This is a genomic window from Pseudobdellovibrio exovorus JSS (assembly GCF_000348725.1).
In the GTDB taxonomy this organism is placed as follows: domain Bacteria; phylum Bdellovibrionota; class Bdellovibrionia; order Bdellovibrionales; family Bdellovibrionaceae; genus Pseudobdellovibrio; species Pseudobdellovibrio exovorus.
Genome location: NC_020813.1, coordinates 1,207,006 through 1,437,691, shown reverse-complemented (window position 1 = coordinate 1,437,691; position 230,686 = coordinate 1,207,006). Strand labels below are relative to the sequence as shown.

Annotated in this window: 228 protein-coding genes and 1 tRNA gene (2 of these 229 running past the window's edge); 103 read left to right on the top strand and 126 right to left on the bottom strand. The window is 41.1% G+C overall.

Annotated features, from left to right (window positions below; genetic code table 11):
- Nucleotides 1-352, top strand: partial view of a DUF366 family protein gene (locus tag A11Q_RS07110; protein ID WP_015470123.1) — the 3' portion only. 203 nt of this gene lie to the left of the window's left edge; 352 of the gene's 555 nt are visible here — the last part of the coding sequence; its start codon lies off the left edge, out of view; its stop codon occupies nt 350-352.
- A 4-nt stretch (nt 353-356) separates the two neighbouring features.
- Here A11Q_RS07110 and A11Q_RS07105 read toward each other — a convergent pair whose 3' ends face one another.
- Complete coding sequence (locus A11Q_RS07105) at nt 357-1,994, bottom strand: Na/Pi cotransporter family protein (protein WP_015470122.1); 1,638 nt, start codon at nt 1,992-1,994, stop codon at nt 357-359.
- Between the two features lie 66 nt (nt 1,995-2,060).
- On the opposite strand from A11Q_RS07105, the gene A11Q_RS07100 reads away from it, so the two are divergent.
- The gene (locus A11Q_RS07100; protein ID WP_158320359.1) at nt 2,061-2,486 is read left to right on the top strand and encodes a (deoxy)nucleoside triphosphate pyrophosphohydrolase; all 426 of its coding nucleotides are present in this window, start codon (nt 2,061-2,063) and stop codon (nt 2,484-2,486) included.
- Here A11Q_RS07100 and A11Q_RS07095 read toward each other — a convergent pair.
- Nucleotides 2,474-2,878 (bottom strand): thiol-disulfide oxidoreductase DCC family protein, encoded by a 405-nt coding sequence (locus A11Q_RS07095; RefSeq protein WP_015470120.1) that lies wholly within the window; start codon nt 2,876-2,878, stop codon nt 2,474-2,476. The two genes, A11Q_RS07100 and A11Q_RS07095, sit on opposite strands and share 13 nt — an antisense overlap.
- A gap of 37 nt (nt 2,879-2,915) precedes the next feature.
- Here A11Q_RS07095 and A11Q_RS07090 point away from each other — a divergent pair, with 37 nt between their 5' ends.
- On the top strand, nt 2,916-3,524 hold the full coding sequence (locus A11Q_RS07090) for an LON peptidase substrate-binding domain-containing protein (protein ID WP_015470119.1): 609 nt from the start codon (nt 2,916-2,918) through the stop codon (nt 3,522-3,524).
- On the opposite strand, the gene A11Q_RS07085 is transcribed toward A11Q_RS07090, so the two are convergent.
- Together A11Q_RS07085 and A11Q_RS07080 are read right to left on the bottom strand one after the other, a co-directional pair.
- Entirely contained in the window at nt 3,485-4,366 is an 882-nt protein-coding gene (locus tag A11Q_RS07085) for a COX15/CtaA family protein (RefSeq protein WP_015470118.1), read from the bottom strand. The two genes, A11Q_RS07090 and A11Q_RS07085, sit on opposite strands and share 40 nt — an antisense overlap.
- Before the next feature lie 9 nt (nt 4,367-4,375).
- Entirely contained in the window at nt 4,376-5,731 is a 1,356-nt protein-coding gene (locus A11Q_RS07080; protein ID WP_015470117.1) for an ABC1 kinase family protein, read from the bottom strand.
- A gap of 75 nt (nt 5,732-5,806) precedes the next feature.
- On the opposite strand from A11Q_RS07080, the gene A11Q_RS07075 reads away from it, so the two are divergent.
- The 4 genes from A11Q_RS07075 to A11Q_RS07060 all read left to right on the top strand — a co-directional run bounded on the left by A11Q_RS07075 (nt 5,807) and on the right by A11Q_RS07060 (nt 10,583).
- Nucleotides 5,807-7,174, top strand: a complete 1,368-nt coding sequence (locus A11Q_RS07075; protein ID WP_015470116.1) for a TIGR01777 family oxidoreductase — start codon at nt 5,807-5,809, stop codon at nt 7,172-7,174.
- A gap of 139 nt (nt 7,175-7,313) precedes the next feature.
- Nucleotides 7,314-7,793, top strand: a complete 480-nt coding sequence (greA, locus tag A11Q_RS07070) for a transcription elongation factor GreA (RefSeq protein WP_015470115.1) — start codon at nt 7,314-7,316, stop codon at nt 7,791-7,793.
- A 10-nt stretch (nt 7,794-7,803) separates the two neighbouring features.
- Nucleotides 7,804-9,840, top strand: a complete 2,037-nt coding sequence (locus A11Q_RS07065; RefSeq protein WP_015470114.1) for a hypothetical protein — start codon at nt 7,804-7,806, stop codon at nt 9,838-9,840.
- A gap of 23 nt (nt 9,841-9,863) precedes the next feature.
- Entirely contained in the window at nt 9,864-10,583 is a 720-nt protein-coding gene (locus tag A11Q_RS07060) for a glycerophosphodiester phosphodiesterase (RefSeq protein ID WP_015470113.1), read from the top strand.
- Here A11Q_RS07060 and A11Q_RS07055 read toward each other — a convergent pair.
- The 8 genes from A11Q_RS07055 to sohB form a co-directional block, all read right to left on the bottom strand.
- Nucleotides 10,580-10,834: a twin-arginine translocase TatA/TatE family subunit gene (locus A11Q_RS07055; protein WP_015470112.1), complete on the bottom strand. Its 255-nt coding sequence runs from the start codon at nt 10,832-10,834 to the stop codon at nt 10,580-10,582. The two genes, A11Q_RS07060 and A11Q_RS07055, sit on opposite strands and share 4 nt — an antisense overlap.
- Nucleotides 10,835-10,857: 23 nt before the next feature.
- Nucleotides 10,858-11,070 (bottom strand): twin-arginine translocase TatA/TatE family subunit, encoded by a 213-nt coding sequence (gene tatA / locus A11Q_RS07050; protein ID WP_015470111.1) that lies wholly within the window; start codon nt 11,068-11,070, stop codon nt 10,858-10,860.
- A gap of 24 nt (nt 11,071-11,094) precedes the next feature.
- Complete coding sequence (locus tag A11Q_RS13530; protein WP_015470110.1) at nt 11,095-12,315, bottom strand: ABC transporter permease; 1,221 nt, start codon at nt 12,313-12,315, stop codon at nt 11,095-11,097.
- Nucleotides 12,316-12,324: 9 nt separating this feature from the next.
- On the bottom strand, nt 12,325-13,296 hold the full coding sequence (locus A11Q_RS07040) for an ABC transporter permease (protein ID WP_015470109.1): 972 nt from the start codon (nt 13,294-13,296) through the stop codon (nt 12,325-12,327).
- Nucleotides 13,297-13,320: 24 nt separating this feature from the next.
- Nucleotides 13,321-15,066, bottom strand: a complete 1,746-nt coding sequence (locus A11Q_RS07035; protein WP_015470108.1) for a peptide ABC transporter substrate-binding protein — start codon at nt 15,064-15,066, stop codon at nt 13,321-13,323.
- Nucleotides 15,063-16,067: an ABC transporter ATP-binding protein gene (locus A11Q_RS07030; RefSeq protein ID WP_015470107.1), complete on the bottom strand. Its 1,005-nt coding sequence runs from the start codon at nt 16,065-16,067 to the stop codon at nt 15,063-15,065. The genes A11Q_RS07035 and A11Q_RS07030 overlap by 4 nt, the downstream gene beginning before the upstream one ends.
- 11 nt (nt 16,068-16,078) lie before the next feature.
- A complete protein-coding gene (locus tag A11Q_RS07025) occupies nt 16,079-17,047 on the bottom strand; it encodes an ABC transporter ATP-binding protein (RefSeq protein ID WP_015470106.1) in 969 nt (322 codons plus the stop codon).
- Nucleotides 17,048-17,140: 93 nt separating this feature from the next.
- On the bottom strand, nt 17,141-18,163 hold the full coding sequence (gene sohB, locus A11Q_RS07020) for a protease SohB (protein WP_015470105.1): 1,023 nt from the start codon (nt 18,161-18,163) through the stop codon (nt 17,141-17,143).
- 116 nt (nt 18,164-18,279) lie between these two features.
- Between sohB and A11Q_RS07015 the strand changes: the two genes are divergently transcribed.
- Nucleotides 18,280-19,074 (top strand): hypothetical protein, encoded by a 795-nt coding sequence (locus A11Q_RS07015; RefSeq protein WP_015470104.1) that lies wholly within the window; start codon nt 18,280-18,282, stop codon nt 19,072-19,074.
- Nucleotides 19,075-19,116: 42 nt separating this feature from the next.
- Here A11Q_RS07015 and A11Q_RS07010 read toward each other — a convergent pair whose 3' ends face one another.
- On the bottom strand, nt 19,117-19,821 hold the full coding sequence (locus tag A11Q_RS07010; RefSeq protein ID WP_015470103.1) for a VC0807 family protein: 705 nt from the start codon (nt 19,819-19,821) through the stop codon (nt 19,117-19,119).
- A gap of 43 nt (nt 19,822-19,864) precedes the next feature.
- On the opposite strand from A11Q_RS07010, the gene mutM reads away from it, so the two are divergent.
- The 4 genes from mutM (at nt 19,865) to A11Q_RS06990 (ending at nt 24,902) form a co-directional block, all read left to right on the top strand.
- On the top strand, nt 19,865-20,686 hold the full coding sequence (mutM, locus tag A11Q_RS07005) for a bifunctional DNA-formamidopyrimidine glycosylase/DNA-(apurinic or apyrimidinic site) lyase (protein ID WP_015470102.1): 822 nt from the start codon (nt 19,865-19,867) through the stop codon (nt 20,684-20,686).
- A 72-nt stretch (nt 20,687-20,758) separates the two neighbouring features.
- On the top strand, nt 20,759-20,983 hold the full coding sequence (locus A11Q_RS07000; RefSeq protein WP_015470101.1) for a hypothetical protein: 225 nt from the start codon (nt 20,759-20,761) through the stop codon (nt 20,981-20,983).
- Between the two features lie 149 nt (nt 20,984-21,132).
- Entirely contained in the window at nt 21,133-23,628 is a 2,496-nt protein-coding gene (locus tag A11Q_RS06995; RefSeq protein ID WP_015470100.1) for an acyl-CoA dehydrogenase, read from the top strand.
- Between the two features lie 59 nt (nt 23,629-23,687).
- Complete coding sequence (locus tag A11Q_RS06990) at nt 23,688-24,902, top strand: PulJ/GspJ family protein (protein ID WP_015470099.1); 1,215 nt, start codon at nt 23,688-23,690, stop codon at nt 24,900-24,902.
- Here the strand turns inward: A11Q_RS06990 and A11Q_RS06985 are convergent, their stop codons facing one another.
- Nucleotides 24,903-26,183 (bottom strand): hypothetical protein, encoded by a 1,281-nt coding sequence (locus A11Q_RS06985; RefSeq protein WP_148284960.1) that lies wholly within the window; start codon nt 26,181-26,183, stop codon nt 24,903-24,905.
- An 83-nt stretch (nt 26,184-26,266) separates the two neighbouring features.
- Nucleotides 26,267-26,851 carry a hypothetical protein gene (locus A11Q_RS06980; protein ID WP_015470097.1) on the bottom strand — a complete coding sequence of 195 codons (585 nt, stop codon included), beginning with the start codon at nt 26,849-26,851 and terminating at the stop codon, nt 26,267-26,269.
- Between the two features lie 88 nt (nt 26,852-26,939).
- Between A11Q_RS06980 and A11Q_RS06975 the strand changes: the two genes are divergently transcribed.
- Nucleotides 26,940-28,304: a hypothetical protein gene (locus A11Q_RS06975; RefSeq protein ID WP_041575142.1), complete on the top strand. Its 1,365-nt coding sequence runs from the start codon at nt 26,940-26,942 to the stop codon at nt 28,302-28,304.
- Nucleotides 28,301-29,284, top strand: coding sequence for a glycosyltransferase family A protein (locus tag A11Q_RS06970; RefSeq protein ID WP_015470095.1), 984 nt, complete (start codon nt 28,301-28,303; stop codon nt 29,282-29,284). Before A11Q_RS06975 ends, A11Q_RS06970 begins: the two co-directional genes overlap by 4 nt.
- Here the strand turns inward: A11Q_RS06970 and A11Q_RS06965 are convergent.
- Nucleotides 29,281-30,771, bottom strand: coding sequence for a glycosyltransferase family 2 protein (locus A11Q_RS06965; protein WP_015470094.1), 1,491 nt, complete (start codon nt 30,769-30,771; stop codon nt 29,281-29,283). The two genes, A11Q_RS06970 and A11Q_RS06965, sit on opposite strands and share 4 nt — an antisense overlap.
- 21 nt (nt 30,772-30,792) lie before the next feature.
- Between A11Q_RS06965 and A11Q_RS06960 the strand changes: the two genes are divergently transcribed.
- A complete protein-coding gene (locus A11Q_RS06960) occupies nt 30,793-31,512 on the top strand; it encodes a glycosyltransferase family 2 protein (RefSeq protein ID WP_015470093.1) in 720 nt (239 codons plus the stop codon).
- Between the two features lie 636 nt (nt 31,513-32,148).
- Here the strand turns inward: A11Q_RS06960 and A11Q_RS06955 are convergent.
- Nucleotides 32,149-33,183: a glycosyltransferase family 2 protein gene (locus A11Q_RS06955; protein WP_015470091.1), complete on the bottom strand. Its 1,035-nt coding sequence runs from the start codon at nt 33,181-33,183 to the stop codon at nt 32,149-32,151.
- Nucleotides 33,184-34,809 (bottom strand): HDIG domain-containing metalloprotein, encoded by a 1,626-nt coding sequence (locus tag A11Q_RS06950; protein WP_015470090.1) that lies wholly within the window; start codon nt 34,807-34,809, stop codon nt 33,184-33,186.
- Between the two features lie 120 nt (nt 34,810-34,929).
- Between A11Q_RS06950 and A11Q_RS06945 the strand changes: the two genes are divergently transcribed.
- Nucleotides 34,930-35,376: a hypothetical protein gene (locus A11Q_RS06945; RefSeq protein ID WP_015470089.1), complete on the top strand. Its 447-nt coding sequence runs from the start codon at nt 34,930-34,932 to the stop codon at nt 35,374-35,376.
- Nucleotides 35,377-35,604: 228 nt separating this feature from the next.
- Here A11Q_RS06945 and pgsA read toward each other — a convergent pair whose 3' ends face one another.
- A complete protein-coding gene (gene pgsA / locus A11Q_RS06940) occupies nt 35,605-36,147 on the bottom strand; it encodes a CDP-diacylglycerol--glycerol-3-phosphate 3-phosphatidyltransferase (RefSeq protein WP_015470087.1) in 543 nt (180 codons plus the stop codon).
- 51 nt (nt 36,148-36,198) lie between these two features.
- On the opposite strand from pgsA, the gene A11Q_RS06935 reads away from it, so the two are divergent.
- Genes A11Q_RS06935 through tsaE form a run of 13 tightly spaced genes read left to right on the top strand, consistent with a single transcriptional unit; the run spans nt 36,199 to nt 46,715 of the window.
- Entirely contained in the window at nt 36,199-36,603 is a 405-nt protein-coding gene (locus A11Q_RS06935) for an acyl-CoA thioesterase (RefSeq protein ID WP_041575843.1), read from the top strand.
- The gene (glpX, locus tag A11Q_RS06930) at nt 36,582-37,547 is read left to right on the top strand and encodes a class II fructose-bisphosphatase (protein ID WP_015470085.1); all 966 of its coding nucleotides are present in this window, start codon (nt 36,582-36,584) and stop codon (nt 37,545-37,547) included. Before A11Q_RS06935 ends, glpX begins: the two co-directional genes overlap by 22 nt.
- A complete protein-coding gene (locus tag A11Q_RS06925) occupies nt 37,548-37,835 on the top strand; it encodes a hypothetical protein (RefSeq protein WP_015470084.1) in 288 nt (95 codons plus the stop codon). It abuts the gene before it with no gap.
- Between the two features lie 30 nt (nt 37,836-37,865).
- Nucleotides 37,866-38,297 (top strand): type II toxin-antitoxin system RatA family toxin, encoded by a 432-nt coding sequence (locus A11Q_RS06920; protein ID WP_015470083.1) that lies wholly within the window; start codon nt 37,866-37,868, stop codon nt 38,295-38,297.
- Complete coding sequence (locus A11Q_RS13525) at nt 38,287-38,610, top strand: hypothetical protein (protein ID WP_015470082.1); 324 nt, start codon at nt 38,287-38,289, stop codon at nt 38,608-38,610. The genes A11Q_RS06920 and A11Q_RS13525 overlap by 11 nt, the downstream gene beginning before the upstream one ends.
- Nucleotides 38,610-39,980, top strand: a complete 1,371-nt coding sequence (locus tag A11Q_RS06910) for an aldehyde dehydrogenase family protein (protein ID WP_015470081.1) — start codon at nt 38,610-38,612, stop codon at nt 39,978-39,980. The genes A11Q_RS13525 and A11Q_RS06910 overlap by 1 nt, the downstream gene beginning before the upstream one ends.
- Complete coding sequence (gene tilS / locus A11Q_RS06905; RefSeq protein WP_015470080.1) at nt 39,977-40,945, top strand: tRNA lysidine(34) synthetase TilS; 969 nt, start codon at nt 39,977-39,979, stop codon at nt 40,943-40,945. The genes A11Q_RS06910 and tilS overlap by 4 nt, the downstream gene beginning before the upstream one ends.
- Before the next feature lie 38 nt (nt 40,946-40,983).
- Nucleotides 40,984-42,933 carry an ATP-dependent zinc metalloprotease FtsH gene (gene ftsH, locus A11Q_RS06900; protein WP_015470079.1) on the top strand — a complete coding sequence of 650 codons (1,950 nt, stop codon included), beginning with the start codon at nt 40,984-40,986 and terminating at the stop codon, nt 42,931-42,933.
- A 26-nt stretch (nt 42,934-42,959) separates the two neighbouring features.
- Nucleotides 42,960-43,745, top strand: a complete 786-nt coding sequence (cdaA, locus tag A11Q_RS06895) for a diadenylate cyclase CdaA (RefSeq protein ID WP_235044580.1) — start codon at nt 42,960-42,962, stop codon at nt 43,743-43,745.
- A complete protein-coding gene (locus A11Q_RS06890; RefSeq protein WP_015470077.1) occupies nt 43,742-44,170 on the top strand; it encodes a CdaR family protein in 429 nt (142 codons plus the stop codon). The genes cdaA and A11Q_RS06890 overlap by 4 nt, the downstream gene beginning before the upstream one ends.
- A gap of 2 nt (nt 44,171-44,172) precedes the next feature.
- Entirely contained in the window at nt 44,173-45,546 is a 1,374-nt protein-coding gene (gene glmM, locus A11Q_RS06885; protein WP_041575140.1) for a phosphoglucosamine mutase, read from the top strand.
- 3 nt (nt 45,547-45,549) lie between these two features.
- Nucleotides 45,550-46,275 carry a pyridoxine 5'-phosphate synthase gene (locus A11Q_RS06880; protein ID WP_015470075.1) on the top strand — a complete coding sequence of 242 codons (726 nt, stop codon included), beginning with the start codon at nt 45,550-45,552 and terminating at the stop codon, nt 46,273-46,275.
- Nucleotides 46,272-46,715, top strand: coding sequence for a tRNA (adenosine(37)-N6)-threonylcarbamoyltransferase complex ATPase subunit type 1 TsaE (gene tsaE / locus A11Q_RS13520; protein ID WP_015470074.1), 444 nt, complete (start codon nt 46,272-46,274; stop codon nt 46,713-46,715). Before A11Q_RS06880 ends, tsaE begins: the two co-directional genes overlap by 4 nt.
- Here the strand turns inward: tsaE and A11Q_RS06870 are convergent.
- Complete coding sequence (locus A11Q_RS06870; protein ID WP_015470073.1) at nt 46,712-47,761, bottom strand: hypothetical protein; 1,050 nt, start codon at nt 47,759-47,761, stop codon at nt 46,712-46,714. The genes tsaE and A11Q_RS06870 overlap by 4 nt on opposite strands.
- A 335-nt stretch (nt 47,762-48,096) precedes the next feature.
- On the opposite strand from A11Q_RS06870, the gene A11Q_RS06865 reads away from it, so the two are divergent.
- Genes A11Q_RS06865 through A11Q_RS06835 form a run of 7 tightly spaced genes read left to right on the top strand, consistent with a single transcriptional unit; the run spans nt 48,097 to nt 56,090 of the window.
- Nucleotides 48,097-49,293 (top strand): cysteine desulfurase family protein, encoded by a 1,197-nt coding sequence (locus A11Q_RS06865; protein ID WP_015470071.1) that lies wholly within the window; start codon nt 48,097-48,099, stop codon nt 49,291-49,293.
- Nucleotides 49,283-50,395, top strand: a complete 1,113-nt coding sequence (mnmA, locus tag A11Q_RS06860; RefSeq protein WP_015470070.1) for a tRNA 2-thiouridine(34) synthase MnmA — start codon at nt 49,283-49,285, stop codon at nt 50,393-50,395. Before A11Q_RS06865 ends, mnmA begins: the two co-directional genes overlap by 11 nt.
- A complete protein-coding gene (mtaB, locus tag A11Q_RS06855; RefSeq protein ID WP_015470069.1) occupies nt 50,377-51,774 on the top strand; it encodes a tRNA (N(6)-L-threonylcarbamoyladenosine(37)-C(2))-methylthiotransferase MtaB in 1,398 nt (465 codons plus the stop codon). The genes mnmA and mtaB overlap by 19 nt, the downstream gene beginning before the upstream one ends.
- Nucleotides 51,764-52,477 (top strand): ribonuclease III, encoded by a 714-nt coding sequence (gene rnc, locus A11Q_RS06850; RefSeq protein ID WP_015470068.1) that lies wholly within the window; start codon nt 51,764-51,766, stop codon nt 52,475-52,477. Before mtaB ends, rnc begins: the two co-directional genes overlap by 11 nt.
- Nucleotides 52,478-52,479: 2 nt before the next feature.
- Nucleotides 52,480-53,385, top strand: coding sequence for a GTPase Era (gene era / locus A11Q_RS06845; RefSeq protein WP_015470067.1), 906 nt, complete (start codon nt 52,480-52,482; stop codon nt 53,383-53,385).
- Complete coding sequence (gene der / locus A11Q_RS06840) at nt 53,372-54,727, top strand: ribosome biogenesis GTPase Der (RefSeq protein ID WP_015470066.1); 1,356 nt, start codon at nt 53,372-53,374, stop codon at nt 54,725-54,727. The genes era and der overlap by 14 nt, the downstream gene beginning before the upstream one ends.
- Entirely contained in the window at nt 54,714-56,090 is a 1,377-nt protein-coding gene (locus A11Q_RS06835) for a sodium-dependent transporter (protein WP_015470065.1), read from the top strand. Before der ends, A11Q_RS06835 begins: the two co-directional genes overlap by 14 nt.
- Before the next feature lie 18 nt (nt 56,091-56,108).
- Here A11Q_RS06835 and A11Q_RS06830 read toward each other — a convergent pair whose 3' ends face one another.
- A complete protein-coding gene (locus A11Q_RS06830) occupies nt 56,109-56,984 on the bottom strand; it encodes an outer membrane beta-barrel protein (protein ID WP_148284959.1) in 876 nt (291 codons plus the stop codon).
- Between the two features lie 40 nt (nt 56,985-57,024).
- Between A11Q_RS06830 and A11Q_RS06825 the strand changes: the two genes are divergently transcribed.
- The 7 genes from A11Q_RS06825 (at nt 57,025) to mutS (ending at nt 66,373) form a co-directional block, all read left to right on the top strand.
- Nucleotides 57,025-57,972: a hypothetical protein gene (locus A11Q_RS06825; protein ID WP_015470063.1), complete on the top strand. Its 948-nt coding sequence runs from the start codon at nt 57,025-57,027 to the stop codon at nt 57,970-57,972.
- Nucleotides 57,969-59,258, top strand: a complete 1,290-nt coding sequence (gene purB / locus A11Q_RS06820; protein WP_015470062.1) for an adenylosuccinate lyase — start codon at nt 57,969-57,971, stop codon at nt 59,256-59,258. The genes A11Q_RS06825 and purB overlap by 4 nt, the downstream gene beginning before the upstream one ends.
- 57 nt (nt 59,259-59,315) lie before the next feature.
- Nucleotides 59,316-60,347, top strand: coding sequence for a S66 peptidase family protein (locus A11Q_RS06815; protein WP_015470061.1), 1,032 nt, complete (start codon nt 59,316-59,318; stop codon nt 60,345-60,347).
- A gap of 20 nt (nt 60,348-60,367) precedes the next feature.
- The gene (locus A11Q_RS06810) at nt 60,368-61,423 is read left to right on the top strand and encodes a serine hydrolase domain-containing protein (RefSeq protein WP_015470060.1); all 1,056 of its coding nucleotides are present in this window, start codon (nt 60,368-60,370) and stop codon (nt 61,421-61,423) included.
- A complete protein-coding gene (gene mpl / locus A11Q_RS06805; RefSeq protein WP_015470059.1) occupies nt 61,424-62,863 on the top strand; it encodes a UDP-N-acetylmuramate:L-alanyl-gamma-D-glutamyl-meso-diaminopimelate ligase in 1,440 nt (479 codons plus the stop codon).
- On the top strand, nt 62,856-63,779 hold the full coding sequence (gene rarD / locus A11Q_RS06800) for an EamA family transporter RarD (RefSeq protein WP_015470058.1): 924 nt from the start codon (nt 62,856-62,858) through the stop codon (nt 63,777-63,779). The genes mpl and rarD overlap by 8 nt, the downstream gene beginning before the upstream one ends.
- 77 nt (nt 63,780-63,856) lie before the next feature.
- The gene (mutS, locus tag A11Q_RS06795; protein ID WP_015470057.1) at nt 63,857-66,373 is read left to right on the top strand and encodes a DNA mismatch repair protein MutS; all 2,517 of its coding nucleotides are present in this window, start codon (nt 63,857-63,859) and stop codon (nt 66,371-66,373) included.
- Nucleotides 66,374-66,377: 4 nt separating this feature from the next.
- Here mutS and A11Q_RS06790 read toward each other — a convergent pair whose 3' ends face one another.
- Together A11Q_RS06790 and A11Q_RS06785 are read right to left on the bottom strand one after the other, a co-directional pair.
- Nucleotides 66,378-66,593: a hypothetical protein gene (locus A11Q_RS06790; RefSeq protein WP_015470056.1), complete on the bottom strand. Its 216-nt coding sequence runs from the start codon at nt 66,591-66,593 to the stop codon at nt 66,378-66,380.
- A 29-nt stretch (nt 66,594-66,622) separates the two neighbouring features.
- Nucleotides 66,623-66,892 (bottom strand): hypothetical protein, encoded by a 270-nt coding sequence (locus tag A11Q_RS06785; RefSeq protein WP_015470055.1) that lies wholly within the window; start codon nt 66,890-66,892, stop codon nt 66,623-66,625.
- 262 nt (nt 66,893-67,154) lie between these two features.
- Here A11Q_RS06785 and A11Q_RS06780 point away from each other — a divergent pair, with 262 nt between their 5' ends.
- The 4 genes from A11Q_RS06780 to A11Q_RS06765 are packed head-to-tail and all read left to right on the top strand — an operon-like array spanning nt 67,155 to nt 69,816.
- Nucleotides 67,155-68,003 carry a phosphatase domain-containing protein gene (locus A11Q_RS06780; RefSeq protein ID WP_015470054.1) on the top strand — a complete coding sequence of 283 codons (849 nt, stop codon included), beginning with the start codon at nt 67,155-67,157 and terminating at the stop codon, nt 68,001-68,003.
- On the top strand, nt 67,994-68,851 hold the full coding sequence (locus A11Q_RS06775) for a hypothetical protein (protein ID WP_015470053.1): 858 nt from the start codon (nt 67,994-67,996) through the stop codon (nt 68,849-68,851). The genes A11Q_RS06780 and A11Q_RS06775 overlap by 10 nt, the downstream gene beginning before the upstream one ends.
- Nucleotides 68,829-69,257, top strand: coding sequence for a SufE family protein (locus A11Q_RS06770; RefSeq protein WP_015470052.1), 429 nt, complete (start codon nt 68,829-68,831; stop codon nt 69,255-69,257). Before A11Q_RS06775 ends, A11Q_RS06770 begins: the two co-directional genes overlap by 23 nt.
- Before the next feature lie 22 nt (nt 69,258-69,279).
- Complete coding sequence (locus tag A11Q_RS06765; protein ID WP_015470051.1) at nt 69,280-69,816, top strand: hypothetical protein; 537 nt, start codon at nt 69,280-69,282, stop codon at nt 69,814-69,816.
- Nucleotides 69,817-69,902: 86 nt separating this feature from the next.
- On the opposite strand, the gene A11Q_RS06760 is transcribed toward A11Q_RS06765, so the two are convergent.
- Nucleotides 69,903-70,604 carry a YebC/PmpR family DNA-binding transcriptional regulator gene (locus A11Q_RS06760; RefSeq protein ID WP_015470050.1) on the bottom strand — a complete coding sequence of 234 codons (702 nt, stop codon included), beginning with the start codon at nt 70,602-70,604 and terminating at the stop codon, nt 69,903-69,905.
- Between the two features lie 86 nt (nt 70,605-70,690).
- Here A11Q_RS06760 and A11Q_RS06755 point away from each other — a divergent pair, with 86 nt between their 5' ends.
- Nucleotides 70,691-71,491 carry a DUF455 family protein gene (locus A11Q_RS06755; protein ID WP_015470049.1) on the top strand — a complete coding sequence of 267 codons (801 nt, stop codon included), beginning with the start codon at nt 70,691-70,693 and terminating at the stop codon, nt 71,489-71,491.
- Here A11Q_RS06755 and A11Q_RS06750 read toward each other — a convergent pair.
- The 4 genes from A11Q_RS06750 to A11Q_RS06735 form a co-directional block, all read right to left on the bottom strand.
- Nucleotides 71,488-72,252 carry a pseudouridine synthase gene (locus tag A11Q_RS06750; RefSeq protein WP_015470048.1) on the bottom strand — a complete coding sequence of 255 codons (765 nt, stop codon included), beginning with the start codon at nt 72,250-72,252 and terminating at the stop codon, nt 71,488-71,490. The genes A11Q_RS06755 and A11Q_RS06750 overlap by 4 nt on opposite strands.
- Complete coding sequence (locus A11Q_RS06745) at nt 72,249-73,004, bottom strand: SDR family NAD(P)-dependent oxidoreductase (protein ID WP_015470047.1); 756 nt, start codon at nt 73,002-73,004, stop codon at nt 72,249-72,251. The genes A11Q_RS06750 and A11Q_RS06745 overlap by 4 nt, the downstream gene beginning before the upstream one ends.
- Nucleotides 73,005-73,032: 28 nt before the next feature.
- Nucleotides 73,033-74,199 (bottom strand): acyl-CoA dehydrogenase, encoded by a 1,167-nt coding sequence (locus A11Q_RS06740; protein ID WP_015470046.1) that lies wholly within the window; start codon nt 74,197-74,199, stop codon nt 73,033-73,035.
- Between the two features lie 63 nt (nt 74,200-74,262).
- Complete coding sequence (locus A11Q_RS06735) at nt 74,263-74,652, bottom strand: group III truncated hemoglobin (RefSeq protein ID WP_015470045.1); 390 nt, start codon at nt 74,650-74,652, stop codon at nt 74,263-74,265.
- A 108-nt stretch (nt 74,653-74,760) separates the two neighbouring features.
- Between A11Q_RS06735 and A11Q_RS06730 the strand changes: the two genes are divergently transcribed.
- The 4 genes from A11Q_RS06730 to A11Q_RS06715 all read left to right on the top strand — a co-directional run bounded on the left by A11Q_RS06730 (nt 74,761) and on the right by A11Q_RS06715 (nt 79,880).
- Entirely contained in the window at nt 74,761-75,414 is a 654-nt protein-coding gene (locus tag A11Q_RS06730) for a site-2 protease family protein (RefSeq protein ID WP_015470044.1), read from the top strand.
- Nucleotides 75,415-75,666: 252 nt separating this feature from the next.
- Complete coding sequence (locus A11Q_RS06725; protein ID WP_015470043.1) at nt 75,667-76,710, top strand: segregation and condensation protein A; 1,044 nt, start codon at nt 75,667-75,669, stop codon at nt 76,708-76,710.
- Nucleotides 76,711-76,720: 10 nt separating this feature from the next.
- Complete coding sequence (gene scpB, locus A11Q_RS13515; RefSeq protein ID WP_015470042.1) at nt 76,721-78,181, top strand: SMC-Scp complex subunit ScpB; 1,461 nt, start codon at nt 76,721-76,723, stop codon at nt 78,179-78,181.
- 88 nt (nt 78,182-78,269) lie between these two features.
- Nucleotides 78,270-79,880 (top strand): hypothetical protein, encoded by a 1,611-nt coding sequence (locus tag A11Q_RS06715; RefSeq protein ID WP_015470041.1) that lies wholly within the window; start codon nt 78,270-78,272, stop codon nt 79,878-79,880.
- Nucleotides 79,881-79,905: 25 nt separating this feature from the next.
- Here A11Q_RS06715 and A11Q_RS06710 read toward each other — a convergent pair whose 3' ends face one another.
- The 3 genes from A11Q_RS06710 to mnmL all read right to left on the bottom strand — a co-directional run bounded on the left by A11Q_RS06710 (nt 79,906) and on the right by mnmL (nt 84,788).
- Nucleotides 79,906-80,904 carry a ribonucleotide-diphosphate reductase subunit beta gene (locus A11Q_RS06710; RefSeq protein ID WP_015470040.1) on the bottom strand — a complete coding sequence of 333 codons (999 nt, stop codon included), beginning with the start codon at nt 80,902-80,904 and terminating at the stop codon, nt 79,906-79,908.
- A 29-nt stretch (nt 80,905-80,933) separates the two neighbouring features.
- Nucleotides 80,934-83,348, bottom strand: a complete 2,415-nt coding sequence (locus A11Q_RS06705) for a ribonucleoside-diphosphate reductase subunit alpha (protein WP_015470039.1) — start codon at nt 83,346-83,348, stop codon at nt 80,934-80,936.
- Between the two features lie 438 nt (nt 83,349-83,786).
- Nucleotides 83,787-84,788: a tRNA modification radical SAM protein MnmL/YtqA gene (gene mnmL, locus A11Q_RS06700; protein ID WP_015470038.1), complete on the bottom strand. Its 1,002-nt coding sequence runs from the start codon at nt 84,786-84,788 to the stop codon at nt 83,787-83,789.
- Between the two features lie 29 nt (nt 84,789-84,817).
- Between mnmL and A11Q_RS06695 the strand changes: the two genes are divergently transcribed.
- Nucleotides 84,818-85,573 (top strand): MnmC family methyltransferase, encoded by a 756-nt coding sequence (locus A11Q_RS06695; RefSeq protein ID WP_015470037.1) that lies wholly within the window; start codon nt 84,818-84,820, stop codon nt 85,571-85,573.
- On the opposite strand, the gene A11Q_RS06690 is transcribed toward A11Q_RS06695, so the two are convergent.
- Both A11Q_RS06690 and A11Q_RS06685 read right to left on the bottom strand, forming a co-directional pair.
- Nucleotides 85,536-86,318: a PilZ domain-containing protein gene (locus tag A11Q_RS06690; RefSeq protein ID WP_015470036.1), complete on the bottom strand. Its 783-nt coding sequence runs from the start codon at nt 86,316-86,318 to the stop codon at nt 85,536-85,538. The two genes, A11Q_RS06695 and A11Q_RS06690, sit on opposite strands and share 38 nt — an antisense overlap.
- A 10-nt stretch (nt 86,319-86,328) precedes the next feature.
- Nucleotides 86,329-87,453: a patatin-like phospholipase family protein gene (locus A11Q_RS06685; RefSeq protein WP_015470035.1), complete on the bottom strand. Its 1,125-nt coding sequence runs from the start codon at nt 87,451-87,453 to the stop codon at nt 86,329-86,331.
- 214 nt (nt 87,454-87,667) lie between these two features.
- Between A11Q_RS06685 and A11Q_RS06680 the strand changes: the two genes are divergently transcribed.
- Nucleotides 87,668-88,270: a hypothetical protein gene (locus A11Q_RS06680; RefSeq protein WP_015470034.1), complete on the top strand. Its 603-nt coding sequence runs from the start codon at nt 87,668-87,670 to the stop codon at nt 88,268-88,270.
- An 18-nt stretch (nt 88,271-88,288) separates the two neighbouring features.
- Here the strand turns inward: A11Q_RS06680 and A11Q_RS13510 are convergent, their stop codons facing one another.
- From A11Q_RS13510 to A11Q_RS06625, 11 genes are all read right to left on the bottom strand, one after another.
- Nucleotides 88,289-88,954 (bottom strand): M23 family metallopeptidase, encoded by a 666-nt coding sequence (locus tag A11Q_RS13510; protein ID WP_015470033.1) that lies wholly within the window; start codon nt 88,952-88,954, stop codon nt 88,289-88,291.
- Complete coding sequence (gene glyA, locus A11Q_RS06670; protein WP_015470032.1) at nt 88,930-90,189, bottom strand: serine hydroxymethyltransferase; 1,260 nt, start codon at nt 90,187-90,189, stop codon at nt 88,930-88,932. Before glyA ends, A11Q_RS13510 begins: the two co-directional genes overlap by 25 nt.
- Nucleotides 90,190-90,196: 7 nt before the next feature.
- Nucleotides 90,197-90,652, bottom strand: coding sequence for a ribose 5-phosphate isomerase B (gene rpiB / locus A11Q_RS06665; RefSeq protein ID WP_015470031.1), 456 nt, complete (start codon nt 90,650-90,652; stop codon nt 90,197-90,199).
- A complete protein-coding gene (gene fabF / locus A11Q_RS06660; protein ID WP_015470030.1) occupies nt 90,653-91,921 on the bottom strand; it encodes a beta-ketoacyl-ACP synthase II in 1,269 nt (422 codons plus the stop codon).
- A gap of 3 nt (nt 91,922-91,924) precedes the next feature.
- Entirely contained in the window at nt 91,925-92,161 is a 237-nt protein-coding gene (gene acpP / locus A11Q_RS06655) for an acyl carrier protein (RefSeq protein ID WP_015470029.1), read from the bottom strand.
- 66 nt (nt 92,162-92,227) lie between these two features.
- On the bottom strand, nt 92,228-92,962 hold the full coding sequence (fabG, locus tag A11Q_RS06650; RefSeq protein WP_041575820.1) for a 3-oxoacyl-[acyl-carrier-protein] reductase: 735 nt from the start codon (nt 92,960-92,962) through the stop codon (nt 92,228-92,230).
- A 90-nt stretch (nt 92,963-93,052) separates the two neighbouring features.
- A complete protein-coding gene (fabD, locus tag A11Q_RS06645) occupies nt 93,053-94,012 on the bottom strand; it encodes an ACP S-malonyltransferase (protein ID WP_015470027.1) in 960 nt (319 codons plus the stop codon).
- 31 nt (nt 94,013-94,043) lie between these two features.
- Nucleotides 94,044-95,030, bottom strand: coding sequence for a beta-ketoacyl-ACP synthase III (locus A11Q_RS06640; protein WP_015470026.1), 987 nt, complete (start codon nt 95,028-95,030; stop codon nt 94,044-94,046).
- 20 nt (nt 95,031-95,050) lie between these two features.
- The gene (gene rpmF / locus A11Q_RS06635; protein WP_015470025.1) at nt 95,051-95,242 is read right to left on the bottom strand and encodes a 50S ribosomal protein L32; all 192 of its coding nucleotides are present in this window, start codon (nt 95,240-95,242) and stop codon (nt 95,051-95,053) included.
- A 57-nt stretch (nt 95,243-95,299) separates the two neighbouring features.
- A complete protein-coding gene (locus tag A11Q_RS06630) occupies nt 95,300-95,833 on the bottom strand; it encodes a YceD family protein (RefSeq protein ID WP_015470024.1) in 534 nt (177 codons plus the stop codon).
- A 76-nt stretch (nt 95,834-95,909) separates the two neighbouring features.
- Nucleotides 95,910-96,506, bottom strand: a complete 597-nt coding sequence (locus A11Q_RS06625; RefSeq protein WP_015470023.1) for a TIGR02466 family protein — start codon at nt 96,504-96,506, stop codon at nt 95,910-95,912.
- A 105-nt stretch (nt 96,507-96,611) separates the two neighbouring features.
- On the opposite strand from A11Q_RS06625, the gene A11Q_RS06620 reads away from it, so the two are divergent.
- The 5 genes from A11Q_RS06620 (at nt 96,612) to A11Q_RS06600 (ending at nt 100,426) form a co-directional block, all read left to right on the top strand.
- Entirely contained in the window at nt 96,612-96,917 is a 306-nt protein-coding gene (locus A11Q_RS06620; protein ID WP_015470022.1) for a hypothetical protein, read from the top strand.
- Nucleotides 96,918-97,066: 149 nt separating this feature from the next.
- The gene (locus A11Q_RS06615; RefSeq protein ID WP_015470021.1) at nt 97,067-98,182 is read left to right on the top strand and encodes a Glu/Leu/Phe/Val family dehydrogenase; all 1,116 of its coding nucleotides are present in this window, start codon (nt 97,067-97,069) and stop codon (nt 98,180-98,182) included.
- 18 nt (nt 98,183-98,200) lie between these two features.
- Nucleotides 98,201-98,875 (top strand): tetratricopeptide repeat protein, encoded by a 675-nt coding sequence (locus A11Q_RS06610; protein ID WP_015470020.1) that lies wholly within the window; start codon nt 98,201-98,203, stop codon nt 98,873-98,875.
- 5 nt (nt 98,876-98,880) lie between these two features.
- Nucleotides 98,881-100,026 (top strand): outer membrane protein assembly factor BamB family protein, encoded by a 1,146-nt coding sequence (locus A11Q_RS06605; RefSeq protein WP_015470019.1) that lies wholly within the window; start codon nt 98,881-98,883, stop codon nt 100,024-100,026.
- Between the two features lie 10 nt (nt 100,027-100,036).
- Nucleotides 100,037-100,426, top strand: a complete 390-nt coding sequence (locus tag A11Q_RS06600; protein WP_015470018.1) for a hypothetical protein — start codon at nt 100,037-100,039, stop codon at nt 100,424-100,426.
- Between the two features lie 93 nt (nt 100,427-100,519).
- On the opposite strand, the gene A11Q_RS06595 is transcribed toward A11Q_RS06600, so the two are convergent.
- Genes A11Q_RS06595 through A11Q_RS06585 form a run of 3 tightly spaced genes read right to left on the bottom strand, consistent with a single transcriptional unit; the run spans nt 100,520 to nt 102,463 of the window.
- Entirely contained in the window at nt 100,520-101,416 is an 897-nt protein-coding gene (locus A11Q_RS06595; RefSeq protein ID WP_015470017.1) for a radical SAM/SPASM domain-containing protein, read from the bottom strand.
- Between the two features lie 15 nt (nt 101,417-101,431).
- Complete coding sequence (locus A11Q_RS06590; protein ID WP_015470016.1) at nt 101,432-102,244, bottom strand: class I SAM-dependent methyltransferase; 813 nt, start codon at nt 102,242-102,244, stop codon at nt 101,432-101,434.
- A 9-nt stretch (nt 102,245-102,253) separates the two neighbouring features.
- Nucleotides 102,254-102,463: a hypothetical protein gene (locus A11Q_RS06585; protein WP_015470015.1), complete on the bottom strand. Its 210-nt coding sequence runs from the start codon at nt 102,461-102,463 to the stop codon at nt 102,254-102,256.
- Between the two features lie 155 nt (nt 102,464-102,618).
- On the opposite strand from A11Q_RS06585, the gene A11Q_RS06580 reads away from it, so the two are divergent.
- Nucleotides 102,619-103,299 carry a hypothetical protein gene (locus A11Q_RS06580; RefSeq protein WP_015470014.1) on the top strand — a complete coding sequence of 227 codons (681 nt, stop codon included), beginning with the start codon at nt 102,619-102,621 and terminating at the stop codon, nt 103,297-103,299.
- Between the two features lie 2 nt (nt 103,300-103,301).
- Here A11Q_RS06580 and A11Q_RS06575 read toward each other — a convergent pair whose 3' ends face one another.
- Nucleotides 103,302-106,226, bottom strand: a complete 2,925-nt coding sequence (locus A11Q_RS06575; RefSeq protein WP_015470013.1) for a M28 family peptidase — start codon at nt 106,224-106,226, stop codon at nt 103,302-103,304.
- A 74-nt stretch (nt 106,227-106,300) separates the two neighbouring features.
- Between A11Q_RS06575 and A11Q_RS06570 the strand changes: the two genes are divergently transcribed.
- Nucleotides 106,301-107,476 carry a class I SAM-dependent RNA methyltransferase gene (locus A11Q_RS06570; protein ID WP_015470012.1) on the top strand — a complete coding sequence of 392 codons (1,176 nt, stop codon included), beginning with the start codon at nt 106,301-106,303 and terminating at the stop codon, nt 107,474-107,476.
- Here the strand turns inward: A11Q_RS06570 and A11Q_RS06565 are convergent.
- From A11Q_RS06565 to A11Q_RS06550, 4 genes are all read right to left on the bottom strand, one after another.
- Nucleotides 107,458-108,027 carry a hypothetical protein gene (locus A11Q_RS06565; protein WP_015470011.1) on the bottom strand — a complete coding sequence of 190 codons (570 nt, stop codon included), beginning with the start codon at nt 108,025-108,027 and terminating at the stop codon, nt 107,458-107,460. The two genes, A11Q_RS06570 and A11Q_RS06565, sit on opposite strands and share 19 nt — an antisense overlap.
- A gap of 9 nt (nt 108,028-108,036) precedes the next feature.
- Nucleotides 108,037-110,223 carry a hypothetical protein gene (locus A11Q_RS06560; RefSeq protein WP_015470010.1) on the bottom strand — a complete coding sequence of 729 codons (2,187 nt, stop codon included), beginning with the start codon at nt 110,221-110,223 and terminating at the stop codon, nt 108,037-108,039.
- Nucleotides 110,224-110,241: 18 nt separating this feature from the next.
- Nucleotides 110,242-112,710 carry a hypothetical protein gene (locus A11Q_RS06555; protein WP_041575134.1) on the bottom strand — a complete coding sequence of 823 codons (2,469 nt, stop codon included), beginning with the start codon at nt 112,708-112,710 and terminating at the stop codon, nt 110,242-110,244.
- Between the two features lie 145 nt (nt 112,711-112,855).
- On the bottom strand, nt 112,856-113,560 hold the full coding sequence (locus A11Q_RS06550) for a PilZ domain-containing protein (protein WP_015470008.1): 705 nt from the start codon (nt 113,558-113,560) through the stop codon (nt 112,856-112,858).
- A gap of 136 nt (nt 113,561-113,696) precedes the next feature.
- Between A11Q_RS06550 and A11Q_RS06545 the strand changes: the two genes are divergently transcribed.
- The 3 genes from A11Q_RS06545 to A11Q_RS06535 are packed head-to-tail and all read left to right on the top strand — an operon-like array spanning nt 113,697 to nt 116,848.
- The gene (locus tag A11Q_RS06545; protein WP_015470007.1) at nt 113,697-114,734 is read left to right on the top strand and encodes a mechanosensitive ion channel family protein; all 1,038 of its coding nucleotides are present in this window, start codon (nt 113,697-113,699) and stop codon (nt 114,732-114,734) included.
- A gap of 12 nt (nt 114,735-114,746) precedes the next feature.
- Nucleotides 114,747-115,529: a tRNA 2-thiocytidine(32) synthetase TtcA gene (ttcA, locus tag A11Q_RS06540; RefSeq protein ID WP_015470006.1), complete on the top strand. Its 783-nt coding sequence runs from the start codon at nt 114,747-114,749 to the stop codon at nt 115,527-115,529.
- Nucleotides 115,526-116,848, top strand: coding sequence for an aldehyde dehydrogenase family protein (locus tag A11Q_RS06535; protein ID WP_015470005.1), 1,323 nt, complete (start codon nt 115,526-115,528; stop codon nt 116,846-116,848). Before ttcA ends, A11Q_RS06535 begins: the two co-directional genes overlap by 4 nt.
- Before the next feature lie 14 nt (nt 116,849-116,862).
- Here the strand turns inward: A11Q_RS06535 and arfB are convergent, their stop codons facing one another.
- Genes arfB through A11Q_RS06520 form a run of 3 tightly spaced genes read right to left on the bottom strand, consistent with a single transcriptional unit; the run spans nt 116,863 to nt 118,298 of the window.
- Nucleotides 116,863-117,267, bottom strand: coding sequence for an alternative ribosome rescue aminoacyl-tRNA hydrolase ArfB (gene arfB, locus A11Q_RS06530; protein ID WP_015470004.1), 405 nt, complete (start codon nt 117,265-117,267; stop codon nt 116,863-116,865).
- Complete coding sequence (locus A11Q_RS06525; RefSeq protein WP_015470003.1) at nt 117,267-117,599, bottom strand: hypothetical protein; 333 nt, start codon at nt 117,597-117,599, stop codon at nt 117,267-117,269. The genes arfB and A11Q_RS06525 overlap by 1 nt, the downstream gene beginning before the upstream one ends.
- A 24-nt stretch (nt 117,600-117,623) precedes the next feature.
- Nucleotides 117,624-118,298, bottom strand: a complete 675-nt coding sequence (locus tag A11Q_RS06520; protein WP_015470002.1) for an urease accessory protein UreH domain-containing protein — start codon at nt 118,296-118,298, stop codon at nt 117,624-117,626.
- A 96-nt stretch (nt 118,299-118,394) separates the two neighbouring features.
- Here A11Q_RS06520 and A11Q_RS06515 point away from each other — a divergent pair.
- Nucleotides 118,395-118,470: transfer RNA gene (locus tag A11Q_RS06515), tRNA-Val, on the top strand.
- A 34-nt stretch (nt 118,471-118,504) separates the two neighbouring features.
- Here the strand turns inward: A11Q_RS06515 and A11Q_RS06510 are convergent.
- Together A11Q_RS06510 and A11Q_RS06505 are read right to left on the bottom strand one after the other, a co-directional pair.
- Complete coding sequence (locus A11Q_RS06510; RefSeq protein ID WP_015470001.1) at nt 118,505-119,233, bottom strand: hypothetical protein; 729 nt, start codon at nt 119,231-119,233, stop codon at nt 118,505-118,507.
- A 38-nt stretch (nt 119,234-119,271) separates the two neighbouring features.
- Nucleotides 119,272-119,679: a hypothetical protein gene (locus tag A11Q_RS06505; RefSeq protein WP_015470000.1), complete on the bottom strand. Its 408-nt coding sequence runs from the start codon at nt 119,677-119,679 to the stop codon at nt 119,272-119,274.
- Nucleotides 119,680-119,935: 256 nt separating this feature from the next.
- On the opposite strand from A11Q_RS06505, the gene A11Q_RS06500 reads away from it, so the two are divergent.
- A complete protein-coding gene (locus A11Q_RS06500; protein ID WP_015469999.1) occupies nt 119,936-121,798 on the top strand; it encodes a S8 family serine peptidase in 1,863 nt (620 codons plus the stop codon).
- On the opposite strand, the gene lipB is transcribed toward A11Q_RS06500, so the two are convergent.
- From lipB to miaB, 8 genes are read right to left on the bottom strand one after another with little or no spacing between them, the layout of a single operon-like run.
- Entirely contained in the window at nt 121,786-122,424 is a 639-nt protein-coding gene (lipB, locus tag A11Q_RS13505) for a lipoyl(octanoyl) transferase LipB (RefSeq protein WP_015469998.1), read from the bottom strand. The genes A11Q_RS06500 and lipB overlap by 13 nt on opposite strands.
- A complete protein-coding gene (locus tag A11Q_RS06490) occupies nt 122,402-123,403 on the bottom strand; it encodes a hypothetical protein (protein ID WP_015469997.1) in 1,002 nt (333 codons plus the stop codon). Before A11Q_RS06490 ends, lipB begins: the two co-directional genes overlap by 23 nt.
- 27 nt (nt 123,404-123,430) lie before the next feature.
- Entirely contained in the window at nt 123,431-126,967 is a 3,537-nt protein-coding gene (dnaE, locus tag A11Q_RS06485; RefSeq protein WP_015469996.1) for a DNA polymerase III subunit alpha, read from the bottom strand.
- Nucleotide 126,968: 1 nt separating this feature from the next.
- On the bottom strand, nt 126,969-128,516 hold the full coding sequence (gene guaA / locus A11Q_RS06480) for a glutamine-hydrolyzing GMP synthase (RefSeq protein ID WP_015469995.1): 1,548 nt from the start codon (nt 128,514-128,516) through the stop codon (nt 126,969-126,971).
- Between the two features lie 20 nt (nt 128,517-128,536).
- Nucleotides 128,537-130,024, bottom strand: a complete 1,488-nt coding sequence (gene guaB / locus A11Q_RS06475) for an IMP dehydrogenase (RefSeq protein ID WP_015469994.1) — start codon at nt 130,022-130,024, stop codon at nt 128,537-128,539.
- Between the two features lie 36 nt (nt 130,025-130,060).
- Nucleotides 130,061-130,567 carry a gamma carbonic anhydrase family protein gene (locus tag A11Q_RS06470; RefSeq protein WP_015469993.1) on the bottom strand — a complete coding sequence of 169 codons (507 nt, stop codon included), beginning with the start codon at nt 130,565-130,567 and terminating at the stop codon, nt 130,061-130,063.
- Between the two features lie 9 nt (nt 130,568-130,576).
- Entirely contained in the window at nt 130,577-131,146 is a 570-nt protein-coding gene (locus A11Q_RS06465; RefSeq protein WP_015469992.1) for a bifunctional nuclease domain-containing protein, read from the bottom strand.
- Entirely contained in the window at nt 131,146-132,543 is a 1,398-nt protein-coding gene (gene miaB / locus A11Q_RS06460; RefSeq protein WP_015469991.1) for a tRNA (N6-isopentenyl adenosine(37)-C2)-methylthiotransferase MiaB, read from the bottom strand. Before miaB ends, A11Q_RS06465 begins: the two co-directional genes overlap by 1 nt.
- A gap of 107 nt (nt 132,544-132,650) precedes the next feature.
- Between miaB and A11Q_RS06455 the strand changes: the two genes are divergently transcribed.
- The 9 genes from A11Q_RS06455 to A11Q_RS06415 all read left to right on the top strand — a co-directional run bounded on the left by A11Q_RS06455 (nt 132,651) and on the right by A11Q_RS06415 (nt 140,900).
- Nucleotides 132,651-133,244 carry a hypothetical protein gene (locus A11Q_RS06455; protein WP_015469990.1) on the top strand — a complete coding sequence of 198 codons (594 nt, stop codon included), beginning with the start codon at nt 132,651-132,653 and terminating at the stop codon, nt 133,242-133,244.
- Between the two features lie 83 nt (nt 133,245-133,327).
- Nucleotides 133,328-134,488, top strand: coding sequence for a hypothetical protein (locus A11Q_RS06450; RefSeq protein ID WP_015469989.1), 1,161 nt, complete (start codon nt 133,328-133,330; stop codon nt 134,486-134,488).
- Between the two features lie 53 nt (nt 134,489-134,541).
- Nucleotides 134,542-135,213: a hypothetical protein gene (locus A11Q_RS06445; protein ID WP_148284956.1), complete on the top strand. Its 672-nt coding sequence runs from the start codon at nt 134,542-134,544 to the stop codon at nt 135,211-135,213.
- A 112-nt stretch (nt 135,214-135,325) separates the two neighbouring features.
- Entirely contained in the window at nt 135,326-136,924 is a 1,599-nt protein-coding gene (locus A11Q_RS06440; RefSeq protein WP_015469987.1) for a DUF1585 domain-containing protein, read from the top strand.
- Between the two features lie 38 nt (nt 136,925-136,962).
- The gene (locus A11Q_RS06435; RefSeq protein WP_015469986.1) at nt 136,963-138,603 is read left to right on the top strand and encodes a DUF1501 domain-containing protein; all 1,641 of its coding nucleotides are present in this window, start codon (nt 136,963-136,965) and stop codon (nt 138,601-138,603) included.
- Nucleotides 138,593-139,345: a hypothetical protein gene (locus A11Q_RS06430; protein WP_015469985.1), complete on the top strand. Its 753-nt coding sequence runs from the start codon at nt 138,593-138,595 to the stop codon at nt 139,343-139,345. The genes A11Q_RS06435 and A11Q_RS06430 overlap by 11 nt, the downstream gene beginning before the upstream one ends.
- Nucleotides 139,346-139,351: 6 nt before the next feature.
- Entirely contained in the window at nt 139,352-139,909 is a 558-nt protein-coding gene (locus A11Q_RS06425) for a c-type cytochrome (protein ID WP_015469984.1), read from the top strand.
- Between the two features lie 15 nt (nt 139,910-139,924).
- The gene (locus A11Q_RS06420; RefSeq protein ID WP_015469983.1) at nt 139,925-140,395 is read left to right on the top strand and encodes a hypothetical protein; all 471 of its coding nucleotides are present in this window, start codon (nt 139,925-139,927) and stop codon (nt 140,393-140,395) included.
- Nucleotides 140,367-140,900 carry a YceI family protein gene (locus tag A11Q_RS06415; RefSeq protein ID WP_015469982.1) on the top strand — a complete coding sequence of 178 codons (534 nt, stop codon included), beginning with the start codon at nt 140,367-140,369 and terminating at the stop codon, nt 140,898-140,900. The genes A11Q_RS06420 and A11Q_RS06415 overlap by 29 nt, the downstream gene beginning before the upstream one ends.
- A gap of 11 nt (nt 140,901-140,911) precedes the next feature.
- Here the strand turns inward: A11Q_RS06415 and A11Q_RS06410 are convergent, their stop codons facing one another.
- Entirely contained in the window at nt 140,912-141,760 is an 849-nt protein-coding gene (locus A11Q_RS06410) for a hypothetical protein (RefSeq protein ID WP_015469981.1), read from the bottom strand.
- 98 nt (nt 141,761-141,858) lie between these two features.
- Here A11Q_RS06410 and A11Q_RS06405 point away from each other — a divergent pair, with 98 nt between their 5' ends.
- From A11Q_RS06405 to A11Q_RS06395, 3 genes are read left to right on the top strand one after another with little or no spacing between them, the layout of a single operon-like run.
- Nucleotides 141,859-143,034: an acetyl-CoA C-acetyltransferase gene (locus A11Q_RS06405; protein WP_015469980.1), complete on the top strand. Its 1,176-nt coding sequence runs from the start codon at nt 141,859-141,861 to the stop codon at nt 143,032-143,034.
- Nucleotides 143,035-143,036: 2 nt separating this feature from the next.
- Entirely contained in the window at nt 143,037-143,738 is a 702-nt protein-coding gene (locus A11Q_RS06400) for a CoA transferase subunit A (RefSeq protein WP_015469979.1), read from the top strand.
- A 1-nt stretch (nt 143,739) separates the two neighbouring features.
- Nucleotides 143,740-144,396 carry a CoA transferase subunit B gene (locus tag A11Q_RS06395; RefSeq protein WP_015469978.1) on the top strand — a complete coding sequence of 219 codons (657 nt, stop codon included), beginning with the start codon at nt 143,740-143,742 and terminating at the stop codon, nt 144,394-144,396.
- Here the strand turns inward: A11Q_RS06395 and pyk are convergent.
- Genes pyk through A11Q_RS06380 form a run of 3 tightly spaced genes read right to left on the bottom strand, consistent with a single transcriptional unit; the run spans nt 144,393 to nt 147,120 of the window.
- Nucleotides 144,393-145,886 carry a pyruvate kinase gene (gene pyk, locus A11Q_RS06390; RefSeq protein ID WP_015469977.1) on the bottom strand — a complete coding sequence of 498 codons (1,494 nt, stop codon included), beginning with the start codon at nt 145,884-145,886 and terminating at the stop codon, nt 144,393-144,395. The genes A11Q_RS06395 and pyk overlap by 4 nt on opposite strands.
- Before the next feature lie 17 nt (nt 145,887-145,903).
- Nucleotides 145,904-146,575 (bottom strand): hypothetical protein, encoded by a 672-nt coding sequence (locus A11Q_RS06385; protein WP_015469976.1) that lies wholly within the window; start codon nt 146,573-146,575, stop codon nt 145,904-145,906.
- On the bottom strand, nt 146,575-147,120 hold the full coding sequence (locus A11Q_RS06380) for an outer membrane protein assembly factor BamD (RefSeq protein WP_148284955.1): 546 nt from the start codon (nt 147,118-147,120) through the stop codon (nt 146,575-146,577). The genes A11Q_RS06385 and A11Q_RS06380 overlap by 1 nt, the downstream gene beginning before the upstream one ends.
- 154 nt (nt 147,121-147,274) lie before the next feature.
- On the opposite strand from A11Q_RS06380, the gene A11Q_RS06375 reads away from it, so the two are divergent.
- Nucleotides 147,275-147,547 (top strand): HU family DNA-binding protein, encoded by a 273-nt coding sequence (locus tag A11Q_RS06375; RefSeq protein WP_015469974.1) that lies wholly within the window; start codon nt 147,275-147,277, stop codon nt 147,545-147,547.
- Here A11Q_RS06375 and A11Q_RS06370 read toward each other — a convergent pair whose 3' ends face one another.
- Nucleotides 147,548-149,143, bottom strand: coding sequence for a ChaN family lipoprotein (locus A11Q_RS06370; RefSeq protein ID WP_015469973.1), 1,596 nt, complete (start codon nt 149,141-149,143; stop codon nt 147,548-147,550).
- 75 nt (nt 149,144-149,218) lie between these two features.
- Between A11Q_RS06370 and A11Q_RS06365 the strand changes: the two genes are divergently transcribed.
- Nucleotides 149,219-150,382, top strand: a complete 1,164-nt coding sequence (locus tag A11Q_RS06365; protein ID WP_015469972.1) for a vitamin K epoxide reductase/DsbA family protein — start codon at nt 149,219-149,221, stop codon at nt 150,380-150,382.
- A 39-nt stretch (nt 150,383-150,421) separates the two neighbouring features.
- Here the strand turns inward: A11Q_RS06365 and A11Q_RS06360 are convergent, their stop codons facing one another.
- Entirely contained in the window at nt 150,422-150,964 is a 543-nt protein-coding gene (locus A11Q_RS06360) for a hypothetical protein (protein WP_015469971.1), read from the bottom strand.
- Between the two features lie 145 nt (nt 150,965-151,109).
- On the opposite strand from A11Q_RS06360, the gene A11Q_RS06355 reads away from it, so the two are divergent.
- A complete protein-coding gene (locus tag A11Q_RS06355) occupies nt 151,110-152,150 on the top strand; it encodes a coiled-coil domain-containing protein (protein ID WP_015469970.1) in 1,041 nt (346 codons plus the stop codon).
- Here A11Q_RS06355 and A11Q_RS06350 read toward each other — a convergent pair.
- Nucleotides 152,137-152,448, bottom strand: a complete 312-nt coding sequence (locus A11Q_RS06350) for a hypothetical protein (protein ID WP_015469969.1) — start codon at nt 152,446-152,448, stop codon at nt 152,137-152,139. The genes A11Q_RS06355 and A11Q_RS06350 overlap by 14 nt on opposite strands.
- 179 nt (nt 152,449-152,627) lie before the next feature.
- Here A11Q_RS06350 and A11Q_RS06345 point away from each other — a divergent pair, with 179 nt between their 5' ends.
- Entirely contained in the window at nt 152,628-154,928 is a 2,301-nt protein-coding gene (locus A11Q_RS06345; RefSeq protein WP_158320357.1) for an LPS-assembly protein LptD, read from the top strand.
- A gap of 77 nt (nt 154,929-155,005) precedes the next feature.
- Nucleotides 155,006-155,848, top strand: coding sequence for a hypothetical protein (locus A11Q_RS06340; RefSeq protein WP_015469967.1), 843 nt, complete (start codon nt 155,006-155,008; stop codon nt 155,846-155,848).
- Between the two features lie 12 nt (nt 155,849-155,860).
- On the opposite strand, the gene A11Q_RS13695 is transcribed toward A11Q_RS06340, so the two are convergent.
- The 12 genes from A11Q_RS13695 to A11Q_RS06280 form a co-directional block, all read right to left on the bottom strand.
- On the bottom strand, nt 155,861-156,310 hold the full coding sequence (locus tag A11Q_RS13695) for a YraN family protein (RefSeq protein ID WP_083860489.1): 450 nt from the start codon (nt 156,308-156,310) through the stop codon (nt 155,861-155,863).
- The gene (locus A11Q_RS06330; RefSeq protein ID WP_148284953.1) at nt 156,195-156,809 is read right to left on the bottom strand and encodes a ribonuclease HII; all 615 of its coding nucleotides are present in this window, start codon (nt 156,807-156,809) and stop codon (nt 156,195-156,197) included. The genes A11Q_RS13695 and A11Q_RS06330 overlap by 116 nt, the downstream gene beginning before the upstream one ends.
- Before the next feature lie 11 nt (nt 156,810-156,820).
- Nucleotides 156,821-157,258: a 50S ribosomal protein L19 gene (gene rplS, locus A11Q_RS06325; protein WP_015469965.1), complete on the bottom strand. Its 438-nt coding sequence runs from the start codon at nt 157,256-157,258 to the stop codon at nt 156,821-156,823.
- Nucleotides 157,259-157,319: 61 nt separating this feature from the next.
- Nucleotides 157,320-157,889: an RNA methyltransferase gene (locus A11Q_RS06320; RefSeq protein ID WP_015469964.1), complete on the bottom strand. Its 570-nt coding sequence runs from the start codon at nt 157,887-157,889 to the stop codon at nt 157,320-157,322.
- Nucleotides 157,879-158,607, bottom strand: a complete 729-nt coding sequence (gene trmD, locus A11Q_RS06315) for a tRNA (guanosine(37)-N1)-methyltransferase TrmD (RefSeq protein ID WP_015469963.1) — start codon at nt 158,605-158,607, stop codon at nt 157,879-157,881. Before trmD ends, A11Q_RS06320 begins: the two co-directional genes overlap by 11 nt.
- Nucleotides 158,600-159,136, bottom strand: coding sequence for a ribosome maturation factor RimM (gene rimM, locus A11Q_RS06310; RefSeq protein ID WP_015469962.1), 537 nt, complete (start codon nt 159,134-159,136; stop codon nt 158,600-158,602). The genes trmD and rimM overlap by 8 nt, the downstream gene beginning before the upstream one ends.
- 72 nt (nt 159,137-159,208) lie before the next feature.
- Nucleotides 159,209-159,448, bottom strand: a complete 240-nt coding sequence (locus tag A11Q_RS06305; protein ID WP_015469961.1) for a KH domain-containing protein — start codon at nt 159,446-159,448, stop codon at nt 159,209-159,211.
- A gap of 120 nt (nt 159,449-159,568) precedes the next feature.
- Nucleotides 159,569-159,862 carry a 30S ribosomal protein S16 gene (gene rpsP / locus A11Q_RS06300; protein ID WP_015469960.1) on the bottom strand — a complete coding sequence of 98 codons (294 nt, stop codon included), beginning with the start codon at nt 159,860-159,862 and terminating at the stop codon, nt 159,569-159,571.
- A gap of 144 nt (nt 159,863-160,006) precedes the next feature.
- Nucleotides 160,007-161,356, bottom strand: a complete 1,350-nt coding sequence (gene ffh / locus A11Q_RS06295) for a signal recognition particle protein (RefSeq protein ID WP_015469959.1) — start codon at nt 161,354-161,356, stop codon at nt 160,007-160,009.
- A 42-nt stretch (nt 161,357-161,398) separates the two neighbouring features.
- The gene (locus A11Q_RS06290; protein WP_235044646.1) at nt 161,399-162,184 is read right to left on the bottom strand and encodes an ABC transporter permease; all 786 of its coding nucleotides are present in this window, start codon (nt 162,182-162,184) and stop codon (nt 161,399-161,401) included.
- Between the two features lie 11 nt (nt 162,185-162,195).
- Complete coding sequence (locus tag A11Q_RS06285) at nt 162,196-163,062, bottom strand: ABC transporter ATP-binding protein (RefSeq protein ID WP_015469957.1); 867 nt, start codon at nt 163,060-163,062, stop codon at nt 162,196-162,198.
- Between the two features lie 16 nt (nt 163,063-163,078).
- Nucleotides 163,079-164,710, bottom strand: coding sequence for a peptide chain release factor 3 (locus tag A11Q_RS06280; RefSeq protein WP_015469956.1), 1,632 nt, complete (start codon nt 164,708-164,710; stop codon nt 163,079-163,081).
- 132 nt (nt 164,711-164,842) lie between these two features.
- Here A11Q_RS06280 and trhO point away from each other — a divergent pair, with 132 nt between their 5' ends.
- From trhO to A11Q_RS13500, 5 genes are all read left to right on the top strand, one after another.
- Nucleotides 164,843-165,814: an oxygen-dependent tRNA uridine(34) hydroxylase TrhO gene (gene trhO / locus A11Q_RS06275; protein ID WP_015469955.1), complete on the top strand. Its 972-nt coding sequence runs from the start codon at nt 164,843-164,845 to the stop codon at nt 165,812-165,814.
- A gap of 79 nt (nt 165,815-165,893) precedes the next feature.
- Complete coding sequence (locus tag A11Q_RS06270) at nt 165,894-167,156, top strand: Y-family DNA polymerase (RefSeq protein ID WP_015469954.1); 1,263 nt, start codon at nt 165,894-165,896, stop codon at nt 167,154-167,156.
- A 19-nt stretch (nt 167,157-167,175) separates the two neighbouring features.
- Nucleotides 167,176-168,534 (top strand): lysine-sensitive aspartokinase 3, encoded by a 1,359-nt coding sequence (gene lysC, locus A11Q_RS06265; protein WP_015469953.1) that lies wholly within the window; start codon nt 167,176-167,178, stop codon nt 168,532-168,534.
- Between the two features lie 168 nt (nt 168,535-168,702).
- The gene (locus tag A11Q_RS06260) at nt 168,703-170,043 is read left to right on the top strand and encodes a hypothetical protein (protein ID WP_015469952.1); all 1,341 of its coding nucleotides are present in this window, start codon (nt 168,703-168,705) and stop codon (nt 170,041-170,043) included.
- Nucleotides 170,044-170,160: 117 nt separating this feature from the next.
- Entirely contained in the window at nt 170,161-170,832 is a 672-nt protein-coding gene (locus A11Q_RS13500; RefSeq protein WP_015469951.1) for a phosphatase PAP2 family protein, read from the top strand.
- Between the two features lie 33 nt (nt 170,833-170,865).
- Here A11Q_RS13500 and A11Q_RS06250 read toward each other — a convergent pair whose 3' ends face one another.
- Nucleotides 170,866-171,648 carry a 4-hydroxy-tetrahydrodipicolinate reductase gene (locus tag A11Q_RS06250; RefSeq protein ID WP_015469950.1) on the bottom strand — a complete coding sequence of 261 codons (783 nt, stop codon included), beginning with the start codon at nt 171,646-171,648 and terminating at the stop codon, nt 170,866-170,868.
- Between the two features lie 149 nt (nt 171,649-171,797).
- Nucleotides 171,798-173,735: a site-specific recombinase gene (locus A11Q_RS06245; protein ID WP_015469949.1), complete on the bottom strand. Its 1,938-nt coding sequence runs from the start codon at nt 173,733-173,735 to the stop codon at nt 171,798-171,800.
- Nucleotides 173,736-173,856: 121 nt separating this feature from the next.
- Between A11Q_RS06245 and A11Q_RS06240 the strand changes: the two genes are divergently transcribed.
- Nucleotides 173,857-174,222 (top strand): hypothetical protein, encoded by a 366-nt coding sequence (locus A11Q_RS06240; protein ID WP_015469948.1) that lies wholly within the window; start codon nt 173,857-173,859, stop codon nt 174,220-174,222.
- A gap of 75 nt (nt 174,223-174,297) precedes the next feature.
- Here the strand turns inward: A11Q_RS06240 and A11Q_RS06235 are convergent, their stop codons facing one another.
- From A11Q_RS06235 to A11Q_RS06200, 8 genes are all read right to left on the bottom strand, one after another.
- Nucleotides 174,298-174,771 carry a hypothetical protein gene (locus A11Q_RS06235; RefSeq protein WP_015469947.1) on the bottom strand — a complete coding sequence of 158 codons (474 nt, stop codon included), beginning with the start codon at nt 174,769-174,771 and terminating at the stop codon, nt 174,298-174,300.
- Between the two features lie 51 nt (nt 174,772-174,822).
- Nucleotides 174,823-176,193 carry a hypothetical protein gene (locus A11Q_RS06230; protein WP_015469946.1) on the bottom strand — a complete coding sequence of 457 codons (1,371 nt, stop codon included), beginning with the start codon at nt 176,191-176,193 and terminating at the stop codon, nt 174,823-174,825.
- A gap of 34 nt (nt 176,194-176,227) precedes the next feature.
- Complete coding sequence (locus A11Q_RS06225) at nt 176,228-176,881, bottom strand: AlkZ-related protein (protein ID WP_015469945.1); 654 nt, start codon at nt 176,879-176,881, stop codon at nt 176,228-176,230.
- A gap of 33 nt (nt 176,882-176,914) precedes the next feature.
- Nucleotides 176,915-177,181, bottom strand: coding sequence for a hypothetical protein (locus A11Q_RS06220; RefSeq protein ID WP_015469944.1), 267 nt, complete (start codon nt 177,179-177,181; stop codon nt 176,915-176,917).
- A gap of 11 nt (nt 177,182-177,192) precedes the next feature.
- Nucleotides 177,193-177,978: a response regulator gene (locus A11Q_RS06215; RefSeq protein ID WP_015469943.1), complete on the bottom strand. Its 786-nt coding sequence runs from the start codon at nt 177,976-177,978 to the stop codon at nt 177,193-177,195.
- 233 nt (nt 177,979-178,211) lie between these two features.
- Nucleotides 178,212-179,207 (bottom strand): tryptophan--tRNA ligase, encoded by a 996-nt coding sequence (gene trpS / locus A11Q_RS06210; RefSeq protein WP_015469942.1) that lies wholly within the window; start codon nt 179,205-179,207, stop codon nt 178,212-178,214.
- Nucleotides 179,208-179,285: 78 nt separating this feature from the next.
- Nucleotides 179,286-179,930, bottom strand: a complete 645-nt coding sequence (locus tag A11Q_RS06205; RefSeq protein ID WP_015469941.1) for a DUF3011 domain-containing protein — start codon at nt 179,928-179,930, stop codon at nt 179,286-179,288.
- 35 nt (nt 179,931-179,965) lie between these two features.
- On the bottom strand, nt 179,966-180,277 hold the full coding sequence (locus A11Q_RS06200) for a hypothetical protein (protein ID WP_015469940.1): 312 nt from the start codon (nt 180,275-180,277) through the stop codon (nt 179,966-179,968).
- 125 nt (nt 180,278-180,402) lie between these two features.
- On the opposite strand from A11Q_RS06200, the gene A11Q_RS06195 reads away from it, so the two are divergent.
- Nucleotides 180,403-181,083, top strand: a complete 681-nt coding sequence (locus tag A11Q_RS06195; RefSeq protein WP_015469939.1) for a hypothetical protein — start codon at nt 180,403-180,405, stop codon at nt 181,081-181,083.
- A 4-nt stretch (nt 181,084-181,087) separates the two neighbouring features.
- On the opposite strand, the gene gloB is transcribed toward A11Q_RS06195, so the two are convergent.
- Nucleotides 181,088-181,867, bottom strand: a complete 780-nt coding sequence (gene gloB, locus A11Q_RS06190) for a hydroxyacylglutathione hydrolase (protein WP_015469938.1) — start codon at nt 181,865-181,867, stop codon at nt 181,088-181,090.
- On the bottom strand, nt 181,864-182,601 hold the full coding sequence (locus A11Q_RS06185; RefSeq protein WP_015469937.1) for a M48 family metallopeptidase: 738 nt from the start codon (nt 182,599-182,601) through the stop codon (nt 181,864-181,866). The genes gloB and A11Q_RS06185 overlap by 4 nt, the downstream gene beginning before the upstream one ends.
- Before the next feature lie 81 nt (nt 182,602-182,682).
- Between A11Q_RS06185 and A11Q_RS06180 the strand changes: the two genes are divergently transcribed.
- The 4 genes from A11Q_RS06180 (at nt 182,683) to A11Q_RS06165 (ending at nt 186,863) form a co-directional block, all read left to right on the top strand.
- Nucleotides 182,683-185,040 (top strand): phosphoenolpyruvate carboxylase, encoded by a 2,358-nt coding sequence (locus tag A11Q_RS06180; RefSeq protein WP_015469936.1) that lies wholly within the window; start codon nt 182,683-182,685, stop codon nt 185,038-185,040.
- Nucleotides 185,041-185,137: 97 nt separating this feature from the next.
- Nucleotides 185,138-185,752 (top strand): hypothetical protein, encoded by a 615-nt coding sequence (locus tag A11Q_RS06175; protein ID WP_015469935.1) that lies wholly within the window; start codon nt 185,138-185,140, stop codon nt 185,750-185,752.
- 10 nt (nt 185,753-185,762) lie between these two features.
- A complete protein-coding gene (locus tag A11Q_RS06170) occupies nt 185,763-185,969 on the top strand; it encodes a SlyX family protein (RefSeq protein WP_041575118.1) in 207 nt (68 codons plus the stop codon).
- Between the two features lie 36 nt (nt 185,970-186,005).
- On the top strand, nt 186,006-186,863 hold the full coding sequence (locus A11Q_RS06165) for an alpha/beta fold hydrolase (protein WP_015469933.1): 858 nt from the start codon (nt 186,006-186,008) through the stop codon (nt 186,861-186,863).
- Nucleotides 186,864-186,865: 2 nt separating this feature from the next.
- Here the strand turns inward: A11Q_RS06165 and ccoG are convergent, their stop codons facing one another.
- The 7 genes from ccoG to A11Q_RS06135 all read right to left on the bottom strand — a co-directional run bounded on the left by ccoG (nt 186,866) and on the right by A11Q_RS06135 (nt 194,189).
- Complete coding sequence (gene ccoG, locus A11Q_RS06160) at nt 186,866-188,224, bottom strand: cytochrome c oxidase accessory protein CcoG (protein ID WP_015469932.1); 1,359 nt, start codon at nt 188,222-188,224, stop codon at nt 186,866-186,868.
- Nucleotides 188,221-188,772: a cbb3-type cytochrome c oxidase N-terminal domain-containing protein gene (locus tag A11Q_RS06155; protein ID WP_015469931.1), complete on the bottom strand. Its 552-nt coding sequence runs from the start codon at nt 188,770-188,772 to the stop codon at nt 188,221-188,223. The genes ccoG and A11Q_RS06155 overlap by 4 nt, the downstream gene beginning before the upstream one ends.
- Nucleotides 188,762-188,938, bottom strand: a complete 177-nt coding sequence (locus A11Q_RS13775) for a hypothetical protein (RefSeq protein ID WP_015469930.1) — start codon at nt 188,936-188,938, stop codon at nt 188,762-188,764. The genes A11Q_RS06155 and A11Q_RS13775 overlap by 11 nt, the downstream gene beginning before the upstream one ends.
- On the bottom strand, nt 188,938-191,040 hold the full coding sequence (gene ccoN / locus A11Q_RS06150; RefSeq protein WP_015469929.1) for a cytochrome-c oxidase, cbb3-type subunit I: 2,103 nt from the start codon (nt 191,038-191,040) through the stop codon (nt 188,938-188,940). Before ccoN ends, A11Q_RS13775 begins: the two co-directional genes overlap by 1 nt.
- A complete protein-coding gene (gene ccoS, locus A11Q_RS06145) occupies nt 191,040-191,210 on the bottom strand; it encodes a cbb3-type cytochrome oxidase assembly protein CcoS (RefSeq protein ID WP_015469928.1) in 171 nt (56 codons plus the stop codon). The genes ccoN and ccoS overlap by 1 nt, the downstream gene beginning before the upstream one ends.
- A complete protein-coding gene (locus tag A11Q_RS06140; protein WP_015469927.1) occupies nt 191,207-193,429 on the bottom strand; it encodes a heavy metal translocating P-type ATPase in 2,223 nt (740 codons plus the stop codon). The genes ccoS and A11Q_RS06140 overlap by 4 nt, the downstream gene beginning before the upstream one ends.
- A 61-nt stretch (nt 193,430-193,490) precedes the next feature.
- A complete protein-coding gene (locus A11Q_RS06135; protein ID WP_015469926.1) occupies nt 193,491-194,189 on the bottom strand; it encodes a Crp/Fnr family transcriptional regulator in 699 nt (232 codons plus the stop codon).
- Nucleotides 194,190-194,326: 137 nt separating this feature from the next.
- Between A11Q_RS06135 and A11Q_RS06130 the strand changes: the two genes are divergently transcribed.
- A complete protein-coding gene (locus A11Q_RS06130) occupies nt 194,327-195,436 on the top strand; it encodes a hypothetical protein (protein WP_015469925.1) in 1,110 nt (369 codons plus the stop codon).
- Here the strand turns inward: A11Q_RS06130 and A11Q_RS06125 are convergent.
- From A11Q_RS06125 to A11Q_RS06070, 12 genes are all read right to left on the bottom strand, one after another.
- Nucleotides 195,433-196,692, bottom strand: coding sequence for a M23 family metallopeptidase (locus A11Q_RS06125; protein WP_015469924.1), 1,260 nt, complete (start codon nt 196,690-196,692; stop codon nt 195,433-195,435). The two genes, A11Q_RS06130 and A11Q_RS06125, sit on opposite strands and share 4 nt — an antisense overlap.
- A 112-nt stretch (nt 196,693-196,804) precedes the next feature.
- The gene (locus A11Q_RS06120) at nt 196,805-197,944 is read right to left on the bottom strand and encodes a hypothetical protein (RefSeq protein WP_148284949.1); all 1,140 of its coding nucleotides are present in this window, start codon (nt 197,942-197,944) and stop codon (nt 196,805-196,807) included.
- Nucleotides 197,945-198,096: 152 nt separating this feature from the next.
- Nucleotides 198,097-201,141 (bottom strand): coiled-coil domain-containing protein, encoded by a 3,045-nt coding sequence (locus A11Q_RS06115; RefSeq protein WP_015469922.1) that lies wholly within the window; start codon nt 201,139-201,141, stop codon nt 198,097-198,099.
- 309 nt (nt 201,142-201,450) lie between these two features.
- Nucleotides 201,451-202,533, bottom strand: a complete 1,083-nt coding sequence (locus A11Q_RS06110) for a cyclic nucleotide-binding domain-containing protein (protein ID WP_015469921.1) — start codon at nt 202,531-202,533, stop codon at nt 201,451-201,453.
- Between the two features lie 72 nt (nt 202,534-202,605).
- Nucleotides 202,606-202,959 (bottom strand): ankyrin repeat domain-containing protein, encoded by a 354-nt coding sequence (locus A11Q_RS06105; protein WP_200860203.1) that lies wholly within the window; start codon nt 202,957-202,959, stop codon nt 202,606-202,608.
- A 22-nt stretch (nt 202,960-202,981) separates the two neighbouring features.
- Nucleotides 202,982-204,652: a PAS domain-containing sensor histidine kinase gene (locus A11Q_RS06100; RefSeq protein WP_015469919.1), complete on the bottom strand. Its 1,671-nt coding sequence runs from the start codon at nt 204,650-204,652 to the stop codon at nt 202,982-202,984.
- A gap of 48 nt (nt 204,653-204,700) precedes the next feature.
- Nucleotides 204,701-205,435 (bottom strand): response regulator transcription factor, encoded by a 735-nt coding sequence (locus A11Q_RS06095; protein ID WP_015469918.1) that lies wholly within the window; start codon nt 205,433-205,435, stop codon nt 204,701-204,703.
- A 148-nt stretch (nt 205,436-205,583) separates the two neighbouring features.
- Complete coding sequence (locus A11Q_RS06090) at nt 205,584-206,909, bottom strand: protein-glutamate methylesterase/protein-glutamine glutaminase (RefSeq protein ID WP_015469917.1); 1,326 nt, start codon at nt 206,907-206,909, stop codon at nt 205,584-205,586.
- On the bottom strand, nt 206,906-208,657 hold the full coding sequence (locus A11Q_RS06085) for a CheR family methyltransferase (protein ID WP_015469916.1): 1,752 nt from the start codon (nt 208,655-208,657) through the stop codon (nt 206,906-206,908). The genes A11Q_RS06090 and A11Q_RS06085 overlap by 4 nt, the downstream gene beginning before the upstream one ends.
- Nucleotides 208,657-209,982 carry a methyl-accepting chemotaxis protein gene (locus A11Q_RS06080; RefSeq protein WP_015469915.1) on the bottom strand — a complete coding sequence of 442 codons (1,326 nt, stop codon included), beginning with the start codon at nt 209,980-209,982 and terminating at the stop codon, nt 208,657-208,659. Before A11Q_RS06080 ends, A11Q_RS06085 begins: the two co-directional genes overlap by 1 nt.
- Before the next feature lie 13 nt (nt 209,983-209,995).
- A complete protein-coding gene (locus A11Q_RS06075) occupies nt 209,996-210,463 on the bottom strand; it encodes a chemotaxis protein CheW (protein WP_015469914.1) in 468 nt (155 codons plus the stop codon).
- Nucleotides 210,464-210,477: 14 nt separating this feature from the next.
- A complete protein-coding gene (locus A11Q_RS06070; protein ID WP_015469913.1) occupies nt 210,478-212,178 on the bottom strand; it encodes a chemotaxis protein CheA in 1,701 nt (566 codons plus the stop codon).
- A gap of 208 nt (nt 212,179-212,386) precedes the next feature.
- On the opposite strand from A11Q_RS06070, the gene A11Q_RS06065 reads away from it, so the two are divergent.
- From A11Q_RS06065 to A11Q_RS13495, 4 genes are all read left to right on the top strand, one after another.
- On the top strand, nt 212,387-213,247 hold the full coding sequence (locus A11Q_RS06065; protein ID WP_015469912.1) for a chemotaxis protein CheX: 861 nt from the start codon (nt 212,387-212,389) through the stop codon (nt 213,245-213,247).
- Nucleotides 213,248-213,263: 16 nt separating this feature from the next.
- A complete protein-coding gene (locus A11Q_RS06060) occupies nt 213,264-213,665 on the top strand; it encodes a response regulator (RefSeq protein ID WP_015469911.1) in 402 nt (133 codons plus the stop codon).
- Nucleotides 213,662-215,014, top strand: coding sequence for an HD-GYP domain-containing protein (locus A11Q_RS06055; RefSeq protein ID WP_015469910.1), 1,353 nt, complete (start codon nt 213,662-213,664; stop codon nt 215,012-215,014). Before A11Q_RS06060 ends, A11Q_RS06055 begins: the two co-directional genes overlap by 4 nt.
- Nucleotides 215,015-215,144: 130 nt before the next feature.
- Nucleotides 215,145-216,917 carry a methyl-accepting chemotaxis protein gene (locus A11Q_RS13495; protein WP_015469909.1) on the top strand — a complete coding sequence of 591 codons (1,773 nt, stop codon included), beginning with the start codon at nt 215,145-215,147 and terminating at the stop codon, nt 216,915-216,917.
- A 42-nt stretch (nt 216,918-216,959) separates the two neighbouring features.
- Here A11Q_RS13495 and A11Q_RS06045 read toward each other — a convergent pair whose 3' ends face one another.
- Nucleotides 216,960-217,649 carry a YjjG family noncanonical pyrimidine nucleotidase gene (locus tag A11Q_RS06045; RefSeq protein ID WP_015469908.1) on the bottom strand — a complete coding sequence of 230 codons (690 nt, stop codon included), beginning with the start codon at nt 217,647-217,649 and terminating at the stop codon, nt 216,960-216,962.
- 227 nt (nt 217,650-217,876) lie between these two features.
- Between A11Q_RS06045 and A11Q_RS06040 the strand changes: the two genes are divergently transcribed.
- Nucleotides 217,877-218,824: a hypothetical protein gene (locus A11Q_RS06040; protein WP_015469907.1), complete on the top strand. Its 948-nt coding sequence runs from the start codon at nt 217,877-217,879 to the stop codon at nt 218,822-218,824.
- Between the two features lie 9 nt (nt 218,825-218,833).
- Here the strand turns inward: A11Q_RS06040 and A11Q_RS06035 are convergent, their stop codons facing one another.
- The gene (locus A11Q_RS06035; RefSeq protein ID WP_015469906.1) at nt 218,834-219,730 is read right to left on the bottom strand and encodes a trypsin-like serine peptidase; all 897 of its coding nucleotides are present in this window, start codon (nt 219,728-219,730) and stop codon (nt 218,834-218,836) included.
- Between the two features lie 158 nt (nt 219,731-219,888).
- Between A11Q_RS06035 and A11Q_RS06030 the strand changes: the two genes are divergently transcribed.
- The gene (locus A11Q_RS06030; protein ID WP_015469905.1) at nt 219,889-220,404 is read left to right on the top strand and encodes a hypothetical protein; all 516 of its coding nucleotides are present in this window, start codon (nt 219,889-219,891) and stop codon (nt 220,402-220,404) included.
- Between the two features lie 8 nt (nt 220,405-220,412).
- Here A11Q_RS06030 and A11Q_RS06025 read toward each other — a convergent pair whose 3' ends face one another.
- The 6 genes from A11Q_RS06025 to A11Q_RS13490 all read right to left on the bottom strand — a co-directional run bounded on the left by A11Q_RS06025 (nt 220,413) and on the right by A11Q_RS13490 (nt 224,989).
- On the bottom strand, nt 220,413-220,820 hold the full coding sequence (locus A11Q_RS06025) for a hypothetical protein (RefSeq protein WP_015469904.1): 408 nt from the start codon (nt 220,818-220,820) through the stop codon (nt 220,413-220,415).
- Nucleotides 220,821-220,822: 2 nt separating this feature from the next.
- On the bottom strand, nt 220,823-221,392 hold the full coding sequence (locus A11Q_RS06020; RefSeq protein WP_015469903.1) for a hypothetical protein: 570 nt from the start codon (nt 221,390-221,392) through the stop codon (nt 220,823-220,825).
- A complete protein-coding gene (locus A11Q_RS06015; RefSeq protein ID WP_015469902.1) occupies nt 221,392-222,672 on the bottom strand; it encodes a hypothetical protein in 1,281 nt (426 codons plus the stop codon). Before A11Q_RS06015 ends, A11Q_RS06020 begins: the two co-directional genes overlap by 1 nt.
- Nucleotides 222,673-222,799: 127 nt before the next feature.
- Nucleotides 222,800-223,216 (bottom strand): hypothetical protein, encoded by a 417-nt coding sequence (locus tag A11Q_RS06010; RefSeq protein WP_015469901.1) that lies wholly within the window; start codon nt 223,214-223,216, stop codon nt 222,800-222,802.
- Nucleotides 223,217-223,368: 152 nt separating this feature from the next.
- On the bottom strand, nt 223,369-224,115 hold the full coding sequence (locus tag A11Q_RS06005; protein WP_015469900.1) for a hypothetical protein: 747 nt from the start codon (nt 224,113-224,115) through the stop codon (nt 223,369-223,371).
- 55 nt (nt 224,116-224,170) lie between these two features.
- Complete coding sequence (locus tag A11Q_RS13490; RefSeq protein WP_015469899.1) at nt 224,171-224,989, bottom strand: TIGR02147 family protein; 819 nt, start codon at nt 224,987-224,989, stop codon at nt 224,171-224,173.
- A gap of 216 nt (nt 224,990-225,205) precedes the next feature.
- Between A11Q_RS13490 and A11Q_RS05995 the strand changes: the two genes are divergently transcribed.
- Nucleotides 225,206-225,979, top strand: a complete 774-nt coding sequence (locus A11Q_RS05995) for an exodeoxyribonuclease III (protein ID WP_015469898.1) — start codon at nt 225,206-225,208, stop codon at nt 225,977-225,979.
- 17 nt (nt 225,980-225,996) lie between these two features.
- On the opposite strand, the gene A11Q_RS05990 is transcribed toward A11Q_RS05995, so the two are convergent.
- On the bottom strand, nt 225,997-227,049 hold the full coding sequence (locus A11Q_RS05990; RefSeq protein ID WP_015469897.1) for an alkene reductase: 1,053 nt from the start codon (nt 227,047-227,049) through the stop codon (nt 225,997-225,999).
- Between the two features lie 209 nt (nt 227,050-227,258).
- Between A11Q_RS05990 and A11Q_RS05985 the strand changes: the two genes are divergently transcribed.
- On the top strand, nt 227,259-228,728 hold the full coding sequence (locus tag A11Q_RS05985) for an ArnT family glycosyltransferase (RefSeq protein ID WP_015469896.1): 1,470 nt from the start codon (nt 227,259-227,261) through the stop codon (nt 228,726-228,728).
- 10 nt (nt 228,729-228,738) lie between these two features.
- Here the strand turns inward: A11Q_RS05985 and A11Q_RS13485 are convergent, their stop codons facing one another.
- Together A11Q_RS13485 and A11Q_RS05975 are read right to left on the bottom strand one after the other, a co-directional pair.
- Complete coding sequence (locus A11Q_RS13485) at nt 228,739-229,632, bottom strand: polysaccharide deacetylase family protein (RefSeq protein ID WP_015469895.1); 894 nt, start codon at nt 229,630-229,632, stop codon at nt 228,739-228,741.
- Nucleotides 229,633-229,696: 64 nt separating this feature from the next.
- Nucleotides 229,697-230,686 carry the 3' portion of an RsmB/NOP family class I SAM-dependent RNA methyltransferase gene (locus A11Q_RS05975; protein WP_015469894.1) on the bottom strand. It continues 207 nt past the right edge of the window, so the window shows 990 of its 1,197 coding nt (coding positions 208-1,197); its start codon lies off the right edge, out of view; its stop codon occupies nt 229,697-229,699.

Sequence of the window (230,686 nt, the reverse complement as noted above, 5' to 3'; positions counted from 1 at the left end):
CGTCGAGATATTTAGTCATAATTTAATGACGGCTGTGACCTTGCAACGTCTATTGGTTTCCCATGCTCATCAAATTTTGGCAGAAAAAGGTCATCGTTTTGAGCGTGATGGGGATGATCTGTATTTAAATAAGAAAAAATTAAGCGTGTCTATAGCCTCATGTTCTGCTGTTTCGGCTATGATTCACTTGGGTATTAATATTGAAAATGCAGGGACTCCGGTACCTACATGTGCCTTGTCAGATTTGGGAATAGTTCCAAAGGAATTTGCACTAGAGTTAATGCAGAGATTCTGTAGTGAATACAAATCGATTGTTGGGGCGACACAAAAAGTGCGCCCTCTGGATTACTAACTGATTATCCCTTATCTTGCGGAGCTTCGTCAGAAGTTTTGATCTTTGTTGTCGCGTAGGCGTGATTACAAAGCAAACTGGCGATACGTCGATATTCACTTAATAAATCTAAGTGAATAGAGCTGGTGTTGATGGTCTCGCGTAGACCTTGATTAAGGCGAGAGATATGATTTTCGCGGTACATCGTTTCTAACTTTGCAAGATCTCGTTTAAGCTCAATAGCCAATTCACACATTTGCGGATTGTCATAGGCATTGATACCCATAGAAGCCACTTTGACTACTTGTTCATGCATTTTTTGAATTTCACTAAGACCTTGCGATGAAAACTCTAATCTCAAAGCATGTTTTTTGACAGCAAGAGTTCTGATATTAATATCAATAGAGTCCGCCGCGCGCTCAAGATCACTAATGAACATAATCATCTTCATAATATTTTGGTGCACAACCGTTGTGCTTTGATTGGCGTGATCTAGAAGGAACATTTTAATTTCACGATATAAAAAATCCACTTGGTTATCGCGATCTTTGATGGATTGAACCAGCGTGGTGTCTTCGGTTTCAAAAAGATGAACCGAATCTTTAATCATATTTAAAACGATATCTGCCATACGCATAATTTCACGTTGGGCATAAGAAATCGCTAAAGAGGAGTTCTGATAAGTATTAAGAGTTAAGAATTCTGCTCCAAACTCATCTGAAGGTCCTTTAGGGAACATTTTTTCAATAAGCTCAGCCCCTTTGCGAATAAAAGGGAAGAAAATCATAGCCGAAGCCACGTTAAAGAAGAAATGTGAATTTGCGATCATACGGCTTGGCGTTGCTTGGAAGCCTTCAACAAATTGTAGAAAGTAGCTAGTTAAAGGGTAGAAGATAATAACACTTAATGTCTTATAGAAGAAGTGAGCCCATGCGACTTGTTTGCCAATATAGTTGCTACCTACAGAAGCGAAGAGCGCAACAGATGTCGTTCCGATATTGGCTCCGTAGACCCATAGCACGGCATCGTGAACAGAGATCACACCAGCCGACGCCAAGCTCATCGCCAGACCGATAGTCACGGCACTACTTTGAACAAAAGCGCAGAAGATAACAGCCGCGATGAAAGAGTAAAAAGAGTTATCACGAATAGATTGAAAGAAATCCGCTAAAATTTCAAGCTGCGAAAAATAATGGGCACTGGTCGAAATCATTTTAAGACCAATAAAAAGAAGCGCGAATCCCATAAAGACGGTGGCGATATTTTTAATAACTTGTTTTTTTGCAAGGAAGAAAACAATGAAGCTCAAAGAGAATATAGGTAGTGCGTACGAAGACAAATCAAACGAGATCAATTGAACTGTCAGTGTGGATCCAATAGCGGTACCAACAATAATACCCATGACTTGAGCCAGCTTAATAACACGCGCATTTCCAAGGCCCACCAGCATGGACGTAACAGCCCCAGAACTTTGCAGAATAGTCGTTAAGCCAATACCGATGCCGATAGAAAGAAACTGCGAAGATGACAGTTTATTCATAAGGCTTGTGATTTTAGTGGCCATGAGTTTTTCAAGGCTTGTGGAAGCCATTGAACTTCCGTACAAGAACATGGCAACACCGGCGATCAAAATAATGAAATAGGAATTCTGGAAGTCCAACATGGAAAAAGAGCGCTCCTTAAAAGTTTTGAGATGGACATTGTCCGCGGGATTAATCAAAGTAATCTTATGCCAAATCAGCAAAATAAGCAAATTATAGAGGTCGTGGCTTTGGCGTTAAGAAATACAGTCAGCGGGCGGTTTTTATTGGCCCGTAGAAAAGCTGGCGGAAGTGGCGCAGGGGAATGGGAGTTTCCCGGTGGCAAGCTAGAAGTGGGCGAGTCGCCACAGGCAGGTCTTGTGCGTGAAATCCAAGAAGAGCTACTTTTTGACCTTTCGGGTCGTTCTTTGTTTCGCGTGGGCTCCCATGTTCATAATTACTCGGGGCGCCTGATCAGAATTGAACTGTGGTTGGCTGAAGTCGATTTTAGTCCTGAATTTCAATTGGTAGATCATGACGAGGTGAATTGGTACGAACTGTCACAAATGTCAGAAGTTAATTTAAGTGAAGGTGATAAGACCTTTATTTCTTTGTTAAATTCCTATTCAAGATAAAATTCTTTTTCTTTCGCAGATGGTAGTGGACAGCTTTCCAATTTACCAAACCAACGATAGCGATTGTCGGCAACATACAGATAAATACGATCACGCCAGTTTTTAGGAAGTGTTTTGAAGACTCGAGCAATAGCTTTCCATGGACCAGCTAAATTGTTAAGAATCTGATAAAGAGCTTCGGATTGTGTGTAATATTGGCCATCTTGAAAATAAACGACGCTGTTAAGGCTTAAGGGGTCTGATGTATCTGTGATCTTTGTTAGTTTTTGTGCGGCCGTTTTTGATTGCAAAGACGAGAAACGAAATACTTTTTTGCGGTCTAAACGCTGTACAATTTTGATAAATCGATTGCATAACGGACATATTCCATCAAAAAAGATGATTCTTTCCATATAAGTATACTAAACTGTTAGAGGGTAGGAGTCGAGAATGTCAGGGGCGTCCGAGCAAGTTTTTTATATATTACCTCTAACCAATATGAACCTATTCCCTCATACCACTAAGCCCTTAAATATCTTTGAGGCTCGCTACATCGAGATGGTGAATAAGTCCGTAGAAGAGGGAATTCCTATTGCTATGTGTTTTGTTCCTGAAGGCACTCAAGAGATTCGCCCTATTGCGGGCTATGCAATTCCACAAATTATTGAAAGACGTCTGGATGGTACATTACTGGTATTTATGGCCTGTAAGGGGCGAGCCCTTCTGGATTTAAACTCCATTCAGACAGAGGGACTCATATCGAGTATGAAAGGGAAAGCCATCGTAGAGGAAGGCCAAATAGAGGATTCCTTGCGCCCTCAATACTTGCTGTTAAGTGAGGTGCTGGTGCGTTGGCTTGTTCGCCATGTGGCTGATGTGGAACAAAGGGACCTGTTTATTAGTAATCTAACAGGTCCTAAAGAGGTTGTCGGAGCTTTTGCGGCCTATCTGATTTATGACTATGACCTTCAATATGAAGTGATCGAGATCCCTTCACTCAGTGATCAAATCAGATTTCTTTATCGTTTGCTGGAGTCGGGTAAGTTAACCAACGTGTGAAGTAAACGTCCCCAAAGAGCATGTGCAATAAATAAGTGAGCTAACTTTAATGGTATTGGCGATAATGTCAGTAAAGTGACAACTCCGATGGCGAAGGCAAATAAAAACTCTAAAGCTAAGCGGCTGAGGTTTTTATGAAAGCACCAGACAATAAAGGTGACGCTGATGATAGACGCAATAAGTGGATGTAAGACACGTAGTTTAACAAATAGATGTGTGTCACTAGAGAAATCCTGTAAGATTCCTTGCCAAAGGGAAATGCTAGGGAACAGTGTTGTCGACAGAGATGCAATAGCTCCTGTCAATGGCAGAGCAATAAACAAAACTAAAAGAATAGGCTGTTGCAGGCGAATTTTTTCAAATTTTTGCTTTAACACGACATAGAGTAAGAAAGTAACTCCGGTCAGCATAAAGCTATTAATTTGATGTAAAGACATGACGAATAGGCGTGAAATCGAGTCGTTAACAGTGACGAGCTGGCCTTTAACGAGTAGCGCCCCCAATAGAGCCTCTGATGTCATGAAAATAAGAAGCAAGGCATTCAGTCGGCGAACGGCAGTGGAAAAATGTCCTCTGAGTTTAAAGAAGACAAATATAACAATCAGACCATAGAGACCGCTCATCATGCGGTGTGAATATTCGACCCATGTTTTCTTTTCAGTGAAATCAGGAATAAATTCGCCGCCGCAAAGAGGCCAGTGATCACCGCAGCCATCACCTGAATGGGATATGCGGACCCATGCCCCCCAAAGAATAACAAGTAAAGTGTAAATCCAAAGCCAAAAAAGAAAACGAGACCAAAATTTAGAGTGCTCTGAGTCCCATTTAGTTGTGTTTGTCATGGGCCAAGATTAGACCTGTTCTAGGAATGGATCAATGATTTTTCTGGCATTTATTCTAGCGCGTAGAACAGAAAGAAAAATAAAAACGCCTCCTGTTTTTCTGTCTAAAAAAAGCATATCTTGTGGAGGAGGGCGTAAGGCAAAGTTTCGGAACTGAAGAGCTGTTTTTACAACGCGACTTGGAAGGTCATTTTGTTTCCAATCATAAGTGCCATCTGCCGCGACTTTATTGTCTACATTGCGTGGATCTGATGGGCTCCAAAATGGTTCTACAGTTTGGAAGCAAAAGTCTTCAAATATTTTTTTATATTCTTCTGTATCTTGATCGTTGATAAATCCCATATTTTGAGCGGCTTCAAAAAATAGCGGGCGATCGAAGATAATAGCCCCTTTGATCATTTTTCTATAATGCCCAATAAAATTATCACTAAATTCTGTAGTGGCTCCGAAATCTAATAAGACAATACGATCTTGTCCTTTTCCGGAAGAGTCTAATTGGATTTTATAATTTCCTAAGTGAGGATCGGTTTGAACATAGTTCCAGTCAAAAATTTCTTTAAAGTAAAGTTCAATGAAGTTTTCGGCCAAGCGATTTCGCCTAGCTTCTGATATGGCCTGTACTAAATTGTGATCTGCTTTGAGGCCATCAATATAAGTGGTCGCTAAAACACGTTTGTTGGAATAACGAGCATGCACTTCAGGAACGATGTAGCGATTATCTTCTTTTAAAAGTTCGAAGTAGCGCTGAGTTTTCTGGGCTTCTAAGGTGTAATCCAGCTCTTGCCTCATCATGGATTTGATCTCGTCAAAAACTTTTGTGAGGTCGATCCCTGAAGGAAGAATTTTAGAAACAGAAAGGATTTTCTTTAATGCGGCCACATCCGAGTCGATAGCTTTGTCGACATCGGGATACTGAATTTTAAGAGCGATTTTTTGGCCTGAGCTTTTTACTGTGGCCAAGTGAACTTGCCCCATAGAGGCTGTGCCAATAGATTCGGGATTGATATCTAATTCTTTAATCAGGTTATCATCTAGATAGGTACGTAGATGTTTCTCCATCACGTACCATTCAAAAGGAGTTGAATCAGATTGCAGAGCTTTTAAAGCATGATTAGCTTCGGCCGGAAGAAAGTGTTCTCCGTACATCGACAGCATTTGGCCAGCCTTCATAAGGCTACCTTTAAGTTCACCGAATTCTTTCGCTAGTTGTACTGTTTGAGAATTAATAAAGCTTTCTATCGGCGTATTCGTGACTTTTGTGGACGCATATTTGATGCCAGCGTTAATACCAATCTTAGCTAGACTCAGGCTTCTAGACAAAACAGAACTTTTGATTTGAGAAAGCTTTTTTTTACTTTCGCTCATTCGTAAATATAATTTAGCATAGTATTACTTTTGAAAGAAGATTTTTATTTTTTTACTATTTTTTGAGGGACCAATATGAAGATATTGCTTACAGGGGCCACAGGTTTAGTCGGTAATGATGTTGGTAAACAATTAGTCGAGCGCGGGCATACTGTTGTGGCTGTGACTCGTAATCGAATAGAAGCTCAACAAAAACTAAGCTACAAAGCAGAAATTATTGAGTGTGATTTGACCCGCAACATTTTGTCGCATGAGGCATTTGTAGGCGTCGATGCCATAGTCAACTTAATGGGTGAATCGGTGGATGGGCGCTGGACCTCGAAAAAGAAAGAAAAAATTCGTAAGTCCCGAGTGATGGCCTCTAAACACTTGCTACAAAATTGTCCCGAGCAAGTGAAGACCATAGTCTCAGCCTCAGCCATAGGTCTGTATGGAGATCGTGGTGAGGAGTCGTTGACGGAATCTTCAGAGGTGGGGCAAGGGTTTTTATCGGAAGTCTGTCAGCTTTGGGAAGGTGTGATTATGCGGGCTTCGATTGAGCGAAAAGTAATTTTGCGTCTGGGAATGGTGCTTTCTAGAAAAGGTGGAGCACTTAAGAAATTACTTTCAATTTTCAATAGAAACCTTGGTGCAGAATTAGGTTCTGGGAATCAGTGGATGAGCTTTATTGCTTTAGACGATCTGGTAAATCTTATCTGTGAGGCTGTTGAAAATAAGCAGTATAATGGGGTGATTAATGCGGTATCGGGGAATCCTGTTCGCAATAAGGATTTTACAGAATCGCTCTGCCAGTTCTTAGAAGTTAAAAAAATGCCAAGAGCTCCGGAGTTTGCTCTAAAAATAGCCCTAGGGCAAATGTCAGAGTTGGTGCTTTCGTCGCAAAGAGTGACTTCCAGTATTTCTCTAGAGCTAGGCTTTGCGATAAAATACCCAGACCTTGAGTCCATTTTAAATCATGAGTTGAGTCATTTGAAAAAAGGATGCTCTTTGTTTTATGCGGAACAGTTTATTCCCCATGGAGTAGATGAGGTTTTTGATTTTTTCTCAAATCATGAAAACTTAGAAAAGATCACTCCCAGCTTTTTGAATTTTAAAATTCAAAAAGCTTCCAGCCCAAAGGTGCAGCAAGATAGTATTATTGATTATCGTCTGAAGGTACGGGGTGTTCCGGTTAGATGGAGAACCTTGATTCGCCGTTGGGAGCCGCCTTATTATTTTGCGGATATGCAGGTGCGAGGTCCTTATGCCTATTGGGATCATTCGCATTCTTTTAAAAAGGTAGTTGGGGGCACGCTTATGGTGGATGAGGTTTGCTATAAGTTACCTCTTGGGAGTCTAGGAAAACTGGTGGCCGCAGGCTTCGTTGAAAGCGATGTGGGACGGATTTTCCAGTTTCGTCGTAAGGTCATTTCGACCTATGATTTCAGAGATAAATCGGTGTGATATAGATCTAAATTGACGCACTATAGTCTGGCAGATCAGTTTGTGTAAAAATATAATGTTTGGTATAAATAAAGACTTTGTATAAGACTGTTTATTAAGCAGTCTATAGTTGGTTTTAAATATAAGAAAGGCTTTCGTTATGTCACAAGACACACTTCCAATCACTCTACGTGGCAAGTTACTATTAGAAACTGAGCTTAAAAAATTAATTCATGAAGAACGTCCTAGCGTTATCCGTGCGATTGAAGAGGCACGCGCTCAAGGTGATATCAGTGAAAATGCGGAATACGATGCAGCTAAAGAAAGACAAGCGCTTATCGAAGGACGCATTGGTGAAATTCAAGGTAAATTAGCAGGTGTTGAAGCTATTGATCCAGCTACAATCAAATCTGATAAAATCGTATTTGGTGCTACTGTTGAAATTCAAGACACAGAAAGTGAAGAAACTTTCACTTATCAAATCGTAGGCGTTGATGAAGCTGACGTGAAAAAGGGGATGATCTCTATTATCTCTCCTTTAGCGCGCGCTTTAATTGGTAAAGCCTCAGGCGATTTAGTAGTCGTTCAAAGTCCAAAAGGCGATAAAGAGTACGAGATTATATCCTTTAAATATGTGTAGAGTTTAACGCATGAGTCGCGCAGTCATAGATCAACCGGGTCTGAGAATCTTGATCGTTGGTCTTGCGCTATCTGTTTTTCTTGGGCTTGCTGTTCGTTCGCAGATTGCAGAGTCGCGAGTCCAAGGTTACCTCAATAAAAGTGTTGATCGTCTACAAAGGGAATTCACTGTCGATTACGAAACGGCCCGAGTTAACCTATCTAGCTGGGGGCTTCCACTTCCAGCTTTAATCATTACGAATATACGACTGAGTCCAAAGGCACATGCTTGCCAAAGTTCACAAATTTTTGTGGACGAGCTGGAAGTGCCTATTTCATTCATAACGATTTTAGGCTTAAGTAATAAAGTCCCGAAAATCAGAGCCAAGTCTGTTGAGCTTCGAATCACCGATATTGAGTCCTGCTTAGGAGGTGCGGCTAAGAAACGTACTGTACGGCAAGACTCGTTGGTAGCTCCAACTCCGGTAAGCGCGGATGTGGCGGCAGAAGGGGCTGTCTCGCCTGTAGTTGCCAATGATAATGAGGTGAGCGGTGTCTTTACTAAAAAGACAAGAGCCGAACTTAAAGAAGTCTATGTTGAAAAACTTAAATTCATTACAGATAAGAAGCCAGATCAGCCAGTTTTATTAAGACAAGTGAATTTAGAGTTCGATTATGCGAATAACCTATTAAAAGAAGTTAACCTTACATCTAAAATTAATGCGATTAAAGATCAGCGATCAGATTTATATTTTCTGAATGCCAATGTTGTAGCTTCATTTAAAAACACTCCGACCAAACAAATTGAAAGCTTTATTAATCTAAAAGGTAAGCTTTTGGATGGTGATACAAATGTATTTCTATATTCACTTTCAGAGTCACATAAAATATCTTACGAATGGAGTGTTAGTCGTGTTTCTTTGAAAGCGTTGACTCCTTTCTTTGACAGTGTCGATGATGTGAACGTGGCCATTAATGTGGATAGATCTCCGACCTCTGTCAGCTTCACTAACAGCGGAGAGATTTTCTTAGACAAGGGCGGTTCTGCAGAGTCTAAGTTTAGAGACTTTAATTTGAGTGTCGAGAATGGATCTTTATCAATAAAAGAACTTTCATTGGCCTATGAAAAATCCCGATTGAAGTTGAAGCCCTTTGTGTTGCAAATGCAATCCATTCCTTTAGCGAAAGTTAAGGATTTTGCTCGTATTAAAGATAAAATGAGCAGTTTTGCTAGTTTGGGACAGATATCCGGTGAACTGAACTACAGCAATGAACGTTCTTTTAAGTTTAATGGTCATATCAATAACGTTCAGGCTGTTTTTTCGAATCGTGGGCGTCGTGATTTACAGAATATTGACCAAGCTCAATTGTGGATGTCCAGCGACGAAAGAGAGTTAAAGGTTCGGGCGCAAGACTTTGTAATTAATGGACAAAATGTTGTCGGACGGCTTGATGTGGCTCATTTTTATGAAAAACCACGCACCATTGCACAATTTAAAATTGTAGGTAACTTGTTCAGTTCGAAGATATGGGAGCAATTCACTTATGTCGAACAGGCCCCAGTGATTGATATCCTATGGGATTATAAAAAAGAACAAGATGAGGTTCATGATATCAAAGTTAAAGTTGATAGTGTCTCGTTACCAGGAATTCAATTAAGTCAAATTCAAGTGGATATGGATCAGACATTCTCAGAGGTGCCTGAGCGCAATAAGCTAACATTAAGTTTGAAACCAGCTCGGGTTATTGTGAATCAAAGTTTTCTAGATCAGCCCGTAGTCGCTCAAATCTTCAATCCTGCACATGGGATTAACTTAAGAGCATTAACGAGTACAAAAACACAGCTTAACTTCTTCGGTGCTGACTGGAAGAATATCGATTTTGTTTTAGACTCAACGTTTCTGGGTGATCTTAACCTGAAGTCTGAAACTCGTTTAACTCTAAAAGGTAGAGCCGAGGCGGAAAAAGGTCTTTTGGCAAAACTGCAGTTACAAGATAAAAAGCAGACTTATAAGTTTGAGCTGATAGCTCTGCCTGAGGGTGATGTTCAAGTTCGTTCGCAAAAGTAGGGGAACGCAAAAGTAAGGGCATTATGATTTGGTTACAAGATGACACAATCAAAGAATGGCTTCCGCGATTACAGGCCCATCGTGGGTATCACGAAAAATTAGAAGAAAACACAATAGAGGCTATTCAGGCAGCTCATGTATTGGGTTATAAAATGTGTGAGTTTGATGTGCGAATGACTTTAGATAAAGAAGTTGTTTTGTTTCATGACCCTGAAATATTAGGTCAAGCGATCAGCTCACTTAATTATAATGAACTTCGTAGTATGAGGGCTGTGACCAAACTAGATGAGGTCTTACTGTGGCTTCGGGACACGAAAGAATTTAAGCTGAATATTGAAATAAAATCCACAGAAGTAGTCAGCTTCCAGCTTGAAAAAAAGGTCTGTGAGCTGGTGGCAAGATTTAATCTTGAAGATCGAGTTCTTGTTTCGAGTTTTAACCCTGTTAGCCTTTACAAAGTTAGACTCTTCAATTCAAAAATTTTTCGAGCCTTGCTGCTGAGCTTTGAAAAGGATGAAAAGAACACGTTGCTGATTAGGTCGGGTTTTTTAAATTATTTAGCGAAACCTCAAGTCTTACATTTAAGAGCAGAGGACTATTCGAGGCATTTTAGAAATTTAGGAAAAAAGATACCGATTGTACTGTGGACTGTAAATGATCCAGAAGTTTATTTGCAGAACAAAGCTGAAGTTCATGGGATTATCTCGGATAAGATAACCCCAGAGTTATTTTCTCAACTTTAAGAGTTGTGTTCTTTTTTCTCAGTTTGCTCAGTGTGAACAGTAGTATTTTGTTGCTGCTGTTGCTGATTCAGTTGAGCTTGTTGTTGCGGAGGAACATTTTTCGACTCAGCATCAAGTTCATTTAAACCATCTTTGAAACCTTTAATAGCTTTACCGATGGATTGCCCCAACTGAGGTAAGCGGCTAGGACCGAAAAAGATCAAAAGGATCAGCACCAATATCAGTAAATGAGGTAAGCTAAATTGTCCCATAAAGACTCCTTATAGTTATTGTGTTATGTTTGTGATTTCGTATTATCCTGAGACTGTTGCGATGCTTGATGAGGGCTAACATCTTTCGCCTCAAGATTAAGTTCGTTTAAACCTTCTTTAAAGCCACGGATTGCTTTACCTAATGATTGTCCAAGTTGCGGGAGCTTACTTGGACCAAAGAAAATCAAAAAGATAAATAACAATATCAGAATATGCGATAGGCTAAACTCACCCATAAATGCTCCCAGAATGACTATAGTCTACCGCTTAATTGTTTTGGGATCAATAGCGTCCTGTAGACCATCTCCAACATAGTTGAAGCTAATCGTAACGAACAGGATCAGTAACCCAGGCAATATAGCAAGGAATGGGGCTTGGTAAATGAGCTCTTGAGCATTAAACAACATATTACCCCAGCTAGGAGTCGGCGGCTGGATACCTAAGCCTAGGAAGCTCAGTGCAGCTTCAAATAGAATAGATTCGCCTACACCTAATGTGACTGATACCAGTAAGGGAGCAATGACATTGGGGAACATATGACGAGTGATAATCGTGAAGTCGGTGGCACCTAAAGTTTTCGATGCCAAGATAAACTCACGCTCTCTCAAAGTGAGAATACTTCCGCGCACAAGGCGGGAAACGGGCATCCAAGAGAACACACAAAGAATTAGGATAAGCTTTAAGGTGCTTTCGCTACCGGATGATAAAAGCTGATTTAGAATCGGTACTTTTTGGAGGTCAATCGCGGCCATAACGATCAACACGGGCATTAGCGGCAATGACAAGAGGGCATCTGTGATACGCATTAAGATGGCGTCAATAAGGCCGCCATAGTATCCCGCTAAAGCGCCCACAATTAGACCTATAAGTGCTGAAAACACAGCAACAAGAATACCCACGCCCATCGAGATACGGGTTCCGTAAACAAGGCGCATCAGAACGTCGCGGCCTAGCTCGTCTGTTCCAAAAAGATGGAAAGTCTCAAATTTATTGGCGATTTTTCGTAGGTCAGACTTCGTGCTACTGTCGATATTAAGATATTTAATGGCAGCAAGGGCTTTACGTTTGTCGAAACGAGACCATTCGTAAATAGCATCTTCAGGATCTGCAGAGCTGACAAACTCTTCGTGGATCAGCTCGGTTTGAACTTGAGCTGCTTTTTCGGGATTGTTTTGGATAAAGAGGCGAACTTCCGTTTCTCTTTTATCCACACTAGCGCTGGCATAAGTGAAAGGTGGTTTGTAGCGATTAAACACGTTTTGTGTTTCCGCATCAACACCCATAAAAGAAGCAATAAGTGGAGCTGTTAAAGCCACTGTCAGGAAAAATAAAATGGTATAGGCGCCAATAACCGCGGCTTTATGCTCTTTGAACTGGTTATAAATGATACGCGAAAGGCTTTGTACTTTTTCGAGTTCAGCAATTTGCGATTTGCTCATATTGGTCGAGTGGCTATTGTCTACATTTTTCTTAGCTTCCATGGTGTGTCCCTATTTGAATGAAACGCGAGGATCGACCACGCCATATAGAATATCTGCAATTAAATTCATAATCAGAACCATACTGACTGAAATGATAAAGGAAACCATCGCCACGTTGAAGTCATTGGCCATGATGGAAGAATAAATCAGTCGTCCAGCTCCAGGATAAGCAAAAAGAGTTTCAGTGATAAGAGCTCCTGAGAAAATAGAAGACAAGCTCAAAGCGACAACTGTGATTAACGGAATAAGTGCATTACGGAACCCGTGTCTCCAGATAACAGTCTGAGACGACAAGCCTTTAGCTTTGGCTGTACGGATAAAGTCATTTCTCATCGCTTCCATCATAGAGGAACGGGTAAAGCGAGCAAAGCGCCCGATAGACAAAATAGAAAGAGAAAGCACCGGTAGAATCAAGTATTTGGCTTTATCCATTAACTCATCGAAGAAGCCATCATAGCGCATTCCTGTGGTTTGGTAGCCTCCGGCTGGTAGGACATTCAGATTCACAGCAAAGACGATAATTAAAACGATACCCAACCAAAAAGAAGGGACTGAAATTCCTGCAAAGCTAAATAGATTTACGAAATAATCTAATTTCGTATTGGGTTTAAGGGCGCACAAGATGCCAATTGGAACTGCAATCAAAAGAGAAAATACCAATGAGGTCATTGATAAAGTGAATGTAGCCGTAAGCGCCGGTCCCATCATTTCTGTTACTGGAATGCGATAAGTACGAGAGTATCCTAAATCGCCCTTAGCGATGTCGGATACCCAGTTAAAGTAGCGCTTATAGATAGGTTGATCTAATCCGTAGAAATCGCGAAGACGTTGTACGTCTTCCGCGGTGATTTTAGGATTGGCTGAAATCATCAGCTCGACAGGATCGCCTGGCATAAGACTCATAAGTCCAAAGCATATATAAGACAGGATGATAATAACCACCACTGTCTGTGCAATCCTACGTAAGATGAAATTAACCATGTTTGATCCTCGTCAGCTAAAAACTTACTCTAAAGTCCACTTTTCAACTTGGTTTGTTTCTGGGAACTGATGTCCTGTTAAACGGTAGTTTTTCAACTGAGTTGGTATTACCGCCACATCTGATCTGTAGTACAAAGGTAATACAGGAACTTCATCAGTGTAGTATTTCAAAATTTCGTGAATTAACTGCACGCGTTTTTCGTGTGAAAACTCAGCGTCCAAAGCGAGTAATAATTCATCTACTTTTTTGTTTTTCCAGTTCATGTGGTTTTGTCCAGAATAACCATTTTTAGCAGATGGAACATTCGTAGATAAGAATGTCGATTTTGGATTGTTTTCAGGTGAAGAAATCCAAGCAAATAATGCCATTGAGTCAAATAGACGTTTTTTCGTTGTTTCACCGAAGAAAACACGAGCAGGCTCATTCTTAGCATTCACTTCGATGCCAACCTGTTTCCATCCATTTTGCAGATAAACCTGTACTAACTCGCGAGTTTTGTTTCCAGCTGTCGTCATTAATGTAAATGAAAGACGCTTTCCGTTTTTAGTACGAATGCCATCGGAGCCACGTTTCCAGCCAGCTTCATCTAATAACTTTTCGGCATCGCGCGGAGAGTAGTTATAGATAACCACTTTTGAAGGATCGTCAGTGTACCAAGGATCTTTCGGAGTGATGTTGTGAATTGCTGGAGGTTGTTTGCCCTCAAATAAAGACTGCACTAGCTCTTGACGATTGATGGAGTAGTTTAAAGCTTTACGTACTTTAATATCGGCTAAAGCGGGGTGGTCCAAGTTCAAGTCGATGTGTTCATACGTCGTACTTGGTTGGAACAAGACATTGTAGGGAAGATTTTCAGCTTTAACTTTCTTTTCGAAAGCAAGGGCTTGATCTAATGCTAGGCCCAGAGTCGAAATCATATCAATCGTGCCCGAGCGCAAGTTCGCTTCCATTGTTCCCGTATTCGGGATCAATTTGACAATGATCTTTTGAATTTTAGGAGCTTCGCCATAGAATGTTGGATTTGGCGCAAATGTGACGTGATCACCTAATTGGATATCAGTCATTAAGTAAGGGCCGTTATAAAGACCTTTGTTGTAGGGATCTTTAACATATACAGAGTTTTTCTCGTAACCACCATTTTCAGTACCATAAGTGTTGAAAACTTTTTCTTCGATATGTTTTGGAAGAGGGTAGAATGTACCTAGTTGGTAGAAATCCCATTTAGGTTTTTCATATGTAAAAGTACATTTCTTAGGGTTGTCAGCCGGAGCTGTGATTTTTTCAACCTGAGTGTAAACTTCTTTTTCGCCGATACTTACAGTAGCTGCTGAAGCTACTTTCACAGCGAAGGCAAAGTCGGCGCAAGTCACTGGTGTGCCATCACCCCAAGCGGCATTGTCTAGGATTTCCCAAGTAGCTTCAATTTTTTTAACGCCACCAACTGTGACCAGCTTAGCGCCGCCATTTTCTAATGTTGGGATAGACTTTGCTAATTGTGGAACCCATTTTCCGTCAGCATCGATAGTCACCAGTGTACGGTTAACCATTTTTTGCATGATAGTTGTTGCTAACATGGTGGCGATTAAAGGATTGAAGTTTTCAAACTCCTGAGAAATACCGATTTTTAATTCAGTATTGTTTAGGCTTGAGCTTGTTGTAGTGCTGGCTGCAGGTGCTGAGCCATCAGCCGGCGCTGCCGTTTCTTTTTTCGTGCACGATAATGTCAGAAGCAAGATCGCTGCCGACAGGACTCTGATACTTTTTTTCATAAAGTCTCCTTTAAATTGCGTTCTAAATCTTTGTCTAAATCTACATGACATGCTTTGAAGTGTTCAGGCGCGATAGCCTCGAACTCTGGAACCACTTCGGAACATTTTGCCACTTTATAGGCGCAGCGTGGGTGAAAGGTGCAGCCTGAAGGTGGATTGATCGGGGAAGGAATTTCTCCGGTCAAAATTTTACTCATTTTCTTCTTACCCATTCCGATGCTTGGGATAGAAGACATCAGGGCGCGAGTGTAAGGATGTTGAGGGTTTTTGAAAAGCTCATCGCGCGAGGCCATTTCAACAATTTTTCCTAGATACATAACTGCAATGCGATCGCAAACGTGTTCGATGACAGAAAGATCATGGGAAATAAAGATGTAAGTTAAGTTTAAACGCTCTTGTAGATCTTTTAATAGATTTAATACCTGAGCTTGAATAGAAACGTCCAAGGCGCTGACCGGCTCATCGCAAATAATCAGTTTAGGATTCAAGGCTACGGCGCGAGCAATAGAGATACGTTGACGTTGTCCGCCTGAAAACTCATGCGGATAGCGATTCACATGGGATGCCTTTAGGCCCACAAGCTCTAGGAGTTGTTTAACGCGTATTTCACGCTCTGCTGGCCCCAATAAACCATGAATTTTGAAAGGCTGTTCGATGATTTGTCCAACAGTCATACGCGAGTCTAAAGAAGCATAGGGATCTTGGAAGATCATTTGGATGTCGCGACGTTTTTGGCGTAATTCGCCACCTTTAAGATTTAAAAAATCACTTCCATCAAATTTTATAGAGCCCGCTGTGGGCTCATAAAGTCTGATCAGAGTGCGGCCAAGCGTTGATTTTCCGCAGCCAGATTCACCAACGAGTCCCAGTGTTTCCCCGCGTCTTACCGAGAGGTTAATCTCTTCAACAGCTTTTACCTGTCCCACTTCGCGCATAAAAAATCCCTTTTTAATGGGGAAGTATTTTTTTATGCCTCGGGCTTCAAGAATAAAATCACTCATGATGTCACCCTTTATAATGGATTGAAGCAGGCCACGGCGCGACCTGGTTGGTTAACGATTGGGGTTAATACGGGTTTATTTGTCCAGCATTCAGTTTTTACACGTGAACATCTATTAGAGAACGGACATCCTTTAGGAAGTTCGTGCGGTGCTGGCACTGAGCCTTCGATAGTTTTTAAACGAGAGACACGATGACCTAGCTTCGGACGTGATGCAATCAAAGCGCCTGTGTAGGGATGAAGTGGGCTGTTCAGAATGTCTTGAGTAGCGCCGGTTTCGCATGTGTGCCCGCCGTACATTACCATGATCTTATCTGAGATCTCTGAAATCACTCCAAGGTCATGTGTAATGAACTGAACGGTCATGTTCATTTTCTCTTGTAGACTTTGGAACAACTCTAGAATTTGTGCTTGGATAGTTACATCGAGTGCTGTTGTCGGCTCATCAGCAATCAAGAATTGAGGGTTGCAAGAAAGAGCCATGGCGATCATAGCTCTTTGCCTCATCCCTCCGGATAACTGGTGAGGGTAGGCATGATAGCGATCTTTTGCTGAAGGAATGCCCACTAACTGAAGCATCTCAATGGCGCGATCGCGTGAGTCTTTTTTTGAGTATTTCAGGTGTTTTTGGATTTGCTCATCCATTTGATAACCGATGGTCAGTACGGGATTCAGAGCGGTCATCGGCTCTTGGAAAATCATCGCCATTTTTCCGCCGCGAACGCCTTCCATCTGACTTTCATTTAAGCTGAGTATTTCTTGATCATTTAAGAAAAATTGACCATGTGTTACTTTTCCTGGGCGTTCAATTAATCTCATTAAAGAAAATGAGGTAACTGATTTTCCGCAGCCGGACTCTCCAACGATGCCTAAAGTTTCACCTTTATTGATTTCGTAAGAAATTCGGTTAACTGCGCGAAAAGGCCCTGATTTTAGAAAAAAAGTAGTTTCGAGTTCTTTAACTTGAACAACTGGTTTCAATTCTTAGATCTCCTTCCAAGTTGAGTCAGGGATTTTGAGCAATACAAGACTCTATGATAAAAAGATGAAAAACCAATGCGATAACAATTGGCGTCATATCTTTTTTGCAATGCTGTTTTGTTCAACAAGTTTAGCCAAAACTTGTGTTAGCGCTTTGGAAAGTACGCCTGACAATTTGTCGGATAAAGTTGGTTTAGGTTCAAAAGAGACCTTGATAATTTGATGTGTTTTAACTTTTGAAAGTAGGTAGTCATCGCTCGTACGGATTTCATCTACCAAACCCAGCTTGATAGCATTTTCGCCATACCAAAACTCACCAGTTGCCACTTTGGCGATATCCATTTGTGGGCGATACTCGGAAACAAATGACTTAAATAAAACATGGGTCTCTTCGAGCTGCTCCTTGAACTTTGCTTCCCCTTGCGGGGTGATTTCTCCGAATAGACTGACGGTGCGTTTGAATTCACCAGCGGTATATTCTTTGTAGTCCACGTCATGCTTTTTTAATAGACGATTGAAATTTGGAACTTGCGCCACGACGCCGATAGAGCCAACTAATGCGAATGGTGCTGAGATCACTTTATTCGCTGTGCAGGCCATAAGGTAGCCGCCGCTAGCTGCGACTTTATCAATACAGATCGTCAGAGGAATATTGGCTTGGCGGAATCTTAAAAGTTGAGCTGCGGCAAATCCGTATCCATGCACCAAACCGCCTGGGCTTTCTACGCGAACAACAACTTCGTCTTGGGCTGAGGCAACACCTAAAATTGTCGAAACTTCTTCACGTAGATGGTCCGCATCTGAAGCTTTGATATCACCTTTTAGAAAGTCGACAACAAAGACTTTGTTTTTTGATTTTTCGTCTTCAGCTTTTTTTTGCTTTTCTTCTTTTTTAAGGCGTTTCTTTTCGGCTTTAAGTTCCGACTCGTTTAACAGGGCTTGCTTTAAGGCTTGAGTTTGATCTTCATATTTTTCGTGAAGAAGTTCGATGTCGAAAGATTTCTGAGCCTTAGCTTTTGCGACTAATGTGGCAATTGTAATCAAGACCGCGATAACAGAGACCACAATGATTAAAGCTTGAGAGAAAAATAAGAGGATGTGTTGTAGTATTTCCATAGTCTGAAAAAGCTAGCTCATCTTACAGTTTGAGTAAAGACAAAGGTCGAGATTTGCTGAGTTTTTTAAGAAATCCAAAGAACACAGAATCCCGTGGAAGTATAATTTGTGTACGAATGCGCCCACTTCGAATTGTACTTTTATCAGCTTTGACTTTGCTTTCTACGACCGCAGTTGTGGCGATAGAGTATGATGCTGATCTTGCTGAATCGCTGAAAATTGAAGCAAGTCATAATCTGGAAAGACTGAAAAGTTATCGAACTGAAATAAAAAATAATAAAATCTTCGAAAACGAAAGAGAAAAAGGGTTAGCCGAGTTTCTTGAAGAACAAGAGCGATGGGAGTTGCAGCGCGAACGTGGTGTGCAACAGCAGCGACGAGCTAGGCGTTCGGAAAATCGTTTGATGTCTGAAAACAGCCCTGAATATCGTGAATATCTAAAAGAGTTGCAAGCAGAACAGAAGCGCTACGAAAGAAATCGCGAAACGTATGTGGCCACTCGCAACAGAGTGTTGTCGCGACAGGGCTCTTCGATGGCTAAGCTGGAATCTGAAGAGTATGATCTTATGGTCAACAGACCTCGGTATGATTTAACAAAACGTCGCCGTAACAAGTGGGTGACGACGTCTACACCATCCTCTGGTGGAGGCTTTTCTGGCGGAACTATCGGTGGTGGCGGGGTTGTTTTCCCTGATCAGAACCAAAACCCGATTCCTCCGCCAGCTGATTTCTTGCCAGTTCCTGACTTTCCAGCTCCTGCTGAGGTTCCTTACGGAGAATTTGATGAATTACCAGTTCCGCCGCCTATTTACGATGGCAGCGCTGAAGGTATGCCTTTTGACTCAGGTTTTGGAGCGGGCGACATGTCGATTCCACCGCCACCACCTCCGCCACCAGATTTTGATTTCTAAGTCAGCCAGTAAGAAAAGCTAGTTTTCTTAACAGTTTGCTTACTAGCTTTTCTTAAGTAAAAGGTCATCGGCGCTGAGGCCAGTTAAGCCATGTATCTTTTTGAAAGAGTAAAAAAGTAGAACGCCTAGGAAGATCATGGATGGGACAAGGATCACAACTAAAGAGTAAAGCGTCATTTGGCTGAGTTGTTCGTTAAGCAGCTCTTGTTTTTGTGTCTCGGTTAAAGCTGTTGGTAGTGGTGTGAAAATACGAACAGCCAAAACAAAATTCAGAAATGCACTCAATAAGAAAGATAAAGAGAGCCAACGAGTCAGGTGTTTCATCAAAATATGAAAATCAATTTTCTTGGCTTCAGAGTCTAATTGCTGATCAATTTTTTGTAAGTCAAATGTACTTGGATTTAAAAACAAACTTTGAAAGAAAGGATTCTTGGTAAAGCTGGAACCCAAGACAAAGAAGCCGATCAGCAATGGAAATGCAGCCTCTTTTACGGCAAACCAAAGTCCTTCTAAAGTCATCAAAGTGAAGATCCCTGAAATTAACACGTTAAGAAGGCCGAGTAGGGATATGAAATCAATTTTACGCGCTTGAATAAGTGATTTTAAGGTGAAAAATAACGGGAAGCTAAGGGCTATAACTAAAGATAGCTGGGCATTAAGGCCGTACTTGTGTCCTTTGTTGAGGATGAGCACTGGAATTAAGATGTTAAACAGGATGTGGACGAAGCTGTTTTCTTGTTTTTGCATCCCATGAGCCTATGCTAATCTGAAGCCTGAGGCTAGGAGAAATATGCCAGAACTTCCTGAAGTTGAAATTGTGTGTCGCAATTTAAGAGAGATGATTCCTGTTAAAACGAAAATTAAGAACTGGGAATTTTATCGAAAAGATTTGCGATATCTTATTCCCAAAAAAGATCTGCAGAAGTTGATCGGGCTTCCTTTGCAGGCCATCAGTCGACGTGCAAAATATATTCTATTCGAGTTTCAAGAGTTTATGCTGATCTCGCATTTAGGTATGACGGGGTCATGGAGGCTAGAGCGTAAGGGATGGGACAAGCGGACCCATGATCATTTGGCTTTTGAGCTTTCGGGTGGCCGTTGGTTTGTTTATGAGGATGCCCGTCGGTTTGGTTTTGTTGAGGTTATCAGGAGGGATGACTATTTAAAGAGATTTCAAAACCTAGGGGCGGAGCCCTTGGATCGGGATGTGGATTTTTCTGGTTTGACGGAAAAATTTTCCAAATTAAGCGCGCCCATAAAGTGTGCACTGATGAATCAAAAGTTATTGGTTGGGGTTGGGAATATCTATGCTTCCGAGATTCTATTTAAAGTCGGGGTCAGTCCTTTGCGCCCATGTGTGCAAATTAAGTCACAGGAATACGATAAAATCTGGAAAGAAACGCGGATGACCTTATTGAGGTCGATTGAAAAGGGAGGTTCGACCATAGAAAACTATAGAAACAGCTATGGTGAATCGGGAAATTATCAAAATGAATTTTTTGTTTATGGTAAAGAGGGGGAATCTTGCCACAGTAATTGTGGGGGTAAAATTCGATCGATCGTCCAAGCGGGAAGATCGACTTATTGGTGTCCCGTTTGCCAAAAAAAGTAATTAGACAATTGAAAAAAAATATGAGAATTTCTTCGTGTTCACATTAACCCCCGAAAGGGAAAGGACACACAAATGAACAAAATGTTAATCGTATCTTTGATGGCTTTATCTTTAGCAACAGGTTTCACTTGCTCTAAAAATGCTCCAGAGCAAACTGCAGCTCCTGCTGAAACAACTGAAGCAACAGCTGAACAAGCTACAATGGCTGAACCAACTGACGCTGCTGCTGCCGCTCCAACTGAGGCTGCACCAACTGAAGCAGCTCCTGCTGAACAAGCTCCTGCTGCTAATCAGTAATAGCTTTAAATATACATAGAGTATTTATTCAACAAAAAGGCTCAGTCTTAACAGGCTGAGCCTTTTTTATTTAGAGCTTTTGCTCGACTTGCCAGCAAGCAATCCTCGTGCTCCAATAATGTGGAATACAAACATTTAAGGAGCATCCTGTGGAAACATTATTAAGTTATAGTGGCTATTTCTGCCAGTCAGATTTTCTAGGTCTTTGGATCTTGGGATCTGTCGTTTTGTTACTGTTTTTAGGTTTTTTCGGCTTACCGCTAGTCGTATGGGCTGTTGTTGGCCTTTTGCTATTATTCGGTTTTGGAGCGCCTGTTTGGTTGCTGACTCTCTATGCCGCTGTGATGCTGGTGTTCCTTATTAAGCCAATCCGTACCGTTTTGGTTTCTTCTATTGTAATGAGGGTGATGAAAAAGCTAGGGGTTGTGCCTAGTATTTCAGCAACAGAGCGTACCGCATTAGAGGCGGGTGTTGTTTGGGTTGAAAAAGATCTTTTCTCGGGTAAACCGAACTTCAAAAACATCATGGCTGAACCCTATGCGAAGTTAACTCAAGAAGAGCAAGACTTCATGAATGGCCCTGTTGAAGAGCTTTGTAAATTAAGTGATCCATGGAAAATCTGGAAGAACCGCGAGGTTCCTCAGGATCTATGGAAATTTATCCGTGAAAAAGGCTTCTTAGGAATGATCATTCCTAAAGAATACGGCGGATTAGGATTCTCGGCGATGGCTCACTCGGAAGTTGTGATGAAAATCGCCTCTCGTTCATTGCCAACATCTATTTCGGTTATGGTTCCGAACTCATTAGGGCCTGCTGAATTGTTGATTCACTATGGAACTCAAAAGCAAAAAGACCACTGGTTGCCTCGTTTGGCCAAAGGTGACGAAATTCCGTGTTTCGGTTTAACAGAGCCTTTAGCGGGATCTGATGCGGGTTCGATCACATCTTCGGGTGTGGTATTTAAAGGCGATGATGGCAAGTTATACATTAAATTGAATTGGAAAAAACGCTGGATTACTTTAGCGGGAATTTCGACTGTTATCGGTTTGGCTTTCCGCTTGCGCGATCCTGAAAACTTATTAGGTAAAGGCGAGGATATCGGTATTACGTGTGCGCTTATTCCTTCAAGTGCAAAAGGCGTGGATATTTCTCGTCGTCATGATCCATTGACGATTCCATTCCACAACTGTCCTACGACAGGTGTTGATGTCGTTGTTCCTCTTGAAGATGCTGTTGTCGGTGGTTCTGGCGGTTGCGGTCAAGGTTGGTCAATGTTGATGGAGTGTTTAGCTGCGGGTCGCGGTATTTCATTGCCGGCTCAATCTACTGGTGGCGCGAAGTTAGCTTACAGAACAGCATCATCTCACTCTCTTATCAGAAAACAATTTGGTGTGAGCATTGGTAAATTTGAAGGTGTTGAAGAGCCTTTAGCTCGTATCGGTGCTTCAACGTATGCATTGGAAGCTATGAGACGTTTCACATTAGGTGCTTTGGATAAAGGGATTAAGCCACCTGTTGTAACGGCAATGATGAAATATCAAGCCACAGAGATGGGCCGTCGTGTTGTGAATGATGCGATGGATATTATGGGTGGAGCAGGTATTTCTTTAGGTCATCGTAATTTAATTGCAGAGGGCTATGTTGCAACTCCAATTGGTATTACAGTTGAGGGTGCGAACATCATGACAAGAACTTTGATCATCTTTGGTCAAGGAGCTCTAAGATGTCATCCGTTTGCATTTGATGAAGTGAGCGCTTTGGAAAGTGGAGACACGAATAAATTCGATACAGCTTTCTGGGGCCATATCGGACACGTAGTGAGCAATGCTTGCCGTTCTATCTTGTTATCATTAAGCCGCGGTTACTTGGCATGTGCTCCATCAGGTACACATCCGAAAGTTCGTATTCACTACAGACGTTTGACATGGGCTTCTGCAACATTTGCTATCTTAGCTGATATTGCGATGGGCTCATTGGGTGGTCAGTTAAAAATGAAAGAGAAAATCACAGGGCGCTTTGCTGATATTTTCTCGAATATGTACATGTCGGTCTGTGTGTTAAGACGCTTTAAAGAAGATGGGCAACGTGAAGAAGATCTTCCTTATGTTCAGTACTTCTTGAAGTACTCAATGGCTGAAATCCAAAAAGGATTTGATGGTTTATTCGATAACTTGAAAATTCCAGGTTTAAGATGGTTCTTTAAAGGTGTCCTTGGGGCATGGTCGCGTATCAACTCTATTGGCTCACAAGCTACTGATGGTTGGTCGCATCTGATCTCGAATTCAATGATGTATTCAAAAGAGCAAAGAGATCGTTTAACAGATGGTATCTACTGGGTAGCTGAATCGACTCATGGTACAGCGACTGTTCAATCGCGAGCTCAAATTGATCAAACAGCTCGTTTAGAGAATGCCTTCGTAATTGTGACTCAAGCTGAGAATGCTGAAAGAAAAATTAGATCTGCGATCAAAAGTGGTGCTATTCCTAAGAAGAAAGGAAAAGCTTCATGGGATGATGCTTTGGCTAAACAGATCATTTCTCAAGAAGAGTACCGCCTGTTATCTGAGGCAGATCAGGTTCGTTATGATGCGATCTTAGTCGATGATTATAACGAAACAGAGTACCAAAATAAGATACAAGCATAAATTCCTTGATGCTGACGTACGAATAACCCTATCCTGTTTAGGATGGGGTAGTACGTATTATGATGAATCAAGTTCGTAATCAAAAAGGTATAAGTATTATCGAAGTTCTGGTCGCGGCAGGTCTAACGGCAGTGGTGTCGTTGGGTATTGCGACCATGATTCAGAACTCGATGATCGAGCAAAAGAAAACCGTTCTTCTAGCCACTCTTCGTGAAAATAAAATCCGGATCGAGAATATGCTAAGAGATCAGCAGGCATGGACCTACACCTTGGCTGATTCCAACAACTTAGCCATTACCCCTGCGAATCAGTCAACAGCGTGTTTGCGCGATACAACCGCCTGTGCTGTCATCGCAGGAACGGCTCCTCAAAAATTAGTTGTCAGAGATGCCGCTAACAATGAGGCGTTTAACTTATTAAATTGGGCTGGTACAGGTTCAAACGGCTTTACTGAAAGCGGAGCCACCTGTAGTACTTTTACGTCTTCACAAACTGGAAACATGGGGAATGACTCATGTCCGATCTCTTATAGATTAGTGTATATGTACACTTGTCCATCAGGGACAACGTGTGTGAACCCGCAAGTTAAAATTGTGGGTCGTTTAATTTACAATCCATCGAATCAAGGGTACTTGCATCGCTTCAGAGGCTTGATAGATCAAGGGAATCTGTCGCGAATTGACTTAGAAGGACCAGAAAATGATGGTCGTTATGATATCGTCGTAAAACGTACGGCTGTTCAAACCAATCGTCAGTTCCGTCTGACTATGGGGTTTACTCCAGCAAATTCAACTCCTAGTTGTGCAAATGCAGGAGCCGGAGCTTGTACAGCGGGGTGGGGATATTACCCAACTGGTGGAGACAGGGGGTTGTGGCAAAACCCAAGTGGAGATTCTTCTCTTTACCAGCTTTCATCTCCAGCAACAAGGTTTACATTCACAGCCAATAATGGAGGACCTTATAGTTGTATCGTAAATGCGCAGGCTTTCTCGACAGGAAGTTTTGGGGTGCAGATATATAATGTAACTAACAGTACAGTAATTGCTGAGGGTACAACTACTGCGGGGCAGTGGGCTATGTCCAATGCGATCGTAGAAGCTAAATTTATCGCGGTTCCGGGGGAGCTTTATACTATTCGTCAGCGTTGTCCATCGGGACCTCCGAGTTCTACTTATGGTGATACGACGGTTGGGCAATGCTCTTTAGGTATTGCACAGAGTTATAGCGGTCGGACGGATTACGTTTCGTTAAGCTGTTACAAAGTGGATATGTAATTAATCCACCATAAATATAATCAAAGGCACGGGGAGGTTATCAAGATCTCCCTTTTTTATTTCGACTTCTTCTTTGTATTTTTGATGTACCCAGTAGTTGGGATAGACCTGAAAATAATTTTCAGCAGCTACCTTGAATGACTCATTTCCAAGTTCTAGAAGTCTTTGTGTGATAATGATAACATCCGGCTGATTTTCTAAGGCTTCGCGACAGCCATTATTCGCTATGGGGTCAGAAGGGGAAGCGAAGCAAGGAATCAGATTTTGCCGAGGCAGCATCCCCATCCCATCAAGATAATTAAACCCATGAAGATTAGTTAAGGCTGAGGCTTTTGAGATAAAAAGTATTTGCGGACAACTAGAAATAAAATAGGGAAGGTTCTTCTTCCACATCATAATGCTCGAATACAGCAGGCATAGAGATAGCGTTGTGACAAAGACCTTTTTGTATTGGAATCCATATTGGATTAAGACGGTAAGCAGTGGCAGGTAGACTATAGGGACAAAACTGGCGATATAGTAGGAGTAAGATTGAGGTATCGCCACAATAAGTGCTAACGAACTAAGAGAGGCAAGGGCATAAGGAATAAGGCGGAGCCGCTTATTAAGCAAGATCCATAAGGATGTTAAGATACTTAATAAGATAAATGGCATTTCTACAGTAACGAAATTTTTTAAATAGACAGTTGGGAAAGAAGCATCTTGGTAGGTAGCGATCAGGTAAGAAAGAGCGGATAAATTATAACCAATAGCCCAAACTAAGGCAGCAAGGGTTAGAAGCGTTAAGTTGAGTTTTTTTATAAAGTTCAGCTTTTTAAAATAGCTTAAGTATTGAGGAAGGATAATAAAAGCTAAGGGGATGAAAAATAAAATGGATTTAATACTGCTGATGGGAAGTAGTATTGCGAACAAAAAAGAAAGTCGCATCCTTCTGATTAAATAAAAATATACAGACAGGATAAAGAATAGAAAACCAACTTGATCTGAACGTATCCGAGAGAAGTTTTTCAAGAATATAGGGCTAAATAGACAAAAAAGAAGAGCAATCAAGATGAGTTTGTTGTGTGTGATTTGTTTTTGAGAAATTTCAATGGCAGATTTTATAAAGATATACAGCGCCACTATACCTAATAGAGAAAATGCAAACTTAACGAAATAAATATGGGTTAAATCACTTAAGGGAAGAATGTGGAAAAACGAAAGAAAGAAAGAAAAAAGGGGCTTTTGTAATTGTGATGGCTCAAAAAACGACCAATTCCACCATGTTTTTGAAATCGTCATGGGCCAGAATTCCGAAGATGAAATATGGTAGAAGCAGCCATAAATTAGCAGTGGAAGCAATAAAATCCAACCAAGATATTTTTTCATTTTTTTGTACCAAATATCATGAAACGCGTAAAAGATTTATCTGGATACTCAAAGGGCAATTGATCTGTTTCTAATATATTCAAGTGATCGGCATACTTTTCAATAAAGTGATCTAGGCTTTGCGGGCTATTGATGTGTTCTTTGTGAGGCATATCTGTAGCTTGTAAAACTATGAAGCTGTCTTTGGGAATCTTAATTAACCAGTCCTGTGATGCCATATGTTCGCAGGACGTATTGATAAAAATTTGATTTTCTATCCCTACAGGAGGTACTTGGTTTACATCTTGATGGTGAGGGACTACGTGAACTCCTTCGCAATCGAAAAAATTAAGTATTTTTTTAGAAACTTCCAGATCACTTAAGGTTAGGTCATATAAATCAATGCGATCAATCTGTATATCAGAGTTAATGAGTAGTATAAAAGGACCTAGTCCCACCCAACTTCCATACCAATGAAGTGTATAGCTATTTTGAGGTAAAAAGTATTTACGATACCAAGTGGAAAAACTATTGGAAAGCCATAGCTTAGATTTGATTTGTGAGTGAGAAAAAGCGTCTGCCGAGAAAGAAATCTGCTTCATATATGGATATGTTTTCACTAAAATATGGGCTTAGCAAGATTATTAAATACAGTATTTACTTTGTGAGTTCGCCTTGTATGATAGAAGAGTGAACGAAAGTAAGTTGATTTTCTACGGACAAGAGCAAGATATTCGGCAACATATGTTGTACGTAATGAATTTTGTAGAAGTACGTCCTGTGGAAGATAATAAATCGGGATTTTTCATACAAGAAAATCGTTATGGGCAATTAGATTTAAAAAAGATTGATGTAGATTATAATTTCGAACAAGAGGTCGGCGCCGTTCTATTGTACAGATACCTTTCTGAGGCTGAAAAGGAAAAAATATCTTCTCAGGATAGTCTGAAAAGATATTACGTTCTGTCACATAAACATTTCGACTTATCCTATTTGGAAGAATTAGGAATAGCGGCAACTCAAACTATCATTTTGTGTGGTCATCTAAACTCAACAGCTTTAAAAGATCGACAGTATATTAGTCGACAATTCAAAACAAAAAATATTTCTATATTGAAGATGCCAGCTATCAAAACACAAAAAGTAAAAACGAAAACAGTTGGGTTACCACTGATATTTCTTTTGTTTTTAAAATTTTTTGTTAATCCAATAAACGAGGCAAAGGGCTTCTTCGAAAGAGTGAAACACTCTAATGTGCGCTTGGTATATCGTTTTTTTGAGTTGTTATCCTTCCTAGGTTTTGTTTGCAAAGCGATAATCTGGAAATATATTCTGATTTTTCTGGGAGGACTTTGGAAGACTCTTAATTATGGATTTGTTTTAGTTAAGATTGTGGCGATTAAAATTGCTTATGGAGTTCGTCATTTATTACTTATGATGGGCTTTAAATCTTTTGGTATTTTTATTGATAGCTATCATGCATTTGTTCGCGTATGGGATAGATTTATGGATGTTTTTGTCTATAAATTTTTATATAGAATTTACTTCAATTATATATTTAAAGGGACTTTGTTTCTTTATCACCAAGTACTCGTAAAATCGATTAACTTCATCTTTTATAAAATAATCTTAGGCACTTGGGCCTTTTTTAAAATCTATATTTGGAATTTTATATTTTATAAGGTTTTTATGAATATTTGGGCTTTTTTAAAGGTCTATATTTGGAATTTTATATTTTATAAAATTATCATGAATACATGGAGTTATTTGAAGCTACATGTCTGGAATTTTCTTTATTATAAAGTAGGTTATTTTTTATATTATCGTGTCTTTTATTATCTTTATTTCGTTCTTATTACTGGTGCGATCAATTTTATAAAATACGATATTAGGCATTTCTTTCTAATGTGCCTTTATAAAGGATACGGCTTAATTTATGATTTAAGTACATTCCTTTATCGTATAACAAAGCTTTATTTGCTGTATCCAATTCGTAAAGTCTATTGGTTTTGTAATTATCAATATAATACTAGAGTTAAGCGGTTAATGAAATGACGCCATCAATTTCGATAATTATTCCAAGTATAGGTGTTGATTTAGATAGATTAGAACAGCTCTTGAATTCAATTCAAAAACAGATATTTAAAACTCCCAATCGAAGTATCGAGACTTTAGTTGTTTTTAATGGCGGAGTAACTCAGAAAAAAAATGAGTTACAAAAGCGCTTTTCTTCTTATTTGTCCACTCCGAATATTCATTTTCTATTTTCTGAAAAAATTGGAGCCAATATTGCCAGAAATATTGGTATTCAAGAGTCTAAAGCTGAACTGTTGCTCTTCTTGGATGATGACTGTGAGTTAGATATAGTTCGCTTTCTGGATATCCACATTGATCTACATCAAGCGAATCCTTCTACCTTTGCCTTTGGTGGGGGGTACCAGCTTCCAGCCAGTACTAAATTCTTTGACGAAATCTACAATTATATTCAACAGCAGTGGCTGTTGTGGGGAAAGAAACAAGAAGGTGCGGCGAACGAAGTCCAATTTCTTTTAGGCGGGAACTTTTCTGCTAAGAAGTCGTTAATTCAAATTTCTGGCATTAGCTTTGATGAAAACCTGATATATGGTGGAACCGAAATGGATTTCTTTAGAGCATCTGAAGCTAAAGGGCTGAAAAAAGTTCTTATTGATTTGGATTTGATTCATCATACGCAGGAAAGTTTTTTTGGGTTAACTCGTAAAACTATTAAGCAAGGGATGGGTGCTTCTTATTCTGACCAAAAGTTTAATAGTACCTTCCGGTTGGCTAGCTATAGATCTCTGCGTGATGAAAAGCCATTTTTGTATCGGGTGGTGCTTTGGTATCTGAACTATGCTTTTTGGTATGGATATTATCGTCAACAGAAAGCTCTTTGGAAAATTATACCCCATTTTTTTCGTGATCAAGTGAGTAGTCTCAATCAAGGGCGTTATCACCTGATGGATAAGCTCAAAAAAGATATTCAATCAAAACAAGATGGCGGTAGCCGTTTTTAACGCCAAAGCTCTTTAAGGCGAAATTTTAAAGAGCGCTGAGAGCGATAGAAGCTACCAAAAAGCGTTAATAGTTCTGGTTGTAAGTGCTGCAAGAAGAAAAGCTCAGCTGTCACCTTCAAAAGAGTATACCGTTTGGAAGCTGAGTTTTTATACTGCATCAAATCGTATGAAGTCAGATGTAACAAAGGGACTTTTACCAAGGAAAAACGTAAACGCCTTTTAAAAGCTTCATATCCTAAGTCGGTATCTTCAAATCCGTAAGAGATATAATATTTTTTAAAAAGTCCGAGTTCATAAAACTTTTTCTTTTCAATGCCTAGAGCATAGGTGCATGTGTATTTCCAATAGTCGGGTAGATCACTCCAGTTACGGCAGAAGAACAGCTGTGACCAATAGTTTTTTTCTTCAATATAGGTATCTTTTTCAATTTGGATATCTTTATAAGAAGGATTTTGTAAGCTTTTTTCCTGATTTATATGGAAACGTTGGAATTGCATCACATCCGTTTGCGTAAATTCATTCAGGCAGGTCTCAATGAAGTTATTGGGAACGAGCATATCGGAGTCTAAAAAGAACAGATAATTCCCTTTACTGTAATGGGCAGCTAAATTGCGGCAAAGGCCCGGACGGAAGAAGTTTTGCTCGCCGCGCTGAGGATGTTGTTTACTCCAGTGAATATAGGTGATGTTTACCTGTCCATCAAATGCCTTATGATAGAGATTGAACAAAACTTCGCTGCTGTTATCGGTGCTTCCGTCGTCTGCGATGATGATTTCGTAAAGATCCTGAGACGTATTTTGTCTGATGAGGTGCCATACAACATTTGAAAGAAATATAGAATTATTAAATGTTGGGATGATAACAGAAATACGAATGTTCTCGGGATTTTTTGATTGGGTCTTCCAGCGGATTTTATAAGAGATATTGCTTTGTGGTACTAATTCGTAATGATGTGGAATATTCGGGTTGTAAATTTCCAGGCCCGTTATCGTTTTGTAGTCGATGTGTGTCGAACAGATGTCTTTTACTGTTAATGACTGAGGTGTATTCTCGCTGAAAGGTAAGAACCTCCAGAAAATATTAAGTTTGTCGTTATGTGTTTTATGGAACTCAGTAAAGCTAGCGAGATCAGATTTATTCGTTGGGATCAAAAGCACATTCTCTATGGTTTTTAGATGTTCTAATAGGAACGGTAAGTCGCTGGCTTGGCGGATTAAGAGGACATATTTCGTTTTTTCAACAGATTTATAAAAGGCATCATGCGTTTCGATCGTACAGCACAGAATATCTTTTTCTTTAAGATGTGAAGATAAAAAATCGCGGGCTAAAGTGGGATCTTCCAGCTTTGATTCTATGTTAAAGAAGAAAGACTTTTTGTTGTTATATTGAGCTTTGCTTTGTCTTCGATTAAAGCAAGACTCGCTCAGATCGTGGCTATTACTGATGTTGTAGCGATAAAACGAGTTGTCAGTAGACAGCAAATTCATATGAGTTTATTCTAATAAGCGATGCTCAAAAAATCTAGTCTCGCGCTTATTGTGCCATGTTATAATGAGGTCGATTGTATTCCTTTCTTTGAAAAGGAACTGCGCCTATTTTTAGAAGAACTCAAGCGCGTGCAAATTGTCCCAAATATAGATTTTTCGGTTCTGATTGTTGATAATAATTCAACTGATGGTTCTTTAGAATTGCTGAAAAAACTAGAAGCCTCAATAGAGGGGCTTCAGGTTATTTCCTGTCCCGTACAAGGTTACGGAGCGGCACTGAAATATGGATACGCCCATGCTAGAGCAGACTACTTGGCTTTTCTTGATCTGGATAACACCTATCCCTTAAAGAGCCTTATAGATATGTGGAAGAAGCTCCACCAAGAGGATTTGGATATTGTCTATGGTGCTCGAATTCATTCGAACTCTGATATTTCCATTATACGATCTTTGGGCAATAGACTTTATGTTTGGCTTTTAAGGGTTTTGTTGGGCTCAAAACTAAGTGATGTTTGTTCGGGAATGAGAATTTTCAAAGCTTCGAAAAAAGGTGAGGTCATTGCCTTAAAGGATAATGGCTTGGCATTTTCAATCGAGTTCACCGCTTTGAGTGTAAAAAATAAGTGGAAGTTATCAGAAGTTCCCATCGCTTATCGCGATCGTGTCGGGGATTCGAAGTTATCAGTTGTAAAGGATGGGTTTCTTTTTCTTTTTGTGGTGATGAAAAAGTGGCAATCGTAACAAAAGATGGCTTACAGCAAATAGTATTTGTTATATTTGCACAATCGGAAAGTTCATATCAATTAGCACGGCGTGATCTTGTCGCTATGGGGATCGCTCAAGCCCAAATCGTTTGGTGTAATCCTTTATCGCAAAGTCGTTATGATTTTATCAAAAGCCATCAAGAGCAATGGCTCTGTTTTTTAGACCATGATTGTCGTATGACTTCAAAAAGTCTGCAGGTGCTGACAAGTTTAGTAGAAGTGCAAAAATCCTCTCAACAGAGCGAGGTCTATGCGGGGTATTACGCCAACCCAATGTGTGCTTCTTATTTGCAGAAAGCTCATAACTTAGTGGCGAATATTTGGGTTGAGCACTCTTTCCGTCCTGAATCCAAATTCAATTTTTTTCTGGGTGGTGCTTTTCTCGTCAGAAGTTGGACAGAGCTTCCTGCCTTAGAGCATCAAAAAGATAATTTTTGGGGAGCAGAAGATAAATACTTATCTTACTTGCTGCAGGGGAATGGTTTTGAACTTAAGACCTTAGTAGATTTTGAGGTGGTTCATTCTACAACCACCTCATGGCAACATTTTGTTCGGCGTGCGTTTCTGCATGGTTATAATGAAGACAAGATGATTCAGTATCCCCAAGAGGCGGTTAGTTATGGTTTTTGGCTTCGCCGAGTTGGAGTCTCAGGTCTTTATTTATCGCCTGCAATTGTTCTGCATTTTTGTATTCAAAGAGTGGCACGATTAGCTCAAAAAGTTCCCCGAATGAGTAAGCGATATAAGTAACGAAAAAACCAATGATGCCGGTGTTGAAAAGGCCAAGCAAAGTCACGAAAGCTAATCCAAAAAGTAGAAAGTAGATATTGAGGATACTGTACACAGTCACGGCCAGTAGCGTGAGTAAAGGTATCAATCTGTAGTAGCGTAATCCACCTTTCCAATTCATTCTTTGAACTGGGATTTGAATACGACCATGTTGAAACATCTTTTGAACCCAGCGAAGAGTGCTGAAGTTCTGCCAATGGATAACTTGCGCCGAAGGTAAGAAAACGAAGCGGTAGTTGTGAGTATAGGCTCTATGGGTGAAATCCAGATCTTCACCATATTTATGAAAAGCGGAAGAAAAACCACCAATCCTCATAGCAAGCCTTTTATTTAAGAGTAGGTGACAAGAGGGTAAGTGATCAACGGCCATTAAAAACGTATGGTTTTGGATTTGAAAAGAAAAGGGAATAAGTTTTGAAATCTTAGACATCAGATCAAATGTGTTTTGTAGCAAGGAATTCGTTGATCTATGGGTTACTGTTCCTCCATAACCTAAGAATTTTAAATCAGGCTCATTGGTGATTTCAACATTGGCTAACTGAATTAGCTTTTTTAAGTTACCAGATAGGATATCGATATCTGGATCTGTTAAGTAGATATATTCATGAGAGGCTTTTTCTAAAATAATCTGCCTTGCAAAGCCCAAATTATTACTAGGGTTTTCATGGCATAAAGCGCTGGGAATGTTGGCTTTGATCCAGTCCGAGATCCATTTTCTGATCTCGGCTTGTTCATGGTTGAGTACGAAAATCCATTCAACATCAAACTCTTTTAGTTCCAGTTTGATTTTTGGAATAAGATTCTGAATCTCTTTAATCTCGTCATAAATAACTATGCCGCAAGTCAAAGAGCGAATCATCTATCTGTCCTGTTTGTTGCGACCTGATGTGCTTTCAGAGGTCACTGTTTCACGTACAACAACAACTTTGATTTGGCCTGGGTACTGCATTTCATCTTCGATAGTTTTCGCAATTTGCTGAGAGATTTTTAATGCTCCCAAATCATCGACCTGTCTTGAGTTAACAAGTACGCGGCATTCACGTCCACCATTAAGGACAAAAACATCTGTAACACCATGAAAGCGTTTTGAGATCTCTTGTAGTCCTGAAACCTTCTGCGTGTAGGTTTCAACAGTGCTTCGACGTGCTCCAGGGCGTCCGCCAGAAATGGCATCGGCAGCAATAACTAAGAAGTCCATATCATGTGTTGGTGTGACATCATGGTGATGGGCGCGGACCGCATAAATGACATCGTCTTTTTCTCCGCGAGTCGAGATAAAGTCAGCGCCGATAACAGCATGGCTTCCATCTAATTCGTGATCGAGGGCTTTTCCTAGATCATGTAGCATACCCGCACGGCGAGACTTTTTGATTTCGTTCCCAAGCTCTGCAGCCAGTAGGCCAGCAAACCATCCCACCTCTGCGCAGTGAAAGTATTGATTTTGAGTATAAGAGTAACGGAATCTCAAGGAGCCCATAACCTGACGGACCTCTGGGTTGACGTGCTGAAGTCCGAGTTCTTTACAAATCAAGTCACCATCGCGTTTGATTTGATTTAAAAGCTCACTTTTTAAATTTTCACAGACTCTTTGAAGTTCATTAGGAAGGATTTTCTTTTTATGTTTTTCGATATCGCGGAAAATACGATCGAAGATACGTCGAGTTAGCTCGCGGCGAACAGGGTCATAGCCAATGATTTGGATATTCTGCCAACGATCTTGATCGGGATTTTCGTCGATATGAATATCGCATCCACTGGCTTTTTGAATAACCTCAATATTTTCCTTCAGATGATCACTGAATATCTTGCGGGCATGTTCTGAAGGGAAGTAACTTGCGGCAATACCGCGTTCTGTGCTCATCTCTTTATGGAATCTATCGATACAGATCGAGATAATCCTCTTAGCTTTTTGCTCAGCAAACTCTTTAACTTCTTCCTCGGCAAGTTCAGAATACTTTTGATAATCCTGTTGTGCTTCTTGAATCAGCTTATTCTGGATGTCAGCAAGGACGTCTTTGAAGTCCAGTTGCGTTTTGTTCAACAGGCTTTCTTGAAATGATTTTTCAAGTTCACGTTTTTGTTCGATGATTTTATCGAAGTGAGCCTGTTTATCTTTAAGCTTCATGGATATATCGCGAAGCTCATTTTCTTTTATCATAAGAGAAGATCTTAGCGTTTTATATTTTTCTTCGTTTAAAGTTTTCTTACCTGTAACTTTAAGTTCAAGGTCTTCACACTTTTGTTCTAAAGAAAGATGTTGTTCTTCAACTTCTGACCAAGCTTCCAATTCAATCTCTTGAATACGTTCTTTGCGTTCGATTTCTTCCGCTTCGAATTGTTCGCGTGCTTCTTTAAGTAGTTCGGTAGCCTCTTCTTTGGCTTCGTTGAGGATCTGTTGGCGAACCATAAAAAACGAGGCGTAGATAAGGACGGCGCCAACGCAAAGGCCGATAGCTAACCATATGAGAATTTGAGTTATGTCCATTGGTTAAGTGTATTCCTTCCGTTGGGAGTTACTCAAGAAAGGCTTTAAAAAACAAGATGCGTTATAAGGTGCAAAGGTCTGTTTTTTCTAGGATAAAAATGAAATAGGATAAAACAAAAAATGAAATACTTAATGCTTGCGAAAAAGTGGTTATTGCGTGGTCTTGTGGTCTTTGCCATCATCTGGCTATTTGTTTTCAACTGGACGTTCGTTTTTAAAAAGAAGGTTGTCGGTGAAGTGGTAGCTGCTGAAAAAGTTATCGTTCCCTTAGCTGTCGTGACCAACAATGGACAAGACCCTGTGAATCCACAGGTTTTTTCATTTTCTATCGGAATCAAAGATAGACACTCAGGTGAAATATTTGTGGCTTCCAGTGAGGACCGTCAATGGGCGGCTGTAAATCTAGGAAACTGTGTGATTGCAGCGTACTTTCCATATCCACCATGGATGCTCAGCAAAGGAAATACGTATCAGAATGCAAGACTTTTGCGGAACTTTACAGACTGTAGCCAAATGCCAGAGCAGGGCGTTTGGGAGAACTTGAAGTTCTTCTTTCTTTGGCACTAAGTTAAACTAAAAGGGTGTTTGATAAAAAGGCAGGCTTGAATCTTTAGCCTGCTGTTTCTTGGCGTCTACTTTTGAATATTAGCGAATAATTGAAATACTCGAGATAGGTTTTAGAGCGTAGCTTCTGGCTGGGCTTGTTTTTTGATGAATCATATAGGCGATAGTTAACATCAAAAAAATCAAAAACCAGTTCTTCATTTGCATATAGAATAGCATATTAAATCTACTTTACTTTTTATTTGTGCTCGCGAAGTAAGCGAGGCAATAGTCATAGCCGCTTTTAAGACTCAATAATACACTGAGCCAAAGAAGTCCATAACCTATCTTCTGATTGGGGAAGTAGGGGTGTAAATCATTCAATATAAGCATAGGAATTGAGATCATTTGGATCGCAGCCTTCCATTTGCCCGCTGTTTGAGCGGCGATAACAATACCATCTGCCGAAGCAGCGGCGCGGACGCCAGCAACGATAGTGTCACGCGTGATGATTAAAATGATCAGCCAAGGGTCAATTTGCCCGCGTTGTAATAGTAAGATCAAAATTCCAGAAACAAGAATTTTGTCGGCAACAGGATCTAGGAATTTTCCTAAATTCGAGACGGCATTGAGTTTTCGAGCGTAGTAGCCATCATAATAATCTGTAATAGAGGCTGCTGTAAAAAGTATGGCAGCAATCCATGCTCCCCAGCTTTGATCTATGTAAAGAAAGAACGCTGTTGGAACAATTAAAAAAATCCGAGAAAGAGTTAAATATAAAGGCAATTTGCTCATGCGACTCAATAAGTGTTGTTTGATTTGTAGGGCTCTGTCAAGATGAGAGCTGTGTCTACATTCAGCCGTGATGTTCATGTGTACGAAACCGATATGATGGGTATTGTCCATCATTCTAACTACTTACGCTTCTGTGAAGAGGCACGTGTGGATTGGTGTCGCAGAAATGGGCTGATTGGTGGAAAAATTGAGGATGTCTTTGGATTAACTGTGCTTGAAACAGCGGTTAGACACATCAAACCCATCCGTTTTGGGGACAGAGTTGTCATTCAGACGCAAGTGAAGCTTGAAAAAATCAGACTCATTTTTCAGTATAGACTCTTAGTGAATGAAGTATCGATGTGTGTGGCGCAGACGACTCATTGTTGTTTAGATCTTAATTTTAAAGTTAAAAAACCAAGTCCGGAACTGGTAAAGCAAGTGGAGAAAGAAAAATGGACAGAAACCTGGCTCTAGAGTTTGTACGTATAACAGAAGCAGCAGCGTTAGCATCAGCAAAATGGATGGGGCGCGGAGATGAAAAAGCAGCAGATCAAGCGGCTGTTGATGCCATGAGAAAAGCTTTTGATTCCGTTCGTATCAACGGAACAGTCGTTATTGGTGAAGGTGAGCGTGATGAGGCGCCGATGCTATTTATTGGCGAAAAAGTGGGCTTCAAGCGTGATGACTCGCCAGAGATTGATATTGCTTTAGACCCGCTAGAGGGAACTACGATTTGTGCCAAAGGCGGAGTTGGAGCGATTTCAGTTATTGCCTGTGCAGAAAAGGGTGGTTTCTTACATGCACCCGACACCTATATGGAAAAGATCGCAACTGGCCCTGCGGCGAAAGGTCTTATTGATCTTGATCTGAGTGCTACAGAAAATGTGCATCGCGTGGCAGAAGCTAATCGTAAACCTGTAGGGGATGTGACCGTTGTTGTTCTGGATCGTCCTCGTCACACAGATCTGATTGCTGAAGTTAGAAAAACTGGTGCGCGTATTCAATTGATTGGCGACGGAGATGTATCAGCAGCAGTGGCTGCGGCATGGAATGATTCTGGGATTGACCTTCTTATGGGAATTGGCGGCGCGCCAGAAGGTGTTATCTCGGCGGCCGCTATGCGCTGTTTAGGCGGAGACTTTCAAGGTCGTCTTAAGTTCCGCAACCAAGAAGAGCGTGAACGCGCGACTCGTATGGGTGTTAAGGATTTAGATAAAAAATTTACGCTAGAGGATTTAGCATCAGGACATGTTGTGTTTTGTGCAACAGGTATTACCGATGGACCACTTTTAAAAGGCGTTAAGATTTTAGCGGGAGGTCGCGCTCAAACCCAATCGGTGGTGATGCGTTCGCAGACGGGAACAATCCGTAATATCGAAGCCTTTCATAATTTTTCTGTAAAGAAGGCTTTGAGCTAAATGATAGAGTTAATTTGTTTTCACTGTAACAAAGCTAATACTGTTACAGCTAAAATAAGTTTTCGCGAAGAGTGCCTTCACTGCCGATCGGACTTGCACGTCTGTAAGAACTGCGATTTCTATGACGTTAAATCCTATAATGAATGTCGCGAACCCAGTGCGGAAGTTGTTAGGGACAAGGAAAAAGGAAATTACTGCGACTTCTTTACTGTTAGAAAAGGTGGCTCAGGTCCAATGGATGAAAAAGCGCGCCTGAAAGCGGCTGCAGAGGCTCTGTTTAAAAAATAATAATTCAAGAATAACGAAAGGACGAAATATATGGCATCAGCAAATACCAAGGAAGTTTTTAATTGTACGGCAGAAGAGTTCTTTAAAATTGTGACAGACTATGAAAAGTACTCTGATTTTTTGCCTGAAGTTAAATCTGTGAAAGTCTACAAAAATTCAGGTGGCACAAAAGAGATGGAATATCATGTGTCTTTGATTAAGACTTTCAAATACAAGTTGAAAGCAAATGAAAAGCCTTTTGAAAGCGTTAAGTTTGAATTCATCGGTGGCGATGTGTTCAAAACAATGAAGGGCGAGTGGACGATTAAAGATCAAGGGGACAAGTGCGCTGTGGATTACAACGTAGAAGCCACTTTTGGTATGTTTGTGCCCGAATCGATGGCTAAGCCTTTAGTTAGTGCGAATTTACCAATGATGATGACGAACTTTAGAAAAAGAATCAAAGAGCTTTATGGCAAATAACGATAAAAAAGATAAAGACACATCGGCGAAATCCAATACGACAGACTCATCAACAGGTGAAAAGCTAGGTGAAACGATTAAAAAAATTATCGGTGCCGGCTCGCCCACTGAAATCTCGAAAGAACTAATGAGTACAGTTTTGGGGCAAGCTTTGAAAGCTAAAGATGATATCACCTTGAAAGTGTCAAACGAGATGATTTCTTTGGTTAGAAAAATTGATTTCGTAAAAGAGTTTTCAAAATTTGCCGAAAATCATAAATTTAAGATCACAGCGGAAGTTGAGATTTTAAAGAAAGAGAATGATCAAAAATAATGTCATTTGAAACAAGGTCTTTTTGGGATGGTAGTGTCAAAGACTCGTATAAATACTGTTCGCAAGACGAAATACTCTTATCTATAGAGTCTTTGCATAAGGGATTCCAAGTTTGGCGTCAGTTATCTTATGAAAAAAGGCAACAGGCGCTAGTTAAGCTTTCTGAGCGAATCGAAGCACGTCAGGACGAATTAGCTCAACTGATAACGTCAGAGATGGGTAAGCCGATCCAAGAGGCCCGTGCAGAGGTTTTGAAAAGCTTAGATGCTGTTAAAAAAGCTATTGCCTTAGATGTCAGTTTTTTGAATGAACGTTTAGAGAAATCCCAGTATTCGCAATCCAGAGTCCAGTATATGCCGCTAGGAATTGTCTATGCGATCATGCCTTGGAATTTACCTCTGTGGCAGGTGATTCGAATGGTCGTTCCAGCTTTGATTGCGGGAAATGTGATCCTGCTAAAACACTCTGAAATCACGCCATTAACGGCAAATCTTATTGAAGAGCTTTTTAAAGATTTGATTCCAAATGGTCCTGTTCTGCTGAATCGTTTTATTCGTCACGACGACACTGAATTTGTGCTCTCGCAGGATTTTGTGGGCGGGGTTTCTTTAACGGGTTCTGTAGGTGCGGGCAAAAAAGTTTATGAAATAGCTGGTCGCTATCTTAAAAAAGCAGTCTTTGAACTGGGTGGCAGCGATCCCTATCTTGTTTTAGATGATGCTGATTTACCGAAAGCTGCAAGTTTAGTGGCTAAGGGAAGACTCAATAACTGTGGACAGACATGCATTTCTGTAAAAAGAGTTTTAGTGCATGAAAATGTTTTGCAAGAGTTTTTACAGCTTTTAAAGCTACAATACGATCAGATCATTTTCGGAGACCCTTCTAGTGAACAGACGACGCTGGGGCCTTTGGCTCATGTTCGATTTAAAGAGAGTCTAAAAAAACAGTTACAAGAACTTGAGCTGAAGACTGAGGCAAAGCTGGTTTACAGTCGTAGTCATGGCCAGCCTCAACACTCGGCTTTTGTTGATGCTGGTATTTATCTATTGGCGAAAAATTCAGATTGGCTGCGAGATCAAGAGATTTTTGCGCCGATTCTTTTAGTGATTCCATTTAAAGAAGATGCAGAGGCTGTATCTATTGCCAATGCTACTGATTTTGCTTTGGGTGCAGGAGTATTTACCTCGGATCTAGAGCGTGCTGAAGCATTGGCGCGCCAGATTCATGCGGGGCAAGTCGTGATCAATGGCCTTATTGGCAGTGATTTCTTTTTACCATTCGGAGGATTTAAAAAATCTGGTGTGGGTAGAGAATTAGGTCGCGAAGCTTTTTTTGAATTTACTCAAACGAAAGTTTTAGCGCGCGCATGACCTCTTCATCGTGGAACTCATTCGAGCATAAACTCTGGGGACATTTCAAAGAGTTTGGTGTTGAAAGTTCGGGATCATATGTTTTAGCAGTTTCGGGCGGGCTAGATTCGATGGCCCTGCTGTCTGTCTTTTCAAGATTATTGCCTCAAGCTAAAGTAAAAGTGGCCTATTACCATCATGGCCCATCTGAAGTGGAATCGCAAAATCAATATCGTCAGCAAGCTTTAGAACATGTACGTCAGAAAGTAGACGAGCTGAGTTTATCTGGTTATGAGTTTGTCACAGAAGGCAGCCAACAAGCATTGGTGTCGGAGCAAGAAATGCGAGACGCTCGCTGGGCTTTTTTAAATCGGCTAGCACAAGAAGGGGACGGCGCGGTTATTGTGACGGGCCACCATTGGGGCGACCACTTTGAGACAGTGCTCTTGAAAATGATTCGCGGCACTTCGTTAGAGGGGGTTAGCGCTTTCAAGATGTGGCAAAAGGGGATTTTTCGCCCTCTATTGAACTGCACTAAAGACGAGCTGATGAGTTATGTTCGCGATAGAGGTTTTCTATGGGTGGAAGATCCTTCCAATCAAGATGAGGATTACTTACGTAACTGGCTACGTGAAAACTGGCTCAAGTCCTTAGAGGCAAAAGTCACGGGCGGTCCTGATAATTTAGCTAGGTCTTTGTTTAAAATTATTTCCTCTGCGGAATCCCGTGGTGGTTTAGAGTTGGTTTTTGCAAAAGAATCAAAAGAATCAGCAGAGGGATTGAGTCGAGAGTGGTATTTAGGCCTCACTAAGGCTGAGCAGCTAACAGCAATTGCTTTGTTCCTAAAAAAGCATCAGATTTACCAGTTCACATCGGGACAATTAGAAGAAATAAGAAAAAGACTCGACAAAAATCAAAAAGACTTCACATTTGAATTACTGCGAAGAAAATGGGTTATTAACGCATCGCAAATTATGCTACAATAACTGGGTTCTCCTACAGCACCACGAAAGGGGCTTAATAAATGAAAGCCAATCAAAAGACATTTGCACTCTGGTTTGCCTTGATTGTTTTGACGATCTTTATGTTTCGCGCATGGGACGTTAAACATCAGAAAACAATTCAAGATTTTAATTACTCAAAACTTTTAAGAGCTGTTGAGTTAAAAGAAATTGCTGAAGATAAAGTTGTCTTCATTCAGGATCGCGGGGAAATTCGCGGGGAAATTAAACCTGAGTTTGAAAAGAAATATGGTGGAACTCAATTTTTGATTTCGGGTAATATTTCGGATAAAGGTTTTGAAGAACTGCAAAAGCATGGGATTACTCCTAACTATGAATCGTCTCAGTCGGACAGTTTATTGTCTTCTATTCTGATCAATTGGTTACCATTGCTACTGATTGTGGGGATGTTCATTTTCATCATGCGCCAGATTCAAGTGGGTGGTGGTAAAGCGATGTCTTTCGGTAAGTCGCGTGCGCGCCTTGTTGAAAATAAAAATCGTGTCACATTTAAAGATGTGGCTGGTGTGGATGAAGCCAAAGATGATTTGCAAGAAATTGTACATTTCTTAAAAGATCCGAAAAAATTTACGAAATTGGGTGGTCGTATTCCAAAGGGTGTTCTTTTAGTGGGACCTCCGGGGACTGGTAAAACATTATTAGCAAGAGCTGTGGCGGGTGAAGCCGGAGTTCCTTTCTTCACTATTTCAGGTTCTGATTTCGTTGAGATGTTTGTCGGTGTGGGTGCCAGCCGTGTAAGAGATTTGTTTGAACAAGGAAAGAAAAGTGCACCTTGCTTGATCTTTATTGACGAGATCGATGCTGTTGGTCGCCATCGTGGAGCCGGCATGGGCGGCGGACATGATGAGCGTGAGCAGACACTGAATCAGTTGCTTGTTGAAATGGATGGTTTCGAATCAACTGAAGGTGTGATTCTGATCGCGGCTACGAATAGACCGGATGTTCTGGATCCCGCATTGCTTCGTCCGGGTCGTTTCGACCGCCGCGTTGTTGTGGGTAAACCAGATCTTAAAGGTCGTGAACAAATTCTATCTGTGCACACGAAGAAGACTCCATTGGGGTCTGATGTTGAGATCAGTAAAATTGCGCGCGGAACTCCGGGTTTTTCTGGAGCTGACTTAGAAAATCTAGTGAATGAGGCGGCCTTAGTTGCTGCCCGTGCAGATAAAAAATATCTTGAAATGGAAGACTTTGAAAAAGCAAAAGATAAAGTCATCATGGGAAGTGAAAGAAAGTCCATGGTCATCAGCGAAGAAGATAAGCGCACAACAGCTTATCACGAAGCTGGGCATACTCTTGTTGGGATGATGCTTCCAGGTTTGGATCCTATCCATAAGGTGACAATTATCCCTCGCGGAATGGCTTTAGGTTTAACTCAAACATTGCCTGAAAAGGATGCTGTGAGCTTTTCTAAACACCAAGCTGAAAACTGGATTGCATTTGCCTTCGGCGGCCGTGCGGCTGAAGAGTTGATCTTTAAAGATTTCACTACGGGTGCCGCTAATGATATTGAGCGCGCAACAGGAATGGCGCGTAAGATGGTTTGTGAGTGGGGTATGAGTCCACTAGGGCCTCTTGCTTATGAAAAAAATGACAGCCCTGTTTTCTTGGGAATGGGATATGGTCAAAAAACTCGTGAATACTCAGAATCTAAAGCTCAAGAAATCGATAGCGAGATTTCTAGAATTATCAATGAGGGCTACACGAAAGCGATGGATATCCTTGTTAAACATAAAGATGCTCTTGAGCGTTTAACTCAAGCCTTGCTTGAGTTTGAAACGATTGATGGTAATGAAGTCGATATGTTGGTTAAGGGTGCGGCTGTTTCTGAAATTCAAAAAGTCAGAAGTAATAAAAAAGATGGCGGCAGCGTGAGTGGTCCGGTAAATAATGCAGACTCTACCGAGAGTTCTGAAGATGTTCCGAATAGAAAACCAGCTCCTGCCACATGAGTGTTTTAACGAACATAATTGAAAATATGTCCTTTATCCTGCAGCACTTGCGGTGGCAGGATTTTGTCGACATCGCCCTTGTTTGGCTGATCATTTATCGTATATTGATTTTGATTAAAAGGACCGGAACCATTCAGATGTTGTCCGGTCTTGGTATTTTAGCGATTTCCTTTATCGTGAGCCAGTGGTTCGATTTACATGCCTTAAACTGGATTCTTGAAAAATTCTTCACGAACTTGTTTGTTATTGTCGTGGTGCTATTCCAGGGCGAGATTCGTCGTGCTCTAGCGCAAATTGGAAGTCATCCGTTCTTCACAGGGGTTTCCTCTGTGATGGAAACTCACATGGTAGAAGAAATTGCTAAAGGTGCTATTTCAATTGCGCAAAAAGGCTATGGAGCCTTGATTGTTATCGAAAAAGATATCTTGGTTGATTATCACATTGAAATTGGAACGGAACTTGACTCGCGAATTTCCAGTGAAATCATCGAGTCTATCTTTAATCCTCAGAGTCCAATGCATGACGGAGCTATTTTAATTCGTGGTGGAAAAGTTGTTTCTGCGGGATGTTTTTTACCCCTCAGTAAAAATCCAGCTATTGATAAAAACTTAGGGACTCGTCATCGTGCTGCTATTGGATTAACAGAAGAAACGGATGCCTTGGTTTTAGTAGTTTCTGAAGAACTCAAATCAATCAGCATAGTTCAATCAGGTCACATGAGTCCACATGCTGAATTGCCAGAAATTCGGCAGGCCTTGTATGAAGCTTACGGGTATAAATATCGTCCTTATCAGCCTGAGGTGAACTCATGATCCGCGGACGCTATACAAAAAAAGAAAAAATAGAAAAAATTAAGACGAGTTTGTTGGATAATTTGTCCTATAAATTAGTAGCTCTTTTTATAGCGCTTATCTTATGGCTTTCGATTCTTAATCGCCGCGATTTTGTGGCACACAAAGATTTAGATGTGGATTTTATCACTGCTCAAAGCTTGGTTGTGGCTGGTCAGTCGAGTGATCGAATTAAAATAAGAATTTCAGGTGCGCAGCCACTGTTGAAAAAATATCGTGAAGGGGCGCAATTCTTAGCCTTAGATATTTCTGATAAAGGCCCAGGTGTTTACGATGTCGACATGAACACTTCTAAGATTGAGGTTCCAAAGGGAATACGAGTTCTAAGTGTTAGACCTAGCACGATTCGAGTTGAAATCATTCAGAAAAACACAGAAAATCAGTAGTTATTATGAAAAGCAAAAAATTATTTGGTACAGATGGTATACGTGGGACTTCCAATCAATTTCCAATGACTCCGGAAGTGGTCGTTCGAATCGGTCAAGCTATTGGCTACTTGATTCGTAAAAAAGCTATTTCTTCGCCGTCACAGGCCAATAAGGTTGTTATCGGTAAAGATACGCGTCTGTCTGGTTATATGATTGAGCAAGCTTTGGCCAGTGGACTGAATTCAATGGGAATCTATGTTCAATTGGTGGGTCCACTTCCAACTCCGGGGATTGGCTATTTAGCCCGTACTATGAGAGCTGCCGCGGGGATTGTGATCTCGGCGTCTCATAATGCCTATCAGGATAATGGGATTAAAATTTTTGGACCGGATGGCTTTAAATTAGATGATAAATTAGAGCAAGAAATTGAAGATCTTGTTGCTGATGACAATTTGTCAAAACTAGTGGCGGCTTCACGTGATGTGGGACGCACAAAACGCATTGAGGATTCTCAAGGGCGTTATATTGTTTACGCAAAAAGTGCTTTTCCATTAGAGCACACGTTAGATGGACTACGCATTGTATTGGATACAGCTCATGGAGCGGCCTATCGCGTGGCTCCCGCTATCTTTGAAGAATTAGGTGCGGAAGTTATTCATGTGGGTAATCGTCCTGACGGCACCAATATCAACGACAAAGTAGGAGCCCTTCATCCAAGTTTGATTTCCCAAGCGGTTGTGCAATATCGCGCTGATGTGGGTATTGGTCTTGATGGGGACGCTGATCGTGTGATTATGGTTGATGAAAAGGGTAAACTGATTAATGGCGACCATATTCTTGCCATCTGTGCCATCCACATGAAGCACAAAAGCCAACTGCGCAATAATGCTTTAGTTGTGACGCAGATGAGTAACTTCGGTTTAGAAAAGAAAATGAACGAGCATGGCATTCGTGTAGTGAAAACCAATGTTGGTGACAAGCACGTGGTTGATGAGATGCGCAAAGGTTCATACAATTTGGGTGGCGAACAGTCAGGTCATATTATTTTCTTAGATCAGTCGACGACAGGTGACGGAACAGTAGCAGCTCTTAAAGTATTATCTGTTATGCGTGAGACAGGTAAAACAATGAGCGAGCTGGCGAATATCTTCGAAGATGTTCCGCAAGTATTGATTAACTGCCGTGTTAGAAGTCGTGTCGAGCTAGATACAATTAATGGTTATGCACGTCTATTAAAAGAAAAAGAGTCTGAGCTGGAAGGTGAAGGTCGTATTTTTATCCGCTACTCAGGAACTGAGCCCTTAATTCGTATTCTTGTAGAGGGGCCGGATAAGAAAAAAATCACAACTATTGCAGAAGAACTGGCAATTTTCTTAGAAAAAGAGATCTCTTAGAACATGAAAAGCAAAATTCATCTTGGTGTTAATATTGACCATGCTGCCACATTAAGACAGGTGCGTGGCAATACGACATCGTACCCCGATCTATTGACTATGACTGAGCTAGCCCGCGAAGGCGGAGCATCTCAAATCACCATTCACTTACGTGAAGATCGCCGTCATATTCAAGACGCAGATGTGGTGAGACTTTGTAAAAAGTCAAAACTACCTATTAATTTAGAGTTAGCTGTGTCACCTGAAATGTTGAAGATAGCTTTATCTAACAAGCCGGCATGGGTTTGTTTTGTGCCAGAAAAACGCGAAGAGCTGACGACAGAAGGCGGGCTTGATGTTGTCCGTGTATTTGAAAAAATCAAATCCATGACGAAGCAACTACAGGCCGCAGGTATAAAAGTCTCTTTCTTTATTGAGCCCAATCAAATTCAAGTGGAGGCATCGGCCCGTGCCGGAGCGAATGCCATTGAATTTCATACAGGTCATTGGGTGACTGAAAAAGGCGATACTAAAAAGAAGATTTGGAAATCCTTGCAGGCTGAAGCCGAACGCGCCCATGAATTAGGAATGAGAGTTCATGCTGGGCATGGTTTAGACTATGAACACGCCAATAAGATAAGAAAACTTCCATTCTTAAAGGAAGTGAATATTGGACATTCACTGATCTGCTATTCGCTCGAGTATGGCTTAAAAAAATCAGTGAAAAAGATGTTAGCCGAACTCAAATGACGCCTATTTGGAATCGCACTATTTCTTCAGAAGCCGAGTTAAATCAAATCGCTAACGAAATAGCTACGACTTGTGCGAAAGGAAGTATTCTTCTTCTTTCTGGAGATCTTGCCGCTGGAAAAACGACCTTCGTTGTTCACTTTTGTCAAAGGTGGGGATTGAAACTGATGCAGTCTCCGACTTATGCCATACATCAGCGCTATGCAAATGAACAAATTGTTGTCGATCATTTTGATCTTTATCGACTTGAAACAGAAGAAGAGCTCGAGTCTGCAGGCGTTTATGATCTACTCAATCAGGCAAGTGACTATAAACTTATAGAATGGCCTGAAAGATTAGATGTGCAAAGCATTCCATTAACACAGAATTTATATGGTCTTTCGTTTCGGATTGAAGCTGATGGGAAGCGTACAATTCAATTTTTTGAAATAAATCGTTAAGCGCTTTCTTTTGCTAATTCTTCTAATAATTGTTGATCTGTTTCAGATAACGAACCTTCTTTGAAGCCAATTAAAAAACCCATGGTCTTATCGGCGCGTTTTAATGCCGTAATGCAGGCATATTTGAAGTTAAGCAGATTCAGGCCTAATTGAGAGATGTTAAAAGAAGCAGATACACCTGAATCATAGACCTTGCTGAAAGGATTGTCTTCGCGCAGGCTGTATTCAAAAAGCTTCTCGTTGATTTGATGGCTTTCTAAGTCCTGATCCATCTTGAATACATGTGTTTTTTGATCGTGATCAATTTTTAATACAATATAGGCGCTGAAGTTTTTGCGAGCTTCAAAGCTGTATTCATCATGGCGCTCATTGATAAAATCCCAGATGGTATTTTCATCAATTTCTTTTTGTTCTTCAGATACAGCTAGGGGAATGACTTCAGCTAAGGGCTCATTTTTGTTTTCGGCAAAGTCAGGTGCTGTATCGAACGAAAGATCTTTAAAGTCTAAGTTAACAGGAGGGGCTGCATTGAGTTCTAGACCTTCAATTCTGGAAATGGTTTGATGTGAAGACTTTTCAAGTTCCTCAATTTCTGCGTCTAAAACTTCTTCTTTGTTGAAAATTAATTTGGCGAAATAATCTAAAATTTCAGGTTTTGCCAGAATGAAAATATGGTTTTTGATATTCACTAAGTTTTCATTGTACTGAAGACCAAAAACAATCAAGCTGCTATCCCAAATACAGACGGGGATAAGATCTTCATTCCAAAAATCATAATTGGAATAGATTTCGTGCGCTTGTTTTGCGTTAGATGAGAAGTTTTTAAGAATACTTTCAGGGATATTGTTTTTTAAACTTGAGCACTGAAGATTTTCAATGACCCACGTTTCGTATTTTTCCCAGTTGAGAATACTATTTTCAATCGAGAGTCTTAGCTTCGATTTATTCAGTGAATCAATGTCGAATGTGGACATGCGCTCTTCCAGCTCAACTGACTCTTGTATGAAAACATCTTCCCATTTCTGGTTGGTATTTACTTCGCTCATCAAGGGGCTTATCGGACTTTAGGCTGCTGATCTTGAAGTTTTGGTATGTAAATTTTAACCACTGTAGACAAGTCGAGGTGTCTTATAGAAGAGTAAGGTGGGGTCTTCGTGTTAAAAACCTATAACATATTGATATTATTAGTTGTTTTTGCCTTTTCTTCCAGTGTTTCACCCTTGCAGAAAGGCTCAGCTCAAAATGATGAGGCTCAGCAGCAAGAAAAAGGCCCTGTGTACCATCCTTTGCGCCCAAAACCCTATTCAAAAACGACTGTTAATGTGTAGTCTAACTCATTAGAACTTTTCAAATTTTTTAAATTCATGTACAACTTGTCGCTATGCAAAATCACTCGAACTCCGAAGGTAAATTTCGGGTTTATTTAGATCATAATGCGACAACACCACATTCATCTCGCTTAAAGTCTAGGTGGATGGAGTTGATGGACATTTCGGGGAATCCTTCATCGATTCATCAAGACAGTCGTGTATCTAAAACCATTTTGCGCGAGACCCGAAAAAAAATCGCAGATTTCTTGGGCTGCTCTCCGCTTGAAATTATTTTTAATTCGGGTGCGAGTGAAGGAAATAATTCCGTTTTAAAATCTGTTTATTCTTTGTTGCGTGAAACTCGTAATGAGTTTTTAATCAGCCATGTTGAGCATCCCAGTGTGTTAAAGACAGCAGAGGCCTTGCGTAGTTGGGGTGCCGTGGTTCACCTGATTCCTGTTGATCGCAACGGGAGTCTAGATCTAGATTTTTTAAAGTCGAAACTTTCGTCAAAAACAGCCTTGGTTTCGGTGATGTATGCTAATAACGAAACCGGCAGCGTCTTTCCCATTCAAGAAGTGACTCAGTTAGCACACGCGGCTGGAGCCTTAATGCATTCAGATTGTGTTCAGATGTTGGGTAAAAGTTCTGTCGACTTTAAGTTGCTGGATGTAGATTACGCCACATTTTCGGCTCATAAGTTTTACAGCCTAAAGGGGACAGGATTTGTGTATGTTAAAAAATCTTCTCCGTGGCAGCCACTCATTCATGGTGGAGGTCAAGAAAGATCCCGCCGTGGTGGCACTGAGAATGTAACAGGTATTGCTGCATTGAATATCGTGCTTGATGAGTTGAAATCTTATGAAGCGAAGATCAGTGAAGTTCAGCGCATGCGCGATCAGATGGAAGCTGAGCTTTTGCAAAGAATCCCTAATATTTCAGTAACTGCTGTGCAAGGACAAAGACTTGCCAATACATCCAGCTTAGTCATCACAGGTGTGGATGGTGAAACTCTGCTTATGAGTCTTGATTTAAAAGGTTTTTCTGTAAGTACGGGTGCCGCTTGCAGCAGTGGTAATCCTGAGCCGAGTCCTGTGCTGCTAGCCATGGGCTTAAGCCGACAGGAAGCGCAGAACTCGCTGCGCATCAGCCTAGGTTGGGAAAATAACGAGGGCGAAGTAAAAAGTTTTATCAACTGCTTAGTAGAGACAGTTGAAAAGTTACGGGCAATAGAAGCAGAAGAAGGAAAAAAAGACTATGCAGGTTAATTCTTCACAAAACAAATCTTCTAAAGGACGTGTACTTGTTGCGATGAGCGGCGGAGTGGACAGTTCGGTTGCGGCGGCACTACTGGTCGAGCAAGGCTACGAAGTCATTGGTGCTACGATGCAAGTCTGGGATTATTCTCAGTGTGATATCACAGAAGGGAATGGGACTTGCTGCTCAAGTATTGATGTGGATGATGCTCGCAGTGTCGCCGATAGATTAGATATTCCGTTTTATGTTTTAAACTGTGAAGCTAAATTTAAAGCATCTGTTATTGATCCTTTTGTTAAAGCTTACTTGGACGGGCAAACTCCACTGCCTTGTGTAAATTGTAATACGTATTTGAAGTTTGACCATCTAGTTAAAAAAATGAAAGAGCTGGATTGCGATTATCTAGCGACAGGACACTATGCTCAGGTCGTCTATGATCAGTCTGGTCACGCTCACATCAAAACATCAACGGATGACTGGAAAGATCAAACATATTTCTTATTTACAATAGACCCACAGATCGTTCCAAAATTATTATTTCCCATTGGTCATTTAAAGAAACCAGAGGTGCGTCAGATTGCTGAACAGAAAGGGCTAGTTGTTGCTAAGAAGAAAGATTCGACAGGAATCTGCTTTGTTGGTAACAGAGGTTATGATCAGTTCATAAAAGATCAGGTCAGCACTGAAGAATTAAAACTACGCCGTGGCAAAATCAAACGTTATCCATCGGGCGAAGTTATGGCTGACCATGACGGAATACATTTGTACACAATCGGACAAAGCAAAGGGTTGGGCATGACTTACCACGAAAAGCTTTTTGTTCTTAAAATCGATGTGAGTGATAACACAGTTTGGGTCGGAGACGAAAAAGATCTGTATTCCAATGTTGTAGAAGTTATTGAGCCTAAGTGGCTTTCCGATATTCAAGATGGTTCTGAATATGAAGTCAAAATTCGTTATCAACATAAAGCCTCTAAAGCTATTGTGACAAAAACAGATCGTGGCATTCGCTTGCAGTTCAAAGAACCTCAACGTGCGGTGGCTCCGGGGCAAGCGGCTGTTGTTTATGAAAACCAAAAACTAATAGGTGGCGGATGGATCACGTTGAACTGAATTGTGTTGAGCTAAATCAAAACGAACAAATTCGCCGTATAAGTCGGGAATATGATTTCGTGGTGCACACTTTTGGTTGCAAAGTGAACACCTACGATACGGGCTTAATACAAAAAAATTTAACGAATAATGGGTTTTCTGTAGTTAAGAAAAAATCCGAAGGACCTGTTATTCATGTTCTAAATACATGTGCTGTGACGGCTGAAGCCACACAACAAGCTGTGCGTCTTATTCGCAAAATTAAGTCTAAAGAGCCTATGGCGACAGTTGTTGTCACTGGGTGTGCGGCACAAGTGGATACCGGAGCCTTTGAAAATCTAACTGCGGCGGATTTAGTTGTAGCAAATTCTCATAAAGGGATGTTGCCGCAGATTATAGATCAGTATTTTAAAAATGAAAACAAACAGAAAGTTTTTAAATCGAACATCTTTAAGAAAGAAGATTTGGAAGCTGATGGGGGCCAAGAGCTGTCCCATACAAGAAGTTTCTTAAAAATTCAGGATGGATGTAATAGTTTTTGTGCTTTCTGTATTATTCCATACGCACGCGGTAAAAGTCGTTCTATCCCGATATCTCAAATTGTTTATAAAGCGAAAGAGCTCTGTGCACAGGGAATTAAAGAAATCGTACTTACAGGTGTTCATATTGGTGATTACGAAGACATGGTCGGTGGAAAGAAAAGACAGATCGAAGACCTTGTCGAGAGCGTCCTCAATCAAACTTCGGTTCAACGAGTTCGCTTATCATCTTTAGAGCCGATTGAGCTGAGTGATCGACTTTTGGATTTGTATCAAGATGACCGCTTATGCCCTCACTTTCACATGAGTATTCAAAGTGCTGATACGGAAGTTTTGCATCAGATGAAACGCAAGTACAGCGATAAGGAAGTACGCGAGAGCCTAGAGAGAATTCAGTCTAAGGTGAAAAATGCGTACGTAGGAATGGATGTTATCGCAGGTTTCCCTACGGAAACAGATGAGCAGTTTGAAAACACGTACCGCCTTTTAAGCGAAACGCCATGGACTCGATTACATGTATTTCCTTACAGTGAAAGAAAAGGCACACGCGCTGCAGTTTTAGAGCAAATTCCGATGATGAAGCGCAAAGAGCGTGCGCAGCGCCTGCGTGAGCTCAGCTTGCATCGCCTACAAAGCGAAGCCTTAAAACAAGTGGGGCTTGTAAAATCCTCATTGGTGTTAAATAAGCACTCTGATGGGGTACAGGCTTTGTCACGTGACTATTGGAATCTCAATTTAAATCTTACGGCAGAAGAACACGCACACATTCGTAATACAGAGGTTTTGGCAGTCGTAGAGTCTGTTTCAACTGGTGATACAGACGTTATTTTACATGCAAGGAGGATTGAAAATGCTCAATAAATCTTTGCAAGAACAATTAGAAAAAAAGCTTCAATATAGCTTTTCTAATGTGGAGCATTTGCAGATTGCATTGACTCACAAGAGCTACACTGTCGACGAGCATAGACAAAAAGAGAACAATGAAAGATTAGAGTTCTTAGGGGATTCGATTTTAAATTTTGTTGTGGCTGAAAAACTTTTAGGTCTATTCCCAGAAGCTAATGAAGGTGTTTTGTCAAAAAAACGAGCGTCGTTAGTGAATCTGAACAAGCTGGCGGAAATAGCTAAGAAGTTTGATTTGCAAGACTATATGTTCTTTGGACCGGGGGAAGTGAAGCAGGGAAATCACTTAAATGCACGAATTCAGGGTTCTTGTGTGGAATCTTTAATTGGCGCTATTTATCAAGATGCCGGATTTGAAACAGCTCGCTTGTGGACGCTCTCACAGTTTTCAAATGAAGATTTTTATGAAGAGGTCAACGCTTCATTTTTATCGGATTTTAAAACCAGATTACAAGAGTTAACACAAAAACATAAATTGGGAACTCCTGTTTATGAACTTGTTTTGAGTACAGGACCTTCGCATAAGCCAAAGTTTTTAGTTTCGTTGAAGTTGAACAGTATTGAAAAAAGTCGCGGTGAAGGCCCTAGTAAAAAAAGCGCCGAACAAAGTGCAGCAGAGCTCTATTTGAATGAGCTTGTTAAGACATTAAAGGAATCGTAGATATGGGATATAAAGCAGGATTTATTGGTTTAATTGGACAACCGAACGCAGGAAAAAGTACGCTGATGAATTATTTAATTGATCAGAAGGTATCTATTGTAACGGCAAAACCGCAGACGACAAGACGTCGTATTTTAGGGATTCAAAATAATGAAAACTCTCAAGTCATTTTTATTGATGCGCCAGGATTGGTGAAGGCCGAGAAAGGCTTAAATGCTTTTCTTGAAAAAGAAGCTCAGGATGTCATTAAAGAAAGTGATGCTCTTTTAGCTGTTTTAAGTATTGATGAAAAAGACTCAGATGCCATTGAAAAAGTCTTAGACCTAGTAAAAAAATCAAAAAAACCATGGATGGGTGTTATCACTAAAACAGATGTGGCGGATAAAGCTCACAGAATTTTAATTGTTAAAAATATGGTTGAGGAAATGGGGGCTAAATGTCTTCAAATTTCATGTCTTAAAGATGGCAAAGAAGGTCGTGATGAGATCTTAAAAGAGCTAGAGTCACTTCTTCCAGCCTCAGAAGCTCCACTTTTTGATGAAGATCTATATACAACAGAAAACGTACGGGAATTGGTTAGCGAAATCGTGCGTGAAAGATGCTTCGAGAACCTATCCCATGAGTTGCCATTTCAATTAGCTGTGCAGGTTAGAAAATTTGATGAAAACGCGAAACCTTGCCCTCATATTTATGTCGATGTCATCGTGGCTAAAGCGAGCCATAAGCCTATTGTGATTGGTCAAAAAGCTCAGGTGATTAAAAAAATTAGCAGTGAAAGTCGTCACGAGATCGAAAAGATCATGGATGGCAAAGTATTTTTAGAGTTGAACGTGGTTGTAAAAGAAAATTGGTTTGAAAAAAATCAATTTATGAAAGAATTAGGGTACATTGTCGATGCAAAGAAATGAAATTAATCTATTAGCACCAAAAGTAGCGATTATTGGACGTCCTAATGTAGGTAAATCTACGTTGTTTAATATCCTAACGGATTCAAGAAAATCCGTTGTAAAAAACCAAGCGGGGGTTACTCGTGATATTATTATCGAGCCTGCCGATGTTTGGGGTAAGAAATTCGATTTGATCGATACGGGCGGTGTAACAGAGTCTCAGGATTTGTTTTCTAAGTTAATTCGTGAACAGGTTTCGGACTTTTTACATTCGGTAGACTATATTATTGCTGTTATGGATGGCCGTGCAGGCCTAGTGCCGGAAGACCGTGATATTATTAAATTAGCTAAGCAAACAGGTCGTCCGATGGTCCTAGTTATCAACAAAGTCGACACACAACACGAGGATGAATTGGCAAAAGCTGATTTTTACGAGTTTGGATTAGATGTGGTAGCGGCTTCATTCGAGCAGCGCCGTGGCGTAGCTGAAGTGATGGAGTGGTTACAGGCTAATTTGCCAGAGGCGAAAGAAACGATTAAAGAGGGAATGCAGATCTCGATGGTGGGAAAGCCCAACGTGGGAAAAAGCTCGCTGTGTAACTGCCTGCTAGGTATTAATCGTATGCTAGTTTCAGATGTGGCGGGGACAACAGTCGATTCTGTGGACTCTCCATTTGTGTACAACGATAGAAAGTACGTTATTGTCGATACAGCAGGTCTTAGACGTCAGTCTCGTCGTGAAGATGATATCGAAATTATTGCGGCTTTTAAATCTCAAGAGTCTATAAGACGTTCACAAATCGTTTTGTTAGTTATTGACGGAACTGTGGGCCCTACAGAGCAAGATGCCAAAATCATGCAACAGATTCTAGAAGATCATAAAGGTGTTATCATTGTGGCGAACAAGTCAGACGTGGCGAGCAATGAGGTTGAATCCTATCGTGAAACGTTTAAAGCTCAAGTGGCACGGGAATTCCATTTCTTCCAAGACGTTCCTGTTGTGTTCACATCAGCGAAAACAGGATCAGGAATTAGTGATTTGTTTAAAATGATCGAGTCAGTAAGTGACAGATTGAACTTCCGTGTTTCAACATCTGAGCTGAATGATTTCTTCTTTGAAACTATTCGTAAAGCTCCAGCTCCGGTTTGGGGAATCACGAACATTAAGTTCTATTATCTAACTCAGACAAATCAAATGCCACCATCCTTTATTGCATTTGCGAATCATCCGGATGGCGTTACCAATTCTTACCGAAGATTTCTTATTAAGAATTTAAAAGAAAGATTCAATTTACATGGAATTCCAATAAGAATTTTCTGTATGAAGTCACGCAGAGGTGGCGAAAGCAATGCCCGAGACTAACCGCAAAAGAGTATCATTTAAGAATAGATATTCATTCTACTTGCTAGCTATCGGTAGCGCTTGTGGAATCGGGAATTTGTGGAGATTTCCCTATATTGTTGGTGAAAACGGCGGTGGTGCTTTTTTGTTACTGTATGTCTTCTTAGCATTAACTGTTGGGCTAACACTTCTGATTGCGGAGTTGATGATTGGTCATCATACCCGCAGTGGTATCGCAACTGCCACTCGTAAGTTGGCACAGGGTTCGAAGAAACCTCTTTACCTGTTTGGATGGCTCAGCCTTTGTATTACTGCGATTACGTTAGCGTACTATTCTGTTATCAGTGGTTGGGTCTTACATTATTTAACTCAGTTCATAGTGAGTTTTTTCAGAAGCGACTCGGCTTTTTATCTAAAAAATGTATCAGTGAATGTGTTATTTCAAAATGGATGGCTACAGTTTATGTTAGCCAGCGTTCACTTATTGGTTTCTGGAGTCATTGTCGTCAAAGGTTTTGGTGAAGGGGTTGAAAAACGCATTGCCTCTTTGTTGCCGCTATTCGGAGCTTTGGTGGTTTTTCTTTTATTAGGTTCTTTATCGCTGGATTCGACCCAGCAAGTTTTAAGGTTCTTGTTTTATCCAGACTTTTCTAAACTTAACCTCAGCTCATTAGGCCATGCCACGGGGCATGTGTTTTTTACTTTGTCTTTAGGATTTGGAAGTATGGTGACATTCGGAAGTTATCTTAAAAAAGAGGAACATCTGCCGAGTGTTGGTCTTAGAGTTACATTAGTAGACACGTTGATTTCGATTATTGCGGTGTTGTTGATATTTCCCATTGCCTTTTCAAGCTCAAAGCAAATAGCGACGGATCCAGGATTGCTATTTGATGTGCTCCCGAGCTTTTTGTCATCTATGCGTGGTGGGATATTATTTGGATTTATTTTCTTCTTGTTCTTATGGCTTGCGGCTTTGAATGCCAGTATCGGTCTACTTGAAACCATCACAGCGAATATCACAGAAAAAAAACCAGAGCTTCGCCGCTCTTGGGCGACGGCACTGGCTGTCCTTTTTATTCTTTTTATGACGATCTTCCCTGCATTTTCGGGAACTATTTTTAAAAATGTGAAAGTCCTAGGCCGCAGTGTGATTGAATCTTTTGACTTCACGCTGATTAATGTATTTCTGCCGATAGCGGCAATAGGCATGATCATCGTGTTTTTTGCTTCTATAACGTCTTCCGATCGCAAGAAGTTATTTGTGGATGATAATAAACCCACAAGTTCAGTTATGTACAATCAGTGGGTATTCGTTCTGAAGTGGGCTGTTCCGGCTGTCATTGGAATTGGATTGGTATTACTGATTTTAGATTATTGGTTTTAGATCTAAAAATAGATTTACTTAAAAATTAATCCCAATAATGGTGCTTAATTCATAAATATCACCTTTTAGGCGTGGACTTACGGGGCTTAATACGGGTTCAGTTTGGCCAACTTTTTCTTCTTCGATGCGATCGTTGTTTTCATCGGGAAATTGCACGTAGTGATAAACAGCTTGTAATCCTAAATAAGCTTTGTGACGCATCAAAGGAATTTCTATACCAGTTCCTATTTTAAATCCAAATGGGCGATCTGGTGTAAGTGGTAAGGACTTGGATAGATTGTAAGTACGAGTAAATTGACCTACGCCGAATAAGACATATGGGCTTAAATCAGCAAGACCGCGAGTCACATTTTCTGTGTTGAAATAGTACTTCAAATTAAGATCAAAAGTCTGAATATTTACATTTCCCGTATAAACTTCAGAAACACTGGTCATGCTGTCGTCATTATAACTCTTAAAGGAAACAGAGCTATCCGAAATAGAGTAGCTTAAAGAGGTTGCGAGTTGTAAATCAAAGAAGTAACTGAATTGAAATCCCCATGCGGGAGCGGCCGAGTAAGCCTGCGAAAAGCCATCAGTAAAGCCTCTGTAGCCCACCATAAGCCCCAATGTAAGAAAGCGACCATTTTTGAAAAAATTGATATCAGCTTCTTCTTCGGCGCTTTGTTCATTTTCATTGTAATCGGCGAAAGGATCGAATCCCTCGTCAATATCAGTTCCTTGTGCATAAGAGTGCTGATGAAATAAGCTTATGGAAAGCAAAATAGCGACGAAGAGTTTCTTGATGAGGTTCATTTGCACGTTTCCATTGTAAATGAAGTTGGACAGAGTTGTAGAATAAAGTACGTCGCTATTCTTTGGTCCTGAAGCGTTAATGGAAAAACGGGTTTTCATTTTTTGGAGTGGCTGATAGCCTTAATGGGTTGGGTTTTCAATGAAGTTAGCTTACTTAGGATACGACAGAACTGTCTTTAAAACATATTCGGTTTTAGCCACCTGTTTTACTCACATTGATAGTTATTTGTGTGATTATGACTTTGGCGCCAGTGATTCGGATTTTTTAGATCTGCCGATTATGGCTGAAAATGTGCTTATTCCTAAAGATGTGACTTTACAGACGGCAAAACATAAGCATGTTCTGAAAAGTATTGAAAATGAATATCTCTCATTCAAAAGCAATATCTATCGAAAAGAAAAGCTCTACAAAGAGGCCATTGCTTCTGAAAAGAAGATTATTCCAAATCATTTTGCGCTACGAGATATTATTCGCCTGAAATTTGATACGGATAATAATAAATATGTTATTGAAGGTCGCGATAAAGACCCAATCCAGTACGACTATATCATTATTCAAAATCACCAGATTGTGGCGGATGTCTTATACGATCAAGGGCATAATTTGTTCTCGTTGTTGCCTATGCAATCGAATGTGTTGTTGAATTTGGACTTTGCCATTGAAAGACTTTATGAAGGAGCTCATTTGCCGAATGAGTGCCTCTATGTCCACAACACTAAACTTAAAACCATTTTTGATAATTGGTATATCTGTTGGTTGAACGACGAAAATCTTAGAGTCAGTTTATTAATTTCCAGTGACCAGTATAAGAGTCAGGATTTTATCGATTTTATTGTAGATAGAACTTCTAAAGTTATGTCTGAGGTGTTCGAGAGCATTCGAATCAAAGAGATCATTGCGACTCATATTACAGCAACGGATGGGTTTGATTTGCAAAATGCTAAATTAAATCATCCTAAGTACACGGCAATATTTCCTTCGTTTGCCTATTGGTCGCAAGAAAAAATAAACTATTACATAAAAAATATGTTCTTTGCGAAGAATAGAAATAATCAAGCTTTGTTTTACGGTAAGGAATCCGAATGATCTCTCGCTATACAACCGAATTGATGACGAAACAGTTTTCACAAGAAGCCCGTTTCGAATATATGAAAAATGTAGAAGTGGAATGTGCTCTTGTGCAAGCTGAGATGGGATTGATTCCAAAAAAAGCAGCTTCAGACATCAAAAAGAAGGCCCACTTTCAATTGGCTCGCATACAAGAGATCGAAAAAACAACTAAACACGATGTTATCGCTTTTGTTTCCAATTTGGCCGAAAATGTGGGTGCGAGTGGTAAGTTTATTCATTTTGGTCTTACGAGTTCTGATGTTCTAGATACCGCTTTGAGTTTGCAAATCAGTGGTGGGCTGGAAATTTTATTAAAAGAAATTAGTGACTTACAGAAAGAGCTTAAAGCTTTAGTGAAGAAACACGAAAAGACGATTTGCGCAGGAAGAACCCATGGTATCTACGCCGAAATCACGACGTTCGGATTTAAGTTGGCGGGTTTTTTACAAGAACTCGAGCGAAATAAAGCCAGACTGCAAGTTGCGCAAAAAGATATCAAAATTTGTAAACTGAGTGGGGCTGTTGGGACTTCATCGGCATTGCCATTAGAGTTTGAAACAAAGGTGGCTAAGCGCTTAAAGCTAGAAGTGGAGCCTTTCGCTACCCAAGTGATCCCGCGTGATCGCCATGCGGGGGTTTTAAATGCCTTAGCTCTTTTAGCTGCGGGATATGAACGACTGGCTGTTGAGCTACGGCATTTACAGCGCAGCGAGGTCTCTGAAGTGATTGAAGGGTTTACTAAGGGGCAAAAAGGCTCATCGGCCATGCCTCATAAAAAGAACCCTATCAGTGCTGAAAATATCAGTGGGCTATCGCGGTTGATGCGAAGCTATGCTCAGGCGGGGCTAGAGAACATTGCCCTTTGGCACGAACGGGATATCAGTCACTCTTCTGTTGAGCGAGTGGTTTTTCCAGATGCATTTCAATTGGCGCATTATATGACGATTCGTCTAAAGGATTTGTTAAAAGGCCTTTATGTCGATCAGGACAGAATGTTTGAAAATACGCAACAATTAGGCGGCGTTCTTTATTCGTCGCACTTGTTACTTTATTTGGTTGAAAAACGAAAAATGAGCCGCGAAGAGGCGTATGCCCTCATTCAAAGTTTGGCCCACGGCCTACAAAAGGGTGAACATCTATTCGACCGAATCCAGAGGGATGAAAAGGCTTCTGGCTTATTTAATGTGGCTGATTTGGAAAAGATATTTTCGGGCAGCAAGCATCTTAAATCTATTGAGAAGCGATTGAAAAAATACCTTTAAGCTATAGTGGATATTCTGGCTTAATTTCGAGGTCCTGAAAGCAGGTGAAGGCTTGTTTTGAGGGCTGTTATCCGTCAAACTAGCGATGTGTCTAGCAAGAAAAAAAATCCAAAAAAAAAATCTCAAATCACAAAAGTGAAAACAGTAAAAAATAAGAAGCGAGCTATCCGCTTAGATGCTTTATCGTCTGGAGACCTGATTGAGGTCGTGGCTCCAGGGTCTTATTCCCCTGAAGAGAACTTGCAAAAAGGCATTAAGGAATTACAGGCGTTGGGATATGAAGTGTCGAGTGATCCCAGCACTTTGCAACCACATTTGAATTTTTTGTCTAACACTGATCATGAGCGATTTCGTTTTCTGAAAAAAGCTCTGATGAGTTCGAAGAATAAAGGGGTCTGGTGTCTGCGTGGTGGTTATGGTGCTATTCGGCTTTTGCCATTCCTTGATAAAATGAAAGCTCCGTCTAAACCTAAGCTTTTGATAGGCCTGAGTGATGTGACATCATTGCATATCTATGTGACTCAAAAGTGGGGATGGCCAACATTGCATGCACCCTTGTTAGATCGTTTGGCTCTGAAAAAGTTGAGCAAGGCGAACTTAGGCGAATTGCAGTCTGCTTTAGAGGATGCAAATTATGTGGCAGAATTTAAAGATCTAGAGCCCTTGAACTCATCAGCTCGCAAACGTAAGAGTATAAAATCCAGTGTTATTGGTGGGAATCTTATGGTTCTGACGTCTACCTTAGGGACGCCCTATCAAATAAAAACCGAAGGTAAGATCTTATTTATCGAAGAGGTTTCAGAAAGAGCATACCGCATAGATCGTTGCTTACAACAGCTCAAGCAGGCGGGGATTTTTAAAGGAGTTCAGGCGGTAGTTTTTGGTGATATGACAGCCTGTGATGAGCCCAATAAAGAAAACTATTTGGATGAGACGCTGAAGAGTTTTTTTGCAGATGCTAAATTCCCTGTTTTCAGAGGAGTCGAGACTGGTCACGGAGAAATTCAGCGACCACTGTTTTTTAATACCGAAACGCATATTTCTTGTGGAGATTCTGCGCGGATGCTAGTCTATTCTGCATTCAAGTAGTTCCAGAGGGGTAGTAGCTGATGAAGTATACAAGTCAGGAAAATAAGATCATCGAAAAAATCAAACACGCGATTCCGGATGTAACTCCGGGTGTGGTGGCGCGGGCTTATCATCTAGGACGTTTGGTCTGTGATATTGGGGTTGGAACGACAAGCCCTTATTATGATTTGGCGTCGCTGACGAAGGTGATTTTCACTCAGCAGGCTATCATGGAAGCGTACGATAAGGGTCTGTGGACATTTGAAACTAAAGTGAGTGATGTCCTTCCTGATTTTAAACATGAAATTTTAATAAAAGATTTATTAACGCATACATCAGGGCTTGAGTGGTGGAAGCCATTCTATCAGTCAATACCATTGGATATGCCGTGGACAGCTAAGCGTGCGTGGATTTATCAACAGATTAATGAGTCTACACCTAACAAAACAGATAAAGCTGTCTATTCTGATTTAGGCTTTATCTTATTAGGTTTTATTTTAGAGAAACTACATCAAAAGAACATTTATGATGTGTGGCTAGATCTGAAAGAACGCTCGTATCCAACAACGACTTTGGATTTTCATTTAGAAAATAAAACGACACTACCTAAAGAGCAATTTGCTCCTACAGAAGATTGTCCATGGAGAAAACGTATTTTAAGAGCTGAGGTTCATGACGAAAACACATGGAGCTTTGGTGGAATTTCAACTCATGCGGGCCTGTTTGGAAGCATTGAAGATTTAGCTGCTTATGGATTAACTGTGCGTTCTCAGCTACAGGGGATTGCTCGTTACAATGTTCGTCAGAAAACGGCGCAGCTTTTTGCTACACGCGCGATTCCTCCTGAGGTTGGAGATTGGGCTCTAGGGTATATGATGCCATCCCATGAAAATGCGAGCTGTGGCCCACATTTCTCGGTGCGATCTATAGGACATACGGGATTTACGGGTACATCATTTTGGTATGATCCACGTAATGATCTTCTAATTATGATATTAAGTAATCGTGTTCACTATGGACGCGACAATAAAGCTTATATCAGTTTGCGTCCCCAAATACACAGTTGGATTTATGAATCCTTGAAAAGGACTGTTTAAATGCCACAAGCATCGATTAATGATTTGCAGCAAGGAAGTCACATTCACCTTATGGGGATTTGTGGCACGGCGATGGCGTCTTTAGCTGGATTACTTAAAGACAGAGGTTTCAAAGTTACAGGGAGTGATTCCAATCCTTATCCTCCTATGTCAACGCAGCTTGAAAATATGGGCATACAAATTCAGAAGCCCTATAAAAAAGAAAACTTAAGCATGAAACCCGATTTTGTTGTCGTTGGTAACGTGATCTCAGCCTCTAACGAAGAGGCGCAAGAGATGGTTCGTTTAGGCTTACCTTTCTGTTCTTTACCACAAGCCATGGGTGAAGCCATTATTGAAAACAGAGAGTCTTTTGTGATTTCAGGAACACACGGAAAAACCACAACGACATCTTTAATGAGTTGGGTAGCAGAGTGCTGTGGATTACAGCCAGGTTTTCTTATTGGGGGAATCCCAAAAAACTTTAATCAAAGCTTCCGTAATCCTGCGGCGAATACTTTTATTATCGAAGGGGACGAGTACGATACGGCCTATTTCGATAAGGTGCCTAAGTTCACTCATTACAGACCTCGGCATGTGGTTTTGACTTCTGTGGAATTTGACCATGCGGACATTTACAAAAATTTTGATGAAGTGAAGTCGGCCTTTGTAAAACTCATGACATTAGTGCCCTCTTCAGGTTCTGTGGTGTTTTGGGGTGATGATCAGAATGTGCGTGCGGTGGCTGAGCATTCAAAGACCGCTAAAACTTTCTCTTATGGTCTTACAGAAAAAAATGACTATATAGCGAACATCCTGTCTGCAGACACTGCTGAAACTCAATTCGAGGTGAAGTTTCGTCAGCAACTAGTTGGTGTCTTTAATACTCCAATGGTGGGACGTTTTAATATCTTGAACGCTTTGGCAGTTGTAGCTCAGGCTCATATTCACAATTGGGATATGGGGAAAGTCTCTGAGGCTTTACGTACGTTTGGCGGAGTTAAAAGACGCCAAGAAATATTGGGTGAATTCAGCGGGGTATTGCTGATTGAGGATTTCGCGCATCATCCAACTGCGGTGAAAGAAACTATTCACGCTATTCAAGGCAAATACAAAGATAGAAAAGTTTTTTCTATCTTCGAACCACGTTCGGCGACCTCTCGACGTAAGGTCTTTCAAAAAGACTATGTTGAAGCCTTTAAGGAAGCTCATGAGATATTAATTGCAAAGGCTTTCGATCAAGGAAAAATCGATGAAGATAATCGTTTTTCATCTCTGGAATTAGTGCAAGATCTGTGTTCTCAGGGGAAAACGGCCGCTGAGTTTGAGTCTGCAGACCTAATTGTTGAAAACATAGCGGCTCGCTCGAAATCTGGAGATATCGTTTTGATTATGAGCAATGGTGGATTTGATGGCATTTATGAAAAACTGATCAATCGCCTTAAGCTGAAAAATGGATAACTCTAAATCTGATCAGCTTAAAATAGGAATGGGCTACGCCACGTTAGCCTATATAGGATGGGGATTTTTTCCCATCTACTGGAAATTTCTTAAACATGTCCCACTCATGCAAATCCTCAGTCATCGTGTGATTTGGGCATTTGTTTTTTATACCGCAGTTCTATTTTGGAAAGAAAGAAAGCTCAGTTTTTTTAGACCTAAAACAAAAGGTCTCAGTTTTTTTAGACCTAAAACAAAAGGTCTCAGTTTTAATTTGGGTTTTGCATCTGTTTTATTGATGAGTAATTGGCTGGTGTACATCTATGCGGTGAATTCAGGGCAAATTGTCGAAAGCAGTTTAGGATATTTTATTAATCCTCTGGTAAATATTTTGATCGGAATGATCTTTCTAAAAGAAACATTGAATCGCGAACAAAAAATAGCAGGGATTTTAGCAGCTATTGGTGTCTTAATTATCACTGTGGCCCAAATGAAAGTGCCGTGGATAGCTCTGTATTTAGCCTTGAGCTTTGCTGGCTATGGTTTAATAAAGAAAATGAATCCGGTGTCTGGTTTGAAATCCAACCAGTTTGAGTCCGCACTATTTGTGCCTGTAGCGCTAGTTTTCTTACTACTGCAACCTACAGATTGGATGACGAACCAGAACCAAGACATATCACTGGCGCTATTAGTTGGTTCGGGGATTGTGACCGGATTGCCATTGATATTCTTTGCTGAGGCAGCACAAAGAATTCCGTATTATCTGCTGGGATTTTTTCAATTTTTAGCTCCTACTTTGCAGTTTTTGTCCGGAGTTGTGATCTTTAAAGAAGAGGTCACACCTTTGAAGTTTGTCGGCTTTATTTTCATTTGGGTTGCGGGGGCTGTGTTGGTGCTTCGCGGAGCTCTTAATGGACGCCATTTAATCAAAAAATAGCCTCAAATAAGGCCTATTTTTTAAGCAAATAAAACATATTATTTGAAACCCTCGTAACATAAAAATAGAACATTACCATGGCAAAAAAAGCAGGCGAATTGACTCCTTTGATGAAGCAATATTGGGAGATAAAATCTCTTCACCAAGACAAAATTGTTTTGTTTCGGATGGGGGATTTCTATGAACTTTTCTACGATGATGCCATCCGTGCATCTGCTTTGCTAGGACTGACGTTAACCCAAAGAAATAAAAAAGCTGAAGACCAAACCCCTATGTGTGGATTTCCTCATCATGCGGTAGCTGGTCCCATCAATAAGCTTTTGGCTGCTGGTCATAAGGTGGCGATCTGTGATCAAGTCGAAGACCCTGCTTTAGCTAAAGGAATTGTGAAAAGAGCTATTACTCGTATTTTAACTCCGGGAATGGTCTACGACAGCGAAACATTAGATCAGACGAAAGCGCATTATATTGCGGCCTTAGACAATCACCGCATTAGTTTTATCGATATCACGACGGGTGAAAGTTTTTATTTCAAGTCAGATGTGCTTTCTGAAAAAATCAAACTCCTAGATGTTCTTCCTGTTGTTGAAATCGTAGTTCAAGATAAAGAAGACTCTTGGATTAATCAGTATCATTTAACTAGATCTTATGTCGTATCAGAATATAAAGATGAAACGCTCACAGCCGATGAAAGACTTTTAGCGTACATTCGTTCATTGGCCAATACAGAACTCATGCAAATCTTAAGGCCTTTTGTTGAAAAAGAATTTGAGCATCGACTTCATTTGTCACAAACGACACTCAGACATCTTGAGATATTTTCTAATTACAAGAACGAGACTGAAGGCTCTCTTTTTGGTGCTATCAACAGAACGAAAACATCTGCTGGCGCTCGTCTTTTGCGTCAATGGATGAGCTTCCCCTTAAGAAACAAAACACAAATTGAAAAAAGATATGACCAAGTCGAGCAATTCCGCGAACACATGATGGAGCTTAAAAAAGTCCGTGAAGTGTTAGCTGGTATGGGTGATGTGGAACGACGTCTTGGTAAAATTGCGCAGCCACAATGTCATGGGCGCGATCTGGTGTCTTTAGCGGATTCTGTTGAGGCGGGAGTCTCGGCGTTAAAATGGTGCTCTACATTTTTTATTAAGAATTTTCCAGCAGCAGTTGAAACGAGTATTGCCTTAGCTGAAAGAATTAAAGCGCGCATTAATGAAGATGCGCCTTTAAGTGTGCGTCAGGGGCATATTATCAAAAAAGGCTTCTCGGCAGAGTTGGATGAGTTGATTGATCTCTCGACGAATGCTCACGAGTTGATTGCCAATCTTGAAAAAGCTGAAAAGGAAAAGACGGGGATTCCCTCTTTGAAGGTCAGATATAATAACGTATTTGGTTACTACATCGAGATTACAAATGTTCACAAAGATAAAGCTCCAGCTCATTATCAGCGTAAGCAGACTCTAGCCAATGCGGAAAGATATTGTACGGATGAACTGATCGAGCTTGAAAAGAAAGTTCTTTCTGCCCAAGTGAAACGCTTTGAAATGGAGTTCACTTTATTTGATGAACTTCGCCGTGAAATTTTATCGCAGTCAGCAGATCTTATGTCTTTAGCTCAGATGTGTAGCGAACTAGACGTGATCAGTAGTTTTGCGTGGCTGAGCCTTGAAGAAAGCTATTGTCGTCCGACTTTGCTGAATGAAAGATGTTTAAAGTTAGAAAGTTCACGCCACCCAGTGGTTGAGCAATTTACGCGGGGAAAATTTGTTGCGAACACAATCGAACTGAAAGAAGAAGAGTGTCTTCTTCTGACAGGGCCTAATATGGCCGGTAAGTCTACACTGATGCGTCAGGTGGCATTAGCCGTTATTATGGCACAAATGGGTTGTTATGTATCTGCATCCAAGGCCGAAATGGCCATCTACGATGCGGTCTACACTCGAATTGGTGCAAGTGACCAGTTATCTGAAGGGCTTTCTACTTTTATGGTCGAGATGACTGAGACGGCGCAGATGCTAAAATCCGCGACGAAAAACAGCCTCTTGATTCTAGATGAAGTGGGGCGCGGGACAGCTACTTTTGATGGTATGTGCTTAGCTCAGGCGATTTTAGAATTTATTCTGCAAAATTTAAAAAACCATGTGTTCTTTGCGACTCATTATCACGAACTGACATCTTTAGATCAGTCTTTCGCACAAATTAAAAATGCTCATATGAAAGTCTTAGATAAAACTGATGGGCAAATTGAATTCTTGCATGTGTTGATGGCGGGTCCTGCGGGGCAAAGCTATGGTGTGAAGGTCGCTGAGCTTGCTGGTATACCGAAAGAGATCACAGTTCGCGCTGAAGCGCTATTAAGCTCTGTGGAAAGGAATCAGCCAACAGCAATGGTTATTCATGCTGAAGCTCCTACAGAAGTGGTTAATGTTAATCTAAAATCAAGCACTACTAAGCAGATGTCATTATTCGATAAAGAAGAAGAGGCTAAGAAACATTCTTTATTTGAAGAGGTAAAGAAGTTCTCGATTCAGAAGTCTTCGCCACTGCAAGCTTTAAATAAAATCGCTGAGTGGCAAGAGAAGTTAAATTAATAGATTATTGAGATTTTTTTTGGCTCTCTGGAGTTTGGTCTTTAGCACCAGCTTGAGAGCCAGTGTGTTCGCGCCAATTGTACTCTGATCCTCTGATGATGCGATTGTGCCAGTCATCCCATTTTTTCTTTGGAAGTTTATGCAGAACGCGTCCTTTGTCGTCAAAGATATCAGCGTCTTTACCAAATAAGAAATTCGAAACAGATTTAAGAAAACTCATGTTAGTCCCTCTTTAAAGAGCTAGATTAACTACATTTTTGGATTTGCGCAAATATCAATAATCTCTAAACCTTGTTGTTCACCAGGGTATTGATTTTGTGTCAGTTTTTTGAAGCATTCGCGCGCTGCTAATTTATAAGCTTCTTCCTGATTCGGAGCTGCTTGTGTGATCGTCAGTGTCTTTGACTGTGGAAGTTTATATTGAAAGTTGTAGGATTTTGCTGAAGTTGCTGAAGTTTCAGTGGCGCCCCACGAGATCAATCCTGTAAATAATACTGTGATAAATAGAGTGTGTTTCATAAATCCTCCAGTTCCTACTTATAGCTAATGCAAATGGCTTACCAACTTGATGGTAAAAATCTCATTGTGAAACAGTTTAAGTCATTGAATTTATTCAGATATTTTAAGCTGAAATTTAAATCCCGCATTGGGACATAAAGGGCTGTCTAGAAACTTTACAGCTGTCTGTGGCTCGCTGGCAGAGAATGCTCTAGCCTCGAATGATACATCGTGTTATTGGTCGCACAGTTTGCCGTCTTTACGGGGTTTTTATGGGGGGAATATGAAAACAAAAATCACATCAATAGCTTTGGTGGCAGCTCTAACTTTAGCACCTGCTATGTCGTGGGCAGGAAAGAAGCGAGTCCTGTTGGTGAGTGATATCGATGATACAATCAAGGTGTCCCATATTTTAAATTGGTCAGGTAAGCTGACACGAGCCGCGAATATCACGACTCCTTTTCGTGGGATGTCTGAGTTATTCCATACGCTTAAACAGCAAAATCATTTAGATGTGCGTGTGGCTTATGTCTCTAATGCTCCTGAAAGAATTGCGGGCATGCCGCTGATGGATGTTTCACACAGATCATTCTTAAGCATGAATCAATTTCCGTATGGCGATATGTTTTTACGTGCTGATTTAAAAGACGAAAATCATAAAATTCGCACTTTACGCCAATTGATGAAAGAGCAAGAACCAGAAGTCGTTATCTTATTTGGTGATAACGGAGAAAAAGATCCACAAATCTATCGCCTCTTTTTTCGGGAATTTTCCTCTGACACCCGAGTTATAACCTTTATTCATCAATTGTATTCGTCGGATCGAACATTTCAGCTTTGGGATCTTATGCTTGAACGAGGTTCGAAGTTACATGCGGACCAAATTGGCTATGTGACACCTATTGAGGTCGCTTTAGAATTGAAACGTCAGCAGATTATAGGCGATCGCTCTTATAGAAAATTTGTAAATACGATCCTTCCACAGATTTTAAGGGAAACATGGATAGGTTGGGATGGCTTTACTCCGATGACATTTCCACAGTACAAAAAGTGTACAGATTTCCGTTGGCAGTGGGGACGTGTGGACGAATTACTTGAACTAAGAAAGAAAATATCGCGAGTATGTCGATAAGCCCTCTGAAGCTGCAGACTATTTTACCTCCGGTCTATAAGGGGTTTATCTCTTCTAAGATCATGTCGCTCGATGTAACTGAAACAAAAGCTACATGTGACAATTGTCTGCGCGCGCGGGATAGACGTTTTTCTTTTACTTATAAAAAAGAATTAAAATGCTGCACATTTCATCCCTATTTAACGAACTATGCTATAGGGGCTCTACTTGAACAGGATGAGATTCAGCAGCAAAGCACTGGTGCCCATCAGGGAATTTCAAAGAATCAGGGAATTCAAAAAATTAGAAATAAAATTGCAGAACGAGAATTTGCATTTCCAATCGGGATGATGGCTCCATTTGATTATCAGTATGCCTTTTTAACGAAATCTGATGATCAATTTGGAAATGATGAAAATTTACTTTGCCCTTATTACAACAGAGGTCAAAATCGATGCGATATCTGGATGTTTCGAGGAGTCGTTTGCACGAGCTTTTACTGCCGTAGTGACTATGGACAGGATGGGCAAAAGTTTTGGGCCGTTTTCAGTGATTATCTGAGTTATGTCGAAATGGCTTTAGCTGAAGAATGTCTTGTGCAAATGGGTTTTTCACCGCGAGATATTTCCGATCAACTGGAGTTTTTAAATAAAAGAGAATTTGAAGCAGAAGAGACAGAGCAGAAACAGATATCACCTGCTATTGATAAATCTTTGTGGATTGGTTACGACGATAAGATCAGTTTCTATAAGAAATGTTTTGCAATTGTGAAGAATCTAGATAGAAATCAATTTAAAGAAATTTTAGGGCCACAAGGACTGAGTTTAGAAAAAGAAGTAGTTGAGTATGCGAATAGAAGAAAAAATTGAACTCATAAAAAAAGACTTTCCTACGACAACTGATTGGGAACAGAAATACGAAAAAATTATCGAATATGGTAAGCGCTGGGAAGGACTTGATGACGCTTTAAAGACAGAGGATTTGAAAGTCAAAGGTTGCCAGTCGCAGGTTTGGATTAAGGCAGATCTGACTCCAGATAAAAAAATTATTTTCAAAGGGGACAGCGACGCTATTATTGTTAAGGGATTAGTGGCGATTGTACTCAAAGTCTATTCAGGAGAAACACCAGACGTTATTCTAAAAACAGAGCCTGATTTTCTAAAAGATATTGGTTTTGACTCTGGTCTTAGTCCAAGTAGAACTAACGGCCTGTACTCAATGATTAAGCAAATTAAATATTACGCAACGGCATTTCGATATTTACTTTCTAAATAAATTGTACGTATCATTTAGGTAGATGAGATACTTTTCAGCTATTTTGATGATATTTTTTGTTTACTCTTTTTCTGCTGTTTCAGAAGCCAGAATTAGAAATCGTAAAGTTAAAGAAGCTCCACGTGTTTGTAAGGTCATGGATGAGGATAAGTTTTTATCGCGTGATCACAAAAAGGTATGGGGGACTTTAAGGCATAGCGTGGTTATTGAGTCCAGTGCTGATGTCCACAATGTAACTCTGCTTAAAGATAAAGGCGAAAAAATTTGCCAGTGGAAATTGGAACAGTGGGATTCCATTCGTTCTGAAAATGGCCTTCCTGATATTTCTGAATTCAGATTTTATATAGATGAATACAAAGAGATTCTTTATCCGTACGTTAAAAAGGCCGATTCGTCTTATTTTATGTTAACAATTCCAATCAAGGCCTGCGCTTTGGGCGAACAGGTGACAAAAGAAAAACTTGAAATTCCTAAGTGTGAACCGCCTAAGAAAAAGGCTGCACCGAAGAAGAAGCGCCCAGCCAATACCAAGAAAAAGAAGACAACTACTAAGAAGTAATCGCCCTTCTCAAGTCGGCTGTTTCTGTCAGCCGACTCCCGCTTTAATGATGAGTTTAAAACTAACTAAACTAAAAACTAAAAAAACTAAATAGTCGCGTACACTTTATGTGTATCGTCCATGTCATCTAGAGTATTTAAAAATTCTTCAACTTCTTTACGTTGTTCGTCGTTAATTTCTGTAACGTTAGTTGCTTTGTAAGAAGGTGACGACGAAGAGATTTGCCAGCCCCTAGCTACCAGTGCTTTTGTAACAGAGTCTAAACTTTCTAAAGAGCAGAAGAATTGATAAGTGCCATCTTCATTGTTTTGAACATCATCCGCCCCAGCTTCAATGGCTTCTTCGTCCAAATCAAAAGTTCCTGTTTTAGAGGCTTCGACTTCTCCAACACGCGCAAACATCCAAGCCACGCTTCCAGTTTCGCCTAAGTTTCCGCCGCTCTTTTTAAAAGCACTGCGCATTTCCGGAGCGGTACGATGTTTATTATCGGTTTGGCATTCTACAATAACACCAACTCCGTGCGGGCCGTAACCTTCGTATGTTAACTCTTCGATGATTTTGCCATCGTCTAGAAGGCCGGCTCCTTTTTTAATAGCACGATCAATTGTATCGTTAGGACAAGAAACTTTTTTAGCGGCATCGATCGCAAGGCGTAGTCGGGGATTCATGTCGGGGTCAGGGCCGCCATTCTTGCTGGCAACAGCGATCTCGCGTGCTAGCTTTGTGAATAGTTGTCCCTTTTTCTGAGCATTCTCAGTTTTACCTGCGTTTTTCCATGACTTTCCCATGAGTATTCCTTTGTTATGAGTCTAATAAAATTAACTAGTTAGATGGAATTTGTCTAGGTCCTGTTAATTGTGTTAATGTCGATTTTATGTGGGCTTTTAATGTAACGGACGTCTTTCAGAAAATAGAAGTGCTTAGATCTAATGCTGATCTGGTATTGAACTCGAAAGAGATCGTACTGGCTCCCGATCTTCCTGCTCGCGATGTGGCTGTTTTAGAGTTTAAAGCTCATCCGCCTAAAAAAGGCTTTTCAACTGATGAGGGGCAAGCCCGTATGCTGCATGATTTGGCCAGCATTGAGTTACAAGCCATGGAGTTGGGTTTACGTACCCTTGCCGAGTTTCCAGAGGCTCCTGATGCTTTTAAAGAAGAACTTTGGAAAATTACGGTGTCTGAATCTGAGCATCTAGAAATGTGCCTTACAGAAATCGAGGCTTTAGGTTTTAAATGGGGAGACTGGCCCATTAATTGTGGTCTTTGGACCTCTGTAAGTCGTGAGGACTCTTTGATTGATAGGATTTTAATTGTGCACCGCTACCTTGAGGGAAGTGGATTAGACGCGGGAGACACCCTTTTACGCCGACTGGCGGGAGTTGATGCCGTAGCTGTTCGTAAAGCTGTTAAGATCATCAACACAGAAGAAATTGGCCATGTTCAGTTTGGTTCGGATTGGTATGTGAATTTTTGTCAGAAAGAAAATATTGATCCTAATGAAGACTTTGAAAAAAGAATGGACCGCCTACGAGGTATTTTGCCGAAAAGGATTAGCCCTATCAGTCGTGAGCTACGTAAAAAATCCGGATTTACAGATAACGAAATCCTATATTTAGAAAAGTTGCGCGAGTCATTTTTAGACAAAGACAGTATTTGGAAGAAGACTAATAACTAAATTTCTTCATCTTCTTCGATAAATCTCCAGCGTCCCTCAGGTAATTTCCCCAAAGCCAATTTGCCGATGCGCACTCGTTTAAGACCTTTAACTTGCAATCCCACCTGTTCGCACATTTTACGGATTTGACGTTTTTTTCCCTCTTTGAGGATAAAGCGCAATTGGTCTTCGTTAATCCATTCAACTTTAGCCGGCAATAGAGCTTGTCCCTCAATGGAAAGACCGTGATTGAGTAGTTTTAATTTAGAATCAGGAAGTCGTCCCTCGGGACCTAAATAGTGAACACGGACGATATATTCTTTTTCGATCTCGGAATTCTCTCCGATAATCTTTTTTGCCAGTCGTCCATCCTGAGAAAACAACAGGAGTCCTTGGGAGTCTATATCTAGACGACCAATAACAGCTAGGCCTTGCAGATCTCCTCTTTGCAGGATGCGTTTCTGTTGGCCAAATTGATTGCGATCATTGATTAAGCGAATAGCTGGCTCGTAACCAGGTTCCGGTTGTCCGGATACATATCCAATTGGTTTATTCACTATAATAGTCACTAGCTTTTTTTGTTTTTTAAGGGCTTCAGCCTCTAAACTAATGCGAACATCAGGAGTGACTTTGGTTCCCAGCTCTTTAACGATTTCGCCATTTACTCGTACAAGGCCTTTGGCGATATACTCATCGGCTTCACGTCGCGAACAAAGTCCTCTTTCTGACATCAGTTTCGAAAGACGTAGGGTAGAATTAGAAGCTTCTTTTTTTCCACTCATTTGATATGTATCCCGCCGTCGACATTCAATAGGCTGCCCGTAGTCCAACGTGATAGATCCGAACCCAAAAAGAAGGCGGCTTCAGCAACGTCCTCAGGTTTCCCAAGTTCTTGCAGAAGCTGCATTTTCAGAATTTGATTTGTGCTCTCTTTTTTCTGTTCAGGGTCCATAAAGTGAAACTGGTGAATAGGTGTGTCGACAATCCCCGGACAAATGCAATTAGCACGAATATTATGGAGTCCGCCATCTTGAGCTAAAGATAGAGTCCAATTTATCATAGCCGCTTTTGCAGCTGAATAAGCCGTTGTATGGGCTGTGGGTTTAATCCCTAATGTTGAAGCAATGTTGACGACAGAGCCTTTGCGGTTTTTTTTGAAAGTGGGCCATAGGAACTGCACCAATTGAACCGCTGAGAAAAAATTCACCTGAAATTGATGAAGCCAGATATCATCGGTAGTTTCTTCAAAAGTGCTTTGATGGAAGACTCCGGCACAATTCACCACAATGCTGACAGGGGCCAGTTCAGAGAGTTTGTTTTTTAATATCGTCTGATGGTTTGTGAAATCAGCAAGATCGAAAGCCAGAGTTTCTGTTTTTAAGTTGTTACACTCTGACTTTACTTTTTCTAATTTTTGTTCGTCACGCCCAAGAAGAAGTAATTCGTATCCAGCGGCAGCAAAGCGTTTGGCGATAGCTGCACCGATACCAGAACTGGCGCCTGTGATCAAAACTGTTTGATTTTCGTAAGTCATGTTCACAGGCCTTTCTGGTCTTTAACGATTAGGCTTTATCCATTTCGATTTTTGCAATTGTTTGTAATTGCATATTAGAAGTTCCTTCGTAGATTTGACCGATTTTAGCATCGCGCCAGAATTTTTCTACAGGATACTCTTTAGTGAAACCATTTCCGCCGAATAGATCGATAGCTGTTGAAGTGATTTTTTCTGCTACTTTAGACGAGTAGTATTTAGCCATTGCTGCTGACTCGATAAAATCTTGTCCTGCATCTTTCAAACGGGCTGCATTGTAAACCATCAAACGAGCTGCTTCTAATTCAATACGCATTTGAGCTAATTGGAATTGAACCCCTTGGAATTGTCCGATTGCTTTTCCAAATTGTTCACGCGATTTGATGTAGGATAAAGTGGCGTCGTAAGCACCTTGAGCGATACCGATCATTTGTGCACCGATACCAATACGACCTTCGTTTAATGTTTCAATCGCAATTTTGTACCCTTTGCCAATTTCGCCAAGAATATTTTCTTCTGGCACTTCACAGTTTTCGAAAATTAACTCGCAAGTCGAGCTGGCGCGAATACCTAATTTGTCTTCTTTTTTACCAACAGTGAAACCTTTGAATCCTTTTTCGACGATAAATGCCGTGATGCCTTTGTAGCCTTTAGAAGGATCGATATTAGCAAATACGATAAAGAAGCTCGCTTCTTTACCATTTGTGATCCAAAGTTTATTGCCATTTAAAACCCATTTGCCATCTTTCTTTTCTGCACGGCATTTTAAGGCGAAAGCGTCAGATCCAGATGATGACTCAGATAGGCAGTAAGCTCCAACCCATTCACGAGCTAACTTTGGAAGGTATTTTTCTTTTAAAGAAGGACTTCCGTATTTAATGATCGCATTTGTAACAAGTGTATTTTGAACATCACATAGAACAGAAACAGAACCATCAACACGTCCTAGCTCTTCGATCGCGATGCAGGCCATAGTAAAACTTGTGCCGGCGCCGCCAAATTGTTCCGGAGACTCGATACCCATTAAACCCATTTCGAATAATTTCGAAACGATGTCAGATTTCATCTCAGCTTGTTCATCCATGTGGACAACGTGTGGTTTTACTTCTGCTTCAGCAAAAGATCTAACGGCATCACGAAAAGCAATTTCGTCTTCAGACCACATAGTTAGGGCTGGGTGTTGAGCATGAGTTGACATGAATTCTCCTTGGTTTAGTTTTGTCAATTTATCGAAATAAAATAAGCCTTTAGCGCCTTTTGATCAAGTAACACGAGGTGTTGAAATGAGGCCTAAATTGATTGAGAAATTATAGGCTATTCTTCGGGCACGGGCTTTAATTTCTTCGGCTTTTAAGCCTGAATAGTTTTCGTCGACAGTTTGAGTAAACAAACCCAACCATCTTTCAAAATGTTCCATCTTTAAATCAAGTTTTATATGGGGAGGAAACGGGCGACCACGATAGTTGTCACTGCCTAAAATCAGGTCTTCCCAGAAGTTATAGAGCTTTGGCAGATGCTCATCCCAGTCTACTTTGGCGACATCATTGAAAATGGGACCAATCAGTTCATCGGCGCGGACTTTTGTATAAAAGCTGTCGACGATATGGATAATTTCCTGTCTGGATTGGATTTGGGGTTTAGTTTCACTCATGGAAAGTGGTATAATACCTGAATGACAGGCGAGCAACAGAAGAGTTTTTCTCGACAGCTATTAGGTCTTCTGTTTAAGCTGGGCCAACACTGAACTCTAGGAGCCTATATGGATTTAGTTGAAATCGGCGGAAAATTAGCGCTTTTGTACGTGCCTTTTTTATTTGCTTTATGTTTTCACGAGTTTGCCCATGGCTTAGTGGCTAAATGGAGAGGTGACAACACAGCAGAACAGCTAGGTCGCTTAACATTGAATCCTATGGCCCACGCAGATATGGTGGGAACAGTGCTACTTCCTATGGCGGCTATTATTTTTAAGCTGCCTATTTTCTTTGGCTGGGCCAAACCGGTCCCAGTGAATCCTCGTAATTTGAAGAATGTTCGAAGTGACATGTTTTGGATTGCCATAGCGGGGCCTGCATCGAATGTTTTATTGGCTATTTTGGCAACAGTGTTCATGTTTTTTGCTATACGATATGGTTTTTTAGGATCTTACTCGCGATACGTATTTGAAATCGCGCAAACATTTGTTCTGATTAATCTATTTTTGGCTATTTTTAATATGCTGCCGATTCATCCTTTGGATGGCGGTAAAGTATTGGCGAGGTTTTTACCTCCATCGCTGAATTACAAGCTGGAACAGAATGAGCATTTGTCTGGAATTATTTTAATGGTTCTGATCTTTACAGGAATGCTAAAGATTTTATCAATTCCCGTCTTCGCTTCCTTCAGATTTTTAATGTCTTTTGCTGGGGCTGCCTAGCTTTAAATTTTTAACTGCTTTTTATCTGGATTCTGAGGAATTTCTGCTCTGAAATTCCTCTTTCTTTTTGCATAAAAAAGAGTCTTAAAAATAGTACGAATTTTGTTGAATTAGGACTAACGGCTTGCTTCAATGTCATTTGCAGGATGCATTTTAGCTCGTACGGACGCGGGGTACTAAAAGGAATCAAGAGTAATCCGAGCGGTCTTCTTTTGTGGTTTTGAAACCAGAAAAGGGCCAAAAGGGAGCTAAATGAGTATTCGCGTTCAGTTACAACAGTTTGAAGGTCCTTTGGATCTACTTCTTTACTTAATTCGTAAAGAAGAGATGGATATTTTTAATATCAATATCGTAGAAATCACAAAACAGTACTTTGAATATATCAAGCTGATGAAAGAGTTTGATCTTGAAGTGGCTGGGGACTTTATCGCGATGGCTTCTACGCTTATTCAAATCAAGTCGCGTATGTTGCTTCCGCAATATGATGAAAATGGTGAAGTGGTCGAACAAGAAGATCCAAGAAAAGAACTTGTTCAAAAGCTATTGGAATATGAAAAATTTAAAGAGGCAGCAAAGTCACTTTATGATCGTACGTTATTAAATCGTGATGTGTGGGCCCGTGGTATTCGTGAAAAACTCGAAGTAGATGATAACGAAATCGAGCTTGAGGAAAATGCACTATTTTCTTTGATAGGGTCTTATCGTAAAGCTTTAAAAACTTTGACTAAAAAAGTTCATAAGGTGTCGGTTAAACTACAATCGATATCGTCTCGTATCTTAGAACTTAAAGATGTATTACGACCGGGCTCGTCTTTGCGCATGGTTGAGCTGCTGTCAGATAAAGTTACGGATCAAGTCCAAAAATCTAGACAGGCGCTTATCACCTTTTTGTCTTTACTTGAATTAGGTAAATTGGGCTTTGTCTCTTTATACCAAACAGATGTTTATGGTGACATCCACATTCAGGGTAAAAAAGCTATCGAAGGCGATGTTTTATCACGCGTAGAAGAATATGGGCAAATCAACAATGAAGAAGTGGCCGACAATCTATTTAATCGCGCAGCTCAAGCACAAGCTTTAGAGGCGGAAGAGATCGCCACAGCAGTAGAAGAAGAAATGAATTCAACAGAAGCTATGGGCGAAGATGCAATTGCGTTGGCTCTTGAGTCGGGCTCAGATTTAAACTTGGATTTTGTAGAAGAAGAAATGGCTACAGATGAAGAGATTTTAGCCGCGGAAATGGATTTAGATTCATCATCAGAAGAAACACCTCAGGACCCTGAGGCAGTGGTTTAAGGAGTAGATAATGGGAAAGAAAAACAAAAAATCTTTAACAGAAGAGCAAGATATGACCACTGAGCAAGATACAAATTTAGAAATGACAGAAGCTGGCATGGAAGACATGCAAGCCCAGTCAGAAGACGTCAATGAAATTGAAGCTGTAACTGCGGCCGATGTGGAAACAGAAGCCTCTATATTTCTTGCAGAAGAAATTGAAACTGAAGGCTTTTTACCTGAAGCAGAAGTTGAAGATGAGGCAGCTTTATCAGCAGATGCAGAATCTGAAGATATGGCTGTTGATGTTGAAGGTTCGGAACTAGATGGCTATGAAGCGGCTCAAATTGAAGATCTTGAATTTGTTGAAGATGAGCAAATCGAAAGTATTGTTGAAAGTATTTTATTTGCCTCAGATAGACCTGTGAGTTTTGCTTCGATTCAGCAAGTTTTTAAAGGTACGACTGTAAAAAAAGAAAAAATCAAACGTGCTATCGATGCCATTGCAGTTGAATATGCGGGGGGTAGACGTGGTGTAGCTTTGGAAGAAGTTACAGGTGGATATCAAATCCGCACCAAAGTAGATAATATGAATTTCCTTAAGCGTACGGTGAAAACACGTGCGTTCAAGCTTTCTGGGCCGGCCTTGGAAACATTAGCTATTGTGGCTTACAAGCAGCCAGTAGTAAAAATGGAAGTCGACCAAATCCGTGGAGTTGAGTCAGGGCATCTTTTGCGCGCCTTAATGGAAAAAGGCTTGGTGAGTTTTGAAGGTAAGGCAGAAAACCTACCGGGTAAACCAATGCAATACGGAACGACTCGTCGCTTTTTAGAAATCTTCGGATTACGTAATTTAAAAGAGTTGCCAACATTATCACAAATTGATGAGTTATTGCCTGAGGGTATCGGTGAAGAGCCAGAAGAAAAACCAACTCTTTCTATGGTGACAGATAGCATGGCGACAGAAGTTAAAGACGTCAGCTATTCTCAAGGTGAAGAAGAGCTAGGTGAAATTGAAGATCAATTGACTGCGATTTCAACATCGTCTGATTTCTTTGAGCAAGAAAAACAAAGACAAAAAATGAAACGCGACGAAGAAAGAGCGCAAGATATTCGCGATGCAATGGCCGTAGGCGAAGAAGTTCCTAAAAAAGATATCAATTGGTTAAAGCGTTACGAGGAAGCTCGTTTAGCCGCTGAAAATGGCGCTACTACAGAAGCGACTTCGACTGAAATGACAGATGGAAGTGAAGCCACTGATGTAACGGAACTGTTAGCCGAAGCCGAAGAGGGTGCTGAAAGCACTAGCGAGGCGGAAGTATCTGCTGGGGCTGACGAGGGATCTGATGTTGTGGAAACTCTGGAGTTCTCAGAAGAAACTGAAGGTCTAGAGTTTGCCGAAGACGTTGAGGAAACCGAAGGGCACATCGAAGACGAGATCCCATTCTATGGTGAAGAAGATGGTGAAACCTCAGAAGAAGGTCTAGTTTAGCTATCTTCATAGCAAATCTATAGGGGAAGTGTCTTAAATCGAGACACTTCTATTTAACTAAAATCAAAGTTATTCCGATAAAAGAACTGTGAAAACCAAGCCGTTCTTTTTCGCTGTTTTATCTGTATTTCTAATAGGTTGTAGTCAGCCTGTTGGAACGTCTCTTTTGACTTCAGGGTCACAGGTTTTACCAACGGATAACTCGGGTGGAACGACAACGGAAGGTCAGTTAGATATCCAAGCTGACAATACCACACTGGCATTGAGTATAGATCATTCTGATCAAATTGAAATTACAGGCAGTTGTAAAGATCTAAATCGCAGAAATAACCGCATCCTTGTGGAAGTTTTTGCTGGCGAGGACGAGACTCAAGACCCTTATATTTCAAATGCGGTCAGCAATCGCTGTTTGGATACTTCTGCAAGTACGCAAAAAAGTGGATTAGAACTGTCACACAATACATTAAATCCTTACTCGCTTGTGATTCAAACAGGTGGAGCTTACAGCTTTTCAAGTATCGCGGGAACAGGAACTCCTCCTTACACTTACTCAGTTATTGCTGATACTGATACGACGGGAACTTCACTAATCAATGCTTCAACAGGAGCTTTCATCGCAGGGCCAACGCCAGGAAGTGTGGTTGTGCGTTCAACGGATAGCAGTGTGCCGCCGCAGTTTTCTGACAGTTATGTAACGGTAGTGCCATCTTTGGCGACGCCTATTGCAACAAATAATACGCGCAATTGTTTTACTGTGACGAAAGGAATTGGAATCACCGAAGATGCGGGACTTCCAGTGGAAAGAAGTTTTCCTCAGTGTCACAATGGACGCTTTGGTTTTTCAGTAAAGCTAGGCCGAATCTTAGTGAATCCAACTGCGGGACTACCTAATCAGAAATATACAGTTCGCTTTAAACTCAGAACTCTAGATGGGATCTTGGCCGATACGGGCTGGAGCCGTTTAGTAGTAGATCGCGGGTTAACAGTTCCAAGTATTGATAGCATTACCTCAGATAATCCTAACTTTGCATGTACTGTTAAGATGTCTCCGACAAGATTTAATCCAAATGTGTTGTACACATTAAATCGTAGCTTTACAGATTCTATAGGGACGACTGCAAATACAAATCTTTTCAGTAATCGCAGCACAACAGTGACGACGATTGGAGATTCCGTCTACGAATGGCGGGATGACAATTCCTTAGCAACACACAATCCATCTGTAGTGGCGGGTTTAATCGCGGGAGTGAGATACACGTATACTTTGTCTGCGACAGATAATAATTTTTATTACGCTCCGGCCAATAGACCGACGGTGACATCGAACACGGCGGCGTGTGAGTTACCGCAGCCGAGTATCACATCTGCAGCCACACCGACAACAACACCTGCGACACCGGGGCCCGCTGTTGGAACATGCTACTTAACAATGATTGATAGATTTAATCCGGGTTTTTCTACAGGAACGGTTGTGACTCAGTGGGGTTATTCTACATCTGCTGGTTGGACTGGTGTTGCTGGAAATGGAACGGCTTTTGTTGATGGGACTGCATTTTGTGGTGGGATTACGCCGCAAGGGTGTAACTTAACAAATTTAACACCTGGGGTAACTTATTATATAGCCACACGTGAAGTGGGTTATGGTCAAGTCGGAAAGTGGTCGAACATCGTATCGTGCCGACCACCTGCCGCTCAGTAGAACTCATGAATAGTAAAATTCAGTATTAGAAGCTCTCGTCGAAGCTAACAGCTCCAGAAACTCCAACTTGGTAAGCTGAAACTCGTCTTTCGAAGAAATTCGCTAACTCTTGCATGTCTTGTAATTCCATGAAAGCGAAAGGATTTTTCGTGTTGTAACGAGCTGGAATATTCAAGCTTTCTAGACGTTGATCTGCGATATACTCTAAGTATTGGCGCATATCATTTAAAGAAAGACCTGCGATACCATTTGTTAGTAAATCTTCAGCGAAAGTCATTTCGCAATCGATTGCATCTTCTAACATTTGAACAATCATATCTTCCATTTGTTCATTGAAGATTGTTGGGTCTTCTTTACGAACAGTTTCGATAACTTTCATCGCGAATGCCATATGCATGCTTTCGTCACGGAAAACCCAGTTTGTTCCAGATGCTAAACCAGCAAGAAGACCTTTAGATCTTAAGAAGTAAACGTATGCAAAAGCAGCGAAGAAGAACATACCTTCGATACAAGTTGCAAAGCAGATCAAGTTCATTAAGAACTTACGTTTGTCTTCAGGGCTTCTGATTTCATTAATCTCGTTGATTGAGTCCATCCATTTGAAGCAGAAGTCTGCTTTTTTCTTAATAGATGGGATGTTTTCAACTGCAGAGAAAGCTTTGGCGCGTTCGTCTGGGTGTGGAATGTAGCTATCTAATAAAGTTAGATAAAATTGTACGTGTAACGCTTCTTCGTAAAGCTGACGGCTTAAATAAAGGCGCGCTTCCGGAGAGTTAATATGTTTGTACAAGTTCAGAACTAAATTGTTAGCAACAATAGAGTCACCTGTGGCGAAAAAAGCTACTAGACGATGAATCAAGTGCTTTTCTGCATCAGTCATTTTTGAGTTCAAGTCTACAAGGTCAGTTGAGAAATCAACTTCATCAACTGTCCATGTATTTTTAATTCCGTTTTTATACATTTCGAAAAAAATCGGATACTTCATTGGTCTTAATGTTAAGTCAAACCCTGGATCTAAAATCATTTTCCCCTCCGAAAACAAATTTATTTAATTTATTGGCACGCTTCGCAAGCTTCTGGATTCTCTAAACTACAAGCAATCACTTCGGCATCTGTGTACTCTTTTTTAGGAGCTTCAGTTGCTGCTGGTGTTTTCTTTACTGTAGTTTTCGCGATCGATGTAGCTGGACGCGAGCGTAAGTAATAAGTCGTTTTTAAACCTTTTTTCCATGCATACATGTACATAGAAGAAAGCTTTCCGATAGTTGGTGATTCCATGAAAAGATTCAAAGATTGTGATTGGTCGATGAACGCCCCACGATCAGCGGCCATATCAATCAATGATTTCATTGGAACTTCCCAAACTGTACGATAAAGGTCTTTTAGATCTTGCGGGATAATAGCAACATCTTGAATAGAACCTTCATTCATTTTAATTTCATTTCTAACATCTTCGTTCCACAAACCTTTAGCTTTCAAATCACTTACTAAGTAGCGATTGATTTGCAAGAACTCACCAGAAAGAGTTTCTCTTTTGAATAGATTTGAAACTTGAGGTTCAGTTGCTTCATAGCAACCAACAATTGATGCGATAGTTGCTGTTGGAGCAATTGCAATCATCAATGAGTTTCTTAAACCATGCTTCAACATTCTTGCACGTAAAGCTTCCCAGCGAGCCGTGTCTGTTGGTTTAACGCCCCACAATTCAAACTGGAACGCACCTTGTGCTGCACGTGTTTCAGAGAAATTGGGGTGAGCACCGAACTCCTCAGCTAAATCAACACTTGCTGTTAAAGCGTGGAAGTAGATCTCTTCTTGAATCTGAGCTGAAAGTTTTTGTGCAGCAGCAGAGTCAAAAGGAAGTTTAAGTTGGAAGAAAGCATCTTGAAGACCCATCAAACCTAGACCAACGGGTCTCCAGCGATTGTTTGAAGACGCTGCAGAGTTAATTGGATAGAAATTGATATCAACAACGCGATCTAAAAATTTCAAAGCAGTTTTAACTGTTTTTGCTAATTTTTCGAAATCAAATTGTCCATTAACAATGTGACGACCAAGATTTACTGAACCCAAGTTACATACTGCAGTTTCGTCTTTAGAAGTAACTTCTAAGATTTCTGTGCATAGATTTGAAAGATGGATTACATTTTCAGGGCGACCAGTCTGATTTGACTTCATATTAGAAGCGTCTTTGTACGTCATCCAACCATTACCAGTTTGTGCCAATGTTTTCATCATACGTGAATAAAGATCACGAGCTGGCACTTGCTTGTAATAAAGTTTTTTGTCTTCAGCTTCTACATAAGCCTGTTCGAATTCAGCTCCGAAAAGGTCTGTGAAATGAGGAACTACGCGCGGATCAAATAAAGACCACTGAGCATCAGCTTCAACGCGCTTCATGAATAAGTCTGGAATCCAGTTAGCGATATTGATGTTATGTGTACGTTTAGCTTCGTCGCCTGTGTTATCTCTTAGTTCTAGGAACTCTTCGATATCTGCATGCCATGATTCTAAGTAAACACAAGCGGCACCTTTACGTTTTCCACCTTGATTTACTGCGGCTACAGATGAATCTAAAGTTTTTAACCAAGGAACGATCCCATTAGAGTGACCATTTGTACCTTTGATTAAAGAACCACGAGAGCGAATGCGGTGATAAGCTAGACCGATACCGCCAGCGAATTTAGATAACAAAGCCACATCAGTGTATTTGTCATAGATAGATCTTAAATCATCTTCAGGAGAGTCTAATAAATAACATGAGCTCATTTGAGGTCTCATTGTACCTGAGTTAAAAAGGGTAGGGGTCGATGGTAAATAATCGTGAGACGAGATCAATTTATAGAACTCGATAGCTTCTGTTGGGTTTGTAGAAAGACCACAAGCTACACGCATAAAGAAGTATTGTGGTGTCTCAAAAACCTGACGAGAAGTTGGGTTTTTCAAAAGATAACGATCATAGATTGTTCTTAAGCCGAAATACTCAAAACGATCTGTTTTGTAGTGTTCGATAGCTGCACATAACTCTGTTTTGTGTTGCATAACAAAGTCATAAGTCGTTTGTGATAATAGGCCATTGCTGAAGCCGAATTGGATAGAGTCAGCAAAAGAACCGATTTTTTGAGACTTAACTTCTTCTTCAACATAAGTGGCTAATAGACGAGCCGCTAATCTTGAATACTCAGGGTCTTCGCCAATCAGTAAAGATGCTGTTTGGATGCAAAGATTATCTAGTTCTTTAGTAGTAGCGCCATCATATAGACCGCTGATAGCTTTAGTCGCCACGCGAAGAGGATCAACTTGAACTAAACCTTGGCAGCAACGATTAACGCGTTCTACGATCTTAGTTACATCGACTGGCTCTAGTGTGCCATCGCGTTTTTTTACACGCATAATATGAGGAGAAGTTGTTCCTCCGTCTGCGCCGAATCCCATTGATGTCATTTGATCACGTTTAAGAATGTCCATTGCCCCTCCGTTAATGGTTTTGTCCTTTTGAGACAAAAATTCCCTGCAAGGTTCCCCCTCAGAAACCTCGAAAAGTCTAAAGTCTAGTTATCATTTATTTAAAATATTTAAGTTGACCGTCCTGGTCGTGCGTCTTATCGCGACCTCTTAACCTCACCACTATATCTAGTGTCTGTAGTATCGAAATCACCAATCAGGCGCTATATCTTGTATTCAAGACTGTATGTTTTTTTCTAAAGTTGCAAAGAAAAAAAATAAAAAAATTTTCACCTAGCCCAAAAATAAAGCATGTGGTCTTTTGAAAAATGAAATTATTAAGCCCTAAGTCCTGTAATTCGTTTCCCTCGGAAAAACGCTAAAATTTTGATATTTTTTAAGTCAGAATTTCACTTTTTTTCAATAGCTAGGTGCAAAAAACCCGATTTCTTACATTATCTGTTATGTGCTAATTGTTCGCTCAACTCGCAGACTCATTTGATGAAATAAGATGCGATCTACATCATTCTGCGCAACTAGTTTGCAACCTTGGTAAGTCTTTTCTTGTCGTAAAAAATCGACAATGGCTTGGTGTGGACCCATTTTATCCCGTGTCCATTGAGGTGCTACAAGCTCATCCCATCTAGAGGCATAGGCTGCCAGTCTGTGAACGGCTATTCGCGGATGAAGATAGGATAAGAACAACTGAACTTTTCTTTGATACTCATCTAACTCTAATGGAATAAAGTTACCTTCGTTATACCACTCTTCAAGAGCTGTGTTTTTCAAGACGTGCATATTGTGTAATTTGACATTGGTAATAGGCAAATCGTTGCAGATGCGTGCAGTTTCGATGATTTCGGCATCCGTTTCATTCGGAGAGCCAAAAATCAAATGAATCCCAAGATCCACAGAGGTCTTTTCTGAAATTTTAGTGATGGCTTTTAAAGAGTCCTGAGCCGTGTGTCCTCTGCGCATAAACTCTAAGTGCGGGTTGAAAAAGCTCTGCACTCCGAGTTCTACGGCAACGAAGCTTTTTTGGCAGTACTCTTGCCAAAGTTGTAAAACGGCTTCAGAGAGGCAATCTGGGCGCGTACCAAGAACAAATCCACTGACATAGGGGTATTTTAAGGCTGTTTCAAAGTTGTGCCTAAGGGCAGGAATTTTCGTAAACGTGTTTGTATAGGCCTGAAAATAAACAAGGTATTTATTGGCTTTATATTTTTTTGAAATCAAATCGTGGTATTTTTCAATTTGCTGATCGAGGCTCATCTGGAAAGACTCTTCACGAGCAGCAGAACCCCAGACATCGCAGAAACTGCATGTTTTCATACCCTTTAAGCCCATTCTATTAGGGCAATCATCCACAACACTGACTGGAATTTTATATACTTTTTCGTTAAAAATTCGTCTAAAGTGCTCTGAAATTGAATGATAGGGGAGTCCGCTCCAGCCTTTTTCCATTTGGCTCCTTTTCAGAGGTCATTTATAGAATGAAGAATAGATTTGAGCAAATGAGATTTACAGTAGAATCCACAAATGATGGTAGTCCTACTTTGCGGCTGCCAGATCAGGGTGAAAGCATGCATCACTCTGGCGGAGCCGCCAGTGAAACCTTTTATATCTATAAATCCGTCATACAGGAGGCCAGTCAGCTACTAGAGCGCTCTAAAACCTGCGTGGTAGGTCTTGGACTTGGGTATATAGAAATATCATGGGCCCAAGTTATTCCCAATACAGAGGCGCATAGCTTGGTTTCATTTGAAATAGAGGAATCACTACGTCAAAACTTCATGTCGTGGCTAGAGCTTCCGACAGACGCTTTAGAACACACTCTTTACGATGATATTTATCAATCGCTAAAGGAGTTTGGCATCAGTGCTCCTCAAATTCAGGTAAAACAGCATCTGAAGCAAAACTTTCAGCTTAACCCCATCGAGCATGATCTCAGAGATTTTGTAAGTCCGTCTAAACCACTGCGCTGGAATATAGTTTGTTACGATGCCTTCAGTAGTAAAACGAATCAGGATTTGTGGACGGAAGATTTTTTGCAAAAATTTATCGACAATCATTGCGAAGAGGACTGTGTATTTACAACCTATGCTTGTACAGGGATTCTTAAGAGAGTACTGGTGTCTCGTGGATTTGAATTTGTTAAGCGTACGCGATTTAAAGGAAAGAGCGACTCCACATTGGCATTAAGAGGCAAGCTTAAGGCGTATTTGCCGAATTTTTACCAAACTTCTTGATGTAATCGATAATGGCCGTCTTAGCTTCGTCTGTCAGCTGAGAAAATTTCAAACCAACATAACCATCTTGGCCTGCATAAATAACTTCGGCTTTTACTTGAACAGGTTGGAAAAAGTGTGGACTTGAAATTTGACCTTCGACTTCGTCACCAATTTGAAGATCGAAGTTCTCGGTAAATCCCATTCCACCTTGGCTGATAGTGATCACACGATAAGAGACATCTTCGCTTTTATTCGATTTTCCAGCAAATTGCGCTAGAATGGGAACACGTGCTTGTTTTCGTCTAGAAAGACCGAGTTTTTCGACGATATCAGCAAATACGTAGACCTCTTTCCACTCTTTACTTTTAGGATCTTGAATAGAGATCGCCGAGACATCTGGCTGTTTGGCAATAAAAGTTAAGAGTTCTTCTTTCGACATCAGGGGCTGATCTACATAGTTCAGTTGAACACGGTAGAATTCCCCTTCGGTAAAGCTTTGCCCAAATGTTTTTTCAAAAAGGTCGCCATCGCCGTCTTGCTCTGCAGGTTTACTAACTCCAGATTTGGCTCCAAGTAAAGAGTTGCGCTGATCTTCGATGGTCCATTCATTGGCTTTCACCCATTGAGAAAAGCCTTTTCTCCAGACCATAGCTGAGTGAGCGATTTCGTCATTTAGTCCACTTACGGTATTTTCAAAGTCGCTTTGGTTAAGCGGTCCTTGAATCTGTCCATGTAGTTGAATAAACCATTTAGCGTCGCTCATGTTGCCGTCCTTATGATTCCAAAAAGAATTGCTCTATCTGAGACTTTGAGTCCATAGCATCATTGTAGCCCATTTCTATAGCTTTGCGACAAAAATGCGGGTCAAAAAGTAAATAACTTAAAATTTCACTGGCTTCATCTAAAGATCCAAACGCCGAGATCGTCATACGAATTAGACGAGGCAATCTGTGTGCGTGCTGACGTGCGATTTCTCCGAGATCTTGAGACGGAGAAATACAAAGAGCCGGAATTTTCTTGAAACCTTTATTCTGCGTTCCACTGTAACCTGTCAGGTCGATTAACTGATTAATTCTTTGAATGCGCTGAACATCTTGTTCAACTGAATCTAACAAAACTGCATTCAGTAAAGTATTGAAGATGCTGATGATACTGGGTTTGTGTGTGTCAGCCACATTTTTATCTGCACGAGCTGCAGTTTCCGCATGAAGTTGGGTGCGTACTCCAACAACGAATAATTTATCTGCGCCCATACGGATAGCAGGTGAGCAGGGAGTATTATTACGAACACATCCATCGCCATAGTATTGTGAACCAATGCGGATAGCAGGGAATAGCATCGGAATAGCAGCAGAGGCCATAATATGATCTGAATTGATTTCAGATAACTGGGCAATTCGACGGCTTTCTTTCCATGTCAGTTTAGAGCTGCTGCTTTGTATGAAGCTTGTGGCCGCACCACTGTTGTAATTGTTGCTTGTGATGATCAGCGACTCTAGATTTCCTGAATCGATATTTCGCTTAATGCCTGAAAAATCACAGTGAGCATTCAGCAACTGGTTGAGTGGAGCTGTATCTAATAGGGCATCGAAGCCTTTAGAGCCACTGCCGAAAAGCCCCAGAGAAAGACGATTAACCGAGAGCAAATCTGTTTTAAAAACCTGATCTGGAGTCATCTGTGACCAGAGGAAAGTCATTCTTTCGATAGCATTGGAAAAGGACTCCAGCTCGCTGGCTAGTTTAACGCTGTTAATAGCGCCGGCGCTGACTCCTGAGATGATTTGAAAAGGACTTTTTTTCTTTTCAGGTAAAATTTCGGATAGTCCTTTAAGGACCCCGGCTTGATAGGCCCCACGAGCACCTCCACCGGATAAAATCAAAGCTGTTTTGTGACTCATAATGAAATACTAAGAAGAGGCACTTTCCTCTGTCAAATAAACTTCGATGCTGTGACGTTTTAGTCGAGGTTCTCAGAGTGAGACATCGAGCTGATTTTCTCATTTTGAGAACACTATTGAAATAACTCATGAATTCAATTTTATGAAATCGTAACTTTTGGCCTCTAATTTGAACAATAAAGAATTAAAGAGAGTTATTAGTAAGGGAGAAACTATGTTGTCGACTAGAAACTATATTCAAAGCAGCTTAAAAGTTTTGGTTTTAGCCGCAGTTGTAGTGTTGTCAGTGAGTTCTTGTTCGAAAAAACCTAGTGGAATTAGAGCTGAAGTCAAAACGCAAAAGAATGACTTAAATGCTTCAACATCAGCACAGGCAGAAGCACAAGCAGCCAGCTTGAATGCTAACTACACTGTATTAACTGTATCAGTTCCCAACCAAACGACATCGGGTCATACAGTTAATGTTGAGCTACAAACTCCAGATGGAAAAGTGTTGCCAGTAACAACCCAGCACGAAAATGGCTATTTGGACTCACAAGGCAATTACACGGATAGCAGCCGAGGTGTGCTGGTGAATGTGCAGGCCCGTTGTTCGTCAGATAACTGTTATAAGTATATTGTTATGGTAACGGCTTTAAGAAATAACCAAATGGTTTTTCAGTCAGTGGCTTTGTCTTATAAAGATGACTGTAAGTTCTATTCAGTTTCGTCGAGTGCAAATGCGGGTAGTTTTTATCGCAGCATTACAGAGGCGGATAATATGATACCTCGTCAATATCCATCGGCTGTTCCACAGAATGATTGCGCTGGAAACTAGGTTTCTTTTAAACGGCTGCTATTCAGCAGCCGCACCATTATCAACATTATTAGTTAAAGCAGTTCCGGCAGGAAGAAGTGGAAGTGGGTCAATAGGCCCATTTAAACGTCTGATCTCGAAATGTAGATGTGGTCCAGAAGAGCGGCCTGTATTCCCCAAGGCACCAATGACTTCACCTTGTTTGATACGTTTACCTTCATAGACTAGAATTTTATCTAAGTGAGCATACAATGTAGCCCAATTCCCACCATCACGTGGGTCCACAGATTCGAGCATGACCATTTTGCCGTAGCCATTAAATCCAGAGCCTGTATAGATAACAACGGCGTCATGTGAAGCTAATACAGCTGAACCACGAGTTGCTGCTAAATCAATTCCTCTATGCGGACGGCGACGTCTTTTAGTGCCTCTTGGTAAATAACCGCGAGTCATTCGCGCTTCCCAAACAGGCCAGTCAAACATAGGTTTTAAGCGCTGTGAACTGGGGATAGAGTTTTTATTTTGAATTTTGATAGAGTTGTTATCTCGGTCAACAAGTACTTGGCTTTCTTCATCGTCAGAAACAGCTGTTTCTCGAACAGCGCTTTTGTTATTGCCGCTACGATCTGCGCTGTGTACGCAAGATACCAAAGAAAGAGTGCTTGCTAAAGCGCCGAGGATTAGTAAATAGGAAAACTTTGACATAGTTCTTTTACCTCTCCTTTAACTTTATTTTTGATTTCAGTGTTGTCGGAATTTTTAAGTACTTGGCTGATCCAAGCTGCAATCTTTTTCATTTCAGGCTCTTTCATACCACGGGTAGTAAGAGCGGGAGTTCCTATTCTGATACCGCTAGTAACGAACGGAGAGCGCTTTTCATTAGGAACAGTGTTTTTGTTAACTGTAATTCCAGCTTCATCCAAGACAGCTTCAGCGACTTTTCCGGTTAATGTAGCAAAGCTTTCAGAGCTTTGGCTTAAATCAATTAACATCAAGTGGTTGTCGGTTCCACCTGTTACTAATGCAAATCCCAAAGATTTCAACTCTTCAGCTAGAGCCTTCGCATTGCGTACGACTTGTTCGATGTAGGTTTTAAATTCAGGTTGAAGAGCTTCACCAAAAGCGACGGCTTTGCCGGCAATGACGTGTTCTAGCGGTCCGCCCTGAATACCAGGAAAGATACGCGAGTTCATAGCTTTAGCTTTTTCTTCAGAGTTTGTCAGAATAAGTCCACCGCGTGGACCTCTTAACGTTTTATGTGTCGTCGAGGTGATATAGTCAGCGTAAGGAACCGGTGATTCATGGTGGCCCGTAGCGACAAGTCCTGCAAAGTGAGCCATATCCACTAATAGATCGGCTCCGACTTCGTTGGCGATTTCACGAAATTTGGCAAAATCTAAAAAGCGAGGATAGGCACTGTAGCCCGCGATAATTAAGCGAGGTTTTACCTCTAATGCTGTTTTGCGAATAGTGTCGTAGTTGATAAGTCCTGTGGCTTCATCCAGCTTATAAGAAGCGGCTTTGAAAAGTAATCCACTGAAGTTAACTGGACTGCCATGGGTCAGGTGACCTCCATGGGATAGATCCATTCCTAAAATAGTTTCACCAGCTTTGACCGCAGCTAAGTAAACAGCCATGTTAGCTTGAGAACCTGAATGGGGCTGAACGTTAGCGAAACTCACATTGAAGAGTTTTTTTACTCGCTCGATAGCTAAGGTTTCAATTCCATCAACATAATGGCATCCACCATAATAGCGTTTGTTCGGATAACCTTCAGCATACTTGTTAGTTAAAACAGAGCCTTGAGCTTGCATAACGGCTTTTGATGTGTAGTTCTCTGATGCGATCATTTCGAGGCCATCGCTTTGTCTGATAGTCTCTTTTTGAATAAGGTCAAAAATCTCAGAGTCTTGCTGCAATGAGTGATTCGTGATGTTCATTCTTTTATTATGTAGTCAGAGCCCCGACTTTAGCAACACGAGTTTGGTGTCTTCCCTGTAAAAAATGTGTTTTTTTAAAGGTATTTATCCATTGTAATGCGGATTCTAAGTCGCAGAAGCGTGAACCAATGCAAATGATGTTTGCATTGTTGTGCTCACGTGAAAGACGTGAAATTTCATCGTTATAAACAAGAGCGGCACGAACATGAGAGAATTTATTCGCTCGCAAAGCCATTCCTTGTCCTGAGCCACAGATAAGGATACCAAACTCAGAAAGTTCTGATTCTTGTTCTGAACTGGCTTTTAATTTTTTACAGACGCGATCCGCATAATCAGGATAATCAACAGAATCCAAGGAGTGGGTCCCGAAGTCTTCGACATCGTTGTTTGCAGATTTTAATGCGCTTACGATCTGTTCTTTTAATTCAAAGCCAGCGTGATCAGAAGCTACTAAAATCTTCATTTAACCCTCGTATTTCGAGAAAACCAGACATGAATTTGTGCCACCAAAACCAAAAGAATTATTCAAGACGTGTTTGATTTTACCATCACGAGCCGTATTAGCTACGTAATCTAAATCACACTCTGGGCTTGGATTTTTCAAGTTGATTGTTGGAGCTACTTTTTGATCTTGTATAGACATAATACAGAAAGCGGATTCAATCGCACCTGCAGCACCTAATAAGTGGCCTGTCATAGATTTCGTAGATGAAATCCAAATGTCTTTTGCGTGATCACCCATAACTTTTTTTACAGCGTTAGATTCTAAAGGATCACCAACTGGTGTACTTGTTCCGTGGGCATTCACATACTGAATATCTGAAGGATTCAGTTGAGCATCTTTTAAGGCTACTTTCATTGCTGAAACGAAACCAGCTCCATCGGGATCTGGTGATGTGATATGGTAGGCATCTGAAGAGGCGCCATAACCAGAAATTTCACATAAAATATTAGCTCCACGACGAGTCGCAGACTCAAGAGATTCCAATATAAAAATAGCAGCGCCTTCACCTAAAACAAAACCATCGCGGTCTTTATCCCATGGACGGGAAGCTTCGGATGGGGATTCATTGCGAGTGGATAATGCGCGCATATTGCTAAATCCGGCAATAGCCATTGGAGATACAGTGGACTCAGAGCCACCAGCAACAACGCTATCAAGAAGTCCAAAGCGGATATAGTTATAGGCTTCACCTAATGCATGAACGCCAGAGGCGCATGCTGAAGTCAGAGTGAAGTTGGGGCCTTTGATTCCATAGGTCATCGACACCCAGCCCGGAGCTAGATTGGCAATACACGATGGAATAAAAAATGGGGAAACGCGAGACGGACCTTTTTCAACAAGCTTAAGGTGCTGCTCTTCAATTACAGGAAGACCGCCGAGACCTGAACCGATGAAAACACCAGTTGTTTCTGCATTGTCTTCCGTAATTTTTAGACCTGATTGATCAAAAGCCATTTTAGTAGCGGCCAACGAATACTGAATAAAAAGATCCATTTTCTTTTGTTCTTTTTTATCGATGTACTGATCTGCAGGAAAGTTTTTTACTTCCCCAGCAAATTTCACATCGAACTTTTCAGTATCGAATTTGGTGATGTTGGCGATACCTGACTGACCATTTAAGGCCGCTTGCCAAGAGTCTTGTAAACTATTGCCCAAGGGCGAGATAGCTCCAACACCAGTGATAACCACTCTCTTTTGACCATTCGGTCTAACAAAGGAAGTCGCCAAAGACTAAACTTTTCCTTTTGAGCTCAAGTAAGATTGAACATCGTTTACAGTTTTTAGTTTTTCAGCATCTTCATCAGGAATTTCTAAGTCAAATTCCTCTTCCATAGCCATAACTAATTCAACGATATCAAGACTGTCAGCGCCTAAATCATCGATAAAAGATGCTTCTGCTTTTACTTTCTCTGGGTCTACTCCAAGTTGTTCAACGATAATATCTTTTACTTTTGTGTTGATTGACATTGATGTCTCCTTTTATTTGTATTTTTAAAGTTATATTCTATTTTTTATTTAATTCAAATGTCTAGCTCAATACATCCCACCATTTACATGCAGGGTTTGACCCGTAATGTAAGAGGCCTCATCGCTTAACAAAAAGGCAACGGCAGATGCTATCTCAGATGGTTCACCGGCTCTTTGTAAGGGGATTTTCTCAGTCATGGCTTTTAATTGATCTTCAGTAAGTGCGTCCGTCATATCACTTTTGATATAGCCAGGAGCAATGCAGTTGGCTCTAATTCCGCGTGAAGCTAACTCTAAAGCCACTGACTTTGTGAACGATTCAAGGCCGCCTTTACTAGCTGCATAGTTCGTTTGACCTGCATTACCAGTCGAGCCAATAACAGATGATATATTTACAAAGCTGCCTTTGCGGGCTTTCAACATGTGTTTGCTAAAGGCTTTAGTCACGGCGAATGCACCAGTTAAATTCGTTTGAATCACCTGCGTAAAATCCTCGGTCTTCATACGCAAAAGCAATTGGTCTTTCGTGATTCCAGCATTATTAACGACGCCATCAACTTGAGTCCATTGGGAATATAATTGTGCGACTGTGTTTTCGACAGCTTCCGTATTTGAAATATCGAGTTGGAAACAAAGGTGTCCATCGCCTTTAAGAGACTTTAATAACTCTTGGGCTTTAGCTTCATTCGTAGAGTAGGTGAATGCAACCTGAGCTCCGAGGTCAGAGAGCTTTTTTACTATGCCTGCTCCGATACCTCGGCTACCACCTGTAACGAAAATTTTTTTGCCAGTTAAATTCATCATATTTATGGCTCAAGGTTGTACGAACTAGAGTGATAGCTCAAGTGATAAATGCAAATTTTCGCATTGAGTAAATACCTCGGTAAATAGCTACTTAGATAGGCCTTCGATTGCCTTGAGGTCATCCATGCTTGAGGTTGAATAAACTTTAAAAAAATCACCATCGATTTTCTTTAAAAGGCCCTTCAAAACAGCTCCATGACCGACTTCAAAACAGACATTGCCACCTAAAGATTTCAGAGTCTGCATGCTTTGAGTCCATTTTACAGGAGCTGAAACCTGTGCAATCAAATTTTCTTTTAGTTTGGCCGCGTCGGTTTCGCTTTGCGCATGAACGTTCTGAATAATAGGAATCTGCGCATTCTTAACCTCTGTAGAAAGGAAGAATTCTGCCATTTTTTCTTGAGCCGGCTTCATCATTTCACAGTGAAAAGGTGCCGAAACTTGTAATGGAATCAATTTCGCACGACGAGCTTCACCGGGTAAGATATCGGCCTTAAAATTAGTTTTAAGCCAATCCAAAGTTTTCATATTTCCACTGATAACAATTTGTCCGTCACAGTTGTAGTTGGCTGGCGATAGGGGGCCAGAACCTGAGTTTTTCACCGCCCAATCACAAAGGAACTGAGCCTGCTCTTCGTTCAGTCCTAAAGTGGCCGTCATGCCGCCTTGGCCAACAGGCACAGCAGACTGCATGGCTTGACCACGCAAGCGAACAGCGCGAACAGCATCTGAAAAAATTAAAGATTGAGATAACACAAAGCTGGCGTATTCACCGATCGAGTGACCTGCTGTGATCGTCGGTTTGACCCCAAGGTCCTGAGTGAGCACTCGAGCGGTAGCTGTTGAGACAGTTAATAGGGCTGGCTGTGTATTTTCAGTGAGTGCTAACTCTTCGACGGAAGAGTTAAAGCAAAGCTTTTTTAAATCTAAAGAGATGGCATCCGAGGCTTCTTCAAATGTACGGCGTGCAATTTCGAAGTTTTCAAATAAAAACGCACCCATGTTAGGGGCTTGACTGCCTTGTCCTGGAAATAGAAAAGCATTCATTCGATCCTCCCTGTTTTAGAAAGATTTTATATTAGAATCTGAGTAGTGCCGAGCCTGATGTTAAACCAGCTCCGAAAGCAGTTAGCATGATAAGTTGACCACGTTTAATGCGGCCATCACGATAAGCCATGTCGAAAGCTATTGGAATCGAAGCGGCTGATGTATTACCTGTTTCGTGTACACTGGAAATGATTTTATCCATTGGGAAATCAAAGTAGTTAGAAACAGCTTCTGTAATACGCAAGTTAGCTTGATGTGGAACAATCCAATCGAGGTCAGATACTTTTGTAGCGGTAGCTTCAAGAGCTTCATTACAGCAAGAGGCCATGGCGCGAGTTGCGTTTTTGAAGATTTCTTTTCCCTTCATACGCATAAAACCACGTCCGTTGGTTGCTGTCTCGGCATTGTAGGGCTCTAATGCGCCGCCTGCTGGGACCCACAATAAATCATAAAGTGAACCTTCAGCGTGAGTATGAGAAGTCATAACGACGTTCTTGTCGGATTCATCGGCACGGGTGATAACAAAAGCACCAGCTCCATCGCCAAATAAAATACAAGTCTCGCGATCTTGATAGTTCATCATGCGAGTTAAAGTTTCGGCTCCGACAATGAGGATGTTTTTGTAAACACCTGTTTTAATAAATTGGTCGGCGATATGTAGGCTGTATACGAAACCAGAGCAAGCCGCATTCAGATCGAATGCCATGATATTTTTGGCGCCTAATTTAGATTGAACTAAGCAGGCTGTGGCCGGCATTTTATAGTCGCCAGATAAAGTCGCGACGATAATAAGATCGAGTTGATCCACAGATATTTTTGCATCTTCTAAGGCTCTTTGAGCTGCGCGCACGCACATATCAGACGTACCATCGCCATCAGCGATGACGTGACGTCTTTCAATTCCTGTACGTTGAACAATCCAGTCATGTGAGGTCTCAACCATCTTTTCAAGATCGTGATTGGTTAAAACCTTTTCAGGTAAGAATGATCCTACGCCAGCTACTTTAGAGCGATGCATATCTGTGTACTTCTGTCGAATTACTTAGATTTAGCAGCGCTGATTTGTTTGCCTTTGTAATAAAGAGCACCGTCAGCAGCTTTAAAAGCGCGATGTGGACGAACTAATTCTCCAGATTTTTTATCAATAGCCATTGCTGGCGCTTCTAAACCATCGTGTGAACGTCTCATGTCGCGGCGCGACTTAGATGTCTTCTTCTTAGGTGTTGGCATGTTATCCTCCGCAAAAGGTTTTATTTATCCTTCAAACTTCTCTTAAAATCAATAGGCTTAATCTATTTTTATACCTTTTAGCGCACTAAAAGGGTTTGGCTTCTGTTCTTCGCCCATTTTCTCATCATAAATGAAAGCCTTATTATTTTCAGGTTGCAGGCAATCATCGCAAAAAGGATTAAAAGGGACTTCTAAAGCAATAGCTTCGTGTAAGAACTCGCCTAAATCAAACTGCTGTTTGCTGTATTCCGTCACAGAAACTTCCTCGTCGGCATCTGTCACATGGTGGCTAGCAGACTTGGCGTACTTTCCTGTGCGCCCTTGCTCTTGAGTGGGGATTAAAATCTCACGAATCGTTTTTTCTACACCAAAATTGAAATCTTGACCGCACCGAGAGCATTGTTCGTGGGTTTTTGTTGAAACCTGACCATTTACTGTGAAATCACGACTATTAAGGGGTCTGATATCCAAACTGATCTTATAATCATTTTGGCTAATCAGATCTTCTAGGGTTCCATTAAGCTCTGCTGTTTCGCGATTAAGGCTGTATTGTCTGCCATCTTCTGGGATTTCATTTAGTTTAATTTTCATAGCGGAAAGAAGCTACAGCATAGGGCTTTTTTGGTCAAAGAAATAACCAATCAAGGAAAGAACTGAGAATTTCTTACTAGGCCCAATCGTAGTTAAAACTCACGCTAATACGTGGCTGCTTGCTTTGGTTCATAGGCACTTCATGTTTGAGCCAACTTTCGAATAAAACAACATCCCCAGCCTTTGGAGCGAGACTGAAAAAACGCTGTAATTCCTTAGCTGCTTTGGGTTTTACAAGCGGAGAGTTCATAAATGAAACGAGCCGAGGGTCCTCGAATTTAATAGCGCTTGCGCGTGGAGGAATAGAAACATAGTAAGTGCCGCTGACGACTGAATGCGGATGAATATGGGCGGTGTGTAAGGCCCCAGCGGGCATAATATTGACCCAGAAAGAATTCATTCGAAGACTCTTTTTCGGTAAGTCATAACCCAAGGCCTGAGTGAATTTATGAACATGTAAATCTATTCGCTTTTCAAGATTGGCAAATGTAGAGGACATCTGCTGAAGTTGGTCCCAAGAGCCGTAAGAGGTGTAGCCATTTGGATAGTGACTTGAAGACCACTTTTTCCCCTCAATATCGGCGTTTTGAATCTGATAAATTTCTTGTTCTAAGTCTTTTAAATCAGTTTTGATTTTCGCTTGATAAACCTGTGTTACGAATAATTTGTGCATGCCTTGATTTAGCGCAAACAGACAGTGTTTGTCATGGTCAGATTTTGCTCAAAAACGCTATTTTTTGCAGTTTCATCTCGGTAGACTTTAGGTTATAAGCTTCGCATGCAAACAATTTCTATCCTTATAAGTGTTTTATGGTTATCGAGTGTGGCTTTTGCGAGCTTAGATTTTGGTTTGTTGATCAAGCAACAAATACAAGTGCAGCAAGAAACTCATGAAAAAATGAGTGAAGAGCTGGATCTGAATAATCGAGAAGAAGTTCGTGAAAAAGTGACAGTATCTTTACCGAATATTCCGGTGGTTGCCGTTACAACAACGACAGCAGTGCGCACGGATATCGAAAATAGTGCGCGCGTTGAGCAAAAAGAGTTTAACTTTCTAAATGAAGAACTAAAAATTGTTGAATAACGGAAGAGAGTTGGAAGGGAATTGTCATTTAGTATTCACTAGCTACTAAATGAGGCAGATTCTTTTCGCAAAGTGTAACAACTGGTGTTTTTCTGCAAAAAGACAGACCCTGTTGGCTATTATTTTCTAATCTAAAAAAGGAGAGCGTAATGGGACCATTTGAGTTGATTTCTAAACACGGGGACCACGAAGAGGTTGTTTTTTGTCATGATAAGAGCGTAGGTCTTAAAGCGATTATTGCTATCCATAACACATCGTTGGGGCCAGCTTTGGGCGGCACTCGCATGTGGAATTACAAATCTGAAGAAGAAGCGTTAGTGGATGTTTTACGTCTTTCTAAAGGTATGACTTACAAAGCTTCTGCTGCAGGATTGAATCTTGGTGGTGGTAAAGCTGTTATCATTGGTGATCCAAAGACGCAAAAATCTGAAGGACTTTTCAGAGCCTTTGGACAATATGTTAACTCATTAAATGGTAAATACATTACAGCTGAAGACGTAGGAACATGTGTTGATGACATGGAACATGTCTACATGGAAACACAGTGGGTAACTGGTATTCCTAAAGATTTCGGTGGATCGGGTGATCCATCACCATACACAGCTCATGGCGTATTAATGGGAATTAAAGCTGCTGCTCATGAAAAGTTTGGCACAGATTCTTTAAAAGGTATGCGTATTGCTGTTCAGGGATTAGGGAACGTAGGTTCAAATCTTGTGAAATATTTAACTGAAGAAGGCTCTAAAGTTATCGTCTCAGATATCGATCAAACTCGCGTGAAATATCACCATGATGTTTATAAAGTAGATGTGGTGTCTCCGGACCAAATTTTAGGAATTGAATGTGATATTCAGGCTCCTTGTGCTTTGGGTGCGATCGTTAACGATAAAACTATCGGTGAATTTAAATGTAAAGTTATCGCGGGTGGAGCTAACAACCAATTAGCTGAAGCTCGTCATGGCGATCAATTGCGTGAATTGGGTATTTTATATGCTCCAGACTACGTCGTTAATGCTGGCGGTTTGATGAACGTTTTCGTAGAGCTTGAAGGATATTCTCCAGAAAGAGCTTTTGAGAAAACAAGAAAAGTTTATGATAATGTTAAAAAAGTTATCGAAATTGCAAAGCGCGATAATATCGGAACTCACACAGCTGCTGATCGTGTTGCGGAAGAGCGTATTCAAACTATTGGTAAACTGAAACAAAAACATCCAGGTAAATCAAACCGCGCGTTCACGACTTTAAAAGAAGTTTACAACCGCTAATTATTTAAAGAGGAAACAATGAGCTTAGCTAACGTAGTAGAAAAACAATGGAAATTAATCCTTGGTGTAGTTGTGGTTGTTATTGTTGCGGTTGGGGCAGTTGCTTTAATCAGCTCTAATGCTGCAAAAAAAGAAAAAATGGCTCAAGAGAGCTATTTCATGGCAGAGAAAAAACTTGTTGATGTTAAAAGTCGTCAACAGCAAGGAACTCAAGCTGTTGCTGCTGACTACAGCTCAGTGAAAGCAGATTTTGAAAAGATCGTAAATGAATATGAAGGCTCGATTGCAGCGCAAATGGCTGGATTGCATTTAGCTCATATTCTTGTTTTAGAAAATAACGCAGCTCAAGCTCTAAGTACTTTGGAAAAAGTTGAAACGGGCTCTAAAAACCTGACAAACACACTAGTACAGCAACAAAAAGCTCAGCTTTTAGCTGATATGGGTAAATGCGAAGAAGCTATTCAGTCTTGGGAACAAGTGATCAAACGTAAAGAAGCTTCTTTCTTGCATGGTGAAAGCAAATTGCAGCAAGCGCTATGTTTAACAAAACTAAATCAACTTCAAAAGGCTGAGGAGATTTTAACTGGGTTGGCAAATGAAACTGTAAACCCAGACTTCGGCAACTCATCTGTACCAAAAGAAGCTGAAAAATATCTAAGATTAATCCAATTCAAAAAAGTAAGCGGAACATAATCCGAATGAAATTCTTTCGAGCCCTTACTTTCTGTAGTTCGATTTTTTTAGTGGGTTGTGTCTCGTCTTTAAAAGACAGGGTTGAACCTAACAAAGAATTTCGAGTTAATGCTTATTGGGCTCAAGATACTCTTGCTAAAGCCAATCATGCGTTCCGTAAAGTGAATCGTATGACTCCTGTTATCCATGAAAACCTGATTATTATCGGCAATGCTTATGATGGACTGGTGGCTTACGATAAAGAAACCAAATACGAAAAATGGCGTATTCCTATTGATTTAGGCGTAGAAGCTAGTGCTATTTCTGTCAGTGATTTTCTATTTATTGGATCAAATAACGGAAAAATGTATTCGATTGATCTGTCTAAAGGGGTAGAGGTTTGGGCTTTTGATACGAAGTCTGAAATTGTAGCCGAACCTCTTTTGCAGGATGGAATCCTTTACTTTGTATCTGGAAGTCAGTCTCTTTATGCATTAGACGCCTCGACTGGAAAACAATTGTGGGTTCATAATCGCCAAGAAACATCGAATATTATGACAGTTCGAGGTGGCTCAAAGCCTGCATTTAAAGATGGCTTGATCTACGCTGGCTTCAGCGATGGAACATTAGTGGCATTGAATGCTAAAACGGGGACTGAGCAATGGGAAGTATCCTTAAATCGCAATACCCGATTCAGAGATATTGATGCGAGCCCTGTTTTTGATGGCGATTTCATCTATATCAATAGCTACGATGATCATTTGTACTGTATTGCGAAGTCCGATGGTCAAATTATCTGGGAGTCTCCTATTGGGGGCTTCAGCACTCCTTTGGTTACATCAGAAGTGGTCTATGTCACCTCATCAAGAGGGGAGATCGCAGCTCTGGATAAGAAAAGCGGGCAGGAGAAGTGGAAATACTCTTCTAAAAATGGAATCCTGACCGATCCCCTCGCCTACGAGGATTTAATTGTTACAGGTGAATCCCGTGGTAAATTGTTGTTCTTACAAAAAGACAGCGGCGCTATCGTTAATTCATTTGAACCTGGCCGTGGTGTTTTCTCTAAACCGAGTTTAGAGGGCGATAGATTTTACTTCATATCTGGCGAAGGCAACATTTACGGACTAAAAGCTTATTATGATACGAAGTCTTCGATTTACTATTTAAAATAGAGGTCTTTTTATGATGAAATATATAGGTATTATTGGTCTTGCAGTGGTTTTACTGTTGAGTGCATGTTCAAATCAACCTTGTAGAATCGAAGATAGAACGGATATCGTGATGACTGGAAATGAAAAAGTCTCATCATCTAAGAAAGATCTCACTAAAAGAGTTTTTGTCTATAAGCCAGATGGATCTCTTCAATGTGGTATGGGAACTAAGATAGATTTGCAGGCTATGCGCAAAGAACTTGGAAATATCGAAGTTTTTTCTTCAGAAAATAAACATGATGGCATGATGCGAATCCAAGTTTGTGGCCAACCAACTGGATTGAGTAATGTCTATGAAATAGATGAAAAAGACCTAGCAGCCGCTACAAAACTAGGTTTCAACAAATGGATTGGGGACTGAGATATTTGGTGAATAAGCCAGATTTTCAGGTCCTTTTAAACATAGCCCAATACCTATTGTAACATAATATAACTTATCGGATATTTTGCGGGGTTAACCTGTCTGTGTATTTTGACTTCGAAACCTGTCTGCATACTGACATTTTTGACATAAATCTTCCACCAGTCGTCCATTTTCAAAGCCTGTTCTAATTCTTTTGGCCCGATCGGATTTCATAACTTCTGATAGAGTATTTTCATAGACATTGCCGATTTTAAGCAGACTTTCCTTGTCCAAACAGCACGGAACAACATCGCCGTTGGCATGGATGGCGAGCTGTTTACGAAGTCCGTAGCAACTTCCCTGTTCAGATCGTTTCATCTGACTGAGGTCGGGCCAGATAAATTCTGTATCGAAGTGCACGTATAATTTGTGCTGAATTTTCTTCGATTTATTCATCTTAATATCGACATTTTCGTTCAATTCGATACCGAAATGCCGATTCAAAACATCAAAGACTTGTAGGTTTTGATCTTTTTGCTGATTGGACTTAGCCAGATTCCAAAGTCGCAAATTAATGTAGAAATCCGTCTGCTTTTTTTCATGTTTTTCCAATGATTTATCGCAAAAATCTAATATGGGGGCTAAATAATCCTGAAGGGTTAATCGCGCTGGATTGGCAAAATAAGAATGTACTGAAAAATTGATCTGCTCGAGAGACTTCCAGTTCAGTAGCTTTTCAGAATGGCGTTTTAAAAGTGTTCCATTGGTCGTTAAAAAGATCTTAAGACCTAATTCATCACAGATATCCATGATTTCAGCGAACTGAGGATGGGCTAAAGGTTCACCCATTAAATGCAGGCAGATCTGTTTGGTTAAGGGTTTCGCTTGAGTAGCAAATTTACGAAAATCAGATGGAGCCAATATTTTTTTCTCTCGGATAACTTCCGGACAGAACTTACATTGCAAGTTACAGATATTGCTAATTTCGATGTAAAGTCTTTCAAACATTATGTTACAATACTATCACAATTTCTTAGCGATGATATTAATAACTGTCGGAGCTACAAAAAAAGATCCGGGACTCTTTTCAGCAGCCTGCCAATCAGCAAAGAAATCTTGAACTTGCTGTTCATTTAAATAACCTGACTTTTGAAGTCTCGGTAAAAAACTTCGATAGAAACTATCAGGCCATTGCCAGAATGGGTCTTGAGGTTGTGCAAACTTGGCCACGGGCTGTAAGTGCGTGACCTTAAAACCTACTTTTTCCAGTAGACTGGGCAAATGTTTTCCCCGATTTGGATCCCCGCCTTGAGCTTTCCAACTTTTAAAAATGGCATCAACAACTGGCTTCATCGATGGATAATCAGGAACAAGATCCATACTGTCATAGCTGACATATTCTTGCAGAATAAACTCAGATCCACTGGTTAAATGGCGATAAACTTGTTGGAAGGCTTTTTCTGGATTTTGAACAAAGATCATGAGCCAGCGGCAAAAAGCTGCGTCGAAATCAGTATCTTCTAAGTTAAGGTTTTCAATAAAGGATTTTTTAGCCTGCCCACGTGAGTCGAGTTTTTCTTCTTTAAGCTGATAATTCAAATAGTTAATAAAGTTATCTGAAATATCAATTGAGGTCATTTGCGCCTGCTGACGATTATATTTCAAGAGATCCAAACTGGTGTAGCCAGGGCCACATCCAAGATCTAATATCTTCTTTGCATCCCGCAAAGAGCTTTGATCCCAAAGTTTTAATAGTTCATCACGCCAAAGATCGTGTTGAAGCTTCAGTCTAGATAACTCTTCTTGATCATTACCTAGAACATACTCTTCGGACATAAATCACCTCTATTTACTTAAAATGGATAACTTATAGTTCAATCTTTTGATTCGTTTGAAAATGGTAGCAGATATCATCATTACCAGCAGAAGCACATGAACACGTACCTGAGGCATGCTTATCAAAAAAGAGGGAGCCGCCAGCACTGTTAAGACAAATGCTAAAGTTAATAAGGCTTTTTCACGTTCTATGGATTTTTTTAATTCGATTTTTTCCATGATTCAGACGATTTCTTCCAAAGATCTATTATATGATCACTTTTTTTGCAGTCGATCCCTATAAATTAATTCTTATAAAACTAGACTTTGATTGAGCCTTTTTTTAGGCTTTTAGTATCTCTTTATATTTTTATAGATCGTTTTTGGGGGATTTTATGAAATGGATTTTATTGGCTACTTTAGGTTTTTTTGCCTCACCTGCATGGGCTATTTGTGAAAACAGTACGACTTATTCAGGAATTATCCAAATCACACAATTTTGGAATACAAATAGAGCGGCTTGCGCCTTGAATATTCAACCTCGTAATACACCAAGCTCTCAGTATCGCTCTTTCTATGTGGACAGTTCAGGGCTATTTGTCGTGCAAAACTCTTATGGTTTAGGGCCTGCAAAAACGCATAAAGGCTACCGTGAGTTTTTCATTCTGCCTTTAAAAAACTACAAACCCACATACAAAATTGAATCTAACCGCGATGTCAGCGTCACATTAGTTTCTGGACATGTTCTGCGTATTGCTGGACGCGACTTTGCCGTTAAGGAATTATCGCCGGGACTCATTCAAGAAAGTCCCTTAGCACGCGATAACTCTGGGGGATTTGAATTTTATCTAAAAGATGGTTTCTGGTTTGATGGAGGGTTTCGTGTTGGAGTTAGCCCTTTAAGCTACCCATTGGCTACTTCCGTTTTAAGATCTGCCAAAAGCCCTTCCGTTATATCTTGCCGCCTCACAAACCAAGAGTATTTGGCCTACAAAGAAGGTAATTTTGTTGTCCGCTATGGCGACGAAAATCTAATCGAGTTTCTTCGTTATTCCTGCGGACAACTGAGTTTTTAATTTTACTCTTTTAAAACCGGCGTGATGTTGAGCTCTAACTTTTTGCCTTGGCGAACAACGCCCATTGTAACAGCAAGGTCCGGCTTAGCTGACTGAAGAGCATAAACATAATCATACAAGTTTTCTATATTGATATTGTTGAATTCTATGATCACATCACCCGCTTTTAAACCTGCTTTTTCAGCCGGAGAATCTTTAGAAGCCCCAGAAATTTTAACGCCTTTAACACCTTCCTGACTGTAATCAGGTATAGTACCCAAGTAGATACGGAAGTTTCTACTACCGCCACCACCAGATCCTGAATTTCCTGAAACATGGGCGTAATTTACAATTTGAGAATTAAAATGTGCTAACTTTGAAGTAAAGACACGGACGACATCTATGACTCGTACAAGCCCAGAATGATTAATCGTCTGCGCTGTATCACGCGGAGTGTGATACTCTTCATGAGAGCCTGTTGTAAATGAAATCGATGGGATTTCGGCCAAATAGAACGACATAGCATCCGTTGGTAAGTAGGGATCAGAAGTTAGTGTTAAAGGCACGCCCGTAACTAAAGCGACCTCTTCACTTAGTCCCGCCCATTCTTTTGCCGAACCAGTGCCCTGAACTTGAAGTTTATCGCGAAGGCGACCAATCATATCCATATTCAATGACGCTTCAAAATCTTGATTAAAGTCCCGCCCTGTTTGTTTTTTCCAGCTTTTAGTAAAATGTGCCGAGCCTAAAACTCCGATTTCTTCACCTGACCAAACCGCAAAGTACACAGGTTTCTTGAGCTGCTTTTTTTGTGCATCTAATGAATAATAATGTGCAAGCTCTAAAATCCCAGAGACACCAGACGCATTATCATCGGCACCATAATGTATATCCGACTTATCTGTGGCCGTCGCTAAAGAGGAATCAATTCCTGTACCTTGTCCCAAGTGGTCGCCGTGAGCCCCGATAATAACTGATTTAGGTGTTTTTTTAGATTTCACAGCGGGTAGAATTTTTCCGACAATGTTTCGACCTGTTGATCGCTGTTGCTGTAACCCAATTTTGGCCGAGATATACTGCGAGCTTAAAGAAAAGCCTTCCGTCAGCTTACCAGTCGAAAAGGACTGTTCTAACTGAGAATAATTTTTAACTTTAGCATCAGAGGCTGAGAGCAATCGGTTGAAAGCTTTTGTTGAGATCTTAATTACTGGTAAAGTATTTTCAGAAATACTTCCTTCGAATTTCAAATTCTTCAATCCGACATCCGTTACAAAAATAACACCAGCGGCCTGTTGGTTCTTGGCCACGGTCACTTTGTGCTGCGGTCTTGAGTAGATTAGAAGATGCTGATTGAGTTCTTTATTTGAACCAATAGGCAGATGATCTAAAAGAATCACCCACTTATCTTTAACATCTAGATTTTTATACGAATCAAAAGCCGTTAGTTTGTCTGTCGCAGGAGCTTTAATTCCATAACCAGCAAATACGACTGGAGCCGCATTAAAGTCCCCAGAGCGTGAATAGGAGATCACTTGATAATCTTCACCACGCTTTAAATTAGCTTCTAAACGTCCTTTGAATTCAATTGAGTTATTTTCTGTAGCAATAACTGATGAAGTGAACTCAAAGCTCTGAATAAAAGAGTTTCCAAAGACAGGAACCAATCCCCATTGTTTAAACAAATTAACAATTTGATCTGTGTATAAGCGCTCTTCTTCCGAGCCAGTCATGCGTCCCTTAAGCTCTTCAGAGGCCAAATAGTCTACGATTTGCTTGGTGTCGTCAGCTGAGATCTCTGGAGACAAATGTAAAGCTGACTTATTAAGAGGTCTATTTTCTATCACTAACTTTAAAGCTTGTTCGTGATCCCAATCTGCCAAGTAAATCTGACTTTCACCTTTTTCATTTCTATGGGTCCAAGATATTTTTTTACCATCTGGAGTAAATGTTGGAAGCCCGTCAAATCCATCTGCAAAAGTCACACGTATAGGTATCCCCTGCCCATTAGCATCTACGATAAACAACTCAAAATTCGCATATCCTAAAATTGAGGAGCCAAAAATGATATACTCACCTGATGGGTGGTAAAATGGCGCCCACGACATGGCATTCAAACGAGTCACTGACTGCTGTTCAGAACCATCTACATTCATTGTGTAAATTTCGGCGCGATTACCATCCGGAGTGAAGCGTCTCCATGTAATTTTCTTACCATCAGCACTGAAGAACGGACCTCCATCATATCCACGAGCATGAGTGAGTCTTTTAACCTGTGACCCATCAGACTTCATAATGTAGATTTCCATCATGTAAGATGGGTCTTGTTCTGCAATCTTTTTTTCTTCAGCAGTCAGTTCATCCGTATAAAAAGAGCGATTAGATGCAAAGGCGATCCATTTTCCATCTGGAGAATAAGAGCCTTCAGCATCGTATCCCAATTCTTTAGTTAAACGCTTTATGTTTTTACCACTAAGATCTGATTCAAAAATGTCGTATTGGTCATCATAGTTCCATGAATAGCGTTTTTTTACTGGTTGTGCTCTTTCTGTATATTCAGCTTTCACCTTTTCCGCAATTTTAGGGTCAAGGTGTGTCGAAGACCACATTGCTTTTTTGCCATTTGGATGTAGCCATGCACAGGTTGTCATGCCTTTACCTGTCGAAATACGTGAGCTTTTACCGCTGGCCAAATCTAGTAAAAATATCTGATAGAAGGGGTTCCCCTCTTCTCTTTCTGATTGATAGACCATCTTTTTACCATCTGCACTGAAATAACCTTCACCAGATCGGCTGCCAACAAAAGTCAGTTGCTTCGAATTCGTAATAAGGGTGTTTGGCTTATCAATAAATAAAGGCTTTGAAGTGTTTTGCGCTAAAACCTCAATTGTAGACAAAGTTATGGCTAAAACAGAGGCTAAAAAAACCAAAAAGAAGTGATATTTTTTCATGCTTAATTTCTACGAATCACGAGTGAATATGTCAAAATCTATTCAAATAGATCTTTTTCTGATAATGTATTGAAATGAACGATTGCTCATATTTCCCTCAATGTCGTGGTTGTACGCACTGGGACAAACCCTATGCTGAACAACAGGCCTTAAAAATACAGAATCTACGGGATCTTATCGTTCAACACGAACTTCCTCATTGTGAAATTGAGTTCTTAAGTTGCGGCGAATCTCAGCTACGCCATCGTGTCGACTTCACTGTTCAATATGATGAAGTGACTCAGAAACACATCTTTGGCTTTTATAATCAGAATAAGCAACTTTTGGATATTCAAAAATGCCTGCAAATGGCCCCGAGCCTACAGTCCATCTACTCGGAATTTACAAGCCTTCCTTTTTTCTACAAAGGTGACATTCCTATCAAAAAAGGATCTGTCCGACTGCGAGTCAGTCCTCATGGTCAAAAAGGATGCTGGCTTGACTTTTCGAATGTCGAAATCAAAGAGCTTTTAGATGACCAAATATTATTACAAAAACTTTTAGATTCAGATTTTTTTGTTGAGATCGGCCAAAAAGGAAAGTCGTTAATTAGACTAAATGGGAATTTAAAGCTAGCTGATCCTCAACCTCGAAGCTGGTTTCAAACTTACGATAGATATGGCCAGCCGATTTCGATGCAAGGTCTGATCTCGGATTTTACACAACCCTCATGGGAAAGTGCCTCTTTACTGGTTCAAATTACGAATCAATGGCTGCATGAATTCTCTAAAAACCAAACATCAACTATTTTGGAATTTGGCAGTGGGCTAGGACAGTTTACTTTGTCATTTTTAAAATCTGGCCATCGCGTTACCGCCTGCGAAGTGGATCAATCCTCATCACAGAATCTATCTTTGCATGCAGCACATTTAGGTCTTAGTGACAGGTTACAAATTCATGTGGCTGACTTCCACCGGAAATCCATTGTCGATACGATGCCCATTCAACAGACGGATTCATCTATCTACGAATGGGCTTTTGTAAACCCTGCAAGATCGGGATTGAAAAAATTCACAGAACAAGTCATTGCATCTTCTGCAGATTATATTATTTATGTTTCTTGCTATCCACAAAGTATGGCTACAGATATTCAACAGTTGAGTTCATGTTATGATTTAATTGATTTGAAAATAGTCGACCAGTTTCCACAGACAGATCATTATGAAAGCGTAGCTTTATTGAAGCGTCAGCATCATGGATTTAAAGAATAAACATGTAAACCGGAAATCTTACCAGCTAAATCCCTTTTAAAAACTAAGGACAGCAAAGGCAGCACAATCACACCCGTTAATAAGACCACTGTTGTTCTAAGAATCACTTTTAAAGCGTAGTTCCTCTGAACTCTTTGAGCTGGTTGCCCTAACCGCAAGCTACAAGTCCATTCTCCTAAAGACGCACCTAAAAACAGACGCATCATCACCAAATATCCCCACGCACTAAAAAGAAAGGCCAAGACAAACAATTCAGCTGTATTATCAATTGCAAGAATTCTAAAAAACTCGCGAGCTTGTGTTTTCATGATTAAAGAGAAAATAACTACACTAAAACAACTCAAAGAAATAAGAACGAGCGTATCGATAGAGGCAGACATCCAAGACCATAACGCTAATTTAAAGCCAGATTTTTTACGTGCCCCGCTGCGAAAGCCAGTGTCCGCATCAACAAATCCCTGATCTTTTTTAAAAAGACCAGAGATTTTGTCATAAGACTTATTTGGATGACGTTGAGGTATATCTTGTCGAATGATCTCTGGGTTCAGCATTCATGAACCCTATCGACCCGTTCCACTACCGCTTCCAGATCCTGTTCCAGTTGAAGTTCCTGTTTCAGTCGTGCTTGATTCCGGAGGACAGTTCATTGGATTCTGATACGTTTGTCCATTCCAACATGAGTATGACGGACATTTCGCCAAAGCTTCTTCTGATGTCGAACCTGTCACGATAGATTGATCCGGACATGTGTAAGTATTTGTTGGAGCCGCTGTTGTAGCACAAACTGGACATGGATCAGAAGTTGTTCCTGTCGCACGACTTTGTCCCGGAGGACACGCCGTACATGCACACTGGCCATTAATAGATGCCAATGGCGGAGTACATGTTTGAAGACATGGAGCCGGAAGTCCATTCGGGCATAAATCTGGAGCGGCCTGTGGACCTGCCACTGTATTTTTAGGGATCAATTTCGTGATCGCATAAATCGCCCCTGCTGTTACCAGCACTGGCACAGCAACTTTTCCAAGTTTACATAACCAATTACATTCATTACCACGTTGGCGCTCTCTTGCTTGAGGTGGCGGTTCCGCAGGCGCTGCTGGTGGTTCCACCGCTGGAGGTGGAGCCGGAGTTTCAACAGGTGGAGGAGTCGCCGTTGCCACCTGAGCAGGCACACATCGTGTTCCTGGAGTCACTTCACTTGCAGGAGTTCCTGGACATGTACACATAAGGTTGGCTTCATTTAACTGACCACCATTATCAGTACATTTCGCTGCGAAGAATTCATTAACAAACAGTTGTCTGCGATAAAGATTGTCACAGGCTTCCCAGTAATTACGCTCATGTGCGAAATCATTATCTGATTCTACTTGGCAGCTTGCACGTGCTGTACGAATTTCGTTATTAAAGGCATCACGTAGCAACACCACTTGTTGTAGCATGTTACTATCAATTGACCCGCCTTGACCGAAAATACTATCTGCCGTTGTCAGACCACGGAATTTCAGTAAGCCCGTGATGTACTGATCCGTCAGTTGGAAGTTATTAGCCGCCTGATCAGATTTTAGCGCATTTACTCTTTCAGATTCAGATTGCGACATATTATCCGCACCAAAACGCCCTTGAGTACGGGACGTATCGCGAACCACATCAATTTTATTCGTAGCTAATTTACTTTGTGAATCACAAAGACCATCCCAGTGAGTCGCTCTTTGAAAGTCACTGCTACTACTAGCATCTGGTGTTACACAGATAGGATTTCCGTTCGGAGCACCGAAAACATACGGATTACAAGCAATTTGTCCGCCACTACAAGCTTGTTTAGCCGCAGCATAAATACTGTTCTGCCCGCCACCGCTGTATTGAGCATCAATTGTACGATAATTACATCCACCGGATTGCGTCCGTTCCGCTACATAACCTGCAATAATACAAGATTGCCCTGGATCATAATTACGAGTTCCGCCTCGAGCGGCATCAATATTATCAGCAAAGGCTTCACCGATATTTAGGTAATGCAAAAATGTAAAGAAACTCTGATTTTGTTGTTCAAAAATCTGAACGCGTTTTTTCTTCTTTTGATCTATCAGCTCTTTTTGTTTTAAAACTTCACGCGCATCTTGCCATAGCTGTCTCATCGTTACGATGTAACTTGCTTTTTGACGAGCCGACATATTCTTCCATGAGTTAGCATTTACTGCAGGATAAGCCACATGGCGGAACTTTTCTTTATTTGTTAACGCTGTAACCTGAGGTTTTGATGTGTATTGAATTTGTTTACGGAATTTTTCGTCACCATTGAGTACGCGATAGATCATATCTTGATAGTTAATAACATCAACTTCACTGATGAATGTATTTTGAAACTTCAACAGGCGACCGCTTTCACCCAACCACTGAATGTTTATCAGTTGCCCATCGGCTGAAGCCACGCGAATAACTGGAACCTCTTCCCCTTGAGTGTTCTTAGAGGTCGCAACCTCAAAGCGAGGCATTGGCGTGTTTTTATATGTCATAAAAACGGCTTCAACTTCTTTTTGAATACGCGGAGGAAATAAGTGTTTATTCTTCTGATAGAACTCGCCGGTAGTGATACTTTTATTAAGTCCTAATTGATTAACGTAACCTTGCATCTCTTGGCGAGTTATTTTTTTTACCTGTTGAGCAGCTGCCAAAGGAGACATCAGCATTGACCATGCTGATGTCCAGATTAAAGTCCACTTAATAAGATTCGTAACACTTTTCATCTTAACTCCTAGTACTAACTAGTTACCTGTTCCTGAAGGAGGCAATCCACCGCTACAAGTTTGTCCTGCTGGACAGCTGTTACCTGATCCACCCTCGTTTTGTACTGGACAAGTTTGTCCTGTCGTAATGTAAGTTGTGCCATCTGGACATTTCGGACACAACGTTAAACTTTGTCCAAGTGCCAACTTACTTCCATCTGGACACTCTGGCGGCTGTGGAACATCTGTACATGTACACGTATTAGCATCAAAAAGCTTGTATGGTTTAGGACATGCATTAACGGCCTCAATCGGGCACGCACAATTTGGAGGCGTACCCACTTTAATACCTGGGCAACTTACCGGAGGATTTGGATCACAACCACACGTATTTGGATTATGAGTTGATCCCGTTGGGCAAGATTGAGCATTCGGACACGCACAGTTCGGATATGTACCTACTTGAGGTAACACACACTGTTGTGGTGGCTTAGGACACAATTCCACATTGCGATTTGGAGCTTGTGATCCATCCGGACACAATACAGGCGGCTCTGTTGGAGGTGTCTTTTTCTTCTTCTTTTTCGCAAAGGCAAAGATACCAAATAACGCTAGACCCGCTAAAGCTATTGGCACAATTGAAGAACTACTACATTTATACTTACCTTTTGAATCTGGCCCTTGTGGATCTTTACCTGAAGAACATTTGCAATCTTCAGTTAAACCAGAAGCTCCCGGATAACGATCTTCACAAGTTGGTGTCACTACAACTGGAGGAAGAGTTGGAATAGCACCACCGCAGGCTTGACCAAAATTCACAAGACTACCATCTTCACACTTACATAGGTTAGTTCCTGCTTGGTCAGTTTGCGTTTTATTGATCTCAGTTTTTGGATTGTTTAATGAAGACTCTTCTGAGTCGTATTTACCAACATAAGTCGTTGTTTCGTGACATGCTTTTTGACGATATTGCGCTATCACACGTTCAGTAAATAACCAACGACGATGCAACTGTTCACAGGCCTGTTGTTGGTAGGTTTCGTGTCTTCCCGCATTGTCGCGCAAAGAAGCACGGCAAATTCCAATGGCTCTGTTGATTTCAGCTTCAAATTGGCTTTGGATACGAACCATCTCGGAATCGATTGCCAAATTCCATTCGCCATCTAGGATTTGTTGTAAACCACCATGACCCTTATGAGCCAATACGCCATCTAAGTACTCTTTTGTCAGACGGAAATCTTCTGCACGCTGTTCAGATTCAATTGTTTGTAACTGAGTTTGGCGAACAGCTGCGTCTTCAGATAAAGTCACATCAAAAGAAGATGTATTTAAACGACTTCCTTGATCACAAATACCTGGGAAAGTGGTCACGTTTTGGAAGGCACGAGCATTTTTATTTACACAAAGAGGTGTTCCCTTTGCAGATGAAGCTGTATCTCCCGAACCATTACCTCCTGGATAACCATAGATAACTGGATTACACGGAACATAAACGCGATCACTTGAAACTTCACGACTTGGATTAGCTCTTACGTCTAAAGCACCACAAGTTGTTGCGGCTTCAGCCACGTAGGATAACTCACCACCTTCACGATAGCGTGGATTTTGAAGAACATTTTGGATATTACAAACTTGCGCTCTTTGTCCTTGGTAGTTCACTCCCGGAGCATAACCATCAGCATCATCAATATAACCAGCCACTACACACTGTCCAGAAAATGCACCCGCTGCTGTTTGAGCAAAAGCCTCTTGTCCAAAGATAGCCCGATAGAAATTTTCAATAACCGCTGACTCTTTGTTTTTCTTTGGAGCAACACTGCCAGATTTTCTTTGGAATGCAGCTTCGACTTGTTTAGCACTTAAACGCATCATACGCATCTTAACGATGTAATCAGCTCTTTGATTTTTAGTCATAGATTTCCAAAGAGATGGAGTGACTCTTGGGAAACCTTGGAAACGTAACATGTCTTTTTCAAATTGATTCTTAGGCTGTTGAGCAGCTGCTAAAGATCTAGCGCGATAAGCTTGCGCCTCTTGACGATACTTAGGATCACTTGCCTCGATTTTAGAGTAAATTTTCTCTATATCTTGCAAATCATTTTCAGTTAAAACAACGCCATTAAATGTCGCCCACTTATTCTTTTCACCAAAGAACTGAACGGTTTGAGTTTTTCCATTTTGTGTAAAACGAATAACTGGGATTTGTTCGCCACTAGTATTGCGCAAAGTACTGAATTCAACTTCAGGCATTTTTGCATTTTTATTTTGCTTAACAAAATCGTCGATATTTTTATAAGAATAACCTGGTGTATAGGCCTTAATGTTCTTCCAAAAGTGATCCAGCGTGGTATTTCTATTTAAATTCAGCTCTTTAATAGATTGAGCGACTTCTTCACGAGAGATACGTTCTGCCTGCTGCCCGAGAGCCACCGGAGAAAATACCATCGTCCAACATGCTGTCGCAATAGCTGTAGTTTTAATCGCTTTAAAATAGAACTGCCCCATCATTTGACCTCATTCCGATACACTTAAGTAATCAAAAACAAAATTCTTTTACATTATCTTTTCGGTACAAGAGCTATTTAACTTTATGAGACATTTAAACAAATCATTATGCGACGTCTCACTTTGAGGCGCTCTGGCGTATCTAGAACTAAGTTCTAGACTTTAGCCACCTCTCGAAGTCTTGTTTAAACTCTGCGCTGAGTTGTCTAAACTCGACTCTGGCGCCGAATTCCAATCTTTCTACGACTTCGGCATCCGCTTCCGCCTGTGAAATTTCTAGGAATTTAACTTTTAAGATATCCCCTTTTTTAAACTCACTGGTTTCCTCGAAGGATAATCGGCATCCCGTATGAGAGATCGACTCAGTTGTTGCTTTCACACCATTGGCAACTGCCGGTGTGCGAATATCAAAGCGCTTCACATTGGTAAACCAGTTTGCGCGACGATCTAAGTAAGGAAATCTGAAATAAGAGGCAATAACCAAAACGCTTAATGTGCAGATAATAGCAAGGACCGAAAAGATCTTTAAAAATGCAGGGTCAATAGAGTTCCCATCCACATTAAACAGGCGGTAAGCATTGATACACAACACTAACAGCAATGTTCCAATGGCGATAGACCATGAAAGCTTATGTGGCCTAAAGAGCAAAACTCCTGTGACAAAAAGTAAACCCAACCAGATCCAATCCAAGGCCGGAATACTTTGAATAAATGGAATTAAAACGTTTATATCGTGCCAGTTTTTAACTCCGGATCCTGCAAAACTGATCAGGATATTTCCTATCGGAGCTAATAAAAATAAAAAGGCGATTATGTAGACTCCTACGGGCTTCTTCAAAGCTGCTTGGCTCATGGTGTTCTCCTAACATCCATAGCTTATTCAACTTATTTCGGGTTGACTATATGAGGCTAGACCTCGGTCTAGCTCTCGTTGGCAAAAAGAGCTCTCCTCTGTAGAATTCTTGGAACATCACAACCTTGGAAGCTCCATGAACGATCGTTTTATTCAGTCTCAATCTCTTTACGAAATCCTCGATATTGAAACCTTCATCCTGATTCTTTTATTAGGACTGACCGCCTTCTTATTTTACAAATTCTTCCTAAAGAATGCGACTCCAGAGCGCCACCAGAGCATCAAGGGACATCTAAAAACTCTGGCGAAATACTACGCTATTTTTGTTGGCATTTTTTTGCTCTACCGCCTGCTTTACCATACCCATTTATTTGCTGCACCAACGCTGCTGAGACTTCGCCCCTATCTGGGATTCGCCACCTTTGTCGCTGGAGCACTTTGTTTCGTTAAATCCAGCCGCCTTCTAGTTTTACAGTATCTTTTCCGCGGCTCTATGCGTGCGGGCGTTCCCATGCTGCTGGTGAATATCTTTTCACTGGTACTATCTATCGTCCTTGCCCTATGGACGTTCAGTAATATCTTTGGAGTTCAACTGACTCCATTATTAGCCACGTCAGCCGCATTCTCTATTATCCTCGGTTTGGCCCTACAGGACACTTTAGGTAATCTGTTCGCCGGTATCTCTTTACAGATCGACAAGACATTTGAAATTGGCGATTGGGTGGAAGTTATGAATTCATCCAATAAAATCGTAGGACAAGTCAAAGAGCTCACTTGGCGTTCAACCGTTCTTGTTGGATTTTCTGACGAAATGATCACTTTACCAAACAAACTAATTGCTCAGTGTCAGGTTTCCAACTTCTCTCCGGAAGGGACTCCCATCCTGAGAAGTCAAACGATCAAATTTCCATTCGGAACAGATATTCCTCAGGTCTTATTGCTGCTAGAACAAGCGGCTACACAGATTTCTGAGATCCGCGCGCATCCTGCCCCATTAGCCTTTGTTCTAGAGACAAATGATCAAGGATTTGCTGTAAAATTGATATACTTCATTGACAATTATGGTCGCCAATTCGCAATAGGAAATAAAGTTTTAACAACAGCTCTTGATTTACTGAGTAAAAATGGTATTCAAACAGCCAGACCTAGTTTTCATGTGCAACAACAAATTTAGCGGACTGAGCTTATGACACCAACTATCCCAAAAGTGAATCGCCAACACCCTCTTGCTGTTAAAATCCGTAAGCAAATCACACAGGCCTTGGCTGAATTCAACATGCTCAGTAATGGCGACAAATTAATGGTCTGCGTGTCCGGCGGAAAAGACTCTTCAATTCTGACCATTCTTATGGAAGAAATTAGAAAAAGAGCCGAAATCGAGTTTGAATTCGAAGCGGTCATGCTGGATCAAAAACAACCCGGCTTTGATGCCACAGCTTATCAAGCATGGTTAGAATCCGAAGGCATTAAACTGACGATCTTAGAAAAAGACACCTACTCTGTAGTGACTGATAAAATTAAAGATGGTGTCTATTGCTCTTTGTGTTCAAAAATGCGCCGAGCTATTCTTTACGATTATGCTTTTGACAATAAGTTTTCTAAAATGGCTTTAGGACATCACCGCGATGATGTGATCGAAACAACTTTATTGAATCTTTTCTATGTTGGGCAACTATCAACAATGCCTCCGAAGTTACGCTCGGATGACAATCGCAATACTGTTGTTCGTCCTATGATTTTTGTAGCTGAAAAAGATTTATCCCAGCTCGCGACCGAATGGGGTTTCCCTATCATCCCTTGCAACCTTTGCGGCTCACAAGAAGGTATGAAACGTCAAAAAATGAAGAGATTGATTCGCGATCTAGAAAGTGACATTCCCCAATTGGGAGCCTCTTTTGCGAATGCTTTACAGAACACCAAACCAAGTCACCTGATGGACCATAAACTTTTTAACTTTAGGGAATTATGAACTCACAGCAATTTCAAGAATTAAAAAACACAGCTTTATCCTTCAGAACAGAGTCAGCAAAAGAGCGCCTTGCTCGTTTAAAAAAAATCACAGTTTGGATTAAAAGCCATCAGGAAGAGATCATAGAAGCTCTTCAAAAAGATTTTAAAAAACCTCGCTTTGAAAGCATTATTTCTGAAATCGCTCCAGTCCTTGAAGACATTCAACACACGTCGCAACATCTTAAAAAATGGATGAAAGATAAATGCGTTAGTACTCCCTCGACTCTTTTTGGTCATAGCAGTCGTATTCGCTACGAAAACAAAGGTGTCGTTCTTATTATCTCTCCGTGGAACTATCCATTTCAATTGGCACTCAGCCCACTGATTCCCACATTGGCGGCGGGTAATACGGCTGTTATTAAGCCGTCAGAGTTGACTCCACATACATCAGCCTTAATTAAACGACTTATTGAAGACTGCTTTCCCGCGAATCAAGTCTTAGTCGAATTGGGTGCCAAAGAAAAAACTGAAGAGCTCATGTCTTATAACTTCGACCATGTGTTTTTCACGGGGTCTACTCAAGTTGGACGCATTATCGCGAAGTCATGCGCGGAAAGACTTATTCCTGTTACCCTTGAGTTAGGCGGCAAGTCCCCGACGATTATAGATGAAACTGCGGATCTGGATGAAGCGGCAGAAAAAATCTTCTGGGGAAAATACATTAATCGCGGACAGTCGTGTATCGCTCCGGACTACATTCTTGTGCACGAATCTGTCGCGACCACATTTACACAGAAGCTGCGTCTCTTAGCTGATAGCAATGCTGCCAGCGATAAAGCCCTCATCATCAGTGAGCGCCACCATCAGCGCCTACAAAAACTTGCGCGGACGGATCGTGATTTAAATGCTCAGACATTAGAAGTTTTAGAAATTGAAAGTACATCCCACAGCATCATGTCCGAAGAGGTCTTTGGCCCCGTCATGCCCGTTCTTCGCTATCGCCAACTCAGTGATCTTAAGAATTTAATTGATACTAAGGAAAAACCTTTAGCTCTTTATGTCTTTTCTAAAAAACAAGATAATATCAAATGGATTTTAAATAATTTCACTTCTGGCGGCGTCGGTATCAATTCGGTCCTTATGCACTTTGCAAATCATAATTTGCCATTCGGAGGAATCGGCCAAAGTGGTGCTGGCCGTTACCATGGGCACTATGGGTTTTTAGAGCTGAGCCATCAACGCGCTGTTATTGAGCAGAGGTTCTTATCTGTAACACGTAAGTTGGTTCTACCACCCTACACACCATTTAAATATAAACTCCTAAGCTGGTTAAAGTAAGAATACCAGTTCCATTACCACTTAATTTTTTCAGAGCGATTTCTTTTAATTTCGCTCTGCTTTTTCTTGCTATCGAGGCGCTTCTGCACTGAGCTTTTTTTAGGTTTAGTGGGGATACGCTTTTTCGGTACAATGAGGGCATCCGAGATTAATTTATTAAGATACTCATAAGCCTTCTGTTTATTGCTTTTTTGGTCACGTTCATCTTCAATACGCAGCAAAATTTCATCTTCCTGCACGAGTCGATGGGATAACTTTTTTAATACTCTTTGTTTCTGAAGATCACTCAGTACTAAAGACTTTGAAATAGAAAATCTTAATTGGACCGCTGAGTTGGTGCGGTTAACATGCTGTCCGCCCGCCCCTGAAGAGCGGGTGACAGAAATCTCAATTTCATTCCAAGGGATAATAAACTTCATTATTTTAAAGAGCGACAGCTCACTTCGTAGATCACATCACGTGACCACATGCTGAGGCTTAAATCACGCTCGCTGCTTGCAGGACCTTCACTGTAAAGTCTCATATCGTAGTTATACATATAAGCTTCTACCGTGTAGCCTCCATTGGACTTTTCACTGAGATAAGAGATAGCTTCAGTTCCATCGTCAATCACGATTTTCTTAGCCCCATCTGTTTTCACAGTTGTACTGGATACCTCTTGTAAGTTGATCAAAGTGCGACACTTAAATTCCGCGGCGAAAGCATAGCTCGATAACAATAGTGAACAGATAATAAGAAATCCTTTTCTCATCTTATCCTCCTTAAGATATCTCAACTATATTACATGCGACTGTTCGATAACAAATAAAACTATTGCTAAAATGATAAGTCCGACGCCAGAAACCAGTTTTTCATGTTCTTCTAGCCAGTGCATTTTGTAGCGCTCGATTGTTTTAGCTGATAACCATGTAAATCCCAGCATAGTTCCCAGTGTTCCCACAGCCAAAACCAAGCTCAGCAATACAAAACCTTTCCACCCGTAGCTAACAGCACTTAAGTAGACAGGCAAAAAACTTTCGCAAGGCGAAAACGTCAAGAGAGAGAGCAAACTTAAAATTGCCCAACCATCCCGCGATTTACGTTTTAAATCATCTTGATGATTATGGTCGTGATTATCTTCACAGTGGCTGTGCTTATAGCCACGTTTGTATTGATAGATCTGATACAGACCAAACAAGGCTATTGAGGCGCTAGCAATCGTAATAAAGTAGGTCTGAATACGGCTGTGATAAACTCCCAATCCTAAAACGAAAATCACAGCTCCGAGCAATGTGGTCATAATCACATGACCGAAACCCGCAATCAGCAGGATGGATTGTGTCTTGGACCATGACCACTTTTGTGTGCGAGATGCCATAACAAAAGGCAGCCAATGAGTTGGTATCATCGCGTGTACAACTGCAATAAAGAGACCCGTTAAAAGAATTGGCAATATACTGAAATCACTCATGAAAGCGAATTTTTAATCAATTAAATGTAGCTTGGCAAGGAGTGCTTGATATGACCTTTAAAAACTGCTAGTTTTTACAAATCTTTTCAGCTCAGTCGTCTCTTGGCGTAGTTGGTAGCGCGTTCCCTTGACATGGGAAAGGTCACTGGTTCGAGTCCAGTAGAGACGACCAATTTCTATTCAGAAATTTCTAAACATTGATATATCTAATTGATGCCGTAGGCTTCGCGAATATAGGAATCTGGCGTCGGATTAAAGAGTTTCAATCCATTTAAACGGCGATGATTTTCAATAAAGCTGCCATAACAACTTGAAAGCTGTAGTAGTTCTGGCAATACGCGGTCTTGCATATCAAAGCCTCTGCGCTCGATACGGAAGCTATTGCGTTTACGTAATTCCGAGTACTCTTCGGCGCTAACTTTGCCGTAAGCCGCCGTTTCTTCATGAAATGCCTCTGGCACTTCTGGATCAATTGCATGCATTAATTCGTGTGACAACATAATCGCCACAAGACCTAAATCATCTGTGGGATCAAAAAAGATTTTACGTTTTTCACCATCGTACATATAGACAGCTCCGGCTTTTGGTAAAAAGCCATAGCTGCGTCTTACGTTGTAATTAAGATGAATAAACTCATGTGGATGCTGATGATTCAAAGAGCGAAACCGAGATAATAGCTCACGACCCGTTGGCGTCATTTCCAAAAGCTCAAAGGCTCGTTCATGACTACCGACAGGTTCATTTAATTGCCACTGTTTACCTTGAGCAGACAAAGTGCATGCCTCCACGGCCAGAGTTTCTTTAACAAATGGGTCTTTAGGGACATGATCTGGATCGACCATACCAGGAAATCCAAAGCCGAATCCCTGAGCTGATGCCATTCCTGACATAAAAAGAAGTAGAGTGAATACTGATTTATTAATATTTTTAATCATGTGATTTGCGCTTACTTAATTATTGTAGAATGTAGAAATTAGTTCTTTAAACAACGAGCATACAAGCTGCGGATATTCGACATGGCAGAGACTCTTAAATTATTTAAATACTGAAGATCGCCGCGCTCTAACTGTTGAGCTAATTGTGCATCATTAGGATTGTTATCAAGGTCTGTTTGAATCTTTTTAAAACGAGTGTAGTCAGCATCTGAAACATTGGCCGCAGGTAACCCTGTAGTTTCATCCAACTCTAAAACAATTCTATGTGCTGTGCTGATAACTTGGTCGTAATGAGCTTGGCTTTGGACTCTACGTCTTAACTGAGAAACCTCTGAACTTAACACAGTAGACTCGCGTGATATGTAAACAACATCCTCGCAATCTAATGAAGCAAAAGATACAAGTGGGAACATCATCAAAGTACAAATCATCATTACTGGCTTCATTATCATCCTCCGGATTGCTTTAAATCTCTTATTGAAGAGTGATATTGCTAAAGTTATGCCATCTACGATTACTGTCTAACTAGTTGAATACACTAGTGGATGTCTCATTTTGAATGCCTAAGTTTTTCAAACCTGCCTAAAAAAATCTAATCACTGTGTTGGTCGAATCTTTTAAGTCGGACTATCCCTCTACTTTAGGCTTAAGATTGCCGATGAGAATCTTATCTCAATTATATACAGTGAAAGATGAAGAACCATGAAAGTTAAATGGAAAAGACAGGCAGAATCTAATCGCTACAGTTTATTGGGAGCGGCTGTTTTTTCTATTATCCTGCTATTGCAATTCAATAATTGCGGCGGCCAACTGAATTCTCAATTTCAAGAAAGCTTACAAGGTAATTCCTCACTGGCCGCAAACACTCAGCTGAACACTCCAGTTAATCCTTCAAATCCTTATTATCTACAGTGTATCTCGTCATCAGATGCAGCTAAAATCAATAGTTCACTAAGCCAATCTGTAAAAATGAATGGCCTTGCTGTCGACAGCAAAATTACCTCTTTAGATTGGCAACAAGATGAAGACCTGATTGTCACTTTAGATAATAGCTGTGTCGTTGAAAAAGATTTTTCAGATCCTATTTTATCTTATATAGACAGCCAAGATATACAAACACAACGTCCCTACACTGTTTACACCATCAAAAAGGAAAAGGTAAAGAATCTAAAACTTTTCATAGCTCAAGCTCTAGATAGCGAATGCCTTCTTTCTGCGGAAAAAGATGGACTTGTACAAATTAAAAATGTTCAAGATCCACAATTCTCATCTCAACGTCATTTAAGTTATATTGGAGCTTCAGAAAGCTTTCTGGATACTTTGATGAGCTACAACTCAGGACAGCTTTATCCTGTAAAGGTCGCTATTATCGATACAGGTATAGATACCACCAATACGGATCTACAGTCCCAGTTCGCCCGCAATTCCAGTGGACAGATCATAGGGCACAACTCAACGGAATCGAGCAATGATTTTTTATCTGACTCTGGCTACCACGGAACTCATGTCGCTGGTCTTATTGGAGCCACTTATAAAAATGGTCTTAATGGATCAGGTGTCTACGGACGCAATATAAAGATATATCCCGTGCGTGGATCGAACAATGGGGATACATTTCGCATCGCTGATCTGGCGAATGCTATCATTTGGGCAGCCGATCAAGGTGTTGATATTATCAATCTAAGCCTTGGCACACCTACAGAGTACAGCTCGATCAAAAATGCGATCAGCTATGGTATCAGTAAAAATATCATCTTCGTTGTCGCCGCAGGAAATGAAGGTAAGCTATTAGGCTCAGCCAATCCTCAATATCCGGCAATGTATTCCACTCAGTTTTCTGGCCTTGTCACAGTTTCTTCAATAGATGCGAGCACTGGTGGTCTTAGTTCTTTTAGTAGTTATTCCTCAACCTATGTGGATATACTAGCACCCGGCAGTAATGGCAGCACAGGTATCGCTTCGACCATTCCCATAACAGCTAGCAACAGCGCTGGATTTGCTTCACGTGTTAAATACGAAGATGGGTCAACAGGACCGATTCAAGGAACATCAATGGCCGCACCTTTAGTTACAGGAGTTTTAGCAGCAGGTATTTCTATGGCTAAATCTCAAGGGATTACTTTGACGAATACAGAATTGAAAACACTTTTAAAAGCAAGTGCCGCAAAAAGCCCTAGCTACACTAATTTTTCATCTTCGGGCAACTCTTTGAATTTACCCTCGTTTTACAACCACATTAGAAATAAAATTTACACTTTGTCTAATACCACGCCTCCACCCACAACGAGCACAAATTATCTGAACATCACTCAGCAACCAGTGGATCGACAACTTCTCATCGGCGAAAACATTGAATTAAACATCGAAGCTACGAGCAATAATACTATCAGCTATCAGTGGTACAGAAATAACCAGCTCATCTTAGGAGCTACGAGCAAAAATTATAAAATTAGCGGAGCAAACGAGAATAGCTCCGGTGCTTACCACGTTATCGCTTCTACATCATCTGACTCAGTTAAAAGTCAGACCATCGCAGTAAAAGTCGCTCTTCGTTACTGTAATTGATTCAATTGATTTTTAAAAATTTTAACCCACTCGACATAGAGTTCTTGCAATGTCTGAGTACTTCCATGTTGAGCCATGGAATCAAACTGTGGATGAGATACGCCGCAAGCCCGTAGTCCCGAAAATAGGGATAAGTCATTACGGACATTCAGACTCAGTCCATGTTGGGAAACTCCATTTTTAATCTGCACACCACAAAACGCAATCTTCCCCTTTTGTGTATAGAGCCCCACCGCTTTATCATCTAACTGAGACTCAATACCACATCGTCGCAAAAGCTCCTGTGTTGTCTGAAGTAATAACATCACGTAATCACGCACACCTATCCCCAGCTCGCGCAGATTTAAAACAGGATAGATCACCAACTGCCCTTCCGAGTGAACAGTGGCCAAGCCTCCTCGGGTCGAACGCGCCACAGGAAGACTAGCTCCAAAAACTTCTTCTGCTAATTGAGCGCGATATCCTAAAGTTAACACGGCGGGATGCTCTAAGCCCATAATGTAGTGGCTCTTTTTATTTTGGCTGATAGCCAATAGATCTTGCTGAATTCCTACGGACTTTTCGTACTCAACACAGCCAAGATAAGAAGACTCTATTTGCAAACTAGTAGATTTCGATTCGATCATTTTCTTTAAAACCTGCTCCGGAATGAATGACGCCAACGGCACCATCTTGTCCAAAGAAATCTACCACTTCCAAGGTGCCTTTAACTCGCCCACGCACTTTACCCACATGATAGCCTAGCTCTGGATCGTAGATTTCATTTCCATCTTCTACTACTTTTAAAATATCTCCAACTTGAACACCAGAAATACGTCCTACATTTAAATAGATTCTATCACCATGAAAAGCCGCTATACGGCCTTCCCATATGATTTCCTTTAGCGCCTCTTCCAATTGATCGGCATAATCCATAAAGGCTTCTTTGATTAACATCTCAGACAGTTCAGAATTACGTGCAAAAAAACTATCTGCAGTGGTGCTTTCTGGAATTCTAGATTCATCGTCATCCACGCTGATTGTTTTCACCATGTTGAATAACTCTTGCCCTGAACGCGTACTCACAAGTCGGGCTTGCACCACAACATCAAAAGCCACAGGCTTCGTCGCCGTAGAAACTGTATTACTCAGCACCGCTTCTTTTTCATCTTTGAAGCGCATATCAATAATACGACCTTCTAATAAGGCACTCACACCAACAGTTTCTGAATCCTTAGCAATAGCCTTTAGATCATACATATTATCTTTGACGTATTTATCCAGTGATAACTTTAAAACAGAGGGATCCAAGGCGATCATATTTTCAGTCGCATTCAGACTATCTACTAAACCATCGCGCGATTGGCGTAGAACTTTAACATCATGGACTCCTTTGCGATCAAGTAAGGGCAATACCACTACTCTTTTTTTAAGCTCCTGACTTTCCTGATCTTTTTTGATATCGCGATTGCTGATAGTTTTGCGGATACCCAACTTTGGAGCTGGAGTTTCAACAGGAACCTCTTCTTGAGCAATAGGAGCTGGCTCTTCACCTCGTTTATGCACAATCGAGCATGATGATCCCAAAAAGACAAAAGCTAATAAAAAAATAAGTCTTTGTTTCATCTTGTTTCCTCTAGGTAACAGACTATCTTAATTATTCACTTCAATAAAGTCCGTACGGCCAAAAAGCTGGTGTATTCCCTCAAAAAAGCCATCTGATATCTGCACTTTTTTACCTTCTTCTGGAATCAGCTCAATCTGCTCGCCGTCTATATTCATGATAAGACAAACGTCTGTGTTCCCTTTATTCTCATCCAACATCTGCGAAAGTTTTTCAAAATCATCTTTATCGATCTTGTCCAACCTCATCGAGATTTTCTTAGTTTTTACAAGAACCTCATCAAAAAGAGCAAAGCTATCGACGATGATTTTAGGATTTCCCTCTTCTACCTCTAGGCCACCGCCAATAAGAACGGGCTTTTCCTCTTTCAAGAGGTGACCATATTTTGAAAATGTATCCGGAAAGATTACAAGCTCTACCGAACCTGTCAAATCTTCCAGTCGACCGAACGCCATCCGCGTTCCTTTTTTAGTAATCAGCTCTTTATGTTCAGCAATTAGACCCGCAAGGATAACACGTGTTTTATTACGAGGCTCGCCCCACTTTGGTTTTTCCTTCGGTTTATCAGCTTGTGCACCTTTAGCTTTTTCAAAGTACTCAGGAAGCTCCAGAACACTACACGAAGACCAGACCTTCGAAAAATTTTCAAATCCTCTTAGAGGATGATCACTCAGATAGAACCCTAGAACCTCTTTTTCAAAAGACAGAGCTTCCATCCGCGTCCAAACATCTACCTTTGGTAAAACGACTTTGGATTCCTCTTTAGAAGCGAGTTCAAATAAAGATACTTGTCCTAAATCACGATCTTTCTGTGATTCGGCAGCACGATCTAAAAACTGAGGATATCCCGCCATCAACTGAGCACGATGATATTCAAAGTCATCAAAAGCACCGGCTTTAATTAAACTTTCAATTACACGTTTGTTGACGCGTTTTAAATCTATTGTATTGAAAAACTCTTCCATAGAAGAGAATTTTTTATTTTCCAGAGTATTACGCGCTTCTAAAATCGCCTCTACTGCCGATTGCCCCACGCCTTTAATGGCTCCCAAACCGAAATAGATTTCTTCACCATTTACTGTAAACAGGTAATCCGAAAAATTCACATTCGGAGTCCGAACCACCAGACCACGTTTTTGAGCATCTTTTACGTACTTGACGACGTTGTCTGTGTTGGCGACCTCTGTTGAAAGTAAGGCCGCAAAAAATTCTGCTGGATAATAATGTTTAATCCATGCGGTCTGAGCCGTCAAAACAGAGTAAGCTGCCGCATGGGATTTATTAAATCCATAATCGGCAAATTTATACATCAATTCGAAAAGTTCTTCTGATTTTTTCTGATCATGACCGCGCTCGACAGCGCCATTGATAAAGCGCACGCGATGCTGATCCATCTCTTCTTTGATCTTCTTACCCATCGCACGACGAAGCATATCGGCTTCACCAAGACTATATCCTGAAATCAAAGAAGCGATACCCATAACTTGTTCTTGGTAGACCATAATTCCATAGGTCTCTTCCAAAACTTTTTTTGTGTCGTCTAATAGGTACTCAACCGGACTTTCCCCGTGCTTACGCTTAGTGAAGTCAGGAATATTTGCCATCGGACCCGGACGATATAACGAGGTAATCGCCGTGATATCCGCAAAACTCGAAGGTTTAATTTTACGAGTGGCATCTGTAATCCCCTCACCCTCGAACTGGAAGACCCCAGCTGTATCACCGCGCGAAAGTAACTCATAAATTTTACCATCATTGATATCGATTTCGCTTTCCGTAATTTTAACACCACGATTTTTCGCAACAATCTTTAAGGCTTGATTGATATGAGTTAGTGTTTTTAAACCTAAGAAGTCGAATTTAATAAGGCCGATTTTTTCGGCATGCTTCATGTCGTACTGAACAACGTTTTCGTCGTCAGCCCCTTTGTACATGGGAGCATGAGATGTTAAGTCTCCATCGGCAATGATAACTCCGGCGGCGTGAATACCCGCATGGCGAACCATACCTTCTACTTTTAGGGCTAATCCTATTAAAGTATCGATAGTCGGATTCATTTCCATCATTTCACGAATCCGCGGTTCCATTTCTAAAGATTCACTTAAAGTGATGCCCAATTTATCTGGAATCAGTTTTGATACCTGATCCACTTCAGCAAACGTTAGCCCCAGCACGCGGCCGACGTCTTTAATCGCCGCACGCGTCTGTAGTTTTCCGTAAGTGATAATCTGGGAAACCGAAGCCGATCCATATTTATTTGTAACGTACTGGATCACTTCTTGGCGTCTATCCTGACAGAAATCGATATCGAAATCCGGCATCGAAATACGTTCGGGATTTAAGAAACGTTCGAATAGAAGAAAATTCGGTAGTGGGTCTAAATCTGTAATTCTTAAGCTGTAGGCCACCAAAGAACCAGCACCCGAACCACGACCTGGTCCCACAGGAATATCATGATTTTTCGCCCAGTTGATGAAGTCTTGGACGATCAAAAAGTATCCATTAAAACCCATGCGATCAATGATACTCAGCTCATAGCTGAGGCGATCATAGTAATCTTTTTTGTTTTCCTCAGTAAATGTGCGGCCTTGAGCCGTTAATTCTTCGAAGCGTTTTTCTAAACCGGATTTAGCACGGAAGGCGATCTCTTCAACAACACTACGCCCTTCTTCTGTCGGAAAGCTCGGTAAGTGATAAATTTGCTTTCCATTTTCGTCTTTTAATTTGAACTTAACATCGCATCTTTCTGCGATTTCAAGTGTATTTTTAACGGCATCTGGAATGTCAGCAAACAACTCTTGCATTTGATTCGGGTTTTTAAAATAAAATTCCGAACTGCCAAGTTGAAATCGAGATTCATCTGACAATGTTTTATTGCTTCCAATACAAACCAGAACCTCTTGCGCAATTTGATCATCCGCGCTGAGGTAATGTACATCGTTAGTTGCGACAACGGGAAGATGTAATATTTTCGAAGCTTCTAGAATAAAGTTATTAACATCATCCCATTCTGGTTTTGTACGACACATTTCAAGATAAAGACGATCATCAAAAACTTCTTTTAGCTCTTTTAATCGCTTCAATGCCGCTTCTGGACCTTCTTTAAAGAAAGTATCAGCCAGCTCACCGCGGAATCCACCTGTCAGACAAATAAGATCGGAACCATATTCCTTCAGAACTTCATTATCAATACGAGGTTTCCAATAAAAACCCTCTTGATACCCAATAGAACTCAATTTGCATAGATTTTGATAGCCTTTAAAATTTTGTGCTAACAATACTAAACGGCGTGGCCCTAGAGCGATCTCGGAAAATCTTTGGTTGGGGTCCTGCTTTTTTTCATGGCGCGAAGCCGGCGCCATATAGGCATCTAGCCCTAAAATAGGCTTCACGTTTTTATCACGGCAAGCAAAGTAAAACTCAATGGCTCCGAACATATTCCCATTGTCAGTTAAAGCCACTGCGGGCATCTGGTATTCAGCTGCCTTTTTAGCTATAGCCTTAACTCGGCAAGCGGCTTCTAAAAGAGAGTATTCTGAATGAGTGTGAAGGTGAACAAAACTCATCTTATTCCCACTCGATCGTAGCTGGCGGTTTGCTTGTTATATCATAGACCACGCGATTCACACCACGTACTTGATTGGTAATTTCATTAGAAATAGACTTTAAAAACTTTGTTTCAAAATCATACCAGTCAGCGGTCATTCCATCCACAGAGGTAACAGCTCTTAACGCCAGAACATTTTCATAAGTTCTGCCATCGCCCTGAACTCCGACAGTTTGAACTGGCAATAACACGCAGAATGCCTGCCAAATTTTTTCATACAGGTTTTCACGACGGAGGGCTTTAATATAAATGTCGTCGGCCTTACGCATGACATCTAGTTTTTCTTTTGTCACTTCTCCAAGAACACGAATAGCTAACCCCGGTCCTGGGAATGGATGGCGTGAAATGAATTCGTGTGGCAGACCTAAATCTTCCCCCAGACGTCTGACTTCATCCTTAAATAAATTCCTAACAGGTTCCACTAATTTCAAATTCATTTTTTCAGGTAGTCCACCGACGTTGTGATGGGACTTAATTGTCACACTGCCACCCGAAGAAGATACACTTTCAATCACATCGGGATATAAAGTTCCCTGCGCCAAAAATTTAATTTTATCTTGATAGCTTGAAAGTTGTTTTTTGATTGTCTCTTCAAATATCTGAATAAATAGTTCGCCAATTTTTTTGCGTTTCTTTTCTGGATCAGAAAGTCCTTTAAGAGCTGTTAGAAATGTCTCTTCTGCATCAACACCAATAACATTAAGACCAAGAGTCTTATACGCCTGCATCACAGTATCAAATTCATTAAGACGAAGGAGTCCATTATTCACAAAAACGCAGTGAACTCTATCTGCTCCTAAAATTTTTGTTAATAGCGTTGCAACCACAGAAGAGTCAACACCACCGCTAAGAGCGCAAAGAACATGATCCTTATCGCCCACAGTGGTACGCACATACTTTTCGGCCGCATGCAGAACTTGTTCGTGTTGCCAGTTGGCCTCAGCTCCGCACCACTCTGCAAAGAAGCGTAAAAATTCAGTGCCATACTCAGAATGCGAAACTTCTGGATGGTATTGAAGACCCATAACGCGGTCTCCGGCAAATCCAGCTATATGTTTTCCAGTACGAAGTAATTCTTTAGTTTGACTTGGAATTTGAGTCACCACATCGCCATGGCTCATCCAAATACGATGCTGGCGAGGCCATGACATTTTGTATTCCTTGTGCAAATCCGCATGCCATTCGATTTCAGTTAAACCATATTCACGCGTGGAACCTTTTTCAACTTTACCACCTAGTTGGTGGGCTAGAAGCTGCATCCCATAACAAATACCCAATACAGGTGCCATTTGTAACAGTTCATTTACATCACGACTTGGGCTTGCTGAATCATAAACAGAATTAGGTCCACCACTTAAAATAATTCCGGCTGGATTGAACTCTTTGATTTTTTCTAAGGAAAGATCAAACGGACGAATTTCCGAATAATATCCTAAATCGCGCAAACGTCGCGCAATTAGCATTGTGACCTGTGAACCAAAATCAAGAATTAGAAATCCATTTTTCAAAATACGACCTCGTTTTATTTTTAACTTTCAAGACGGTAATTAGGAGCTTCTTTCGTAATACTCACATCATGCACATGAGACTCCTTCAGCCCTTGCCCCGTGATCTGCACAAACTTCGCCTTGCTTTGAAGTTCTTCGATATTGCGGGCTCCAATGTAACCCATACCGGACTTCAAACCACCAATAAGCTGATGAACAATTCCGCTGGCATTGCCTTTATATGGAACTTTTCCTTCGATTCCCTCAGGTACGAGTTTGTCTAAATCATGTGTATCCATTTGACCATAGCGATCCTTAGAGCCTTTTTCCATCGCTCCTAGTGATCCCATTCCACGATACATTTTGTATGTACGACCTTGATATAAAATAGTTTCACCCGGAGACTCTTCTGCTCCGGCCAATAGATTCCCAATCATTACAGTATTTGCACCCAATGCGAGGGCTTTCGTTATGTCACCAGAAAATTTCACGCCACCATCAGCAATAATTGTTTTTCCATGTTTTTTAGCAATGCCTGCACACTTCATCACTGCAGATATTTGAGGAACACCTACTCCGGCAACAACACGAGTCGTGCAAATACTGCCCGGCCCGACGCCGACTTTAACCACATCAGCTCCAGCTTGAATTAAGTCTTCTGTCGCCTCTGATGTCACCACATTGCCCGCAACAATCACCACATCTTGATATTTACTGCGAACATTTTTTACCATCTGAATTACATTTTTTGAATGCCCATGGGCTGTATCGATACAGACGACATCAACACCAGAAGCTACCAATGCCTCAACACGTTCAATCGAGTCCGCACCAACGCCAACTGCAGCTCCCGTGACCAAGCGCCCTTTAGAATCTTTGGTCGCCTGCGGATAAGCTTCAGCTTTTTCGATATCTTTAATCGTGATTAATCCCTTAAGGAAACCCTCTTGATCGACTACAGGTAGTTTTTCAATACGATGTTGCTGCAAGATTTTCTTGGCTTGCTCTAAAGTGGTTCCGACTGGAGCTGTAACTAAATGCTCTTTCGTCATAATATTTTTAATCGGCTGGTTGACGTTAGTTTCAAAACGCAAATCCCGATTTGTCAGAATCCCCACCAGCTTACCTTGAACAGTGATAGGTACACCACTAATCGAATAACGGCTCATAATCTGTAAAGCTTCACTGACATAATGGTCTGGCGACAATGTGATAGGATCTTGAATCATGCCGCTTTCATATTTTTTTACTTTTTCAACTTCAAAGGCCTGCGCCTGAATCGTCATATTTTTATGAATGATTCCCAAACCGCCATTTTGAGCCATAATACGGGCAATTTTATTTTCAGTAACCGTATCCATCGCTGCAGAAATCAGTGGAGCATTCAAATAGATATTGTTCGCAAAAAAAGTACGAGGAATTACCTCTGTTGGAACGATCTCAGAGTACTGAGGTACCAACAAAATATCATCGAACGTCAGCGCTAATTCAAAAATAGAATTCGCTGATGAATTCCCTGTTGAATTCATAATGCCCCCTCTTAAATAGTGTAAAAATATGCTAACTTATTTGTACCAAGTTTTATACAGAAGATAATTATCGGCTGACTGCTCCAAAAATCTAAGCTCTTCTTCTGTCAGAGGGCGTTTCACCGCTGCCGGACGGCCCACAATCAATGAACGAGGTGGGAATTTCTTCCCTTCCGTCACCAAAGATCCGGCACCTACCACCGAGAACTCTCCGACTTCGGCTCCGTCCATAACAATAGATCCCATCCCGATTAAGCAGCGTGTGCCTATTTTACAGCCATGCAAGACCACACTGTGCCCAATAGTTACTCTATCACCAATTTCGCATGCATATTTCCCATAGGTCCCATGCAAAACACTGCCATCTTGGATATTAGTTTCAGTTCCAATTGTAATAGGCATCACATCACCACGCAAAGTGGTATTAAACCAAATAGAAGAGCGGTCGCCAATTTTAACGTCTCCGATAATTTTTGCGCCTTCGGCAACAAACACATCTTCACCTAGTTGTGGAGTCGCACCACGGGCTGTAATCAAAGACATAAACATCCTTTACATTAAATACTGATGGGACTTCGCCAAAAGCAGTGGATTATTGACTACTCCTTGAGCTAAACCCACGATTTCAGCGCTCATCACTTTAGAGCGATTAATAAAATTCTTTGTAGCTAATAAAGAAACTTTCAAATGAATACAAAGACTCATCACTTCGTCCGCACGGAACTTCATGCTTTGGTATTGAGGGTGGCCGCTCATATATAAGCGCACATATTGGTGCACACCTTTAATCTCAACAAAAACACAGCGTTCAATTTTAATATCAAGACTTTCCAATAATCGTGTCGAAAACTGGTGAGTGCTTACAGGCGTTGCCGCCTGAGCTGATTGAGTCAAAGTCACGCCTGCTTCAATCTGATTTATAGGAACTGGCAAAACCATCTCTCCACTTTTATCTTTTAAGATCATAAAGGGACGTGAGGCATCGTTGGTTAAAGACAGACCATAAGGGAATAGTTCCACTAAATCTTTTTCATCAAAATTGATATTTTCATCCTGCGGTCTCGTAAATAAAATATCCGCTGTGATATCAGATGTAGGTTTGTGAGGTTTATCCGATGTCATTACTGAACTAATTCTCCTCTAAGGACATTAGGCGATGCAAAGTTGATTTTAACTGGAACTGTTTTGCCGATAAGACTTTCACTTCCTAAGAAGTAAACCAACTTATTCTGTGTGCTACGACCTTGCGCTTTCCCTTGCTCGTTGATTTGCTCAACTAGGACATTTAGAACTTGTCCGTCATATTTTTTAGCAAGATCAAAAGCCTGCTTCTCGTGAGAGTCAAAAAGCTCATTCAAACGACGATTTTTAACTTCCTCAGCTACATGATCAGGAAACGAAGCCGCCTTTGTAAATGGGCGTGGAGAATACATAAACGCAAACATCGTTTCAAAGCCCACTTCTTTTACTAAGCTGACTGTGTCTTGAAACTCTTCTTCTGTTTCACCTGGAAATCCCACAATGATGTCTGTAGACAATACCAAGTTAGGAATATATTTTTTCATTAAGGCAATTTTGTCTAAATACTCTTCACGAGTGTAACCACGATTCATCTGACGCAAAATACGTGAGTTACCACTTTGCGCTGGAAGATGAACGTACTCACAAACTTTATCCTGATGTTCTGCCATCACGTGCATTAATTTTTCGTTAAAATCTTTTGGGTGTGATGTCGTGTAACGAATACGTTGAATATCCGTTTCCATGGCGACTTTTTTCAATAAATCTGCAAAATCAGCTCCATCTTCAGATTCGTAAGAGTTCACATTTTGCCCTAATAAAGTGACTTCCTTCACCCCACGTTTCACTAGGCTTCTAACATCCATCAACACGTGGGAAAGTGGACGCGATTTTTCACGTCCACGAGTGAACGGCACAATACAAAATGTGCAGAAGTTATCGCAGCCTTTTGTGATATTCACAAAAGTAGAAACTCCCGGATTACGCACCAGTGTTTCAACATGGTAAGGAGCACGATGTTCAAATTTCGCATTAATGACTTTATCTGAAGATTCAAAAGTCTGAGCGACCAGATTGGGTAAGGCATCGATATTGTCCGTACCGAAAACGAAATCAATCATAGGCTGATTTTTAATCAATTTATCTTTTTCCTGTTGTCCAACACAGCCCCCAACGCCGATTTTGAGCATTGGATTTTTTTCTTTCAATTTTCTGTAACGGCCAACTTCCGAATAGACCTTGTGAACTGGTTTTTCGCGGATAGAGCACGCATTGATAATAATCAATGTCGCTTCTTCTGGTTCTTTAACTACAGAAAAATTTGCCATCTCTAAAAGCGAATACATACGCTCGGTATCGTTCACATTCATCTGACAGCCATAAGTGGAAATATAAACACCTCGACCTTGCCCTACATCTTGGTTGATTTGCGGACGCACAGGATCAGCTACAGTAATTTCAGATGCGGGTGACGACGGATTTATTTGATTTTCGCTCATTTTCAATATTTTCCCACAGTTATAACGTTTTCTTATTGTGACTTATGACGAAAATGAGTTATAGAAACAAGTCGAGTTTCAGTCAATAAAAGTGAAGGAATTTCCAAATGAATCCGCGTAAAAAAGAGTCTAAAAAATGGTCGTCTTTACCTCCCGAATTGACCGGACAAATTCAAAGCCTGTTTGAAGAAAACTTTAAGTCACAACTCGAGGGCAAAAACCTCAAAGTAGAAGGTAGAATTTACCCTACAGAGGTTTTGATGCGGGTTGGCATAAATGTTAAAGGCGAGCTGAGATTCCTGAATTTCGAGGTTTCCGTAGACCATTCCACTGAAAAGCAAAACACTCTTCCACAAATCCATCTGGCTGTGGATGCTATAGCGAGCCTGATGCTGGAGTATTTCGACAATGGCGAAGACCATGAAATGCCCTACACATGGCAAGAATATCCCTTTGAAAAACAGAAGATTTGGCTCCAATTCAGCAGCGTCAACTCTGACCTAGAAGCTGAAGCTGACAAGCTTTTAGGCCTTGATGATAACGATGAGTCCTTACTAAAAGAGACTGAAGAAGATCTAGAGGCCTACGGATTACTGGATGACGAAGATGTCGACACGTCTCGCCCTAAAATTTTCCGCGTTCCCACAGACAACGAAAACGATACTCTTAAGAAAAAAAAGAAAAAAGAGGACATGCACTAGCTACAGTTTTTGTAGGGCTAGTTTAGAATTTTCCCGTCTCAAATTCTTGATCCCACCACTTTGACGTTGTCTAATGATGTTAGATGAATTGGTCATTGTTATTTTTCAGTTTGTTAATATTTAACACACCAGCTTTTGCCTACCCCGAATTCATAGGTTTCGGCTATCGCAGTTGCATGATCTGTCATGAAAGCGGTAGCGGCGGGGGTGCCTTAACGGACTATGCTCGAGGTGTTTATGCTTCCGAAATCGCAGCTAATCCTTTCGGCTTAGACGAAGAAACTTCTGTTGGAATCTCTAATTTTTTAGGTTCTGTTGAACTTCCATGGTGGGTTCGTATGGGTCTTAAATATCGTTCATTAACTGTTGAACGATTCCCTGGTTCGAGCCAAAAACAACAACTGCATTACAATATGCAGAATGATCTGAATTTAAACTTCTATGGCAACCAGAAACGCACTCTCGCATTGATCAACACCATCAGTTATCTTGATAACCCCCTTGCTATTGCCCCTAACAAAGCTATTGCGGGTAATGAGCGTGTCTTTATGAAAGAATACTTTCTAAAGTATCAGTTCGCGAAGGATTGGTGGCTACAAGCTGGATTCATGGATAAAGTCTTCGGCATAAAAACAGCAAATCATACCTCCGTCAATCGTGCACAACTGGGCCTTGGGCAACACGATCAAGTTCACGCTCTTCAATTTCAGTGGGCCCGTCCAAATGAAGATCTTTTCTTGCAGTTTTGGAATGGAAATATGCATCTTCCCAGCCCAGATCAATTAAAAGGTGGAAGCATCTTCTTTGAACAAAAATGGGGAAACAGTAACGCCTACGGCGCCGCAGTCCTGTATGAACAAAAAGAAAACTACAATCAAAGCTTATTAGAAATTCACAATAAGATGGGTTTTGGAAATGGTAATGCTCTGTTGATGGAGCTAGGTCATCGACAAGAAAAAATTAAACTCTTAACTTCGACGGCTGAAAACAAAACAACTTATGTCTTTACCCAAGGAAATTTGAATCTTACTCGTGGTTTGTTTTTCTTGTCTGGGCTTGAGTTTTCTAAAAACGATAGCGGCGGCAGTGCTTTAGAATTATTAAAATGGGATCTTGGCTTTTTAGCTTTTCCTATTCAACGACTTGAACTTCGTTTTTCGGGAGTAAATCAGAAAACTTATAACGCAACAGAGGCAGCAAAAGATCAATGGATTATACAATCACAAATACATCTATCTTTATAAGATATTCACGATTTGTTTTATGTGTTGTTGCTTTTTTTGCAATAAGCTCATTCTTGGCCTATGATACTTACGCACAGACGCAAAGCTCGCAGAACACGGGTTCACAACCTCAAATGCGCCGGACAACCAATCCACAGCAGCAACAGCCAAGACGTACTGTCAGAACAAGACGAGCTCCGCCCAAACAGGCCCCTAAACCCAATTACCATACAACGAACGCTTTTAAATTTGGTCTAGCACTTTGGGGTGAAAACATAAAGCTTCTAGCTGCTGATGGGCGATCTGAAGAAATTGATATGAAATACAGCGGTGCGCTTCTGGGCTATGAATTAGGTTTAAAATGGACCTCATGGTCTATTTGGACTGAGGCGCAAGCTCTTTTGCTTAGTGGACAAGCCAGCAGCACTAACACCAGCATCCAATACCGCGACAAAGCTAAAGGAAATATTCCTTTTCTGTTTGATGCAGGCTTTTCTTATTACCCGCATACCAATGTTTCCTTGGGGCTTGGAGCCGGTCTTCTTTTTCACTCTTTAACACTGGAACCACCCACCTCTGTGGTCACGACCTACGAATTCAAATATTCAAAGCCCATGAAATTTTTCGCTCTTTTTCGACTGAACTGGCATATTTCATCCAATTGGTCGTTCGAGCAGAAAATCACAAGCTTCACAGAGTCTCATCTTGATACAGGATGGAATGCCTCTATGAATTACCAATTTTAATTTTTCCATTTCTAGAAATTAATTAAGTTTTTTTAGTCTCATCTTTAGAATCTAAATGGATTCGTTTTACTTAAAAGCTCAAAAAGCCGTAAAGTAAAGGTGGGGGAAACGTATGCTGCGCGTAAAAGGAAATCTTTTGCCATTAGGTGCATTATTATTAATTTCTAGTTTTGCTACGGCCCAAACTCAAAACATCCGACTGTCAGATGGCGAGATTTTCAATCGCTGTTATATGAAGATGTTTAAGACTGTCGTTCCTCGCACGGCGAGTTTAGGCAATACCTTAATGAGCGATATTATTGCGAAAAGACTCACTGGCCCTGCAGCTTGTGCTGTGCTTATACATCAATCTGAATTTTTAGATAATAATAAATTGAAAGCCGCACGCTATCCTAGCTACCCTAAACTTTCGGAAGCAGAAAATCAGGCCTTAATTTCTACTTTTCATAACTTTCATAACTCATGGTTTTCAAAAAAAGCTCTTGAGTTTTCAAATGCCAACTTCAACAACTCAACTTCTGTTGTAAAAGATAGTGATGAAGCTTCTTTGTATTTAACGCGCTCACTTTTTAGCACCAATATCCCCTTGAGCACATTCTTCACCGCAAGCAAAACTATTCGTGGCGTACGCGTAGCACCAGACAAAGAAAAAACAAGTCGCTGGATTTCAAAACCAATGGCTTTAGTTAATGAAACGACTTACTCGGGAACATATCCTAACCGTTTCTTACTTTCTTATGGTACGGCCAATAATTTAAATAACTTATTTTCAATGCCTTTAGATGATAAATATCTGGTGCCCTTTGGTAAATTAGTCGGCGTTGAAGATGCTCCTAATCTAAATATTCCTCAGATTACTATCGGCGGACCATCTATGAGCAATATGGCTCAGCGCGCTGATTTAAATGCTGCTATCGTAGCTAAAAGAACAGGTGGAGTTAATCTTTTTGAGCACTTGGGTGGTGGCGTTTTAGGATCACAGACTTACATTCTAAAAAACACAAACTTAACTTTGAATCAAATTGCTCCGGGTGCTGCCAATGATCCAGATCAACTTATTGCGCGCCGTCTTTCTAATCGTGTTTTTGAAGACTTACTTTGCCATCAAATGCCCACCTTGACAGAAGCTGACGTCGTTAATGATGTCAGAGCCAACTCTCCACATGGATTTCGCTTAAATGCCTCTTGTATGGCCTGCCATACGTCTCTTGATCCCATGGCGACTGTCTTTCGTAATTACGCCTCTTATCGTACATCACCAAATGAAAATGTGTCGGCTACAGATCCTAATCGACCTGAATTGTTAGCACGCGGGACTCCAGTTCTGGGAGTGACGAAGCTGGACCAAAAATCTGGAAGTGCTGTATTCACACTACAAGCACCTATGGGATCACTGAACTATCGAGATCACAATAATAGATTAATTAAAGTTGCAGTTAATGGCACAACTCAATTAGGCGCCGAGCTAGCTAAAAGCGATGACTTCTACCGATGTGTAGCTAAACGCTACTACGAATTTTTCACTGGCTATAATGTTAACTTAGCCGAGCGTAATGTGGCTGAAGCCAGCAATACAGATACAGCAAAATTTCACCGTAAAAAGGTCCATGCTTTGGGAGCAAGCTTGAAGCAGTCTCAGAGCCTGATTAAACTGATTGAAGACATTCTTAACAGCGAAGGATTTATCTATCGTCAATATCAGACGCCTTAAGATGTAGAACGAGCACATAAGTTTCGGGGGGAACGTATATGTCACGTAATAATAGCCGAAGAAAGTTTTTACTTGATGCCACTAAAGGCTTAGGTCTTTTAGGGATGTCTCCCGCTTTAGCTCAAATGGTCGTGCAAAGTATCGCTTCTCAAGCCAATGCCAACAGCATGGCAAACGTCGTCGGCTCTGATCGTATTTATTTATATTTTTCATTACCAGGTGGTCCTCCCCGTTGGTTATTTGATTTACCATTAACCCCGAATGGTACAGCTTCTAAATATACTGATTCGTTCTCGCATAATGGTTTAGGAACTTTTATTGGTGCCTCTGGAAATAGTCCGGTGGTTACTTATAAACCTTGGTACGATAGTACGAGTAAGTACTGGTTGCCTCCAGTTTGGGGCAGCAAGCCTTCTGGTGGGAAATTCACACATACATTATCCAATGCTGCTTTCATTCGTGGTGTCGATCTTGAAATTAACAATCACACTCTGGGTCGCTATCGCAATCAATCCCCTATCATCGGTGGACTTTCTGTAGCAGGCGTCTTAGCACAAAAAACTGGGAATCCTTTCCCGGCTGTTTCCACAGGAAGCATCTCTAATGCCTTCAAAGCTGAAAAGGCATTATCCCCTATCGAACTGAATCTTTCTGTCTCGACCTCGACCAATCCAGTGGCCAATATCATGAGCTATTTCTCGGGAGCTCCGGCTTCTAATACATTAGCCGTAAAACAAGCCTTTTCGGAATTCGATCGCTATGCAGAGCGAAATCAATTTATTCAGCGGGGCTTAGCAGAAGCGAAAGATCGCGCTGATGCCTTAGTTACACTGGGAGTGAAAACCTTTACCGATCGCTGGGGAGCCACTTATTCCAAATATCTAAACCTCGTACAAGAGGCTTTTACAAATGCAAATACATCTCTTTTCGTAGATAACAAAGCTATTCCAACTCCAACGGTAGCCAGCGGATCCAATCCTGACCCTCGTACTCGCCGTGGAGACGGAATTTTCATGGGCAATATGACTGATATTCGCGCCATGGTTAATAGCGGAACATCTGTAGCCAATCTGGCTACCACTTTCGCAACAGTTGAAATTTTAGTAACGACAGGTTTGACTCAAGTTCTAACGGCCGATATCGGAGCTTTAACAGGTCTTGTTTACGATGCTAACGGCAATAAAATGAACCTGACAAATGATCAGCATTTTATTGGTTCACTGATGGCCACTCTGGGAACGACTTACTATTACCGCGCTATTTTGAACTGCACGGAAGAGCTAATTGCAACCCTGAAAGCAGATGGGTTATTTAATCGCACTGTTATTCAATTCGGTTCTGAGTTCAATCGCAATGCAAAAGCCGATGGCTCTGGATCAGATCATGGTTTCTTAGGAGGATCTGCACTACTTATCTCGGGCATGATTCCAAAGACGACAGTCGTAGGAAATATCAAGCACGATACAGCAACTGCTTATGCGGGAACATGGGGACTCGCTGAGCTTCACCCATTAACAAATAAAGAATTTCCATTGCGTATCAATGATATCGCAAAAACAGTTTGCGGTATGCTAAATGTCAGAAATGTCGCCAACAACGGAGTCTATGTACTTAAAACTAACGGCAGCACATGGGAAAGCTATGGCCCTACATTAGGAGAGGCTAAAAATGTTGCTTAATAAGTTAATTAATAAAAAATATTCGAAAACACTTCCGATTACAGCCATGGGAATTATTTTGCTTCTTCAATTTCAAAACTGTGGTCAAAGTTTTCAAGGTGAAGAAAACTTTTCATCTTTAAGTGGAGCTTCAGCCATTGATCAAATTCACAGTGACTACATGCACGGAACCGAAGTGGAAAGAGAACAAGAAAAAGCCATTGAGCTTTCTAAATCTTTGATGGACCGCTTAACCCTGCATTCTTTTTTTGTAGATATCTTTGGACCGAATGCGGCTAATTTGACAACTATGAAACGCATTAAAAACGAGAAAGCCATTTTTGGAGGTCCCTGCTCTATCTACGATAATTTCAAATCGACCCGTGCAGGCAACAAAGTAGATGCGGATGCCATTGCTTGTGCGAATAGCGATACAGCAAATAATCTGGCTGCCCCAATTCAGCCTTCTGCCAATGTTCTACAGCAAGCGCTTGTAAATAATATCTGTGCAGAATCTGTCGCCAATGCGACGACATATAAATACATAGCCAGTCAGTTAAAAGAGAATCAAAATGTAGCTGTTGCAGCTAATACTCCAGACAATGTAGCTAAATTATTTAGTCTTTTTTATCGTAATAAACCTTTACCGGAATTACGTTTGATCGAAAGCTTACAAATGTTGGTAGGATTCCCAGCAACAGATAATGGCTGGAAGGCCGCTATACTCACCACATGCGTTTCTAATCACTGGCAAAGTTTGTAGATCTCTATGAAGTATTGGGTTCTTGTTTTTATTCTATTATCATCCTTGCAGGTATCTGCCCAGCAGATCATCCCCCTGTTTCGTGATAATAGTTTAAGAACCCACGTCACGATGCCCTTTCGCTTACAAGATAACTCAGGAAATCCCATCAGCATCTTTAATCTTGAACTAACAGCGGGACAAAACAATTGCAAAGCCATGGTCGATCCTCATATTTCAAACAACTTTCTTGTAAAGTGTAAAGAACCGGCAAACATTCAAGTCAGTGTCTATTTCAAAGCCAACGACCAAATGAACCGGATTAACTATGGTCCTGTCACCATCAATGCTCTTTCTGCAACAGGAGTCATTGAGCCAGTAACTGATAATAGTAACAAGTATGCTGTAGGAAAGAACCTCTTCAACGTGCATTGTATGAGTTGCCACCAGAATCCCCATGAAAAACCCAATAGATCTTTTACTCAGCTTAAATCAGCCCTAACTAACATAGGCCAAATGAAGAGTATCCGTCTAACAGACGAAGAAATTCGTGAAATCAGTGCCTACTTAAATAACTTGGATTAAGAAAGGAGGTCGAGGATGTTCACACTCATAAAAAAAAGAAAACTCGCCTTCTTCTTACTGGCCACCCTAGCTCTGCTTTTACCTTTCCAAAACTGTTCGAAAAACCCTTCTGTTTTTGAAGACTCTGTCGTGCAAAAAACCATGGATTTTTTCGAATACCGCTATTCAGAGCCAGCTGAAATTTATTTTGAACTGCAGATTGTACCAGATGCAGATATCCCAAATGATCCAAATCGTATGTACAACTTGCTTGGCTTAGCTACCTACGCCGATGGTTCCACTGGTATTATCGAATATGAAGTGGAGGTTTTCGGAACTTCTAAACAGTCCATTTGCTCGCTTAAAGCCGGCACTTTAGCTGTTGGCGATACCTTATTTCAAGAAACGTGTTTACTTTCAAAACAAACCGTCATCGGTGATGCGGTCATCAAAGTACGTCGACCTGGGGGGAACTGGCATGTCTATACAAAATCTTATCAAAACTAATACTACAACTATTACTGCAACTAAATGGGTGTCTTCTTTATTGCTTTTCACACTGCTGTCGTTTTCTGCAAAGGCTGCAGAGCTAGAAGCATCGGTCTCGGTCAGTCCCGTTGGAGACTTTGTCGCCGAAATTAAAGATTTTTCAGCTCAGGCAAAAGTCAACGGAGACTCATACACCGCTGATCGTTTTAACATTCCATGGTCTTCACTCAAAACAGGTATGTCTTTACGCGACAAACATGCTTTAAAATATGTAAATGCCGAACAACACCCAAATATCGAAGTGCTCCAGAGTTTAGGTAAAGGTGGAAAGGGTATCGCCAAGATAAAGTTCAATGGCATCGAAAAAGTTGTCCGAGGTACTTACTCTATTCAGGGATCAAATTTAATTGCTAACTTTTCAATTATCTTAAGTGAATTTAACGTGAAAGATGTCAGCTTCAAAGGGGCCGGCGTCAAGGATGAGGTCAAAGTTAAAATGACCGTTCCTATTGCCGGCAAATAGCCAATACAATTCTAGTAGTCGCCGTCGTCGTCTAGACTCGGAGCTTCTCCGATTCCACGGATCTCGTCGGCGAATGATTGCACTTCTTCTTCATTTTCGATTTCATTCAGAACGTTCTCGTCTAACTCCATCTCTTGGATAACAGACAAGAAATCTTTTTCTGTTTTTAAATCTTTTTTGATCACTTCTAAGAATTTATCTGGATAACGAGATGTTAAATCTTCCAAATACTTTTCTAATTTACCATCATTCAAAATATTTTTACGAATTTGGATTTTCTTCCAAAGAAGTAAGTAGTGATAACGGCAATAAGTGTCCACGTTGGCTACTTGATCGCAGTCACGAACTTTACAAAGACGACGACCTTCTGAATCAGTTAAATAAACTTCTTCATCTTTTTTATCGTCTTCTTCCTCTTCGTCAGAAAGTTCTAAAGAGGCATCATCTTCATCGTCTTCTACTGCTCTTAAGTCCTCTTCGTATTCAGCAATTTCGCTGTCACCAAAGTCTTCACCGATAAGATCATCATCAATATCTTCATTTTTTTTATCGGTTTTTTTAGCCTTAGTTTTAAGCTTGGCGTCTGCCTTAGTCGGCTTTTGTGTGGCTTTCTCATCAACAGTAGATTTAGCTTTTGCGTTATTTTTAACTTCAACCTTTGATGGTTTAGCAACAGCCTTTTCTTTTTCCGCAGCCTTTTTCTTAGCAGCTGCCGCAGGAGGTGCTTTTTCTACCTTAGGCTTTGCTTTAACAACAGGCTTTTTTGCCACTTTTTTATCTGCTTTTTTAGCAGTTTTTGCTGGCTTAGCCGGTTTTGCTTTATTTTTAGACGCTTTTGCTGATGATTTTGTTTTTGCCATAAATCACCATTGTGGGATTCCAAGACAATAGTCAACAGCTTTTATAAGTGCTAAAGTTCCTTGGCTTAAACCTCACATTCAACTGATAAGGAGACCCCATGGAAAAGGTAGTTATTGTTTCAGCAGTTCGTACACCGGTCGCTAGCTTTCAAGGAGCTTTCGCTGGATTAGCAGCACCTCGCTTAGGAGCCATTGCCATCAAAGCCGCATTAGAAAAAGTAAATGTCGCGACCACAGATGTTAGCGAAGTGATTATGGGTGAAGTTCTCACCGCAGGTGTTGGACAAGCTCCCGCTCGACAAGCGGCTATCTACGCAGGTGTTTCAAATTCTACTCCTTGCTTAACCATCAACAAAGTTTGTGGTTCAGGATTGAAAGCCGTTATGTTGGGTGCAGACAGCATTCGTCTTGGCACTTCAAAAGTTGTCGTTGCTGGTGGGCAAGAAAATATGACTTTATCTCCTCACCTTTTAGAAAACTCACGCACAGGTTACCGCATGGGATCTCAATCTATTGTAGATTCGATGATCAAAGATGGTCTTTGGGACCCTTACAACAACTTCCACATGGGTAATGCCGCGGAAGTGTGCTCACGTGATTTTGAATTCACTCGCGAAGCTCAAGATGCTTTTGCTATTGATTCTTATAAAAAAGCTCAGAAAGCTATTGCTGAAGGACGTTTTAAAAATGAAATCTGTCCAGTGAACATTGAAACAAAAAAAGGAACTGTCACTGTTGATACTGATGAAGAACCGGGAAAAGCTATGTTCGACAAAATGCCACAGCTACGCCCTGCTTTTGAAAAAGAAGGAACGATCACAGCAGCCAATGCCTCTAAACTTAATGATGGCGCAGCCGCTTTAGTTTTAATGAGCGAAACAGAAGCTAAAAAAAGAGGTTTAAAGCCTCTTGCGACGATTGTCTCTTATGCGACATTTGCTCAGGAACCTCAATACTTCACAACAGCACCTGTTGGTGCTATCAAAAAGTCTTTAGAGCTAGCTAATTTAAGCGTTGGGGATATTGACCATTTCGAAATCAATGAAGCTTTTGCCAATGTCACAATGGCCGCACAAAAAAGCTTAGAAATTCCCGCTGAAAAAACAAATATTCATGGTGGAGCAATTGCGATTGGTCATCCTATCGGAGCATCAGGAGCGCGTATTTTAACAACTCTGGTTCACTCACTTCATACAAATAACTTAAAACGCGGTCTAGCTACTCTTTGTATCGGTGGCGGCGAGGCCGTTTCTTTAATCGTAGAAAGAAACTAGATATGTCGAATAAAGTTTATCAAGATGCCAAGTCTGCTATTGCAGGCGTCAAAGACAACATGACACTTCTTGTAGGTGGTTTTGGTCTTTGCGGAATTCCTGAAAATTGTATTACAGCTTTGAAAGACTCTGGAGTCAAAGGACTGACCTGCGTTTCTAATAATGCAGGCGTAGACGACTTCGGCTTAGGTTTACTTTTGCAAACTCGTCAAATTAAGAAAATGCTTTCCAGCTATGTAGGCGAAAATGCCACTTTTGAAAAACAGTTTATGTCAGGTGAATTAGAACTAGAGTTCTGCCCTCAGGGAACTTTAGCCGAAAGACTGCGCGCTGGCGGAGCTGGTATTCCTGGATTTTATACACCAACTGGAGTGGGCACTAAAATCGCCGAAGGCAAAGAAGTTCGTAACTTTGATGGACGTGACTACATTCTTGAAAAAGGAATTGTCGGAGACTTTGCTTTCGTAAAGGCATGGAAAGGCGATAAATTTGGAAATTTAATTTATCGCAAAACGGCACGTAATTTTAATCCCATGATTGCCACAGCCGGAAAGATCACAGTGGCCGAAGTAGAGGAATTGGTTGAGGTCGGAGAACTTGATCCCGACCAAATTCATACTCCGGGTGTTTTTGTTCAAAGAATTTTTGTTGGGAAAGACTACGAAAAACGTATTGAACAACGTACTGTTCAGAAGAAGGTATAAAATGCCATTAACACGCGAACAAATTGCAAAAAGAATTGCTCAAGAAGTCCAAGATGGTTACACCGTCAATCTAGGCATTGGAATTCCCACTTTAGTTGCGAATTACATCCCTGCAGACAAAACCGTCATGCTGCAAAGTGAAAATGGCCTCTTAGGCATGGGACCATTCCCAGTTGAAGGTTCTGAAGATGCGGACTTAATCAATGCTGGAAAACAGACCATCACCACAGCCAAAGGAGCTAGCTTCTTTAGCTCTGCGGATAGTTTTGCGATGATCCGCGGTGGTCATATTGATTTAACTGTTTTAGGAGCGATGGAAGTCGACGAAGAAGGCTCTATTGCCAACTGGATGGTTCCAGGAAAAATGGTCAAGGGTATGGGCGGAGCGATGGACCTCGTAGCTGGTGCGCGTAACGTGATCGTAGCTATGCAACACACAGATAAAGATGGAAATTCAAAGCTAAGAACGAAATGCACTCTTCCTTTAACAGGAGTTAAATGCATTCGCAAAATCGTGTCTGACTTTGGAGTCATTGAAGTCACAGATAAAGGCTTCGTCTTACTTGAGTACGCTCCTGATATGACGGCCGAACAGGTTCTAAAAGCCACTGAGGGGAAGATGACTCTTCACCCTGAGTGCAAAGCTATGACTGTTTAAGAAACATCAATGTCGCTGAGAGATTTAAATCTCAGCGGCAAATCACCTGACAAAGATTTTTTATATTCTTCCCCGCCCAATACGTGGACATGGAGCGCATTTGTCTTTCCATGATCTGCAATCGGTTGACCCAAAGTTAAAATAATTCGATCACCCGTTTTTGCTAAGCCATTTTCAATTAAATGTTTTTCCATCTGATTAAGAACATCTTTAAGCGTTTCATAGGGACGGATTTGAAGTGTCTGCAAGCCCCATGTGATCTCTAATCTATTTAAAACATCTGTCTCGGTGGTCATGGCCACGATTTGTGCCTTGGGACGGAAACCCGCAATGATCTGAGCCGTTCTTCCCGATGTCGTTAAGCACACAATGGCCGATGCATTCAATTTCAAAGCGGACAGCGCCGAACTGGCCGCAATAGCTCCAGGGGTACTTAAGAGTTCATTGTCCAAAGAAATTTTGTAGTAAGAGTCTTCATTTTTTTCCACTTCCACAATGATTTCGTGCATAGTACGAATCGCACGGAAAGGATGTTTACCACTGGCAGACTCTGCCGACAGCATCAGGGCATCTGTACCATCTAGGACTGCGTTAGCCACGTCGGTGATCTCGGCACGCGTCGGGCGCGGATTTTCAACCATTGAATCCAGCATCTGAGTCGCTGTGATCACAGGTTTCCCTAATTGATTACACAAATTAATAATTCTTTTTTGCGAACTAGGTAAACGACTTTGTCCGATTTCTACAGCTAAGTCCCCGCGCGCCACCATCACCACATCGCTGAGTCTGACAATCTCTTCCAGATTATCTAAAGCTTCCAACATTTCGATCTTGGCGACAATTTTGGCCTGAGAACCTGCTTTTTCAATCAATTCACGTAATATACGAATATCTTTCCCATAACGCACAAAACTCAATGCAATATAATCCACTGAATTCTTTAAACCGAATTCTAAGTCTTCTTTATCTTTAGTTGTCATCGCGTCCACTGGCAATGGAACTCCGGGCAAATTCATTCCCTTGCGATTTTTAAGAATTCCGCCATAAATGACTTCGGCTTTAAGTTCTGTATCTTGCACACTTAGAACTTTAAGCTCAATCAAACCATCATCCAAAAGAATCTGCGTTCCCTCTTTACAAGCTTTGCACAGCTCTTTGAAATCACTGGGAATCAATCCTTCACGACCTAGAACATCTTCGATCGTCACTGTGACCACTTCACGGGGTTTTAAAACGATAGAGCCTTTTTCAAATAAGCCGACACGAACTTTTGGTCCTTGTAGATCCTGCAAAATCGTCACTGGGGCTTTAAGCTCTTTAGAAATTCGGCGTAAGTTCTGAATCACATCCAAATGCTCAGCATGATGACCATGACTGAAATTCAACCTAGCCACATTCATTCCGGCTTCAATTGCTTTTTTTAAGTTATCTGGATCACGAGTGGCTGGGCCAATGGTCGCCACGATTTTGGCTCTTCTAGTTGCTAACATTTATTTAGCTTAGGTCTTTAACGATGAAATGTCCTGTAAAAAAACTGTTCTCGGACTTTTTTTGACTCTTCACTTTCGCGGTCAAAATCTTCAGGAGTAGAAGCTATAGATCTTGTCAGGACCTTAGTTTGAATGCTGTTTTGTCTTTTGAACTCCGCCCTCCACTTAGGCGAATACGACGTTAAAAATCGTCTATACTCGTGGCCTTCATCAAAAAAGTGACGAGTAAAATCAACGAAGTCCTTTTTGTTAACAAAGTCGCCTTTAAAAGAAACGAAATCCGAAAGTCCCCCTTCGGCTACCTTGTGCACATTTAAAACAAACTTTTGCAAAGACAACACAAGAAGCTGATCATAATGGCGACGCAACATATACCGACGATCTGGCAACTCCAATCCGTTAAACCTGACCACTGTCGCACGCGAAGGTTGAATATCCACTTGCAATCGTCCATCCAAGACTATGATATCATACGAGTTTTCAGTCCATGAGACCCTTACAATACTCTGAGAGGGAATGCTCATCGCAATTCCACGATGATGAGTACGATATACCTGATCAGAGGTTCTTATAAGACAGGGGCTCACGTCGCGAGCAAGACAATCCTCAGGAACCTGAATAGTCGACTGCGCCCAAATTTTTGAAAAAGTAAATAGGAATAGCAATTGGAAGAGCGCTGCGGCTCGCATTAGCGAATAACCCTTTCGATAATCGCTACTTTTGATTGAATGTCTGTACTGTGACTAAACTCATCTTTAAGAATTTGCACCACTTCACGGGCCTGTTTAAGCCGAGCTGTTCGATAATAGTAATCCGTTAAAAGTACCAGCGATTCCCCAGCCCAGATACTTTCTGGAAAGTGGCTTACCACTTTATCGATGGTTTGAATGCAAGCTTTTTCTTGCCCCTCTTGATAACATTTCATTTTAGCTTCTTCGTAAAACTTCTTCGCCATTTTCTCTGGCGTTGCTGAAGAGTCTAATACCACATCCCCCACAGCTGAATTCTGAGGAATGCTGGCGATAGCACGACTGACTGCTTTAGATTTGGCCGTCTTCACATCGATAACATGCAACTTTTTTTCTAACTGACGCAGCTGTATTTGTCTTTCTAGCATCGACTGAATAACAGGATCATCGAAGTAACTCATAGAGTTAGCAGCATAGTAGTAAACACCACCCAAGAGCGTCATAATAACTGCAATAGCGATAAGAAAACTATCTAGCTTCTTCATATGAGACTTTTCGGCAAAATGCTGACTAAAGTTGAGTGTTTCACAGTAAGACGCTGCAAGACCCCGAACCCAATACAGAGCATTTAAAATCTGAGTTAATGACAAAAACTCAAATTCTCATTAACTTAGGTTATTCTTTTTTTGGAGACCAAAGATGAACAAAGCGGAACTTGTAGCTGCAATTGCCAGTAAGACCAAAACCAGTCGATCCCAAGTTGAAGCCTACCTTGAAGTCACTCTTTCTATCATTCAAAAAACAGTTTCTAAAGGCGAAGAAGTTAAATTAGTAGGCTTCGGTTCATTTTCAAAAGCCGAAAGAAAAGCTAAAACAGCGCGTAATCCAAAGACAGGCCAAGCCATTCAGTTGCCCAGCACCAATGTTCCCCGCTTCAAACCAGGGAAAGAGTTCAAAGATATCGTCAAGTGATCAGAGCTTATCGTACTTACTTTTAAATGTTTCAGGCCACGATTCAATCATCTCAAGCGACTCAAAGTAAACCCGCGAAAATGCATCCAATTGCAAATTTCTAAAGATCAGACCTTTATTTTCAGGAAGGCGAATCATCTTTTTATGAAAAGCCGCAAAGATCTTTTCCCCCATGATGCCACCAATAATCTGCGCCGCAGTTTCAATACTACGACGACTGTATTTTTTTAGCACTTGTTCACTGAGCACTTTGTATTTACCCGTCGACAGAAATTGCATCTCGGACAGCTTTTGATTTAAAGCTAACATCAAAGCTTCTTTACCACGATCATCAAACTGCTCTTTCTGAAGAGCTATGCGAACATCTTGTAGTGTATCGCTTTTCCTTTTTGGATTTTTTACTTTACTGCAAAAGTAAACTACAGCCTCGAGCCATATTATTTTTAAGAAATCTTTCTTAGAATCCAAAATCGTCTTAGTAAAGCCACCCGACTGAAAATAAAGATACTCTGCAGCCACCCTGAGAACATGATTCATCGAATAGCGCGCCAAATACCCTGACTCCATTTCAGGAGAATAAAATGAAACTCCCTCTTGGATATTTTCAATTAATCGCTTCTTCAACGGCCTATTAGGCACCTTTTCTAGCAAATCAAAAAAGCTGTCATCGTTTGCACTGTAGACAGATAGAGCCCCTAAACTCGTCGAAATCCCGAACGACTTTGATAAAAACTCAATAGAGTTCGCGACTGTATCTGTCGGATCAATATCTTGCACCCGAACTTTTTTATCATGCCCACTTTCAAGGTATAGCAGATAATCCTGCCACTTCACCCAAGGTGGAAGCCCATTTAAGGCCCAAAGATCATGACTGAGTTTCACCACATCTGTTGTGAGTTCTTTCTGTTTTTCCATAATCTTGAAATACAAAGTTTCAGGACTTTGAAAAATAACGCATTTATCTGCCTTAGGTAAAACTTTTGATATTTCTTTCGGTAAATGTGTTGTGGCTAAGTGCAGGTCACCATACTGAACAAATATTTTTTTCTTAGGATTTTTCTGTGAAATTTCTTTTAGGCGTTTCGCAGAAAACTTATCCCTTTCACGCAACCCCTTTTTCACATCATCAGAGTTAAGTGCATATATTTTCACTTTGTGCTGCTGCGCCCATTTAAAAAGAGGTTTGTAGTTCTCCCAAGGAAAGCTCCAATGTTTCTTCCATGCCACTTGCCTCAGGAAGTCTTTTTCAGAAATTTTTCCTTCTAAAAACTGCTCTACAGACTGTTGGTCTTTGACTCGCAAACACTCTAACCCAATAACAAAATCTGATTTAACCTTGCGAATAATTCTTAAGAATCCCCGAGTCGATTGCTTATGCGCATGAAAATCCCCCACCAAAACAATATCAGCAGATCGAAGTCTTGCAAAAAGATGGCGTTTGTCGATCGCTTGCCATTTTCTTCTAGCAAGTTCTTTGTCATAGGTATTTCTGTATGTTTTCAACTCAGACGTTTCTGCGCCCAAAATGGATTGAACCCTTTTTCTGATATTAAGATAAAAATCTTTTCTGATTTGAACCAGTTGCGTCGAATCCATATCAATTCATTATTAATTATAGGTTTTGCTAAAACAATTGTTGATTTCATTTATAAAAAATAAAATCATTGAGGTATGACAAAAAAATCAAACCTCCTACTCGTAAGCTTACTTATAACTATCGGCTTGTTTATCTACCTCACGATTCATCACTATGCTCTTAAGATAGGTCTAGGTGGAAATTCCCTCTGCGCGATCAGTAGCGCCCTTAACTGTGATGCTGCTGCAACCAGCTCTTTCGCTGAAGTTCTAGGGTTACCTATCGCCCTTCTTGGAACAGCTTTCCATGTTATTCTTTTTCTATTCGTACTTTTGAATCGAGTAGGCCTCATCGACAGTTCAGCTCAATTACAAAAAACTGTACGTGGAATGCTAATTCTGTCAGCAGTAACCTCTGTAGTTATGGCCATCGTTTCAGCCATCTTTATCAGAGTTTTATGCCCGTTCTGCGCAGGGACTTATGTATTTTCGGTAATCAATCTGATTTTAGGATGGAACATCATTAAGGACTTCGATTCTAGTGATTTCTCGTGGGGCTCTTATTTTGGTGAATACAAAGCTCATGTGATTGCTCTAGCCGCCATCCCAGCGCTAACTTGGGCAGTAAATGGCATGATTTTAGATAATTATGGCATCAGTGAAATCAAGAAACGCATTCCTGAAAGATTAGCGGCATGGAACGCTAGCCCTGTGCAAAAATTTGATGCGTCTGTAGGTCTAACAAATCAAGTAGAGAATCCACGCATCACATTGGTAGAATTTGCAGACTTCAAATGTCCACACTGTAAAACGGCATCACAAACTATTGATGTGTTCCTAAAAGGAAAAAGCGATATCCATTTCACTTACAAACCTTATCCTTTAGATGGCACATGCAACGACAATGTTTCCTTCAAGGGTGATGGCTCGCGCTGCTTAATGGCCGCCTACACTTTATGTGCAGAAAAAATTGCAAAAAAAGGCTGGGATGTTCACCATTGGCTGTTTGAAAACCAACGCGATATTATCGATCTGACCGACGCAACAAAGCTTTTACCGACTTTCCAAAAAGAGTACGGGCTTGTACCTGATGAGATGACTGCTTGTGCTGATTCAACAGAAATTTACGAAGCGATCAGAAAGAGTGCACAAGAAGGTGCTGCCGCTCAGGTTGAAGGGACTCCTACTATTTTTATGAATGGTAAAAAGCTTCCTTGGGGGCAATTCCTTGATATTCTAAAAGCGGCTGCCGCTTACTAGAAAAAATTGAGTTTTAGGCAAGCTGAGAAATCAGTTTGCCTAAAAAAACTTATCTAAGATAAAAGAGAATGACTTATCTATATACTCGTTAGCCACGATTTCAATCGTCGATCCAAGACCATAGAAAAGATCTAAAACCAACCCTGCTGCAAATACAATTGTTAGAGCCAACGCTATGGATCTCACTACCATAATGGTTGAGCGCGCGTCTTTTAATCGCAATTCTTCCATGCTCTCTTCAATTTTTCGCATAACGAATTTTAACTCTTTGAAGTGCTCGCGAAAACGCTCTTTTAGCTCTTGTTGCTTTGTTCGCGTTAAAGAGGCCAAACCGGGGAAGTTCCGTTTCGTTCGAATGGCATAAATCAGATCAATCCCATGCAGAACATAGCGCTCTACTTTTGCGCGGAAATTGGGATACTCAGAACCATCATCTAAAAACTGCTTCAGCCCTTGAATGGCTTTTTCATAGTCCTCGTTGATAACTAAGGTCAAAATATTATAGCGAATAGTATTCGGACGCCCCAAATCTGAAGCATCAATATCCGCCGTACGTTTTGACCTAAGAACCGGTTCTCCCATTCTTAACTTATCGGCAACACCCCACAGAACATGAGTCTAGCTAAAGGTCCAGTTTTATCCCATTATGATTCAAGCTAGACTATTTTATGGCAAACTAGACCTATGAGGGGCAGCTAAGGCCCCACTGCAACTTCAGGAGGAAGTTATGGAGTTTGAAATCAACGATTTGGAAATCATCGACACCCCTATCGACCATCACCAAATGGCCAATTCTGTTATCGCTTCGGAAACAAGCCTCCATAACTCGAATTCTTTAATCTTGAAAGAGCTCCATAAAGAAAACGAAGAGCTACAAAACAAGCTTAAACTTAATTACAGACGACTTCTTTTATTCGAAACAGAAAACACAAAACTCATCGAAGAGAAAAATAAACTGTTTTTTGAAACACAAAACTATATCGAACAAAACCGCATTCTGTCCGAGAAAAACAACCTTCTTGAAAAAGAAAGCGCTGCGGCTCAAACTCGCCAAGCTCTACTAAATGACAAAATTGAATCTTTAGAAAAGATTAATAAAACACAACTGTCTGAGATCAAAAGATTCACAAAGTTTCACGACAAAATCCAGCAAGTCGTCAAACCATTCATCGTTGACCTAAAAAGACAAATTTTGATGCTAAAAACAGAATTGGGACAAACTCAAGCTACGCACCAAAACTTGATGAATACATACAAAGAACATTGCGCCCAAACAGATCTTCAACTTCATCAAAAAACAAACGAAATCAATTCATTAAATGTTGAAAAGAATCTCATGATTCAAACTTATGAAGAACAAATCCATTCGTTCTCGAAAGAGATTTTAGATTTACAAACTCAGAACGATTCCGCACACAAAGAAGTCGCTCGCCTTAAGAAGGCCGTTGAATTTAAAAACTATTTTGAAAATGAAGTGATCCGCTTCAAGCGCATTCACGAAGAAGATCAAAAATCAATTGCCGAGATGACACAGAAAAAAGCAGCTTTAGAAGCTAGTCTGATTTCCCTTGAGCAAAATACAAGTGAAATGAAACAGGCTTTGGTTACTAGCCAAAGCCGCCTGAAAGATACTGAAAATCAATTGGAAGTAACACGGGCTCAGTTCGCTAAAAAAATTGATGAGCTCAATACAGCGACTGACCGCTTAGGACGACTAGAAAGACTCAACATTCAGTTGAGCCAAGAAATCAGCACTAAACAAAGTTAAGAGCTTCAGAAAGTGTAGTAAACTTTTTCAGACCTGTAATGCCCTTCAGGTCTAAAAGCTTATGAAAATCTGACTGAAGACCTACTACACGTGCATCTTCTATCATCTGAATCGATTCAAAAAATGTAGCAATATTAGCTGATGCTGTAAAATTCAGCTTATCCACACAGAAAACAACCTTGCGTTTCTTTAGTTTTCTTTCACATACATCACGAAAAGGCTTATTCTGATCTGGCTCGATACGCCCACTCACTTCCACAACCATAAGATCACCAACTTCATAATAATGCGCGCGCATAAGCACCCTCTTTCCTGTGATACTTCGTTATCGGCAGATCAAAAAATTAATCAATGTACCTTAGTCTAAGTGGTGACTTTTATAGATCAGGTGTTAAGCTTTGAAAGCTGATGAAAATTTCTGTTTTTCTGCTCTTTATCCTATGCTTTTTGAGGCTCGACCTTAGTTTGGCTCAGTCCGTGAGTTCCTCTACGCCCACCAGTGCTAAAATTCAGGGTTTTATCATCAGCGCAGACGAACTGGAACGAGACAACGAAAGCCAGATCCTCTACCTCAAAGGCAAAGTAAAAGTCATCTACGGCACGCAGTTCTTTGAAGCCGATGATGTAGAAATTCATTTCAAAAAGAAGCAAGCTTTTTTAAAAGGGAATGTTCTTGTTCAGTCCACAAGTTATCAAATAGGTGGAAAAGAAATTATCCTTGATTACGAAGCCAATCAGGCCTTGATTTACTATGGCTATGTCCAATCAAATAATATTCGCTTTCAAGGCGATGTTATCGAAAAGCAAAATGATACCGAGTTCTATGTTGAAAATGCAGACTACACCACTTGCTCAAACTGTCCCCCTACTTGGAGTTTCAAAGGCAGCAAAATTAAGGCCGAGCTTGGCGGTTACGCTTACATTAAGAACAGTCTTTTAAAAGTCGCTGGGCTTCCTGCGTTTTGGCTACCTTATTTAGTGGTTCCACTCAAATCCGAACGCCAATCCGGTCTGCTCACGCCAGAAATCAGTTACAGCCGCAATCGTCATCTGGTTTTGACTCAAAGTTTTTTTTGGGCCGTTTCACGATCGCAAGACGCTACGTTTACTTTTAAAAATTACGAACTCGGCGGCTTAAAACCAATGGTAGAACACCGCTACGCTTTAAATGATGATTCGAACGGAATCACCAAGTTCGCTTACTTGAATGATAAGGTATTTGCTTCCGAATCCCGCTATAACAATTACCGAAGCCCCGACGATAGAGAATCTTCCTATAGCCGTTGGGCCCTTAACTCTTATCATCAGTACAGCCCCAATAGATCGAATCGTTTTCAAGCACAGTTAATGCTTGTCAGTGACTTGCAATATCCAAAAGATTTCTATGAAGAGTTCACCAACTATTCAGACTCGGCTCTAGAAAATAAGTTTAGCTACACCAAAACATGGGATCACTCTTTATTCTCTGTGGAAGCAGCTTACTACAGAAATCTACTACAGGCGGACCCACTAGCTTCCAACACAGCCGCGGTACATCGTTTGCCTGAAATACACATCGATAGTACAACTAAAAAAATTCAAGATCTTCCTCTGTATTGGACTTTTAGCTCCAACTTCACAAGCTTTGCTCGCGACAGAGCTTACGATGACATGAGCACTTTAAATGGTCAGCGCTATGTGACCAACAACTACGCTGATCCACGCTGCGAAAATGCAGCCATGGCTGGCTGCCAGCCCGTCTACGATGGCGCCTATGATCCTTACAACGACATCATCCGAACGGGAAATCGCCTCATCATGAAAGCGACTCTGAATACTGATACTTATAACATCGGTAACTTCATTAACATCATGCCGAAGCTTTCCTATAACGAGATTGATTATTTTCTACCTGTAGGCGATAGCAAGACTGCGAGTAAACGTTACTTACAATTCGAAGTCAGTACGCGTACTAAGTTCTTTAGAATTTATGATTCGGATTACGACAAGACAGGTGTGAAGTATAAAAACGAAATTATTCCTGAAATCACTTACTCCTCCACACCTTGGATTAACAAAGATGATCATCCTTTTTTCGGAACCACTGTCGAGACTCCTTACTCTTCACGCAGTATTATTTCAGACAACGATGTGAATAACCAAGGAGGAATTCTTTTCGATCATGACGATCGCATAGACAACCTTCATATTATTTCTTTTTCTTTGCTCAATCGATTGGTTCGTAAAAAACGTGAAGACAACACCTATAGAACTTTGGTAAATTTTCGCCTGACTCAATCTTATGACCTCTACCATCTGCAACATGCCACTGGTAATAAACAGCCTCTTTCGGATCTTGCCGCCACATTGGTTTTAGACTTTGATCATGTACAAAGTTACACTCAAGCCAATTACTATCCTTATCTTTCCGCAACCAATACACTTACAACCCTAAGCTATCTAAATGAAGATCAGCAGTACTTCAAAATTGGATTAAGCAGTAAACGCACTGAAGAACCAAAACAGGATGATATCTCGTTTGCCATTGGCTTCGTTTCTAATTATATCAATTTACTGACCGGAGTTATTTTCGATGCGAGCCCGAACAGAAGTAGCACTTCTAGATTGAAAAAATACTCATTAATCACTCAGCTTAAACCACCTGGGGAATGCTGGACTGTTAACTTCTATCGTGAACAAAAAGTCGGTCTAGAGGCTGAATGGAAAATCAGTTTCGACTTCTCGTTTGATGGAAAACCAACAAAAGTCATCCCTCCGGCTGAGCTCAACATTAACTAAAGAAAAGCCTTCTTGACGCTCTATTTGATCAATTTATATACTGGGGCAAACCAACGAGGATTATAAAGAGGATTATTATGAAGATTAATTTGTTTAGTTTTTACTCGGTTATTGGTGCGCTAGTTTTGGCTTCATCTGTAGCACAGGCTCAAGCCCAAAGACCTCCTAACACTCAACCAGCTCCTCAGCCACAACAGCAACCGGTCAATCGCCCCCCACAGCCTCAAAAACAGGTGATCATCGAAAAAGTAAAGCCAGCACCGCCTACATTCCGCGTATTGGGTGGCTATGAATACAGTCTAGTTTCCCCATCTGATCTAAATGACTATCGCTCACGTCAGCTATGGAATAATACGACGGCATCTCAAGGAACATTCTCGTCAATGAATGGCTTCACCGTTGGTGGTGGCATGAGACTAGGATCTGGTTTCCTAGGCCTTGAATACACCCGTTCTTTCCAAGAACTTAATAACACTCAAGTCACTGCAACAACAACTTTCATCCAAGATACATTCGAGTATGAATCGGTTTTCGCTCTTTACGATTTAGCTTTTGAAATTGATGATCAAAACAGTTTCGAACTCGGCGGTGGTATTGGGTATGCATTAAAATATCGTTACCACAATGTTTTAACAGCTAATGGCGTTCAAGAAGACGTTTACTGGCAAGATCAACCTATGGCTTTTAAAGTCAGAGCTTTTTACAACTACCACTTCACTCCGAACATCATTATCCGTGCCGGTGGACAGTATGAGTATGTCACTTCAGGCGATATGACGGTTGATGGCAATCACCCTACAGTCGTAGTTAATGGCGGTGCCATCATCAACGGACAAAAACTACGTAATCAAGATGGAAGCGCAGTGAAAGTTGATATGTCAGGACTGCGTTTAAGTATCGGCGCGGCTGTAGCATTCTAAAACTAAGTAATACTAATCCATCGCGACATCAATCACCCGCACTTGATTTAATTGATTCACAAGCGCGATATAGACCCCGAGCTCAAATTCGGGGTTTCTTTTTTGAAAATCTTGAAACAACATTAAATTTCTACGTAACTTATCAAGCTGCTGAGGCGATATTCTTTCAAAGACGCGCCATTCATCATCTAAAGACTTCACTTCGATCAAAGAAATTTTTTTTGAACTTATGGCTAATACGTCTATTTCGGCAATCTGAGTTTTAATATTACGAAAGACGACATAACCCTTTTGCTTCAGAAGTTTGGCGACGGCCTCTTCAGCACGATGTCCACGAATATGATTTTTATCTAACGATGAATTCTTTGACTCCGCCGAAGCTTTGACGATGCCACTTACACGGACCCATCTCTTGAATTTTTTGACGATGATAAGGAGTTCCGTATCCTTTGTGTTTTTCAAATCCGTAAGCATTAAAATCCTGCGCAATCTCTTTCATCAAATGATCTCGAGCCACTTTGGCCGCAATTGATGCTGCAGAAATTAGACTTACCTTTTTATCACCTTGAATGATGGCCTGTTGCTTAAAAGATTCCAAATTCGGAATGATGTCCCGTCCATCCACGAGAACACTTCCTGCTGTGATTTGAAGACCTGCTATTGCACGTCTCATCGCAAGGAAGCTGGCTTGCAAGATATTGATCTTATCAATTTCTTCCACACTCGCCCAGCCCACACAGACCAGATGATGTTGCTGGATACTGAGCGCAAGTTCTTCACGTTCTTCTTCTTTAAGAAGTTTTGAGTCTTTATATTTTTCCGTGTCGATTTCAGATTTAAAGATAACAGCGGCGGCTGCAACAGGGCCGGCCAGACAGCCGCGCCCCACTTCATCGACTCCGATAAACGGAGTCGGAAAATTCTTGAGGTCTATTTTTGGATCAAGAAGCGAAAAGTTCACTTCTGAAGAAACTACTCAGCAGAGTCTGGAGTCGCAAGCTCAGATTCGATACGAGCTGCTTTACCATCAAGATCACGTAAGTAGTATAATTTAGCGCGACGAACTTTACCGTGACTCACTAATTCTACTGATTCAATAGCTGGAGATCTGAATGGGAAAGTTCTTTCAACACCAACACCTGCAGAGATCTTACGAACTGTGAAAGTTTTATGTGCGTGACCTTGAATTTTAGTTACTACGCCTTTGTACAACTGAACGCGCTCTTTTTCGCCTTCAACAACTTTAACGTAAACATTTACTGTATCACCAGGGCTGAAAGCCGCGATTTTAGGGCTTACTTTTCTAGTTGTTACACGTTTAACAAGATTAGTTTCTTTTCCTGTAAAGCTAGATGCTGTTGTCTTTTTAGTTCTAGCCTTTGTTGTTTTAGTTGCTTTTGCTTTTGCCATGTTCAATCCCTAACTTTACCTAAATAAATTAATCTTTCTTATTTAAAGAGAATATGAATTATCATGACCCGAGGAGTCGGTCAAGACAGATACTCACTGCCGAACGAACACTGAGATGCCTATAGTCATCAGTCGAGGCTCCCTTGATCGGTTCTAGAACTCCATAGCAGGTTTTCATGAAATCCTGCGTCAAACCAAACCCTGTCCCAAATACAAGAAAATAGGGCTGATTTTCGGTTTCTAGGACTTCACGGAAGCTCTGAAAGCTAAAACGCTCTTGTCCCTCAAGGCTACGGGCGCTGGTCACCACCACACGGGCATTTTCATGCCCCCAGTCCTTCATAGCAGCTTGTAGGTTTTCAGCCGTTCTGACGTCCCTTAAGGCCGTTTTACGCATAGGATTGAACTTAGACCCCTCGCCCACATTCCAGTGATCTAAGACCCTCTCAACAAACATCAGTTGTTCTTTTGTGGGGTGAACAATGTAATAGCGATCAATACCATAAACACGACATGCGCGCGCAATATCATGTATATCAAAATTGGTGATGTTCGTGGCAACCAAATCGCCAGCACGATCTTTAGTCGGATAATGAAGTAGGGCCACAGCCAATGGTGCTTTACGTTTCACTGTTCCTCTTTTTCAATAAGTCCGGTCTTTTTTTCTGAGTCACTTCTAAAGCCATCTTCTGCTTCCACTCTTTAATTTTTTTATGATCACCTGACAACAGCACGTCTGGAACCTTCTGTTCATTCCAAACTTGAGGACGAGTGTATTGAGGAGCTTCTAAAAGTTGGTTTTGCAAAGAATCCTCTTCTGCCGACTGCAACTGCCCCAGAACACCAGGGACAAAGCGAGAAACCGCCTCAATCACCACCAAGGCCGGGATTTCTCCGCCAGACAGAACATAGTCCCCAATAGACCACTCTTCATCCACATACTGATCAATAAATCTTTGATCCACACCTGCGTAGCGACCACAGATCAAAATAATCTCGTCGGCACCCATCTGATCTTGCGCTATTTGCTGTGCCTCAGCCGAAGTGAACAGCTTCCCTTGCGGCGTAAAATAGATCACCTTTTGATTTTTCGCCTTATCAAGAATAGTCAGCAGAGCTTTTTCAAGAATATCGGCACGTATTAACATCCCATCGCCACCGCCGAATGGTGCCTCGTCCACAGATTTGTAACTATTGTCTGAAAAATCACGTAAAGGAATCAGCTCTATTGAAAGAAGGTTTTTATTTAATGCCTTAGCAATAAGAGCATCGCCCAGATAGCTGCGAATGAGCTCTGGGAACAGGGTGATGATCTTGAGCTGAACTCGGCGATCTTCAAGCTCAGTCACGATTGATCTCCAGAAGCCCTTCCGGTAACGACATCAAAATTGTCTGCTGTTCATAATCAATCGCGACAACAAAATCTTCAACAAATGGGATCTCGTAGACAGAGCTATCTGCCGCCTGCACAACTAACAAATCCTGAATACCGTTTGATGAAAAGGATTCGACTTGTCCTATGGGCCCTAAATGCTCGTCTTTGACGGTGAAATTCAAAACTTCACGTAGATATAAAGACTCGCCTTGTTGAGCGACGAAAAGGTCCTCAGGAACCCACACTTCGGCTCCTTTAAACTCTTCGGCACGATTGCGATCATCAAAGCCTGCTAGTTTTACAATAAAGCCTTTTTTGAAGGATTTAACTTTTTGAATGTCAAAAGACTGCTGTTCATCAGAGCGCTTTAAAGCCAATTGCTTCAACTTACTACCCCAAGAAACATCGCCAGAAAAAATAAGAATATATAGATCGCCACGGATACCATGGGCATCCATAACTTTACCAACATGCACACACTCTTTTTGATTCAACTCTGCCATGACCTAATCCAAAATAAAAAAGGAGCCCTAAAAGCTCCTTTTTTATTTATCTTGTATTTATCTTAAAGGGAACTACTCAACGATATCTAAGTGGTAGCGCTTATTCAGCTTAGTTCCTGCCGCGCGGATGATAGTTCTCATTGCCGCTGCTGTTTTTCCTTGTTTCCCGATGACTTTACCAAGGTCTTCTTTATCTACTTTTAGAGCTAGTAACGTGGTTTGTTGACCTGGGATTTCATCCACAACTACATTTTCTGGTTTATCCACCAGAGATTTAGCCATATGTTCAACAAGTTCTTTTAAATTGTCCATTTATACGACTCCCGCATCTGCTTGTGCGTATTTTTGCAAAAAACAGGTATTACTGACAACAATTATTTTAAATCTTATTTCATTTATTTAAAACAAATATCGCCAGTAATGAGCAGATAACTAAGCTTTTTTAGCTTTAGCTGCTTTTACTTGTTTTTTAGACGGCTTTGTCTCAACTCCAGCCAATTTCAATACGTGACGTACTGTATCTGAAGGCTGAGCACCTTTTGTTAACCAGTCTTTAGCTTTTTCAACATTCAAGGTAACTTTTTGTTGTTTACCCATTGGAGATGGAATGTAAGTGCCTAAAACTTCAATGAAGCGACCAGTAACATACTTGCGAGAGTCTGCAACAGTGATTCTGTACGCAGGATCATGTTTCTTACCAACGCGTGCTAGACGAATAACGACCATGAGAATACCTTCCTTATAACTATAACGATCTGTAAATCGCACTTAAACAAAATGCAAAGACAAGATTTATAACCTAATTAGCTCTAATTTCAAATAATTTTCTTTAAAAAGGCCTAGAAAAGCCAGAAAAGATCTTTTCCTCACTTAAAAAGGAAATTTCATAGGCGATTTTCCACCCCTCATAGCTTTTCCCAAACCCATCTTCATCATGCCAGACATCATCTTTTTCGCTTCCTCGAACTGTTTGATGAGCTTGTTCACATCCTGAACCCGAGTTCCGCTTCCATCCGCAATTCTTTGACGCCGTGAGCCATTTAATACCCTGTGATCTTCACGCTCTTGAATCGTCATCGAGTTGATAATGGCCTCAATCTTTTTCATTTCGCTGTCCGGAGGGGTCATATTTTTCATCTGTTTTGAAATCTCACCCATCCCCGGAAGAAACTTCAACATGCTCTCGAGGCCGCCCATTTTTTTCAATTGCTGAATTTGGGATAAGAAATCCGTTAATGTGAACTCATTGTTCATCATTCTTTTCGCTGATTTTTCGACCTCTTGGTGGTCCATCACTTCCTGAGCCTTCTCGACCAAGGAAAGAACATCACCCATATCAAGGATACGACCAGCTAAGCGATCAGGATGGAAGACCTCTAATGCAGAGACTTTTTCTCCGACCCCCATAAATTTAATAGGAATACCCGTCATTTCACGAATCGAAAGAGCCGCTCCACCGCGGGCATCACCATCTACCTTCGTCAACACAAGCCCTGTCAGTCCAAGGCGTTGATGGAAGGTTTCAGCCACGCTTACGGCTTGTTGACCTAACATCGCATCTGCAACCAATAAAATTTCGGTAGGAGTGATCACCTGTTTTAGATCTTCCAACTCTTTCATCAGCTCGTCATCAATCTGCAAGCGACCCGCAGTATCCAACAACAGAACATCAATCATTTCTTTTTTAGCCCAAGCCAACGCCTGTGTTAAAATATCTTCTGGCTTCATTTCTGTAGTAGAAGAAAAACAACTGAATCCATTTTGTTTGGCCAAAATTTGAAGTTGCTCAATCGCTGCCGGACGATAGATATCGGCTGGCACAAATCCTACTTTTTTTCCTAACTTTTGACGTAGATACAATCCCAGTTTCGCTGTCGATGTTGTTTTACCCGCACCTTGCAAACCCACCATCATGATCACCGATGGATTTTCACGGACATTCACATCAACTTTATCACCACCCAATGTCTGCACTAATTCATCGTGTACGATTTTAGTGAACATTTGACCGGGGTTAACATTCTTAATGACTTCAGCACCAATGGCTTTAGCTTTCACGCGATCAATGAAGTTTTTAACCACTTTAAAGTTTACGTCAGCCTCTAAAAGACTCATGCGAATCTCTTTAATTGCCTCTTCGATATTCGATTCCGATATCGTCGCCTGACCTCTGAGTTTTTTTACAGAACCTAAAATTTTATCCGATAAACTCTCAAACATTTTATCTCCTTAAACTCATCCGCTTACACATCTGATAATAACTTACCAACGAGCAAACGAACCTCTACGCAATGAAAACTGCGCCATCACAAACGTTACCAATACACCCACAAACGTAATGGCTACGGCAGATTCTAGACTCACATCCGCCTGTCCGATGATGGCATAACGGAACCCATTAATTAGATAGAAAAGTGGATTCATCTTAGAAACCGCTTGCCATATAGGGTGCAGAGTTTGGATTGAGATAAAAACTCCTCCCAAATAAGTCAATGGCAGCAGAATAAAAGTACTGAAAGCACTGAGCTGATCAAAAGAATTTGCCAATACAGCAATAAAAATTCCGATAAATGAAAAAATAAAACCACCTACTAGAAAAAAGTAGATCAACCAGAAGGGATGCTCCACATGAAGCCATGTGTGCAACTGCATGTAATGAAACAAAATACCCACGGCGCCAATAATCAGGGCCACCAGTGTTCCACGGAAGACTCCTCCCAATCCCATAGCCCAAATAATATATGAGTTCGGAATAGGTGCGACGCGAATATCCTCTAAGTCACCTGAAAACTTAGATGTCACCACCGATGATGATGAGTTCTGAAAGGCATTATTAATTAGTCCCATAACCATAAGGCCGGGGATTAAAAAGCTGAGGTAATCAATACCACTGGCCAATTGAACATTAGACCCAAGTGAAACACCAAATACCAAAAGGTAAAGAAAAGAACTCACTATGGGACTCACAACTGTTTGAATCACCACTTTGAAGAAGCGTTTTACTTCTCTTCTAACTAGGGTGTAAAAAATAATCATAGAAGTACTCATTGTGCCGCCCATTACTGTGCCACCATTTTAGAAAAGGCATTTTCTAAACGACCTTCTTCAATTTTAATATCTTGAATATCAGAAAGATTGATTTGATGTTTCATCAACAATTCAGATATGCCTAGGCGGTTCGATTCAATAAACTCACGAACTTCACCATTTTTCATCATCAGAACCATCTTTTTATTAGAGTATTCAGCAATCATATCCTGCGGAGTCCCGTTAAAAAGTACAGTTCCTTTATTGATGATCGCCACGCGATCACACATTCTTTCAGCTTCTTCAAGGTAATGGGTCGTCAGTAGAATTGAAATACCCTCAGCCTTAAGCTCATGCACAAAATCCCACAGAGACTCTCTTAAACTGACATCCACACCTGCTGTGGGTTCATCTAACAACAAAAGCTTAGGCGAATGTACGAGCGCCTTCGCAATCATCAAGCGACGTTTCATGCCCCCAGATAATTGTTTTACCTTTTTACGACGATGTTCCCAAAGAGATAGCTTCTGCATCAAATAATCACAGCGCTCTTTGTTTTTTAGGATTCCATAATAACCGGATTGAAATCCTAAAATTTCCTCAATAGTAAAAAAGCCCGTGTTGATCACTTCTTGGTGAACCACACCCACATTCATCTTGGTTTTTAATGGCTGTTTTAAAACACTGTCTCCGAAGACAAATAGTTCTCCGGATGTGGGCTTCTCGAGTGTGATGATCGACGAAATCAATGTAGTCTTACCAGCCCCATTGGGACCCAGAAGACCAAAGATGGAGCCGGCCTCGATAGAAAACGAAACACCTTTTAGTGCCTCAACTGCTTTACCAGCAACTTTGTCTTTATAGGTTTTTTTAAGATCTCTAACTTCAAGAGCTTTCATTACACTCACCTAAACTTTAACGGGCCCGAGAAATACTAGAAGCAAAAACCACGTCCGGATTTTCTTTCTGCGCCCAATTCAAATCCCATTCTTGATTTAATAACAGAACAGGTTGATCAATAACATCACGGAACATTTGGAAGTTGCCCTTTAGCTGACTTAAAGGCTTACCATCTTCCGTTCTTGGCCAACGGGCCACACTGAATGGCAAACGGGTCAGCTTCACTTCCAGATTATACTCATCTTGCAAACGATGGACTAAAACTTCAAATTGCAGTTCCCCTACCGCACCAATGATGGTCTCTTGATTTCCAATAATAGGATCAAAGAACAACTGAATGGCTCCTTCTTCCGAAAGATGCATAAGAGCTTCATTTAATTTCGTTCTTTTTAAAGCATCACGGACAGATAACTTTGCAAATAACTCTGGAGCAAATTTAGGAATATCCTCAAATGTCACATAGCCTTGGGTTGACAGGCAGTCCCCAATTGCAAAATTGCCTGTATCGGCTACGCCGACGATGTCTCCGGCATAAGCCTCGTCCACAGTCTCTTTATCGGCAGCGACGAACTGACTTGAATACGACAAACGGAATTCACGCTCAAGCCGTGCATGGTTGACTTTCATACCACGTTCAAATTTTCCGGAACAAATGCGCACAAAGGCGATGCGATCGCGGTGGCGCTTATCCATATTCGCCTGAATTTTAAAAACAAATCCCGAAAAGAATGCCGAAAGCGGATTCACTTCCGTTCCTTTTTTTGTAGGACGAGCTTTTGGCCCTGGTGCAAACTGCGTAAAGAACTGAAGGAATGTGTCGACCCCAAAATTTTGTTTTGCAGAACCAAATGTCACCGGAGACAGCTTGCCCGTTAAAAAGTCATTCACATCAAATGGTGGCAACGCGCTTTCAATCAGTTCTAATTCGTCACGAACCTGTTGCAAACTTTCATGGTCTAAGTATTTTTCTAGAATCGGATCCTGAGGCCCCGAGAAGTCATAAACTTCTACGGCTAAGTCATCTTCACGTCTTTGATCGTAGAAATAGACTTTCTTATTTAAGCGATTGTAAATACCTTTGAAGCGCTGACCAATTCCCAGAGGCCATGTCACAGGATAACACTGCATATTCAAGGTTTTTTCAATTTCATCAATTAAGGTCAATGGGTCTTTACCTTCACGATCGAGCTTATTCACAAATGTGAAAATCGGAATATTGCGGTAGCGACAGACATCGTAAAGTTTTTTCGTACGATCTTCCACACCCTTGGCAACGTCAATCAACATGCAGGCACTTTCAACCGCCATCAATACACGATACGTATCTTCCGAGAAGTCTTTATGGCCCGGAGTATCCAACAAATTAATACGGAGATCATTATAGTCGAAAGTCATCACAGATGAAGTGATCGAAATCCCCTTTTGGCGCTCAAGCTCCATCCAATCAGAGGTCACAGCTTTCGTTCCTGATTTTCCTTTAACTTCACCCGTTTCATGGATCACACCACCATGAAAAAGTAACTTTTCTGTTAGTGTTGTTTTTCCCGCATCCGGATGGGAGATAATAGCAAACGTACGACGACGTTCGATTTCTTTCTGCACAGCTGGCACAGCCAAATTGGCAGTTGCATTGGTTGAATTTGACATAGGTTCTTTTGTATCTTTTTTCAGGGGTCAGTACAAGCCTTGACCGCGCTTCTTTTTTTACTTAATCTGCCCGCGATCTCAATTAGCTCATGGTGGTTTGGAGCCACCGGCTGACAACTGAAAGGGGTTACCATGTCACGTGATCACGACAATACGCAGTCTGATTCTGCTGAAAAAGCAGTCTATTTTATCAGTACATTTTATAAGTTCCAGAAGGACGCCGATCCCGAGAAAACAAAAGCTTATCTGGAAGAGTTAGCTCAAAAACTTGATGTTCGCGGACTCATCATTATCGGTACCGAAGGCTTCAACGCTACAGTTTGTGCCAAAACTCCTGAAAGTATGGAAGATTACAAACAGGGCATTCGCGATTACTTTAAGGTTCCCGATCTTTTCTTTAAAGACTCTGTATCTGATGTACGTCCATTTAGACGTTTCCGTGTCAAAATTCGCAAGGAAATCGTTACTCTTGGCGACACCTCTTTAGTTCCTTACGATATGGAAGGCAAGAATCATCACCTTTCGCCGACCGAGTGGAATCAAGTGATGAAAAATGAAGACCATGTGATCATCGATACGCGCAACTGGTATGAAACTAAAATTGGAACATTCAAGGGCTCTTTAAACCCTATGACCGATAAATTCACAGAGTTCCCAGAGTATTTAGAAAGCAAAAACATCCCAAAAGACAAAAAGATTTTGATTTTTTGTACGGGCGGTATTCGCTGCGAAAAAGGCATCTTGGAAGTGCAAAAACAAGGATATGAAAACGTCTACCAGCTTTATGGTGGGATTTTAAATTACTTGAAGGAATATCCGAACGATCAGTTCGAGGGAGAATGTTTTGTCTTCGATCATCGCGTCGCTGTGGACCAAGAGCTTCAACCTTCGACTCAATACAAACTGTGTCCTCACTGCGGCCAACCCGGTAAAACAGAAATTGATTGTAAACGCTGCGACACTCACGCTTTGATTTGCGAAGACTGCTCAGAAATTCCTTTCAAACAAGACACCTGCTCGAAAAATTGTGCCCATCACTACGAACTACATCCCGAGCGCAAAGCCGAAAGACAAGAGCTGCCTTTCGAATCGGAAGAGTGGTAAACAAAACGAGCCTTACACCACAGAGGTCGGGCTCTTTTTCTTTTCTTGTTAATGTGTAAATTATATGTAAATATAAGCCATGTTAAAATGGCTTCTTTTTGATCTTAATTCTTTCTTCGCTTCTTGCGAGCAACAAGAAGATCCCTCTTTGCGAGGTCGCCCCGTAGCCGTTATTCCCAGCATGACCGATACAACCTCAGTGATTGCCGCCAGCTATGAGGCCAAAAAGTTCGGTATAAAAACCAATACTCGCGTTGGTGATGCCAAACGCATGTGCCCCAATCTGGTTTTGAAAGTCGGCAACCATCGCCTCTACACCGAGTATCACCACCGCATACTCGCCGCCATCGAAGAAGTTCTTCCTATTAAAAAGGTTTTGTCCATAGACGAAGTCGCCTGCGAATTGATTGGTAAAGAGCGTGACGCAGTCACCGCTCGAAAAATCGCACAACAAATGAAAGACCACGTTCGCCATAAGGTCGGCTGCCAGATCAAAAGCTCCGTGGGGATTGGTCCCAATATTTTAATCGCTAAGATGGCCTCTGACATGATGAAACCTGACGGACTGGTCATTGTGGACAGTCACGAAATCCGCTCTAAAATCGGCCCCCTCCCCATAGAGGACTTACCTGGAGTCGGTCGCCGCATGAAACCCAAGCTCAATGCTCAAGGCTATTTCAAAATATCTGATTTTTTAGATACTCCCGAGCAACAACTACGAAAGCACTGGGGAAGTATCTGGGGTCTACGTGTGGCCCGCGAACTTTCCGGAGAAGATATCCCCTACAATAAAAATCCCGAGCAAGCTTCACTGAGTCACCAACATGTACTTCCACCAAATCTACGAGACAGCTCTAAGGCCTACGATATTGCCTTTAAGCTCTTAATGAAAGCAGCTACACGACTGCGAGACGATAAAATGCAATGCGAGCGCCTCAGCGTTTATGTGAAGTCCACGCAGGGCGAACGCTTTGAAAACACGGTGCATTTTTCAAGTTGCAGCGACAGCTACTTTCTAACACAACAGTTACAAAAGCTTTGGAATCTTCCTCCGCGTTTCAAACCGATGAAAGTGGCCGTTGTTCTTTCCGCGCTCACCAGTGGCCCCGCACAGATGTCGCTATTCGATAACCCACGCAAAGAAGTGCTGAATCAAGCTCTGGACAGCATTAACACGCGATTTGGCCCTAACACCCTTTTTATGGCCAGCACTAAATCTGTACTGGGTAGTGCAAAAACTCGAATTTCATTTAACCACGTCCCTAAACTCAGTGACGAACTAGAAGAAGCTTCTGACTCAGATAAAAATAGTCTTGGACATCAAAAAAGGCTTATTACATAATTTTCTATCGAGGTGACCTATGTCGTTAGTCGTATCTAAATTCGGTGGAACATCAATGGCCGATGCCAACTGTATGTTAAGAAGCTCAGATGTCTCTTTGCAAAGAAAAAGTAATATCATTGTCGTTTCAGCCACATCCGGCACAACAAATGATCTGATTTTACTAGGAGACTTAGCCGAAAAAGGTCAGCTCACTGAAGTTGAAGCTCTTCTGAAAAAGATCACAGAAAGACACACTCAAATCGCAAAAGAGCTTTCCGCCGACGAGCAAACAACAACTCACCTGCAAGAGCTTTTTTCAGAATTAGATTCGATAGCCCGTGGTATTTTCTTACTGAGAGACTGTTCGGCAAAAGCAAAAGACGTCCTGATGAGTCTTGGCGAACGCATGTCATCAGCCTTATTTGTCGTGGCACTTCGCCAAGTTTTCAAAAAACAAAACCACAAAACCAAAGTAGGCCTATTGGATGCACGCACTGTTATTAAGACAGATGAGCAATTTGGAAAAGCCAAACCACTTTTTGATAAGATCATCCAACTTTGCAAAGAGAACCTACAAGATTGCATCAAAGGCGAAACTGTCTACGTCACACAAGGTTTTATTGGACAGACTTTAAATGGATCAACGACCACTTTGGGTCGCGGAGGCAGTGATTACTCAGCAGCTTTATTCGCTGAAGGTATTTCTGCCAATACTCTTGAAATATGGACGGATGTTGCTGGTGTAGCCACAACGGACCCTCGCATCTGCCCAGACGCTGTTGTCATCGATGAAATTTCATTCAAAGAAATGTCCGAGCTGGCAACTTTTGGAGCGAAAGTCCTTCATCCAGCTACCTTGCTGCCGGCTATTCGCAGCCACATTCCCGTTTTAGTTGCCTCGAGCTTTGAACCACAAAAAGCTGGCACTTGGGTACGCAAGGAAGTTAAAAATTCCCCTTTGATTCGCGCCATGGCTCTTAGAAAAAACCAAACACTGGTAACAGTAAGCACTCCCGAAATGCTTCACACTCATGGTTTTCTTTTCCAGATTTTTAAAATCTTCAATGATCACAAAATTTCAATTGATGCGATCACCACGTCCGAGATCAGTGTTTCCGTCACCTTGGATAATGCCGACTCGCTAAACAAATCACTCTTAGAAGAGCTGGGGAAAGTAGCTGATGTTCAAGTTGAAAAAAACTTGTCCTTAGTTTCCTTGATTGGAAACAATATCAACCACACTCCTGGCCTAGCCATGAAGATTTTTGAAGTGATCACAGATGTTAACGTGCGCATGATTTGTTATGGTGCCAGCCGCCACAACTTCTGTTTTCTAGTCGATGAGGCCAAAGGCGCAGAAGTGATTCAGAAACTTCATCGCCAGTTCATCACATAGACTGACTAAACTCTGTACACTAAAAAGTATAGGCTTCAAAGACTCAGATCTATCTAATGGCTTTTCAGCCAAATCCCTTCCTGCAAGTGCGGACAGCCTGTGGTTTTTTTGCAAAAAAGCCACAGATGCTTTAAAAATACCTCATCCGTATTAACAGAAAGGCTACCCATGAGACCTGCTGCTATCTATTTAATGTCACTTGCTCTGTTCTTATTTTCATTCAAATACGCTGAAGCTCAAAACGTCGATGATATCTTCGCAAGAACTGCTGGCAGTCCGGAGCTTTATGAACATTATGGATATGACAATACAGAAGCTGAATTCACATTAGATTCGACTGTGATCCTAGAACAAGCTTCAGCACCTACTCGCTCACAGGTCGATTCGCAAATTCGCAGTCAAATGCGCTACATGCTAGGTCTTATGCGCTCTAGCGAAACTCAAGCGGCAGCTCTTTATCCAAAATGGGATTTCAACATTACAGAAACAAAAAAAGAAGGCGCAAATAAATGGGTTGTTAAATATCGCCTCAACACAAAAGGTGTTTTTGCATTAAACACTCATCAGTACACATTCACATTACCATACAATCCCAAAAAGATTTTCACACAAGCACGCAACCTGTGCCACGACTCAAAAGGTGTTGCTGACTCGAACTTTTGGTATCACTGGGATCCATCTAAAGCAGGCTGCCCACTAAAAGAAGATCAAGAATATTTCAAACTGACAGTACCTTTAAAAATTATCCCGAACACCACGATGACTTTCCCTGAATACGCAAAACTAGTGGATGGTGATCGCAATATCAAAATGACAATGCTATTCGGTTTTGCCAACTACGGAAATGCAAGCTGGGCTCCAGAGGGAAATCAAGACTGGGGTATTATCTCTTACAACAAACAAAGAAATTTCCTAAAAAGCTTAGGTTTTACAGAAACTGTTTGGACACAAGATCAAATCAAAACGATTTTCACCGCTCGTGATCAGTTTGTTCCGCATGTCGTTGAAATGAATCTTTCAGGTGCGCAAGCAAACGTACGTATTCGTCTAGTATTGTCTGATACTGGTCTTTACCACAACAGCCGTGCTTTCCATATTTTCTTGCGTGAAGCTTTAGCTAATGAATCAATTGTGGTTTACAGTGGCCACTCTGGTATCGGTAAAAATTTAGATCTTGAAGCTATCGAACGCTTACGTGGATTCAAGTTCCGCTTTAATCCTAACTACCAAATTCTTTTCCTAGGTAGCTGCGTTCCTTACGCTTACTACACAGATATGTTGTTTTCGCGCAAAAAAACCGCAGCTGATCCTAACGGAACCTTAAACCTAGATATCTTCTCCTATGCAAAAGAATCCTATTTTGCCAGCGAAGAAGACAACTACCTCACTCGCGCTATCGTGAGATGGGCACGTGAGGGATACAAAACTTCATATCAGGAAATCATCAGATCTAGCCCTAAGTATTTCTTCGCCATCAATGGTGACGAAGACAATTCAACAACTCGCTAGAAACGTGGGCTGTTATCATTCTGCGATTGAATAACAGCCCGCAGTTAATTGCTCTGTTTGATTGGCTCTATTTGATTGATCTTTGCATTTCGGCGAAAAATAGTGAATAAATAATGTATGCACTTTTCTGACCGCCGAAAGCTGATTATTCATACTGTTATTATTTTAGCGTTAGCTATAGTTACAGTTGCAATCGGAGCTTACCAACTAGATCAGTTTTTAGCGCTGTTTTTCTCGCGCGAGTCCATGCAAACTGTTTACTATTATAGTCGCGAGATCACAGAAGTTGGCAATAGCGTCCATTATTTTGTAATTTCAATTGTCGGCATCCTCTTTACGACTTTACTTTACCCACGTATTTCTTTTTTACGTCAGAAACTATCGGCTGCACGTAATGAAGTTATCAAATACTGGTCCTTCTTTCTTCTAAAAGCTCTTCTGCTGTGCGGACTTTTTTTACACTTAGGTAAATTTGGATTCGGTCGCTTGCGCCCCCACGCCTCAGACAGCTTTAACCCGCTGAGTTTCGATCCACTAAACTTCCATCACCATTGGCAGTCATTCCCTTCAGGACACTCTCAGGTGCTCTTTACAGCAGCGACAACGGCATTATTGATTTGGCCTCGTTATAGATTTGTATTTTTATTGATAGCGGCTTTTTTCGCTTTTACACGTGTGACGATTCATCAGCATTTTTTCAGCGACACTGTTGGTGGAGCGGCTATTGGATATTTAACAACACTGTGGATTTATCATATCTGGCCGCCGAAAGATCTTCAGAAGCCTTAAGAAAAACATCGGTCCAGTTTCTATTGGGTTATATTAGGCCCCTGCTTCAAATTTCAAATCACCTAATTGCGTGATGAATTTTTCGTGAATGGCTTGTTCCATGGTGTAAAATCCCTCTGGTTTATTATGAAGCCATTTGCTAGCAAAGATAGCTCCTGCACCAAAAGCTGCACGATTTATACTTTCATGTGAAAGACGAATGGTCTGATTCGGAAGACCAAAGATCACTTCGTGGCGACCCACAATACCACCCACACGGATAGAGTTAACGTGTTTACGTGGTTCTAGTTCTAAATGGTCAGCCAGTCTTAATGCTGTTCCCGAAACTTCACTTTTACTTCTGAAGTGCTCTTCTACGATTTCTATATCTGCATGGGGCACGATTTTTTTTAAAATCTTGGAAGCAATCATCAGCCAATTAATACCTAAAGTTATATTCGGAGAATATAGAATCGACCCTTTTAAGCTGGCACGCTCTAGCAGCTTTAAATCCTCAGGTGAATACTTAGATATTGCGGTGACAACACGAATCCCATGCTCAACCAGCATCTCGTATATCTGACATGCTGTAGTTGAAGAAAAATCAATCACAATATCCACTGGATTCTTTTTAAGAAAATCAGCTGTTAAATTTTCATAAGCAACAAATGGAGCAAAGCTCTGATCAAAACCTAAACTGTGGCTGGCATAATTCGAATTAGGTTGAATAGTTTTACGACAAACCCACTCTAAAGAGAAATTTTCATCTGATACTATTTCCTTCGCAACTGCTGAACCAGTGCGACCAAATCCAAATAATCCTATTTTGATAGCCATCCTAGAAGATCTCCTCTTGATTTTATATGCTCATTTTCAATATTGAAAATATAGGTATGGCGGTCAACCCGTGCGTCGCTAAAAATTCTGAGAAGCCACAGGCGGGCTCTGAACTCAAAAACCTAGCCTTCAGTTTTGAAAAACAACAACTAATCTTTTTCTGGAATAATAAGCAGCCATGGTTTCACCAGCATCATGCGAACACCCGACTTAAATAGTTTAACAAATGAAGAGAATCTTACTTTTGAAGAAATTGAAGCTAATAAAAATGCCATTAAGAAACTGACCGAGATATTTAATATCCCTACAGAAATAATTCCCAAAATAGAATTTACAAAATCCCAAGCATCTACACCCGCACCAATAGCTATCGGAATGGATGTCGCAAATCCCCCAGTAGCGAGCGTAACGTGCTTCACATCTAGTGGAATTCCTAAAAATTTTAAAAATTGAGGAGTCATCCCCAAAAGAAAACCTAACGATATGTTCGCAGCTAAAGCATTGGCATTCACATCGACAAAGTTGGCGATTCTTTCAGTACGAACTACGCCAAAAACTTTGCGCAGGCGCTCATTAAATTTAAGACGTTGACCCACGCGGTTCACGATCACCCAATTTTCAAACCATCCTGCAATCAAGCTGGCCATAAATAAAAGACATCCTGTGAACGTTGCAAACAGAGGGGCTGACCCCAGAATGTCTGTCGAACTAAATGTATTTAATGCCTCATCGACAGTCATCAGTGGATGATTTAATTTTAGCATGAGCCATGAAACCACAAAGCAGATCGGTATCACCATACTCAAGTTACCTAGAACAGCAATGAATTGCGTGCGTAGTAGCGCCACCATAGAACGACGAGCTTCTGTTGTTGATTTCTTTAAGGCGGCAGCAATATAAGGAGCTGTAGCCGATGGCTGCTTCGTCGCCAGAGTCATTCCCAGCACTTGAATCAAAAGGAAACTTCCGGAGTAATTTAAACTCTCAGCAAATCCTTTAATAAAACCCTGCAGGTGGAGCTTTGCTAATAAGTTTTTTAGAAACACAGTAAGTGCGGTGACGGCTCCACCGCCCATAGCCGAACGGAACATTTTGCGGAACTCTTTCCAACTGAAGGTAACGTAATGCTCACCTATATGAGAGTTCGCTTGCACGATACGCTCTGTAATCAATGCCATATTTTCAGATAGGAACGATGAAAAACTGCGCTGATGATGTGAGTCTAAAATCAATTGGGAAAGAAAGACCCGCAATGTAACCGCTCGAGATCTGCCTTCATGCAAAAACGATAACAAGACTTTTAAACGTCTCATCTTACGTTTTTGCGTTTGGAATAAATAGACGAGCTCTACCTTCACCCCTTGTGTCTGCATAGATGAGTACAGCTCATCTACATACTTTTCCATTTGTGCCAAAAGTGAAAAGACATCTTCTGTCAGTTGATAGTCACCACGCATCTGGTGTTCACGTAAAATACCCTCAAGGTGGAACTCGCTGAGTTTTTCTGCTTTTTTATTAAAGTAGTCCAGCTCTTTCTGTAACGAAAAAACTCCGTTCAGTAGCTGAACACTTAAAACATACGAGGCAGCTAATAAATCCGACTGTAGTTTTTGATGAACTTCTTTTTGTTCCGCAAATAATGAAATCAATTCAGCCAAAACCGACTCATCAATAAAGTCGATGATTTGACTTTCTTCCGAGTCAGGGAATATCTCGTACAATAAAGACATCAAGTCATCTGTGACAGGGCTTTTAGGTAATAAGAATTTTTCTTGAATACGACTAATAAATTCCTGTGTGAAACTTGTTGAAACATTTCCTGCGTTCGTAAACTGAGATACCGAAGAGATCCGGACTAATAATGCCGAGATCGTATTTACAAAGTTTTGTTTCCAATCTGGATTCTTGTTCAGCATGGAAAGCAGGTATTTCAACCGAACCGTGTAAATACTTTCTTTTTTCGTATTCTTTTCATCAACACTGCGAGGTCGTTGTAGCCACTTCATGACACTGACTAACCAGAAGACTTTGTCCAAATCCCCTCGTTTAGCCGAATTCTGTGCTAATAATGAACTTAAGATATCCAAATAAAAACCTCGCTCAAAAAACGATAGCACGACTGATAAATTTTACAAGAGTGTCAGAATCATTACAGTTGAACAGAAGCTCTATCAGTACTATTTTGCCGCATAAATAGGAGATACCTTTATGAATAAATTAGCTCTTTTACTTCTTACCACTGTTATCAGCGCTCAAAGTTACGCTGGCGATTCATGGAGTTTTTGCTCTTCTGCGGATCAGGCATTAAGAATTGAAAATGACGTTATGTCACAAGACGGCATGGTTTCCCCTTTACTGACATTCAAAGTAAAGAAATCGCAAGTTATCAAAAAAGAAACTAAAACTTGCACTATCAAAAATACGGATCAAAAAATCACTGCTTTTGACAATGAAGTCAGCGTGAAGCATGTCGTAGTAGGACCAGAGGGTGGCATGACTTACATGGTTTACTTCATTTGCGAAGAAGGTGGCTCGACTGGCGTTCCGCAAGACCAATTGATCAACTGTAAATAATCAGAGTTCTTAGTTAGTTCGGATTTTATTCCTTTTAATACCTGTGGCGTGGAAGATTGGGGCTTTCACGCCTATTTATATGTTTTTTCCTGAAACCTTAAATGCAGGTAGTGGTTTCGAGTCAGATGACGGCGGGCGAAAGTGAATCGGCACTGAGTTAAAGCGGAAACGATCGACAAACTGCACAATCGTATCATCTGTTTCTTCCCGTTCAGCCATAATATCTAAATCCATATCAAATATAGGGCGCACTGCTTTTAGACGTAAGATACCATCGCGGAATTCCCATCGTCCTTCGCCGTCACCTAAATTGTTCACTTGATAATAAAAAGATCCGTTTTCAAAAAGTGCTAATCGCATCGAGTACTTTTCTTCTGATGTGAAAAGCTTAAGGTTCGATAGATTTTGTGAAGCATTTGGATACTGATCATTCGCATTGATGAATTGATTGTAGAAAGCATAATCACGCTTGTTACCTTCTGAGGTCACAGGCTTTCCACAGGCAGCCAGAATCATACCAATTGCAATCACAAACGCTGTTAACTTCACCACTCAGCCTCGCTGCTATAGTTCGCTATAGTTTTAATCCTATAGGTTTTTCTATGGGGCGTAAGACTTAAAGAATCCCCTTCCTATATTCGGATGAACAGTGGCCAAACCTAAGAACATACTTGAAAAATCAATAGCTTGAAGTCGATTTAAACGCTGCTCTGGCTGAGTTAAACTACAGCGCCATAGGACTTCAGTCTCGTTTTTACGATAGACACACTGCTTGTCACGATAGATCGTCGCCAAATCACGTACAAGCTCTGGTGACTCTGATAAAAAACCCGCAATGATATGCGGAGACACAATGAGATCTGGATTTCTACCGATTGCGTTTGCTGCGTATTTGAAATTTAAAGCTTCACCGGCTCCGGCTCCCCAATATGAGGACTTACTTATACGCTGCTGTGCAAACCACGCACGATCTGCTTCCATCGCATTCTTAAAATATTGCACATAGGAGGGATTATTATTTATCGACCCACACAGGTAATATGCAAATTGCATAGTAAAGCTAGATAGAAATTGAAATGGACTGTCTGTTAACAAACTGATCTGTCTTCCATTAGAAGTCATAAAAGACCTTTTAGGCAAACCACTGAGGTCCGCAAAGTGTCTATTCCAAAACTGGGTCATTCTTCCCACGCGACCCGCTTTTTGCTCGGCCACTTTTCCCATACACGCCACTAAAATATATTCATTAAACTTAGACGTGGCTCCTAAAGCGCGTCCACTTTCTAAATTATAATTAAGATACAGGCGGCCAAAATTAATATCTGCAATAGCCGATTCCCAATTAACTGTCTGCAAGAGTCTTTCGGCCAGTTCTTTTACACGCGCCGATGAATGACCTTCGCGCGCTTCAAAGTAATTACCAGCAAGCAGAGCTCCAGCAGCTAAAATAGCCGTATCAATAGTCGAGTAACCATCCCCACGCGAGCCATTATTATCAGCCCCGTCGCTGGCACGGAACCAATGACGAAACCAACCCCACTGAGGATGACGCCTTGAAAACTGCGGATCTAAAACAGTGCGCAAAGAATGGTAAGCTTGCGCCTCAAAGTCCTCACTTAAATAATTTTGCAAATCTAATGGCAAATCCAATCGCAAATCTAAACTCAGACCTTTTCGATTATTGTCAAATTTTCCAGCGGCATCGGCTAAGGCTAACATCGCCACACCCATACCGGTCGCTGCCACGGAAGAATTGTTTTCCTGAACAGATCCAGCCAGTAAAGATGTCGCATCCACATACTGACCTGATACCGGATGGCGAAACTCTTGATTGTAAAACTTTAAACTCTGATAGAATAAATGCCGTGCGATTTGAGCATCGGTTTGAATATGCGAAGACGAGCGCATTTGTGAGTGCGCAGAAAAGCTAAAAAAATAAGTTAAAATAATAACGTAACTAGCTAACTTCATAGGGTTTTATGCTAGCCCAGCAATAAAATCGAAGTCAGCATGATTTTAGAATATTTTTGTCATAGAATTTACGAAAAACACTGCCAGTTGGCATATATTGATCAAGACGCTCCTGAGCCTCTTGATTGCTGAGATTTAAAGCGTCCGCACAAAGATCTTCATAAAGATGCCGAGTTGCTCCTACAGCCAATGAGGGAAAGGCCCCATCATCCACTTCCCCGAAACCCACAATCAAAAAGTTTAAAAACAGACTTTTCATCGCCCTTTGATAGCAGCTCTCGTTGTCTTTACCTTGAAGCTCGGTCAACTTCTTCAATTGCTTTGTTGAAAGCGGGGAATCATTTTCAAGTTCTGATAAAAGTTGACGCGCTTCCCGCGAAAGTCCTTGAGGATTTTCTAAATCCATATTCGACAGCCTTAAAAGTGCTGTAAATAATGATCGTGAAAAAAAGGTCGCACGCCCTTGATACCACTTAGAGTAGACAACCTCACGACTATCCGAAAGCTTCTTCATCAAAACCCACATAGTGGATACACGTGAATCCGCATCCTCATTCCAATCCCATTCCATTTTCGATTTAGGGAAAAACTCTGACCACAGAGATTTTGGCTCAGGTTTATTGTTTACAGGAAATGTAAGCAGAACTCCACGCTGATTAATTTTTTCTACGGCTTTCTTGAAAGACATACCATATTATACTGTATTCGGCTCTAAGAACAATTATGAAGCGTAAATAGAATCTAAAAACATAAGATTTTCTGTATCTACGTGAATTTGATCCTTCGTCGTTTCCACATCCCAGTTCGGTTGAAATTGAATGTATTTCTTCATAGCCTCAACCCGCGCCATCAACACAGGATTACTAGAGACTGTTTCATCCTCTAACAACTCATTTAAATAGAGATTCGCCTTGCGCATAAAATCTCCGTAGTCCAAATCCTCAATAGACTCTACCTTTTTTAAGAAATTCAAATATGGACTTCCCATAAGACCTCCTGCTAGTGAATTTGGAAAACACTTTCCATGTTATCTAATTTTTCCTCTAAGAATTTTTTAAGCTCTGGATTCAGATCCCCCATCTTCAGCAAATGTTCGCGAATTTTTTGTTTATCTAAAGTGATCTGCTTGTCATCCGAGATAAAAAAATCCTCCCACAATTTATGAGCTGAAATGCGCGCATGAAACAGCAACTCTTGAGCCGGATTCTGTCCGCCATAAGGTTCATTCACCCACTCTTGCTTTGAAAGCCAATCTGAAGACATTTTTAACATCAACAAATGGGCCATCTGTTCATGCTCATCATTGTGGATGAGTTCGGGACGAGACTCCCCTTCCACCTTGCCTTTAAAAGAAATTGTATTCACAGCTGCTTTTTCGAAAATAGATTGGACTTTGTCCTTGAAAGCTTTTACCGAAAATGGTTTCTGTAAATAAATCAACTGAGACTGATCTTCTTCGCCCACCGCTTTTCTAACCTCTTGCTCACTGACAGAAGAAATCACGAGGAATGGAAGATTCGGATAGGTGCTGGAAATAACTTTCCAAAGATCCAGCCCCGTACTGTGCCCCTCTAAAAAGATATCCGCTACAATTAAGTCATAAGGGTTGTCGTTTGAAATATCTGCCGATTGTAAAATTTTGGCCAGAGCTTGCTCTATGCTGCTGGCATAACAGACCTTCGCATCAGGCGCGGCTCCAGCAATCGAACTCTTCAGCATGATCGTCATACTGGGGTCATCCTCTACCACTAAGATCCTTCTTGTGTGATTGTCTAGGTTGCCCATACAAATACTCCTCGCCCACACCTCACTTCTGGCTCCGCCACACATCATCTGCACAGTCCTTTGCGCAATTCTTTGGGTGTAGCTCATTCATATAGAACAGCAAAAATAAGACCATGACTCAGAATGTAATTAAATTCACCACGAGCGCGAATGCGTTCGCAAATACCCCAAAGAAATAGTCCTTGGGATTTTTGGTGCTAGACTAGAGTAAATATATCTTGGTATTAAAATGATTAGCGGTGCAATAGACCAACAGCTTCATAAACACGCGCCAATGTTGTTTTTGCACGAACACGCGCTCTTTCTGCTCCATCCAACATAAGTTTGTCTAAATGTGTGCGGTCTTGCATAAGACGATCATACTCGTCTTTCACTGGCTTTAATGTACTCACCACTAACTCAGCCAAATCAACTTTTAGATGTCCGTACATTTTTCCTTCGTAATCTTTTTCAAGCTGCTCAATGCTCTTATCAGATAACACAGAGTAGATTGTCAGAAGATTAGAAATTCCTGCTTTATTTTCAACATCAAATTTGATTTCAGAACCAGAATCTGTAGCAGCTGATTTGATTTTCTTTTCAATTTTTTTAGGGTCGTCGATTATCGAAACGAAATTCTTTTCATTTTCGTCAGATTTTGACATTTTTTTAGTGGGATCTTGTAGCGACATAACTCTTGCGCCTGATTTAGGAATATGTGGTTCTGGCATTTTAAAAATTCCCGCTCCGTAGCGGTTTTCAAAGTAGCCAACCAGATCACGGCACAGCTCAATGTGCTGTTTTTGATCTTCGCCAACAGGAATAATATCAGCTTGGTATAAAAGAATATCCGCCGCCATCAACACAGGATAAGTGAAAAGACCTGCATTGATATTTTTCACGTGCTTTTCAGACTTTTCCTTAAATTGAGTCATGCGGTTCAAATTACCCATGGGAGTCAAACAGGTCAGAACCCATGAAAGTTCAGAGTGTTCTGGCACGTGGGATTGAGCAAAAATAATATTTTTTTGCGGGTCCAATCCCAAAGCCAGATACTGAGCGAAAAAACTATATGTTCTTTCTTTTAGAATTTTAGGATCTTGAAAGACAGTTAACGCGTGCAAGTTTGCTAAAAAGTACAGACAATCATATTCCGATTGCATCTTTTTCCAGTTATTGATCGCCCCAATATAGTTTCCTAAGGTCAGATCTCCTGTAACTGTACTACCACTCAAAATTGTCTTTTTCATAAATCCTATTTGGTTCTTTCTCTACTTTATTTAACTTAATTCTATTTGAAGCTTGTATGGACGCCTAACAGTGACTCACTAGCGACGGACACGTGCTTCAAAAGTCGCACGACAGCCTTTGGTCACTGAAATTTTCCGTGAATCATAGAACCATGTCGATCCATAGACACAGGCAGCGCTTGAATGCTGACGTACTAAACGCACACTTAAAATCGGATTATCTAACTTACATTCCGTGATGAGTGGTTTGATAATGCTGTAGCACTCAACTTGCACAAATGTATCGGGGTGACTTGGCGGCGGGTACGGCGGAGGATACGGAGGCTGAGGCCCACTTCCCTGACGGAAGCGCACCACGACACTTTCAATAATACCTTCACCGCGTGCATCCAAACGCAGATCTACACCGCGACGGATAATCGTTCCATAACGAGGGTACACATTCACCGTTTCTCCACGAGGTGATTGGAGGTAAGCCCTTCCTAGTTCTTCACGTCCGTAGAAGATATTCAAATCAACAAAGCGACCATCTGCACGTCCACTAATTTGAATGCTGTCAATTTCATATCCTTGATAGCGGTCTAAGCCTAAAGCGCGATTCAACGAAATGCTCGCACTACCACGAACTCTTTGATTTAAACGAGCTTCAACATAGTACGCCTGCGCTAACTGTGCCGCCACTGTGGTGACTAAGAAAGCAATAGCAATAAGTCCTTTTTTCATTTCAATACCTCTTGGTTACAAATACGCTATTAGTTTTAGTTTACAGATCGTGTAACAGAGTCAATACGGCAACGATCTACAACTTCGTCCCATGCGTTGATAACAAGGACTTCGTCACCACGACAAACACGTGAGCTAAAGAAGGATTTAAATGCAATTTTGCGAGCCCAAGGAAGCTCAGGGCAAATAAAAGTTTGGATATCATAGTTGCCACCAGCAGCTCTGACTTGCAACGTGCGCGTGTGATGATCGTATTTCCAACTGCGAGCCGAGCTTGAATTGAAGCAAGTTTCAGCAGCTAAAGCCGTTTGTGACGCCAATAAAGCAAAAAGAATGATTGATTTCATTGTTCCCTCTTTCATTTAAGTTTACGAATCCCCCTCATTAAACTAAACGCCCTAACCCCTGACAAGAACCAAACTGGGCGCAAATAAATTTTCGCGACACGTCGATTTAATTGGGTTAACTTCAAATGATGTCGTCTATCAACCCTCACTTCACTTTGAATTACAGCCAACCAGAAGACTATCGTTTTTCCCACGATTCCGTCTTTCTGGCTCGACGTGTATTTGAAGATATCAGACGACAGCAGGTTAAAACCTATCAGAATGCGCTCGATTTGTGCTCTGGCTGTGGCATTATTGGATTAGACTTACTTTTCCATTTAGCTTCAAACAACTTCGACTTACCCCTAACCATGGATTTTCTTGATGTCCAAGAAGTCTATCGCCCTCATTTCGAACAAAATATGGCCACATTAAAGGCACAGATTCCTGCCGAGGTTCAGATTCCTGATGGACAGTTTATTACAGCCAATTATAACACTCTCAAATCGCAAAATTCATTTAAAGAAAAGTACGATCTGATCCTTTGTAACCCTCCTTACTTTGACCCTAAAAATGGAGTTTTGTCCTCTTCTGAGTTCAAAAATAGATGCCGGTTCTTTCTGGATTCCGATTTTCAAAATCTTATTCAAAGCATTGAATCCTCTTTAAAACCTCAGGGTGTCGCCTATGTTTTGATACGATCTCAAAAAGATCACGCTGTAGATTTGGCAACTGATTTTTCTAAGTTAGGGTCCACTTTGAGTTTAGAAAGACAAGAACCCATAAGAGGGACTGATCTTTACTGTCTTACCAAAAAATCTCAGTAATATACTAAAACTGATTTCTTAAGTTTCTGATTCTGGAAAAATCTGTAAAATCCTTCGCCAGTAAAAAAGGATTGGCTACGATTTCTTTTTTCAATTCTAAAGGAACTGAAGGTTGGCCTTTTTGGCGTATTTCTTTTAAGTGCTCACCATAGAGTTTTTGTTCAGGACTTAACTCGCCCAAACTTTGTAGAAATCGAAAGTTCGTTTCCGTGTATTCATGGGCGCAATAGATCAAGGTGGTCAAAGGCAGGTCTTTGATCGCCTGCATGGATTGATACTGCTGTTCAAAGGTGCCATCAAAAATACGTCCACAGCCCAAACCAAATATAACATCCCCAGAAAAGAGCCAGTGTCTTTGAGTTTCAAAATAGGCAATATGGCCTTTGGTGTGCCCAGCCAAGTCATACACAACAAATTCATTCTCACCGAAAACTAGAGACTCCCCTGCAGAAACGGCTTGGGTTAAGTGCGGTATTTCACCGACATGACGAATAGGCCCAAAAACTTCCACGCGTGGAAACTGAGCTACGAGCTTTCCTAAACCACCGATATGATCATGATGATGGTGAGTCACCAGAATCATTTTCAAATTTAAGTTGTGGGTTTTTAGAAAGTCCAACACCACATCTCCATCGCCCGGATCAATGACTAAGGCCTCTTTATTTTTATTGCTCACCACAAAGATATAGTTGTCTTGAAACGCGGGTAATAATTTAACTGAATTTGTAAAATTCTGATTTAATTCCTTACTCAGTTCCTGCTTGGAGAATTCTTTATGGCTCATGATAAAAAGTTCCCCAATTGTTCTTGATCGTGTAAAACCTGCTCTACCTCGCGATAAGAAGGCAAAAACGCTTCTACCAGCCCCCAAAAATCTGCCGAATGATTCATATGCCTTAAATGACAGAGTTCATGCACAATAACATAATCAATTAATGCTGGGGACTGACAGATCAACTTCCAATTTAAGGAAATATGTTTTTGTGAGGAGCAACTTCCCCAACGACTGCGGTTAGATCTAAAATTTAATCGCACAGCCTTCAAACCTGTTTCAGACTGCCATTTTAAAAATCTCTCTGATAGCTCTGTAATCGCCTGTTTTTTATAGAATTTCTTTAATTCCGCAAAGAAAGCTTCATCATTTATAGGACTCGCTGCCGGACAGCGACAGATCAAAAATCCATCCTCAATAGAAAATTTGTAGTTTTTAATTCTATCCGGATAAAACTGTAGATACTTTAACTCACCTAGGTATGGAAATCGCTCGCCCTGTTTTACCTGAGGTTTGGGAAATCTTTGCGCCAACAAATCGAATCTTTTTTGGTGTTTTTCAATCCAACTACTTTTGGCCTGCAAGAAGTCCGTCACCTGTTTCAAGCTCACGCTTTGATTGGTGCGTACCGAAATTGGCCTATCGGGAAAAAGACGAATAACAATGCCTCGTCGTCCTTTAACTCTGACGACTTCAACATCATGTTCATTAAATTTAACAATCTCTTTTAACTCTCTGCTGGGCATGGCTTTGATATTCTAATCCGAATGTCTTTTCTTGCACACTAAATTATTGTCAAATCAACTCTAATAATGAAACATCATTATATGACACATTTATCATCAGAATTACGCACCCTTGTCTATCAATCTGTCTTTCAATTTGGCCTAGTTATTCAACGCGAGCTAGGTGAAAAAAAATATAATATGGTTGAAAGTATTCGAAAAAAGATGGTGGAATTGCGCAAAGCCTCCGATGAAAACTCCTTTCAGCAGCTTAACACTCTTTATAGGCAAATTGAAAAATGGTCGACCGAAGATAGAACCCACCTTGCGCATGCCTTTACCTTGATGCTGGAACTGATGAATGCCTGTGAAAATGCCTACCGCAGCTATCGCCTTGACCAAAAAGATCATACCTCAGTAGCCCCTAAATCAAAACTTCCATCGGCCGTCATCTATGTTTTGACAGCCCATCCAACGGAAGCCCGCTCTCCACAGAACATTGCAGTTTTTCATTTAATACAGGATCTTTTACAACAATCACTTGTGCGCGCAACCAATATCAAAGCGGAATTTTCTTTAACAGCTTCCGAGTCTGAGAAGTTGTTTCATCTACTCGAACTGGCATGGCATACCCCTATCGCTCGTAAACGCTCACCACATGTTAAAGATGAAGCTGAGCATATCTATTCGTTAATTTTGCGCGATCATGTGCTGCTAGCTCTTTTAGATATGGAATCCCATGACGTGCCACTTTTCATCAGAACATGGGTCGGTGGAGACAAAGATGGACATCCCGGTGTTAACGAGAAAGTCATGCGCGAAAGCCTGAGTCTTTCTCGCAAAAGACTGGTTGAAGTTGCAACTGACTTACTTCGACAAGTTCAACAGAGTTTGGACTACACACAGTCTTCAAAACTTCTGACTGACTTACAAACTGATTTGCAAAAAGTTAAAAAAGCTCTTTCGCAAATCAAGGTGCTAAAAAAGTCTGATGCCAAACGCATAGATTCAATGCATAAGCTCGTCCACAGTTTTTTAGGTCTGTACACCAGAAGTTTTGGAGTCGAACACCCTTCACTGCTTCAACTTAAGAAGCTCCTTCATATCTTTCCCGCGCTTGTGATTCCATTGGAACTACGTGAGTCTTCTGATGTGCTGATGTCACGACCACTCAGCCAACCATCTTTAGTCATTGATCGTATGCTACGCCTACTTGCCGATCTCTCTGACGGCGGAGACCCTCGCTGGTACGTGCGTGGATTTATTATCAGTATGACACAGAAGCCAGAACACGTGATCATGGCCTTTAAACGTCAGCGTCTTTTCTTAAAAAAACGCTCTATTCCTGTAATACCTTTATTTGAAGATGCAGAATCGTTAAGAGATGCTGAACAGATTATGCAAGTGCTGCTGAAAATGCCACAGATTAAATCCGCTGCAAAAAACGATTGGGGTGCACGATTTGAAATGATGGTCGGTTATTCCGATTCATCAAAAGAGTCAGGAGCTCTTTACAGTCGCATAGCTATTGCCACGGCTTTGCCTCAATTAGAGCGAGTTTGTAAAAAGGCAGGTCTTACCTCTGTCTTTTTCCACGGCTCTGGCGGCAGCGTAGATCGCGGCGGAGGCTCGATTGATGATCAAATTGCATGGTGGCCAAAGACAGCATTAGATCGCTATAAAGTTACCATTCAAGGGGAAATGATCGATCGCTCTTTAGCCACACCCAGCATTGCCCAACGACAAGTTCAAAAAATTATTGAGTATGCCGCCAAAGGACTTACTCAAAAGTCCCAGCCATTACCATCAAGTGAATTGAAAAAGTTTTCTGGGCGTGTGGCTTCTTATTATCGCCAGACCATCACTGAATCTGAATTTTTAAAAATTTCAGAAAGAGCAACCCCTTATTCCTATTTGAATCTACTTAAAATTGGATCTCGCCCGAGTAAGCGCTCTGGAGAACTCACAGTTAAAAATCTTCGCGCTATTCCTTGGGTTCTGTGTTGGACACAAACTCGCGTGCTTTTCCAAACATGGTGGGGCGTTGGTAGCGCATGGGAAGAGTCAACAAGCGCACAGAAAAAAGCTTTAAAAGCTTCTTATAAAAAAGAAGCCGTGTTTCGCTCTTACATAAAAGCACTGGGCTTTACCATAGCTAAAGTTGAAATGCCCGTCTGGAAAGTGTATTTAAGCCAATGCGGACTACCTCAATCAGAAGTGGACATGGTCTATGCCAGCTTCCAAAAGGAATACCAAAGAACAATACGCGCCTATCAAGAGATTACTGGCGAAAAACAATTTCTATGGTTCCGTCCATGGCTGGGAGAAAGCATCCAGTTGCGCTCATCCATGATTCATCCTTTAAATCTACTGCAGATTACAGCCAAAAAGAAAAATGAGGCCGACCTGCTACGAGTGACTGTGACCGGTATTTCCAGCGGCATGCTGACCACAGGCTAGACAGCACGCCCTTGTCAAAACGTCTCTATTTGAGATTGGCTGGCAAGGGCTTTGCAAAACCTCACACGGGCCCTAAAAGCCCGAGTTTGGAGCTCACATGAAAGCAGAGAAAACAACCCTATCTTGCAAAATCCACCGAAGTCTTCTTCGCCCCCTTGGCTTAATAGCGATAGCTGTGGCTATTCCTTTTACTGGTTATGCCGCCAACCCCAGCTTAGTTTCAGCCCAAGTGATGGATATGCAGGGAAAGCCTTTAAAGCAAATCTCTGCCAATCAGGAATTCAAAGTTGAATACACCGTTAAAGGATTAGCTCAGGACAAAATTGAAAGTCTATATAGTGATTACAAAGTATTAACTTCTGCCAGTGGCGATAAGGCCTTCAGTAGTTTAGATGAAGCCTGCCAAAAATCACAGCCGATTACAGCTTCTGTTAAGATGTACCCTCAATCTGATTTACGCAGTAACTACAACCAAGTGGTTTCGGAAAAGGTAGAAATTATTCAAGTTAGTAAGGAACTGATAAAACTCACGATGAAATTTAATCCCTTGAGCACCACGAATTGTCGCATGTCAGCCGAATTAAAAAATAAAATTGTTATCCCCGGTATGACAGCATGGATGGAATCAGAAACTGGTTTTGAAGACATCACATTACAACTGAAAAAACCAATCGAGTTAGCTTTAGTTGACGGGTCTTCTAAGACAGAGTAAGTGGTTATCCATGAATGATGATTCACGTTTTATTAACTTAGAAAGCAAAATCGCCCATCAGGAATTCCAGTTGGAAGAACTGAGTCAGGTCCTTTATAATCAGCAGCAACAGATTGATCTTTTGCAAAAACAGTTAAGCCATATTCACAAAAGGCTACAAGATGTCACGCCCAGTCCTGATATTGGGCCCGCAAATGAGAAACCACCACACTATTAAAGCACCAGATATAAAACCACCAACAGAAAATTTCTTATGAAAGTTCAAATCACACAAACTTCATGTGGCCCAGTGTCTTATCGTAGCGTGGGCTCAGGTCCTCGCAAAGTTCTTTTCTTTCATGGATTCCCCGGCTCTAGCTCGCAAATCAAGATATTCGAACATTTCGCAAACCAACGCGGAATCCATGCCCTCTGTTTTGATCGCCCCGGTTATCATAAAACCACGATTAAAACAGATCACATGCTTCATGTGTGCCTAGAGATCTCAAAAGAATTAACTGCTCAGTACGACTGGCAACAGTTTGAAGTGGTCACGGTCAGCGGCGGCACCCCCTATGGTTTGAGTCTGGCGCAGCATCTACCACAAAAGATCACCTCAGTTCGCGTGATCTGTGGTTTAGGAGACCTCGCCATTAAAGAGGTTCAAAAGGCATTTCCGAAAAGCTCTTATGCAGCCTTGAAGCTTTTGCCATTTATTCAAAAAGATCTTTTGAACTCTGCCTTTCAGCTAACGCTGGCTCTACAGAATCCTAATAAGCGATCCCCTATCATGCAGTTATTCTTTCCGACCTCAGCTGCGGATGATAAATGCCTTAAAGAAACCGATGCAATCGGCTCTTTACAGCTCAATCTAAAAGAAGCTTTAGAGCAAAAAGGACTGGGACCGATACAAGATGCCCGTGTTTTTCTGTCTCATTGGAGTCAGAATTTTCAAGACTTCGCCATGCCGATCTCTTTCTGGCATGGTGATGAAGATGTGATTGTACCTGATGCGGTCTCTCAACTCATGTCGAAACGAATCAAGAATTCTAAATTATTTCTTTTGCCGCAAGAAGGTCACTTGAGTTTACCTATCATGCGAGCTGAAGAAATTATGCTGAAGCCTGATTAAATCTAGCGAAGTTGCATAAATCTGATTTTTTTAACATGCACTTCTGGACCGACCTGAATGATCAATTCTAAATCTTCATGGGTCTGCGCTTTTTCTAAATCACTTTCTGAGATTTCGATAAAGGCAGGAAGCTTGCTGTCCTGTTGTGAAGCCAAAGTCATACGTACCGCTGGACTCAGAAGACGATACCCTTGTTTCAGGTCTTTTTCTGAAAGGGTTAAAGTCATCTCGACTGATTTCTGCATTTGATTTTTAATATGAAGCTGAAATTGATTTTGCCAGATCGTCGTTGCGCCACTAGATATATCTGACACTCTTTTACTAATAGAGTTCTGATGGGACCGCGTAATGGCGACATCAATACCCGCTCGATTGCCAAGTGACCACGCAAAAGCTCCAGAAAAAACCACAAACAAAAGTGTATACAGCACCAAGCGGAAACGCTTCACACTGATCTTTTTTTGATCTCCAGTTTCAAAGCGAATTAAGTGCTGTGGTCTTTGCACCTTCGGCATAATTTCGTTGCAGGCATCGATACATTTTCCACAGGCAATGCAGTCCAATTGGAATCCTTGACGGATGTCGATCTTGACAGGGCAAACTGTCACACAGCGTTTGCAGTCAACGCAGTCCCCTTTATCTGCAGTCTGGCGTTTGCCACGGGGCTCGCCACGAACATGATCGTAATAAACCACTAAAGAGTTGTTATCGATCAGTGCATTTTGAAATCGTCCATAGGGACAGACATAGATACAAAGTCTTTCACGGAAAAATACGAAATTAAAAAAGAAAGCACCTGTCATGATAGCTAATACAGAAAAGGCCACAGGATGCTGCCATGGTCCTTCGACGATAAAGCGCACAAGGCTTTCGGACCCAACAAAGTAAGCAACAAATGAGTGCGATAGCACCCAACAGATCAATAAGAAGACAATATAGAGGAACAGAACTTTTATTTTTTTGCTCCAGCTTTCTGCAGAATTATAAAAACTCATTCTTTTAGAAAAAGGTCCAAGAACCCATTTTTCAATTTTATTAAATACACTGTGAAGAAAAACTGTCTGTGGACAAGTCCACCCACACCAAAGACGTCCAAAAACGGCTGTCACAATAAAAATGGAAAGTAAAATCAGAATAAGAAAATAGAAAAGTAACGGAGCTTCATGTGAATAGAAGTTAATCCCGAAAATAATGAAATGGCGATTCGCAAAGTCCAAAAGCAGCAGCGGCTCACCTGCCACTCTGACCCACGGAAGAAACAGAAATACCACAATCAGTATTGGCTGAAGGATATTTCGTATTCTTTCGTAATGCCCTTTTACCTCTGATGGTCCGGCAAAAGGGCTGGTGACTTGGCTCATTTGACCTCAGCCCCCTCTGGAACTTTAGGATTTGGCGGGTTACTGCCGATTTTAGAATACACATAGGCTGCAACGTCTTTCATTTCAGCTGGCTTTAACAAACCTTCCCATGGCGGCATTCCTTTTTCAGGAACTCCTTTGCGGATGACTTGCAATAAATCCAATCGAGTACCCTGACCATGTAGCCAAAAACTATCTGTTAGATTCGGACCAATCTGACCTTCCAAAAGTGGTCCATGGCACATGGCACACTTTTCAGTATAAATTTGTCCACCATTTGCAAGGACAGATTCCCCTTGCATGTATTCCATCAGACTTTCTTCTGTTTCACTGGCAATAGCGGATTGCGCATTCTTTTCACTAGATTCATAGTGCGCCTTTAACAAGCGCTCATAGCGCTGCTTAGAGGTCTCACCGCCACCGATTTCGTAATGGAGCCAATAAAGAACGCCGAAAATCACTGTGCCGACGAAAAGCCATATCCACCAATCCGGCATCGGATTATTGTGCTCTTCGATACCATCATAAACATGTTTTTCATGGCTCATTTTCGCCTCCATCTTTTAGCGGCTGCATACTCAGTTGTTGATAAAAAGAGGTCTCTTGCACCATAAATGTCCAAATCAATACTCCTAAGAAAGTTCCGAAGAACAAAAGGAATCCCAGAACAGTTAAATGGGCATCGCTAAAGTAGGCAAAAGCTTGTCGTAACATTAGCGACCTCCTTTTTGTCCAAGAGCCTGAAGATAGGCAATAATCGCCAAGATCTCGCGATCTTCGATTTTCTCTTGTACCCCTTGTTCTTTTAATCCTTCAGCGATCACACGCGCTTGCTCTTGCGCATCACGATCAGCAAAGCGCACTTCATCATCTGTGTAAGGCACACCTAAGTTTTGCAGAACATTCAGTTTCTTTTTCAACTGAGAGTAATCAATTTTCTTTTTCACTAGCCATTCATACGACGGCATAATTGATTTCGGCTGCATCAGACGCGGATCAATCATGTGTTGATAGTGCCAGTAATCCGGATACTTCTTACCAACGCGCGCCAGATCAGGGCCTGTACGTTTCGATCCCCATTGGAATGGACGATCATAGATAGACTCTTCAATTGTCGACGGATCACCATAGCGTAATTTTTCATCTACCAATGGACGAATCTGCTGCGAGTGACATGCATAACAGCCTTCACGTACATAAAGATCACGGCCTTCCTGTTCTAGAGCTGAAAATGGATGCGTCGTGATTTCTGGGTTCACGTATTTATGTACATTAAGTGTTGGATAGATCTCGATAACAGTTCCGACAAGGATAGCCACCAACGACAACACCGTGAAGTAAGTTGCATATCCCTCTAACAATCTTGGTTTCCCATCATTCACATTGTTATTTTGTAGATTGCCAATCGGTGTTCCCACAGGGCGACTGCCGCTACGAACTGTTTTGTAGATATTAATCAACATCAACACAAAACCTGTAATGTAAAGAACTCCACCCAATGCTCTGACCCAGTATAAAGGCACAATACGCATCACTGTTTCAACAAACTCTGGGTAAACTAACATCCCATTGCCATCAACAGCTTTCCACATAAGACCCTGTGTAATACCCGCAACAACCATGGAAACGTAGTAAAGAACAATACCTGTCAGACCTAGCCAGAAATGTTGCTCGGCCATTTTTTTAGAAAACAGTTCCGTCTTCCAAAGCTTTGGAACAAGGTAATAAATCATCCCGAAAGTCAGGAATCCATTCCACCCCAATGCTCCCCCGTGAACGTGTCCCACAATCCAGTCAGTGTAGTGTCCCACAGAGCTAATAGATTTGATGGACAACAATGGACCTTCGAATGTCGCCATACCATAGAACGTCAAAGCGGCAATAAAGAACTTCCAAACTGGTTCTGTACGCGCCTGCCCCCAGCGGCCTTTAAATGTTAAAAGACCATTCAGCATTCCACCCCAGCTCGGTGCCCATAGCATAACCGAGAAAACAACACCTAGTGTCTGCGCCCAATCTGGTAAAGCCGTGTACAATAAGTGATGCGGCCCAGCCCAAATGTAGATAAACACCAAGGCCCAAAAGTGAATGATCGATAGACGATAAGAGTAAATCGGCGCATTCACAGCCTTAGGAATGTAGTAATACATCAAACCTAAAAACGGTGTCGTCAAAAAGAAGGCTACGGCATTATGACCGTACCACCATTGAATCAGAGCATCTTGCATCCCCGCCCATACAGGGTAACTCTTCATAAAGCTAAAGGGAATCGCCGCCGAGTTAACAATATGTAGAACAGCTACAGTCACGATTGTGGCGATGTAAAACCAAATCGCCACATACATGTGTTTTTCGCGTCGTCGATAAATCGTACCGAAAACATTGATGGCAAAAAGAACCCAAACAGTTGTGATCAAAAGATCAATAGGCCATTCCAACTCGGCATATTCTTTACCTTGTGTTAATCCTAAAGGTAACGTGATGGCGGCCAGAACAATAACCAATTGCCAACCCCAAAAATGCAACTGACTTAACACATCAGAAAACATTCTTGTGCGCAAAAGCCTTTGCGTAGAGTGATAAATACCCGCAAAAATCGCATTACCAGCGAACGCAAAGATCGCGGCATTGGTATGAAGCGGACGAATACGTCCAAAGCTTAGCCATTCAAGCGATGTGTTAAATGGCCAATAAGCCAATTGGAGTGCTGCGAATAGACCGACCAAAAATGCAATTCCACCCCATGCTAGAGTGGCTAATATAAATTGCCTGACGATCGCGTCATCATACGAGTTAATCTTAAGTTGCTTATCCATTACGAATCCCTTTCTTTGAAATCACTGTAATCGTCATTTTTTAAAATTCTTAAAGCTGGTGTTTCGAGATCATCAAACTGACCTTTTTCTAGAGCCCACAGACAAGCCACGACAAAGCCCAAAGCTAGATACAAGGCTATGGCGACCATAAAAAGAATGGTGACATTCATTTCATTCTCCAAACTGTGTGCGAAATAATTAAAACGGAGCTGATCGGCATCAACACGGCTGCCATCAGTGGATTGATATAACCACTTAAAGCTAAAACTCCACCAATAGAGTTATAGACTAATGCAAACAATAGATTCCCACGAATAACACGATAGACCTGTCTTGAAATTTCTAACATTTCAACAACGGCTGAAAGATCTTTTTGAGGAGCAAAAACATCGCAGACTTGATAAGTGGCCTCGAAGGGACCACGCACAGCGAAACTCACATAAGCCGCATTCAACGCTTGCAAGTCATTGAGCCCATCTCCAACATAAAGACATGGATTTTCTTTTTCGATAACAGCTTGTTTCGATTCTGCCGATTGATCACTGTGAACAGCCGCGGGACGAATCTCTAGTTGGCGAGCTATTTCCAATGCGCGCTGACGGCGGTCTCCAGAAAGAAGCATCACCTGCATATCTTGCTTATAGAGCTCTTGCACCAAACTTTTGGCTTCCGTTCGTAGTTCTTCTTCGAAAAACAAGTAAGCTTCACGCCGTCCGTCCACAGTCAGATCCACTTGTAGATTTTCATCTTCAGTTGTGCTCGAACGTCCTAAACGATAGATCTTGCCATCGACTGTGCCCTCAACGCCAAAACCACTGATTTCGTGCAAGTTTTCAACCGCTGCAGGATTTAAGGATGCCCACGTGTTCTTTAAACTCACCGCCACTGGATGCACTGAGTTTTTTTCGAGGCCTAAAATAATAGCCTTTACTTCATCTGAAATATTTTCGGGATAACTTTTGATAAACTTCAACTGGCTTGAGGTTAAAGTTCCTGTCTTATCAAAGACAATCTTCTTAACTTGGTCTAACTTTTCAAAAACATCTGAAGATCGTATAAAATAGCCTTTTTCTAAGGCCCGACGAAGCCCCATACTTTGTGCTAATGGAGTTCCAAAGGCCACCGCGCACGGACAAGCAATGGTAATTAAGGCTAAACTTCTTTTAAAAGCTTCAATTCCAGATTCCTGCACAGTGAAAAGAAAAAATAATCCTGCAATCGCAAAAACAGTGAATGTCAGTCTGTGGGCTATAATGTCGCTTAAGTTTTGATATGTGCTTTTATTTTTTTGCTTCTGGGCTAATGAATTCAAAAGATTCGCCAATTGAGTCTGCGCGTTCTCAGTTTCACAGACAACAGTCGCTTCTTGGCTTAAAAGTCGACTGCCAGCGCGAATCAAGTCGCCTTTTTGTTTCTTCTGCGGATAGGCCTCACCTGTCAAGAACGACAGATCGAACTCACTGTCTTCGCAAGCAAGAACGGCATCACAAGGAAGTGTCTGACCTCGTTTTAAAAAAAGATGTGCACCCACTTTGATTTTATCAAAAGTAACTGTGCGGTGAATGCCTTCTTCTTCCACATCGAAGATCTCGCGCAAAAACATCTCGGACATGATATCTTTGGCGGCAAATCTTTCTTGATACTTTTTTAGGAAGTAGCGCGCACTTAAAATAAGAAAAATAAAACTAGCTGTAGAATCAAAATAGAGTTCTTCACCACCCGTCAGAAGACTATAAGATGAAAAAATAAACCCCGACCACAAAGCTACAACAATCATCATGTCCACATTGAGCTGACGGCTTTTTAGACTGCTCCATGCCTTATGATAAAATCCACGGGCAGAATAAAATAAAAGTGGCAAGAAAAGGGTAAAAGATATCCATTTGAATATAGAGGCTAAATCCCCTTGCAATCCCGCATACAAAGGCACGGCAAAGAGCATTTGATTTCCTGCAACTGCAGCCGCCACACCAATTCTTTTTAAATCAGTTCTATTTTCTTTTTTTCGCGCATCTAAAATACTGTTATCTTTATTTAGCGGAGTGGGATGAAATCCCATGTTTTCAATAACTTGCCCCAGATCGCCTAAATGCAACTGCTTATCAACTTGAAGCTCAAGCGTCTTCAAACCGAAATTTACCTGAGATAATAGAATACTTTTATTTTTTTGAGGTAGTTCTTCTAAGCGATGAACGCAAGAGGCACAGCGAATTCCTTCAACATAAAAACGAAACTTTTTGGTATCCGCTTGCGAACCGAAATCAAACTGCTCTTCGACCTCATGAAGATTGTAACGAGCCCACGCCTCTGAAGTCTTGTCCGACTTCACCTCTGACTTCATATCAGATGGAATATTTGTATTTGTAGGTACCTTTTGGGGCTGTTGCATGCCCCAATCATAGGATAGCTGTTGGGTTTAAAATATGATGGCCATCATAAACCCATCATTATTAGACTGATTGCGATTTTTCCAAAAGACGTTGAAAGGATAAGATTGTGAAATTCTTATAGTTTTGGGAAATAATGCCCTCTTTTTCGAACTGAGCTAGGGTTCTGATAACCGTTTCAGTCGTAGTTCCGGCCCACTCTGCAATCTCTTTTCGTGTCCAGCTAGTTCCACTGAATTTTTCGTTAAGGAATAGTAAAGCATCCGCAACACGTGCCGGAGCCCCTTTGTCGATTTGGTTAACCCACTTCCCTTGAGCACGATCGAGGTCATCCCCTAATTGGCCGATCATTTTTAACCCCAGTTCAGGGTGGCAACGAAATAAATCTAGTATCTCTTGCTTAGGCAAAAAGCAGACTTCGGTATCTTCTAAAGCCCATGCGGACTTCTTATAAAGACCTTCACCAAATAAAGCGCGGTATCCTAATAGTCCCCCCGGTCCCACCAAATCCACTGTGTGCGAATGTCCATCGGCACTTAAGGACTCAAGTTTAACCACACCTTTTCTAACAGCGAATAGCCCTAAAGAGCGCTCACCTGCACGGAAAATAGCTTCTCCGGCACGATAAGAACAGTCGGCTTTTACCTCGGCTACTTTTTTAGCAACGGCATCAGAAGTCGAACACATGAAACCCTTAGATTTTGTATCGCAAACGGTACAATCGGCATGCATTTGAGGTCCAGAGTTGGGCTTAGGTTTCATGCCTGTAGCTTACTGAATTTCAGTGTTTTTTTCAAGCTCGAGCTTGTTTGACTAAAATTTCACAGGGCTAGTTTATGACGGAAATCATACCCTCTTGATCTAAAAAGACTCAAAATAAGGAAGTTTCGGAGGTTCTTATGAAATACAGTCGACTGATCGCCCCATCTTTAATCCTATTAACAGCCACAGTTATGGCTGAGATACGACCTCAGATGCAGGCTTTTTATCTTTTAACAGAAAAATTACAGAATTATACGCACAATAAATCAGATTATTTGAAAAAAAATAATGAAAAGGAAATTGCTGCGACCTTAAAAGAATTCAATCAACAAGTTCAAGAGCTAAAGAAAGACAAGTTTGCCAAACAAGATGATATGAAGTTTCGCATGCAACAACTGGCTGCAGGATTAGAAGATGCCGAACTCTCGTTTAAAGATGGTTCGAAAGATTACAGTTACTGGGTTTTAAAATCTTCCCTCAACAACTGTTATGTATGTCATACGCAAAAAAGTTTAGGCACTACAGGTTACCAATTACCGCAAGCTCAAAAGGACGACTTACTGTCGCAGGCTGACTTTCTTTTTATGGTACGAAATTATAACGACGCGAACCCTCTTTTAGAAAAAGTAATCACCACTTATCCTGAAAACAAGGTCTCTATTGAAAACGTCGAAAACTCTCTAAGAAAACTTTTGATGCATGCTGTACGTGTTGAAAAAGATGATGTGAAAACACTGACTCTATTTGATCGTCTGTTAAAAAACAAAAATCTACCAGAAAGCGTGCAACAAGATATTCAAGCATGGAAAGGTTATTTAAAAAATCGTAAATTCAGAGTTACCGAGAGCATGCCACTTAAAAACGCGCAACAACTTGAAAAATTCATTGCGGCTCGTGAAAAAATTGCCTCTAACTACGAACAATCTTATCAAAGTTATTTAATTGATCTTGAAACATCTCAAAGGCTGTATCAATTACTGGAAACCACTCAAAACGCACAATTAAAACCTTGGATTCTTTATTGGTTAGCCGACCAAGAAAAGGATTACCGTCTTACTATGTTTGATCTTACATCTGAAAACTATCTGAAAGAATGCATTGAAAGATACAGCAAACATCCTGCTGCTAAGAAATGTTTTCAATTGTATAAGCAAATTCAGTTAGATTCTTTCACCGGCTCTAGAGGAACAGAAGTCCCTCCAGCCGTCCAAAAGCAACTCGAACGCTACGAAAAATTAGTTAATTAATTTCCCTGTTCCCATTGCGGCAAGGTCTCTAAGAATGAGGCCTTGTCTGTATTAAACTGGGTTAAATAGCGTGGCGGAACTGGTTCTGCCGATGGAAATTGCTGCTTCAACGGATCAACATATTTCCCACGCACAAAGAACTCAAAATGCAAGTGTGGGCCAGTAGATAACCCCGTAGATCCAACATAACCGATAGTCTGCCCTTGCTTCACACGCGAACCTTTCTTGATCCCTTGTGCAAAACGACTGAGATGCTTGTAGGCACTATCGTAAATAGAATTGTGGCGCAATTTAATAGTATTGCCACCGCCACCATTCCATCCCGCCATAGTGATAACACCATCACCGATAGCACGAATAGGCGTTCCCGTAGGAGCCGCATAATCTACGCCCAAATGAGGTCGGTTTGTTTTTAATACAGGATGAAAACGATTCGATTGAAAACGCGAAGAAATTCTGGCGTATTGAATTGGTGTTTTCAAAAACATACGTCTTAAACTAGATCCATCCGGCGCAAAATATCCTAACTTCTCATTATTATTACGGAACAAAATCGCCGCATAGATACGTCCCGCATTATCATACTCCGCAGCTAAGATAGATCCCCACCCCACAGCTTCACCTTGCACAAACTCTTGCTCGACAGAAAGTCTCCATCGATCGCCTACACGGACTTCGCGCGCAAAATCCATCTGCCATGCAAAAATTTCGGCTAGCTCAGCAATTAAGTAAGGGTCCATTTTCGCTTCAACAGCAGACTCCCACAAAGAAGACTTCACATCTCCTGAGAACGTCACCACTTTTGTTTCAACTGGTTTTACAATACGCTCCGCTTGCCAAATGCCATCAATTTTTTGCGCCTTGAGAGCTTCTTGTGGTGTAAAGCGAATTTGAATTCCCGTTACTTCTGGAACTTCCGCTTCAGAATAAAATAACTGGAAACGAGTTCCTGGCTTTAAACGTCCTAAATCTTGATGTGGCTGAATGACTTGCACCATCTGAAAAATAATCTCACGCGGAACTTCTAATTCTAAAAGCTGCGAATAAAATGTTGAGCGCGGAGGAAACTCATAAGGATAACGCTGTTCAAGTGTCAACACTGGCTCTTCAACTTCTTTTATGTCTTCAACTTGAGCATCAGCAGTTCTAAACAAATTTAAATTATCTAATTTTTTCCCAGAGACCGAAACCGCGGCGATAACAATTACAGCGGCCGCAGCCAAAATAGACGTCATGTGTATTTTATTTAACTTCATTACCTATTATAAAAATATTTTTTCGGATATGTGAAGACAAAAGTCTTATTTTTTCACTCTAGATTATAAGCACTGTCACAAACAATTTATGTCACTTGATGATTAAAAATAATTAATAAAAGGCAGAAAGTCCGATAGTCATCACCGAACCATCCGTTTCTCCGGTCAATCGCAGCGCGAATGGTGAATCGCTTGAGGCATACCACTGATAGTAAAGTTGCCCCAAGAAAAGTGTCTCGAATCCCTTGGGACCCGCTTCAGTCGTCACTTCTGTGCCTTTGAAGACAGTTCCCACGCGATAAACAATACTAGCTGGTTTACTGATGTAGTAATGAGTCTTTACATTTATACCTAAACCCAAACGATGACTGCGATTACCTAGCTCGTACGCTGGAGCTATTGAAAAAACTAAAGCTTGGTTTTTTATAGTTCCACTAATATCTGGCAATGAAGAAAGAGGGTTCGCCGCAATTGTCGGGTTTTCCTTCCCCACATATTCATACTTAGTTTCTTGATATTGAGCTCCGAATTTAATTTTAAAATCTTCACTGAAGTGCACATCAAGCAACGGCCCAATAATAAGACCTTTTCCTTTTTTTACCTCTGTGATCACAGGATTTGATAACGGCCCGACATTATTAGGATCTGGAACTGGGGTTATAAACCCTCCGTAAGCATCAGACTTGTAACCACTTCCCATACCCACTTCAAAACCAAAAGAATACTTTCCTCTACCAGAAGTTTGTGCTCCAGCATCCACTCCGGCAACTTCTTCACAGGTTTTATTGATGTTCATGGCCGCGTACTGTCCCTTAAGCCAATAGTAGTCTCCGTCCATTCCCACAAGAAAAAATCTTTCTCCATCCACTTGCTTCATCGCAATTGCGGGAAACTTTCTTCCCGCGCGGAAACTATTACCATTATTTGGATCCTCTGCCGACTTTTCCGTACTTTTTACCGCTATGCCATCTGTGTTTGTCACTAAACAGACCGGTTGCAATATACAACTTCGAAGACGAATAGCGCGCGCAGAACTTTTAGGAACTCGATAAGTGTCACGACCTATCAAAACATTAATAAATCTATCTGTACTTGAAGCACTTGGGTACAATTGCCCTTGCTTTAAATTTTTTGATTTATCTGGGGAATGGGATGCCTTCGGATCTTCAACTAACTGACCATAGGTGTCTTCCATAATACGCATACAGGTGGCTGCATGCGTAGCGACAGTTCCGAAAACAACTGACAGCAATAGACTAGCCTTAATGGCAACTTGGAGACCTGAGCTGTTGAGGCTTTTTAAAAGCATGATTCAACCTAGCATAGGTTGAATTGAACGTTGAGAAAATAAAAAGGGCCCGCCCTAAGGCTTGGCCCTTTTTTCTGTGATGTCTTATCTGCGAATTACTGAGGAGCGGCTACGCTACATCCACCTAACATTTTTAAATTAGCTGGGCAGTGACTACACTCTTGCACAGTCAACGATGACATCGTATCCACTTCACGGACATACTTCGTAGAAGTTAACACTGCAGACGACGATTCCGCCGCGAAAGGTTTGCTTTGGCTTAACATAATGCGCTCACCAGTGTATGGCAATGCACCATCTTGCAATGGCCAGTATGAAGAACCTAACAACTGCGTTGAACCTGGAATAATATAACCCTGTGCACGCACAGTCGCATTATTACCTGCAGGATTCGACCATGCATGTCTTAATCCACGAGCTGTATCTACAGACGCGATATTACGAGTCGCTTGGTAAACCGGAGCTGGAGCACCAATTGCCGGAGTTTGCACAGAACACATAGCCCCGATTACTGGAACAGGGAATCCGCTCAAGTAGCGAGTCAATACATTTTGAGTTGCAGGGTTATTTAAATCTGCCACTGTCATGCTAGCTACTGAAGCTGGAGCTTGCCATTCACCATTACGAACCGCACACACTGCCGTCAACTTCGTACACAATGGACGTCCATAAGCTTGCGCATAAGGACGAGTTGCACGAATTGTCCAACGACTAGGAATAGAAGCCATATCTAAACCTGCGCGTTCAATTTTTACATCTTTATCGTAATGACAGTAGTTAAAGTTACCTGCGTTTAAGTCAGAATCATTTTCTGCAATTACCGTATGTAAACCCTGAGTTAAGTGCGGAGTTAAAATATCGTTACCATAAGTATCGAACTTTAAGTGATAGATATAGTGCTTACCATTGTTATGACGGATCACTACGTTGTCGTCTACAGGACACATATCTGACTTCGGATCGTTCGGGAAGAAGAAGCGAGACTTACCAGCACCATGAGTGATCACTAAAGTACTTTTGTTGCTGTCTGGATTATTACGACCACCCACTTTGAAACCACAATCTGTACAATAGCTTTCTGCTTCTAACGATCTTACACGTTGCACGAAGTCTGCTAAGTTCTTACCGACTTGGTTACCCGCTAAAATCTGTTGCTCAGTAAAGATCGAACCCGATACATTTACGTTTACTTTGTTTGGATCTGTAATGAATTTACCATTAGCATCACGGAAAGCTGTTGCATAGTAGTTGTAGACAAACAGACGCTCAACTTTTCCATAAGGCGTGTCTTTTAATAAATTACTTGTTGGGTCGATTTCATTAAATTCTTTACGTTGTTGTTCAGAAACCTGTACCCAGTCTGTACCAAAGAAAGCGATGTTCACTGCTTTTGAAGCCGAACTCATCGACTCATAAGTACGATGGTCTGGACCAATTTGTTTTAAGTAGCGTACGATGTTCAACATCAAAGCACGCGCTACCACTTGACCACCAGAAGTACACTTGTTGTTAACTTCTTGTAGAACAGCATCATTCATTAATTCAGAGTTAGTCAATGATGAGGCTGGCTTTCCATTAACTTGAGCCGTACAGTCTGTATCGACATTCAATGAACCCAACATACCCGCGTAAGAATTAGCAACACTTGCCATAGATTGAGCCAACGTCACGATAGCACGTTTTTCTAAGCAGTATTCCCAGTTTTGACGAGCCACTTTGTAATCGAACATCGCCAAAGCTTGGTTACGACGATTTACACAGAAAGCATCATTCACGTGAGCGTAGCGTAGAGTAGCCCAAGCCAATGTCGCATTAGCACGCGCTTGCAATCCATGGATCACTTCACTACGATTAGCTTTGAACTCTAACAATAATGTACGAGTATCTAAATCAGCTAAACGAGCTTTAACCTCTTCGTCATTTTTCTTCATTGTATCTTTAATGCTGCCAACTTGATTTGCTAACTCATCTGTCACAGCTTTGATTTTATCAACACCATTAGCCAAAGTTAATACGTTGTTATTGATAACTGAAATATCACCAATAATACGATCAACACTTGCAGTTAAGCTACCCAAAGCTTCATTTTGTCTTTCATCAACTGCTTTGATCGCTTGTAGTTGTTGATCATGATTTTTGATCACAGTTAACAAGATACCACACTGATTTAATGCCGCAGGCGATCCCGCAAACAATTCAGAACAGTTAATAACTTCAACTGTTAAGCAGCAGTTACTTTGACTAGATGACGTACATTTAATACGTGCATCGGCAATATTACCATTTGAATCGTACGAGCACATACGACCTGAAATATCACCCAAGCGTGACATCTCTTCTTGAGCTAATCGTAACTCTTCTACTAGTTTTGAATGATCTTTCGCTTGCTGATCAATACTTTCTTGTAATTGCTGACTGCGATCTTTTACGCCAGCCAATTCATTTTCTGTGTAGCTTTTAAGAGCATTTAATGCCGCTTTTAAAGCTAGATCTTCAGCTTCACTTTTAGCTGCTAGATCCGCGATGGTCTGATCGATAAGATCTACACGGTTTTCCCAAATTTTCATTTGAGCAACTAAACCATCAACACGCGCTGTAATAGCATTTTTAAACTGATTAAAAGCTCCACCCAGTGCTGCTAATTCTTGAACCGCACGGTCTAGGTTGGCTTCAACCTGATCAATACGCAATGACAACAAAGTATCACGGCGAATCGAATCGTAAGTCACACGCACGTCGCGCGCCTTACTTAATAGATTCACCAAAGTGTCCACTTCTTTTAAAACCACATTACTATTCGTTGGAGTCTTATCTACCACGATTGCTTTTTCAATCATATCGGCCTGTGCACTTAATTGCTGTGCCACAGATGGGGCCTGTTTTAAAATATCAGACGCCTTATCCGCGTTCAGATCAAATGTTCTTAAAAGGGCGCTCAGTTCACGCGCCTCTTGTAACATATTGAAAAGATCGTCCTCAGACGACAGTGCAGATAACTTCATTGAAGACATATCTTCAAATCCAGTCGAAGGCTGACTACAGTTTTGGTAGGCAACGCCTACTACACCGAAAACAGCTACAAAAGCACTGATACGCAAATACTTCTTAAGCTTACCAAGGTTTGGTTTTTTTATTTTCACGTTCCCCCCACAACAACTATTAAAAATAAATTTAAATTCCCCTTGCTTTTGATCATATACCCACACCTGTTAATTTCTCTAGCAAGAGTTTATAGCGTTGACGACTGTCAAACATTTATAGACTGTTCGGTACTTCGACGCTTTAACTGCAGGGAAAAAATAAGAATTGGATTAAATGTTTTAGAATTATCAAAAGGAAACAACTGTCTACTTTTTGGTCTGATATTTTTTAGACAGTTACTGAGAGGTTATTCTTATTTTTTTGAAGAGCGATTTACTGCGAGACAAAGTTTGTATCATTACGAACTGCTAGCGCTGCGGATTCCTTTTGCGAGCCACGCGCTCAAAACCACAGGCTAAAAGTAGATTTTGCGCCAATAGACGATAAAAATGTGAACGATGAATCTCAAGCACGATACCATCGCTTTCCGCCTGCACAGTTGCCGTTCTTTTTCCACCTGTCACCATCAAAGCTAATTCACCAAAACAGTCACCTTGCTCAAGATGAGCCACACTCTTTTGATCTTTAATAATCTGAACTCTACCTTGCACGATGATATAACAGACTTCACCTACATCACCTTGTCGACAGAATACAGTATCTTTAGTGAAGGATTTCATTTCTCCGGCAAAAATCAGAGCATCAAAACACTCTTGCGGTAGATCACTGAAAATTTCAGACTTTAAAAGTGCATGGACAGCCCATATTCTCCATTGCAACTGCTGAGCTTTTTCAGTTTTAATAGCACCATCATAAAGAGCTGGCACGTAGCGAATAATTAAAATTTCGCAAGCTGTATCCGCAACAACTGTTGCCGATCTAGGAGTTCCAAAAAAGAAGGCCGCCTCGCCGAACAAACTATTTTCATTAAGAACGACTAACTTTTTTTGCTTCCCATCCGCTTGGCGCTTATAGACACTGGCCTGCCCCTTAAGTAAAACCAAGAGCGATCGCTGATCGGCTCCTTCCTGACAGAAGACAACGCCCTCAGGAACTTGCATTACACTTGAATTTTGCAAAAATATATTGAGCAAGTCCGCATTTAACGAACGAAGAAAAGGCACATGTGCTAGACGATTTTTATCAAACTGTGTCCCCGTCACTGTGGTCACAATCTGCGCTTCTGAAATCTGTCTTTGATCTTCCTGCGGTAAGAAGTAATTATAAAAGGCAGGGTTAGCAATGGCTTTAATAGAAAGTAATACCTGTAGCAAATCTAAAAGGGATAAGAAAGAAATCAAGCGCCCCTGAGAGTAAAAGGCCTGCACAATATCCACCACACTGGCAGAGGCTTGCATATGCTTTAGCATTTCCGCTTGATCCGGCTTTAACCCCTTGATCTTCGCGGCATCGAATCCTAATAGTTTTATTTTTTCACTCTCTATGCGCATGATCTCTATTCATCATGCATAGGAAAAAGAAAAATCACAACCTCACGGTCTAGACCAAGGTTGTGAGGCTATTTAACTTTTAAAAATTCCTCTGATCCAAGACTGTAAACGGCCAAACCACGACTCAGATTGAGCCATTCCTTGCTCTACCAGTTTTGCAAAGACAACCTCATCTGGTTGATGACGAATCGCTTGAAAAGGAGTCATGTTATCAAACTCAGACAACAGATTCGGATCTGCCCCATTATCTAAAAGATATAAAGAAATATCTTGATGACTATTCAGAATACTCGCCACCAAGGGAGTCGACATAATTTCAGGGTGCTGGTAGTTAGGGTTCACACCATTTTGGATATGATATCGAACTAGATTTAAATCTCCGCGCGTAGCGGCCGCATGCATTTCTTTCCAGTCTCCCGCTGACATTTTACCCCCATAGAATAAAAAATCATACCACATGACTCTTTATTTGCACGGACTTAAACGCTTGCAGGCAGCTCACGATTTTTCTGGATTGTAAATCATAGCTTGATGATGAACCTTGAGCCGCATCGTAAACAACAGTTCGATCATTAGATTGCGAACGTTTTAATAATGAACGCACTGACTGAATAAACTCTGGGTAGAGCTTCTGTATTTTAACAAAGTTGGGATCTTGACGATAGCCCTGTTCGATCGCCTCATACCATTTCCCGATATCAGCCACTACCTCTTCAAATCCACTTTCAGGATCTATGATGAAATTACTATTGAGCAGCTCAATAATCTTCTGACGATGACGAATATGGTGCCCAATAAGATCTTCAATATGATGCGATGATGAAACGAGATAGATAGGCAATCGAATAACAAATGCCGTATTGGGCGACTTCTGATCTAGATACAGCTGACCATTTTGTTGCTCGACAATGCCCCGAGAAATACTCAAACCCAATCCCGTTCCGGAGCCTTTATTTTTTGTGCTGAAAAATGGCAGCATGATACGTTCAGCAACTTTAGCATCAATTCCAAATCCAGAGTCTACAACTCTGACTTCAATTGTTTGATCAGAAATCCATCTAGAATTTATTTCTATCCACTTGTCTTGCAAGGTCGCTACAGCATCCAAAGCATTCATAATCAAGTTCACAAAAACTTGCTCGAGTTGCACTGGATTCACGCGGACAATAGTCTCTTGAATATCAACCTTGACTGTTACGTTTTTCTTGCTGATCTCTCCGGAGCACAAAGTCACTGCATTTTCTATAATGGATTGCAGACTCACCACTTCCGCTTCAATATTTTCTCCGGATCGCACAAACTCTCTGAGGCCATTAATAATTTTCAATATTCGCTGAATTTGTATACGGGCTTTGATGATGTTATCATTCAGTTCATCAGAATACTGAGTCACATCTTCTGACTTCAGACACTTGCTCATAAAAGAGAGGTAAGCCCCAATCGCCGCCATAGGATTATTAATTTCATGGGCCGTAGTGCCCACCATTTCCCCCAAGGCTGCTAAGCGATTCATATGGATATTTTTAAGATGTTCTTGTCTGTAGATCTCTTCGAATTCTTTTTCAGAAGTAATATCAAAACGGAAAGAAACATATTCATTCATATTTCGTTCAGGATCAAATAAAGGAACAACATAGGTTTTAACCCAGTAATATCCTCCTTCTTTTTTAAGGTTCTTCACCTCTCCCTGCCAAACATCTCCGTTTTTTATAGTCATCCACATAGTTTTAAAAAAGTCAGAAGGATGATATCCAGAATTTACAATTCTGTGGTCTTGGCCGATTAATTCATCTACTGAGTAACCTGATATTTTACAGAACTGTCTATTTGCAAAAATAATTTTTCCAGATTGATCTGCAACGGATATGATCGCCACTTCTTCTAAAGAAGAAAAAAGCTTTTCTAAAAACTCTCGTCTTTGATGTGACTCTTTTTCGGTTTTGCTTTTATTCGACCGACTTCGCACCTGTGAAAATATGGTGGGCACCCAAAATAGACAGAGTAGTCCCAATATTAACGCCGCCTGAATGGCGATCAAAGATCTTTCAGGTATAATTTTCAATTGAAACACGAAAGCCCCAGTCGTCAGTAAAAATACCAATGCAGACAGAGCCCACATGACTTTTTGTGTAATTTTAAAATAGTTTCGTACTCGCGTTGTCACGAATTATAGTGCTCGTCCGACAACACTACGCGGGCGAAGGATATAACCACTTCCATATAGGGAATCAATCTGATGATTGAAGTCTTTCAATTTTTTTCTTAATGTGCTGATATGCACATCGACTGTTCTTTGCTCGACCACAGTGTTTTTCCATACTATGCTTAAAATGTCTTCTCGACTTACTTTTTTATTTACATTCATGACAAAAATCTTAAGGAGTGATAGCTCAATCTGGCTAAGACCATGCACTTTACCATTGAGCTCAATTTCATTCCTATCAAAGAAAACTTTTAGATTACCAATACTGTCTGAACGTCCGCCAATATCTTCTATACGTCGAATACGGGCATTGATTCTTTCAACTAAAATTTCTGGCTCGATTGGCTTTTCGATATAGTCATCGGCACCTCCGCGAAATGACGCTAAGATCTTTTCTCGATTAGTAAATCCTGTCATTAACAAGATAGGAATCTTTTGCGACAGCGGATTCTGGCGTAACTGGCGACAGAGTTCAATCCCATCCTGATCTCCTAGATTAATATCAAGAAGTATCGCATCCACGTGATTTTGTACTGAAATCTTATAAGCAATACTGGCGTCTTCTGTCGTGATCACATCAAAATCGTCCTGTAAGCTCTGTGAATACGCGTCGCAGACATACTTATCATCATCTACGATGAGAAGCTTCTTCTTATCTGATATCTTGTCAGTCATTTTTTCTGTCATTTTAGTTGCCATTTTTCATCCTACTGTCATGCTTTTGCAGCACAACTCCACATACGTACTAATGGATTCTTTATTGCACTATTAACAAATCACTACTAAACAAAAAAATTATATCAAATGACTTTCTTTTTTCAATGGTCGTAACACTTTATAGTTTCGATTATCGTTCTGGTCCAAATCCACGGAAGATCTCTTCTGCCATGTTAAAAACCGATGTCACTTTTTTAACAGCTTTACGTTCGACCGCTTCACGTGGCATCCCATAGACGACAGATGTTTTTTCATCTTGAGCCACTGTATAGGCTCCCCGTTGCTTAAGTTGGAATAGCCCCTCGGCTCCGTCGGCACCCATACCTGTTAAGATCACACCCACGACGCGCACAGAGTCACAAAAATCAACTACAGATCTAAAAAGATAATCGACTGAGGGCTTATGACGATTGACTGGTGGAGCTTCTTCTACGCGAACTTTCATCCCACTTCCTGAGCGAACCACACGCATCTGCTTACCTCCAGGAGCAATCAGCACACGATCAGGTAAAATCAAATCGCCATCTTCAGCCTCTTTGACTTCGAACGAGAAAAGTTGATTCAGTCGATCCGCGAAGGCCTTTGAAAAGACCGCCGGAATATGTTGAACAATGACCGTCGGAGGAATATGCGCCCCAAACTGCTGAAGAACGTTTTTTATCGCCTGAGTTCCACCCGTTGAAGCCCCTATACAAAGCAAACCCTGAACACTGCGAAAATCATGTCGCGTGTTTTTGATCGTCGTATGATGACTGCTGACTTGCGCAGAAGCCGCCGTCAAAAGCCTTTGAATGATCTCGTGTCCAACATCTGACAAATGACTCTGTTCTGGTTTTTGTAGATAATCTACCGCTCCATTTTCTAAACTCTGCAAAACAAGATCAGATTCTTCTGCACGCAAAGAACTGATAACTACTGTAGGTATCTTCTTTTCAGCAAAGTATAACTTTATTAAATCGGCTCCCGTCATTTCTGGCATGTGCAGATCCATAGTGATGAGATCAAACTCATTCTGACGAATTAAATTTAACGCCTCATTCGGGCTTCCTGTTTCATGTGTTACTTGAAAGCGTGAATCGGATTGAATGATTTTCTTTAAAATCGCCCGCATTGTGGCCGAATCATCCACGATAAGAACTTTTAATGGAAACTTTTGCTCGTCCCGCGAAACGCGCACCTTTTGCGTGACTTCATCATAAAAAATCTCACAATCATTAGACCTTGCAACAAAACTTGTTTTATTTTTTAAGGATAAAGGAATGCTTTTTTGAAATTGATCCTCTGAATAGTTAATCAGTACCGCTTTTATGGCCTTCACACGTTCAAGTACTGTTCCTATAAGGTCTGAGATTCTATCCTGCAAATTTAAATACTTCAGTTTTTGCTCTGGGATGTACTCGATCTTATGAGCATCTTCAGTCAGAATAAGAATCCAAATCCCTGCACTGTATTTCATACGGCCACAGCTTGTCTTTCTTTTAAGCGTTTTTGAACCATATAGGCTAAACTCGCCTGTGGAAATAGATCAAACTTTTCAGAAAGTAATATTCGCTCATGACTGTAAGATTCTTCGGCTAAAAACACATCATAGTTCATTAGCTTTAAACTTTTAAGCTGATCAATAGCAAACGAGCTCATCACGACGCCTACATCAGCCGAAGGCAGGTGAAACGAACGCCTTAACGGATTTATACGAAAAACTTCATTCACGTAAGCCCGCATATTTAAAAAATGATGATTAATAAATTCTTCTTCGTCCCCAGAAAACGAACAGACCAGCTTAAAGAAAATATTTGCAGAACTGTTTTCTGCTATAAATCGCTTTACAGATTCCACATCTTCTTCTTTAAAAAACAGCGCTATACACTTTGGATTTTTTATAGAGCTAAGACCTAGACTTTCAGATGTTGCAAATTGGCGATCCAGCGCATTATCCACTTCTTTATTTCCTAAGCTACTGCGTTCAGTGATTATTTTGGCTTTTAGTAAAATCTCATCTTTGTAGGACGAAAGATTTTTTAACTCTGGCTTTTGAATGTAATCCTGAGCGCCTTTTTTAATCATTTCCAAAGCAAGATTCGACTCCGTTCGTTCCACAGAACTGACGACCAATACTGGCGGCATCCCAGCTTTATAATGGGACTGCATAAATTCAATCCCTGACATGATCGGCATGTGGATATCTAAAGTGATAAGATCGAATTTTTGTGTTTTTAAAACCTCTACAGCTTCTTTGCCATTTTTTGCAATGGCCGCAAGTTCGTAACCCGACTCGCGTGTAAATATCATCTTAAGAATATCTAAAACTGTCGGAGAATCATCCACACACAGAACGCGCCGAATTGGTTTAGACATAGTCCCCTGAGGAAGCAACTGAGAGGTCGAAAACACAGAAGGCCCCACACATTTAAGCGGCGTCTGGATTCCATTTATATTTTCTGTTAAACCTAAAAAAAGCCCTCCATCTGAATGCATTTTGGCATTCAGCTCTGGAAGAATTTTACCAATATCTCGTGAGGAAAAATAAATAAACACATTCCGACAAAAAATAAAATCGAAAGAACCACTTGGCCACGTCTGCGAATCTAAGAGGTTGGCTTTAAAAAATTGGCATATCTCACGAATTTTGGAATGCACCCGTACATAGTTTTCTAGACCTGAATGGCCGCGAACGAAGTTGCCGCTCTGATAGGCCAATGGAATCCCATCAATTTCTTTTTTTAAGAAAACAGCATTTTTGGCAAAGTCCACGGATATTTCATCTATATCTGTTCCGATAATTTGCAGCCGCATATCAGGATACTTTTTTTCAAGGATGGGCAGCAAGAAAGCTGCTAAAGAATACACTTCGTGACCTTTACTGCAGGCCGCCGACCAGATTCTAATAAGTTTTTCACCGCGATCACGGGCTGCTCTGACAATGCGATCTAACAAACTGTCGCGCAAAAATTCAAATTGCTTAAACTCACGAAAGAAGAATGTGTGATGAGTGGTAAATAGCGAAAGCAGGTGCCGAAATTCTTCTTTACGATTATTCAAATAGAACTCTACGTACTCTGATTCGCAGCGCATCCCCAAACTGTACATTCTTCGCTTGAGGCGACTGACAATCATTTCTTTTTGGTTTTCACCTAATTGTACACCCGAATGCTGCGAAATTTCCCGTGCTATTGCCATGATGGCCGTGTCCTGTGAAAATGCCATTAAAACTCCTCGAAACGGGGATCATCTCCACTGGGGAAATCCGACCCGTTAGCTACAGATTTTATTTTTACTTCACGTGCCTTCTTGGCTACAACTTTAGCTGGTGCTGGCTCGACCTTCTTGTTATTTAAAGAAAAGGACACCACATTTTTCTGGGGCTTTACTTCAACTACCGACTCTTTGGCAACTTTGAGACGCTGTTCTTTTTTATGCTCTTTTTTGTATTCTGTTTTATCTTCTGTTTTGAGCAATTTCATTTCTGGAGCTTTTACAGAAGTCGGCGGTGCTACCTCAGGTTTTTGTTGGATGAGCTGATCCATTTCAAGCATGGCCTTTTTAATATCATCAAGATTTTGCCTTTGCTGTTTAGAGGCCTGCGAAATATCATCAATAATCTTATTCACCTCAGCTACTTCCCTCACAATTTTATCCAACGACTCTTCACATTGCGTTGCAACGGCTTTGCCTTTTGCCACTCGCTTTTGCCCTTCTTTGATTAAAGGCTGAACGCGCTCATTGGTTTTTTGAATTAAACTCTGAACGGCTTGCACGCTTTCTTCTAAAATCTTAGATATTTCCTGTGCGGCAACGCCGCTCAGCTGAGCTAAGTTTCCCACCTCTTCCGCCACTACAGAAAAGCCTTTACCATGCTCGCCCGCGCGTGCGGCTTCGACAGAGGCATTAAATGACAATAACTTTGTTTGAAATACTATATCGTTAATAATTTTAGTCTTCGCTTCGATGCTTGAAATGATCTGTGTCACTTCCGAAAGACTTTCATTAGAATCTGTGACAGCCTTCATGACCTCGTTATTGCTACTTTCAATATCGGACATAGACTGCATCATCTCGGCCACCGATTTTTTACCAGCTACGGCAGCCATATGACTATCATTGGCTCTTTGATGTGATTTATCAGCAAACTCATCTGTTCGGTGTAGCATTTGTTTAAGCTGATCTAACGAACTGTTAGACTCTTGAGTCTTATGGGCTAGAGCCTCTGTGCTACGACTCAAACTCGTGTACGATTCAAAGTTTTTTTCTGAGGACTTTTTAAACTGGAGGAGCTGTTTTGATAGATCCTGCTGCGTCTTGCTCATCTCTTGAAAAATAGAATTCCAAACGAAATAACCCACAGCTATAAGTACAATAAAAGCGACTCCTAGTGAGGCCTGAATAGCAAACTTTGCTCGTGTCACATCCGCAGATACTGTAGCCACTTGCTGTAAAGCCTGCGAACTCAATATCCCGACAAGGATAGTCACGATAAACCCAATTGTAATAAATAAGGCAACGCGGCCTTTAATGCTCAAATCAGAAAGCATGCAGACCTACTTTTTAAGAAGCCTTCGCCGCTTCATTTATTTGCAAAGCCTCAAAATTGATATTCACTTCTTTCGAGATTAATTGCTCTACATCTAATATCAATGTCAGCTGATCCTCTTTGCGATAGATATTGACGATATAAGACTGCGAAGAGGCGCGAGATCCCGCTGGTACTTCAGCTAACTCTTCTTGTGCCACAGACAATACGCTGTTAACGGCATCAACGACCATACCTATTTGTCCGAAGGGCATCTCGCAAATAATAACTGTCGTCTCATGTCCTTGCTGAGCTTTTAGTCCCAAGCAGGTGCGCATATCAATCACTGTGATGATCTGTCCACGCAGATTCATAACACCTAGAACATGGTGACTGGAATGAGGAACCAGAGTGATCTCGGGCATACCGATGACCTCTCTGACTTTTAAAAGTGGCATTGCATAATTTTCAGTTCCTAAATGGAAACTTAGATATTTACTCATATATACCTCGCTAATTAAGCACCTAAACGTTCTTGTTCAATTAATTCAGCTAAATCCATAATAAGGGCTGGTTTACCATCCCCTAGAATCGCACTGCCCACGTATCCACGCAGGTGCGACAACTCGTACCCCATCTGTTTGATGACGATTTGTTGTTGACCAACAATGTCGTCAACTAAAACGACAAAACTGAAGCTTCCCGCATGTGAAAGTATTCCGATATTTCCCTGCTGAGATTCATTTTTAGAATGATGAAGCATTTGTTTAGCATCAAATACAGGAAAGTCTTTCCCGCGCAGACAAAAAAGTCCGTGACTCTGGCCTTCTTTAATCTGACCAGATTCAACTTTAAAGGTCTCGGCTACTTGTGCGAGTGGCAAGACAAACTGCTGACCAGAAACTCGAACCACCATTCCATCAATGATGGCCAACGTCAGTGGCAAACGCACAACAAACTCTGTTCCCATTCCGGCTTCAGAACTGATTTCGATCTGCCCACCTAGATTTTCCACGCTGGTACGAACCACATCCATACCAACACCGCGCCCAGAAACTTCTGTCACCTGCTGTTTCGTAGAAAAACCTGGAGCAAAAATAAGTTCTTGAATTTGCTGAGTGCTCAGCTCAACACCTTCTTTTAAGAGTCCTTTTTCTTTAGCCTTCTGTAAAATACGCTCGCGATTTAGTCCGCGTCCATTATCTTTCACACTGATAAGCAACTTCCCACCCTCATAGGAAATACTCAGGAGTAACTCGGCTTGCGGGGATTTCCCTTGCTCTTCACGCTCTGGAGGTGTTTCGATCCCGTGATCCACGGCATTTCTTACTAAATGCACTAACGGATCGCTGATAAGCTCTAAGATCGTCTTATCAATTTCTGTGTCTTCACCATGAATAGTGAATTTCACGTCTTTCCCTAATCCACTGGCTGTGTCACGGCAAATTCTTTGTAGCTTTTGGATTAATGTCTTTGCCGGCACCATTCTAAGGCTCATAGAAAGATCTTGGACTTCTTTAATAATTTTACCAATATCTTCGCTCACTCGTCCCAGTTTACTGTGAATGGAACTATGGCTCAGCACTTGTTCACGTAGGACGGCCTGCAAAACCACAAGCTCACCCACTGAGTTGATAAGATGATCTACACGCTTGAGGTTAACGCGAACGGATTCGTCAGCACCAACCACCGCATGCAGCCGCTTTTTATTTTGAAAGTTTTTAATATCAATAACTTCAGTAGACTCCTCTACCGGTAAATCGGCATTGGCGTCTACTGATGAAGAAGCTATCGCCTCAGCTCCCTTGGTAGAAGCTTCGTTTTTATCTACAATCTCTTCATCTTTATGCTGAAACATAGAGATTTCAGAACTCAAATCAATAACGGCATCTAAATTGGATTTGTAGGACATCAAAGTCTTGGTCATGATGTCTTTAGATAAGAGTAATTTATTTATAGTCGCCTTCGTCGTCTTTTTAGTGCCATTTTTAATGTCGAGCATGTAGGTCTCGAGCTCATGGCAAAAGGCCCCTAGGTTATCAAAGCCGACAGCTTTTGAACTGCCCTTGATATTGTGAATCAGACGAAAAACCCCATCGATAGTCTCTTTAGAAGAGGCATCCTGCTCGAGATCTAATAATAAGGTCTCGAACTCTTCAATAAGTTGTAGGGCTTCGTCAATAAATCCAAGTTTCAACGTCTTTTCAAAATCATCCATACTTTATCTCATCGTATGAATGCGGATTTTATTGTAGACTTCTGAAATCCATTTAATAGTCTCTTAATATTCTAAAATAATATTTTCTTTACAATTTCTATTTTCTGAATAGTTATCAGCATTTAGAAATTCACCCTGCCTATTTTCCATTTTGAGATACCGATAAAAACAAAAGAATGAACAACCAAAATCTACAGCGGAGATATCTATGGCTGAGCCACTAATTAAACACGAGGTGCGTGATCACTATCTGTTGATTGAGCTGCCAAAAGATATGGATAAAGAATGTGCCACTAATCTTAATATCGAGATTAAGAACTGGCTTTTACAGCCAGCACAGCTATTTGTGCTCGATTTCCGCGAAGTGAGCGAACTGAATCAGCTTTGCTACCATCCCTTATTAGTTCTTTCACAAAATATTAAAATGGCAGACAAAAAACTGGTGAGTTTTAACTTCAAGCCCTCGCTGTTAAACCAACTTAAAAATGATGGGATGTCGAGCGCCTTAAATTGCATTCATGATATTCGTGAATACTTCAAACAAGAAAAAAGTGCACAGACGAAACCCCAGAAACAAATTGATGTGAGCATGGTTAATCCTTTCTTAGCGGCCACCAAGAAAACTCTAGAGCTGCAGGCCAACGTTCAGTGCGAGCCCCTAAAACCACAATTCACCTATGTTGACAACAAAGTTTATGAACAGCCTATTGCTATCGTCGGCGTGATTTCTATCTCGACAGAAAAATTTAAAGGCAGTGTGACCTTAGCTTTTCCAGAAAAAATCTTCTTAAAAATATATGAGTCCATGTTCGGAGAAAAACATGAACATATAAATCATGAAATTGAAGATGCCGCCGGAGAAATTCTAAATATTATCTACGGCTCTGCGAAAACAGTTTTAAATCAAGAGTTTGGATATCAGCTTAAACCAGAGCTGCCCACAATACTATCCGGAGAAAGAATTAATATACGTCAAAAAACAAATGAAAAGGTAATCATTCTACCCTTCAACACCCAGCACGGACAATTTCAGGTAGAAATATCTTTTGAAAACGAGCAAGCCGCTTAAATCATAAGGAGAAGAAATGAGCAATAAAGCCGGAATGAAAGTCCTAGTTGTCGATGACATGATGACCATGCGTAAACTAGTGATTCGCTCTTTAAAAGAGCTCGGTTTTGAAAATATATCCGAAGCTGAAAATGGTGTTAAAGCATGGCAATTACTCTCAGATGCCAAAGAAGGTGTTTATGACCTTGTTGTCTCTGACTGGAATATGCCTCAATGCACGGGCTTGGACTTATTAAAAAGAGTTCGTGGCGATACCCGCTACAAAAATGTTCCTTTCGTACTTGTAACCGCCGAATCCGAAAAAGAACAAGTGGTCGAAGCTCTACAAGCTGGCGTGTCAGCTTATGTGATCAAACCCTTCGATACTGCCACTCTAAATGGAAAATTAGAGGAGGCGCAGAAAAAGGCGGCTTCATGATTAAACTCAAAATATTAGCTGTGGCGTTAGATGCTCATGCTCTTGAGTTCGCTAAGTCTTGTCTGCAGAACTATGAACTGGATTATGTTAATAATTCAGAAGAGTTCATGAAATATTATGATACGTGGAAAAGTGATTCCTACGACGCCGTTATATGTGGGCTTGGATGGGAGGATTTACCTGCCATTGAACTCAGTCAGTCATTAAAAATGACGTTCATACAAGCTCCTATATATTTTGTCGCTCTAGATTCCCAAATGCAGGAAGCTGAGATCTTAATTAAGAACGGCTTTCTAGATTGCTTTTACTACCCTATGGACAAAAATTTTATTTCGATCACATTACGAGAAATCGAACGTAATGTGACGGGGCAATCTCTTGAACGCTTAGTCGAAGTCAGCCTTGCGGAAATCAAACCAGAAGATCAATTGGATTTTGAACTCAGTCTTTATCTGTCCGCAAACAATCGCTACATCAAACTTAACAACCGAGGCACTAAACTCTCTCCGCGTATCATCAGCAACTTAGATCGCCACTCGACATCCCATGTCTTTGTAAAAGAAAGTCAGCTTAAACAATATTACAGCTTCCTGACGTCTAAGATAAAAAATCTGACTCCAAGTCCACAACAAAAGAAAGCGGCGGCTCGTCGTCTTTTTCATGATTTACTTTCCCCTAAAAATGCAGCTTTTGCTGAAGGTAAAGAGTATGTCGAATATGCGAACCAAGTGATCGCAGAATATGTTAAGTCCCCCGATCTTTTTAACTTTCAAAAGGAACTCTTAAAAAGCACTGGCAGCACTGATAATGGACTCTATGAAAAAGCCCAGAAGGTATCGACGATTTGCGGACTGATTGCCCTAACTACCGAAATTGTCAAAACGGAAGACATTGTTATAGCCGCCCTTATGTGTGATTTAGGTATGAGCCAAATGCCTATAGAGGTTCTTGAAAAAACCGAATCCGAGATGTCCCCAGAAGAGCTAGATCTGTATCACACTCACGTTGCTAAATCCCTGACGATACTGGCAGGTAAGCGTATCGTGATTCTGCCTAAAGTTCGCGATGCCATCACTCAGCACCATGAACGATTTGATGGCAAAGGCTTTCCAGAAAAAAGACCTGGCTTTAAGATTTGTACAGAGGCTCAGGTATTGTCTTTAGCGCAGCAATTAGAAGATCTTTTACGCATACGACCACGGCAGCCGCGCCTTTCACCTCAAGAGGCATTTAAACTTATTGCAGGAAATGGCTCAATTAATCCTGATATTCTAAATGAAGTCAGGCATTTGTTTTCTGCATCTCCAGATGAAACAGAGCCTCAAAAAAACTCAGGTAAGGTCGCTTAAATGTTAAAGATTTTTAACTGTGTAGATCTCAAAAAAATAAATTGTGAATTAAATATTAAATGGAGTTGAAGACTCTTCATCAATTTCCATAAATACCGATTTTATTATACGGAACGTAAAAGGAGCTTTCATGAAATGGTTTAGCCAACTCAGTCTTAAATCAAGAATTCTTTCAGTGGTCATCTTATCGTGCTTTCTATGCGCGTCAGTCGCAATTCAAAGCTTTCTTTATTTTAATGCCAAAGAACTAGAAGCCGGCATTGTGAATAAGCAGAAAACCATTCATACACAGTTAAATGCCGCTACTCAGTTTGTCGGCAAACAAGGTGGTTTACAGACTGTCGTTGAAAAATATCAAAAAAAATATCGCTCTCCGGATCAACTGACCAATGCTGAGCGCGAAGAAATTCTAAATCAGGTTCCTATCTATGCCTCGCTATTAATCGGTCAACAAAATACACACGTAGATCAATATGAATTCCGTGTGTTTTCAGATGCTCCACGTAACAAAGACTACTTAGCTACCACTCAAGAACTAGAAGTCTTCCGTCAGTTTGAAAGAAGTCCTGACTTAAATGAAATCATCAAAAATGAAGATGGTATCATCACCACTTACCGCCCTGTGCGCCTTTCAGAAGATCATGGCTGCATGACATGTCATGGTAGTCCATCGCAAAGCCCATGGGGAAATGGTCGCGATATACTTGGCTACAAAATGGAAGACTGGAAGGATGGCAAACTTCACGGCGTATTTGCTGTCAGTCAAAATATCGACCTTGTTGCAAAAGCGTCGACACAAGGACAAATCATCACTCCACGTGGCTGGTTGATTTTAGGTATTCTATTAGGGGCTTTAGCTTCTGTTTTAATCTCGGCCTATATTTTAAAAACGCCAATTCACTCTTTAAGCCGCGCAGCCAATGCTATCACCCAAGCTAGTGATCAAGTGAGTGTGACATCTCAAAGAATGGCCAATTCATCACAACAGTTAGCACAGGCGACAACTCAACAAGCCGCCTCACTTGAAGAAACGGCCGCCAGTATTGAAGAGCTCAATTCGATGGTCAGTAAAAATACGGATAATGCCGTCAATACAGCCCAGAGTTCAAACCAGTCGAAGAAAATTGCCGAAAATGGAAAGCATATCATGCAGCAGATGATTTCTTCCATGAGCCAGATCAATCAGAGTAATGGCAAGATCATGGATCAGGTCAATCACTCGAATCAACAAATGGTTCAAATTGTTGAGGTCATTAAAGAAATTGGAAATAAGACTAAAGTGATTAACGATATCGTTTTTCAAACTAAACTTCTATCCTTCAACGCGTCCGTGGAAGCTGCACGCGCTGGAGAGCATGGGAAAGGATTTGCCGTAGTCGCTCAAGAGGTCGGAAACTTGGCCCAAATGAGCGGACAGGCGTCGCAAGAAATTTCAGAACTGCTAGAAAACAGTATCTCGAAAGTGGAAGACATCGTTAAAGAGACAAAAACACAGGTCGAGTCTTTAATTAAAGATGGAGTCGAAAAAATCGAAAACGGAACGCAAATTGCGCGTGAGTGTAACGAGGTTTTTGAAGAGATCGTTGAAAATGTCTCTAATGTTTCCCATATGGCCACTGAAATTTCTAATGCCAGTCAGGAACAGTCACAGGGTATCAACGAGTTGACACGTGCGATGAATCAACTGGATCAGGTCACCCAACAAAATGCGGCGACCAGCGAGGAATCATCCTTTGCTGCCAAAGACTTATCAAAACAAGCTCATAGTTTAAATGAAGTTGTCGAAGACTTAATCCGCACTATTCAAGGTGGCTTAATCGCCCAAGGTAAAGATGGCTTCGCACATGATGGCGGTGATACGACTAAAGATGGCGGCACGAAATCTAGTAACCGCGCCGCTTAATCCCACAGGTTCACAGGATACTCAAAATCTAATTATTTAAGCTCATGACTTAATAAAACGACGAAGTTCAGAAAGACTCTGAACTTCGTATTTTGGCTGCACGGCGGCCATGCTTTTGTCATTTTTGGGATTAAACCAGCACGAGTCCGTCCCGAAGTTATGGGCACCTAAGATATCAGTTTCTAGTCGATCCCCAATCACAATCATTTCGTCCTTTTGCACATGAGGTCTTAAGCTGTGAGCGTAATCAAAGAAACGAACATCTGGCTTAGCATAACCACTGTCCTCAGAAACACATATAAAACTGATGTAGGGCTCTAAAGCTGATTTAGCAATTCTCTGATTTTGTACGCCACTGATTCCGTTAGTCACAATGCCGACCTCACCTGCAGCGCTCAATTCACGACAGATCTCAACGGCTCCGTCGATCAAAACAACGGATTCAGGTAAAGCTTCTAAGTAGCGTTTGGCAACCAAATGCGGATCTACTGCTGCCTGTAAAGGCTCCAATGTACGGCGAAAACGTTCAACCTTTAAATACTCCTGCGTGATCAAACCCTTTTCAAACTCAGTCCAAAGCTTTCGATTCTCAATTTGATACTGAGAAAAAAGAGCCGTCATATCAGATTGGATACCTAAGCTTTGCATCACTGAAGAAAACGAGAGTTTCTCGGACTCTTTGAAATCCAATAAAGTATCGTCTAAATCGAAAAGAAAGAGTTTATAGGACATAATTCCTCGGCATCGAAGTTATGATGCAATATACGAATTGTCATTTTCATTTTGAAACACAAGAGGCACTTTGGAACCTTTACAACTCACTCCATGGGTATTCTTGGAACCTTTCCTTTTAAATACGAATATCTTCCCGTTGTAAACAAATAAAAATTAGATGAGTGCGGCCCGTGCTTTGCTTTTTCAAATAACAAAGGTTCTTAAAGAACCAGGGGGAAATTATTATGATCACTAACCATCTTATTACTCTTTTCATCTTAGCTTTCGCTTTAACATTTTCAGGCTGCGCCCGTGTCGCCTTCACTACAGACGGCTCGAACACAGGCTTAGGCGTCATCCCAATAGATCCAGATGACCCTCAAAATCCACCACCGCCTCCACCAGTAACACCAGTTTCGACAAATGCCTGTTCATTCGATGGAACATGGCAACGCTGTATTCCTGATGGAGCCAATTCAACGCGTGAAACTCTACGAGTTAAAGAAGATGTCTTAGAACAAACTATCGAAACCTTTATTGGCAGCAACACTTGCGAAGGCATCCCCGGGCTTCTATTACCAACGATCGCAAGAGCCAAACTCAACATCGTGAGCCAAGCTTTGACCGCTTTAAATATCCAGAATGTCGACTTGATCAATGCAAATCTTGATTTAGGGTGTGGATTGGGTTTAACGAGTTACACCAGCATTCAGTTTTCAAGCGACTGTAGTCAGATTGCGACGTCTGCTTCCCCTGGATGTAGCCCAGATTCACGCGGTAGACTTATTGATGGACATCTATTTATCTTAAAACCAAAAGATTCTGATGAAGACCATGCTCTAAATCAATTAACTGGACAAGTAATTGATACAGTTGGAACTGTAACTCAAGGAATCTTAGGACCTGTAGCTCCGCCAGTAGAACAAATCACAAGTGGGTTATTAAACCTTGGGAATGGTGGGGGTAACGATGACGACTGTAACAATGGTATCATCCCAGGTGTTCCAGGTGTAGGTAACTTAGACCAAGTTGTTAACGGAGTGACACAACCAGTGGGACAAGTTGTAAGTGGCGCTGGTGGAATCGTGAGTGGTGTTGTCGGAGCTGTTGGTGGAGCAACAAACGACATCACCAAAGGACTTACAAACACTTTAGGTGGCTTGCTAAACAAAGACTGTAACTGTAACAACTAGTTCCGCCGATTACGGCCAATTCGGATGATTTACCAAATCGCAGCTTCGGGCAAAAACTCCCACGCTGCGATTTTCCGTTTCTACAGCAGATTGCACTCCGACAAGAAATTCCTCATCACCTGACTTCCACAACAATCCACTTCCAGAATCGCCTTTTACTAAACGCGCGTTATTATTTTCATGTCCAAAGTTAACTCTGATGTGTAAATATTTGCTATGCTTACTCAATTCACGGGCCCTCATATAAATCAATCTATTGCTCGGATAACTGGCGCGTGTCTTAGAAGCGCCAGCTCCATTTTCGTAATATGACGTCGCATAAAAAGTAGATGACAAAGTTGACAAATCTTTCTGTTCATTCGCTTCGAAAGCTGCAAAGGCCGCACAGTCTTCCGCAGATGGCAGGCGCGGACACAATTCACTATTATAAGAAGGTACAGATGTGGTCAGCTTAAGCGCCACAAAATCTTTCGACACTAAAGTAATATCGCCTTGAGTAATAAATCTTTCACGCTGTCTATAGGTCGCAAGGTCGTCACTAAAAACAGTACTTTCAGATCCACTTTGTACTTCGTATACGTTAGATGACATCTCAGTTCCCACCGCTAAATTCAACCGAACGCCCTTTTTCAGATCATTCAAATTTGAAATTCGCGAAGAAACGGCTTCGTTTAAACAATGAGCTGCCGTCACGATGATATCCGGAGCCACTAGTGTTCCCGAACAAAACCCTGTCGTTCCCCCACTACCAAAAGACATACTTGATCTAATAGCTATATTAGACATACGCACAGTACACGGAGAAGCTGAATTAGAAGACTCATTTCGTGTATCAATGGCATGTGCAGTTAAAGAGGAAATCAAAACCCCGAAGAAAATCAGATGATATTTAGTCATGCTATCCATTATAAAATAACCGCTTAAAAAAGCATTTTTTTATTCACAAGCTAGACCTTCATTTTTTAAAAGGTACTAAAACGAAACAGATCAACTTTCGCCTGACTTTTACCGATAACTGTCTTGGGTAGCAAAGTTCAATAGTGGTGTTCAATAGCGGAGTTTATATGAAAATAGCGTTTCTTTCTTTATTGCTGACTTTAACTGTAACAATTACGACTTGGGCTGAGGACGCTACACCTTTTGTTTTAACTAATATCGAAAAAGAAAATTGCACAGTCACCGAAGACACGACGGATGATCTGGATGCAGAAATTGACATGCTCGACATGGAATGCTCTGGACAAGGTGATTACAAAGTCAAAATCTCAGGTGGTGACTTAAGGTACTCACTGTCTCTTGTTTATAAAAACAGAACTATTCGCCTCACTCATTTTATGAGATTCCATGATGTACCTTCAAAGTTTATCGAATGGCTTGTGGAAGACGGCTCACCTTTAGCGTTAATTCACCGAATTAACGTAGCTAATGATGAGGGACGCGATACATCTTACTTAATCGTCAGCAAACTTAAAGGAAACTCCTCTTGCGCTGTCGCACAAGTCGAACCAAAGGCTGGACGTAATCAAAATGAATACGCTCGAGAACTCGCACACAAAGCTCAAACTATGCCTTGCCTATAACCCAACGACTACTTTTCTTTCTTTAGAAGTTCAAGACACTGATGAAGCTTGAGCTTTTCTGGCGCGATCACCTGAGACTCCGTTTTTTCAAAAGGTTCAACACCCTCTTCCATTTCTTCTTCATCACGAAACAATCCGGATTTGTAGGTCGTTTCGCATTCATTATACTTATTGCAGACTTTTAACTTCGTGCAGATCACTTGTCCGTCTTTTTCATATAAGAAGTAGGTCGCACCTGAATAAGGAGGCCTTGCATAGCTTTCCGTGCGCACCGCTATAGCAGAACCTTCTTGTGCTGGGATCGTTATATGATTTTCGGCCACTGGCTCGGGTGATGTATGAGAACAGGCTCCGAGCAGTAAACCGCTAACCATCGCTATCACCAATACAAATTTATATTTTTTAAATGGAGGCATTCCTATTTATGAGTCGATTTAACATTCGTGTCACTGATAACATTTTCAAACCAGACGTTTTTAGCATTATACTTTAAATAGAAAGGCTCTGGCTTTTCTTTTTTCGAATAAATTCGAACTTGTAACAAGACTGATTTGTCTTTCGCATCCTGTCCCCACTGAGTTTCAATCGCAAATTCAAATTTATCACTGGCAGGGTCCCCTGCTAGCTCGACTTGATCTACAACTTCAGAGCGAACTGTTTTCATACTTTTCCCTGAAGCCGGCTGTGCCAACTCATAGATCAGTATCCTTTGTGTTCCACTTGTCTCTTGAATGTGGCTACCGAATAATACGCTATAAAATACCAAATCTTTCGATACTTCTATCTTTTCACACTTCATTACTTTAACGGGCGTTAAGTTTTGATCATAGAGGACATACTTTTGATTTGTTTTTGCAAATGTAATTACATTTTTTTCAGCACTACAATCAATCGCCTGTCTTTTAATAGATTTTTGCAATTGAAAATTTTGAGCTCCTGCAGAAAGGCCCACACAAAGAGTTAGAAGCGTTGTCGCCCAAATCTTCATTAGCGAACTCCTGTGTAGAAAATATGGCGAGATCCACTTTGTTGAGCTAAATTCACCGCTGTGCCATTCACATTAACTATCGCGCTACGAACTTGTTGACCGGCACGTCTCCAGCTTGGATTTACATAGTTAGCATGGTAGTGACGCAATGTCGGACTATTCATAGCACCCGAGAATGTAATACGGTTGGTTTTCATTAATTGTTGAGACTCAAAAGCCAACTGCATTTTACGGCGAGTTAAGCTATCTGCTCTTTCAGGATGGTAACTTAAAATACGAACTAGGTTTTGATCACGGTCATTCCACACCGAAAACTGCCAATCTGCTAATACATTTGTTAAGCGTGCGTCAGCATCTACAGACACACCGATATCACGTAATGTACGACTGCGACGACTAAATTTTGAACTCGCACGATTTTCGATAACTTTAATAACAGCTGCGATTTCAGCCATTTGTGCATTATTAGAATTACGATGTGGGGCTTCTGCATAGCCCGTTAAAGCTGTCATAATAATACCCGCTTCAGCCGCACCAAAGCGACTGATTAAGCTTCTTACAAATGTTCTTTTCATCTGTCCGGCATTCGCACGCGTAACACGATGAGAACTTGCAAACTCGCGAGCAAATGTCTGATAGCGCTGCCATAGATTAGTAGAAGTTCTTTCGCTGGCATCAGCTTGGGCTCTGTCAGCCACCACTTGTAAGTCACGAACTTGTTCAACGCCGCGGCTGCTATCACAGTTTGTACAAACAGAGGCTTCTGTTTCCGCTGGTTTATTATCATCCACTAAACTACGAATTTGCTGTGTTATTTCAGCGGATTGAAAACGGCTTGGATCAGCTCCATCTGTTCTTTTGATCTCCAGTTGTCCCGAGCGATTATAGTATTGCAAGGCCATAGCGCCGACTTTAACTTCACCAGAAGGCAAAGTGATCGTCACAGGAAAGAAATAGTCATAGCGTGGCGTGCGACTTCCTGTATGGTAAAAACGTCGCGTGGAAATGCGTCCTCTAGACGCTTCACCCGGATTCAATAGAAGTCTTTGGATTTGATCTTGAGTTGGTGATGCTGTTCCTAGTTTATCACGTAAATAGTGGGATTGAATGCTAACCTTTGAACCCTCTGGAATATTGATAGGATTTTCTAAACGAGCATCACGCAGAACAGAGGCCTCTGTCGTGACATGATAGAAAGGCATTTCCGCAGCAAAAGAAAATACACTCAGTGCCTGAATCGAGATAAATAGTAAGGCTGCGCTTTTATACTTTTTCAACATATCTAGGATGTTTGCAATGAACAGGCCTAGAATTTAAATCATTTTGAAGCAGCTAAATCCAATATATTGATTCTAGAACCTGCCTCCTTAAATAAGAAGACAGGTGTCTAATAGATTGACGACTCTATTATTTAGCTTGTGATGTACACGATGTCGCTGCGGTCATATCTACCCATCTTTGCTCGATGATAGGATTGCGAATATCTTGGCTCACATCTACGTTAACTAAGCTCTGATAGCGCGCTGTCGCGCTGCTGATCGTGTTGTAATCCGTGCTGACAACTTCCACTATCCCACGCCCAACAACACCAGCATCCACAATAAATGTTATGACGGGTTGAGCGCTAGATTCATCAATTAAAGCCTTCGTAGCCCCGTCAATCATGTTTGAAACATTTAAACCACGCGAACACTCCATAGATTGAATACGCTGAATAACAGCAATTTTATAAGCGCCTAGCGTATTAGCCGGAACTTCTTTCAATTGAGCATGAGCAGCTACAGATGACAAAATCAATCCAACACTTAGTAATACATGTTTCATGGGGCATTCCTTTCAGGAAATAGGCTGTTAATGTGTTAACGGTTTCGAAGGAACCTGCTTACAACACTAATGCCAACCCCAATGCGTTTATAGTGTGTCTCGGAATGAGTCAGACGTATAAGACATCGACAGTGTGACAAATTGCTAGGGACTTATTGCACACGACGAGCGGCTTCAACGCAAATATCAGCTATCATTTGACGATAGCGTGTCTGCAGTGCACTCGAATAGGTTTGATAAACCACCCTTAAAACTTCATGGGTCACAAAGCACGCTTGGTCTAATTGGCTCATAGACGCAACTAAGTCGAAGTCCATTAATATACAGCCATATCCATGTCGACTCAGATCACCACAGTAAGAATCTATCCACTCAATTACATCTTTTTTAGTATTGTAAAAGAAATAGGAATCAAATACAGGGCGAACAGCTCCTACTTTAAGATCACAATCCTGAAACCCCAATTGATTTGAGAAATCGTCTGAAAACACCACCCCGCGCGTACGAACCTTGGTTTCTTTCAAAGACGAAACATCCTGAATAAGAGATTCCTTGTTTTTAAAAAGATCAAAATTGGTATCGACAGCATACCTGTAACCTTCTTGTTTTAAAGCTGCGACTTTTTCTGCGGCAATCTTTTGTAGAATTTCAATGTATTCGGTACGTGAGCGCTTATTTTCAACCGCTCTGTAATGAGCATAGTCTTCTGCCGCTTGCTTTTGATAAGAGTAGTTCTCCATTACATTCAGGAAGCGAGGAGTCTTCTCTGAACAGATTACAATAGTACCACCATCACCAACGACACTACCCCCATCAAGGCTATTATCAGTGGCCGCTAGTGCGAACTGAAATGATAGTAAAATCATAGTCGTGCTGATCTTTAGTAACATTTTATACATTTATGGCTCTCCTCAAAACTCTTGCCTTTATCCATCTTTAAAAATCTAACTCTCTTCAGTTTGGATTTTGTCCTTCTGTCAATTCAAAGAATTGCATGGACACACAGTACACACTGTCCGCACTATCTGAAACAGCAAACTTCTGCATAAATTCCATCTGCATTCTTTCAATCTCTTGCCTTGCCTCTTGCAGTTGATCTTTCTTAAATCCGAAAACGGCACTCATGTACTTACGATTTGCAATCTGTTGGCGCTCAATCTCGGACGCTGATCTTTTAATTATTTGCTTATGGAAGTTACGGATCTGCTCTGATGGGGTAAAACTATCTATTTTTAAAAATTCATTTACCTTTTCATAAGTATCGTCATTTTTTTGAAGTAGATAGCCGTTATCTACAAGCTGTCTTAAGGCCTTTTTAACCACCACCTCTTTAACACCCAAAATAGCAGATAATGATTTCAGACTTTTAGCCTTCTTTAGGATCACAAGTTCCATCAACGGCATATAGTACCATTCAGACAACAAGCCCGAGAAGTTGGTTTTAAATAATTTAAAATTTCTTCTTTTTATCTGAGAATTAACCCGCTCGGCTGCAGCCACACGAAGTTTTTTAGATCTCCCATAATTCGCTTGAACGATATTAACAAAGTATTCTCTTTCCATATCAGAAAGCCCCAATGACTTTGCCATTTTTCTTGCTGTATCCAAACTAATACCTGCGGATTTATTTAATATGTATGACAATCTGGAATTACTGAAATTCAAATCACGTGCAAAAGCCCGCAGTGAATAGCGTTTATTGCGAAGACTTCTTTCCTGCATTTCGTCGATTAAAAAAGCTTTAAAGTCTGTGTAATTATAGATACTCGGCATGATGGAACAGTTTTTTATAAGAATTTCGTCTTAACATCAACACTAATACTTGTTTTTTCGGCCACTACGGCCTCTATTGAGTTTCCGAAGCAATCCGAAGCAGATTGTATCCTCTAACTCTGTACATTTTATATCTTTTCTGCATAGGCTGATCTTACCAAGCAATTTCATTCTTTAGATTTGGATTTTTGCAGACAGATACCCTAATATGACCCCATGAAAATCGTCAGTTGGAATGTAAATGGAATTCGCTCGGTACATCGCAAGAATTTTGCAAAATGGTTCGAAGAGGAAAAGGCAGATATCGTCTGCTTACAGGAAATTAAAATCAACGAACAGGCCATCCAAAAAGATGAAACCTTTTACCACCCATCCCGCTATCATTCCCATTGGCATTTCGCTAAAAAGCCTGGCTACTCAGGACTTGTCATCTATAGCAAAAAAGACCCTGAAGCTGTCCGGAGCGGGTTAGGTTTACCTGAATTCGACAACGAGGGCCGATGGCTTGAAGCTGATTACAAAAATCTGACTCTTATCACCAGTTATTTTCCAAATTCTCAAAGGGAGGGGGTTCGTTTACCCTACAAGCTGGCTTTCCTTAATGCGGCAGAAAAAAGACTGGAACAGCTTAGAAAAAAAGGCCGACAGGTCGTTATCTGTGGAGACTTAAATATTGCCCACACAGAGATCGACCTAAAAAATCCAAAGACCAATACTAAAAACGCAGGATTTCTTCCCGAAGAGCGCGCTTGGATGGAAAAAATGATCGTGAAGCGTGGCTGGATCGACACTTTTAGAAAATTCGAAAAAGGTGGCGGTCACTACACATGGTGGAGTTATCGCCCGGGGATTCGCGAACGAAATATCGGTTGGCGTCTAGATTACTTTTTAGCCAACCCAGAGTCTGACGATCTTATCAAGAAAATGATTCATCTTCCCGAAGTCGTTGGTTCAGATCACTGTCCGATACGCCTGACTTTAAAGTCATAGTCCGAGCACAATCCGATCTAGTAAAATGGGTAATCTATATAGCCCTCTGGCCCGCCTTGGTAAAAGGTCTCTGGGTTCGGTGAGTTCAGAGGCAAATTTTCAAGTAATCGCTTGGGTAAATCAGGATTCGCAATAAAATTCACACCCCAAGCGACCGCATCCGCGTCCCCACGCTGAATAGCAGCTTCTGCTGTTTCTTTTGTATACTTTTGATTAGCAATCAGAATTCCGCCGAATTCTTTCTTAAGATAAGGCCCCAATGAATCAGGCCCTTCCACTTCACGAGTAAAAATAAAAGCAATCTTACGCTGGCCCAGCTCACGGGCTACATAACCAAAAAGATCACGTGGATTGGAGTCACCCATATCATGGGAATCCATACGAGGAGCTAAATGTACGCCCACACGATCCGCACCCCAAACAGCGATAGCCTCATCGACAATCTCGAGCAGAAACCGTGCGCGATTTTCAATGGGGCCACCATAGCGATCTGTGCGTTTATTCGTGCTGTCTTGTAAAAATTGATCTATCAGATACCCGTTGGCCGCATGAATTTCAACTCCGTCAAATCCAGCCTTCTTCGCATTTTCAGCTCCGCGACGATAGCCTTGAACAATCGCTTCCACTTCCTGTGTTTCTAGAGCCCGTGGTGTGACATAGTCTTTGTATGGACGCACCAAGCTCACATGTCCCGCAGGACGAATCGCGCTGGGAGCCACGGGCAAATCTCCATCCAAAAACATCGGATCTGAAATGCGTCCCACATGCCACATCTGTAAGAAAATACGTCCACCCTCAGCATGCACAGCTTCCGTTATTTTCTTCCACCCTTGCACTTGCTCGTCCGAATAAATGCCCGGCGTATTTGCATAACCCGCACCTTTCGGGTCCATGACAGTCGCCTCTGTCAAAATCAAACCCGCACTGGACCTTTGCTTGTAATACTCAAGCATCAACTCGTTAGGCACGCGCTGCTCATTCGAACGTGAGCGAGTTAAGGGCGCCATGATAATTCTATTCGGAAGAGTCAAAGCACCTAATTTTAGAGGTTGAGATAAGACAGATGACATAGGGTCCAGCCTTTCAGTTGCGGTTTAAAAGCACTGTTTTAATTGAAACAATGTTTGATACATTAAAGCCACTTCGACACAAAAGCAAGAGTCATTTTTTATATAAGTGCTATAGTGCGCTATACTGAGATCGGTTTATAAAACTCGACCTTATCACTGCCTTATTGGACAAAACCCAGAAGGGAATCTAAAATAAAACTTCATCTTATATGAAACAGACCGCAGCTATTTTTACACCAACCAACCTCTTTTACACCCTATTGGCTGCGGGCACTTTTTTTATGATTCTTACAGCTCAGGTTTTTTGGTCAGCTATCCACGGCGATGGCGCTGTGTATTCATGGATTGTTCGTGAAATCAGTGAGGCCGGATTTTTAGCAGGGCAACTTCCTAGCTGGGATCGAACTCGTGTGTTTGCAGAACACCCCTATCTCTTTTTCTACTTCAGTAGCTTATTTACTTCTGTACTTGGCTACTCTGATATTGTTTTAAAAATTCCAAACTTTGCAATCGCTGCTTTTTCGATCTTGGCCGTCTACGTGGTCAGCCGAAAAAATAATTTCTCTTACCTCCATTTCAACACCTCACAAGATCGACATGCTATTGGTTTACTTGCAGGATATGTACTGGTTATTAATGCCACCTATATCATGCAAGTGGCCCAACCTTCGCTGGATCCTCTCGCTCAACTTTTAGCTTTTCTTTCTGTCACTGTATGGATCTTTTATCGACAGGCTTTCTGGTCAGGTATCTTACTTGGACTTGCCTTTCTAACCAAGGGGCTTGAAATTCTACCCCACCTTGCAGCCCTTGCCCTGCTAGTTTCGCTACAAAATTTTTCTTCAAAGTCTTCATCTACAGTAGATTATTTTAAACAGATCGCCGTCTTCAGTTTAGGCCTAATTCTGCCTATTAGCATTTGGGTTGGATACGATCTGACTATTTGGAATGGACAATGGATCAGCACCTATTGGAGCCGACAATTTACACAAAGATTTTTCAACCAAGAGAATCTGCAGTTTGTCTGGAGCTTCGGTATTCTTACCACGTTTATCGAAGTCTACCTATTTGAAATTCTTTTCCTGAGTTCAGCTCTGGTACTTTCAGCATACCAACTTCACTCACATAAATCGTTTACAGAGTCCCTCAAACGAAATATCTCGCCGTTAACTTTGTACTTTGTATTTTACATTTTCTTTAATCTGTTAGCTTTTTGGTTAATTAAGAAGGATAGCTCGCAACACCTAACTGGAGTGCTGTTATTCGGAGCTCTTCCTGTAGCTGAAGCTATTTATAAAATCTGGAAAAGTCTTAACTTCAAATTTGCTCACCAACTTGCTCTTTTCGGCTTCGCTCTTTCTTTAGGATATTGGATGTGGTTTGTCTCGGGAGTTCAAAAAAATCCTGATATTTGGACCGCCATTAAAACCGAATCTGAGCGGCAACAACCGGACTTTAAAAAACTTCCTATTGTCGTACAAAATGATACTCCCGAGGGATATGGATTCTTTTACACAGTTCAATGGTACTTTCCTGAACAAACTATCTATTCACCCGAAATGGCAGTTGGTGATTTGAGCGGAAAAGAAGTTCTTTTAATCACCGATCAAGGCGATGGACATCTACAAGCCAGCAGAACTATCTACACACAAAATAGCAAGCTGGCCGAAGAACCTTAAAAAGAGCTTTTTAAAGAGACCCGATACCGAATCTTAAAATTTGATTTAAATGGCGAAAGAAAGCCGTGATACCTGTGGGTTCATTCCCATTTCCATGAATTAGAATAATACTTCCAGCCTTTGGAGCTTCACCCTTAGCTAACCATGCATCGGACCCCAAGGGAATCAATCCCCAGCCTAGAATTTTAGTGATAATTCCATCTGAAGAGATCAGACCAGGGAAGCGAAAATACACCGAAGGGACAATTCCATTTTCAATCATAAAAACTTCATTTCCAAGAACTTCTGCATCGATATTCGTGCCATCCATTAATAGAAAATTTTGTGCATTCGCCACTCCAGCACGATAGCGATGGTAATAACTGTGATTAATCCATGTAATATCATTTGTTGTTTTCGACATTTCTTTTAAGCGGGCGAGCTCACTGGGATGACGCATTCCCCACGCTGCCGTTAAGGCCACACCTAACGCGGCTTTAGCGGACTCAGCCCAATCATAAAAACGACTTTCATAAGCTTTACTTGAAGGGCACATATCCACTGTCAGTGCCACTTGTTCACGATTAACTCGTCGAACACCAGCATTGGCCATTTGCGCTTTGTTGGCAGCCGCCTGCTGTAAAACCTGCGAGTAATACGTCCGCGCAAAGCTTTCGCGGTTAATCTGCTTACAACTTAAATCCTGCTGTCTTGCTATTTTAGTTTTCAAAGAATTAGCTTCTACAACCAAACTCATCGCCACACCATTCTGCTGAAATTGGCGAATAGCTACCGCAAATGCTTGTGCATCAGAACGACTACAATCAAGAAAGACAGGCTGATAGTTTTCAACTTTAGCTGTGGCCGCTAAAGTAAAAACAGTATTCACAATAATAATTAGAAATACTAATAAATTTTTACCCATTTGCATTTACCTTGGCATTTACCTTTACCACGCTCTACTCTTTCATTATAAGTCGAAACTGCCGTCACAATTTCTTTAAAACAGCCGCATAAAAGCCATCACTGACATTGGTGTCAGGCCATACGCGGTACTGATTCAACAACTTCCACTTAGAGGTCTTGTTTAGAAACCATTGGATTTGTTCTTCATTTTCACGATGCAAAAGACTGCAGGTGGAATACACCACGAGGCCATTCGGTTTACACATTTCAGTGTAGTCCACTAGAATTTTTCTTTGGGTTTGAACTAGCTCATCTACTTGCTCTAGATTCATCTTCCATTTACTGTCTGGATTGCGTTTGAGCACACCTAAACCACTGCATGGAACATCTAACAAAACACGGTCCGCTGTATTTTTGAGTTTTTGAATCACCTTTGGGGAATCAATTAATTGTGTCTTTAAAATCTGACAACCAGCTTTGTCAGCGCGCGCCTGTAAGTCCTTAAGTTTATATCCCATGATATCCATCGCTAGAACACTGCCTTTATTTTGCATTAAGGCCGCTATATGCAGAGTTTTGCCGCCACTTCCAGCGCAAGCATCAATCACATTCATCCCTGCCTGCACCTCAAGTAATGGAGCAATAAACTGTGACCCAATATCTTGAACTTCAAACTGCCCTTCACGATAGCTGTCAGTGATAAATATATTTTTACGTTCTTTAACTTCTAGAGCCTGTGGAACTTCGATCTCTAAAGATACTTTTTCTTCCGTAGCAATGCCTTCTTTTTTCAGACGCTGTTGCAAGGATCTTCGGTCTGTCTTTAATGTATTCGCTCGAATGTACAGTCGTGGTTCATCTGTCAGAGCTTTTGCTAAACTCAGCCAGCGTTCGCCAAACTCTTTTTGTCCTAACTGATCTAACCAATCTGGCAGAGAGCACTCAATGGCCCGTGGTTTTTCTTTCTGAAGATTGTTGTTGATACTGCCCTCACTGATACCTACAAACTCGGGCCGTGGAGGTAATTTATAAGATTTTTGAATAAAATAAACAGCGATCACCTTTAGTAAATC

Excerpts from the sequence above, each read along its gene's own strand:
- A11Q_RS06200 (WP_015469940.1), bottom strand. The coding sequence starts at position 180,277 with ATGAAATCAATCATTCTTTTTGCTTTATTGGCGTCACAAACGGCTTTA.
- pgsA (WP_015470087.1), bottom strand. The coding sequence starts at position 36,147 with ATGAGCAAATTGCCTTTATATTTAACTCTTTCTCGGATTTTTTTAATT.
- mnmL (WP_015470038.1), bottom strand. The coding sequence starts at position 84,788 with ATGGAAAAAGGCTGGAGCGGACTCCCCTATCATTCAATTTCAGAGCAC.
- A11Q_RS06745 (WP_015470047.1), bottom strand. The coding sequence starts at position 73,004 with ATGACTTACGAAAATCAAACAGTTTTGATCACAGGCGCCAGTTCTGGT.
- A11Q_RS06965 (WP_015470094.1), bottom strand. The coding sequence starts at position 30,771 with ATGAATTTGCTGTCTACTGACAACTCGTTTTATCGCTACAACATCAGT.
- A11Q_RS06585 (WP_015470015.1), bottom strand. The coding sequence starts at position 102,463 with ATGGAAAAAATCGAATTAAAAAAATCCATAGAACGTGAAAAAGCCTTA.
- A11Q_RS06375 (WP_015469974.1), top strand. The coding sequence starts at position 147,275 with ATGAACAAAGCGGAACTTGTAGCTGCAATTGCCAGTAAGACCAAAACC.
- rpiB (WP_015470031.1), bottom strand. The coding sequence starts at position 90,652 with ATGAAGATTTTAGTAGCTTCTGATCACGCTGGCTTTGAATTAAAAGAA.
- A11Q_RS06760 (WP_015470050.1), bottom strand. The coding sequence starts at position 70,604 with ATGGGAAAGTCATGGAAAAACGCAGGTAAAACTGAGAATGCTCAGAAA.
- A11Q_RS06220 (WP_015469944.1), bottom strand. The coding sequence starts at position 177,181 with ATGGGAAGTCCATATTTGAATTTCTTAAAAAAGGTAGAGTCTATTGAG.
- rpsP (WP_015469960.1), bottom strand. The coding sequence starts at position 159,862 with ATGGTCGTTATTCGTCTAGCACGCGTTGGTAAGAAACATGATCCTGCG.
- A11Q_RS06770 (WP_015470052.1), top strand. The coding sequence starts at position 68,829 with ATGCGAATAGAAGAAAAAATTGAACTCATAAAAAAAGACTTTCCTACG.
- A11Q_RS13490 (WP_015469899.1), bottom strand. The coding sequence starts at position 224,989 with ATGCCGAGTATCTATAATTACACAGACTTTAAAGCTTTTTTAATCGAC.
- lysC (WP_015469953.1), top strand. The coding sequence starts at position 167,176 with ATGTCGTTAGTCGTATCTAAATTCGGTGGAACATCAATGGCCGATGCC.
- A11Q_RS06705 (WP_015470039.1), bottom strand. The coding sequence starts at position 83,348 with ATGGACATTCTTAAACGTGATCAAATGACATCAATGGGATTCGGCGCA.
- A11Q_RS07000 (WP_015470101.1), top strand. The coding sequence starts at position 20,759 with ATGAACAAAATGTTAATCGTATCTTTGATGGCTTTATCTTTAGCAACA.
- lipB (WP_015469998.1), bottom strand. The coding sequence starts at position 122,424 with ATGATCGAATCGAAATCTACTAGTTTGCAAATAGAGTCTTCTTATCTT.
- A11Q_RS06570 (WP_015470012.1), top strand. The coding sequence starts at position 106,301 with ATGAACGATTGCTCATATTTCCCTCAATGTCGTGGTTGTACGCACTGG.
- A11Q_RS06450 (WP_015469989.1), top strand. The coding sequence starts at position 133,328 with ATGAATTGGTCATTGTTATTTTTCAGTTTGTTAATATTTAACACACCA.
- arfB (WP_015470004.1), bottom strand. The coding sequence starts at position 117,267 with ATGAAGTTTATTATCCCTTGGAATGAAATTGAGATTTCTGTCACCCGC.
- trpS (WP_015469942.1), bottom strand. The coding sequence starts at position 179,207 with ATGAAAAAGACAATTTTGAGTGGTAGTACAGTTACAGGAGATCTGACC.
- A11Q_RS06180 (WP_015469936.1), top strand. The coding sequence starts at position 182,683 with ATGACACATTTATCATCAGAATTACGCACCCTTGTCTATCAATCTGTC.
- tilS (WP_015470080.1), top strand. The coding sequence starts at position 39,977 with ATGACCTCTTCATCGTGGAACTCATTCGAGCATAAACTCTGGGGACAT.
- A11Q_RS06590 (WP_015470016.1), bottom strand. The coding sequence starts at position 102,244 with ATGTCCGAAGAGTATGTTCTAGGTAATGATCAAGAAGAGTTATCTAGA.
- A11Q_RS06925 (WP_015470084.1), top strand. The coding sequence starts at position 37,548 with ATGATAGAGTTAATTTGTTTTCACTGTAACAAAGCTAATACTGTTACA.
- A11Q_RS06730 (WP_015470044.1), top strand. The coding sequence starts at position 74,761 with ATGGATTTAGTTGAAATCGGCGGAAAATTAGCGCTTTTGTACGTGCCT.
- A11Q_RS06890 (WP_015470077.1), top strand. The coding sequence starts at position 43,742 with ATGATCCGCGGACGCTATACAAAAAAAGAAAAAATAGAAAAAATTAAG.
- A11Q_RS06110 (WP_015469921.1), bottom strand. The coding sequence starts at position 202,533 with ATGCGCATAGAGAGTGAAAAAATAAAACTATTAGGATTCGATGCCGCG.
- era (WP_015470067.1), top strand. The coding sequence starts at position 52,480 with ATGGGATATAAAGCAGGATTTATTGGTTTAATTGGACAACCGAACGCA.
- A11Q_RS07100 (WP_158320359.1), top strand. The coding sequence starts at position 2,061 with ATGCCAAATCAGCAAAATAAGCAAATTATAGAGGTCGTGGCTTTGGCG.
- A11Q_RS07095 (WP_015470120.1), bottom strand. The coding sequence starts at position 2,878 with ATGGAAAGAATCATCTTTTTTGATGGAATATGTCCGTTATGCAATCGA.
- A11Q_RS06735 (WP_015470045.1), bottom strand. The coding sequence starts at position 74,652 with ATGAGTGAAACTAAACCCCAAATCCAATCCAGACAGGAAATTATCCAT.
- fabG (WP_041575820.1), bottom strand. The coding sequence starts at position 92,962 with ATGAATTTAACTGGCAAAAAAATTTTCGTTACAGGTGGTAGCCGAGGT.
- rnc (WP_015470068.1), top strand. The coding sequence starts at position 51,764 with ATGCTCAATAAATCTTTGCAAGAACAATTAGAAAAAAAGCTTCAATAT.
- A11Q_RS06080 (WP_015469915.1), bottom strand. The coding sequence starts at position 209,982 with ATGCTTTCTGATTTGAGCATTAAAGGCCGCGTTGCCTTATTTATTACA.
- rarD (WP_015470058.1), top strand. The coding sequence starts at position 62,856 with ATGGATAACTCTAAATCTGATCAGCTTAAAATAGGAATGGGCTACGCC.
- sohB (WP_015470105.1), bottom strand. The coding sequence starts at position 18,163 with ATGGAAATACTACAACACATCCTCTTATTTTTCTCTCAAGCTTTAATC.
- A11Q_RS13530 (WP_015470110.1), bottom strand. The coding sequence starts at position 12,315 with ATGGAAGCTAAGAAAAATGTAGACAATAGCCACTCGACCAATATGAGC.
- A11Q_RS05985 (WP_015469896.1), top strand. The coding sequence starts at position 227,259 with ATGAAACAGACCGCAGCTATTTTTACACCAACCAACCTCTTTTACACC.
- A11Q_RS06400 (WP_015469979.1), top strand. The coding sequence starts at position 143,037 with ATGTCGAATAAAGTTTATCAAGATGCCAAGTCTGCTATTGCAGGCGTC.
- ffh (WP_015469959.1), bottom strand. The coding sequence starts at position 161,356 with ATGTTTGAGAGTTTATCGGATAAAATTTTAGGTTCTGTAAAAAAACTC.
- A11Q_RS06130 (WP_015469925.1), top strand. The coding sequence starts at position 194,327 with ATGAAATACAGTCGACTGATCGCCCCATCTTTAATCCTATTAACAGCC.
- A11Q_RS06865 (WP_015470071.1), top strand. The coding sequence starts at position 48,097 with ATGCAAAATCACTCGAACTCCGAAGGTAAATTTCGGGTTTATTTAGAT.
- A11Q_RS06020 (WP_015469903.1), bottom strand. The coding sequence starts at position 221,392 with ATGAAGATTTGGGCGACAACGCTTCTAACTCTTTGTGTGGGCCTTTCT.
- gloB (WP_015469938.1), bottom strand. The coding sequence starts at position 181,867 with ATGAGCCATAAAGAATTCTCCAAGCAGGAACTGAGTAAGGAATTAAAT.
- A11Q_RS06205 (WP_015469941.1), bottom strand. The coding sequence starts at position 179,930 with ATGAAAAAAGGACTTATTGCTATTGCTTTCTTAGTCACCACAGTGGCG.
- A11Q_RS06070 (WP_015469913.1), bottom strand. The coding sequence starts at position 212,178 with ATGGATGATTTTGAAAAGACGTTGAAACTTGGATTTATTGACGAAGCC.
- A11Q_RS07085 (WP_015470118.1), bottom strand. The coding sequence starts at position 4,366 with ATGACAAACACAACTAAATGGGACTCAGAGCACTCTAAATTTTGGTCT.
- A11Q_RS07035 (WP_015470108.1), bottom strand. The coding sequence starts at position 15,066 with ATGAAAAAAAGTATCAGAGTCCTGTCGGCAGCGATCTTGCTTCTGACA.
- A11Q_RS06225 (WP_015469945.1), bottom strand. The coding sequence starts at position 176,881 with ATGTCTTTCAAGAAAGCCGTAGAAAAAATTAATCAGCGTGGAGTTCTG.
- A11Q_RS06185 (WP_015469937.1), bottom strand. The coding sequence starts at position 182,601 with ATGCCCAGCAGAGAGTTAAAAGAGATTGTTAAATTTAATGAACATGAT.
- A11Q_RS06010 (WP_015469901.1), bottom strand. The coding sequence starts at position 223,216 with ATGAAACATGTATTACTAAGTGTTGGATTGATTTTGTCATCTGTAGCT.
- A11Q_RS06370 (WP_015469973.1), bottom strand. The coding sequence starts at position 149,143 with ATGGATTCGACGCAACTGGTTCAAATCAGAAAAGATTTTTATCTTAAT.
- A11Q_RS06620 (WP_015470022.1), top strand. The coding sequence starts at position 96,612 with ATGCAAACAATTTCTATCCTTATAAGTGTTTTATGGTTATCGAGTGTG.
- A11Q_RS06825 (WP_015470063.1), top strand. The coding sequence starts at position 57,025 with ATGAAGTTAGCTTACTTAGGATACGACAGAACTGTCTTTAAAACATAT.
- A11Q_RS06355 (WP_015469970.1), top strand. The coding sequence starts at position 151,110 with ATGGAGTTTGAAATCAACGATTTGGAAATCATCGACACCCCTATCGAC.
- A11Q_RS07055 (WP_015470112.1), bottom strand. The coding sequence starts at position 10,834 with ATGGGACAATTTAGCTTACCTCATTTACTGATATTGGTGCTGATCCTT.
- ccoS (WP_015469928.1), bottom strand. The coding sequence starts at position 191,210 with ATGAATGTCACCATTCTTTTTATGGTCGCCATAGCCTTGTATCTAGCT.
- A11Q_RS07010 (WP_015470103.1), bottom strand. The coding sequence starts at position 19,821 with ATGCAAAAACAAGAAAACAGCTTCGTCCACATCCTGTTTAACATCTTA.
- A11Q_RS06785 (WP_015470055.1), bottom strand. The coding sequence starts at position 66,892 with ATGAAACACACTCTATTTATCACAGTATTATTTACAGGATTGATCTCG.
- A11Q_RS06465 (WP_015469992.1), bottom strand. The coding sequence starts at position 131,146 with ATGACATCGGATAAACCTCACAAACCTACATCTGATATCACAGCGGAT.
- A11Q_RS06505 (WP_015470000.1), bottom strand. The coding sequence starts at position 119,679 with ATGAAGCCAGTAATGATGATTTGTACTTTGATGATGTTCCCACTTGTA.
- A11Q_RS06155 (WP_015469931.1), bottom strand. The coding sequence starts at position 188,772 with ATGAGCCATGAAAAACATGTTTATGATGGTATCGAAGAGCACAATAAT.
- A11Q_RS06640 (WP_015470026.1), bottom strand. The coding sequence starts at position 95,030 with ATGCATCGCTCTAAAGTAGCTGGCGTAGGATCATTCTTACCTGAAAAG.
- A11Q_RS06510 (WP_015470001.1), bottom strand. The coding sequence starts at position 119,233 with ATGATTAAAAATATTAATAAATCAGTATTCACTCTACTTCTTTTTATG.
- A11Q_RS07040 (WP_015470109.1), bottom strand. The coding sequence starts at position 13,296 with ATGGTTAATTTCATCTTACGTAGGATTGCACAGACAGTGGTGGTTATT.
- A11Q_RS06560 (WP_015470010.1), bottom strand. The coding sequence starts at position 110,223 with ATGAAAAGTGTTACGAATCTTATTAAGTGGACTTTAATCTGGACATCA.
- glpX (WP_015470085.1), top strand. The coding sequence starts at position 36,582 with ATGGACAGAAACCTGGCTCTAGAGTTTGTACGTATAACAGAAGCAGCA.
- tatA (WP_015470111.1), bottom strand. The coding sequence starts at position 11,070 with ATGGGTGAGTTTAGCCTATCGCATATTCTGATATTGTTATTTATCTTT.
- A11Q_RS06030 (WP_015469905.1), top strand. The coding sequence starts at position 219,889 with ATGAAAATAGCGTTTCTTTCTTTATTGCTGACTTTAACTGTAACAATT.
- mutM (WP_015470102.1), top strand. The coding sequence starts at position 19,865 with ATGCCAGAACTTCCTGAAGTTGAAATTGTGTGTCGCAATTTAAGAGAG.
- A11Q_RS06105 (WP_200860203.1), bottom strand. The coding sequence starts at position 202,959 with ATGTCAGCGGGAGACTGGAAAGAAATGCATGCGGCCGCTACGCGCGGA.
- guaB (WP_015469994.1), bottom strand. The coding sequence starts at position 130,024 with ATGAATTCAACAGGGAATTCATCAGCGAATTCTATTTTTGAATTAGCG.
- A11Q_RS05990 (WP_015469897.1), bottom strand. The coding sequence starts at position 227,049 with ATGTCATCTGTCTTATCTCAACCTCTAAAATTAGGTGCTTTGACTCTT.
- ccoG (WP_015469932.1), bottom strand. The coding sequence starts at position 188,224 with ATGAGCCAAGTCACCAGCCCTTTTGCCGGACCATCAGAGGTAAAAGGG.
- A11Q_RS06755 (WP_015470049.1), top strand. The coding sequence starts at position 70,691 with ATGTGGGCTTTTAATGTAACGGACGTCTTTCAGAAAATAGAAGTGCTT.
- A11Q_RS06680 (WP_015470034.1), top strand. The coding sequence starts at position 87,668 with ATGTTGTCGACTAGAAACTATATTCAAAGCAGCTTAAAAGTTTTGGTT.
- A11Q_RS06360 (WP_015469971.1), bottom strand. The coding sequence starts at position 150,964 with ATGGGAGAACCGGTTCTTAGGTCAAAACGTACGGCGGATATTGATGCT.
- A11Q_RS06920 (WP_015470083.1), top strand. The coding sequence starts at position 37,866 with ATGGCATCAGCAAATACCAAGGAAGTTTTTAATTGTACGGCAGAAGAG.
- A11Q_RS13775 (WP_015469930.1), bottom strand. The coding sequence starts at position 188,938 with ATGTTACGACAAGCTTTTGCCTACTTTAGCGATGCCCATTTAACTGTT.
- A11Q_RS06455 (WP_015469990.1), top strand. The coding sequence starts at position 132,651 with ATGAATCCGCGTAAAAAAGAGTCTAAAAAATGGTCGTCTTTACCTCCC.
- A11Q_RS06535 (WP_015470005.1), top strand. The coding sequence starts at position 115,526 with ATGAACTCACAGCAATTTCAAGAATTAAAAAACACAGCTTTATCCTTC.
- A11Q_RS06565 (WP_015470011.1), bottom strand. The coding sequence starts at position 108,027 with ATGCTGAACCCAGAGATCATTCGACAAGATATACCTCAACGTCATCCA.
- A11Q_RS06835 (WP_015470065.1), top strand. The coding sequence starts at position 54,714 with ATGCCCGAGACTAACCGCAAAAGAGTATCATTTAAGAATAGATATTCA.
- A11Q_RS06405 (WP_015469980.1), top strand. The coding sequence starts at position 141,859 with ATGGAAAAGGTAGTTATTGTTTCAGCAGTTCGTACACCGGTCGCTAGC.
- A11Q_RS06060 (WP_015469911.1), top strand. The coding sequence starts at position 213,264 with ATGAGCAATAAAGCCGGAATGAAAGTCCTAGTTGTCGATGACATGATG.
- A11Q_RS06040 (WP_015469907.1), top strand. The coding sequence starts at position 217,877 with ATGATCACTAACCATCTTATTACTCTTTTCATCTTAGCTTTCGCTTTA.
- A11Q_RS06750 (WP_015470048.1), bottom strand. The coding sequence starts at position 72,252 with ATGAGTGGAAAAAAAGAAGCTTCTAATTCTACCCTACGTCTTTCGAAA.
- purB (WP_015470062.1), top strand. The coding sequence starts at position 57,969 with ATGATCTCTCGCTATACAACCGAATTGATGACGAAACAGTTTTCACAA.
- A11Q_RS06075 (WP_015469914.1), bottom strand. The coding sequence starts at position 210,463 with ATGAGTAAATATCTAAGTTTCCATTTAGGAACTGAAAATTATGCAATG.
- A11Q_RS06435 (WP_015469986.1), top strand. The coding sequence starts at position 136,963 with ATGTCACGTAATAATAGCCGAAGAAAGTTTTTACTTGATGCCACTAAA.
- A11Q_RS13485 (WP_015469895.1), bottom strand. The coding sequence starts at position 229,632 with ATGGGTAAAAATTTATTAGTATTTCTAATTATTATTGTGAATACTGTT.
- A11Q_RS06440 (WP_015469987.1), top strand. The coding sequence starts at position 135,326 with ATGCTGCGCGTAAAAGGAAATCTTTTGCCATTAGGTGCATTATTATTA.
- A11Q_RS06340 (WP_015469967.1), top strand. The coding sequence starts at position 155,006 with ATGAAGATTAATTTGTTTAGTTTTTACTCGGTTATTGGTGCGCTAGTT.
- A11Q_RS07065 (WP_015470114.1), top strand. The coding sequence starts at position 7,804 with ATGAGTCGCGCAGTCATAGATCAACCGGGTCTGAGAATCTTGATCGTT.
- A11Q_RS06415 (WP_015469982.1), top strand. The coding sequence starts at position 140,367 with ATGTCTATACAAAATCTTATCAAAACTAATACTACAACTATTACTGCA.
- rpmF (WP_015470025.1), bottom strand. The coding sequence starts at position 95,242 with ATGCCAACACCTAAGAAGAAGACATCTAAGTCGCGCCGCGACATGAGA.
- ccoN (WP_015469929.1), bottom strand. The coding sequence starts at position 191,040 with ATGGATAAGCAACTTAAGATTAACTCGTATGATGACGCGATCGTCAGG.
- A11Q_RS06165 (WP_015469933.1), top strand. The coding sequence starts at position 186,006 with ATGAAAGTTCAAATCACACAAACTTCATGTGGCCCAGTGTCTTATCGT.
- A11Q_RS06525 (WP_015470003.1), bottom strand. The coding sequence starts at position 117,599 with ATGAGAAAAGGATTTCTTATTATCTGTTCACTATTGTTATCGAGCTAT.
- A11Q_RS13525 (WP_015470082.1), top strand. The coding sequence starts at position 38,287 with ATGGCAAATAACGATAAAAAAGATAAAGACACATCGGCGAAATCCAAT.
- tsaE (WP_015470074.1), top strand. The coding sequence starts at position 46,272 with ATGACGCCTATTTGGAATCGCACTATTTCTTCAGAAGCCGAGTTAAAT.
- A11Q_RS06420 (WP_015469983.1), top strand. The coding sequence starts at position 139,925 with ATGTTCACACTCATAAAAAAAAGAAAACTCGCCTTCTTCTTACTGGCC.
- cdaA (WP_235044580.1), top strand. The coding sequence starts at position 42,960 with ATGTCCTTTATCCTGCAGCACTTGCGGTGGCAGGATTTTGTCGACATC.
- A11Q_RS06775 (WP_015470053.1), top strand. The coding sequence starts at position 67,994 with ATGTCGATAAGCCCTCTGAAGCTGCAGACTATTTTACCTCCGGTCTAT.
- A11Q_RS06140 (WP_015469927.1), bottom strand. The coding sequence starts at position 193,429 with ATGCAACAGCCCCAAAAGGTACCTACAAATACAAATATTCCATCTGAT.
- A11Q_RS06260 (WP_015469952.1), top strand. The coding sequence starts at position 168,703 with ATGAGACCTGCTGCTATCTATTTAATGTCACTTGCTCTGTTCTTATTT.
- dnaE (WP_015469996.1), bottom strand. The coding sequence starts at position 126,967 with ATGAGTTTTGTTCACCTTCACACTCATTCAGAATACTCTCTTTTAGAA.
- A11Q_RS06970 (WP_015470095.1), top strand. The coding sequence starts at position 28,301 with ATGACGCCATCAATTTCGATAATTATTCCAAGTATAGGTGTTGATTTA.
- A11Q_RS06980 (WP_015470097.1), bottom strand. The coding sequence starts at position 26,851 with ATGAAGCAGATTTCTTTCTCGGCAGACGCTTTTTCTCACTCACAAATC.
- A11Q_RS06365 (WP_015469972.1), top strand. The coding sequence starts at position 149,219 with ATGACAAAAAAATCAAACCTCCTACTCGTAAGCTTACTTATAACTATC.
- A11Q_RS06950 (WP_015470090.1), bottom strand. The coding sequence starts at position 34,809 with ATGGACATAACTCAAATTCTCATATGGTTAGCTATCGGCCTTTGCGTT.
- A11Q_RS13495 (WP_015469909.1), top strand. The coding sequence starts at position 215,145 with ATGAAATGGTTTAGCCAACTCAGTCTTAAATCAAGAATTCTTTCAGTG.
- A11Q_RS06215 (WP_015469943.1), bottom strand. The coding sequence starts at position 177,978 with ATGGGCAACCTAGACAATCACACAAGAAGGATCTTAGTGGTAGAGGAT.
- A11Q_RS06625 (WP_015470023.1), bottom strand. The coding sequence starts at position 96,506 with ATGCACAAATTATTCGTAACACAGGTTTATCAAGCGAAAATCAAAACT.
- A11Q_RS06945 (WP_015470089.1), top strand. The coding sequence starts at position 34,930 with ATGAAATACTTAATGCTTGCGAAAAAGTGGTTATTGCGTGGTCTTGTG.
- A11Q_RS07015 (WP_015470104.1), top strand. The coding sequence starts at position 18,280 with ATGCGCCCACTTCGAATTGTACTTTTATCAGCTTTGACTTTGCTTTCT.
- A11Q_RS06290 (WP_235044646.1), bottom strand. The coding sequence starts at position 162,184 with ATGAGTACTTCTATGATTATTTTTTACACCCTAGTTAGAAGAGAAGTA.
- A11Q_RS06630 (WP_015470024.1), bottom strand. The coding sequence starts at position 95,833 with ATGAAAATTAAACTAAATGAAATCCCAGAAGATGGCAGACAATACAGC.
- A11Q_RS06955 (WP_015470091.1), bottom strand. The coding sequence starts at position 33,183 with ATGATTCGCTCTTTGACTTGCGGCATAGTTATTTATGACGAGATTAAA.
- A11Q_RS07030 (WP_015470107.1), bottom strand. The coding sequence starts at position 16,067 with ATGAGTGATTTTATTCTTGAAGCCCGAGGCATAAAAAAATACTTCCCC.
- A11Q_RS13500 (WP_015469951.1), top strand. The coding sequence starts at position 170,161 with ATGCACTTTTCTGACCGCCGAAAGCTGATTATTCATACTGTTATTATT.
- A11Q_RS06035 (WP_015469906.1), bottom strand. The coding sequence starts at position 219,730 with ATGGATAGCATGACTAAATATCATCTGATTTTCTTCGGGGTTTTGATT.
- ftsH (WP_015470079.1), top strand. The coding sequence starts at position 40,984 with ATGAAAGCCAATCAAAAGACATTTGCACTCTGGTTTGCCTTGATTGTT.
- A11Q_RS06990 (WP_015470099.1), top strand. The coding sequence starts at position 23,688 with ATGATGAATCAAGTTCGTAATCAAAAAGGTATAAGTATTATCGAAGTT.
- A11Q_RS06100 (WP_015469919.1), bottom strand. The coding sequence starts at position 204,652 with ATGTGGGCTCTGTCTGCATTGGTATTTTTACTGACGACTGGGGCTTTC.
- A11Q_RS06605 (WP_015470019.1), top strand. The coding sequence starts at position 98,881 with ATGAAATTCTTTCGAGCCCTTACTTTCTGTAGTTCGATTTTTTTAGTG.
- A11Q_RS13510 (WP_015470033.1), bottom strand. The coding sequence starts at position 88,954 with ATGTCAAAGTTTTCCTATTTACTAATCCTCGGCGCTTTAGCAAGCACT.
- A11Q_RS06575 (WP_015470013.1), bottom strand. The coding sequence starts at position 106,226 with ATGAAAAAATATCACTTCTTTTTGGTTTTTTTAGCCTCTGTTTTAGCC.
- A11Q_RS07075 (WP_015470116.1), top strand. The coding sequence starts at position 5,807 with ATGAAGATATTGCTTACAGGGGCCACAGGTTTAGTCGGTAATGATGTT.
- A11Q_RS06880 (WP_015470075.1), top strand. The coding sequence starts at position 45,550 with ATGAAAAGCAAAATTCATCTTGGTGTTAATATTGACCATGCTGCCACA.
- mnmA (WP_015470070.1), top strand. The coding sequence starts at position 49,283 with ATGCAGGTTAATTCTTCACAAAACAAATCTTCTAAAGGACGTGTACTT.
- A11Q_RS06230 (WP_015469946.1), bottom strand. The coding sequence starts at position 176,193 with ATGAAGTTAGCTAGTTACGTTATTATTTTAACTTATTTTTTTAGCTTT.
- A11Q_RS06170 (WP_041575118.1), top strand. The coding sequence starts at position 185,763 with ATGAATGATGATTCACGTTTTATTAACTTAGAAAGCAAAATCGCCCAT.
- acpP (WP_015470029.1), bottom strand. The coding sequence starts at position 92,161 with ATGTCAATCAACACAAAAGTAAAAGATATTATCGTTGAACAACTTGGA.
- A11Q_RS06500 (WP_015469999.1), top strand. The coding sequence starts at position 119,936 with ATGAAAGTTAAATGGAAAAGACAGGCAGAATCTAATCGCTACAGTTTA.
- A11Q_RS06125 (WP_015469924.1), bottom strand. The coding sequence starts at position 196,692 with ATGAAGTTAAATAAAATACACATGACGTCTATTTTGGCTGCGGCCGCT.
- A11Q_RS06410 (WP_015469981.1), bottom strand. The coding sequence starts at position 141,760 with ATGGCAAAAACAAAATCATCAGCAAAAGCGTCTAAAAATAAAGCAAAA.
- A11Q_RS06985 (WP_148284960.1), bottom strand. The coding sequence starts at position 26,183 with ATGACGATTTCAAAAACATGGTGGAATTGGTCGTTTTTTGAGCCATCA.
- A11Q_RS06385 (WP_015469976.1), bottom strand. The coding sequence starts at position 146,575 with ATGCGAGCCGCAGCGCTCTTCCAATTGCTATTCCTATTTACTTTTTCA.
- A11Q_RS06780 (WP_015470054.1), top strand. The coding sequence starts at position 67,155 with ATGAAAACAAAAATCACATCAATAGCTTTGGTGGCAGCTCTAACTTTA.
- A11Q_RS06425 (WP_015469984.1), top strand. The coding sequence starts at position 139,352 with ATGAAGTATTGGGTTCTTGTTTTTATTCTATTATCATCCTTGCAGGTA.
- A11Q_RS06610 (WP_015470020.1), top strand. The coding sequence starts at position 98,201 with ATGAGCTTAGCTAACGTAGTAGAAAAACAATGGAAATTAATCCTTGGT.
- A11Q_RS06520 (WP_015470002.1), bottom strand. The coding sequence starts at position 118,298 with ATGAGTGATTTCAGTATATTGCCAATTCTTTTAACGGGTCTCTTTATT.
- A11Q_RS06430 (WP_015469985.1), top strand. The coding sequence starts at position 138,593 with ATGTTGCTTAATAAGTTAATTAATAAAAAATATTCGAAAACACTTCCG.
- mutS (WP_015470057.1), top strand. The coding sequence starts at position 63,857 with ATGGCAAAAAAAGCAGGCGAATTGACTCCTTTGATGAAGCAATATTGG.
- A11Q_RS06095 (WP_015469918.1), bottom strand. The coding sequence starts at position 205,435 with ATGGCAACTAAAATGACAGAAAAAATGACTGACAAGATATCAGATAAG.
- A11Q_RS06380 (WP_148284955.1), bottom strand. The coding sequence starts at position 147,120 with ATGAAGAAGCTAGATAGTTTTCTTATCGCTATTGCAGTTATTATGACG.
- A11Q_RS06685 (WP_015470035.1), bottom strand. The coding sequence starts at position 87,453 with ATGAGTCACAAAACAGCTTTGATTTTATCCGGTGGAGGTGCTCGTGGG.
- A11Q_RS06580 (WP_015470014.1), top strand. The coding sequence starts at position 102,619 with ATGAAATGGATTTTATTGGCTACTTTAGGTTTTTTTGCCTCACCTGCA.
- A11Q_RS06350 (WP_015469969.1), bottom strand. The coding sequence starts at position 152,448 with ATGCGCGCGCATTATTATGAAGTTGGTGATCTTATGGTTGTGGAAGTG.
- A11Q_RS06710 (WP_015470040.1), bottom strand. The coding sequence starts at position 80,904 with ATGATTTTAGATCCAGGGTTTGACTTAACATTAAGACCAATGAAGTAT.
- A11Q_RS06240 (WP_015469948.1), top strand. The coding sequence starts at position 173,857 with ATGAATAAATTAGCTCTTTTACTTCTTACCACTGTTATCAGCGCTCAA.
- A11Q_RS06740 (WP_015470046.1), bottom strand. The coding sequence starts at position 74,199 with ATGTCAACTCATGCTCAACACCCAGCCCTAACTATGTGGTCTGAAGAC.
- A11Q_RS06250 (WP_015469950.1), bottom strand. The coding sequence starts at position 171,648 with ATGGCTATCAAAATAGGATTATTTGGATTTGGTCGCACTGGTTCAGCA.
- A11Q_RS07060 (WP_015470113.1), top strand. The coding sequence starts at position 9,864 with ATGATTTGGTTACAAGATGACACAATCAAAGAATGGCTTCCGCGATTA.
- A11Q_RS06280 (WP_015469956.1), bottom strand. The coding sequence starts at position 164,710 with ATGTCAAATTCAACCAATGCAACTGCCAATTTGGCTGTGCCAGCTGTG.
- rimM (WP_015469962.1), bottom strand. The coding sequence starts at position 159,136 with ATGGCAGAGTTGAATCAAAAAGAGTGTGTGCATGTTGGTAAAGTTATG.
- A11Q_RS06830 (WP_148284959.1), bottom strand. The coding sequence starts at position 56,984 with ATGAAAACCCGTTTTTCCATTAACGCTTCAGGACCAAAGAATAGCGAC.
- A11Q_RS06270 (WP_015469954.1), top strand. The coding sequence starts at position 165,894 with ATGTTAAAATGGCTTCTTTTTGATCTTAATTCTTTCTTCGCTTCTTGC.
- ttcA (WP_015470006.1), top strand. The coding sequence starts at position 114,747 with ATGACACCAACTATCCCAAAAGTGAATCGCCAACACCCTCTTGCTGTT.
- mtaB (WP_015470069.1), top strand. The coding sequence starts at position 50,377 with ATGGATCACGTTGAACTGAATTGTGTTGAGCTAAATCAAAACGAACAA.
- A11Q_RS06695 (WP_015470037.1), top strand. The coding sequence starts at position 84,818 with ATGAAGAATAGATTTGAGCAAATGAGATTTACAGTAGAATCCACAAAT.
- scpB (WP_015470042.1), top strand. The coding sequence starts at position 76,721 with ATGGGAAAGAAAAACAAAAAATCTTTAACAGAAGAGCAAGATATGACC.
- A11Q_RS05995 (WP_015469898.1), top strand. The coding sequence starts at position 225,206 with ATGAAAATCGTCAGTTGGAATGTAAATGGAATTCGCTCGGTACATCGC.
- A11Q_RS06055 (WP_015469910.1), top strand. The coding sequence starts at position 213,662 with ATGATTAAACTCAAAATATTAGCTGTGGCGTTAGATGCTCATGCTCTT.
- miaB (WP_015469991.1), bottom strand. The coding sequence starts at position 132,543 with ATGAGCGAAAATCAAATAAATCCGTCGTCACCCGCATCTGAAATTACT.
- A11Q_RS06765 (WP_015470051.1), top strand. The coding sequence starts at position 69,280 with ATGAGATACTTTTCAGCTATTTTGATGATATTTTTTGTTTACTCTTTT.
- A11Q_RS06870 (WP_015470073.1), bottom strand. The coding sequence starts at position 47,761 with ATGAGCGAAGTAAATACCAACCAGAAATGGGAAGATGTTTTCATACAA.
- A11Q_RS06305 (WP_015469961.1), bottom strand. The coding sequence starts at position 159,448 with ATGGACAATTTAAAAGAACTTGTTGAACATATGGCTAAATCTCTGGTG.
- rplS (WP_015469965.1), bottom strand. The coding sequence starts at position 157,258 with ATGGCAAAAGCAAAAGCAACTAAAACAACAAAGGCTAGAACTAAAAAG.
- A11Q_RS06090 (WP_015469917.1), bottom strand. The coding sequence starts at position 206,909 with ATGAAATACAGTGCAGGGATTTGGATTCTTATTCTGACTGAAGATGCT.
- A11Q_RS06615 (WP_015470021.1), top strand. The coding sequence starts at position 97,067 with ATGGGACCATTTGAGTTGATTTCTAAACACGGGGACCACGAAGAGGTT.
- A11Q_RS06045 (WP_015469908.1), bottom strand. The coding sequence starts at position 217,649 with ATGTCCTATAAACTCTTTCTTTTCGATTTAGACGATACTTTATTGGAT.
- fabD (WP_015470027.1), bottom strand. The coding sequence starts at position 94,012 with ATGAATGCTTTTCTATTTCCAGGACAAGGCAGTCAAGCCCCTAACATG.
- A11Q_RS06395 (WP_015469978.1), top strand. The coding sequence starts at position 143,740 with ATGCCATTAACACGCGAACAAATTGCAAAAAGAATTGCTCAAGAAGTC.
- A11Q_RS06550 (WP_015470008.1), bottom strand. The coding sequence starts at position 113,560 with ATGAGCCAAGCAGCTTTGAAGAAGCCCGTAGGAGTCTACATAATCGCC.
- A11Q_RS06490 (WP_015469997.1), bottom strand. The coding sequence starts at position 123,403 with ATGAAACAAAGACTTATTTTTTTATTAGCTTTTGTCTTTTTGGGATCA.
- A11Q_RS06595 (WP_015470017.1), bottom strand. The coding sequence starts at position 101,416 with ATGTTTGAAAGACTTTACATCGAAATTAGCAATATCTGTAACTTGCAA.
- A11Q_RS07105 (WP_015470122.1), bottom strand. The coding sequence starts at position 1,994 with ATGTTGGACTTCCAGAATTCCTATTTCATTATTTTGATCGCCGGTGTT.
- A11Q_RS06015 (WP_015469902.1), bottom strand. The coding sequence starts at position 222,672 with ATGTTGAAAAAGTATAAAAGCGCAGCCTTACTATTTATCTCGATTCAG.
- A11Q_RS06545 (WP_015470007.1), top strand. The coding sequence starts at position 113,697 with ATGAACGATCGTTTTATTCAGTCTCAATCTCTTTACGAAATCCTCGAT.
- A11Q_RS06790 (WP_015470056.1), bottom strand. The coding sequence starts at position 66,593 with ATGAGTTTTCTTAAATCTGTTTCGAATTTCTTATTTGGTAAAGACGCT.
- A11Q_RS06135 (WP_015469926.1), bottom strand. The coding sequence starts at position 194,189 with ATGAAACCTAAGCCCAACTCTGGACCTCAAATGCATGCCGATTGTACC.
- A11Q_RS07090 (WP_015470119.1), top strand. The coding sequence starts at position 2,916 with ATGTCAGGGGCGTCCGAGCAAGTTTTTTATATATTACCTCTAACCAAT.
- A11Q_RS06725 (WP_015470043.1), top strand. The coding sequence starts at position 75,667 with ATGAGTATTCGCGTTCAGTTACAACAGTTTGAAGGTCCTTTGGATCTA.
- A11Q_RS06065 (WP_015469912.1), top strand. The coding sequence starts at position 212,387 with ATGGCTGAGCCACTAATTAAACACGAGGTGCGTGATCACTATCTGTTG.
- A11Q_RS06005 (WP_015469900.1), bottom strand. The coding sequence starts at position 224,115 with ATGTATAAAATGTTACTAAAGATCAGCACGACTATGATTTTACTATCA.
- A11Q_RS06085 (WP_015469916.1), bottom strand. The coding sequence starts at position 208,657 with ATGGCATTTTCACAGGACACGGCCATCATGGCAATAGCACGGGAAATT.
- trhO (WP_015469955.1), top strand. The coding sequence starts at position 164,843 with ATGTCACGTGATCACGACAATACGCAGTCTGATTCTGCTGAAAAAGCA.
- der (WP_015470066.1), top strand. The coding sequence starts at position 53,372 with ATGCAAAGAAATGAAATTAATCTATTAGCACCAAAAGTAGCGATTATT.
- A11Q_RS06175 (WP_015469935.1), top strand. The coding sequence starts at position 185,138 with ATGAAAGCAGAGAAAACAACCCTATCTTGCAAAATCCACCGAAGTCTT.
- pyk (WP_015469977.1), bottom strand. The coding sequence starts at position 145,886 with ATGTTAGCAACTAGAAGAGCCAAAATCGTGGCGACCATTGGCCCAGCC.
- A11Q_RS06285 (WP_015469957.1), bottom strand. The coding sequence starts at position 163,062 with ATGAAAGCTCTTGAAGTTAGAGATCTTAAAAAAACCTATAAAGACAAA.
- A11Q_RS06195 (WP_015469939.1), top strand. The coding sequence starts at position 180,403 with ATGATGTCGTCTATCAACCCTCACTTCACTTTGAATTACAGCCAACCA.
- A11Q_RS06960 (WP_015470093.1), top strand. The coding sequence starts at position 30,793 with ATGCTCAAAAAATCTAGTCTCGCGCTTATTGTGCCATGTTATAATGAG.
- A11Q_RS06470 (WP_015469993.1), bottom strand. The coding sequence starts at position 130,567 with ATGTCTTTGATTACAGCCCGTGGTGCGACTCCACAACTAGGTGAAGAT.
- A11Q_RS06555 (WP_041575134.1), bottom strand. The coding sequence starts at position 112,710 with ATGATGGGGCAGTTCTATTTTAAAGCGATTAAAACTACAGCTATTGCG.
- A11Q_RS06810 (WP_015470060.1), top strand. The coding sequence starts at position 60,368 with ATGAAGTATACAAGTCAGGAAAATAAGATCATCGAAAAAATCAAACAC.
- mpl (WP_015470059.1), top strand. The coding sequence starts at position 61,424 with ATGCCACAAGCATCGATTAATGATTTGCAGCAAGGAAGTCACATTCAC.
- A11Q_RS06600 (WP_015470018.1), top strand. The coding sequence starts at position 100,037 with ATGATGAAATATATAGGTATTATTGGTCTTGCAGTGGTTTTACTGTTG.
- A11Q_RS06910 (WP_015470081.1), top strand. The coding sequence starts at position 38,610 with ATGTCATTTGAAACAAGGTCTTTTTGGGATGGTAGTGTCAAAGACTCG.
- greA (WP_015470115.1), top strand. The coding sequence starts at position 7,314 with ATGTCACAAGACACACTTCCAATCACTCTACGTGGCAAGTTACTATTA.
- A11Q_RS06025 (WP_015469904.1), bottom strand. The coding sequence starts at position 220,820 with ATGCCTCCATTTAAAAAATATAAATTTGTATTGGTGATAGCGATGGTT.
- glyA (WP_015470032.1), bottom strand. The coding sequence starts at position 90,189 with ATGAACATCACGAATCACTCATTGCAGCAAGACTCTGAGATTTTTGAC.
- A11Q_RS07080 (WP_015470117.1), bottom strand. The coding sequence starts at position 5,731 with ATGAGCGAAAGTAAAAAAAAGCTTTCTCAAATCAAAAGTTCTGTTTTG.
- A11Q_RS06690 (WP_015470036.1), bottom strand. The coding sequence starts at position 86,318 with ATGAGCGACGCTAAATGGTTTATTCAACTACATGGACAGATTCAAGGA.